Genomic DNA, 223,813 nt, shown 5'->3' with positions numbered 1-223,813 from the left:
TGCCGCCGGCACCTGGCTGGCCGAATACGGCAATGCGGGCAAGGCCGGGGTGGTAGTGCGCTTCGTCAACGACATCTTGTTGTCGGCACCGTCGATCGTGCTGGGGTTGTTCGTCTACACGTTGTACGTGATGCAGACCGGCGGGCGCTTCTCCGCGTTCGCCGGCGCGCTGTCGCTGGCCTTCATCGTGCTGCCGGTCGTGGTGCGCACTACCGACGAGATGCTGCGCCTGGTGCCGGCGCAGATGCGCGAAGCGGCGTTGTCGCTCGGCATCCCGCAGTGGAAGGTCACCGTGCAGGTGCTGTATCGCGCCGCCTCGGCCGGCATCCTCACCGGCATCCTGCTGGCCCTGGCCCGCATCAGCGGCGAGACTGCGCCGTTGCTGTTCACCGCCTTCGGCAATCAGTACTGGAACAGCAATGTGTTCCAGCCGATGGCCAGCGTGCCGGTGGTCATGAATCAGTTCGCGGGCAGCCCGTACGACACCTGGCAGACCCTGGCCTGGTCGGGCGCGCTGGTGCTGACCATGTTCGTACTGCTGGTGAGCCTGGGCGCGCGCGCCCTGCTATTGCGCAACAAGATTTCCAATGACTGACCTCTCCCTCCGGACACCCGACATGAACGATCTCCAAAACGCCATGCCGATGCATCGCATCGCCGTTCCGGCCGCCAAGGGGGCACCGACCGCGCAGGCGCCGGTGAAGGTGGCCGCACGCAATCTGGACTTCTATTACGACAAATACCACGCGCTCAAGGGCATCAACATCGAGATTCCGGAAAAGCGCGTCACCGCGCTGATCGGGCCGTCGGGTTGCGGCAAGTCGACCCTGCTGCGCATCTTCAACCGCATCTATGCGCTGTATCCGAAGATGGAAGCGCGCGGCGAAGTGCTGCTGGACAACGAAAACATCCTGTCGCCGAAGTACCCGATGAACCGGCTGCGCAGCAAGGTCGGCATGGTGTTCCAGAAGCCGGTGCCGTTTCCGATGACGATCTTCGAAAACGTCGCCTACGGCATCCGCCACCACGAGAAACTGTCCAAGGCCGACATGCAGGACCGCGTCGAGCAGGCGCTGCGCCAGGGCGCGCTGTGGGACGAGGTCAAGGACAAGCTGGGGCAAAGCGCGCTGGGCCTGTCCGGCGGCCAGCAGCAGCGGCTGTGCATTGCACGCGCAGTGGCGCTACGCCCGGACGTGTTGCTGCTGGACGAGCCGACCTCGGCGCTGGATCCGATTTCCACCAGCCGTATCGAGCAACTGGTGGAAGAGCTCAAGCGCGAATACACCATCGTCATCGTGACCCACAACATGCAGCAGGCCGCGCGCGTGTCCGACTACACCGCCTTCATGTATCTGGGCGACCTGATTGAACACGACCGCACCGAAACGATTTTTTCCCAGCCGTCCAAGCAGCAGACCGAGGACTACATCACCGGTCGTTTCGGTTGATGCAAGGCGGGCCGCCGCAGCGCTGCAGTCAAACGACCCCGCCACACCCTGCCCGACCGGCATCCACGCTGCATGCGATGTTGCCGGCAGCGGCGGACATCCACCACCGCCACGAATCGAGATTACGATGAACCAGCACCTCAACGACCATATCGTCAAAAGCTACGACGAGGAGCAGCACCGTCTTGTCGCCGAAATCGTGCGCATGGGCGACACGGCGGTGGCGCAGCTGGAAGCCGCACTGGACGTGGTGGAGCGTCGTGACGACAACGCCGCGCATCGCATCGTGGTCAACGACGAAGCGATCGACGCGCTGGAGCATGCGATCAGCCACGACGTGATGCGCCTGGCATTGCGTGGCCCGATGGCGCGCGACCTGCGCGAGATCCTGGCCGGCCTGCGCATTCCGGCCGATATCGAACGCATCGGCGATTACGCAGCAAATGTCGCCAAGCGCTCGATCGCGCTCAATTCCGCACCACCGCTGCCGCAGACGGTGGGCCTGCGTGCGCTCGGCCAGATGGCCGCCGATGCCGTGCGCGAAGCGGTGCAGGCGTACCGCAACAAGGATGCCGATGCGGCCATCCGCGTACGCGACGAAGATGCACGCCTGGATGCGCAATACACCGCGCTGTTTCGCGAGTTGCTGACCTACATGATGGAAGACCCGCGCAATATCACCCCGTGCACGCATCTGCTGTTCATGGCCAAGAATCTGGAGCGCATCGGCGACCATGCCACCAACATCGCCGAGAATGTGTGGTTTCTGGTCCACGGCGAGCAGCCGCTGCCGCCGCGTCTGAAACGCGACGACACCAGCACGACCGGCGTCATCTGATTGCAGCCGATGCCGGCGACATCCGCCGGCACAGGCGCAGCACCTTATTTCATTACGTATTCAGCTCCAAATGCCTACGGTGAGCTTGCACAGGCTGTTCCTGTGACGCAGGAGTAGGCAGATGAAACGTATCATCGGATCCCTCATGGTTGTGTCGCTGCTGACGTCCGGTGCAGCGTTCGCTGCGCCGCAACAGCACGATGATCGCGACCGCAGCGCGCAGCACGACGACGACCGTGGTGCGGAGCGTCGCGACGATCACCGCAACGACAGACACGACGACCGGCGCGACGACCGCCGCAGCGCGCATAACGACGATCACCGCAACGATCGTCGAGGCCCGCCCTACCGGCGTGGCGAGCGTCTGGCACCGGACCATCGCGGCACGCGGGTGGCCGACTACCGCAAGCATCACTTGAACACGCCGCAGCGCGGGCACGAGTGGCGCCGCGTGGACAACAACTACGTGTTGATTGCGGTGGCCACCGGGCTGATCGCAAGCGTGGTCGCTGCCCGCTGACGCCGGCGGTTTAGCAGAGTTCCTGAGCCCGATCCGTGGCGACACGGGTCGGGCTTTTGGTTGCCGGATCGCCGCTCAGTAGACGTGGGCAAGCCGCCAGCTGCCACGATCGGGCCAGCCGTGCGACCTGCTAGGCTATGCCGATGAACGAACCGGTCGACCTGCAGCCTGCCCCCTCCTTCCTGCCCATGTCGCGGCGCTTCCGCGGCTATCTGCCCGTGGTGGTGGATGTGGAAACGGGAGGGTTCGACTGGAACAAGCACGCCTTGCTGGAAATTGCCTGCGTGCCGATCGAAATGGATGCCGACGGACGGTTCTTCCCCGGCGACACCGCCAGCGCCCATCTGGTGCCGGCGCCGGGACTGGAGATCGACCCGAAGTCGCTGGAGATCACCGGCATCGTGCTTGACCACCCATTCCGCTTTGCCAAGCAGGAAAAGGACGCGCTGGACCACGTGTTCGCACCGGTGCGTGCGGCAGTGAAAAAGTACGGCTGCCAGCGCGCGATCCTGGTCGGTCACAACGCGCACTTCGATCTGAATTTTCTCAATGCTGCCGTTGCGCGTGTGGGCCACAAGCGCAATCCGTTCCATCCGTTCAGCGTGTTCGACACCGTGACCCTGGCCGGTGTGGCGTATGGGCAGACCGTGCTGGCGCGCGCGGCACAAGCCGCGGGCCTGGAATGGAACGCCGCCGATGCGCATAGCGCGGTCTACGACACCGAGCAGACCGCGCGGCTGTTCTGCACGATCGCCAATGCCTGGCCGGGGCCTGTTTGAGCGGGAATTGGGCATTGGCGATTCGCAAGGGCCAGTTGCCTGACGCGTTGCTTGTCCTGAGCCACCCTGCGCCGCAGGTAATGGGACAGCCAGTCAGTAGGTTCTGAAGCGCCCCCTCACTGCCTTTGCCAATCCCAAATCCCCATTCACAGCGCCTAGCCCATACAAGCGCGATCGCGCCTCGCATTCCTGGCCTGATACAGCGCGTGATCGGCGCGCTCTTCGTGCAGGCAGGCCGTCGACGGCCAGGGACGCCCGCTTGCCGTTCACCCACTCCACCCCCCCGCGTTGTGTGGCCAACCCGCACCACGTCGGGGTCTTCGATGTAGTGAGCAGTCGCCAGCTAGGTACGCACGAGGCGGAGAAGCCGCTGCGTACGAATGGCTTATGCCGATTGCGAAGCCGTCCGCGCCTGCTTGGCAATACGCGCAGCGGCGTCGATTGCCGCTTAGGCGCCCAGGCGCTGGCGTACCGCTTCGAACAAGGTCACACCGGCCGCTACCGACACGTTGAGGCTCTCGATATCGCCCGGCATCGGAATCTTGACCAGGCCATCGCAGTGCTCACGGGTCAGTCGACGCAGGCCGTCGGCTTCGCCACCGAGCACAAGCCCGACATTGCCGCGCAGATCCACGCCATACAACGCCGCCTCGGCTTCGCCGGCAAGGCCGTAGAGCCACACGCCCTGCTTCTGCAGATCGCGCAGGCAACGCGCCAGATTGGTCACCGCTACCACCGGAATACGGTCGGCCGCACCGGCCGAAGTCTTGCGCACGGTCGCATTGACCGTGGCCGATTTGTCCTTGGGAATGATTACCGCAGTGACGCCGGCCGCCGCCGCGCTGCGCAGGCACGCACCGAGATTGTGCGGGTCCTGTACGCCGTCGAGGACCAGCAGCAACGCCCGTCCCTCGGCTGCGGTCACCAATGCTTCGAGCTCGTTTTCGGCCCACAGCCGCGCTGCGGCATAGCGCGCGACCACACCCTGGTGGCGCACCTGCCCACCGACGCCATCGAGTGCCTGGATGTTGACCCGGCGCACGTCGATGCCCTTGCGGCGGGCCTGCTCTTCGATTTCGATCAGGCGCGGGTTCTTGCTACCGGCCTCGATCAATACCTCACGCACGTTGTCGGCGTCGTTCTCGACGGACGAGGCGACGGCGTTGACGCCGACGATCCACTGATTCTGCTTGCTCATTGCGCGGGATAGGAAGAGGTAAAGAGGGAATGGTAGGGCCTGCGGCCTGCCACGTCACGGTCGCAACCTGGACCGCGTGACGGCGCAGCCGCTGCGAAAACGCAGGCGCCTTGTCAACTTCGTGCGCAACGCGCGCCGCCGTCAGACGGCAGCGCGCGGTATTGCAAACGCGCTCAGTACTGTTTTTTCTTGCGCTTGGCCGGCTGAGCGCGCGGCGGCGGCGGTTCGGGCGAATCGCCGCGATCCTCTGCCAAGCGGAAGTCGATCTTGCGCTCTTCCATGCTGGCCTTGAGCACCAGCACCCGCACCGGATCGCCCAGGCGGAATGCACGGCCGCGGCGCTCGCCACTGAGCGTCTTGCGGATCGGATCGAACTGGTAATAGTCCTGCGGCAACTGGGTGACATGCACCAGGCCATTGACCTTGGACTCGTTCAATTCAACGAACAGGCCGAATCCGGTCACGCCACTGATCACGCCGTCGAACTGGCCGCCGACATGCTTTTCCATCCACGCGGCGCGATACCGCTCGTCGACTTCACGTTCGGCCTCGTCGGCACGCCGACCGCGCTCGGAACACTGCAGCGACAAGGCCGCCATCTGACGCGGGGTGTAGATGTATTTTTCCGGGCTGGCGCCGGTCAACGCGTGCTTGATTGCGCGGTGCACCAGCAGATCCGGGTAACGACGGATCGGCGAGGTGAAGTGCGCATACGCCTCCAGCGCCAGACCGAAGTGACCGTTGTTGTCAGGCGAGTACACCGCCAGGCTCTGGCTGCGCAGCAGCACCGATTCCAGCAGCGCCGCATCGGGGCGCGCGCGCACCTTTTTCAGCAACTTGGTGTAGTCGCCAGGGCGCACCTTGCTCCACGCCGGCAGACTCAGCTGGAACTCCTTGAGGAACTCCAGCAGGTCTTCGTACTTGCTCTCCGGCGGCCGCTCATGCACGCGGTACGGCGCCGGCACATGCATGCTCAGCAGGTAACGCGCGGCCTCGACGTTGGCGGCGATCATGCATTCTTCGATCAGCTTGTGCGCATCGTTGCGCACCAGCATGCCGGCCTGAGTGACTTCTCCGGTGTTGTCGAGCACGAAGCGTACTTCGGAGGTTTCGAACTCGATCGCGCCACGCTGCGTGCGCGCCTTCGACAGCACGTTGTACAGCTGATGCAGGCGCTGCACCTGCGGCAGCAACGGGCCGATGAAGGCCTTGGTGTCCGCGTCGTCTTCGCCGACCGCTTTCCAGACCTGGTTATAGGTCAGGCGCGCATGCGAGTTCATCACCGCCTCATAGAAGCGCGAACCGGTGACTTCGCCATCGCGACCCACCTGCATGTCGCAGACGAAACACATGCGGTCGACCTTGGGCATCAGCGAACAGATGCCATTGGACAACGTCTCGGGCAGCATCGGCACGACGAAACCCGGGAAATACACCGAGGTGGCGCGCTTTTGCGCCTCGTCGTCCAGCGGGGTGCCGGGACGCACATAGTTGGACACGTCGGCGATCGCCACCACCAGACGGAAGCCGTCGGCATTGGATTCGCAATACACCGCGTCGTCGAAATCCTTGGCGTCTTCGCCGTCGATGGTGACCAGCGGCATCTGCCGCAGATCCACGCGCCCGCCGATCATCTGCGGCTCGACCACCAACGGCACCGCCGCGGCTTGGTCCAGCACTTCCTGCGGGAATTCGTGCGGCAGCTCATGGCCGTGGATCGCCATTTCCACTACCAGCGACGGCGTCAGCTTGTCGCCCAGCACCGCGATGATCTTGCCGATCGCCGGGCGCCGCGCGTCCGGTGGCGCGATCAGCTCGCACACCACCAACTGCCCTTCGCGTGCCTCGCCGATGCCATCCGGTGCGATCTGCACGTTGCGTTGCACGCGCTTGTCGTCCGGGTCGACATAGGCCACGCCATGCTCGTAGAAGAAGCGCCCGAGCATGCGCGACATGCGGCGCTCGAGCACCCGCGCGATCGCACCTTCGCGACGGCCGCGGCGGTCGATGCCGGTGACGTTGGCTAGCGCACGATCGCCGTGCATGACCTTACGCATCTCGTAAGGCGGCAGGAACAGGTCGTCGCCACCTTCGTCGGGCTTGAGGAAGCCGAAGCCTTCCGGATTGGCGATCACCACCCCGGCGATCAAGCTGGTCTGCTGCACCGGTGCATAGCCGCCGCGACGGTTCTGCACCAACTGCGCTTCGCGCACCATCGCCGCCAGGCGCTTACCCAGCGCGTCGATGCGGTCGCTGAGATTGAGTTGTTCGGCGATTTCCTCGGCGGTCTGCGGGCCATCGCAGGCGTCGAGCAGCTGCAGGATGGCCTCGCGGCTGGCGATCGGTTCGGCGTAGCGCAGTGCTTCGCGATCGGCATGCGGATCCTTGAACTCCGCCGCCGGCGCGGGCGCTTCGGTTGGCGCCTGCTGGAAGCGTTCCGGCGGCGGCGCCGGCGGACCACTCTTGCGCGGATGCGGGGCGCGTGGCGGCGGCGTGGGCAGTACGGGCGCCACCGGCGGCTCGGGCGAGGCGTTGGCGGCCTTGTCGGCAGCGCGTTTGTTGGCGGACCTGGTCGACGCACCGGCGGCGGCGCGGACCAGGAAGTCCGGCATCCAGCCCGGCAACTTCTGTTTTTCGGCGGTGGTGGACTCGCCCGGGCTGGTGGACTTGCGGCGGCTGGGCCGATCGGAATCTGGGGTGTTTTTCTTCGTCATTGCTTACATGGTACCCCTTGCGGCCGCGGCATGGGCAGCAGGGCGCGCCCGGCGGGCGGCAACTGGCGTTCGCAAGGCATTGACAAGCCCACCCGGAGTCTGCAAAATTCGCGGCTCACCTGCCCAGGTGGCGGAATTGGTAGACGCACTAGCTTCAGGTGCTAGCGGGGGCAACTTCGTGGAGGTTCGAGTCCTCTTCTGGGCACCAGTTTAAAAAGACCTCCGAGCGATCGGGGGTCTTCTGGTTTCTGGGGCCTGGAAAATTCCTGGGGTCGTGCGCTTGCGTTGCCGGCCAACGGTAGCCTGCTGTCAATCGGCGGCCGAAATTCCGCGCACGCCGTGGCTCGGCAACCGCGTAACCGATAGTCTCCTGCGCGACAGCAGCATCCTCTTCGACGCCACTGCCCTGGCTCTGCAGCGCAGGCCGGATTACGGCGCTGCCGTGATGCCTGCCTCGCGCAGCGCCGTCGCCCAGATCGCATACCCGGTCTCACTGGGATGGGTGCCGTCGGGCATCAGCGCCTCGGGCAAGGTCCCGTCCGGTTGCAGCATCCGGGGGCCGATGTCGACCAGGCGCACGGACCGATCCTTGCCATAACGCGCGGCCAGCAGCCGATTGGTCTCGGCAATGGGGGCGCGCTGCGCATCTCCGGCATGGCGGCCACGCGGCATGATCGCCATCAGGATCAGCTGGCTCCTGGGCAAACGGCGACGCACCTCGCTCACCACCGCCTCCACGCCCTGCGCGGTCTCGGCAGGCGTAGCCGCGCGCGATTGCGCGGTGCCGGTGAGGTTGTTGGTGCCGATATGCAATACCACCCAGCGCGGATCCAGGCCGTCGAGCTCGCCCTGGCGGATCCGCCACAGCACATTCTGGGTGCGGTCCCAGCCGAAGCCCAGATTCAGCACCGGGCGGCTGCCGTACAACCAGCTCCACGATTCGGGTCCGCTGACGCGCGTTGCCTGCGGTGGGCCGGCCCAGAAGTGTGTGATCGAATCGCCGATCATCACCACCTCGGGCTTGAGCGCGCGCGCTGCGGCCAGCGCCGCATGGTGACGCGCATACCAGTCGTAGGAATCCTGCTCCAGCCGGTCGACCGGAATCAGCGAGGTCGCAAAATCGCGGCCCAGCGCCGCAACCGGCTTGACCGGTGGCTCGCCGAGCAGGCGCGCCAGGGTCGGCTCGATCGCCTCGGCCAGCATGCGCTGGCCTTGCGTGTCCGGATGCAGGGCACCGGCCGGCGGACGGAAGCGGGTGTCGTAAAACAGCTCGGTGCGCAGCTTGCCGTCGCGCTGGAAAATCGACCCCACATCCAGGTAGGTCACGCGTGGATTGTCGCCATAGCGCACCGCCAGGCCCTGGTTGATCTGCGCATCGCGGCGCGACTTCTCGCCGGAGAGGTCGCTGGGCAGCACGCCCAGCAGCAAGATCTGCGTGCGCGGCAATTTCTGTTCGATCGCCGCCACCACCGCATCGATACCGAGCTGGGCCTGCTCCGCGGTCTGGCCGAGATGGCCGGTGTTGTTGGTGCCGATCAACACAAGCGCGACCTTGGGCTGCAGGCCATCCACCTCGCCATTGGCCAGCCGCCACAGCACGTGTTCGGTGCCGTCGCCGCTGAAGCCCAGGTTGAGCGCGCCACGGCTGCCGTAGAAGGTCTGCCAGGTCGGCTGGAAATCCTCGTCCGGCGCCTTGGCTTTTTCGTAGTTCTGGGTGATCGAATCGCCGATCAACAACAGCGGCGTGTCGGCGTGCTGCTTCACCTGCTCCAGCACCTGCGCATGCCGCTGCGACCACCAGGCTTCCTGCAGGCGGTCGGTGGGCACGATCGAGGGCGGCGGCGTTTGCGCACCTGCCGCAGCGCAGACCAGCAACAGCCCCCAACACACCAGCATGGGCGCAATGGCAGACAACGAGAAGCGAGGAACTACCGCGTGCGAAGACCGGGGCATGCGCGCACCAGAGGCTGGAGAAGCAGCGATTGTGATCCGCGTGCGCTGCACACGACAAGCGCGGACGCCGCCAGCTGCGATGTAACACTGCGAAGTGTTTGCCAGGTGCCGACGCCAGGCCACTGACACGGCGCATCTCTGATGCCAGGTCGCGCACGCTTGCGTGAGCGCGCGCCTGCGCGTGATGAAGCGCTATCGATAAGCTTCATCGCGCGCAGGCACGCTCCTATGCGATGCGAAGCGATCACCGCACCGAGCTGCCGGATCGACCGCTGCGCATCTTGGGCCGATCGAGCCGATGGCGGCGCGCTGCCGGATCAGCTGCTCAGCGCAGGCCGGTCTCGCCGCGCGCGATCACCAGGCGCTGGATTTCCGAGGTGCCTTCGTAGATCTCGGTGATCTTGGCGTCGCGGAAGTAGCGCTCCAGAGGCATTTCCTTGGAATAGCCCATGCCGCCATGGATCTGCACCGCCTGATGGGTGATCCACATCGCCGCTTCCGAGGCGGTGAGCTTGGCCACGGCCGCCTCGGTGCCGAACTTCTGCCCCTGCCCCTTCAACCAGGCCGCGCGCAGCGTCAGCAGCAGCGCTGCATCCAGCTTGCACTTCATGTCGGCGATCTTGGCCTGGGTCATCTGGAACGTGCCGATGGCCGCGCCGAAAGCCTTGCGCTCCTTGACGTAGGCCAAGGTCGCTTCGTACGCCGCACGCGCGATGCCGACCGCTTGCGAAGCGATGCCGATGCGCCCGGCGTCGAGCACGCTCATCGCGGTCTTGAAGCCTTCGCCTTCCACGCCCAGCACTTCCTCGGGCTGGGCAATGTAATCGGCAAACTCGATCTCGCAGGTGGCCGAAGCGCGGATGCCGAGCTTGGGCTCGGTCTTGCCGCGATGGAAGCCGGCGCGATCGGCGTCGACCATGAAGGCGGTGATACCGCGCGAGCCCTTGTCCGGCTCGGTCACCGCAAACAACACGATGTACTTGGCAACCGGGCCGGAGGTGATCCAGCTCTTCTTGCCGTTGATCACGAAGCTGCCATCGGCCTGCTTGACCGCGCGGCAACGCATCGCCGAGGCATCCGAGCCGGACTGCGGCTCGGTCAGTGCGAACGCGCCGATCCGCGCGCCCTCGGCGATCGCGCGCACGTACAGCTGTTTTTGTGCCTCGCTGCCGTTCTTCAGGATGCCGGTGCAGAACAGCGAGTTGTTGACCGACACGATGGTGGAATGCGCGCCGTCGGCCGCGGCGATCTCGATCATTGCCAGCGCATAGCTGATCGGGTCCATGCCGGCGCCGCCGTACTCGGCCGGCACCTCGATGCCCATCAGGCCGTTTTCGCCGAGCAGGCGGATGTTCTCCAGCGGGAACTCGCCGCTGCGATCGAACTGCTCCGCGCTGGGGGCGATCTTTTCCTGGGCGATGCGGCGCGCCACATCCTGGATCATCAATTGTTCTTCGGTAAAGCTGAAATCCACGTCGCACCCCTCCAGGCCTAGGCTGAGTGTCCATTGTAGCCCCAACCATTCGCATGCGTATGTAGTTGACCCCACTCCCTGCCCGGCCGAAAATATCTCCATATCGCGATATAGAGATATTCATGGATCTGGAAGACTGGTCGGCGCGCCTGAAGGTATTTGCCGACGCCACCCGCGTCCGCCTGCTGACCTTGCTGGAGCAGGAAGAACTCACCGTGGCCGAGCTGTCGGCGATCACCCGCCTGGCCCAGCCGCGCGTGTCCACGCACCTGGCCAAGCTCAAGGAAGCCGGGCTGGTGCGCGACCGCCGCGCCGGCGTGTCGGCTTACTACCGTTTCGATGAGGTGTCGCTGGACCCGGCGCAGCGCGCCCTGTGGCTGGCACTGAGCACCGGCAGCGACGATCCGCTGCTGCGCCAGGACGCCGAGCGCGTGGCCGCGGTGCTGGCCAACCGCGCGGCCGACCAGAACTGGGCCGATTCGGTGGCCGGCGACATGGAGCGGCACTACTCCCCGGGGCGCACCTGGGAAGCGCTGGCGCGCACCGCCCTGCCCTTGCTGGAAACCGGCGACGTGCTCGACATCGCCTCCGGCGACGGCGTGCTGGCCGAGCTGGTGGCGCCGCATGCCACCCGCTACATCTGCATCGACACCAGCGCGCGCGTGGTCGCCGCCGCCAGCGAGCGCTTGCGCAAGCTGCGCAATGTGGAAGTGCGCGAGGGCGACATGCATGCGCTGCCGTTTCCCGATGCCAGTTTCGACCTGGTGGTGCTGATGCATGCGCTCACCTACGCAGCCAAGCCGGCGCAGGCAGTGGCCGAATCCGCGCGCGTGCTGCGCCCCGGCGGCCGCCTGCTGCTATGCAGCCTGGCCAAGCACGAACACCGCGCCGCGGTGCACGCCTATGGCCACGTCAATCTCGGGTTTGCTGCCAAGGAATTGCGCAGGTTCGCCGAGAAAGCCGGCCTGGACGTGTCCAGCCTGGAAACGGTGACGCGGGAGAAGCGCCCGCCGCATTTCGAGGTGATTTCGTTGATTGCGGCGAAGCCGGGAACTGGGAATCGGGAATCGGGAAACGGTGAAAGCAGCGCCACTGCCTCACGGAGAATCGCATCATGACGCCCGCGGTAATCCCCAATCCCCAATCCCCAGTCCCGTTTGCGCTGCCCTGGCTGCATCCCGAGCGCGCCGCCCGGCTCACTGCCGCGCTCGCCGAACGCATCCTCATCATCGACGGTGCGATGGGCACCATGATCCAGCGCCACGATCTGCAGGAGCCCGACTATCGCGGCACCCGCTTTGCCGACGGCTACGACAGCGCGCAGGTACACGTGCATGGCCCAGGCTGCGATCACGCACATGCGCCGGAGGGCCACGACCTGAAAGGCAACAACGATCTGCTGTTGCTGTCGCGCCCGGAAATCATCGCCGGCATCCATCGCGCCTATCTGGACGCCGGTGCCGACCTGCTGGAAACCAATACCTTCAACGCCACCTCGGTGAGCCAGGCCGACTATCACCTGGAACATCTGGTCTACGAATTGAACAAGGCCGGCGCGCAGGTCGCGCGCGCCTGCTGCGACGAAGTGGAGGCGCTGACCCCGCATAAACCGCGCTTCGTGATCGGCGTGCTCGGCCCCACCAGCCGCACCGCCTCGATCAGCCCGGACGTCAACGACCCCGGCTACCGCAACACCAGCTTCGACGCCTTGCGCGACACCTATCGCGAGGCCATCGACGGTTTGATCGATGGCGGCGCCGACACGTTGATGGTGGAAACCATCTTCGACACGCTCAACGCCAAGGCTGCGCTGTATGCGATCGAGGAAGTGTTCGAAGCGCGCGGCGGGCGCCTGCCGGTGATGATCTCCGGCACCATCACCGATGCGTCCGGACGCACCTTGTCCGGCCAGACGGCGGAAGCGTTCTATGCCTCGGTCGCACACGGGCGGCCGCTGTCGGTGGGCCTGAACTGCGCGCTCGGTGCCAAGGACTTGCGCCCGCATGTGGAAACGCTGGCGCAGATTGCCGACGCCTATGTCAGCGCGCATCCCAATGCCGGCCTGCCGAATGCCTTCGGCGAGTACGACGAAACGCCGGAAGAAATGGCCCAAACCCTGCGCGAATTCGCGCAGGCCGGCCTGCTCAATCTGGTCGGCGGCTGCTGCGGCACCTCGCCGGATCACATCCGCGCAATCGCCGAAGCGGTCGCCGACCTGCCGCCGCGGCAAGTGCCTGTATCCAGCCGGACTAGCAACGCGGCCGCCCTTCTCCAGAGCATCGCATGAGCACTCCCCGCCACACCCGCCTGTCCGGACTGGAACCGCTGGTCATCACCCCTGACCTGTTGTTCGTCAACGTGGGCGAGCGCACCAACGTCACCGGCAGCGCGCAGTTCCGCAAGCTGATCAAGGAGGAGCGCTACGAAGAAGCGGTGGAAGTGGCGCGCCAGCAGGTCGCCAACGGTGCGCAGATCCTCGACGTCAACATGGACGAGGGCTTGATCGATTCGGAAAAGGCGATGACGCGCTTTCTCAACCTGATCATGTCCGAGCCGGATATCGCGCGCATTCCGGTGATGGTGGATTCGTCCAAGTGGAGCGTGATCGAAGCCGGCCTGAAGTGCCTGCAAGGCAAGAGCGTGGTCAATTCGATCTCGCTCAAGGAAGGCGAGGCACTGTTCATCGAACACGCGCGCAAGGTGCTGCGCTATGGCGCTGCCGCGGTGGTGATGGCGTTCGATGAAGTCGGCCAGGCCGATACCTGCGCGCGCAAGGTCGAGATCTGCACGCGCGCCTATAAGGTGTTGACCGAACAGGTAGGATTTCCGCCGGAAGACATCATCTTCGACCCAAACATCTTTGCCGTGGCCACCGGCATCGAGGAGCACGACAACTACGCGGTGGACTTCATCGAAGCCACCCGCCAGATCAAACGCACGCTGCCGCATTGCCATATTTCCGGCGGCGTCTCCAACGTGTCGTTCTCGTTCCGCGGCAACGAGATGGTGCGCCAGGCGATCCACTCGGTGTTCCTGTTCCATGCGATCAAGGCCGGCATGGACATGGGCATCGTCAACGCCGGCGGCATGCCGATCTACGACGAGCTGGACCCGGAACTGCGCGAACGCGTGGAGGATGTGATCCTCAATCGGCGCCGCGACGGCACCGAGCGGCTGCTGGAAATCGCCGAACGCTACAAAGGCAGCAAGGGCGCGGCGAAAGTCGAGGACCTGGCCTGGCGCGAGAAGCCGGTGCGTGCGCGGCTGGCGCATGCACTGGTGCACGGCATCGACGCATTCGTTGAAACCGACACCGAGGAAGCGCGCCAGCAATCCACCCGTCCGCTGGATGTGATCGAAGGCCCGCTGATGGACGGCATGAACGTGGTCGGCGACCTGTTCGGCGCCGGCAAGATGTTCCTGCCGCAGGTGGTCAAGTCCGCGCGTGTGATGAAGAAGGCGGTGGCGTATCTGCTGCCCTTTATCGAAGCGGAAAAGCTGCGGACCGGCGATGTCGGCAAGTCCAACGGCAAGATCATCATGGCCACCGTCAAGGGCGACGTGCACGACATCGGCAAGAACATCGTCGGCGTGGTGCTGGCATGCAACAACTTCGACGTGGTGGACCTGGGCGTGATGGTGTCGGCGCAGGTGATACTGGACCGTGCACGCGCAGAGAATGCGGACCTGATCGGCTTGTCCGGCCTGATCACGCCGTCGCTGGAAGAGATGTCGCACGTTGCACGTGAGATGCAGCGGCAAGGCTTCGAGATTCCGCTGTTGATCGGTGGCGCGACCACCTCGCGCGCGCACACTGCATTGAAGATCGACCCGCATTACACCGCCCCCACCGTGTGGGTGAAGGACGCCTCGCGTGCGGTGGGCGTTGCGCAATCGCTGATCTCGCGCGACCTACGCCAGGCCTTCGTCGCCGCCAACGATGCCGACTACGCAGAGATCCGCGCGCGCCATCGCAACCGCGGCGACGCCAAACGCCTGGTGTCGCTGGAAAAGGCACGCGCCCAGCGTTTCGATGGCGACTGGGACACCTACACGCCGCCCGCCCCGCGCCAGCCGGGCCTGCATGTGTTGAACGACTATCCGCTGCAGGAGTTGATCGAGCTGATCGACTGGACCCCGTTCTTCCAGGCCTGGGAACTGGCCGGCAAGTTTCCGGCGATCCTCAGCGACGAGGTGGTCGGCACCCAGGCCAGCGAGTTGTACCGCGATGCACGCAAGATGCTGCGCACCATCGTCGCCGAAAAATGGCTCACCGCGAAGGCCGTGTTCGGGCTGTGGCCGGCCAATGCGGTAGGCGATGATGTTGTCGTGCTGACCGAGCCTGCGGAATCGGGAATCGGGAATCGGGAATCGCAAGGCGGCGCATCGGCGCCCGACCATTCCCGATTCTCCATTCCCCATTCCCTGCACTTTTTACGCCAACAAGTCGACAAACCCATCGACCGCCCCGACTTCTGCCTGGCCGATTTCATCGCGCCCAAGAGCAGCGGCAAGCAGGACTGGATCGGTGCGTTTGCGGTGACCGCCGGTATCGGTATCGACCCGCATGTGGCACGGTTTGAAGCCGCGCACGACGACTACAACTCCATCCTGCTCAAGGCCCTGGCCGACCGTCTGGCCGAGGCGCTGGCCGAACGCCTGCATCAACGCGTGCGTACCGAATTCTGGGGTTATGTGGAAGATGAGACGCTGGACAACGAAGCGCTGATCGCCGAGCGCTATCGGGGAATTCGCCCGGCACCGGGTTATCCCGCCTGCCCCGAGCACAGCGAAAAGCGCACCCTGTTCGACCTGCTCGATGCCGAGCGTCATACCACGATGACGCTGACCGAAAGTTTCGCGATGCTGCCCACCGCAGCGGTCTCCGGCTACTACTTCAGCCATCCCAAGAGCCAGTACTTCGTGGTCGGGCGCCTGGGCAAGGAACAGGTGGCCGACTACGCCAAGCGCAAGGGCATCACCTTGGCATTGGCCGAACGTTGGCTGGCATCGAATCTGGATTACGACCCGGAGTAAGAACCGGCTCAGACATCGTAGGAGCGCACCCGGGCGCGATGAGGCTTTACCGGTAAAGCCTCATCGCGCCCGGGTGCGCTCCTACGCGGCGCCGACGCATTGCACGGCGGCGCCCTTGATCACACCAGCATCAAGCAGCCGGCCGCAACACGTTCAAGACTTCGTAGCACGCGCCCATGGTGTGGTAATCGGTCTTGCCGGCAGGGCTTTTTTCATCGCTGTACTTGCGGTTGTCCGCGTCCAGAATGCGGTACCACGCACCGTAGCGGTGGTCGACCATGTGCTTCCAGGAATATTCCCAGAGCTGGTCGTACCACTGCCAATAGCGCTGCTCGCCGCTGCGCTGCGCCAGCAATGCGGCCGCCGCCAGCGATTCTGCCTGCACCCAGAAGTACTTGTCGTCGTCGCAGACCTTGCCGTCCGGGTCGAAGCCGTAATACAGCCCGCCACGCTGCGCATCCCAGGAGCGCTCCACTGCCACATCGAACAGGTGTTGCGCGGTCGGCAACAGCCAGTCGGTCGGTGCGTAGCGATCCAGCAGCATCAGCAGCTTGGCCCATTCGGTCTGATGGCCCGGCTGGAAACCCCAGGGGCGGAACAGGTGCTTGGGATCGTCGCGGTTGTAGTCCCAGTCGATGTTCCATTGCAGATCGTAGTGTTCCCACACCAGGCCGTCGGCCTTGGCCGCCTGACGCCGGGTCATGGTGTCGGCCAGCGACAGCGCACGGTCCAGGTAGCGTTGTTCGCCACTGGCTTCGTAGGCGGCGATCATCGCCTCGCACATGTGCATGTTGGCGTTCTGGCCGCGGTAGCTGGTGAAGTTGAACTGCGCATCGGCTTCGTCGCGGTACAGGCCGAATTCCGGCTCCCAGAAATGTTTTTCCAGCAGCTGCCAGGTCTCGTCCATCCATGCGCGCGCCTCCTCGATGCCCGCCTTCAGGCCGCACGAGTACGCCAGCAGCACGAAGGCCACGCCGTAGCAGTGATTCATGTCGTCCTCGACCACGCCGTCGCGCAAGGTCCATGCGTAGCCGCCGGTGGCCGGATTGCGATGCACGTTGCGCAGATAGTCCAGGCCGTGACGCACCGCCTGCAGGTACTGCGCATCGCCGAATTCGCGATACGCCATCGCGTAGTTGAAGACAAAGCGCGTGCTGCTGACCAGATGCCGATGCCCGGCATCGTAGATCGAACCATCGTCGCGGAAATACTGGAAAAACCCGCCCGCCGGGTCGATCGCGCGCGGGTGGTAGAACGCCATGGTGTCGGCGATATGCTGACGCAGTACATCGGCCGAACGGAAATCGGGTGCGGGGCTCGCAGGCAAACGGCTCATGATTGTTCCTGGATCAGGGAATGGACTTCATCGACGCTCGGCATGGCCGCAAACGCGCCCTTGCGCGTTACCGCCAGCGCGCCGACCGCCGCGGCAAAACGGATCACCTCGGTGATCGCGGCGGCATCGCCGGACAGCTGCTCCAGCGTGGACGCACGCGTCGCCAGCTGAAACAGCAAGCCACCGACGAACGCATCGCCCGCTGCCGTACTGTCGCGCACCTGCACGCGGAAGGCCGGCACCTGGCCCGAATCGGTGCGTGTCTGCCAGTGCACCGGCCCGCCACCGTCAGTAACCAGCAACCAGCTGGCCTGGCCCTGCCAGAGCTTGCGGACGACCGCGCTGGCGTCGCCATCGAGCGTGCCGGCCAGGTAATCGAGTTCTTCGCGCGAGAGCTTGACCACATCGGCCAGCGCCAACGCCTCCCACAGCAGCGCAGCCGGGTCCACATCCTGCGGCCACAGCATCGGGCGCAGGTTGAGATCCAGGCTGACGATGGCACCATCGGCGCGTGCGCGGCGCATGCCGTCCAGCGTGCATTGCGCGATCGCAGGCTCGGTCATGCTGTTGGAACACACATGCAGCACGGCGGCCTGCGTGAAGCCGTCCGCGGCGAAATGCTCCGGCCGGAACAGCAGATCCGCCGCAGGCGGACGATAGAAACTGAAACTGCGCTCGCCGGCTTCATCCAGCGCCACGAAGGCCAGCGCGGTCTTGGCCTGATCGGTGCGCACGATGCCATCGGTGGCGACGCCGGCCTGCTGCAGGCTCTGCAGCAAAAAATCGCCGAACATGTCGCGCCCCAGCATGCCGACGAAATGCGCCGCGCCACCCAGCCGCGCCACCGCGACCGCGACATTGGCCGGCGCACCGCCGGCGTATTGCGCAAACGTGCGTGCCTCATCCGGACCGGCCTGCGGCAGTGCCAGCATGTCGATCAGGGCCTCGCCGAAACAGACCACCCGGTCCTTGGCAGCACTCATGCGTGCGCCTCCGCCAGTGCGCCGCGCAGACGCGAGCCCCAGATGCCGTAGAACACGATGTACAGGTAGCACACCAGCGGCAGCACGAAGGACGCGTGCAGACCGATGCTGTCGGCCAGCAGACCCTGCAGATACGGCACGATGGCGCCGCCGACAATGGCCATGATCAACAGGCTCGAGGCGCGGCCGGTCAGCGGACCGAGCCGCTCGATGCCCAGCGTAAAGATGGTCGGGAACATGATCGAATTGAACAGGCCGATCGCCACCAGCGCATACACCGCCAGCATGCCGCCACTGGCCATGGTCAGACCAAGCAGCAGTGCATTGATCCCGGCGAACACCGACAGCAGCACGCGCGGCGACAACTTGGCCAGCAAGGCCGAACCGATGAAGCGGCCGATCATCGCCAGCGTCCAGTACGCCGACACGTAGTGGGTCGCCTGGCGCTCGGTGAACCCGCCGATCTGCGGCAACGAGAAATAATTGACCATCAGGCTGCCGATCGCCACTTCCGCACCGACATAGAAGAAGATCGCCAAGACACCGAAGCGCACATGCGGATGCGCCAGCGCATCCAGCAGCGAATGCCCGCTGTCATCCTTCTGCGCGCCCGCATCGGTCAGAGCCGGCAGACGGAACAGGAATACGAAGATCGCCAGCAGAAACAGCACGATGCCCAGACCGATGTACGGCCCCTGCACGGCTTGCGCTTCCTGCACGCGATAGGCCAGTTGCTCGGCTTCCGGCAGCACCTTGAGCTGGTCGCCGCTCATCACGGTGTTGGACAGGATCAGCCAGCCACCGAACAGCGGCGCGATCGCCGTGCCCAGCGAATTGAGCGCTTGCGCCAGGGTCAACCGGCTGGACGCACTGCGCTCCGGACCCAACAGCGCGACATACGGGTTGGCGGCCACCTGCAGGATGGTGATGCCGGTGGCCAGCACGAACAGCGCGCCGAGAAATGCGCCATAGACGCGCAGTTCTGCCGCGGGCCAGAAGCCCAACGCACCGATCGCGGCAACCGCCAGCCCGGCCACGATGCCTTGCTTGTAGCCAAGCCTGGCCACCAGCCAACCGGCCGGCAGCGACATCAGGAAATAGGCGCCGAAGAAGGTGAACTGCACCAGCATCGCCTGCGCGAAGTTGAGTTCGAACACCGCCTTCAGATGCGGAATCAGGATGTCGTTGAGGCAGGTAAGAAAGCCCCACATGAAGAAGATGGTGGTGACGACCGACAACGCTACGCGGTTGTTGACGGGCGCCTTGTTGCCGCTTGGCGCAGTGGATTGCGTGGAAAGGGAAACCATAGGAGTTGCCTGGTCAGCGGCCTGAGGCCTTGGTGGGGGAATCGCTGGGGGAGTGAAGCGGAACGACGGAGCTTGACGCGCTGGCGCTACTGGCGCGGATCTTCAATTCGACTGCGGCGGTCAGGCGTTGCGATGCAAGGGCGGGACTGCCGATACGCTGCAACACCAGCTGCGCAGCCTGGCGGCCACGCGCACGCGGATCTGCGGCCAGGGTGGTCAGCGCGGGCGTAAACAGCGCGGCTTCGGCGATATCGTCGAAGCCGGTCACCGCGAAGTCGCGCCCCGGCACGATGCCATGCATCGCCAGCGCCGCCATCAGGCCCAATGCGACGCTGTCGTTGTAGCAGACCGCCGCAGTTGCGCGATCGTGCTCGGCGCTATCCAACATGCGACCGGCGCACAGTGCAGCATCCTGCCGGTTCGGTGCGGATTCGACGTAGTGCACGACCAGACCGGCATCGGCCATCGCGCGCGCGTAACCGGCGCGGCGTTGCCGGCAGGAACTGGACTGGGCGTGGCCACCGAAGAACACGATGCGCCGATGGCCCTGCGCGATCAGGTGCGCGCAGGCAAGCAACGCGCCCTGCTCGTTGTCCAGCGCCAGCAGATCCCAGCCCGCGCCTTCCACCTCGCGGTTGAACAACACCACGTTGTGTTGACGCCCCAGCACCTGGGTCAGTGCCTGCGCCTGGCTGCCTTCGGCCGGCGACAGGATGATGCCGGCAGGCGTGTGCTCCATCAGCGAGGTCAGTACTGCCTGCTGGCGCTGCGTCGATTCGCCGGTGCTGCCGAGCAGGGTCACATAACCGGCCGCGCCCAGCGCCTCGTCCACGCCTGCAGCGAATTCGGCAAAGAACGGGTTGGACAGATCGTTGATGACCAGCGCGACGCTGGATGACGTACGGCGGCGCAGATTGGCCGCAGCACGGTTGTAGACGTAATGCTGCCGATCCAGTTCGGCTTCCACGCGCGCGCGCGTGGCCGCATGCACCAGCGGGCTGCCGCGCAGCACCAACGACACGGTCGCGCGCGACACGCCGATGGCGGCGGCGATATCGCGCAAGGTCACTGCGCCACGTCCGCTGCGGCGCGCGTCGCCGTCCTCTGGAGCGGAGGGCGGCGGCTTGGCACGCGTCACGTTGCCGACCTAACAATGAAAAAAGTGCGCATGCGTCAGGCGTCGATTGGATCGATCCAATTAGGCCTTGTCCGCGCGCCCAATGCATGCGGCAGTGCAGCATGCGTAGCAACTGCGTTCAACTACTGCCCTTCCATCCCCATCATTGAAACGCGATCGACAGGCCGATCCCGCCCTGCCAGTCCGGGCTCTCCGAGGTCAGCCCGCGCAGCACCGAGATATCCAGTTGCATCGCATACGGCAACTGCCAGGCACCGCCGGCACCGGCCACGCGCGAGTGCTCGCTGCCGGTGTCGAAGCCTGCTTCCACGTAGCTGCTGAAATGCTCGCCGGCAAAGAACGTGTAATTGGGCGAGAAGGTCCAGGTATGCCCGTCGCTGTCGCGCGCGTAGTTGACGTACAGCGCCAGTGCACGCTGTTGGGCCAGATCCCAGGACGCGGTCACGCCGAGTTCGCGCGCGTAGCCATCACTGAAGGCGGGGCTGCCGGTCGGCACGCTGTAGCTGCCGAGCGCAGCCCAATGAAAGTTGTCCGACTGCGACGGCAATGCCACTTTCAAGCCGATATGGCTATCGCCTCCGCCACGCACATGTTCACCACCACCGTGCTGCCAGTTGTAGCTGTCGCTCCCGACCTGCAGCTCCACGTTCTGGAACAGACCCAGGCGCAGCACCGTATCGGCGGTGTACTGCGTGACTCGCTGCCCGTCGCTGCGATCGGTACTCGCATCCGGTAGGCCCTGCTCCCAGGCAAACACGCCGGGCTGCAGCACTTCGGCGGCAAATGGAATACCGGGACGGTCGAACGCCGGTGCGTCCTCCGTCTGTGCAGCGGCCTGCTGACTCACCACGCATAACGCGAGCACGACCGCGGCGGGCACCAGGGCGCGAGTGGGCTGCAAACCCGAAGCATCACGTGCGGTGGACGCAATCGACGCAATGGCACAGGAATTCGACATTTTCGACAACATGGACATACGCGGCACCATCGGCAGGGAGTGAGCGGCAACGCAGTGGACACCATGTCCGGATGCGTCGGCCAGTAACGCGGCGATGGTGCCGCGCGCGCCGTGACCGGCCCGTGTATCGCCGGCGGTAGGTTTGCCGCATAGTTCAAACCGAAGGTGCGCAATTCACGATTCAAGCACGCAACACACAGGGCAACGCACCCAAAGAACATGGGCACCCATCAGGTGCCCATGTGCCAACAAACACTACACGCAGCGTTACCAGACCAGGTCGTCGGGCACCTGGTACTGGGGATCGGCATACGGGTCTTCGCCTGCCGGCGCATTCGGGTCCACCTTCAATGCTACCGATGGCGCAAATACCGCTTCCGCCTCGGCCAGTACCTCGGCAGTCACCAACAGGTAACGGCCGTTGAGCTGCAGCACGCCCAGCTCGCCGGCATTGAGCGCCTTGAGCTGATCGGCGGTCACGTAGATACGCTTGATCTTGCCGCCATACGGAAAATGCCGGGCGATATCCGCATCGGCATGATTCAGCCCCTTGTCCTTGAGCAACTCCTCGAGTTTGGTCTTGGCTTCGCGACGCAGGCGTGCTTCTTCCTGCTTGAGCCGCTCGGCTTCGATGCGCTCATCCTTCTCGCGTTGCGCGCGGATCGCATAGGCCTTGGCCAGGTCGATGTCTTCGCGCGTGCGTGCCGGCCTGGGGCCGCGACGGTCGGCGGTGGACTGCTGCGGACGTGCAGCCGCTGCCGGCTTGCCATCGTTGCGACGCTCCGGCCTGCGGTCGTTCTTGCGCTCGTCCTTGCCGTCGGTCGCCGCAGCGGCATGCGGCCGCTGCGGTCCCCTGCCCTGGCCGCCCGGCTTGTTGCCGCCGGGCGCAGGCCTGCCACCGTTGCCATGTTGACGCGCGGCAGGCCGTGCGTCGGGTTTGCGTTCGGGCTTGGGTGCGGACTTGAAGCCCAACCCAAGCAACTGGTCACGTAAGGTATCGCTCATGGCGGTGGCAATCTGCAATCAATAATGCGGAGGCGGCGGTTCATCCGCAGCGTCGGCAAACAACGTGGAGCGCACCTTGCCCAGATCCTCGAGCAGGTGGCGGATCAGTTCGGCATTGCGGGCGCCCGTCAAACGGGCGTCCGCAAGTGCTTCACTCAGTTCATTGAGCGCCTGCTCCTGAAAGGACAGGCGCGTTTCCAGTTCAACCAACCGCGCGTCCAGTGCCTGGTCGCGCGGCGAGAGTTGCTCATGCATGTAACGAACGGCCTCGTCCGATGGCGTAGTAGGCCAGACCTGCGGCCTCGATTTCCTGCGGATCGTAAAGGTTGCGGCCGTCGAACACGACGTCGTCCTTCAAGGCCTGCTTGATCTTGCCGAAATCCGGGCTGCGGAACTGCTTCCACTCGGTGACCACGACCAGGGCGTCGGCGCCTTCCAGTGCGGCAAATGCCTCGTCGCAGAAGGTCAGATCGTCGCGCTCGCCGAAGATGCGCTTGGCTTCATGGGTTGCTTCCGGGTCGTAGGCACGCACGGTGGCACCGGCCTCCCACAACTGCTCCATCAAACGGCGGCTGGACGCGGCACGCATGTCGTCGGTATTGGGCTTGAATGCCAGGCCCCACACCGCGAAGGTCTTGCCGGCAATGCTGCCGGTGCCCTCAGCGCCGTAATGACGCTGCACCAGTTCGAACAGGTGCCCCTTCTGCGCGTTGTTGACGCTTTCCACCGCGTTGAGCAGGGTCGGCTCCATGCCGTACTGCTCTGCGGTCTTGGCCAGTGCCTGCACATCCTTCGGGAAGCACGAGCCGCCATAACCGGCGCCGGGATAGATGAAGTGCCAGCCGATGCGCGGATCCGAACCGATCCCGTTACGCACGTGCTCGACGTCCGCACCGACACGCTCGGCAATGTTGGCGATCTCGTTCATGAAACTGATCTTGGTCGCCAGCATTGCGTTGGCCGCGTACTTGGTCAGCTCGGCCGAACGCACGTCCATCTCCACGATGCGATCGCGGTTGCGGTTGAACGGCGCATACAGACGACGCATGCGAGCAATGGCCGCCGGCTTCTTGGCGCCGATCACGATGCGATCCGGACGCATGCAGTCGGCCACGGCGTCGCCTTCCTTGAGGAACTCGGGGTTGGAGACCACATCGAACTCATGGTCCAGGCCGCGTGCGTCCAGCTCTTCCTGGATCGCGGCGCGCACCTTGTCGGCGGTGCCGACCGGCACGGTGGACTTGTTGACGACCACCGACGGGCCATCGATATGCCGACCGACGGTGCGCGCAACCGCCAGCACGTACTGCAGGTCGGCACTGCCGTCCTCGTCCGGCGGCGTGCCTACGGCGATGAAGGTGATTTCGCCGTGCGCAATCGCCTCGGCCGCATCGGTGGTGAAGCGCAACCGGCCAGAGGCGTGGTTGGCTTTCACCATCGGCTCCAGGCCGGGTTCATAGATGGGAATCACCCCACGATTGAGACCATCAACTTTCGCCTGGTCGATATCCACGCAGATAACGTGATGACCTACTTCCGCCAGACAGGTACCGGTGACAAGACCAACATAGCCGGTACCAAAGATCGCAACTCGCATGGGTGGGGGTACTCCTGTGGGGGATCAGGGAAGGATACCCATCAGTTCGACATCGAACGTCAACGTTGCGTCTGGTCCGATCGGCCCCCCCTGCGTGCCGTTCGGGCCATAGGCCAAGTTGGATGGAATCCAGAAACGATACTTCGAACCGACCGGCATCAATGCGACGCCCTCGGTCCAACCAGCAATGACTTGATTCAGACCGAACTCGGCCGGCTGGCCGCGCTGGTAGGAGCTGTCGAATACCTGCCCGTTGAGCAGCTTGCCTTCGTAGTTCACGCGCACCGTATTGGTGGGCATCGGACGCTCGCCGCTGCCCTGGCGCAGCACCGTGTACTGCAGGCCCGACGCGGTGGTGATCACGCCCTTCTCGGTCTTGTTCTTGGCCAGGAAGGCATTGCCTTCCTCGCGATTCTTGGCGCCGGCAGCGCCCTGCTTGGCAGAGGCAAACGCCTGCATGGTGGCAGCGGCTTCCTGCTGGGTCAGACGCGTGGTGCCCTTGGCGAACACGGTCCGCACCGCTTCCATCAGGATCGACAGATCGATCTCGTCCTTGATACCGGCCAGCGACGGACCGACCGCGCGATCGCCCAGCATCAGGCCGACATTTTCCTTGGACGGCGCGGCCGGCGCGCTACCTGGCGCCATGCCCGGGACCTGCTGACCGTTACGCGCCGCCAGCGCGGTGCGCAATGCGGTGTCGGTGGCCTGGGTCTGTTCGTCGGACAACAGCGGCTTGCCGCCCTTGAATGCATTCTCGATGGCGCGTTGCAGCGCGCTTACATCGATGTCCTGGGCAATCGGCTCGAACGAACGTGCCACATCCATACCGATGGCGTAGCTGACGTTGTCGCGCGTGCTCTTCTCAGACGATGCATTCAAAACTGGCTTCTCCTTGGTGGCCGCTGCGGCCGGTTGCTGCGACATCGCCGGCATCGATGCCGACACTGCCACCATCAGTAGCGACGCCGCCGCGCCGCGCTTTCCCATCTTCATTCGATGCACTTCCCGAAAGTGAAAAGACACGCCGACGCCGGCGCTGAATGCGCATTGTCGCATGCGCACGCGAGCTTGCGAGCGCCGCGCTCAGCGCGACGGCGCGCTGAGCGCGCGTTCGATTGCCGCCAACACGCGCGGATCGTCCGGTTTGATCTTGCTGGGGAACTGCGCCACCACGCGTCCATTGCGACCGATCAGATACTTGTGGAAGTTCCAGCCCGGCGCCACACCCGTGGCCTGGGTCAGGCGCTGATACAGCGGCGTGGCCTGCGCACCCAGCACATGCACCTTCTCAAACATCGGGAACTTGACGCCATAGGTCAGCGTGCAGAATTCCTGGATCTGCTTCTCAGATCCGGGTTCCTGCCCCTGGAAATCGTTGGACGGAAAGCCCAGCACCGAGAAGCCGCGGCTGCCGAAGCGCTGATTCAGCGCCTCCAGCCCTTCGTACTGCGGCGTGTAGCCGCACTTGCTGGCGGTATTGACCACCATCAGCACCTTGCCGCCGTAGGTACGGTTCAGGTTGATCGGCGCCTTGCCGGCCAGCGGCCGATAGTCCAGATCCAGCAGCGGCGCATCGGCGGCCAGCGCCGAGACGGAGAAAAAGCCAGCAAATACAACGACCAGCAGACGCTTGAGCAACATGAGCGATCCCTTTCGGTTGGTTCCGGCCACCCAACGACGCGGGGTGCCATCAGTTGGGTATGACAGGCAGTTGACTGCCTGCGTGTCGGTGTTATAGTTGAATACAACACCAGTCATCCAACGCAGGGGAAAGCATGAACAGCACACGCTTCACGCGACCAGCTCCACTGCTGCTGTTCGGCAGCGCCCTGTTCGCCATTGGTTGCCTGGGAGCCGCTTCCAGTCAGGTCACGGAATCCGGCGCCGATTATGGCGTGTCGGAGGCGGTTACGGAAAACGCGACAACTCCCCCCGAGGCGCGCACCCGGCCCAGCCGGCACCTGCGCACCTCGCTGTCGATGCCCTATTTCTCCTTCGCGCAGGTTCTGCGCCCACGGAGCTGACCATGAACGACATCCAATGGAGCGACGGCGCTCCCATCTACCGCCAACTCAAGGAACGGGTGATTGCCATGATGCTCGATGGAATCCTCAAGCCGGGCGATGCCCTGCCCTCGGTACGCCAGGTGGCGGCCGACTACCAACTCAACCCGATCACCGTCTCGCGTGCCTACCAGGAACTGGCCGACGAGAACCTAGTGGAGAAACGCCGCGGCCTGGGCATGTTCATGACCCCGGAGGCCGCACAGAAATTGCGCGGCAGCGAGCGCGAGCGTTTCCTGAATGAAGAATGGCCCGCGGTGCTGGAACGCATCCAGCGCCTGGGACTGTCCATCGACGATCTGTTGCCACAGGGAAAAACACCATGACCGCCGTCTCCTCCGACCATGTGGTCGACGCACGTGGCCTGCGCAAGGCTTACAAGCACCGGCTCGCGCTGGACAACACTAGCTTCACCATCGCCGCCGGGCGCATCGTCGGCCTGATCGGCCCCAACGGCGCCGGCAAGACCACCGCGCTCAAGGCGGTGCTGGGGCTGACCGATTTCGACGGCGAACTGAGCGTGCTCGGCATGGATCCGCGCACCCAGCGCAACGCACTGATGAACGAGGTCTGCTTCATCGCCGACGTGGCGGTGCTGCCGCGCTGGCTGCGGGTCGGCGAGGCGATCGACTTCGTCGCCGGCGTGCATCCGCGCTTTGATCGCGCCAAGTGCGAGCGCTTCCTGGCCAATACGCAGCTCAACCGCAAGTCGCGGGTGCGCGAGCTGTCCAAGGGCATGATCGTGCAGCTGCACCTGGCGCTGGTGATGGCCATCGATGCCCGCATCCTGGTGCTGGACGAGCCCACCCTGGGCCTGGACATCCTGTATCGCAAGCAGTTCTACCAGCGCCTGCTGGAGGACTACTTTGACGAGCAGAAGACCATCATCGTCACCACCCACCAGGTCGAAGAGATCGAACACATCCTCACCGATGTGATGTTCATCCGCGACGGCCGCATCGTGCTGACCGCCGACATGGAGAACGTGGCCGAGCGTTACACCGAAGTGCTGGTGGGTGCCGAGCATCTCGACGCCGCCCGAGGCCTGCAGCCGATCGACGAGCGCAGCCTGCCGTTCGGCAAGACCGTGATGCTGTTCGATGGCGTGCCCAAAGCGCAGCTCGCCCGTTTTGGCGAAACCCGCAATCCCGGCCTTGCCGACCTGTTCGTTGCGGTCATGAAGGGGACCTACGCATGAATGCACTCACCCACCAAGCTTCTCCCGCACGCACGTTCGGCTGGCTGCTCAAACGCGAGTACTGGGAACACCGTGGCGGTTTCGTCTGGGCACAGATCATCACCGGCGGCATCGCGGTGTTCTTCGCGCTGCTGGGCGCGGTGATCGGCGCGATCAGCGCGCGTCGCAACATGATCGGCGACAGCATCACGATGGACGATCTGGCCGAATACACGCGCACCCTGGGCCAGGTCGGCGACGGCCTGCTGCTCGGCGGTATCGGCATCGCCTCGGTGGTGCTGGCGTTTGTGGTGTTCTTCTATTCGCTGGGCAGCCTGTACGACGACCGCCGCGACCGCAGCGTGCTGTTCTGGAAATCGCTGCCGGTGTCAGATGTGCAGACGGTGCTGTCCAAGGCCGCCTGGGCGCTGTTGCTGGCGCCGCTGATCGCCATTGCGATCGGCGCGCTGGTCGGCCTGGCGCTATGGCTGATCGCCATCGTGGGCGCCTCGATCGCCGGCGTCCCCAGCCCCTGGGCCCTGGCGACCCATTCGCACCCGTTCTCGTTGCTGTGGCTGTTGCTGAAGACCGTGCCGATGAGTCTGCTGTGGGCGTTGCCGACGGTGGGCTGGCTGATGTTCTGCTCGGCCTGGGCCACCAGCAAGCCGTTCCTGTGGGCGGTGCTGTTCCCGCTGCTGGCCTGCGTGATGCTGAGCATCCTCTCGGCGATGCCGGGCATCTCGCTGCCGATCGGCTGGATCTGGTACATCGTCGGCTACCGCGGCCTGCTCAGCGCCCTGCCCGGCACCTGGTCGCCGCGTGCGGTCAGCGGCAACCTCGACAGCAGCGCGATGCAGAACCCCAGCGACCTGGTGCAGTGGGCGCTGCAGCACACCGACAGCGCGCGGGTCTACGGCAATCCGGACATCTGGATCGGCGCTGCAATCGGCGTTGTCCTGATCGCCGCCTCCATCTACCTGCGCCGTCGGCGCTCCGAAGCCTGAAGGACATCCCATGCATCGTCTGCTGAGTCTGGCCATCCTGTTCGCCTTGCCCGGCGCTGCGTTTGCCGAGGAGCAATGCAAATTCTCCGAACCGCGCAGCCTGGAGTTGAAACTGGGTGGAGTGAAGTCGGTGCTGTTCGAGGTCGCCTCCAACGATCTGCATCTGGACGCCGCGCCGGGCAACGGCGGGCGTCTGAGCGGCCGCGCCTGCGCAGCCAGGGCCGATCTGCTCAAGGGCCTGACCGTCTCCCAGAAGCGTGTCGGCGACAAGCTGGTGGTGACGCTGGCCGATGACCGCCCGCTGCGCATCTCCATCGGCGACAGCTACGCGTACCTGGACCTGCGCGGCAGCGTGCCCGACGCGCTCCTGATGCAGTTCGACGTGGGCTCCGGCGACGCCGAGATCAGCGGCGCTGCCGCGGTGAGTGCCGATGTCGGCTCCGGCGACATGGCCATCCGCCGCACCAGGGGCCGGGTCACCACCAAGGTCGGTTCCGGCGATATTGAGCTGGAACAGATGGGGTCGCTGCGCGTGCTGGCGGTCGGCTCGGGCGATCTCAAGGCCAGGCAGGTGCATGGCGCGGCCGAGGTCGGCAAGGTCGGTTCGGGCGACGTCAAGCTGCGCGGCGTTGCGGGCAACGTCAAGCTCGGCACGATTGGCTCCGGCGATGTCGACATCGAGGATGTGCAGGGCGATGTGGGCGTGGAAGCGGTCAACTCCGGCGCCCTGAGTGTGCACAAGGTGCGCGGCGACGTCAGCGTCGCGCGCAAGGGCAGCGGAGATATCGACGTCAGCGACGTTGCCGGCAACACCCGCATGCCGACCGACAACTGACCACTGCATTGACCATTCGAGGGGGGACGGCTGATGAAACTGTTGATTTGTGCGGTATTGGTGGGCGCGCTGCTGGTCGGTTGCGACAAGTCCGAACCCAAGGTCATTGTGTCGGGCCAGACCAACGCGAGCGGGGTGATCTTCAACGGCAAGAGCCTGACGCTCCACCGCGACGGCCTGCCCGAGGCCACCATCGGTGCGGATGGCGCGCTCAGCATCGCTGGCAAGCCGGTGAGCCTGAACGATGCGCAGCGGCAGGCGATGCGCGGTTTCTACGTGCAGATTCAGGGCGTCGCGGAAAAAGGCATCGACATCGGCACGCAGGGCGCGGCCTTCGGTGCGCACGCCGCCGGCGAAGCGCTCAAGGGTTTGTTCAGCGGCAACACCGAACAGATCGGCGACAAGATCGAGGCGCAGGCGGAAACCTTCAAACACAAGGCGATGCAGATCTGCGATCAGTTGGCCAAGCTGCGCAACGCGCAGGACGCCGCCGCGCATCTGGTGCCGGCATTTGCGCCGTACTCGACGCTTACCCAGCACGATGTCGACGACTGCCGCAAGTAAGCGTGGCCTGGATCGCCGATGCACCCTCATCGACGGGCGCAGCGGCTGATCGGAACCGGAGGGACCGTCACGCCGATTGCTGCGCGCACGCCAGGCACCCGATGCCGCCTGCGACATCTTGTCAGACGCGCCATGTGCCGCAGGCGCCGATCGGCCGGTCGGAGCGGGATTACACTAGTGCACCCCTCCGAACCCAGCGACCCCATGAACAAGTTCGTGATGCTCTGCATGGCGCTTCTGCTATGCGCCCTGACCGCCTGTGGCGACCAGTCGTCGCGGCGCGCCGAACGCGGCAAGCCGCGCGTTGCCATCACCACTCAGTCGGTGATGATCCGCCGCCCACCGGCGGCCAATGCGGAAATCACCCCGGACGGCACGCTGAAGATCGACGATATCGCGCTGCCGCAAAAGGAGCCGACGCGCGCCAAGTTGCAGCTGCTGTTCGGGCACCTGCAGATGCTGCGGCAGCAGGCAGTCAACGAGGCTGGCGCGGATCCGGAATACAAGTCGATCAAGCTGACCGCAACGCCACAGATCCAGCAGCTCAGCGGCGAATTGCTACATGAGATCCCGTCGCTGCAGCCGTACCGCGAGAGCTTCGGCAACGTGCAGGCCGAGCGGCACTGAGTCCTGGCGAAGCCGCGGATTCGCGCAAAGCCGTGTAGGAGCGCACCTGGGCGCGACGGGGCTTTATCGACAACGCCCGTCGCGCCCGGGTGCGCTCCTACGCATGCACACTGCGGTGGTCAGCCGCCGCCACTGCTGCCGGCCTGGATGCCACCACGCGTCAACGCAGCAGGATCCAGCAAACGGCGCAGATCCGCTTCGCTGAGCCCGCTGTCTTCCAGCGCCACGTCCAGCACCGGGCGCTGTTCCTTGTAGGCACGCTTGGCGATCGCTGCCGCCTTCTCATAACCGATGATCGGGTTGAGCGCGGTGACCAGGATCGGATTGCGGTCCAGCGCCTCGCGCACGCGCTCCTGGCGCACCTTCAACCCGGCAATCGCGCTATCGGCCAGCAACCGCGCCACATTGCCCAGCAACGTGATTGAATCCAGCAGGTTGTAGGCGATCAACGGCAGCGTCACGTTCAACTGGAAGTTGCCGGTCTGCCCGGCCACGGTGATCGCGGTGTGGTGGCCGATCACCTGCGCACAGGCCATCACCGTGGCTTCGGGAATCACCGGATTGACCTTGCCCGGCATGATCGAACTGCCCGGCTGCAGCGCCGGCAACTCGATCTCGCCCAGCCCGGCCAGGGGGCCGGCATTCATCCAGCGCAGATCGTTGGCGATCTTGATCAATGCCACGGCCAGCGCGTTGAGCTGACCAGACAACTCCACCGCATCGTCCTGCGCGGCCAGGCCTTCGAACTTGTTGTCCGCACTTTCGAACTTGAACTTGCTCGTGCCCGACAAGGCCTTGGCCACCTTGCCGCCGAAACGCGGATCTGCGTTGATGCCGGTGCCGATCGCCGTGCCGCCCAGCGGCAACCGGCGCAGGCGCTTGAGGGAATCGTCGATGCGCTCCTGCGCCGAACTCAGCTGCGCCGACCACGCACCGAATTCCTGGCCGAAGGTCAGCGGCATCGCGTCCATCAGATGCGTGCGTCCGGTCTTGACGACCTTGTCCAGCCCCTTGGCGCGCTTGTCGATGGTCTTGCGCAGATGCTTGAGCGCCGGCTGCAGGTGTTCCTGCACTGCCAGCAGTGCGGACACCCGGATCGCGGTGGGGACCACGTCGTTGGAACTCTGCCCGAGATTGACGTGATCGTTCGGATGCACCGCGTCCTTGCCGGCACGCGTGGCCAGCGTGGCGATCACCTCGTTGGCATTCATGTTGGACGAGGTGCCCGAGCCGGTCTGATAGACGTCGATCGGGAACTGCGCGTCATATGTGCCGTCGGCGACCTGCAACGCCGCCTCCTGCACGGCCTTGCCGATCGACTTGGGCAACAACCCGAGCTCGGCATTGACACCGGCCGCAGCGGCCTTGATCAGCCCCAGCGCGCGGATGAATCCGCGCGGCATCGGCTGGCCGGACACCGGAAAATTCTGCACGGCACGCTGGGTCTGCGCGCCCCACAAGGCATCGGCAGGCACCTGCAGTTCGCCCATGCTGTCGTGTTCGGTCCTGAAACGTTCGCTCATCTGCACTCTCCGCACATGGTTGGTTTGTGGTGATGGATGGCTGGCAGCGGGCGCACCCACGCTGGCGAGGCTGCCTACGATACTCGCTCGCAGCGTTGCGACCGTGTCGTCGCAAACGGTGGGCTAGACTGCCCATTGATCCATACGAGGTACCACGCCGCCATGGGCGACGACCCTGACTGTAGAAACGCCTCGTTTGCGTCTTTCTCCCTCGCACACCGCCCCGGCACTGACGCGCAGCGGCTGACACGCAGCGTGACCGCTGTTACGCAGCACGGAGGCCGACGCCATGGTGGGTAACGTGCTGCTGTTGTTGGTCGCACTGCTGCTGGTGCTGTTGAACGGCTTCTTCGTTGCTGCCGAGTTCGCGCTGGTCAAGCTGCGACATACGCAGGCGGTGGGCCTGGCGCAGAACAACGGGTGGCGTGGACGTTTATTGCTCGGGGTGCATGCGCATCTGGATGCCTATCTGTCGGCGTGCCAGCTCGGCATCACCCTGGCCTCGCTCGGCCTGGGCTGGGTCGGCGAGCCGGCCTTTGCGCATCTGCTGCAGCCGCTGTTCGACAGCGCCGGCCTGGCGCCCGAAGCGGCGCAGTTCACCGCACTGGCGATCGCCTTCAGCCTGATCTCGTTCCTGCACATCGTGCTGGGCGAGCTGGCGCCCAAGACCATGGCGATCCGCCGCCCGGAGCGGATGTCGCTGTGGACCGCCGCGCCGCTCTACGTGTTCTATTGGCTGATGTATCCGGCGATCTGGGTGCTCAACACCAGCGCCAACCGCCTGCTGCGCGTGCTGGGCTGGGGCGATGTGGAACATCAATCGCATCGCTATTCGCGCGAAGAACTGATGCTCATCGTCGGCCGCCAGGATCCCAACGCGGCCACGCCCGATCACGGGCTGGCCCTGATGAGCCACGCGCTGGAACTGCCCGACCTGGTCGCCGGCGACCTGATGCGCCCACGCGAGCACCTGCGCAGCCTGCGCGAAGGCATGACGCTGGAATCGGTGCTGGCCGAGTTCAGCGAGTCGCGCTACAGCCGCTACCCGTGGTTCGACGCCGATGGCGAGCAGGTGCTGGGCATCCTGCATACCAAGGATCTGCTGGTGGCGATGGCACGCAGCCAGGACCTGGACGATCTGCGCCCGTTGCTGCGTCCGCCCACCCTGCTGCCGCTGGAAACCCCGATTCCCAGCGCGCTGGAACAGTTCCGTACCGGCACCACCCATCTGGCGCTGTGCGTGGAGGACGAGGGACGCATCCTGGGATTCTTCACCCTGGAAGACCTGCTGGAGGTGGTGGTCGGCGAGATCGAGGACGAGCACCGCCACGTGGTGCGCGATGCCCCGGTCCGCAGCCAGGACGGCTCGCTGCTGGTGGCCGGCAGCACCTCCATCTTCCGCCTGGAACGCCTGCTGGGCCGGGACCTGAGCGCGCCGGACCACGTCAATTCGGTCGGCGGGCTGATCGTGCACCGGTTGCAGCGGCTGCCCGAAGAGGGCGAGACCCTGGAGCTGGACGGCCATGCACTGACGGTGCGGCGCATGGCCGGCCACCGCATCCAGGCGATCACGGTGCGGCCGATCGGCGAAGCCGGCGCCGGGGCGGCGTAGAATACGCACCCCCGCCAGCCTCCCAGTGCCCTGCCCATGTCGGATTCCGCCCTGCTCGCCCTGTCCCCGCTCGACGGTCGCTACGCTTCCAAAGTGGATGCGCTGCGCCCGATCTTCTCCGAATACGGCCTGATCAAGGCACGGGTCAAGGTCGAGATCGAATGGCTGCTGGCGCTGGCCGCCGAGCCGGGTATCGCCGAGCTGGCGCCGTTCTCGGCGGCCGCTACCCAGACCCTGCGCCGTCTGGCCGACGACTTCAGCGTCAGCGACGCGGCGCGGGTCAAGCAGATCGAACGCACCACCAACCACGACGTCAAGGCGGTGGAGTACTTCATCAAGGAGCAGCTCAAGGACGATGCCGAGCTGGGCCCGGCGCTGGAATTCGTGCATTTCGCCTGCACCAGCGAAGACATCAACAACCTCAGCTACGGCCTGATGCTGGAACAGGCGCGCCGCGAGGTGCTGCTGCCGACGCTGGACGGCATCACCGCCAGCCTGCGCACGCTCGCCCATGCCCAGGCCGGCCAGCCGATGCTGTCGCGCACGCACGGCCAGACCGCCTCGCCCACCACGCTGGGCAAGGAAATCGCCAACGTGGTCGCGCGCCTGGAGCGTCAGCGCAAGCAGATCGCCGCGGTCGAACTGACCGGCAAGATCAACGGCGCGGTCGGCAACTACAACGCGCACCTGGTGTCGTACCCGGAGCTGGACTGGGCCGCGTTCGCGCAGCGCTTCGTCGAAAGCCTGGGCCTGGTGTTCAACCCCTACACCACCCAGATCGAGCCGCACGACAACGTGGCCGAAATCGGCGACGCCAGCCGCCGCGTCAACACCATCCTGATCGACCTGGCGCGCGACATCTGGGGCTACATCTCGCTGGGCTACTTCAAGCAGAAGCTCAAGGAAGGCGAAGTCGGCTCTTCGACCATGCCGCACAAGGTCAACCCGATCGACTTCGAAAACGCCGAAGGCAATTTCGGCATCGCCAATGCACTGTTCGAGCATTTTTCCGCCAAGCTGCCGATCAGCCGCTGGCAGCGCGACCTGACCGATTCCACCGTGCTGCGCGCGCTGGGCACCGCGTTCGGTCATACCCAGGTCGCGCTGGATTCGCTGGCCAAGGGCCTGGGCAAGCTGACCGTCAATCCCGAGCGTCTGGATGCCGATCTGGATGCGGCCTGGGAAGTGCTGGCCGAAGCCGTGCAGACGGTGATGCGTCGCCACGGCCTGCCCAACCCGTACGAACAGCTCAAGGCGCTGACCCGCGGCCAGGGCATCACCGCCGCGTCCATGCAGGCCTTTGTGGAAAGCCTGCAATTGCCGGAGCAGGACAAGCAGCGCCTGCGCGCGCTGACGCCGGGCGCCTACACCGGGCTGGCCGAACAGCTGGCGCGCGCCATCTAAGCGGCGGCATCTAACGCCCGTTATCACGCCCTTGTATCCAGCTGTCAGGAGTATTGCCATGGCATTGCGCTCGCTGCTGTCTGTCTCCCTGCTTGCGTCGGTGGCCTGCGGATTGCTGGCCTGCGGGAAGCAGGCCGCTCCCGACTCGCACCCCGACGCTGCCGCTGCCGCGCCGCAAGCGCCGGCCGGCGCGTCGATCGCACCGGTGCCGTCGGTGCCGTCGGTCCCGAGCCTGGACGGCGCTAGCCAGGCCGCCAGCACCGGCGAGCGGCCGACACTGATGATCACCTCAACCGGCGGCACGGTCAGCTGCGAGGGGCATAACGTCGACCTGACCGGCCAGAACGCCAATCTGGTCCTCAAGGGCGCCTGCGGCACGGTCGCCGTGCTGGGGCAGCATGCGATCGTGCACATCGAGCACGCCGAGGCAGTGCGCTTGGTCGGCGACGATGCCCAGCTCACCCTCGCTGGCGATGCCAGGACCGTCGAAGTGTTGAGTCGCTCCTCCATGCTCAAGGCCGGTCGCATCGACACCCTGCTGGTACCTGGCGACAACAATCAGGTACAGGCGCAGGCGATCGCCTCCGCCACGCTGCACGGCCGCGGCAACCGCATCACCCAGCAATCCGGCAACGCCGTGCTCAACGACTACGGCAGCGACAATCAGATCTCCACCCGCTGACCCGCCGCCGGCCCCCCAGGTCATCGGTGGCCCGTAGATGCACTGAAACCTTCGCGATACCCGCATCCAAGGCGTCGTACGGCGGGCTGGACCACTGCACCGCCGTCAGGCGGGCGCGGCCGGTGCTCGGAATCGGCATGTATCACTCGTACACTGCGGTTCTGAGCGCGCCGTCCCACCACCTGACGACCGCTGGCTACGTTGTTTTGTTAGCCGCTCCAAGCCACCTCGCCGGCCGCACCGTGCCGGCCCTCCAGTCGGACCCGTGACACCATGAAAAAAACCCCCGCAAAGAAGATCGCCGCCAGGAAAGGCGCGCCGCTGCCCTTCGAGATCCACGCCACCCGCGACCAGCCGCTGGGCATGCCGGTCGAGCGCTTCCTGCGCAACTACTGGCACAAGCACCCGCTGCTGATCCGCAACGCGTTTGCAGACTTCCAGTCCCCGCTGCAGCCCGAAGACCTGGCCGGCCTGGCTTGCGAAGACGGCGTGCTGGCACGCCTGATCAGCCACGACCGTGCCACGGACGACTGGACCGTGCGCACCGGCCCGTTCCAGGAAGCCGACTTCCCCGGCCTGCCCGACCATGACTGGACCCTGCTGGTGCAGGACGTGGACAAGTGGGACGCCGACGTACGCGTGCTGCTGGAACAGTTCCGCTTCCTGCCGCGCTGGCGTATCGACGACATCATGATCAGTTTCGCCGCCACCGGTGGCTCGGTCGGCGCGCATGTCGACCACTACGACGTGTTCCTGCTGCAGGGCCATGGCCGCCGCCGCTGGCAGATCGACGCGCGCGCGCAGCAAGGCCGCAAGGCCGCACCGCTGGCGTTCCGCGACGATGTCGAGCTCAAGCTGCTGCGCGACTTCAAGCCCACCCACGACTGGGTGCTGGCTCCGGGCGACATGCTGTACCTGCCGCCGCTGGTGCCGCACCACGGCGTGGCCGAAGACGCCTGCCTGACCTTCTCCATCGGTACCCGCGCGCCGTCCTCGGCCGAGCTGATCGGCGACTATCTGGACACCTTGATCGCCGATGCCGACGAGGCGGTGCGCTATCACGACGAAGACCTCAAGGTGCCGGCCGATCCTTACGAGATCGACGTTACCGCGATGAATCGCGCGGTCGAAGCGCTCAATGCCTTGCGCATGAACGACCCGGATCGCCTGGGTGACTGGTTCGGTCGCTTCATGACCACCTACCGCGCCTCGGGCGATGTGGTGCCGGCGCCCGAACCGATCCCCCGCGAGGCGGTCGAGCAGGCCCTGGACGAAGGCGTCCTGCTGCACCGGCACCCCTGGTCGCGGCTGGCCTGGCGGCGCGCCAAGCGTGGCGCCACCCTGTTCTGCAGTGGCCTGGAGTTCGCGCTGTCGGCCAAGGACGCCGCACGGCTGGCCGCGGCCGAAGAGATCGACGGCGCGCTGTATACGCAGCTGTCCAACCGTGGCCGCGAGGTGGTGCTGGAGCTGCTGGCGCAGGGCCATTACCAGCGCGCCCACGAGGACGCGGAGGACGACATCGACGACGACCAGGCCCACGTCCTGAGCCTGTCGGGCGACCATGACGACGCCGAGGCCGAAGCCGACACGCCGGATGCGGACGATGAGATCGACGCCGAGGCCGACGTCGAGCAGGTCGCCGATGCCGCGGACGGCCCGGCCCAGGCCGACGAGGCCGAACACGGCGAGGATGCCGACCAGGACGACGACAGCCGGCTGGCCGACGACGGCGCGGCATCGGACGCTGGCGACGACGGGTCCGACCAGCGCGCATGAGTCCCCAGGCCGGGCCGCAGGTCGTCTCGCTGGATGCGGCATCCGACGCTGCGGCCCTGCGTGCGCTGCGCCTGGCCTGCGGCACTGGCGGCGCCGACCACAGCGGGACTGCAGAATGGGACGCACTGGACCCACTCAGCCTGCAACTGGCCCTGCGCAACGAGGGCGGCCAGCTGATCGGCTCGGTGCGGCTGACGGCAGATCGGCGTATCGACAGGCTCGGCGTGCTGCCGGGCTGGCGCCGCCGCGGCCTCGCCGACGCGTTGCTCGCAGCGGCCGTCGCCAACGCGCAACAACGCGGCTGGCCCGGCGTACGGACGCGCGTGACCCCAAGCGCCGAGGCCGTGTTCGCACGTCTGGGCTTTTTGCCGGACACCTGTGACGGCGTGCATCCAGATCGCGCCGCAACGGCGGGCGATCGGCCGGGCAGGCCCCTGCACCGCCGTCTCGACGGCCCGATGGCGGTGGACGACCTGCGCGCGGCCCTGGCTGCCACCACCGCCTTGCTGTGCGCCGCACGCCGCCAGGTACTGATCTATACGCGGGCACTGGATCCGCCGCTGTTCGACAACGCCGCAGTGCTCGATGCGCTGCGCCGCTTCGCCACCGCCCGCCATGACAAACGCGTGCAGGTGCTGGTGCAGGACACCGCCGTCGCAGGCGCCAACAGCAGCGCGATGTTGCGGCTGGCCCAGCGCCTGCCCAGCGTGTTCCGCTTCCGCGCGGTCAGCGATCCGGTCGATGCCAGCTACGCGTCGGCCTATGTGGTGGGCGATGACGCCTACTACTTTCGTCCAACTGGCCATCGCTTCGACGATGGCGAAACCTGGCTGTCGGGCGCGGCGCGCAGCCGCCAGCTGGAGCGCGAATTCGCGCAGATATGGGAGCGCAGCGCGCTTTGGAACGAACCGCGCGCACTCGGCATCTGAGACCGCAGCGCCCTTCGCACGTGGGCGCTAGGCGGTTGCACCTACCCGTCCGGTCAGCTGGCAGACGCCCCCTCACTAACGCAAGGGGGTATAATTTTTCGAGATTTGAGACCGACCGACAGGGCATCTCGCCCTGCCGCTTCCGCACAATCATCCCCACAGCAGACCCGACTTACCATCGTGGATAATCTCCTAAAGCAGTTCGCACAGTCATCGCAGCTCGCCGGCGGCAACGCCGCCTATATCGAGGATCTGTACGAGCAGTACCTCGTCGCCCCGGACAGTGTTGACCCGAAGTGGAAGAGCTATTTCGATGGCTTCAAGGGTCGCGATGCCGGTGATGTACCGCATTCGGCGGCCATTGCCCACATCCTCACCGCCTCCAAGCAGGCTGCCAGCGCCGGCACCGGCGCAGCGGCTAGTGACGAGCGCGAGCGCAACGTCGGCCGCCTGATCACCGCCTACCGTGCGCGTGGTCACCTCGGCGCGCAGCTCGATCCGCTCGGCCTGACCCCGCCGGTCAACCCGCCCGACCTGGACCTGCCGTTCCACAGCCTGTCGCAGGCGGATCTGGACAGCGAATTCAGCACCGGCGGCGTCGGCGGCCAGCCGCGCATGAAGCTGAAGGACCTGCTGACCCGCCTGAAGGCGACCTACGCCAGCACCATCGGCGCAGAGTTCATGCACATCCAGGAATTCGACCAGCGCCAGTGGATCTACAAGCGCCTGGAAGATGCCGGCGGCAAGATCGCCGGCGACGCGGCCAGCCGCAAGCGCACGCTGGAGCGGCTCACCGCCGCCGAAGGCCTGGAGCGCTACCTGCATACCAAGTACGTCGGCCAGAAGCGCTTCTCGCTGGAAGGCGGCGACGCGCTGATCCCGATGATGGACGAGATCATTCGCCAGTCCGGCAGCGATCAGGTCAAGGACATCGTGATCGGCATGGCCCATCGCGGCCGCCTCAACGTGCTGGTCAACACGCTGGGCAAGAATCCCCGCAAGCTGTTCGACGAGTTCGAAGGCAAGTTCGAGCACGCCCACGACGACCGCGCGCATACCGGCGACGTCAAGTACCACATGGGTTTCTCGGCCGACATCGCGGTCGGTGGCGACAAGCAGGTGCATCTGGCACTGGCCTTCAACCCCTCGCACCTGGAAATCGTCGACCCGGTCGTGGTCGGCAGCGTGCGTTCGCGTCAGGAACGCTTCGGCGATGCCGAGCGCAAGACCGTGCTGCCGATCCTGATCCACGGCGATGCCGCATTCGCCGGCCAGGGCGTGGTGATGGAGCTGTTCCAGATGTCGCAGGCGCGCGGTTTCGCCGTCGGCGGCACCGTGCACATCGTGATCAACAACCAGATCGGCTTCACCACCAGCGCCCGCGACGACGCCCGTTCCACGCTGTACTGCACCGACGTGGCCAAGATGATCGGCGCGCCGGTGTTCCACGTGAACGGCGACGACCCGGACGCGGTCATGTTCGTGTCCAAGCTGGCCTACGAGTTCCGCCAGCAGTTCAAGAAGGACGTGGTCATCGACCTGGTCTGCTACCGCCGTTGGGGCCATAACGAGGCCGACGAACCGGCAGCGACCCAGCCGGTGATGTACCAGACCATCCGCAAGCACAAGACCACCCGCGAGCTGTACGCCGCCAAGCTGGAAGGCGAGGGCCTGCTGAGCGCCGACGAGGCCAAGGCGCTGGTGGACGGTTACCGCAACAAGCTCGATTCGGGCGAATACACCACCGAGCTGGCGACACGCAAGCCGGACGAATTTGCCATCGACTGGTCCAAGTATCTGGTCGGCACCGCTGCCGATCCGGTCGACACCCGCGTCAAGCGCGAGCAGCTGGATCGTCTGGCCAAGCTGATCACCACGATCCCGCAAGGCGTCGAGCTGCATGCGCGCGTCGGCAAGATCTACGACGACCGCGTCAAGATGGCCGCCGGCGAGCAGGCCGGCGACTGGGGCTTTGCCGAAAACCTGGCCTATGCGACCTTGCTGGCCGAAGGCCACAAGCTGCGCCTGGTCGGCCAGGATGCCGGGCGCGGCACGTTCTTCCACCGTCACGCGATCCTGCATGACCAGAAGACCGACAGCTATTACCTGCCGCTGCGCCAGCTGGTGCAGAACCCCGAAGACGCCACCATCATCGACTCGCTGCTCAGCGAAGAAGCGGTGATGGGCTTCGAATACGGCTACTCCACCACCGACCCGAATGCGTTGTGCATCTGGGAAGCGCAGTTCGGCGACTTCGCCAACGGCGCGCAGGTGGTGATCGACCAGTTCATCGCCGCTGGCGAAGCCAAGTGGGGCCGCATTGCGGGCCTGTCGCTGTTCCTGCCGCACGGCTACGAAGGCCAGGGTCCGGAGCACAGCTCCGCGCGTCTGGAGCGCTTCCTGCAGCTGTGCGCGCTGGAGAACATGCTGGTCTGCGTGCCGACCACGCCGGCGCAGTGCTTCCACATGATCCGCCGCCAGATGCGCATGACCACCCGCAAGCCGCTGGTGGTGATGACGCCCAAGTCGTTGCTGCGCCACAAGCTGGCGGTGTCGAGCCTGGAAGAACTGGCCGAGGGCGAGTTCCAGCATCTGATTCCCGACGCCAAGGCCGATGCCGGCAAGGTCAAGCGCGTGGTGCTGTGCTCGGGCAAGGTCTATTACGACCTGCTCGAAGACCAGACCAAGCGTGGCCAGGACGACGTCGCCATCCTGCGCGTGGAGCAGCTGTATCCGTTCCCGCGTGCGCAGCTGGCCGCCGAGCTCAAGGCCTATGCCAACGCCACCGACGTGGTGTGGTGCCAGGAAGAACCGCAGAACCAGGGTGCGTGGTACCAGATCCGCCACCACCTGAATTTCTGCCTGGCCAGCGGCCAGAGCCTGCATTACGCCGGCCGTGCCCGTTCGCCCTCGCCTGCCGCCGGCCACATGGCCGACCACATCGTCGAGCAGCAGAAGCTGGTCGCCGATGCGCTACTCAATCCGTTCAACGACCAAGTCGCTGAATAACTCCTCTTCCCCAAAGAACGAAAACCCTAGGACGCTCCCCGAATGGCCACCGAAGTCAAAGTTCCGGTACTGCCCGAATCCGTTTCCGACGCCACCATCGCCAGCTGGCACAAGAAGGCCGGTGAAGCGGTCAAGCGCGACGAGAATCTGGTCGACCTGGAAACCGACAAGGTCGTGTTGGAAGTTCCTTCGCCGGTCGACGGCGTACTGAAGGAAATCAAGTTCGAAGCCGGCAGCACCGTCACCAGCAACCAGATCCTGGCGATCATCGAAGAAGGCGCCGTGGCTGCGGCCGCACCGGCCGACGAGAAGAAGGCCGATGCACCGGCGCCTGCCGCTGCTGCACCGGTCGCGGCGCCGGCCCCGGCTGCTGCCGCTGCGCCTGCCGCTGCGTCCAAGTCCGCTGCCGATGCCTTGCCCCCGGGTGCGCGTTTTTCCGCGATCACCCAGGGCGTGGATCCGGCCCAGGTCGAAGGCACCGGCCGTCGTGGCGCGGTGACCAAGGAAGACATCGTCAACTTCGCCAAGGCCGGCGGTGTGGGCAAGGCGTCCGGCGCCCGTCCGGAAGAGCGCGTGCCGATGACCCGCGTGCGCAAGACCATCGCCAAGCGCCTGATGGAGTCCAAGAACTCCACCGCGATGCTGACCACTTTCAACGAGGTCAACCTCGCCAAGGTGTCGGCCGCGCGCAAGGAGCTGCAGGACGAATTCCAGAAGGCGCACGGCATCAAGCTCGGTTTCATGAGCTTTTTCGTCAAGGCCGCCGCCAACGCGCTGCAGCGCTTCCCGCTGGTCAATGCCTCGATCGACGGCGACGACATCATCTATCACGGCTACAGCGACATCTCGATTGCGGTCTCGACCGAGAAGGGCCTGGTCACGCCGGTGCTGCGTAACGTCGAGCGCCAGTCGTTCGCCGACGTCGAGCAGGGCATCGCCGATTACGCCGCCAAGGCGCGCGCCGGCAAGCTGGGACTGGACGATCTGCAGGGCGGTACGTTCACCATCACCAACGGCGGCACCTTCGGCTCGCTGCTGTCCACTCCGATCATCAACCCACCGCAGAGCGCCATCCTGGGCATGCACGCGATCAAGGAACGTCCGATCGCCGAGAACGGCCAGGTCGTGATCGCCCCGATGATGTATCTGGCGCTGTCTTACGACCACCGCATCATCGACGGCAAGGATTCGGTGCAGTTCCTGGTCGACATCAAGAATCAGCTGGAAAACCCGGGCCGGATGTTGTTCGGTCTGTAAGAGCCGGGAATCGGGAATGGAGACTGGGGAATGGGACAAGCGCCCATCAACCGCTCCATTCCCGCCTGGACCTGGATGGGACGCGGCAGGCGCACGCATGCGCTCTTGCGGTTCTCCATTCCCTATTCCCCATTCCCGTGAGCAAATGAAATGAGCGAACAATTCGACGTCGTCGTCATCGGTGCCGGTCCGGCCGGTTATCACGCTGCGATTCGCGCGGCCCAGCTGGGCATGAAGGTCGCCTGCGTCGACGCGGCCATCGGCAAGGACGGCAAGCCTGCACTGGGCGGCACCTGCCTGCGCGTGGGCTGCATTCCGTCCAAGGCGCTGCTGGATTCCTCGCGCCAGTTCTGGAACATGGGCCACCTGTTCGGCGACCACGGCATCAGCTTCAACGACGCCAAGATGGACGTGCCCACCATGATCGGCCGCAAGGACAAGATCGTGAAGCAGTTCACCGGCGGCATCGCGATGCTGTTCAAGGCCAACAAGATCACCCCGTACTACGGCTTCGGCCAGCTGCTGCCGGGCAACATCGTCAAGGTCGCCCAGCACGAAGGCGGCGAGATCGAGCTCAAGGGCACCAACGTGATCCTGGCGCCGGGCTCGGAGTCGATCGAGCTGCCGTTTGCCAAGTTCGAAGGCGACACCATCGTCGACAATGTCGGCGGCCTGGATTTCACTGCCGTTCCCAAGCGTCTGGCGGTGATCGGTGCCGGCGTGATCGGCCTGGAGCTGGGCAGCGTGTGGAAGCGCCTGGGCGCCGAGGTCACCATCCTCGAAGCGCTGCCGGATTTCCTGGCGCTGGCCGATGCCGAAGTGGCCAAGACCGCGTTGAAGGAATTCAAGAAGCAGGGCCTGGACATCAAGCTCGGCGCCAAGGTCAGCAAGACCGAGATCACCGGCAGCGGCGATGCCAAGCAGGTGGTGGTCAGCTACACCGACGCCGCCGGCGAGCAGACCCTGACCGTGGACAAGTTGCTGGTGGCCGTGGGCCGCAAGGCCGCGACCAAGAATCTGCTGGGCGAGGGCACCGGCGTCAAGCTCAACGAGCGTGGCCAGATCGAGGTGGACGGGCATTGCCACACCGGCGTCGATGGCGTGTGGGCGGTCGGCGACTGCGTGCGTGGCCCGATGCTGGCGCACAAGGGCTTCGAGGAAGGCATCGCGGTGGCCGAGCTGATCGCTGGCCTGCCCGGCCATGTCAACTTCGACACCATTCCGTGGGTCATCTACACCGAGCCGGAAATCGCCTGGGTCGGCAAGACCGAGCAGCAGTTGAAGGCCGAGGGTGTGGCCTACAAGGCCGGCAGCTTCCCGTTCGCGGCGATCGGCCGCGCGGTGGCCATGGGCGAGCCGGCCGGCTTCGTCAAGGTCATCGCCGATGCCGAAACCGATCGCGTGCTGGGCATGCACCTGGTCGGCGTGGGCGTGTCCGAGCTGGTCCACGAAGGCGTGCTGACGATGGAATTCAACGGCTCGGCCGATGATCTGGCACGCATCTGCCACGCCCATCCGACGCTGTCCGAAGCGATCCACGACGCCGCGATGGCAGTGAGCAAGCGCGCGATTCATAAGGCCAACTGAGCCGGGAATCGGGAGTGGGGAATTGGGAATCGTAAGAGCGTTCCCATCACCTCGCTCTTCATGCTGACGCCGGACCTAGGTCCGGCGTCATGCGTTCTGGCTTCTGTGTTTGCTTTGACCCATTCCCTATTCCCCACTCCCGGTTCCCGAATCCCATGAAAAGCATCTGCGTCTACTGCGGTTCCAATGCCGGCAACAAACCCGCCTACGCCGAGCGCGCCACCGCGCTGGGGCAGCGCATCGCCGAGCAGGGCCTGCGGCTGGTCTATGGCGGCGGCAACGTCGGGTTGATGGGCACCGTGGCCAATGCGGTGCTGGCGGCCGGTGGCGAGGTCACCGGGGTGATTCCGCAGCAGCTGGCCGATTGGGAAGTGGCGCACCGTGGACTGACCACACTGGAAATCGTCGGCTCCATGCATGAGCGCAAGATGCGCATGTTCGAACTGTCCGATGCCTTTGTCGCCCTGCCCGGCGGCTTCGGCACGATGGAAGAGATCTTCGAGATGCTGACCTGGCGCCAGCTCGGCATCGGCAACAAGCCCTGCGCGTTCCTGGACATCGAAGGGTTTTACGCACCGCTGATCGGCATGATCGATCGCATGGTGGAAGAGCGCTTCCTGCACCCGGACCAGCGCAGCGACCTGTGGTACGGCGCCGATATCGAACAGATGCTGCAGTGGATGCAGCGCTACACGCCGGCGCAGGCCTCCAAGTGGATCGACGAGAAGCGCCGCTCCACCCTGGTGTGATGCGGGGGCGAGGTAAGCTCCCTACCCCATCGCAGGCCAGGCCCGGCGTCATGCATGCGCACCAACAGGCGCGCAGCGGCGCTGTAGTCATACGTCAGCTGCGTGGAAGTGCAGCGACGCACCGGGCCATGTCTCACTTATGCGGCCATCGCTCGGGCGCGATGCCGCACCCGGCGGCGCTGCCACGTCACGCACCGTGCGTCACGTTGTTCACCAGGTCGACAGAGCAACGACAGCGCGCGAGCGCAACCGCCCGGGAGCCAGCACGCGCCCATTGCATATCCGCCCCGTCGCAACGCCCCATCGAACACCCTGCCGGTCTGCAAGCTTGCAACGCCAGTCACGATGGCTGCAGCGTCCGGCACGACCGGCTCGCATAGAATGGCGACGATGCTCGATACCCTCGCCGCTGATGCGCACCACAGCCTGGACATCAAGCACAGTCGCTTTCTGGCCAACGCTGCGGCACTGGATTCTCCCGCACAGGCGCTGGAGATCGTGCAGCGCGTATCCGTTGCCGATGCCACCCATAACTGCTGGGCCTATCGATTCGGGCAGGACTATCGCTCCAGCGACGACGGCGAGCCCAGCGGCACCGCCGGGCGGCCGATTCTCGCGGCCATCGATGGCCAGGGCTACGACCGCGTGGTCGTGGTGGTCACGCGCTGGTATGGCGGCATCAAGCTCGGCGCCGGTGGACTGGTGCGTGCCTATGGCGGCGCAGCGGCCGAATGCCTGCGACTGGCGACGCGACAGCCATTGATTGCGCTGTCGCTGCTCGACCTGCAATGTCGGTTCGACGACCTGGGCCTGGTGCATGCTGCATTGAGCGCCTTCCACGCCGACAAGCTGGACGAGCGTTTCGACGCGCAGGGCGCCGCACTGCGCGTGCAACTGCCTGCCGATCAACTGGCCGGCTTGAAAACGCGCCTGTGCGACGCCACTCGCAACCGTGTCCATCTCTCGTCACCGGAAGCCGCATGAACCAGCCAGCCGCCGCCAGGCCCAACCCATTGCGGAAGCTTGGCAGCCTGCGCACCTTGTGGCCCTTCGTGCGGCGCCAGCGTGGCCTGTTCGCCGCCTGGCTGATCGCACTGGCCATTTCCTCGGCCGCGACATTGAGCTTGCCGGCGGCGGTCAAGCAGATGATCGACCATGGTTTCTCCGGCGGCTCGCAGATCAACCACGCCTTTGCGCTGCTGTTCGCAGTGGCGGTGGTGCTAGCGGTGGCGACTGCCGCGCGCTTTTATTTCGTCGCGCTGCTGGGCGAAAAGGTGGTGGCCGATCTGCGCGGCCGCCTCTACGCGCATCTGATCGGGCTGGATGCCGGCTTTCATGACCGCAGCCGCAGTGGCGAGCTGGTGTCGCGCCTGTCGGCAGACAGCGAGCTGCTGCGCGGCGTGATCGGTACCACCATGTCGGTGGCGTTGCGCAGCTCGGTGACGGTGATCGGCAGCATGGTGATGCTGTTCGTCACCAGCCCGCGGCTGGCCGGCTTCACCTTGGTCGGCATTCCGCTGGCGGTGCTGCCGATCGTGCTGGGCGCACGCCGCCTGCAGAAGATCTCGCGCGCCAGCCAGGACCGCGTTGCCGATGCCAACACCCTGGCAGCCGAAACGCTGGGCGCGGTGCGCACCGTGCAGGCGCACGCGCGCGAGCGCTACGAGAGTCAGCGGTTCAGCCAGGCACTGTTCGCCGCGATCGATACCGCACGGTTGCGCATCCGCACCCAGGCCACCGTGACGGCGGTGGCGATCCTGCTGATCTTCGGCGCCATCGTCGGTGTGCTGTGGCTGGGCGCGCACGATGTGATCGCCGGACGCATGACCCCCGGCACCTTGGGACAGTTCGTGTTGTACGCACTGATCGGCGGCGGGTCGGTCGGTGCCTTGGCCGAGGTCTGGAACGAGTTGCAGCGCGCCGCCGGCGGCATGGGCCGGGTTGGCGAGTTGCTCGACGAGCAGCCGGCGATCGTCGCGCCGGCCACGCCGCAGCCCTTGCCGCAGCCGCTGCGCGGCGCGATCCACTTTGATCGGGTGGTATTTCATTATCCGCAGCGCCCCGACGCGCCGGCGCTGGATGGCTTCGACCTGCATGTCCATCCGGGCGAAACCGTGGCGCTGGTCGGGCCCTCCGGCGCCGGCAAGAGCACCGTGCTGGCGATGTTGCTGCGCTTCCACGACCCGGTCAGCGGCAGGTTGCGCATCGACGAGGTGGACCTGCGCGATACCGACCCGGTACTGCTGCGCGAACGCATTGCATTGGTGCCGCAGCAGCCCACGCTGTTTGCCGCCAGCGCCGCCGACAACATCCGCTATGGGCGCCTGAACGCCAGCGATGCGGAGGTGCAAGCCGCCGCTGCAGCCGCCGAGGCAGACAGTTTCATCCGCGCCTTGCCGCAGGGCTACGCCAGCGAACTCGGCGAACGCGGCACGCGCCTGTCCGGCGGCCAGCAGCAACGGGTGGCGATCGCGCGCGCCTTGCTCAAGGACGCGCCGATCCTGCTGCTGGACGAGGCCACCAGCGCGCTGGATGCGCAGAGCGAACGCGCCGTGCAGCAGGCGCTGGACCGGTTGATGGAAGGCCGCACCACGCTGGTCATCGCCCATCGCCTGGCCACCGTGCTCAAGGCCGACCGCATCGTGGTGATGGATGCCGGCCGCATCGTCGCGCAGGGCACGCACGCGCAGTTGATCGCCGAAGGCGGTCTGTACGCGGAGCTGGCGCGGCTGCAGTTCATCGATCAGTGACGCCTGGGCGACACCGGCATGTGCTGTCATGCCGGCATGTCCGCGGCAGCGGCCCGGGCTGACCCTGCGCCCCCACGCGCCCCTAAATGACGACGTCACGCATGCCCTGCCCCAGAACCACCATTCGCCAGCTCAGTTACTTCGTCGCGCTCGCCGACACCGGCAGCTTCACCCGCGCGGCCGAGCAGATGGGCGTGTCGCAACCGTCGTTGTCGCAGCAGATCCGTGCGCTGGAAACCATCGTCGGCGCCGCGCTGTTCGAACGCGGCGTGCCGGCCATCCTGACGCCATTGGGGCGCGACCTGCTCGAGCGCGCGCGCAGCATCCTGCTGGACGTCGCCGACCTGGAAGAGGTCCGCGCCACCTCGGCCGACACCCTGATCGGCACCATCCGGCTGGGCGTGTCGCCCACGCTGGGCGCCTACCTGATGCCGAGCCTGGTGGCGCGCCTGCATCGCGAACACCCGGCACTGCGCGTGCACGTGCGCGAAGGCCTGCCCACCGTGCTCGCCAGTGGCCTGGCCAGCGGCGTGCACGACCTGATCCTGGCGCAATTGCCGGTGGCCGGGCGCGGCCTGCATAGCGAGCGGCTGTTTCGCGAACCGCTGCATGTGACCATGGCCGCCGATCACCCGTTGCGTGCCAAGACCTGCATCACGCCGGCCGATCTACGTGGCGCCAACCTGCTCACCTTGATGCCCGAGTACCGCCTGGCCGAACAGGTTGCGGCGATCGCCATGGACGTCGGTGCCAATGTGCTGCGCGATTACGAAGGCACCAGCCTGGATGCGATCCGCCAGATGGCCGGGATGGGCATGGGTCTTGCACTGCTGCCAGACCTGTATGTGCGCCAGGAAATCCGCGAGGGCGACGATGTCGTGGTCCGGCCGATCAAAGGCGGACGCTACTATAGGGAGATCGGGCTGTTGTGGCGGCAGGGCGCAGGACGCGCGCCGGCCTTCGGCCTGATCGCCGATCTTCTGCGTGCGGTGGCCGCATAGGAAAATCCTATGCGTCGAATAAGCGCGGCGGCCTTGTTCGCCAGCTGCAACTCGTCAATGCTTCATTGAACTCATCAACGGAAATCGAATGGCGGGCAAGCAGATCGGATGGCGGGAAGCGGGAGCCTGGCTGGCGGAGATCGTCGGGCCGGACATGCCCTATGTGCGCCTGGCCATGGTGTACGGGGTCGCGATCAGCCTGCTGTCGCTGGCCACGCCGATCTCGGTGCAGTTGCTGATCAACAGCGTGGCCAATACCGCACTGCCGGCGCCGTTGTGGACCCTGTCGAGCCTGTTGCTGGGCCTGTTGCTGCTGGTGGCCGGCCTGAGCGCGATGCGGGTATGGGTCATGGCGCTGTTCGAGCGCCGGCTGTTCGCGCGCGTGGTGTCGGAAATCACCGTGCGCGCAGTGCATGCGCAGAATCCATTCTTCGCCGATCAGAACCGCGGCGACATGTTCAATCGCTACTTCGATCTGGTGGTGGTGCAGAAAGCGGTGCCGAGCCTGGCCATCGGCGCCTTCACCATCGTGCTGCAATCGGCGGTCGGGCTGATACTCACCAGTTTCTACCACCCGTTCTTTCTGGGCTTCAATGCCTTGCTGCTGCTGGTCATCTTCGGCATCTGGATGATCTGGTCGCGCGGGTCGATCCGCACCGCGGTCGACCTGAGCCATGCCAAGCACGAGGCCGCGCGCTGGCTGGAAAGTGTCGGCGGCTCCAACGGCTTCTATAAATCCAGCCGCCACCTCAACTTTGCGATGGACCGCTCCGAGTCCGTCACCGCCGCCTATGTCGACCGGCATCGGCGCCACTTCCGTTACAGTTTTACCCAGACGGTCGCGTTCCTGCTGGTCTATGCGATCGCCAGCGCGGCGCTGCTGGCGCTGGGCGGCAACCTGATCCTGCGTGGCGAGCTATCGATCGGCCAGCTGGTGGCCGCCGAGCTGATCCTCAGCGCGGTCTTCTACGGCATCTCGCAACTCGGTGCGTATCTGGACGCGTTCTACGACCTGGTCGCCAGCTCCGAGGAACTGTCGCTGCTGTTCGCCATTCCGCAGGAACGTGCGGTCGTGGCGCCCGGCAAGACGCCCGGCAACAGCGCGGTGCGCCTGGATGGCGTGGTGATCGACGGCGCGCGTTTCGATTTTTCGCTGGCTGCCGGCGAGCAGCTGGTGACGATCGCCGATGGCGGCGCGGAGCGGCTGCTGGCGATGATCCTCAAGCGCCATGTGGTACCCGATCGCGGGCTGGTCATGGTGGGCGGTGCGGACATGGCCACCTTCGACATGTATCTGTTGCGCTCGGAAGTGACGGTGCTCGACCGGCCGACCATCGTCGAGGTCACCATCCGCGAATATCTGGCGCTGGCGTCGGCCGATGTGAGCTCCGAAGCGATGCTGGAAGCAATCGATGCGGTGGGCTTGCGCACCCGCATCGCCGCGCTGCCGCACGGCCTGGACACGCGGTTGGCCGCCTCCGGCTATCCGCTGTGGATCGGTGAAGTGATGGCCTTGAAGCTGGCCAACGCGCTGTTGGTGCGCCCGCGCGTGCTGATGCTGTCGCAGCTGTACGACCTGATTCCCGCCGACCGCCTGGCCGGCGTGCTGCGACGCCTGAAGGCGGCCGGCACCACCGTGCTGCTGTGCACCGGCCGGCCGGAAGACATCACCCTGGATGGCTGGTTCCACCTGCAGCCCGAGCGACAGCAGCGCTTTGCCACCCGCGCCGAACTGATCGCCTCCACGCAGGAGGCCAACGATGCAGCACGCTACTGATCGCAACGCGCACTTCCCCACCCTGGCGGCGATGCGCCCACCCAGCATCGCCAAGGCGCTGGCCTGGATGCTGCTGATCGGCATTGTCATTGCCAGCGCGATCCTGGCGCTAGCGCCGTGGGTGCAGACCGCCAGCGGCAAGGGCCAGGTGGTGGCGCTGGATCCGGGCGACCGCCAGCAGCAGGTCACCGCCTTCGTGCCAGGCCGGGTCGAACGCTGGTATGTGCACGACGGCCAGCATGTCTCGCGCGGCGATCCGATCGCGCGCGTCGGCGACCTGGACCCGGATCTGCTTGTTCGCCTGGCCAGCGAACGGGCCCAGGTGCAGGCGGAAATCACCGCGATCCAGCAATCGCGCGCGGTTGCCAGCATCGATGTGGCGCGCAGCAGGCAATTGCTCGCCGAAGGGCTGGCCGGCCGCCGCGACTTCGAACTGACCCAGATCAAGGTCGCCGAGGCCGATGCCAAGCTGGCCGAATCGCGCGCCAAGCTGACCCGCATCGACATCCAGTTGAACCGCCAGTCGGCGCAGTTGGTGCGCGCACCGCGCGATGGCCGCGTGCAGCAGCTCAACGCCGCCAGCGGCAGTGCGATGGTCTCGCCCGGCACGGTGCTGGCGGTGATTGCGCCGGAGCGGGTGGAGCGTGCGGTCGAGTTGTATATCGACGGTCGCGACGTGCCGCTGATCCGCCCCGGCCGCCCGGTGCGGCTGGAGTTCGAGGGCTGGCCGGCGATCCAGTTCAGCGGCTGGCCGTCAGTGGCGCACGGCATGTTCGATGGCCGCGTGCGCGCCATCGACCCCAATGCCGCGCCCGATGGGCTGTTCCGTATCCTGGTCGAACCGCAGCCGGGCAAGCCGGCCTGGCCGGCGCAGGAATTCGCCCGCCAGGGCGGCAAGGTGCGCGGCTGGGTGCAGGGCGAAACGGTGAGGGTGGGCTACGAACTGTGGCGCCAGCTCAACAATTTCCCGCTGGAGTTCGGCCGCCGTCCGGCGGCAACGACGACGCAGGATGAGGGCAAGGCCAAGGCGGCGCCCAAGGCCGAAGACGACGAGACCGGCAAGAAATGATCCGCCGTCTTGTCGCCGTGCTGATCGCGCTCGCCCCGGGCGTGGTCGCCGCCCAGACCACCCCGCTGACGCTGGATGACGTGCTGCGCTCCTCTGCCCGCTCTTCCCCGCAGATCGTCGAAGCGCTGGCCAAGGTCCGCCAGGCCGAGGGCAAGGGCATCTCGGCCGACGGTGCGTTCGATACCGTGTTCGATCTCGACGGCCGCTCGCGCGAGGCCGGCTACTACGACGGCAGCACGATCGAAAGCACCGTCAAGCGTCCCTTCGACGACAACGGCGGCTATTACTACGGCGGTTATCGTTCCTCGCGCGGTGCGTTCCCGGTCTACGAGGACAAGTCCTACACCGACCGCGGCGGCGAAGTGAAAGTCGGCGCGCTGTATGCGCTGCTGCGCGACCGGGTGGTCGACGAGCGCCGCACCCGCCGCAACGTTGCCGGTGGCGATATCGATGTCGCCCAGTACGAGGCGCAAATGGTCGCCATCGGCGTCCAACGCCGCGCGGTGGATGCCTACCAGAGCTGGGTCGCGGCCGGCCTGAAACTGCGCGCCTACAGCGACCTGCTGCAGCTGGCCGAGCAGCGCCGCAATGCGATTTCACGGCAGGTGACGCTGGGCGCGCGGCCCACCATCCTGCTGACCGAGAACGACCAGAACCTGGTCCGCCGGCGCGCGCTGGTGGTGCGCTCGGAACAGGACTTCGCCAATGCCGCCAATGCCCTGTCGCTGTACCTGCGCGACGACGCCGGCATGCCGTTGATCGTCTCCACCGAACGCCTGCCGGCCGATACCTCGGCGCTGGAAGGTCTGGCCGGTGCCAGCAGGATCACCGCACCGGTGGAGCGCCCCGATTACCGCGCGGTGCTGACCCGTATCGATCAGGCCACCGCGCGACTGATGCTGGCGCAGAACGATCTCAAACCACGCCTGGATGTCAGCTTCGAGGTCAGCAAGGACCTGGGCGCGCCCGGTGTGGGCGGCCCGAACCGCTCGCCGACCGATGCGATCATCGGCTTCCGCTTCAGCGTGCCGCTGGAAAACCGCGCCGCCAAGGGCAAGGTCGCCGAAGCACGCGCCGAGATCGAGGCGCTGGATCAGCGCAGCCGCTACCTGCGCGACCAGATCACGGTGGAGGTCGAGTCGGTCGTCATCTCGCTCACCGCTGCCGAGCGGCTGGCCAGGATCGCCGACGAAGAACGCAGCCTGGCCGACCGCCTCGCCGCGGCCGAGCGCCGCCGCTTCGAACTGGGATCGGGCGATTTCTTCCTGGTCAATCAGCGCGAGGAGACCGCCAACGATGCCCGCGTGCGCCTGATCGATGCGCAGGCGCGGATCGCCTCGGCGCGTGCCGAGCTGGCAGCGGCAACGGCCGACCGGGACGCGTTGCAGCTGGGCCGTTGAGCAGGCTGCCGGCCGGCTCGCCAAGCGTTTCCGCAGTGCGCAATGACGCCCGGGTAACACCTGCCTGCGCATGCTCGCCTGCACCGGCCCGGCGCCGGGCGTGCGGTCCCTGACGACTCGCACTGCGACCCTGAAATCCTTCGGAGGTGCGTATGTCTTTCCGGCAATTTCCCGCAATCGGTGCAGATGGCGAGTCCTACGTCATCATCGAATTCCGCGACGAGCTCGAATCCCGCAACGGGCAGCAAGCCCGCACGCAGCCGAACAAGGCGCCACGCTACGAACTGCCCGATGGCCGCCGCCTGCAACGGCAAGGCCAGCGCTTCATCACCGCTGGTGGCGAGCTGCGCCTGTCGACGCCCTGAAATAGCACTGGTCATTTTTTGACCAACTTGCCCGTAGCCGTTGCAGCGCAATGGCTGCGCGCAGTTATCCACATGCTTGTGCAGGTTTCATCCACACCCTGTGTGGATGAAACCGGTGCGTGTTATTTGGCATTGCGCCGAGCGACAATCACCCTCGCCCTCGATGCATCGCATGCGGTATCGCTCGGCCAGCACATGATCGGTGCCTGACATCTGCACCCTGATGCGGCCATCGACAGTGGGCAAGCCCACGGCCGCACTGCACTGCTGCTACCCGATGCGATCGGAACGCTCCAGCACCCGCCCGATGTCGCTGCGGTCGATGTCGCTGGCTGCCTGCGCCAGCGCCGCGCGATCGCTGCCCGGCTCGAACCCGATGCGGAAATGCAACTCACCCACCGGCGTACGTGAGGAGTGGATCGACGAAAGGTTCACTCCATGCTGCTCGAACACATGCAGCAACGCACGCAACGACCCGGGCTGGTCTTCCGGCAGATACACGCTCAGGGTCAGCGGCTCGGTGAGGTCGGCCAGCAGGTAGCCCACGCGCTCATAGGTGTAGTTGCCGGCGGCGAGCGACTCGCCCTGCAGCGCCTGCGCGTTGTCGTCCAGGAACCGGGCGCGGAACTGCGCGCGCGCCGCATCGTCGCCCTGCGCGACCAGGCCGCGCAGCTCCTGCAGTTGCAGCAATAGCCGATCGAGCATCTCGCCGACGTAGGGATTGCCGAACTGGATGTCTTCGTAGATCGCCGGATTGAGCGAGAGGATGCGCGCGATCACCGCGGTATCGAGCTCGAACGAGGCCGAGCGATACGGCATCAGCGCGCGCAGCTCGCCGAGCAGCGGCGCGTAGTGGCGCATGGTGCCGGCTTGCGCCAGATGGGTGGCGTGTACCATTGCCTGCACCAGCGCCATCACGCGGTCGTGGTGCTCGGGCGTAGCGTACACGCACTCGGCCTGCAACGCGGCACACAGCGCCTGTACCCACGTGGACCACTGCTGCAGGCGCGCCTGGCAGACCACCATCACCCGCCCTTTCAAGGTCGGCGATTTGGGAGGTGCGGTCATCGGATGCAGGCCGACGACCTCGGCCGACGAGGCCAGCATCGCGGCAACCGGCGCCTGCTTGATCGAGGTGACATCCATCCACAACTGCGACGCGGCGCGCGGGCCGGCAAGGTCCACATAGCGCTCGATCAAGCCGGCGGTGTGGCGAATCGGTGCAGAGAAAATCAACACATCCGCTCGCTGCGCCAACGTGGCTTCGTCGATGTCGCCGTCACCGGCCGGATCGAAGCCGATCACCTCCAGCCGCATGCGCGTGCGCAAAAACTGCGCCAGCCAGCGCCCGTAGGCGCCGGCGATGCCGACGATGCCGACCACCGGCTGCGTCATGCCAATCGCTCGACGGCAAAGCGCGGTGCGGCAGCGAGGGCGGCCGGGGCGGCGGCCAGCACATCGAACTCTTCAAAGCCCGCAGCCAGGGTCGCTTCCAGCGCGCTGTGCACGCCGCTGAGCGCATGCCCCACCGCCTGCTCGAACGGCACCTCGCGCAGCAGCAAACCGATCAGCAACGCCATCAGCACATCGCCGGTACCGGCCACATCCACCGGCAGATGCGGCGTGGCCCAGCGATACAGTGCCATGTCGCTGACCGCCAGGGTCACCAGCTCACCGTCCGCACCGGCCACGCTGTGTGCGAGCACCCATTGCGGACCGCGCGCCAGCAATGCGCGCGCGGCAACGATGGCATCGTCCTGCTGCAGACTCGGCAAACCGGTCAGGCGCCCGAGCTCGAACGCATTCGGCGTCACCAGCCAGGCATGCGGCAACAGCCGCTCGGCGAAGACGCGCTCCAGTCCGGGTTCCACATACGGGCCGGTGTGCGTGTCGCCGATCACCGGATCCAGGCAGTAACGCAGCTGCGGCGCCTGCGGCAAGGTCTGCTCGAGCCAGTCGGCAAACGCCTCGCCATTGGCCAGGCTGCCGAAGTAGCCGGAGACCAGCATGCGGGCGCGCTGCGGCAGACCGCGCTCGGTGGCACCCAGCAACAGGTCTGCCAACCAGTCGGCCGGCAGGATGCGGCCGCGCAAGGTGGCGTAGAAAGGCGCGTTGCTCAGCAGCGTGGTGGGCACTTCCGCCACCCGCAGGCCCAGCGCACGCAACGGCGGCACCGCAGCGCTGTTGCCGGCATGGCCATACACCAGCTGCGATTGCACCGAGATCACATCGATCGGCGAAGGACCATCCGGGCGCTGGCGCCGGCCGTGGACCAGATGACTGTCGGGGGGATTGTTCATCGCCGCATTTTACGCCAGCGCCACGGCACGCCCACCGTCGATCGATGCGACCGTCGTCTGCTTGCCGCCGCACACACCGCCGCCAGGCCTGTCTGGGCGCCGGCAGCAGTCGCTATCGCCCTTACCTCTGCGGGCTCCCGCCGCACGAACGCAAATGCCGGCCCCGGGGCCGGCATTCGTATGGAGAACCTTGCTCAGCCGTGCAATTCTCCTGGCATTCGGAGGCTGGCATCCGCTCCCGCGAATCCCGAATCGCCACACTGGCGCACCATCCCGGCAGGCCCGGTCACGCCGCCCTTACGATTCCCCAATCCCGACTCCCGATTCCCAGCCTCAGGACGTCATTCGATCCCAGAAGCCCTTTACGCCGTCGATGAACGTGGCCGACTTGGGCGAATGCTTGCGTGCATCCTCACCGGTGAACGTGGCTTCGAACTGCTGCAGCAACGCGCGCTGATCGGCGGTCAGGTTCACCGGCGTTTCGACCACCACGCGGCAATACAGATCGCCTTCGGTGCGGCTGCGCACCGAGCGCACGCCCTTGCCGCGCAACCGGAACAGCTTGCCGGTCTGGGTCTCGGCCGGGATGCGGATCTCCGCCTCCCCGCCCAGGGTCGCCACACGCACGATATCGCCCAGCGCGGCCTGCGAGATGCGGATCGGCACTTCGCAATGCAGGTCGTCGCCATCGCGCTGGAAGATCGCGTGCTCGCGCACGCGCACTTCCACATACAGATCGCCCGGCGGCGTGCCGGCCGGACCGGCCTCGCCTTCGCCCGCCAGGCGGATGCGGTCGCCGGTATCCACACCGGCAGGCACCTTGATCGACAACACCTTGTCTTCTTCCACACGACCGGCGCCGTGGCAGGTCTTGCACGGATTCTGGATCAGCGTGCCGCGCCCGTCGCAATGCGGGCAGCTCTGCTGCATGGCGAAGATGCCGCGCTGGATGCGCACCTGGCCGCGTCCGTGGCAGGTCCCGCACACTTCCACCTTGCCGTCTTCCGAGCCGCTGCCGTGGCAGGGCTCGCACTCGATCAGGGTCGGGATCTCGATGCGGCGCTCGATGCCGGCGACGGCTTCTTCCAGATCCAGTTCCAACACATAACCGACGTCGGCGCCACGTCGCGCAGCGCGCGGACCGGCGGCGCCACCGCCGAAAATATTGCCGAAGATATCGCCAAAGATATCTCCCATATCCGGGCCACCCGGCCCACCACCACCGCCCATGCCGTGCTCGAACGCAGCGTGGCCATGCGCATCGTAGGCGCGGCGCTTGTTGCCGTCCGACAACACCTCATAGGCTTCCTTGCACTCCTTGAACATCGCCTCGGCAGCAGCGTCGCCTGGATTGCGGTCCGGGTGGTGCTTCATCGCACAGCGCCGATACGCCTTCTTCAGCTCCTCGTCGCTGGCGCCACGGGCAACGCCCAGCACTTCGTAGTAATCGCGTTTGCTCATGACAGGGAATCGGGAATCGGGAGACGGAAATCGTTCAAAGCGCACATCCTCAGTAAATCGCAATCGAAGTGGAAGGGTCGGACAACGGGAAGGAGCGATGCCGCAGCACCGCTCCTCCCATTCTCGATTCCCTATTCCCCACTCACGCCTTCTTGTCGTCCTTGACCTCGGTGAACTCGGCGTCCACCACGTCGTCGGCGGCCTTGGAGGTCTGCGCGTTGCCGCTGGCCGCATCGGCGTTGCCGCCCTGCTCTGCCGCGGCGGCGGCGGCGTACAGCGACTGGCCGGCTTCTTCCAGGGTCTTGCTGCGGGCCTCGATCTGCGCCTTGTCGTCGCTCTTCATGGCGGTTTCCAGATCCGACAGTGCCGCTTCCACCTTGCCGATCACATCGCCACCGACCTTGCTGCCATGCTCGGTGATCGCGGTGCGGGTGGCGTGGATCAGACCATCGGCCTGGTTGCGGGCCTGCACCAATTCCTGGAACTTCTTGTCTTCCTCGCGATTGGCTTCCGCGTCGGCGACCATGCGCTGGATCTCTTCGTCCGACAGACCGGAACCTGCCTTGATCTCGACCTTCTGTTCCTTGTTGGTCTTCTTGTCCTTGGCCGACACGTGCAGGATGCCGTTGGCGTCGATATCGAAGGACACCTCCACCTGCGGCATGCCGCGCGGCGCCGGCTCGATGCCGGACAGGTCGAACTTGGCCAGCGACTTGTTGAAGCGGGCCTGCTCGCGCTCGCCCTGCAACACGTGCACGGTCACGGCCGACTGGTTGTCCTCGGCGGTGGAGAAGGTCTGCGAGGCCTTGGTCGGGATGGTGGTGTTCTTTTCGATGATCTTGGTGAACACGCCGCCCATGGTCTCGATACCCAGCGACAGCGGGGTCACGTCCAGCAGCAGCACGTCCTTGACGTCGCCGGCCAGCACGCCGCCCTGGATCGCCGCGCCCACGGCCACGGCTTCGTCCGGGTTGACGTCCTTGCGCGGTTCCTTGCCGAAGAAATCGGCAACCGCCTGCTGCACCTTCGGCATGCGGGTCTGACCGCCGACCAGGATCACTTCGTTGATGTCGCTGGCGCGCAGGCCGGCATCGTTCAACGCGGTGCGGCACGGCTCGATCGACTTCTTGACCAGGTCTTCCACCAGCGCTTCGAGCTTGGCACGGGTCAGCTTGATGTTGAGGTGCTTCGGACCGGAGGCATCAGCGGTGACGTACGGCAGGTTCACTTCTGTCTGCTGGCTGGTCGACAGCTCGATCTTGGCGCGCTCTGCGGCGTCCTTCAGGCGCTGCAGCGCCAACGGATCCTTGCGCAGGTCGATGCCCTGGTCCTTGTTGAATTCGTCGACCAGGTACTCGATGACGCGGTTATCGAAGTCTTCGCCGCCCAGGAAGGTGTCGCCGTTGGTGGCCAGCACTTCGAACTGCTTCTCGCCATCGACTTCAGCGATTTCGATGATCGACACGTCGAAGGTACCGCCGCCCAGGTCGTACACGGCGATCTTGCGGTCGCCGCCGTTCTTGTCCAGGCCATACGCCAGGGCTGCGGCGGTCGGCTCGTTGATGATGCGCTTGACGTCCAGACCGGCGATGCGGCCGGCGTCCTTGGTGGCCTGACGCTGGCTGTCGTTGAAGTACGCCGGCACCGTGATCACGGCCTCGGTGACCTTCTCGCCCAGGAAGTCCTCGGCGGTCTTCTTCATCTTTTCCAGCACGCGGGCAGAGATTTCCTGCGGCGCCATGCGCTTGGCATCGCTGGTCTGCACCCAGGCATCGCCGTTGTCGTGGGCCAGAATGCCGTACGGCACGTGCGAGATATCCTTCTGCACTTCGGCGTCGGTGAACTTGCGGCCGATCAGGCGCTTCACCGCGTAGAAGGTGTTCTTCGGGTTGGTCACCGCCTGGCGCTTGGCCGAGGCACCGACCAGCACTTCGCCATCCTTGGTGTAGGCGACGATCGAAGGCGTGGTGCGATCGCCCTCGGAATTTTCGATGACGCGGGCCTTGCCGCCGTCCATGATCGACACGCACGAGTTCGTGGTGCCGAGGTCAATACCAATGATCTTGCCCATGGATACGCTCCTGATGATTCTGTAGCTGTGTCCGGCGACGCCGGGTCTGGCTGAGATGTGGGGGTGGTGCGCAGGTGTTCAAGCCACCTGCACGAATCTGCGTTTCGCGCATGCGCCGGGCAGTTCAGCCGGGCGCTGCGGTTCAGTCGTGCTTGGCCACGACCACCAGGGCCGGGCGCAGCAGACGCTCGTTGAGCAGATAGCCCTTCTGGAACACCTGCACCACATGGCCCGGGGCGATGCCCTCGGCCTCGCCCTGGCTGATCGCCTGGTGCTGGTCCGGGTTGAACGGCTGGCCGACCGGGTCGAGCAGGGTCAGGCCGTTGTCGGCCGCGACCTTGAGCAATTGCTTGTAGGTCATGTCCAGGCCATCACGCAGCGGACTGGGCTCGGTGCCGGCCGCAGTCAGGCCGGCGTCCAGGCTGTCGAACACCGGCAGCAGCTCGCCCAGCAGCTTCTCGTTGGCGAACTTGCGCGCGTTTTCGACATCGCGGGCGATGCGCTTGCGCTGGTTTTCAAGATCGGCACGCTCGCGCAGGGCATCGGCCTTGACCAGCGCGATCTCGCTGCGCAGCGACTCGATCTCGGCCTTGAGCGGATCGGTCTCGGGTGGGTTCTGGGACAGGTCTTCGGAGTCGAATTCGGGGTGGTCTTGGTTCATGTGCAGTTCCCGGGCAAGCGGAACGCCCGCCCCAACGTCACCCCGTATGTGGGCGCGCGCGCGCGTTTCAAGCAAAACGATCGTGTCGATCGCTGCCGCTTATCGCGTGCCGGGCGGTTCCATGGCCGCGCCCAGCACCTGGGCGGCGGTCTGCACCAGCGGAATCACCCGGTCGTAGGCCATGCGCTTGGGCCCGATCACGCCCAGCACGCCCAGCACCTGGCCATTGGCGGCATACGGCGCGGTGACCAGCGAGACATCGTCCAGCGACACCATGCCGGTCTCTTCGCCGATGAAGATGCGCACGCCCGGCGCCTGGATGGTGCGTTCGAGCAGTTGCAGGATCTCGCGCTTGCTGGCGAAGGCCTCGAACAGCTCGCGCAGACGGTCAAGGTCCGACAGGTCCTGCACGCCCATCAGGCGGGTCTGCCCGGCCATCACCATGTCGTCGGCGTCGGCCGGCACCAGCGCCTCGCTGGCCAGATCGACGCTGTGCGCCAGCAGCTGCTCCATCTCGTTCTTGGCCATGCGCAACTCGCGCAGCAGGCAGGCGCGGATGTCCGACAACGCCCGCCCGGCGAATTGCGCGTTGAGGTAATTGGCCACCCGCTCCAGCTCGGCCGGCTCGTAGGCCCGGCGCGGTTCGATCACCCGGTTCTGCACCTCGTTGTCGGCAAACACCAGGATCGCCAGCACCCGACGCGCGTCCAGCGACACGAAATCGATATGCCGGAAGGCGAACTGCTCGCGCCGCGGCGCGCTGACCACGCCGACGAAATGGCTCATCGCCGACAGCATCTGCGAGGCGCTGCCCAGCAGCGACTGGGTACCGTTACCGCTGGCCAGCTCGGTGCGCAGGCGCCGCACTTCTTCCTCGCCGGGCGGCTGCATCTGCACCAGGCTGTCGACGAACACCCGGTAACCATGCGCGGTGGGCACCCGCCCGGCCGAGGTGTGCGGAGAGCTGAGCAGCCCGACATCCTCCAGATCGGCAAGGATGTTGCGGATGGTGGCCGGGCTGACGTCCAGCCCCGCGTGCTGGGCCAACGTCTTGGAACCCACCGGCTCGCCGTCGCGGATATAGCGGGCAATCAGTGTCCGCAGCAGTTGGCGTGCGCGGGGGTCGAGCGTTGGGGACTGTGACGCGCGCATGGGATCATCCGGTGAGACTGGGCATAGATAATGTCTGGCCCTGCGGTTGGCAAGCGTCTTATTCCCTGCCCGCCGCTCTCACCCTAAGCTGCCCCAAAGCGTTCACACTCGACCCCATGCTCAGACACCTCTCCATCAAGGATTTCGCCGTCGTCCGCGCCACCGAACTGGAGTTCGGGCCGGGCATGACCGTGGTTTCCGGCGAAACCGGCGCCGGCAAGTCGCTGATGGTGGACGCGCTGGGCTTTCTGTCCGGGCTGCGCGCCGACAGCGGCGTGGTCCGCCACGGCGCCGACCGCGCCGAACTGTCGGCCGAATTCCAGCTGCCGCCCCGGCATTCGGGCCTGACCTGGCTGTCGGACAACGAGCTCGACGACGATGGGCAATGCCAACTGCGCCGGATCATCCGTGCCGATGGCGGCTCGCGCGCCTGGATCAACGGCCGCCCGGTCACCTCTTCGCAACTGGCGGAGCTGGCCTCGCGGCTGGTGGAGATCCACGGCCAGCACGAACACCAGGCCCTGATGGCCCGCCACAGCCAGCTCGCCCTGCTCGACGCCTACGCCCGCAACGGCGCGCAGCGCGAACAGGTGCGCCAGGCCAGCCAGCGCTGGCAGGCCCTGCTGGACGAGCGCGATGCGCTGTCCGCGCAAGGCGATGTCTCCGACCGCATCGGCTTTCTCGAACACCAGCTCGGCGAACTGGAACGCGAGGACCTGGACCCGGCCGCGATCGCCGCGCTGGACGTCAATCATCGCCGCCAAGCGCACGCCACCGCATTGATCGGCGCCTGCGACAGCGTGGCCCTGCAGCTCAATGGCGACGACGGCGCCTCCGCGCTGGGCCTGCTGCAAGACAGCCGCCACGACCTGGCGCGCGTGGCCGAGCACGAGCCGCGCCTGGGCGAGGTGGATGCGCTGCTGGATAGCGCGGTCATCCAGATAGAGGAGGCGCTGGCCCTGCTCGACCGCGTGCGCGACGACCTGGAGGCCGACCCGGCCCAGTTCGAGGCAATGGAGCGCCGTCTCGGCCGCCTGCACGATCTGGCCCGCAAGCACCGCGTGGCCCCGGACGAGCTGGCCGCCCAACGCGACCGCATGAGCCTGGAAGTGGAAAACCTGCGCGGCGCCGACGAGCGCCTGCAGCAGCTGGACAAGCACATCGACGCGGCGACTGGCGACTGGCGCAGTGCAGCCAGCACCCTCAGCGCCAGCCGCACCACCGCTGCCGAGGCGTTGTCGGCCGCCACCACCACGCTGATTGGCGAACTGGGCATGGGCGGCGGGCAGTTCCTGATCCAGCTACAGCCGCAGGACGCATTGCGTCCGGATCCCAACGGCGCCGAGCGGGTGGAATTCCTGGTCGCCGCCAATGCCGGGCAACCGCCGCGCGCATTGCGCAAGGTCGCCTCCGGCGGCGAGCTGTCGCGGATTTCGCTGGCCATCGAAGTGGCCGCACTCGGCATGGACAGCGTGCCGACCATGGTCTTCGACGAAGTCGATTCCGGCATCGGCGGCGCAGTGGCCGACATCGTCGGGCAGAAGCTGCGCACCCTGGGCGAAGAGCGCCAGGTGCTGTGCGTGACCCACTTGCCGCAGGTGGCCGCCAAGGGCCACACGCACTATCGGGTCAGCAAGGCGCCAGTGGACGGCATGACCCAGAGCGCGGTCGAACTGCTCGGCCCGCAGGCGCGCCAGGAAGAACTGGCACGCATGCTGGGCGGTGTGGAAGTCAGCAAGGAAGCCCGCGCGGCGGCACGCAAGCTGCTGCAGAGTGCCTGAGCTGCCGGGCGCATTGCCGGCCACCACCGGGATTGCCCAGCAGCCGATGGCGACAAACGCACAAGGCGGCCGAAGCCGCCTTGTGCGTTTGTCGCAGTGCCGCTGGCTTGCCGTCAGCGCGAACGCTTCTTGCGCACATACAGCACCAGCGAGTGCTCCTCCAGCTCGTAGCCATGCTGGGCGGCGATCTGCCGTTGCAGCGCCTCGATCTCTTCGCTTTCGAACTCGATGACATGCCCGGTATCCACGTCCACCATATGGTCGTGATGGCCGCCGCGATCCAGCTCGTACACGGCCTGGCCGCCCTCGAAATTGTGCTTCAGCACCAGGCCGGCGGCCTCGAACTGGGTCAGCACCCGATACACCGTGGCCAGACCGATTTCGTCGCCGTGATCAAGCAGCTGCCGATAGATGTCTTCTGCGCTGAGGTGGTGCTGGTTGCTCTTCTGCTCGAGCAACTCCAGGATCCGCATCCGCGGATGGGTCACCTTGAGCCCGACTTTGCGCAGGTCGTGGGTTTCCATATGTTCTCCGTTCATTGGCGATTTAGCGCCAGCTGCCTTCAAACGGGTCGCGGCGACCGGCGGGAGTGTATCATCGGCGTGATTTCCTCAGCACTTAATCCCCGATGCGTAATTTCCTGCTGGTCGCCGCCGTTGCTCTTTCCACCGCTGGCTGCGGCATCATCTACAAGCAGCCGATCTACCAGGGCAATCTGATCAAACAGAATGCCGTGGAGCAACTGCAGGTAGGCCAGAGCAAGCAGCAGGTAAGCGCGTTGCTGGGTACCCCCTCGATCCCCGATCCGTTCCATTCGCAGCGCTGGGACTACACCTCCACCCAGCGCGTGGACCGCCTGGCGCGCACCGAGGTCAAGAACTTCACCGTGTTCTTCGAAAACGAGCAGGTCGCTCGCTGGGAAGGCGACTATTTCCCATCCCAGGACGAGCAGCTGGCCAAGTCGGCGCCCAAGCAGTTCGGTCGCAATCTGGCCCGCGACAAGAAGAAGCAGCGCGGCCGCTGATGCGCTTGCCAGGCGATCTTGCGATCGCTTGAGTAGCGGTCGGTCCGGTGAACGTACCTGCTGCACGGGTGCGTTTTTTGTTTGCCTGGTCGCAAAGACCTGTTCAACAGGGACTATAGGGCTAACCTAGATACCGATATCTGAGGCTTTTTTCAGGCGTCTCGCGTCAACATGCGGCGCTTGTCGAACCCAACGGACACAGTCGGCTCTTCATGGCGATGACCGGAAGAGTTCGCTCTGGTGCCTGGGCGTCGCGGCGCCGGCAAGCCGCTATCCGTTGGGGCCGGCTTTCTTGCTTGGTCCGGCACGACGCCGCCGCGCTTCCTTCGGATCCAGCAACAGCGGCCTGAGCAATTCGACCCGGTCACCGTCGCGTAGCACCTGATCCGGGCCTGCGATCAGCCCGTGAATCGCCTGCGCTGCAGGTGGTCGATCCGGCGCCAGACCAGAGGCGGCAATCGCCGCGGCCACGGTGGTGCCCTCGGCCAGGTCCAGCCACACCGACCTGCAGCAGTCCGGCCAGGCCAGCACGACTTCGACCCGCATGCTCAGCCTTCGCCGCGATCGGCGACCCGCACGAAATCGTTGACCATGCGGTCGGCCAGGCCTTGAAACCCCAGCGCCAGCGCCGGACCCAACAGCCGCGAACTTGTTTCCACTTCCAGGGTCAGGCTGACCTTGCAGGCGTTCTCGCCCAGCGACTGAAACTCCCACAAGCCTTCCAGCCGCTTGAACGGCCCGTCGCGCAAATGCATGACGATCCGCTCCGGACGTTCGAGCATGTTTTCGGTGGTGAACCAGGTGCGGAACGACCCCAGCCCCAGATCCAGCCGCGCCACGATATGCGCCTGGTCCTGTTCAAGCACCTGCGCAGCATCGCACCAGCCGAAACGGCGCGGATAGGCGGCAACATCATTGACCAGATCGAACATGCGGGTGGCGCTGTGTTCGACCAGGGCGCTGCGACGGATGGTAGGCATTCGCTAACTTGTGAAAGACAGAAGATCGTTTGATGACGCCGAATCGGCGACAATGGCGGCATGAGCAAGAAACCAGCCAAGGATAAAGCAAACGGCGCGACGGCCACGAAAACCATCGCGCTGAACAAGCGTGCGCGCCATGAGTATCATCTGGAAGAGCGCTACGAAGCCGGCCTGGCCCTGCAGGGCTGGGAGGTCAAGGCGATCCGTGCCGGCCGCGCCAACATCATCGACGGCTACGCCTACGTGCGATCAGGCGAGATCTTCCTGATCGGCGCGCAGATCACCCCGCTGATCCAGGCGTCCAGCCACACGATTCCCGAAGAGCGCCGCACCCGCAAGCTGCTGCTGCACCGCCGGGAAATCGACAAGGTGCTGAGCAGCGTTGAACGCGACGGCTACACCCTGGTGCCCACCGCGCTGTACTGGAGCAACAACAAGGTCAAGCTGGAAATCGCGCTGGCCAAGGGCAAGCAGAATCACGACAAGCGCGACGCCGCCAAGGACCGCGACTGGCAACGCGACAAGCAGCGCGTGATGCGGCGGCATAACCGTGATGCGTGAATCGGGAATCGGGAGTGGGGAATCGCAAGAGCTGGGTAGGCTCGCTGCGTTGATCTCAAGTTAGTTCACGACGAGGGTATTTCGGGATCCGCGAGAAGCATCGTGCTTTTACGATTCCCGATTCCCCACTCCCGATTCCTCACGTACTCCCAAGCATCCGCATCAAATTCGGCACCCCCCTGCCCTGCACATAGCGATCGCGTTGCAGGTCGGTGCTGGTGTCCAGCATCAGCTGCTTGACCCGATCCGGGAAGCCGATGAACTCGCGGCGTGCGGAGAGGAATCCGGCCAGCACGCCGGAGACGTGCGGTGCGGCCATGCTGGTGCCGCTCATCTCCACCATCAAGCTGGCCGGATCTCTCGGGTCGAAGTCGTAATAGGCCGACAGGATCTTTTCGCCCGGCGCGACCACGTCCGGCTTGCCGCGACCATCGGCGGTCGGTCCGCGCGACGAAAAATACGACACGCCGTAATTGTGCGGGCTGCTCTTGTGCACCGAGCCGACCACGATGGCGTCTTCCAGATTGCCCGGATCGCTGATCGACAGATCCATGTTGGCCGGATACGCATCGCCGTCGTTGCGCATCAACCATGCCAGGCCCTCGTTGCCGGCTGCCACCACCACCAGCACGCCTTGCCGCCATAGCCGCCGCAACTCGTTGCACAGCGGCGTAAAACCGCAGCCGTAGCTCTCCGGATCGAAGTAACCGCCCAAGCTCAGATTGACGCCGTGGATGACCAACTCGCCGGCGCGCTCGTTGATCGCCGCCACCTGCTGCACCGCCTTGATCATCCACGAATCGCGGCCGTTGCCGGCATCGTCCAGCACCTTGAAACCGTAGAGCTGGGTGTCCGGCGCCATGCCGGCGAACTCCAGCGGTTTGCCCGGGTTGCCCTGCGCGTCGGGAATCAGCGCGCGGCTGTGGCCGGCGATGATCCCGGCGATATGCGTGCCGTGCCCGTGCCGATCCAGCCGTGCGAAGGCATCGCCGTCAGCGCGCGTCAATCGCTTGGCTGCGCCCCGCCGCGTGCAATCCCACTGCGCCACCACCGTGTCGTGTTCTCCCTTCGCGAAGAAATGCGGATGACTGGCCGCGATACCGGTGTCCAGCACCGCCCAGCCGATCTGTTGCCCGCGCGCGCGATATGCAGTGCGCGCCGCATCGGCATGCAGGACGTTGCCGGACACGTTGATCAACGCGCGCTTGCCGGCATCGCGCCACACGCGTCTGAATCCCAGTGCACGGTAGCGGTCCTGCAGCGATTCGATCTCGAACCGCGTCAGCCGCGCCGACACAAACCGCTGCAAGCTGTCTTCCAGCTCGATCGCCTCGTCCAGCGCATCGCCGCTCAAGCCGGTGGTCGCTGCAGCGGCCTGGCGCAGTTGCGCCAGCAGCAGCGCGCGCGTGGCGGCCGGATCGTTGCCCAACAGCCGTCGGTCCAGCTCGATCAGCACTTCGTGCCGGTGCTCGGCGCCATGCGCTTCCAGTTGCTCGCTGAGATCCTTGATCAACACGGCGTTGGAGACCGGTTGATCGAAGCCGACGCCCACCGCTTCGCGCACCGCCGCGCGCACCTGCGGAATCGACAGATAGCCCGAACCCGAATGCGCGTTGTGCTGCCAGTCCGGATTCAAGCGCGCGCCCGCGAGGTTCTCGAAGCGCCCCTTGACATTGGCGATGTCGTCGCCGAGATCCGGGTCCAGCGCGATCGGGTCGCGCGTATCGGCCACGTTGATCCAGCGCCGCACGCACGCAGGAAACGGCAGCTTGCGCGTGCCGGTCCAGCGCTTGAACATGCTGCGCACCTGCGGCAGGCCCAATGGCGAGCCCAGGGTCAGGAACAGGCTGACCTCGCACTCGGCCGCCTGTAGCTGACGCAGCACGTCAAAGGCGATCATCGAGCCCTGGCTGTGCGCCACCACCACAAACGGCCCGCCGCCCGCGCGCAACCGCTGCATCAGGCTGTCGCGCATCAACGCCGCACGCTCGGGCACGAAGAACAAATCGTGCACGTCCTGCAGCAGCGCGGCGGAGATCAGCCGCAGCAGCACGCGGTTGATCGCATCGATCGGGCCCTTGGCCTGTACTTCGCCTGGCACCGGCATGGCCGGCGCGGCGTCCAGTTCGTCCAGTAATCGATGCAGATCGCTGCGTTCCTGCTCGCTCTGCGCCAAGGCGTCGGCGAGCAGGTGCAGATCCTGCTCGCCTGGCACCAGCCCAAGCGTGCTCAAGGCGCGCTGTGCGCTCTGATTGAGTGCCGGGCCGACATCGCGCGCATCGCAGTTACCGGGTTCGGCAACCGGATAACGCGCGCGATTGACCCAGTACGCCAGGCGCGTGCGCTCGCCCATCGGCCGCCCGAACAAAGCCTTGTCCCACTGGCAGCGCAACACCTCGGCCGGCGGCTTGTTGCCGATGCCATGGATGTAGATCACGGTGCGCGCCTTGCCCTGCACGCGCGTCAGTACGGTGTCCTGCGCCTGCTGCTGCGCAGCCCGGGTGGCGCGTCGCGGTTTGGGGACGTCGACGCCCGGTGCGATCTTGCGGGGCGCGCTGCGTGACTGCCGCGGACCTGGGGGCTTGCCTGTCGCCATCGCTTCGCTCCTTGATTACCAGACGTTTACGTCCGATAGGACTGAAGCCACTGTAAGCGCTGCACGTCTCACCACTTGTGACAAGGCGCTCCGATCCCTACACTGATCCGGTCAGCGTTTTGATGCTTTCCCCGGGGGTGCACTGGTTTCGACGGGGGTCGCGAAGTCGCTTGGCGCATGCCGAGGGGGCAGCTTTCCTCGTTAATCCAGCAGCAAACTTTTAGTTGCCAACGATGACAACTACGGTTCGGACTTCGCTATCGCCGCTTAATTGGCTTTAGTTGTAGTTCTATAGCCGCCTAAGGCGAACCCCCGAACCTACTTGTGCCCGTGCTCGTAGGTGTAGGGTCATTATCACGGAACCATCGGTAGTGGCTGCCTGTCAGCTACCGGTTAGATAAAGCAGGCTGGTTTCCAGGTGCGCTTTGCCAACCGTGCTGCCTGGAAATGAGATCCAACGGAGGGCTAAGCATGTAGTGCTGGGGATGGAGTGCTTCCGGACGGCGGTTCGATTCCGCCCACCTCCACCAATGAGTGGACCGATGAGGTCCTGGAAAGGCCGGGAACCCCCGTAAAACAAGGGTTCTCGGCCTTTTTCATGTGCGACGCAGTGCGTACGTGAACGTATCAGGCCCTGCGACGTTGGGGGTACATATTGGGGTATCTCGCCACTCGGCTGACCTTGATACCCCCAATGCCCCTGACCGACCTCGCAATACGCCGCGCCAAGCCCGCCGACCGACCGCAGAAGCTCTCAGACGGCGGCGGCCTTTATCTGATGGTCGCCGTGAACGGTGGGCGCTACTGGCGCTGGAAGTACCGGTTCGCAGGCAAAGAGAAGCTGTTGGCCGTCGGTGTCTATCCCGAGGTTCCACTGGCTCTCGCTCGGCAGCGCCGCGATGAGGCTCGCCAGCTGCTGGCCCAGGGTATCGACCCGGGTGAGCACAAGAAAGCTGCCGCCGCTGCGCGCGCAGTGCTCGGTGCCAACACTTTCGAGGTGATCGCCAACGAGTGGCTGGAGAAGCGCAATTGGGTGGATGGGTACCGCGTGAAGGTCGTCGGATGGTTCACGAACGACGTGTTCCCGTACATCGGCGCGCGGCCGGCGGCGGAACTGGATGCCCCCGAGTTCCTGGCGGTGGCCAGGCGCATCGAGAAGCGCGGCGCCTTCGAGTCGGCGCATCGGATCATGCAGAACTGTGGCCAGGTCATGCGATATGCCATCGCCACCGGGCGTGCCAGCCGCAACCCGGTGGCAGATCTGCGCGGCGCGCTGAAGCCAACGCCCGAGCGCCATCTGCCGGCAGTGACCGATCCGGACGAGCTGGGGCCGCTGCTGCGCGCCATGGACGGCTACAAGGGCAGCCACGTCACGCGCTGCGCCCTCGTGCTGGCGCCGCTGCTGTTCGTTCGTCCTGGCGAGCTACGGCAGGCCGAGTGGTCGGAATTCGACATTGAGGCCGCCCGGTGGAACATCCCCGCCGAGAAGATGAAGATGCGGCAGCCGCACGTCGTGCCGCTCTCGCGCCAGGCGCTGACTGTCCTGGCTGACCTGCAGCGCCTCACCGGTTCCGGCCGCTACCTCTTCCCCAGCACCAGGTCGAAGCTGAGGCCGATGTCAGACAACGCGGTGAACGCAGCTCTGCGCCGCATGGGCTACGAGGTGGGCACGGTGACTGGCCACGGCTTCCGCGCCACAGCCCGCACGATCCTCGACGAGATCTTGGGCTTTCGGCCGGACATCATCGAGCACCAGTTAGCGCATGCGGTGAAAGATCCCAACGGCCGGGCTTACAACCGCACGACCCACCTCGCCGAGCGCGTGTGCATGATGCAGAGATGGAGCGACTATTTAGACGAGTTGCGACAATCGCACTACCCTTAACGTCCGCGCGTTCCCGCATAAGGGCATTAATGAAGCGATTTTCTTCCCGCGGAGACCAAGTCGACCACAGACTTTAAAAGGCTTAACTGCGCAGTGCTGAATGACCCCTCACCAGACTTTTCACCTTCCTTGTTTGGGTCTTGCGCGTCGGTCGAAAGGTGCCGCACGGTCAGAGCCAGCGATAGAGGAATTGCGGCAAAGATAGCCAAAGCGGCCCCAATGAATGCAAGTGCGGGCGCATTCTTAACGCCTACGATAAATGGCGAACACAGGAACAGAATCAACAGAACCCAGAATAGCCCAACCAGGTAGACCGATATCATCTGCATGAGTAGCGCATACATTCCTTTGCGAAAGGTACGCCTGTCAGCCTTTGCATCAAGATCAGCTATCAAGGACTGCAATTGTGCCTGGTCAAATTCCTTTTTACTTTCCGATACAGTGCCGCCCGCAAGATCAAATCCCTCTTCACTCGCTGCCATAAGCTATCCAGTCAGAAGATTTAAATTAATTAACCGATACCTCATCGCCGCCTCAGACACACCGAATTTTTCCGCCAGACGAGAGATGTCAGTGATACCTTCTTGAAGTACAAAGCGCTCAACAATTACGAATGGCATCAAAAGCTCTGCGGCAAACTTGTTGGCTGAGACTTCAACGGGATCCCAATTGTTTGAAAAGAAAGCTTTCTGAGTATCGCGAAATCTGTCCCCATGCTTCATTACGTGATGCCCAAGCTCATGCGCAATCGTAAATCGACGGCGCGGACCATGCTCGGTTGCCGAATAACGAATGGTGGGCACAGGACTACCGATGTATTGCCCGCTGACACCATGCATCTCGGGGTCTCGATCAAACTCGAAAACCACATCTTCCGTGATAACGCCAATTGAATTTGCGAGCACAGCAGGGTCGATAGGCAATGGCCGCCCTGTCCACTTTGCGATCAGCAGATCATTAGCTGCGCGACGTTCCGGGCTCATGCGAGTCCTTGGGCCTCTTGAAGAGTTGGGAGAGATGCTTGCATGTATTTGGGCTCACTCCAGATAAGCAAGTGACTGATGTATGCCAACGTAACTGCCAGCGGCCGTAAGTGTATGTTTTTTCATGAACCTGCGACAACCTAGCCTCCCAGGGACCACTTGGCCAGCTGCGAAGCAGGCCTCTGCCAGGCGGGCCGGCATCGACCGTGCCCTGTAGTGGGCTGCTCATTTGGATAAGTTGCGCGCGAACTCGGCCGCAACCTCGAAAGCCTGAGCGATCGGCAGCGTTACCGGCGGCGGGATCAATGGGCTTTCGGCGTTCTTCAGCGACACATCGGCTTCGCCCGTCTGGTTACGCCGGACCCTTGCGAGGACATCTGCCCCCCCTGGGCCGACGCGCAACAAATTCCATTTGTCCCGATCGATATCCTCGCCGATCACGGGGTTGTGCCAGCTCATGCCGGCAGGTAGTCCAGGCAGCGTCACGCCTTCGGGAGCTATGACACTGGGCTCTTGGGATCGCCGGAGAGCGGCGCGATGTGCAGATCGGGATGGCATGGTTCGCTGTTCTGGATGTGCTTGCTGCTCGGTCAAGCCGCGAGCCGGTGCTCGTAGAACGGGTGCCGCTTGTCGTCGAAGATCGCCTGCAACGCCCGGAGATTGGCCGGATCCGGATTGAGCCAGGCGTCCACGTGCTCGGGCTTGATGTTGATGATGGTCCGGTCGTGCCCAACCGCGGCCACCTCGGGCTCCGGCTCGTCGGTGATGGCGGCGAAGCTCAGCAGGTCCGGCTGCTCGCCGGCGGGATCTGTCCAGCGGGACCACAGGCAGGCCACCAGCATTGGCTCGCGGTCGCTCGGTTGGAACTGCACTACGCGATTCTTGCCGTCAGGCCCTTCCACGTTCTCGTAGAACCTGCCGACGACCAGAAGACCGTGGGTGTAGCCGAACTGCTCGCGCCAGAACCCCTGCAGGCTGTCCCGCCGGGCGTTGTAGGTGCGCGGGTACTTAGTGTCGTAGATCGGCGGCTTGCCGGCCGGACGGCACTGGTAACGCATCGGCTTGATGACGCGCTGGCCGCCCTCGGAGATGATCACCGGAGCGTAGTAGCCGGGGAAGATGCGGTAATCCCGTGCCTTCGGCTCGGTACGTTGCAGGTCTGCGATGCGGCCCTTGATCTGCTCAATCTTGGTGGTGGCGATGCGCTGGTCGTTGGCCGCCTTTTTGGTCGGCTTGGCGCTGGCCAGCACCCGCTCGGCATCCGCAAGGCGCCGGGCCTGCTTGAACAGCTCCTGCTCCATGGCCTGCATGTCCTCGGCGTCCCACACGGCAAGCTCTGCGGCGATCGCGGCCACGCCTCCCTCCCCGCCAGCGCGGAATGCATCGTCCAATGCCTTGGGGGTCTTGGGTCGCTTATCCGACTCGCCCTGCCGCAGCCACAGCTTCGAGAACTCCTCGATCGACATGATCGCGCCGAAGTTGCGCACCAGCTTCCGGTAGTCGGCCTGGATCTCAGCGGAGTAGCACATTGCAGTCCCTCAGCAGTCGCGGCCGAGATCTTCGAGGCCGTGCCAGGCCAAGATCTCATCGAGCCGCCGGGAGACGAATTGGGCATCCTCCCCCGTGACGGCTCCGTCGCCGACGACGTCCGCCATGCCGGCAAACGCTTGCCAGAAGTGGCAACGGTCGGGGCTGTTTACCAGCAGCGCCGGCACGGCCGCGTCCAGGTTGTCGAGGTGGGTTCGAAGCTCGGATCTGTCCATGCGGGCAGTATCGGCAGCACCGTCTCAGGGCGTGAGACAGTTGGCCGTAGACTGCTGGCATGGACACCACCACCCCCAGCCTCTTCGAGCAGCTGCAGCAGCGCCTAGCGGCCACGTCCGAACCGCTGGAAGTCCTCAACCAGTTCGAGGCGGAGCTGCTGTTTGCCTTTCCTGGTGAGGCGGCCGTGGTCGTCGAGCTGGTCTCATCCTGGGGTCATCGTCTGGGCGTGCTCACACACGACGACCTTGAGGGTTACGTCTAGGGCGCCGGCTGGGCGCTGCTCAGGCGCCTCGCGGGTTGAGCGGCCATCTTGGCACCGCGACCGGCAGATGCAGATTGGCAGCGATATGGGATTTCCCATATCGGCCTGTTACCAATGCTGGGGTCAGAATTGCCCGATGGTGCTCACGCAGGCAGTTCGATCCTCATCCAGTGGGTGACGCCCTCGATCTCGTGCACCTCGTCCCAGTAAAAGCGCGCACCTCGGTGCACTGCCTCACTCCAGAAACGATGCACGTCAAACGTGAGGACCGTTTCGTCTTCGCCGGGCATCTCACAACCAGCTTCGATTTTGATCCATTCCATGGTCGTCTCCGTGATCAACAGGCCCCAGCATCTTATCGAATCGGGACCGCCGAATCGTGAGGCGTGTTCGAGGTTTGCAGGGCAGCCAGAGCGTGCAGGCATAGCTCAAATGAACGTTTTTTTGCATGTGCGGGCCATGCATCTTGGCCTTGCGCCGAGATGACCTCGGGCCGCCGGCACTGATCGGCGCAGCACATCCGGAGAACGTAATGCATGCACTGCTGATCACCGCCGCCGCGGCACTTTTTGGCGTTGCCCTTCCCGCCGCCGCCGGCGAATCCAGCCAGTTTGGTCGCACCCTCCAGCTGTATCAGGAAACGTCCACCACCGGCGAGTCGCTGGACGCCTTCATATCCCGCATCGCGCCGCGCGCCCGCGCCGCATCGCTCAGCGCACGGGCGGTGGTGTGCGGCGAAATCCAGGGCAGCGACCCCTACACCCTCGCCCTCAAGACCGATGGCTACCCCGACGACTGCCGTGTGCCGAAGACCCCCGCGCCGTATGTGCTGGTGAACGGCATTGCCAAGGACGCGCGCGCCGACCACTTCTCGATCGAAAACCGGTTCCGCCCCGGCTACCTGGTCACGCCGTGGTCAATCAAATTTCAGGACCGTAGCAGCGTGCGCAAGGTTGACCCTGTCGGTCGCTGAGCAACTGCTTCAGCTGGTCAGGCCGCAGCCTGCTCGGCTTGCGCCAGACTGGCAGCAATCGCACTGTCTGTTGCCGCCTTGATCAGGGCCTGGAGCTTCCAGCCCTCGAGCGCCTGGGTCGCTTCCGCGCCGGGATAGCGGATGGCGTAGGTCGGCGCGATCAGGTCGGCGATCGGCGACGCCAACACGCCGAGGGCAGCGCCGCGGTCTTCGACCTGGAACGTCACTGTGCCGGTATCGTTGATCGGGTTCCAGATGATGGTGATCTGCTGCGCGAGCGGGTCCGCATCCGGGTCCGGCGTCACCACGTTTGCATCGTAGGCGGCGCGGGTAGCCGCCTTGATGCCCAGCAGCAGATGCACGCCGGGCTCGGTGACCATCTCACCCGGCACCTCTACGGCCGTGCCAGTCGCCGGATCAATATCGGTCGTGGCCGGCGCGGTGATGTCGTAGCTGCGGCCAACCAGGTCGCTGATCTGCACCGTGAGCACGCGTAGGAAGAAGCGCTCCAGCGTCTGCGTCCAGCCATCGGGGTGCGGCTTGGTGGTCATTTGCTCGATGTGGAACTCGACCGGCCCATCGTTGGTGGCCGGGTTCCATCGGATCTCGATGCGAGGCGACACGATTTTGGTCTGCGTGCCGAAGGTAGCGTTTTCGCTGATGATCATTTGGCTATCTCCATGCCATCCAGAGGGCCGTCGATCCACGCCATGATTCCCATGCCGCGCAAGGAAACTGCATGGGTATCCCAGCCGGTTCGCTCATCCAAACCACTGCCGTACTTCTTGACACTGACCAGGTCTGGCGTAACAACGAAGGTCCCACCGCTTCCGCCGCGCAGGAATTCCACCACGGCATTGAGTGTCGGTTCGATGTTTTGGCAGTTGGCCATGGCTTCCGCCAAGGCACCGCGGTGAGGTCGAATCTTCATATTTTTTCCAGTTTGACAGGTGATCATGATCAGTATCCAGTGACGTCGAGGATGGGAGAGCGCACCCAGGCCTGGCCGTAATTGCCAGGGGGCGGTTGCGGATTTCGGTCGGTGCCGGTGCGCAGATCCTGCGCGGTATCGATGGCAGAGATAGATGCGACGTTGCCGTTGATGTTGACCACGCCCTTGCGCCACAGCACCTGCACCTGCCACTGCGGGCCACCGCCGATCAGGCCACCGATGGCCAGCATGATGTTGCCGGTGGACCCAGCCAGCGCGGCATAGGTGCGACCTTCGGCCAGCGTGATCGATCCGCCTTGGTTGGCATTGCCCTGCAGCAGCGCACGCACCTTCATGTACTTGAGCGTTGCGTCGAAATGCACCTCATCGGTGTCGGGATTGGTGACCACCAAGTAGTCTCGCCGCCCGAAGTTCGGATAGTCGAAGACCATGGCAGTGAAGCTGCCGCTGGTGGTGAAGCCGGTGAACGTGAAACTGTTTCCGCTCTGGGTGCGCGTGGCGAGCACGGCGTTGCTCTCGCCCAGAAACGCGAGGGCAGGATTGGTGCCGGCGACCGTCAGGCTCCAGGTTTTGAGCACGCCGCTGCCTGTAGGCGTGATCGTCTGCTTCGACGCCAGCGCCAAGTTCTTCCAGGTTTCCGAGATGACAACGCGATTGGGGCCGGCCTCGAAGATTGCATAGGCCATCAAAACCTCCCGTAGAACAGGATGCCGCCGGCGCGGGCCGTCAACGTTGCGGAAGGCGACACCCAGCTGATCGTGTTGCCATCGTCACTGAAGTAAGGCAGCAGGCTATTGCCGGCACCCGTGTCTGCGATGAACCAGTAGTACAGCTGGTTGGCGCTCCCCGTAACCGGCACGGGCACCGAGCCATTGCTGCCGCTGGCGATCGCGATCGCCCCCATGTGCTGCGTCAGCAGGTCTGAGTCGGGCTGATCGGTGATCTGCAGCAGGACGACGCCGGTGTCGGCGTCGTTGATGATCAGGACGTTGGTCATGTCACTCCATAGCCAAGCGCCACCACACGGCGGCCGTTGGGCGCATAGGCGTAGAACTTCCCACCTACGAACTCGTTGCGACCGCCACCAGGCGTGGCCCCGATGATTTCCACCACGTCCGCCGAAAACGTGATCTTGCCGATCGTGCCGTTGTTGACTGAACGCATGCCGATGACCCTGTTGTTGACGTCAAGCGCCCACGTGTAAGAAGCCTCGTAGTTGGCCACCCCGTTCTCCACGCTGGTGATTCGCGTGGACATCGACTGACTCACCTGCGCGTACTTCGCATCGATACCACTCGCGGAGGGCTGCCACTTCGAAGGTTCGGTCTGTGCTGCACCGGCCTCCTCCAGCATCGGCATTAGCCAGAACACGTAGGGGTTGCTGCCCTGCCCCGACCACAGCTGGATACGTGCAGCCACGGTCCCTGACGGAGATGTCACAGCGACAAATGGGCGACGCCAGTTTTCAATCAATCTGCCGCCGCCACCGCCGGGGTCGTAGGGCAGCTCGGTGGTCTGCCCGCCGTTACCGATCTCATTGCCATTGACGTCGAGAAACACGACGCGGGCAAAGACCCCATAGGCGCGGTGTGCCGCCGCGTAGATCGACAGCATGTACCGCTTGTTGGCCTTGGCAGCGAAAGGAGCGGTGTTCCATATGTAGATGCCGAAGACATTGCGCGGGTCGCTCCATCCGAAGCTGTTGAGATAGGGCGGGTGCTGTCCATCACCACCCACGTTGCGCATCGCGATGCCTGCGCCCGATGTCCACTGGTCCACTGCCAGCGACCACCCCGAAGTGTCCGACTCGAACCCGGCATTCGGAATGATGTTGATGCCGCCTCCAAACTGCGACCTGACGGAGGTAAGCGCAATGCTGGTCGCAGTGGTCTCGTTGCCGATCTGGGTGACCTGCGTTTGCAGCGCCTGTACCGCGCTGGCGTCAGCCTTGCCTGCCAGCGTGGATTGCACGGTGTTGATCAGCTGCGACAGCGAAGAAATGTTGTTCTCGGCCTGGGTCAGGCGCGTGTTCATCGCCTGCACGGCCGACGCATCGGCCTTGCCCAAGAGGCTGGACTGCACCCCGCTCACATCTTGCGCGACGATCTGCAGCTCCTGCTCAATCTGCTGCACATCGGTGGTGACCTGCTGCATCGCCACGCCAATGGCGCCCACCGCTTCGGCCAGGCTTGCGTACTGTCCGATCGACGTCCAATAGGCGGTATCGGTGATGGCGGTGCCCACCGGTACGTCCTGCTTTGCCACATACAGCCCGCCGTCGTGCTTGACGATCGATCCGGACGGCCACGCCTGGTCCACCCACTCCGGTGCATCGACGAGCGCCTGCAGGTTGGCCAGATCCTGCGCCTGCTGTTGCAGCTTGTCGGCCAGTTCCTGATCGCGCGCGACCGCTTCGAGGAAGCCCTGGCGGATCTCCTCGGTGGTCTGGTCGATCGCCTGCCGCATCTCCTCCTGCAGCTCGCCCAGGTTCTTGCCCAGCGTCTTGGTGATGTACTTGGCTGCCACCGACAGCGTGCCGTTGGTGTTCCGGGCGCGGATGGCGAACGTCCAATTGCCCGAGGACGGGATGGGCGAGTCGAATGCACCGGTGTGGTAGCCGCTGTCGCCTACCGGCGTCATGGCGTCCCACGCCGGCATCGGCGCGCCCTGCTCCGGGGCCTGGGCGTAGCGAATCTCCGCGCCTGCCAGGTTGGCCGACTGGATGGTGTCGTTGAAAAAGCCCCAGCTGTAGCGCCGGATGCCGCCGGAGATCTCCTCCACGTCGAACAGGTCGTAGTTCACCGGCGGCGCGTCGGCGCCGATGGTCGTGTAGATCAGCGAGGCGCCCACGCCCATTTGTCCATCAGGGCCGAACGGGCGCACGTTGAGCGTGTAGGTGCCGGCGCGCGGGATGCGCCACCGCGCCGTGCGGGTACGCGTCTGTGCCACTTCCACCAGCTCGCCATTGCCGTCTGACGCCGAGGCGTAGACCACCGCGTGATCAAACGGGCCGCTGATATCGAACGTGGCCACCAGATCGGTGGCCGTGACATCGCCGGTGGTGATCTGGTCCTCATTGATTGCCAGGTTGCTTACCACCGGTCGCGTGGCCAACGATGACCCGCTGTCCGGCGGGATGTACTGACCGGTCTTGACGTACGTCCAGAACTCCGGCGACTCCGGCACCACACTGATGCTCGCGCCCTTGAGATCGCTCTCCGGCTCGATCGCCACCACCCGCACGCGCAGGCCGGGCGTGGCCTTGAAGTCGTAGATCCAGATCGTGTCGTGGGCCGGGTTGTCCTGCCAGCCGCTCTTAACCATCGGATCGTCATATCCCTCGCCCGGGAGCGCCGCATCGTCCGGCCATTCCTCAACGAGCTGGATGGTGTCGGTTGCCTCGGTGAAGTTGCGCACGCGGAACGTCCGATACACCGCCTCGCCCGGGATGCGCAGGCCGATGAAGGCGCTACGCGCATCTGGCGGCGGCACAGGCTCGTCCAGCGTCAGAGTTACCGTGCCCAGCAGCGGGCTGCGCTCTGCAGCCATGATGCGTCCGCCGAATCCCCACTGTGTGAGATCGTGCGAGATCGACAGCATGGACATGCGGCGATACGACAGATACTGCAGATCCTGAGCAAAGCCGATGTCCTTGTACTGGAACAAGCTCTGACCCAGGTGGTAGCGCGCCATCTCGGCCGCATGCGCCTCGCGGCCGATGCCCTCACCAGTCAGACGCGCCGGGTTGAGCATCGTTTCCACGCCTGGCGCCGGCACGCGCAGGGTCTCGACCGTCTTGGTCGTGCTGTCGAGATAGCTGTACTCGATGCCGTCAGCAGCGCTGGCCAGCGTGTAGTCCACGCTGAAGCTGCCCTTCTTCATCTCAGCCATGTTGACCACGCCCGAGAGCGGCTGCTCGTCGGCGGCCCACACCACCGACAGCCGGCCACCTGCCCAGGTGGTCTGCCCCATGCCAGCAAGCGCGATCGTCTGCAGTACCTCGTCGTGGTTGCGCTCTTCGGTCAGCCAGTAGTCGTAGGTGTAGCCGTTTGCCTCGCAGTGGCCCATGAAGCCCTGCAGCGACTCGATGTCGATCTCCTCGTCGCTCTTGCCCATGCCGGCGATGAGCCTGCCGTTCTTGTCGTAATAGCCGCGGACGTACTTGAGGATGTGAGCACCTGGGTTGCTGGTCTCTTCCGTGACCCAGCTGCCATTGCGCCACACCGGGACCGGCGAGGCGATGTGCTCGGCGCGCAACTCGTCGGGCTGGCCGTTGAGCTGGCCGGTGGCCTTCATCAGGATGCCGGTGCGCGCCAGGCCGGCATAGGTGGCTGTGTCCGCCTGCACGCTGCCCATCGTCGACCACTGAAAGTCGTTGCGCTGGGTGTTGTCGCCGTCGTAGTTGCCCAAGCCTAGGATGCGCACGCGCACGTCGTACTGGCCCTTGGCCACATCCGCAGACAGCGTCGCGCGCTTGCTGACGTCCAGCTTGTCGCCGGTGTACGTCTGTGTGGCCAGGCTGGCCCAGATGCCAGTACCGGCAGGTGCGTACTGCACCTGCACCGTCTCGGACACGTTGTACTTCTTGCCCGAGGTGCCCACGCCGCCGAGCACGTATTCCAGGTTGATCTGGATGCGCACGGTGTCGGCGCTGGTGGTACGCGTGACGAAGTCGGCCGTGTCCGGCAGCTCGCCGCCCTCGACCGTATCGACATTGCTGTAGAGCGGGATGGTCTGCTCCGGCATCTGGCTATATCCGGCGTGGTAGATGCTCACGCCCTCGTAGCTGGATAGCGCGGTGTCGCCGTTGCTGTACGCCTCAACGCGCCCGACGCCAATGCCCGGCGTGAGCACCATGGCCAGATACTGATCGTCCCCCTCGTAGAAGGTGTACGGCTTACTGGCAATGTCTGCCGCGATGGGCATGCGACCGAACAGCAAGCCAAGCGGCTCATAGGGGCGCATGCGGTTGCGTGGCGCACCCAAGTTGTAGACGGTGCCTGCAGCGCTCTGGCCAGCAGGGCTTTCAACCTTCGGCCCGAGTGTCTTATTGATCAGGACCGAGCCAGCCACAAAGGCTGCGGTGTACGCGACAGCCGCACCGGTGGTGCCCAGCCCCGCGGCCCACGTCGCGCCCGCGCCGCCGGTGAAGTAGATCAGCGCGGCCATCGCCACGATGTACAGCGCGTTCCGACCGACGGCGCCGCGCACCTCGATGACCTGGCGGTCCTTGGGGAAAACATGCGACCACAGGTGGCGCGGCACCACGCGCCCACCGATCGATACCGTCCACTGGCCCTGGTCCAGGTCGAGCACATGGCGGTGCAGGAAGTCGCACAGCCGCTCGCCAGGCTTCAGATCCATCGGGATATGCCGCTGGCCATCAAGCGTGACCGGATGCGGCGTCAGCACCAACTGGCCGTTATTGGCAGGCGTGGTCATCTGACCCATGTGTAATACCCCTCAATGCGTGCGCCGTAATCCGGCAGCTCGCGTGCCCGATGCAGCCAGCTGCTGCCGAGCGCGCTGGTTGTGTGAAGCACCCAGCCCTCGTGGGCTAGGTAGAAGAAGATGCCCACGTGTCCGGGCCGGCTCTGGCCCTTGTCGAACATCAGCACCAGGTCGCCGTCGACCGGCTTATCGGTGGGCACGGCGTAAGCCCGGGACAGCTCGCCCAGGGCTGCCTGGCCAGCAGCACCGCGCGGGCGCCGCGCCGGCATATGCACCACCCGGCCGAACAGCTCCCGCTGCACCTGCACCACCAGGTCTGCGCAGTCGTAGGTTTCGGCGTCGTAGGGGATGTTGAGGAAACGCTCAACCTCGCTGATGCGCATCAGAAAATCCCCGGCAGCGTGTGTGGATTGGCGCGGAGCTTCACTGCCTGCTGGCGCATGAAGAAGTCCACGCCGATCTGCGCGGTGATCAGCGGGCCGGCAGCGCGCACCTGTGTCAGCGGCAGGTAGAACCGCCGAGCAATGACGTCGGGTTGCACACGGTCCGTGACCAGGACACGGCACATCACCATTTCGTTAGGCTGCATGCGCTCCAGGTCATCGGTGATCCCGCGCCCCACGTTGTCCACTTCGAGCTGTGCGCGTGGCGTTTGGCCGGCCTGGTCAGCTGGCGGCGTGAAGCGGAACGGATACCCGACGTACGTGTTTCCGTTGCTTACCCAATCCTGCGTGTCGTTGGCAATGCGAAGGACCGCGCCGAACGATGGCGCGGTCATCTCCAGCAGCTCAAGTGGCCCATCAGGGTCCGTGACGCGCTGCCGGCGTTCAAGGAAGTTGCTCATCGCAGGTACTCCACGACGGCCTGCCGCGTGCCCTGGGTGAAAGCCGAATTGGTGGCTTGAAGCCGACCGATGGCGCCACCCTTGAAGCGCGCGGAGATCTGCTTGCGAGTACGCGGATGCACCATGTCGAAGTAGCCCACGCGACCGATTTCGTCGAAGTAGAAGTCGTCAAACGCGACCATCGACTCAGCTGTCAGGAACACCATGGTGATCGGCAGCTCCACCATGACGCGCGTGTTGATGATTGCCTGCTTGGCCGGGCCGCGCTCCATCTCGGTGCGCTGCGCGGACGGATCCGGCTCTTCGCCGAGATCTGACGCAAGCAAACGCACCCCTACTGGGAGACTGGCCATCAGCGCTGCTCCCTCAGTCCGAAGCGAGATTTCGCGGCGCCAGCCGTTCGTCCGCCACTTCCCATGTCATCCGCGATGATGTCGACAACGAGTTTCCTTAGCTCTCTGCCGTCAGGCATCGTTGTCCGCTGCTCTCGCGTCTGCACCTGCCCACCTCCGTAATTGTTGATCTCGATCTTTGTCTCGGGAGCCGCATAGCTGCCGCCTCCCGAAGCCATCGGTGCTGCCGGCACCACCTGGCCGCGATTCCCTGGGATCAGGTAGCTGCGGCCTCCCTGCTGGAACAGCTCCGGATCGCCGCCTTCGCCCACCTCGTACAGCGAACCCGGCGCAACCGGACCACCATTCGCGCGGCCGCCGCCGAAGCTCATCCAGCCACCACCGGCAAACGACCCGGCATTGCTGCCGAAGTTGAGGTTGCTGCCCGCGCCTGCGGCGGTACCGGTCCACGATCCACCTGCACCACCGCCCGTCAGCCCGCCCATGACGGTGCCAAGCAGGCCGACAGCCGCCTGCTTGGCGGCGTAGCGCGCGAGGTCGGCGATCATCGAGTCCACCAGGCTGCTGAAAGAGAACTTGCCGGTTTGCGCAAACTGCACAAACTGGTCTTCCCACGAGCTCAGGCTGTTGGAGAAGAACGACCCCGCCTGCTCCGATGCGTTCTGCGCGGCGAAGACGTAGTCCTCCCACACGCGGGTGAAGCCGGTGCGCCAGTCACCGAGCAACTGCATACGCTGCTGCTGGTAGCTACGTTCGATCTCCAGCGATCGCTCCCGGCTCGCCTCGAGCATGGCGATCTCGTTTTGGTACTCGCCCTGGCTGAGCGGGTTCTGCCCGCGCTGCTCCTTCTCCAGCTTCTCCCGCTCGCGCAAGTACTCCCGCTGGATGTCCAACTGCCGCTGCAGCATCTGCGTGGCGTCAGCGCCGCGGCCGATGCCCATCAGATCGACATCAGACTGCTCCTGGCGTTGCTTCTCCAGCTGCGCCAGCCGCTCGGTCAAGGCCGCCTGCGCCACCAGATCACGCTGCGTCTGCTTCGCCTTCTCGGCCTGCGCATCACTCGCCTGTAGCTGCGGGATCATCGCCTGCAGCAGCTGCTTGCTCGCCGCCGTCATCGTGTTGGTCTTGTCCGCCAGCAGCTGCCGCGCCTGGATCACCAGCCGGTCGCTGGCCGATACCTTGTCGCCGCTCTCGGCCAGCTGCTGGTTGGCGGTGATCTGCCGCTGCACGCTGGCGATGAAGCTCTGCGCCGCGTTGTCGTCCGTGTTCGCCTTGCCGATGCCCTCACGCTGATTGAACTGCTTGTCCACCTGCGCGTTCGATTGCGCGATCAGCCGCTGCATCGATCCGTCGAAGTGGCGTGCGTCGCTGTCTGGCAGCTTGTTGTAGATCTCGATGATCTTGTTGAGCGCGGCCTGCTTTGCGCTCGCCCGATCCAAGCCTGCCATTCGAGCGTTCAGAGCCTCGGATGCAGCCTTCTCAGCTGCTTGGCTGTCGTGCAAAACCTTGTTGTAGTCCTCGACCGCCTTGCGGTTGTCGGGAGCCTCTTCGTTGACGGCCGCCGGCAGTCCGTATGGATTGCGCGCCTGAGCCGACAGCCGGCCCATCTCATCCTTCAGGCCGGCCAAGAGGGCTAAGCCGGTACGCGGACCTGCGCTGGCCAGCTTCGCGATCCAGGAATCTTGCAGCCCGCTGTTCCGGCCGATATCCGTAAGCGCGCCGCTGAAATTGACCAGTGCCCCCCAGGCGCCGCTGATCTCGTCCTTCATGGTGCGCCACCCCTGCGCCATCCCGGGCATGACGGCCTCGGTCTGGTTCGCAACGTTGATGGATCGCTCGTAGTACAGCTGCAGTGCTTCGGCCACGGCCTCCTGCTGCCGCCCCTCTTCCTGCAAGGTGATGATCCGCTGCAGCTGTGCGGTGTTGAGAAAGCCTTCCTGCTTGTTCAGTTCCACCAGCGCATCGACAGGATCACGTGCGATGCGCTGGAACGCCTCGACGGTCTTGCTGGTGGCCTGGCCGGTGGACGCCTCCATGCGTGCCGCTGCCTCGGCCACCATCGTGAACTGCTTGCCGGCGAACTGGCCGGAAGCAGCGACAGCATTCAGCGCATCAAGCGCCGCGCCTCGCGTCACGCCCTTCAGATTGTCCAACTCCGAAACCAAGCCGCGGAACTGGCCACCGCTGATATCCGCATTGCGGCCGGTGAGGATCAGGTTCTTCTGGAACTCGAACAGCTCATCCTGGCTTTGCTTCAGCGCCACCGCCAGCGCGAGCGCAGCGGCAGCCGACACGGTCATCGGGTTGACCATGCCCAGCACATACGAGGACACAGCCTTCGCAGCCGGGCCGATGCCGCCGAGCTGGTCCTTCAGCTGTCCACCCTGCTGGATCGCCACCATCCAGATCGGCTGTCCGGCGACCACGCTGGTGACGATGTCCGTCATCTGCGCCGGGATCATGCGCATCGCCGCGGCCGTCTGGCGCGCGGTCATGCCGTACTGCTCGGTGGTGTTCTTGGACTTCAGCAGCGCCTGCCGGCTTGCCTCGATCTGCGCCTGGTATTGCTGCATCACCTGCGGCTTGATCAGCCCCAGGTCGCCGGCACGCTCCAGCCGCTCCTCCATCTCGGCCAGCCGGTTCAAACCGGCAACGGTGGGATCGATCTGCGCGAGCAGGCGCTTCAGGTTGATCTCCTGCGCCTGCGCCGCCTCAGCTGCTGCACGTGCCTGGTTGGCGGTGCGTGCCTCGGCCTCCTGCAGCGCACGCGCACGCGCCACCATGCGTTCCTGCTCGGTACCGGCGCGCGACATCGCCGCAGCCTGCACGTCGATGCCCGCCGCCGCATCGCGCGCAGCCTCAGCCAGGGCACGATCCGACAGGTTCGTCGTGCGGCCTGCTTCGGCATAGGCCATCGCCTGCTGCGCGACGCTGCGGTAGCGCGCCTCCTGCTCTGCCAGCTGCCGTTCCAGCTTCTCCGACGCCGCGGCAGACGCACTCGCATCGGCAGCAGCACTCTTGCCCGCCGCACTGTAGGCCTGCAGTCCAGCCGCCGCACCGGTGAGACGGCCTTCCATGGCCGCCAGCGCCGAGACAATCTCCGCCTGCGCGCGGTTCATCGCCTGTAGTTCGATGATTACCGTGCCGGTACCGACGCCGATCCGCTCCAGCGCTCCGCCCAAACGGTCGCCGAGCGCAACGGCTGAGCGGTCGATCGAGCGGGACATCGACTGGAAGTAACGCTCCAGCCGATCTGCTGAGCCACTGGCCTTGTCGGCGGCGGCGGCGTTCTGGTCCAGCGCCCTGGTGCTTTCGACCAGGCCACTCGAATCGACCTTAAAGCCAAGTTCGGCGATATCCATCAATCAGCTCCAGGTGTTGCTCGGTTCCGGCGGCCGCTCGCGCGCCGCTGCTTGTTCTTCGCGCACGGCACGCAGGTAGGCGTCGTCCATCGCCATGAGCATCTCCACCTCTTCGGGGAGCACATCGCGCAGCAGCAGGCGCTGCCACGCGTCGAGTTCGGCGTAGGACAGCGCCTCAGGGCCGGATCGGCGCCGGCCTGAGATCAACCAGAACCAGTCCCACACGTGGGTAGCTTCTTCTGGCATGTCGACGGCGGGCGCCGGTTCGTCGAAGCGGGCGTTGCGCTGCCGCCGCGTCTCGCCCTTCGCGTCCGGCATGTCGTACCGAACGGTGAGATACGTGGCGTCAGAGATCCTCGCCTTCAGGGCTGCGAAAAAACTCCGCGCGGTTCCCCAGCTCCACCTCGAGCTGGTCGCTGATCCACGGCAGCTCCTTCAGCACCTTGCGCAGGGCTTCGTCGGTCAGCGCGGGTTTGCTGCCGTGGAAGGTCAGGTCGCCCCGCCACTCCCATCCGCCCACAGACGCAACGAGCATGTCGGTGCGGCCCTGCTCCATCTTCTCGGCGGTGATCTTGCCCTTGCCCATCAGGCGGTCGTTCAGTGCCTTGCGGCTGGCCGCGCGCACATTCGGGTGGGTATCGGGCAGCAGGGTGATGCGCAGGCCCACCGGAGCCTCGGTGGCGGGATGCTTGATATCGATGACGCGCTCGGCGGCAACGATGGTGGTCAATTCGGTCATGAGTGATCCTTTGCGATCGATCCGGAGAGGAAGCGGGGGAAGCCGGCTGGATCAGATCCGGCTTATCAGGCGGCCGCCCTATCCCCCGCTGTTCGGTTACGGGGTGACGGGCGCCGGCACTTCGATCGGAACCTGGTTCAGGGCGAGCGAATAGACGTGCAGCACGAAGTCCTCGTTGCGACCGCCCGGCGTGCGGGGGCCGGTGACCAGGCCTCGCAGGTACTCGATTTCGCCGGACGGGCGCTCGACCTTGAAGGCGTAGGCGTCGGTGACCGACGGCAAGCCGGCGGCACGCATCGCGACCTGGCCCGGATCGTCCAACACGCGCGCCACCTCGACCTCGGGGTCGCCGGCATTCGAGATGCCCTTGCCCTTCAGTGCGACAGCGGTGTCCCACGTGTCGTAGGTGACGATGTTGGTGGTCAGACCGCGCTCGCCGACGCTGCCGACCTTCTTGACCTGCACCCAGGTCAGCGCCGCGAACTGGGTCTGGGTCAGATCCTCGTTCTTCGGCGTGGCGCAGATGTAGAGCTTGGAACCGCTGTTGGTTTGTGCCTCAGCCATTGCTGATATCTCCTCGCTTTGGGCATAAAAAAACCCGCCACGGGGCGGGGTTGGGGAACTGCTATGGGCGGTTGCTACACGAAGCCGCGCCACATGATGGTCACCGGATGCATGTGCCGCTCCGGGTCTTGGATGATGGTTGAGGTCCACGGCTTTCGGTATACGCGCATGCCGGCGAAGGTCGTGCCCTTGGCGAAGGCGGTGATGATCTGGTCGGTGATGCGGGTGCCCACCATGATCCCTTTGCCGGGGCGGTAGCACGCTGACAGCTGGCCGAAGCCCTGAAGCAGCGACGGGCCATCGTCGGCCATGCCGTAGTTCTGCGTTCCGTTCGGGAACCACTGCAGCTCCAGCCAGCGAGCATCGTTGTCTGTGGGCGGCGTGAAGCTGACCCCAGGATAGGCACAGGTCAGTCCCTGGTCGGCGGCGAACTGGATCACCAGCGCGACGAAGGCGTTGTAGATCGCGGTGTTGCTCATGGAATGCGTGCCTTCACCTTCGCGGTGACCTCTTCGACGATGAAGTCCCAATTCTGCGCAGCGGCTCGCATGAAGCCATTGCCGGCCTGCTCGTACTGCCGGCCCAAGCTGTCCTTGCCGCTGAATCCATGCTCCATGCGCATCGCGTAGGCAGCTGTCCAGCCGGCCCACACTGTCTCGCCCAACTGCAGAGATGCGAAGACCAGCGCGGGATCCCCACTATCCGAGGTTGCAGGTCCATCCTTCGACGCCGCCCTCGAGTTGCGCAGCGTGCCTGTATCCACCGGCATCTTTCCGCCCTTCGCCTTCGGCGTGCTGGCCTCATCCATCACCGCCTGCGCCGATTCGCGAAAGATGGCCTCCTGCCGCTGCTTCGCCTTTTCCGCGAATGCACGGACCTGGTTACCGAACTTGCTTGCCACGTAGCACCTCCGCCGTCATGTCGATCCGGTACTGCTTCATGCAGCGACAGCCGACGATCTCCTCCGGGCCCGCGCCCAGGCTCGTGTCGCCCGGGTAGTTCAGCAGTGCGCCGCTGGGCGACTGGAATGGCTCGCCGAAGGCGCGCCGCTGCCCGTTCATGGCTTTGTGCGTGTGCCTGGTGCGCTGGTCGCCAGTGTCCGACCACGTGCCGATGACGTTGTCTGCCGACAGCGCGCCGGATTCGATCTGCTGCCGATACGCCTCCTCGCGTCCAGCGCTTAAGCTGCCGATCGACTCGGTGCGCGCAATCATCTCGCCACGCAGCTGCAGCTGCCGGTCGGCGTAGCGTCCAGCGATCTTGTCGATGTCCGCCTGCGATACCGGCTTGCCGGCGGCGATGGCGCGCTTGACGATGCCGTCGAGGCGCTTGTCGCGGCGCTTACGGCCGAAGTACTTCGCCATCTCCTTCGGGTCACCGCTGGCCAGCTCCCCGCGCATGCTCTGCACGAACTGGCCCTGCTGCGATGTCAGGCCCAGCACGCCGCCGGTGCGCCGACCCGTGTCTCCTACGCGCCCCACGATGTCCAGCGCGCTCTGACGCGGATTGCGGCCAGCGACCATGCCGCTCTCCAGCACGTTGCGAATCAGCGTGCGCTGGTCGTTGACGATGCCGGTGATGAGGTTGCTGGACTTGTCGCGCAGCCAGGCCTCGGCGGTGGGGTTGCGCAGGTCGAAGCTCGGGCGCAGCGCGGGCGAACGCACGTCCTGCCGTGGCTTGTAGTTGCCGGTGATGATCGGATCCAGGCTGAGCCGCATCTTCGGCATCTCCGACACACCCTGCTGCCCGCCTGCCGCGTAGGCGTTGCGCAGCGCTTCGCCCAGATCCGCAAAGCGCGGCTCGTCCAGCCCCATGACGGTGAGCACGTCGTCGATCCGCCCGGCCTGCAGCAGGTCCGCGATGAGCTGCACGCCTGCCTGACTGGTGACCTCGGATATCGCCTTGAGGAACGCGCGCGCGATGGCCGGCTCCAGCTTCGCCGCCAGCTGTTCGAGTTGGCGGGAAGTTGTTGCGGCCATCAGCGTCTCGCATGGAATTCGTACATGAGGATCTGCCCGCCCGGTGACAGCGGCTGCAGGTCAATGAAGCGATACAGCACGCTGCCGAGCAGGATCCTGTCGTGCAGCGTTGGCTCAATGGCGACATCGGTGGAGATCAGCCCCAGCTTGTCCCCCTGCAGCACCAGCGTGGCGTCGCGGTTGGTCAGGCTGTAATCGACTTCCACCACCTTGCAGTCGTGCCGCGTCGGTGGCCCCTGCTGCGGGTTGTGCGGCGGCCCGGTGATGGCGCCGTCGCGCTCCAGCTGTGTGGCGTATCCGTAGCCACCGATCAGCCTGCGAGCGGTCGCTTCCAGTCGTGCATAGAGCGCGGCGGCCATCAGACCACCCCCACGGCTGGCATCACCATCGGGCGACGCAGCAGCGGCGCCAGGATCTCGTCGATGCCCGGAATGACCGGACGGTTTGGCGTGCTGCCTGCAGCGGTGCTGGCACCGTATGAGACTTCGATCGGGCCGACCTTCTCGCGCGTGACCTGCGCGCTCGCGACGTAGTCCGGCGATAGGCTGCCGGGCTCGATCAGCTCGCGCAGCGCTGCTTCGTACGCCGCGTGCTCAACCTCGATAGGCACCACGTCGGCGGCAATCGGGTTGCCGTCGTAATCCAATGCGCCTGTGCGGGGCCATTCGTTCGGCTGGCCCCGCCCGTCAGTGCGCACGCCGGGGAACATCGACTGCCACCGGCCCGAGGACAGCAGCACCCGATACCGGCCGTCGATGTAGTCGGTACCGCGCACCAGTGACGCCGTGCGGGCCTCCTCGCTGCCTGCTGCCCATGCCGTGTTGCCACGGATCCGGTGATAGTCGTCTGCTCCTTCCAGCGTGCCGTACATGGTCAGCTCCCGGTCTTGGACTTCTCGGCTTCGTCCAGCGCGGCCTGCAACTTCTCCAAGCCCCAGCGCTTGTCGTGCTTGATGCCGCCGGCTTCCAGCTTTGCGATCAGATCGACCTTCTTCTGGTCATCGGCGGCCTTCGCGTCGATCACCGCCTGCGCGGCAGTAGCGGCTTCGGCCTTCAGCGCGTCGAGCGATGCGCTGATACGTGCCTCGCGGTCCACCTCGTCCAGCGAATTCCAGTCTTCCAGCGACAGGGCCGAGGCCTTGAACGCGTGCTGCACGACATCGTCGCGCGTGACGCTGTCGCCGCCTTCGATGAGCAGGATGCTATCGGGCAGGTTGAACGTGCCGAGCAGGAACGGCGCGGTGTCGTCCTCCGACTCGCTGAGGATGTTCGCGGCGAGCCACGCCTGCACGACGGCGTTTTTCTTGATGGCCTGCCAGTTGGGCACGATGGCCGGCGAGCCGGGAATGATCTCGGTGCCGTCCGGCAACGCCAGCGGCGTCTTGTGGTTATTGCTGATCTTCATTGCATGCTCCGGTGTGGCCCCGCCGGTGACGCGCGGGGCCGTTGTGGATCAGATGCCGTCGACGTAGACGACCTGCTTCGGGAGGCGCACGTCCAGGCCGCCCAGGCGCATCACGCCCGGGATGTCCCAGCGCAACGGGCCGGACTGCCACGCGGGCAGGAAGCGGTGCGGCATCGGCATGTGCAGCTTCAGCACGTTGGCGTCGTAGCGGTACGCGACCATGCGGGGCACGCCGCCGACACCTGCGGTGTCCAGGCCGCGCTGGCCCCGCACGGTCAGTGGCTGCCCTGTCTGCACGGTGTAAACGTTGTTCGCCAAGAACCATTGCAGGATGGTCATGTCGCTGTTGTCGCTCATCTTGCGAGTGGCGATCAGCAGGTAGCGCAACCAGGGAAGCAACAGTCGATCTGCGATCGCTGCGGTGTTCGTGCCATTGAACACATTCAACAGCGCCTGGTTCATGTCGCCGACAATCTCGTCGGGAGTGGCGTTGGGCCAGTCGCCAGTGGGTGCCGCTACCGGAGTGACACCTGCTGCGTTGAACAGGCCGCTGAACCCCTTGCTGGCGTCGCCGAACAGCGCGACGCGGTCGACCATATCCTCGGATGCACGACGCGCGACGGCTGCGTCCTCGTTGGGCAGGTTGATACCGAGCAGCTGTGCGCGGCCGATTTCTTCCCAGCCGTAGCCGTAGCCGATACCAGCGGTGTGCACGCCGGTCTGGAACTGCGAGCGGTTGGTGCCGGCCTTCGGGATATCGTCGGCGTTGCCGTTGATCCAGTCGGCCTTACCGTACTGGTCCTGCGAGTAGTAGGTGACCGACGTGGCGAACTCGCTGCCGGACGTATCGACCGGGATCAGGTCGCGGTACTGGATGTCCGGATAGACGGTGCGGTAAACGCCGGGCTCGATGATCGTGGTCTGCGAGACCACGAAGCCCATGACTACCTGGGCGTCGAAGAGTGGATGTGCACGCATGCGGATAGGCTCCTTAGCCGAGACGGACGACGGCCAGCTGGGCTGCCGCGGTGGTGCTGGTGTCCCAGCGGGCGCCATTGATGGCGGTGTTGTTGGTGGCGACGTTGGTGAACGCGCCGGCTGCGGTGAGGTACACCGGATCGCCGGCGGCGACGGCGACCGAGGCGGTCACCCAGATGTCGCCCTTGGTGATGACGCGCGCCGATGCACGCTGCGGGAACAGGTCCAGGCCCGTGGCCGAGCGATCCAGCAGCGTGATGCCGACGAACTTCAGGTTGGCGCCGCCGAACGTGACGATGCCCTTATCCGTCGCGCCCTGTGCCACGGCCAGGCCGAACGCGAGGCCGGCGACGTCCTCGACAGTGCGAGAGATGACGGTGGACGGGATCATCGTGGCCTGCATGCCGCGCGTGGCTGCAGGCTGGATGTCCGGGTAGTTGGTTTGCAGTGCCATGGCTTAGGCCCCCTGGTTCTTGGTGCGGTAATCGAGGCCGGCGACGGACGCGGCGTAGCCGTTGTCCTGCACGACGGTGCGGTGTGCGGCGCCATCGCTCAGTGCGCGCGCGACCGGGTCGAACGGCTTGACGCCATCGGCGAGGATGTCGAAGCGCGCCTCGATGTAGGCGTCGCCCTTGCCGGCGATGGCGGCGTCGCCGAGCTTGCCAATGACGGCCGCCTTGCGAACGTCCGCATCGCTCTTGCCGCGGTAGTCGGTGTCGTGGATCGCCTTGGCCGTGGCCAGCAGGTCACCACGCGCCTGCACGCGCGCGTCCAGGGCAGCGGCGTCCAACACCTTGCCCTTCAGGTCGTCGATGGCGGCATCGCGCTTGGCGATCTCGGCATCCTTCAGCGCCAGGGCTGCGGTGTGCTCGGTCGCCTGGCGCGCGGCAACTGCGGTGGAGTCGGAGAGCTGGCGCTGCAGCTTGTCGATGGCGATGGCGCTGGCGTCGGTGCATTCGACCGGCAGCCCATCGACCATGACGGTCCGGGTGTTGGTGTTGCTCATGGTGTTGTTCCTCGTTGGGTTGTCGGCGCGATCCTTTCCACCGGGGGCGCGCCCATCCCCGATGCGAAACTGAGAGCCGGCCCGGCCACGGCGGACCAGGGCCAGGTGGTTGTTGCGGATGTTTCGCTGCACCGCGTCGTAGTGCTCGCCTTCCGGCGTGGTTCCAGCTGTCCAGTCGATCTCGGCCGAATAGCCCTGCGACAGCTCGCGCTTGCCGGCCTCGTAGTCGGTGATGGCCTGTTGATCCATCAAGACCAAGGGCACGCGCACGCGCGTCTGGTCGTGGGCAACTTCGTCTCCGGTCTGGCCGACCGCGTACTTCTTCCAGTTGTCAGCGTTGACCTGTTCCGGCGGGTGGTCGTTCGTCATGGGCCGATGCGCATAGCTGCGCAGCGTCTCGTCGGAGAACACCTCCTCCGGCGGTCGATACAACCGCACCACCTCCAGATCAGGCCGCCCGAGCTCGCTGCCCAGGTAGTCTTGGATGCCCGTGCGCGCGACGAATGCCTCAGCCACGAGGTAGCCGTCCGCGGTGCGGCGTGGCGCCGTCACCGAGACTCGATCGGTTAGAAACATTGGGTACTCCTGATATATGTAGAGGCCCTGCAGCCCGCGCTACACTTGCCCCGAAGCAAATTTCCCGGGGGAATCCATGCGCCTCATCGCTTTCATTGCTGCTGCGCTCTGCGCGCCTGCCGTAGGCGCCACCGATCTTCTCTGCGATGGACAGATTTACCTTCCGCCGAGCGATCCAATCTCCCAATCCAGCCTGGCCACCGTCGATTCGAAGTCCGGAACAGTTCGGATCAAAACGCTCAATGGATGGGCTGTCGGCCCTCTCGGTAATGACCCACAGACCTACATGGGGATTTTGGTGACCCCTTCAGGTAAGACTTACTGGTACAACCTTGATCGCTACACGGGCGATGCAATCTGGATGATCCATCCGACATCTGTTGTCGAATTCAAGGGAAAGTGCCAACTTACAAAGCCGATGTTCTAAGGCTCACTACCCGATCGATATCTGATCCTGCACAGGCACGGCAGCTATCGCGGCTGCCGCCATCTCTTCCTCGCCCTGCTCTTCCTGCCAGTCAGGGTTCGCTTTGGTGAAGTCGTCCATCGCCGACTCCAGGCCAGGCGCCACGCCCGCCTCGGTCAGCATGTTCACCGCCACCTCGGCCAGCACCTCGTCGGGAATGAGCTTGGTGTCGGCGAGGGTCTTGATCGTGTCGGCCGTGGTCTTGCCGTTGGTGGCGCGCTCGGTGTCGCTGGTCTGCCACAGGCTGCGCCAGCTGTAGAACACGTCCTTCGGTCGGCTGCCGAGCGCCGAGTAGATCAGGCACTCATCCAGCACCGACATGGCCGGCGTGTAGATGAGCTCCTGGCTTGCCTTGATACGGTCGTAGTAGTTCCGGATGTCGTTGTCGCCGGTGCTGTTCAGACCGCCGGGCGACTGCCCCAGCAGACGCGTCAACGGGATATCCGCCGCGCCCGACACCTGCTGCAGGAAGGCCAGCATCACATCGACCAATCCGCTGAAGGAGGCCGACTTCTGCGTGTACGTCTCCTCCCCATCCAGCACCAGCATGCCGTTGATGCCCTTGGCCATCGCCGCGAGCTGCAGGCGCTGAAGCAGCTGCGCCTCATACGCAGGATCTGCCAGCTGCGACATGAGATTCGGGATGTTCAGCACATCGACCTTCGCCTCGAACACCAGGCTGTCGATGTTGGCGCTCGTGTTGTCTGACCGCTTTACCGAGTCGCTCACCGCCATCAGGACCGAGTCGCCCCAGCCGTCACCGTGATCGATGTCCGGATCTGGCCGATGGGCACCATGCAGGATGACCAGCCGCGAGGGGTGAATCTCGACCTGGCCAGCTCGGGCTGAGGTGAGCGTGTAGAACGCAGGCCGGCCGAAGCTGGGCGACTCAGCGTCGCGATCCAGCTCGCCTGCGCTCAGGATGCGCTTGGTCAGCACGTTCAGGTGCTTGATGCCCTCTTTCCTCACCCGCGTCGGGTCCAGGGGCTTGCTGACATCCGACTCGCCGGTACCGATGTAGATCGCTGCGCCACCGAACAGACGCGCCTTGGTGTGCGCCTCCAGCAGCTTCACCTGCAGGCCAAGGCGCGTCTCTTCCGCCTCAAGGGCGCTGATCTGAGTCTGATCGGCATTCCACGTCCGCCAGTTGCGGCAGCCGTCAAGCGCAGGAATGTCGATGATCTTGCGAGCGAGCCACGTGCCGCGGTAGGCGTTGCTGGCATCAATGTCGCTCAGCGGCGCGAGCGCGTAGTGGCTGTGCACCGCCTTGTCGCGCGACGTGCCCAGGTTGGCCACGAGATTGACCAGCCCGTCTTTGAATTGTGCGAGCTTGCCCATCAGAGTGCGTTTCCAAGGTTGTAGGTGCTGCCAGTGACCAGCTCAGCGAAGGCGCCAGAGAGCGCGTCGACCTGGTCGTCGTGTTTGGCGTTTGGGAACTCGGCGATCTCGTCGAGGAAGGCGGCCACCCATGGGCCATTCACCAGCTTGATGTTCCCGGCCTCGGCCTGTGCCTCCACCGGTGTTGCGCGGACCTCCTTCGATCCGGACTCGATCGCGGCCTTGATGTCCCAGCCGGCCAGCAGCTTGACCTGGTGCGCGGCGTTGGACTTGCCGGCGGCGCCAGGATCCTGCGGGATGCGTACCTTGATCGTCCTGCCGTCCTGCCGCGCGGTGTTCGTCAGCATCCGCTCCACGCCGGCGGGCGACACCTGGTCGCGCACCACGTCGAGCACGTAGTAGATGCCGCCAGCCTCGCCCAGCAGCAGGCCGACCGTGTAGTCGGGATCGCTGCTGGTCTTCTCCTTCGGATCGGTGGCGGCGAAGTCCCAGCGCCGAACCTTGCGCGCGGTCGAGATGGCCGGCGCCGCTTCCACGACCTCGAACCAATCCCGCTTGAACGAGCCACCGTCGCGCGGTGTTGGCCGCTGCTGGTACTGGCCGGCATACGCGTAGGTGCCTTTGGCGCGCTTCAGCCGTTCGATCTCGGCGCGGGGGAAGCGCTCCGGAAAGAGCAGCTCGCCCTCCTGGGTGCGCGGATCCTCGAAGAACAGCTTGCCGTCGACGTAAGTGCGGCACGGACCGCCGGTCTTCTTGCCGTCCTTGTCCGTCCGCTCATCCTCGAACTCCATCGGGAGGTTGAGGTGGACGAAGCCCAGGTCCAGCTCCATCGCCACCGCTGCAATGTCCTGCTGGTGCAGGCGCTGCATGATGATGACCATGGCCGACGACGTGATGTCGTTGAGGCGGTCGGTGATGCCCTCGCGGAAGATGCGGACGGCGGTCTTGCGCTCGGCATCGCTCTCGGCTGTTTCGGTCGAGTGCGGATCGTCGACCTTGACCCGGTCGCCACGTCCGCCCGTCATCGAGCTGAAGGGTCGGGCCTCACTGAAGCCGTTGCCGGTGTTCTCGAACTTGCCCTTGGCGTTCTGGTCGCCGCGCAGCTTCAGCGGCCACGCCGCTTGGTACTGGTCGCTCTCGATGAGGCGCCGCAGCTTCAGGTTGTCGCGCAGGACGTTTGGCTGGCTGTAGGAGGTGGCCAGCGTCTGCAGGTCGGCGCGGCCGCATGGACCCCACTCCCAGGCAGTCCAGAACACCAGCACCAGCGACTTCATCATGCCCGGCGGCACGGTGATCAGCAGGAACTGGATGCGACCCTCTGTGACCGCCTCCAGGTGCAGGCACATCGCCCGCAGTGCCCAGCCGATCTTGAGCGGCCGGGTCGGTTCAAGCACGTGCCAGTGCTCGCGAATGAATCCCTCCAGCGACTGCGACCGCGCCCGGATGCCTTCGACATCCTCAGCGATGCGCAGGCGCTCCCGCTCAGCCTCCCGCCTGGCCCTCTCCGCTCGGATCTCCGCCAGCGACGGCAAGCGGACCAAGGATCGATTCAAGGCGATCGAGGTCATCGTCGGACACATTGCTCAGGTCGTAGGTGCCGATGGCACCGGAATGGCGGTGGCGCTCGACGGCGAGGCCGTACAGCTTTGCCTTGCCCATGGTGGCGGCGACCATCGCGGACGCCTGCTTCTCTCCCTGGGCAATGCCCCGGGCTTCCTCCAGCTCTGCAGCCAGGGAATGCACGGTCACGGCTGCCTGCTGGGCGACCTTGGCCTGCGCCTTCTGGATGGCGGCGGCGATGTCGGGTTTGGTCAGGTTCTCCGACCCGACACTCCTGGCGGTCTTCTCGCTGTACCCGGCGCGGATGGCCGCTTGGGTTGCGTTCTGGTCCTTCAGGTACTCGACCACGAAGCGCTGCTGCTTCTGGGTCAGCCCGGGCGCTGCGCGCGCCTTGGGCTTGGGTTTCTTCTTGGGCATGGGTTTGGCTCCCCGGGTGGGGCCGATGGGTCAGGGGAAGAAACCGCCCCACCACAGCAGGGCGAATATCAGGATGGTGGCCACGATGCTGGATACGGCGTCGTGGTGCCCCGTCTTGGGCTCACCGTGCCTGGCGATATCCAGGCCGATGCCGAGCATGGCCAGCGCGAGATAGATCAACTGAGGTGCTCCCAGGCTCATGGCGTCACCTCGGTTGGCTGCTGGACGGCTTGGTATCGGTCGATGGCTTCGTCGCGCTCGGACTGGGCGAGCTCGCAGGCTCGTACAACTCGCGCCGCGCTTGCCCCGCGTAGTCGGTCTTGTTCAGCAGCTTCTGCGGCAGCGGCGGCACCACCGGACAGACGGTCGGTTTCACAACCTGCCCACAGCCGCCGAACCCGGCCAAGCTCGGAGTCACGGCCAGCAACAGCAGCCGCAATGCGTGCGTCGTAGTCAGCATCGATCTTGTCCTCTCGGGTTGTCGCGGAGTCGGCGGCACCCTGGGTGGCTGCAGCCTGCTGGTGTTCTGCGGCCCGGGCGGCCTGCTCACCGGCCAGGGCGCCGAGTGCGGCCCCTGCCTTGTTCTCGCTGGTGGCACCCTCGGCACGATCACCGCGCCAAGCCCAGCCGGCACCGATCATGGCGCCCGACCAGATGAGCGCGGCGATGATGGCGACCGCTGTGCGGTTCACGGCGCTTTCTCCGATACCGCCTTGGTCGCCGACGCACCGCACAGCGGGCAGGCGATCTTGTAGTAATCGCCCTCGCGCTGGTCGGGGTGGCGAATGGCCTCGTTGGTGTTCCACTCGAACTCGGTGCCACAGGTGCGGCACGTGCTCTCGTGTGTGTCACCGATCGAAGGGTGAAGTCCCTGCTTGATGATGCGCATCGTCAGATCCTTGCGTTGGTGTAGGAGATCCAGAGCCAGGCCAGCACGGCCAGCAACACGCCGCACAGCGCGGTGATCAGCCAGCCGGGTGGATCGCGCGGGGGCGGCAGGCCTCGGTCCCAGTGGTCGGCCATGTCAGACCCCACTGCCGCGGCGGGAATTGGTGAGGTAGTGCGCCACCACCCCGCCGAGCGCCATGTTCAATCCGCCGACCAGGCCGGCGAAGATCTCGCGGTTCTCTGGCGGTACCGGCGTGTAGAGCGCAACGAAGAGGGCCGCGCCGTAGAGCGCGAGGATCACGAGTGCGATGCCGAAGCGCGCTGCGCCGATGTTCCTGCTGGCAAAGGTCATGACGCACCCGCCGATGCTCCCATCACCAGCTTCATGACCAGCCGGCTCACCGCACGCTTGTCGCGTTCAGTGGACAGGCTGAAGTAGTCCCATCGGAACTCCTGGATGATCGAGCCGAATTCCACCCAGTCGCCCTTGCGGGCAGCCGCCCAGAGCTCGCTGTTACCGCGCACTGCCTCGGCGCCGATGATGTCGGCGATCGCGATGATGTACGGCAGCGAGGGACGCATCTCCGGGTGGACCGTCAACAGCTCGAAGAATCGACCGCGCAATGTCTCCTGGGCTTGCATGACATCCTCGGTCAGCTCCAGGGTGGCGGCGCGCTCACTCTGCTCACGGGTTTCGATCGCACGGCCGTAGCCCAGACGCAGTACTTGGCGGCTGTCGTGACGCGGGCGGGTTGTTCGGCCCCAGCATTCCTGCAGCAGCAGCACCGCCTCGTTGAGCGATTCGCGCTCTGCGGTTAGCAGGGCTTCGTCGTCCAGGTCCGGCATCGTCATGCACTCCCAACCTTGCCGCCGGCCTTTGTGTACGCCGCGATGAGCTTCTCGATCTTGTGCTCCGGCTGGCCGTAACCGGCACCCGGCAGGCTGGCCCACAGGTTGCGGACCTTGGCCACCGCTTCCACGAAGCGACCGGCCTGGATGTCGGCGATCGCGCGCCGCTCCTTGATCAATTGCAGCGCCCACCGGTCCTGCGAGAGCGGGCCGAAGTCCGGCAGCTTCAGCAGGTCGCGGTAGTGCCCATAGTCCTTGAGCATGAACTGGTAGCGGCCAGACGCGTTGCTGGTCAGCCCCTTCGAGTTGATCGCCTTCGACTTGCGGCCGCCGGCGAACGGATGCCGGGAGTAGTCGGTGAAGATCTCCGGCTTGCGATCGGCGCCGGTGACGATGACGTCATACCCGGCATTCTTCGTGGCCGGGCTTGTGGACGTGCCCTCGGAATGCGCCAGCATGTCCAGGAAAGCCACGACGTTGCGGCCACCGGCTTGTTCGGGCGTGATGACCGGCATGGTCAGTCCTTATGGTAGATAGAAAAAATGGTGCCGCCCGCTCACGGGCTTGAGAGATAACGGTGTACTCCGAGCTAGCGAGGTCAGCCGTGCTGTCCCAACTGACTAGCGGACGAGGCGGAGGCAAGACCTGTAAAACTGGCTGAACGCGGCCGCCACACGTGTGCCAAACTCGCTCAATTAGGAGAGAAAAATGGCTAAACACTATCCGCCCTCATTTAAGGTCGGCCAATTCCACTGCGCTCTCTGCGGTGTTTATGCGAAGCAGGGTTTCGTCGCACTAGCGATGTCCACGCACAGCGGCTACCAGTCACCGGTCTGGAGATCGGAATGCGCTCACTGTCAAGGCAATTGCTACTGGTGGAGGTCTGGCGACAATGAAGGCTATTTACTCAGGCCAGCGACATCGACCGCGCCCCCACCCAACGAAAAGATGCCCGCGAACGTTAGGGCGGTTTACGAAGAAGCAGCGGCAATATTTGGGCGATCGACGCGAGGAGCGGCCGCCCTTTTGAGGTTAGCCGTACAACTATTGATGGTCGATCTTGGTCAGTCCGGAAAACATATTGAGAGCGATATAAAGTCTCTTGTAAAGGAAGGTCTCCCCGTGCTAGTCCAGCAGGCGCTCGACTATTGCCGCGTGGTCGGGAATAACTCCGTGCATCCGGGCACGATAAATCTAGACGATGCGCCGGACATGGCCCTGACAATGTTCGAGATGATTAATTTCATCGTTCAAGATCGAATCGCCGCTCCAGCTCAGCTGCAGGCAATGTATGAATTACTTCCCGAAAGCGCCCGAGATGCGATTGCAAAACGAGACGGCTCGGCTGCTTTGGTAGAAAAGAAGCCCGCTCCGCTGCCGGCTAGGCACGAGGGTTGATCCGGTCTGGGATGCGGGCATTGAAGAACGGCGAGCACCGCCGCGGTGGTCCTGTCCCTTCAGCAGGTCCGCTGCGCCGCGCTGGTCCCGCCCAGCTGGGCAGATCGCGGCAGTACTCTCCGATAGGTACCGACCGCCGCCGGCGGATTGGTGGGCGGCGTCATGTCGCCGGCCCGTGCGCGATCCCGGCGCGCAGCGCCTCGCTTCTCGACGAGGACCTGGCACGCTGGCAGCGGTCGGTATTGGGGCCCCTGAAACGCGAAAACCCGGCGCTAGGCCGGGTTTCAGGGGGAACTTCTGACAGTTGCAGAATTAAGTCATTTGAGTGTGCAACATGTCAAGCCCTTTAACGCACAGAGTAGTGCGCTCTATGAGCGTCGCTTTCAGCGCGGGAGGCTTCACCAACCGCCGTGAGAACTTGCCTGTATAGCTGGGCCAGTTCTAGTCCATTCCAAACCGTCGTACGGTTTGCGATGGCGGCAACCACGATATCGCGTGCAATTTCCTCGCTGCTGGCTGACATTTTCTTATCTCGCAATTACGCGGCGATCCTGCCGCCCATGAAGTCTATCCCGCGCTGCAGCTCCCGTCGGTACTGCCATATCGAAACCGTGCCGCCGTACTGCTCTGCCACCATGCGGGCCTTCACAGCCTGACTCGCCGCAACGGTGAACTCGGTGCGCATCACCAGCACACGAAGCGGGAACTGCCTCGACATCGAAGCCAGCGCCCGGTCGATCCACCGCAGGTCGTCGGGAATGCCGATGTCGACGGCGACCTCCGGATTGTCGTGCGGCCGGTCGGCATCGTTCCGCGCGCGCACCGGATCTACGGCCCAGGCCGGTATCTCGCCCAGCGCCGTCAGCCCTGCCCGCTCGGCCATGAAGCGCCGCCGCTGCCGGCCATCTCGCTCGACCAACTCGCAGAAGGCCCGCTCCACCGTCTTCGGCGCATAGTCCTTGGCGTTCTCCAGCACGTGCCGGCTGCGGTCGGCGCGGCTCAGGGTGTAGCGGTTTGCGTGGGCGTATCCCCACCGGCGCAGCTCAGCGAGCAGCGGATCTTCATTACGCCGCATGGCGAAATTCCTCCAACGTTTCATCATCCAGCCGGAACTGCGGCAGCCTGCCGTCGTCCTGGCACATCCCCATCTGCCTGCTTTCGTTGCCCTGGCAGTGCACGATCCCCAGCGTGCGATCGCGGCAGCTGCAGAACGCACACAGCCCGCGCTTGCGCACTGCCGCCGCGTACCGCTTCCGCAGCAGCTTCTCGTAGTAGGCCTCGGGCCGGCTCAGGTTCGTCGGGTTGAGCGTCATGCAGCGAGGGCTCCCGGCTGGTTCTTCTGCTCGTGCCACAGGGCCAGCAGCAGCGCCTCGGCGCGGCCGTCGTCCTTCTTGCGCTGCAGCTGCGGCGCGGCGGACGGGAAGCGGCGGATGGCCAGCTGCCGCGATGCATCCTTGTCCTTCCCGATCAGCCCGAAATGGCGCTTCCAGCTCTGCGGCTCGGCCAGGCTGAAGGGGATGCCCATCACCTCGAGCACCGCCTTGGCCTTGGCGTAGCTCTCGCCGAAGTTCATCGAGGATTGCGCGCCGGCCTGTCGGCCGTCCTTCGGCGGCATCGCCCGCACCCGCTCCACGCATCCCGCGAATACCGCGCCCGGGTGCTGGCTGCGGATCTCGCGGATGAAGACCGCGATCGCACGCGCATCGACTTCCTGCTTCTTGCCGACCGTCATTGTCGGCATGTCCAGGATCGGGCCAGCCTCGCCGTCGATCAGTGCAGCCACGGCGCCGGACATGCCGGGGTCAATTCCGAACACCACGCGCAGGGTCATCGCGCACCCGCCTTCAGCGCATAGGCCTGCTGCGCCCGCTCGCGTGTACTGGCGATCGCCTTCTGCTTGCCGACGGCGACGCGCCGCTCCACCTCGGCAATCGTGTCGGCGCCGTCGCGGATTGCATCGACGCAACGCGCATAGGCCGGATAGGTGCGCGAGAACTCTGCGACGCTGGCGAACACCTTGCCCTCGAATCGGATCGGGGTGGCGGTCATGGCCGCTTCTCCAGTTCGGCCAGCAGCGCGTCGGCCTGCTTCACCGCGTCGTGCGCAATCCACTGGCTGACCTTCATGTCGTTCACGGCCGCATGCCGCGCCACACGGTTGTAGCCGTCCTCGCTCTGAATGCTGCCGACGATCCCTTGCATCGCCGCCTTCGCGAACTCTTCGCGCTTGGTCAGACTCTCCACACGCTGATCGCCGTTCGAGATCAGCTTCGCTGACTGCTGAATGCTCATGCCGCCTTCCTCCGCTCTGCATCGGCTTCATCCCACCCCTCGCGCCAGGCCTCGCGGAGCAGTGCGCCCTCTTCGCCCATGGCGTACTTCGGTGAGTCGTCGCGCTTCTTGCTGGCCTGGCGCGCGCGGTGGCCGGCGAGCCGGGCGTTCTCGTATTGCTGCTGGTTCATGCTGCCCTCGGGATGTTGAGTAGTTGGTCCTGGTAGGTCTGCCAGGCTTCAGTGCCGCGGCCGCCCAGGACATCGAACGTCCAGATGCGGAACTCGCGGGCGTGGTGCTTGAAACTGGGTCCGAAGACCTCGCGCATGCGGTCGCGGGTCATGCCGGGCATCTGGTCGCCGTCGTGGTGCCAGGCGCCGAGCGCGACGACCGCGTGCTGGCCAATCTGCTTCTGGCCGTGCAGGTCGCCGAGGTTCCGGTGGTGGATCTGCGTGTCGCCGCACTGGATGGAGCGCTGCAGGCCGGCGGCGATGCGCCAGCGGCAGACGACACAGCCGAGTGCACGCGCGGCATCCTGATAGGCCTGCTCGGATCTGGTGGCGGGCTTGATCGCCCGTTTCATGACGGCAGCCCCGTCGAATGAAATTCATTGAGTGGGGTGGCCCGAGCATGCATCCTGTGAAGCCAAGACAAGGACGAATACATATGAGCGACACGCAGCTTTGCGTCCCAGTAATTTGGAAGTTTTGCGAACTGCCCGAGGCATGGTCTGTCTGGGCGGCCTTCCTCCAAGCAATGCTTGCCGCCCTGGCCATTTATTTCGCTGCGAGGCTTGCAGGAGGCCAGGAAAAGCGCCTCGTGGCACGGAAAACAGAAATTTTTGTCCAACGAATCGTGCAGGCTGCCATGCAGGCTGGTCGAATAAAGACGTTTTTCCAGGGCGGCGCCAAAGAGGAGCCTCGCGACCTCGTCTACAGCGCCCAAGCAAAGATCTTCGAGTTGTACGGACAATCGCTTCGCGCGGTTCCGCTGGAAAATGTGGTGGACGCACGCCTCTTGGTCCCCCTTCACAATGCAGCTACGGCCTGCGAAATAGTGGCCGAGCTGCTGAAGAAAGAGGTGCCCAAGGCTCGTGAGGAAGTGGCCGATTGGTTTGACAAACTGGGGAATGCTCAAAACTCCCTTTTCACTAGTTACAACCAAGCCTTTGCTGTACAGGCTGAGTTCGACTCCACACCTCTTACTGCTCTGCTCAAGAGGAAGTTCCGAGAACTTCGTATGACAAGAATTCGCGGTTTCCATTAGGCAGCCCTCCGTGTTGGCGCTGGCTGCGTGCCCTGCCCGTTGGCTATCATCCAGAACTCGGTGAGCACGTCGTTGATCAGCACGTGCGCGTAGGCGCTGCCGATGTGGCGCGTTATGCCTTCGAACAGCCGCCGGAACTCGTCCTCATCCATCGAGTCGAACGCCAGCGACCGCGCGACGGTGACGGGGATCGTTTCGATCCTCGGCAGGACCTCGCGCAGCAGCTTCGCGGCGCCAGGTCCGAAGGCTGCATCTGACGCGGCGAGCACAGCAGCGACCACCGGCGTAGCGTCCATGTCGATCTGCTCGCAGCAGACGTTCGCCTCGCGCTGCAGCCGCTTGATCGCCTCGTGGCTGTCCAGGTTCTCCCAGCCTTCGACGTTCTCAACCATCAGCTGACCGATCTTGTGCAGCAGCCGGTGACGCCAAGCGTCGCGCGGCGCCTTGATCTCCAGCCGCACCTCCTGGCCGCGCCGGTAGCCGCGCTGCTTCATCAGCTCGCGGTCGACCGGATGCTCGGCGAGCATGGCCAGCCGCTCCTCGCCGGTCTCCATCACCACCACGCGCTCGATCAGCGCATAGATGGGACGCGATGCGCGCTTGGCGCGGATCTTCTTTGCTGCAGCAGTCATGGTCATGCGTCGACGTCCTGCCGCGGCGCGCGCGGAGTGAGGCTGCGGAAGCCGCGCGGGCGCGGGACCGGCTTGCCGTCGTCGCTTTCGACCGGCGCTGGCTCCCAGTACTCGGGTAGGTTCTGGAACTTGAAGCGCTCCGGCATGTAGAGCACGCGCACCTCGCCAGGCGGGCCACTGCGCTGCAGCGGAACCAGCAGCTCGGCGGTGCCCTTCCAGCGGCTGTCGCGGTGGTACACCTCGTCGCGGTAGATGAAGATCACCGCATCGGCGTCCTGCTCGATCGATCCGGAGTCACGCAGATCCGCAGGCTGCGGGCGCTTGTCGGGGCGGTCCTCTAGCTTGCGATTGAGCTGAGAGAGCAGCAGCACAGGCACACCCAGCTCGCCGGCCAGCAGCTTCAGGCCGCGGCTAATATCGCCGACGCCGTTGGCGCGGTTGTCGCCCTGGATCTCCATCAGCTGCAGGTAGTCGATGACGATCAGGCCCAGCGGCGTGCGTGCGTGCTGCTGGCGCGCCTGCGAGCTGACGTGCTCGACGCGTGCACGGCGCGGCCGGCTGACGAAGATCGGCGCCGCGCGCAGCTTGCGCATCGCGCTAGTGACGTTCGTCCAGTCCACGTCGTCCAGGTCGCCGGAGCGGATCCGATTGCCATCGATGCCGCCGACCGATGCCAGCATGCGGTCACCCAGCTCCTCCGCCTGCATCTCGAAGCTGAAGACCGCGACCGCTTTGCGCAGGTGCAGTGCGACGTGCTCGGCTACGTTCTGCGCCAGCGTGGTCTTGCCCATCTTCGGGCGTGCCGCAAGGACGTACAGGCCGCCCGGCTTCAGGCCACCCAGCAGGTCATCCAGGTCGTCGATGCTGGTGGTGATGCCGTGGATACCGCCGCCGTCGCGGGAGCGCTCGCCCAGGCGTTCGAACACGCGATCCATCACCGGAGCCACCGCCTCCAGCTCGCAGGGCTGGCTGTCCATGAGCGAACCGATGCGCGTCTGGGCGGCGCCGATCAGCTCGATGCTGCTCTGCCCGTCCGGGTTGTAGCCTGCGTTGGCGATGTCGGTGCCGACCTGGATCAGCCGGCGCAGCCGCGCCTTGTCCGCCACGATCTCCGCATAGGCGCGGATGTTGGCCGCAGACGGAGTGGTGCTGGCCAGCTCGATCAGGTACGCGCCATCGGCCACCTGCTCCAGCAGCCCCTGCGCTTTGAACCAGTCGCCCATGGTCACCATGTCGAACGGCCGGCGCGGGTTCGCTGTCGCCATCTCGCGGATGGCGCGGAAGATCAGCACATGGTCGCGGCGGTAGAAGTCGCCCTCCTCCACCAGGTCGGCGATGTCGTCCCATGCGCGGTTGACCAGCATCAGGCCGCCGAGAACAGCCTGCTCGGCTTCCACGCTGTGCGGCGGCATGCGCAGCTGCTCAAGGTGGTGAGGCTGGTGATCGCCGCCGCTGGCGTACAGATCGGCCATGCGCTCAATTTCATCGTGGACGCTCATGCGGCCACCTGCCCTGCTTGCGTTTCCGCATCGCGCACTCGGCGGTACTGCTCGCCGGTCGTTGTCAGCGTGTAGCCGGTCATCGGATGCAGGAACCAGATTTTCTGCCAGTTGCCGCGCACCGCGTTGCGGAACACCGCGCGCCAGTCGGCGTAGCGCTTGCCATCCCCGCTGTAGCGGTCGGCGAAGGACAGCCAGGCCAGTTCGATGAACTCCTCGGGGATCGCCGCCTTCTCCGCCCAAGCGAACACCGGGTCATCAGCACGGATTGCATCTTCGTCACCGAGCGAAGCGTTCCAGCTGTCGAAGGTCTGCATGCGGGTCTTCGACGAAACACTGGCGGGTGCTTCGCTGTTGTTGCTTATAGGTTCTTTACGGTTAGACCGCAGCTGCTGCGGGGGTGACTGCGGCATTTGCGGTGGTTTGTGCAGATTTTGCGGTGGTTCGACTGCGGCATTTGCGGGGGTGCAGCTGCTGCGGGGGTGCAACTGCTGCGGGGGTTCGTAGGCATCGGGGGTGATGACGTAGCGCGTGTGCCGGCCATTCGAACGGTCGGCGGTGACCAGGCCGACGGACTCCAGCCAGCGAATGGCGCTGTGCACTGTTCGCTCGCTGAGACACGTGCGCTCGCAGATGGTTGGAATCGAGGGCCAGCAGTGGCCCTGGTCGTTCGCGTTGTCGGCAAGCGAGATGAGCACCGCCTTGGGCGACGGCGGCATGGCCATCGGCCAGCACTTGGACATGATCAGCGTGCTCATACCAACCGCCCTGCCCGCTCCATGCGCTTCACCTGGCGATGGCTACGGCCCTCGCATTCGCGTTTCATGTCGAGCCAGTAAGAGCGCGCAACGGCCTTCTTGCCGGCTCCCTGCGCCTTCCTCAGTAGCTCCGCCAAGCGGCGGATGCGGCGCTCTCGGCGCCAATCCTCGAGCAGCTGCAGGATCATGCTGCGGCCCTCGTGACCTTGGCCTCGGCGAACGCGGCCTGCGCCATCTGGCCGAAGATCGCCTGCAGCTGGCCGCACAGCGTTGCCAGTGCCTTCGCCTCATTGAGGGTGAGCACCTGGTCTGCGTACGAATCGGCGATGAGCTTGCAGAGCTTGCCCTTCAGCTCGCCGGCATCCAGCAGAGATTCGACAACGCCACCGGCCAGCGTCACGTCGGCACGCTGGACGATGAAGTCGTGCTCGGCGGCCAGCGCGTGCAGGATCCGGAAGTCGCCGCTCAGCCCCATGATCTCGCTGGCTTCGGCCAGGGTCAGGTGGTGCGTGCGCGTGTTCGGGTTGACCTTGCTGCGGAGGACGGCCGCAGACATCTGCTTCTCCTCGCCCTTGTCGTTGATCGAGATCAGGCGTGTAGCCAGGGCAAGGCTGCCGCCGGGATAGTCTTTGACGGTCTTGTGTGCTGCATCGGAGATGTTCATTGGCGGGACACCTGAACGGGGATCGTGAAGGGACCATCCGCCACGCTTTGCGCCATGGACGCACTGCAACGACGGATCAAGTCAGCGAGAAGAAGGGCCCCAAACGTCACGACGATCGTGCGTGTGGGAGGCAACGTGTTTGGGCTGCGGTGGGTCGACGGCCGCATGCTGGTGAAGCTGTTACGGAAGGGCTGAGGCATGGCCAAGGAAGGCGTCGCCCCCCTTGCGGTAGGCTGCGGCTACGACACGCACAGCCCGCAGGAGGGCGACATGGAACTGTTGAATCGACAAGCACAGCGACAGCTGCTGGAGAAACTCGCCGAGGCCTACCCAATGGGATTGCCTGGCAGCGCGTTGGGGGCAAACGCGGACGACAACGCGTCCAGCGTCAACATCTGGTACCTGCACGAGCACAAGCTCGTCGAAGCTAAGCGCTACGACGGCATCGACGGAACCATGTTGCTCGGCGAGGTCAAAATCACCGCACGCGGCATGGACTTCCTGATGGATGACGGCGGGCTTGGCGCTGTGCTGGGCGTGGTCACGATCAAGCTGCATGAGGAGACCCTTCGTCAGTTGATCGAGTCGAAGGTTCGCGATTCGGATCTGCCCCCGACACAAAAGACGCGATTGCTTGATCAGCTTCGCAAGCTGCCTGCCGAGACCACAAAACACCTCGCCATGAAGCTGGTGGACGCGGGTCTGAAGCACGCGCCTGATGCACTTCAGCTACTTCAAAATGCTGTGGGCTAGCAGCCATGCGACGCATCACCAACCAGCTGCTTTCCGTGAGGCCGATGCAGAACTCATCGACGTTGATCGCCCGGTGCCGGTCTTCCACGAAGAGGCCGCGCGGTGCTGCAACCAGCGCGTGGATTTTCACGTCAGGCAGCATCGGCCACCTCCCCTGCGGGGTTGGCCGGGACAGCTGCAGCAAGATCAACAAGCCGCTGACCCAACTCCCAGTTGGGCTGCATCAGCCCGCGCGCGATTCGGTTGATGGTGGATTGCCGCGAACCGGCCTTAGCGGCAATCGCCACCTCGGTCAGTCCCGACTGCTTGAGCTTCGTGATGGCTTGGGAGGGGTTCATGGGGACTGATCCTATCCCGTTCCGGATAGCTTCGCAATCCCGATCCGCGTTTCACAGTCTGAATGCGTTCCGGCACCATGCGGATATGGATAGAGCGCGCAAAAATGTGATGTCGCTGATGGCCGGCCGTAGCGTGAAAGCGGTGGGCGATGGCTCTGGCGTTGGGCAGACGTGGCTGCAACGCTGGCTCAATCCAGATTCGCCAAGCGGCATCCGGAAATCCAACTCCGACAAGATGCGGCAGCTCGCCGATTTCTTTGAGGTCGATGTCGAACGACTCATGTGGTCGGACCTAGCCGACCCAGCGCCCCCCGCTCAATCTCAGAATGTGGGACGGCAAAGGGACATGCTTCGTGTGGCGGTTCGAGTCGTCGCCATCATCAAAGAGGCAGGAATGCTTGATGTGTCGGACGACACCTACGCCGATGTGCTTTACGAGACGTTGGTCAAGGCGCAAGAGTTAGGAATTGGAGAGGACGCATCCGAGCTGGAGGTCGTCCGTGTGGCGGCGCAGGTCGCCAATGCATACAAACGGGGTTGAGATGGGATTGAGCGAAAAGGAACTACGCGAGCTAGCAAGTCAGGTTGCTGGCGCCATGGGCGCCAAACCGGGGAAGAGACATCTCTTTGCTGTGGGAGCAGATGGAACGGCTCCGCAGATGACTGCAATGCAGCGCGATGTCCTCTACGCTCGGCTGGCCGATCTTGTTTCCCAATACAACCTCGGTTGGCTAATTCGTCAGGACACCATGGAACACCTTGGCATTGTGGAATGCCTTTCAGATGAAGAACTTCGCTTGCTTATGTCGCGCGTCGAAATCGCGGTGGAATGCGTGCACGAGGGAGTTCCTTTTGTCGAGCGCGGCTTAGTCAAAGGGGCAAGCTGCAACTGGGTCGCGTAGGAGGACAAGATGAAATTCAATCGAACAGCTTTGATGTGCGCCATTGCTCTCTTGTCGGCTTGCAGTGCCGATCAGAGATCTCCAGATGATCAGAAGCACCCCAAGCCAGCACAGACCAGTGGAGATTCAAGCTTCCTCGGCTTAAGCCTGGGCGAACCAATTAACTTCCTTCAGTGCAGCACATACGGGCCGGATGGCGATTACAAGATTCCAAGCCTTCAGGAAAAAACCCCATGTTGGTATCGGCTGCGTGGCGGACCAACATCGCAGCTAGCACCTCCAGCAGACGATCGCTACATCGGCGTTATGTTCCAAGAGAGCCAAGTGCCGCTCGGTGTATCCACAAGGGCGTGGGCAAGTATTGAGGATGGCCTTCTGGGCAGCGTCGTCGCATACCCCGCACAGGAGAATGATGAGGATGCAGGGCGCATTCAAAGCTTGTTGGTGTCCAAGTACGGATCGCCCAACGCTTTCTCCAAGGACGCGGCGGGGACATGGAAAACTGAGGCACTCCTCATTCAGCACTACACAACCGGAAAGACACGCGCAGTGATAGTCAGGACGCATGCTTTCATCTCAGCGGAGGCTGCGCGGTCGCAGAGAGAACGTGACGCCGAATACAGGAAGCACGCCGAATCGCTCTAGTTACGCGCATCGGATGACTTTACGAAAGCCCCACCCAGTGGGGCTTTTTTTGTGCCCGATGATCGACCCCGTCCAATTAGATGAACAAATCTAACGCCGTTCATATATTTCCTATCCGGAAATATCCCGTTAGGGATTGCACTGCTATCCCGTTCCGGATATCTTTCATCCATCGCAACGAACCACCCGGATCCCGCCGGGGACGTGCGACGGAGAACGTAGATGTCCAGCACCCGCTGCCACCCGTACCACCCGCAATGCGGCTGCGCGACCTGTAGCCGGCATGAGCTGTCCGACGAGCGCGCCGACGTTCTGGCGCTGGCCCTGCACCGCGATGGCAGCGTACTGAGCGAGGCGTTGGGCGAGCTGACGACCGAGCAGCTGGCCCTGATCGCCGGCCACCTGGCGCAAGGCAACGACGCTGGCGCGGCAGAGATCCTGCGCACCACCATCACCGACTACATCGCCAGCGAGATCGATCGGCGCATGGACGACGTGGGCACCACGAAGCTGGAAACGGTGCAGCACATGCTGACGGTCTACGAAGCCACGCCGGCGCCGATTGCCGCAATGCCGTGGCAGGTGGCCGCATGAGCGCCACTTACCTCAATCCCTGGCACGGCAAAGTGGCACTGTCCAGCGAGTGCACGCCCACATTCACGACGGATTCCAAGCCAAAGCAACATCGCGGGTTTCTGATCTACCAGCGCGTCCCGGGATCGTTCGAGGTTGTGAAGGATGGGGTTTGTCTGACGCAGCGCGCTGGCCTACATGGCGCGTTGTGGGCGATCGACAACCTGATCGACAACCCCAACGACTGGCAAGCACAGCGGATGGCTGGTTACCTGGCTCTCGCGACGCAGGTGCCGGCATGAGCGCCGTCATCCCCTTCCCCACCGCTGCACGCGGCGCCGACCTGGTGCGCGACATCGCGCTTGATCGTGGCTATGGCGCGATCACCGTGGCGCAGCTGGTGCGCACCTTCAATCCCGACAACGTGCGCCCTCTGCGCGTGCAGGCATCGCAGCACGTGCGCGATCCGGACCAGTCGGCAACGACCTACTTCGACGGCCCGGAGGCTGCGTGATGGGAGACATGGGCGACATCTTCAACGCGCAACGCGCGGCAACGAAAGAACACCGTGCCGAGATGCTGGGCAAGGCAGATACGACCGGTTGGAAGCAGCACACACCGTGGCACTTCTCCCGGATGTTCGGCGCCAAGCGCGTCGACTGGTGGCCTAGCGCTGGCAAGGCACAGATCAACGGCAGGGAAATGGTCTACGGCCACCGCAAGGTCAACGCATTCATCGCCAAGTTGAAGGCAAAGGAAGTGCAGCCGTGACTGACAAAGAATTCCAGCGCCACATGCTTCGCGAGGACATTCCGTTCGCGATCGTCTGCATGGTCGTGGGCGCTGTGCTGACGCTGCTGGCCCAGGCGGTGTTCTCGTGACTGGCCGCCACTACTACCGCTTCCTGTTCCTCGGCGAGTCGATTTTGTTCTTGGCCGCGCTGGCGATCTTTGCCTACGAACAGGACGCGCACGCGATCTGCTCCGCGCTGCTGATTGTTGCCTTCGTGCTTTCGCTGCACGTTCCGGAGAGCTGGCGCAACGCCCGAGCGAGCGCACACCGCGACCAGGCACAGCCGGCCACAGATAGCACGCCCGAGTTCCCGGAACAGCCGCGCCGCGGCATCCGCTGATCCCCGCCGGTCCGCCGGCACCACCGACGAGGTATCCAATGTTTCAGCTCGAAAGGCACGAGGCGTCCATCGCCAACGTCAACCAACGCATCCAGCGGCACGGCGAAGAACGCCAGCTGGCCGCCGACATCAAGTTCGTCCTGAGTGTCAGCAACGAAGCGCTCGATTCGTTCGACTCCACGCTGCGGCACGACCTGTTCCGCAAGCCGGCGAAGGGCGAGCAGCAGGATCTGCCGCAGATCGGCGGTGATGGCCTGACCGCAGTGAAGCATCCGGCACTGGAGCCGCTGAAGCTGAGCCACGAGTTCACCGGCTACGAGATGCACCTGGCCGGCCTGCTGGAAGCCGGCGATCCCATCGTCTTGGTCGACGTGAAGCTCAAGCGCTTCGTGATCGAGCCGAAGGAAGGCGGCAGCTTGGCGATGTCATTTACCGCCTCGTCTGAGGTAGACCCGCAGGAACTGGCCGAATTGTCGGAAGCGCTGATCCGCGAAGACGTGCTGTTGTCGCTGATCGCGCCGAAGCGCGCCGGCCAGGCTGCCGAGGATCTGACCGAAGGCGGCGACACCCTGGATGCGCAGGGCACCGCGGCAGCTGCTGCCGAAGCCGCAAGCCTGATCGACGCCGGCAAGAAGGTGGCGGCATGAACGCGCCCGTCCGCATTCCGCTGATCGACGTGGAAAGCCGCCAGATCGCGGCGATCGGCCACGACTCCGCCAGCCAGACACTGGCCGTGCGCTTCAAGAACTGGAAGGGCGAGATCACCTCGCTCTACCACTACGACAACGTCACCGCTGAGGACTACGCCGCGCTGCAGGTGGCCGAGTCGAAGGGTGGCCACTTCAACAAGGTGATCAAGGCCGACGCGGTGCGTTGGCCCTACCGCAAGGTCGAAGACCGTCCGCTCTCCGACGCGGCCTGATCCCAAACCCTGATCCGTGGCAGGTGTCCACGGACGCGATCGCACCGCGCATTGACTCTCGAAGGTCAGACGTTAAAGGCAGGAAGGGAACCGCACGCACCGCCGATATGTGCGCAAGAAGGAGCGGGAGGCGAAAGCCTATACAGCCGGGAAAGACCGGCCCCAGCGAAAGCTCATGGGTAAACGAGTGATGCGGATACAACGCCGCTGACCGCCGGGAAAGACCGGCCTCTATCCATAGCGGAGCGGCTTGCGATCAACGAGCGTCCATGTCTTGCGTATCGAAGACCAGGCCGCTCCGCAATGGAGGGAATGCGCAGGCTGATGCGCACCAGTGAGCGGGGTCGGCCCGTTTCGCGAACGCAGGCTCCCAATGACCGACATGCCGGAGATCAGCACCGGCCCCTCCACCCATCGACAACACGCCGGCGCCGCCGGCAGGAGATTGCAGTGAACGCAGTTGCACAGATCAAGCCGAGCGGCGGACAGCTGATTACCGCAGAACAGGCCGAGGCGATTCGCACCGCGCTGAAGACCAGCCTGTACCCCGGCGCCACCGATGAATCGGTCGACATGGTGCTGGCGTACTGCCGCGCTGGTGCGCTGGACCCGATGACAAAGCCCGTGCACATCGTCCCGATGTGGGTGCCGGAGAAGAAGCAAGGCAACCGCCTGATCAGCCCAGCAGGCATGCGCGACGTGATCATGCCCGGCATCGAGTTGTATCGCACCAAGGCGCACCGCACTGGCGAATACGCAGGGCAGGATGAAGCAACCTTCGGACCGACCATCGAAGAAACTCTCGGCGGCGTTCGCGTGCGTTATCCCGAGTGGTGCAGCGTCGCGGTGTACCGCCTGGTCGCTGGCAACCCGGTGCGCTACTCGGCCAAGGCTTATTGGCTCGAAAGCTATGCCACGCAGAAGCGCGATAGCGATGCCCCTAACGCGATGTGGAAGAAGCGCCCCTTTGGTCAGATCGAGAAGTGCGCCGAGGCGCTAGCGCTGCGCAAGGCGTTTCCGGAAGCCGTCGGCGCGCAGCCTACTGCCGAAGAAATGGAAGGTCGCGTCCTCGAAGGCGAAGCGACGCCGATCCGCCAAGAGCAGGCACCCAAGCAGATCGCAACCGAGCTGGCCGCCTATCCGGCGGACAAGTTCACGGAGAACCTGCCGGCGTGGGGTGAGCTGATCAATGCCGGCAAGAAGACTGCCAGCCAGATCATCAACATGGTGAAGACCAAGGGCTCGCTCACCGAAGAGCAAATGATCGCGATCGAGGCTTTCGACCAGGCTGAAGACATCGCTGACGAAACCACCGAAACCGGCGCAGACGCCGATGCGGGTCCCATCGATTGGGATGCCCCGGGCCAAGGAGAGAAAGCATGAAAACCGTTGACCTGATCCAGGGCACGCCGGAATGGCATGCCCACCGTGCCACCCACCTCAACGCCAGCGACGCGCCGGCGATGCTCGGCTGCAGCCCGTACAAGACGCGCGCGCAGCTGGTGCGCGAAGTGGCCACCGGCATCGGTGAGGAACACGACGACGCCACTCTGCAGCGCTTTGCCGATGGCCACCGCTACGAAGCCCTCGCACGTCCGATCGCAGAGCAGATCATCGGCGAGGATCTGTACCCATGCGTCGGCACCGAAGGCAAGTACTCGGCCAGCTTCGACGGCCTCACGCTGCTTGAGGAAACCGCGTTCGAGCACAAGAGTCTCAACAACGACTTGCGTGCGTGCATGCGGGACGAGGGCAACGGCTGGAGCCTGCCCAAGCATTACCAGGTGCAGATGGAGCAGCAGCTTCTGGTATCCGGCGCGGCGCGTGTTCTGTTCATGGCGTCGAAGTGGAACGGCGATGAGTTGGTCGAGGAACGGCACTGCTGGTACGCCAGCGACGCCGCGCTGCGCGCCGAGCTGGTCGCCGGCTGGGAGCAGTTCGAGGCCGATGTGGCCGCCTACGAACATGTCGAAAAAACGGCACCGGTGATCAGCGGCCGCGCGCCGGACACGCTGCCCTCGCTGCACATCGCCGTGACCGGCATGGTGACCGCGTCCAACCTCGCCGAGTTCAAGGCATCGGCAATGGCCGTGCTGGACGGCATCAACCGCGACCTGCAGACCGACGACGACTTCGCCAATGCCGAGCAGACGGTGAAGTGGTGCAAAGGCGTCGAGGAGCGGCTGGAGGCGACGAAGCAGCAGATCCTTGGCCAGACCGCCGACATCGATGCGGTGTTCCGGACCATGGATGACGTCGCCGCCGAAGCGCGCCGCGTCCGCCTGGAGCTGGACAAGCTGGTCAAGGTCGAGAAGGACAACCGCCGCACCCAGATCGTCGCCAATGGCGTGCAGGCGGTGCGGGATCACTACGCGTCCATCAACGCGGGACTCGATGCGCATGCGCTGGCGATACCGGCTTCGCTGCAGGCCGACATCGGAGCGGTGATCAAGGGCAAGAAGTCGATCAGCAGCATGCAGGATGCCGTCGGCACCGCTGCCGCCAACGCCAAGATCGCCGCCAGCCAGCAGGCCGAGCGCGTGCGCGCGAACGTGCGCGTGCTGGAAATGGAGATGGGCGCGTTCGCCGGCCTGTTCCATGACCGCGTACAGCTGTGCGCCACGAAGTCGCCGGAGGATCTGCGCAACCTGATCACCGCGCGCATCACCGAGCAGCAGCGCGTGGACGAGCAGCGCCTGGAAGCGCAGCGCGAGAAGATTCGTCAGGAGGAAGCGGCCAAGCTGGCGCGCGAGCAGCAGGAGCGCGAGGAAGAACAGCGCCGCGCCGATGCACAGGCCGAGGCAGCACGTAACGCTGCTGCTGCGCCGGCGCCCGCCGCTGCTGCTCCCGCCCCGGCCGTAGTGTCGTCACCGGCACCGGCACCGGCACCGGTGGCTGCGGCTCCTGCTGACCTCTCCCCTGCCCTCGCTCAAGCAGTCAAGTCATTGGCCGCGCCGGCACCGGCCCAGGTAGTGCGCATCAAGCTCGGCGACATCAACGCAAAGATCGCACCGCTGACGATCACCGCCGATGGCCTGGCGCAGCTCGGCTTCCAGCCGGTGACCATCGAGCGCGCCTCGAAGCTGTACGACGCGGCCCAGTTGCCGGCCATGTTCAGCGCCATGCAGCAGGTGTTCGCCCGTGCGGCCGCCGACCGCTACCAGCAGGCCGCCTGATGTTGCGCGTCTGCTCCAGCTGTAAAAGGTCGCTCAGCGATTCCGAGTTTCCGGTGCAGAACGGGCGCGTCGTCAACGTCTGTGTGCTCTGCCGGAACGACATCAAGCGGGCGCAGACCAGGCTCGCACCGATCCGCCGTGATCCCGAGCAGGTCCGGCTCAACAACGTCGCTGCGCTCTGGCACGGCCCGGTGCAGCGCACTCACCTGCTGAGGAACGCGGCATGAGGACTTGGCAAACCATCGAAAGTGCGCCCGACGGCGAAGTGGTCCACACCAAGATCGATGATCAGTACGGGGTTCGTAACGAGCAGCTGCTGAAGCGTAGAGGAAACCTCTGGTGGTTCCCGGATGGCGGCATGTACGTCTACTACACGCCCACGCACTGGAAGCCGCGCATAGCGGCATCGGCGGCAACCAAATGAGCAAGCACCTCACCCGCCGCGCGCCGAAGCGCAAACGCGGCCTGTGCTGGGGCCGCACGCCCAACGACAACGGCACCGTCGTGACGTGGCAGCTGTTCCGCCGCGATCACCGCGGCGCGCTGCACATGTCCTCGCTGCAATTCACCTCCGCCGAACCGCGCGCCTATATCGCGCAGCGCCTGCGCAACGCGCGCCGGAAGCTGCGCGACCGCGTGGACGAGATCGACCTGGCCGCTATGGGAGTTGCGGCGTGAGGTCAGCGCCTCAGTTCGTATCGGGCCAACCGACTTTTCGCCGAGTCGTCAGGCGAAAGGTCTGCGGCAACCACCTTGCCTGCTTCCAGTGCCAAGCGAGCAGCCTCATCGCGTGTCGCGGCGACTCCAGCGTCATGGATCCATTCCACGGCCTCGGATTCATCGCTGTGGTGAATGAAGGCGGTCGACCGCCAGATCTCCGGCTCCTCGATATTGACGCCTTCCACGGTCTCAATTCGGAAATTTCCAACATGCGCTGTAGCCATCTGTATGCACTCCATGTAGGTCCGTCGCGATCGTCCGACTGTTCCAGCCTTTTTTCAATGGTGAGCACATGAACACCCTGCACCCAAACGACAAGCTCGCCGCCCTGGACTGGGCGCTGGCCAAAGCCCGCGAAGCGGCCGCCAGCGATGAGCTGATCCGACTCACCCACCTGCCGGCGCTGCAGCAGCTGCGTGACGAGGCGCAGCGGGAGGCTCGCGGTGACTAAGGCAAGATCAGCTCACGATGTAGCCGTCATGTTCCACCATGATCTTCGCCAACGATTCGCGGCGATGGGGGAGGTGCGCCTGCAATACAAGAGCTGCAGCCCGGATCTCGCGCATCAGGCTGGAATGGGCTTCTTTGATGTCGTTTATTACGAACTCGAAGTAGTCCCCGCCCAAGTCATCAGCCGTCACCGACATCGCTTGGATGGCACGATTCCAATAGTCCAAGGCGCTTCGCAAACGGTTCAGAACCAATGCCGTTTCCAGACTGTCTTCGGTTGCTTGGATCAGCGGCAGATTCAGGCTATGGGTCATGCCTCGCACGAGCCCTGCAACGGCAACAGGATTGCTGTCGGCAGTAACCCTGGAAAGCATCAAACCGTCCGCGCCAAGATTCTTTCGCAGAGCCACCAACTCGGACGCAAACAGATCAACCGCAGCGACAACGGCAGCCTGCGCATCTTTTCTCCTGCGCCGCTCCGGGCGAACGACCGCGATGAACGTCGCAGCGGCCGCTACCCATCCCCCCACCCCTGCAAAAAAACTGATCGCCAGTCCGGCAGCTTGAACCATTTCCACGCTGATTCCCCTATCAAAGCCATTTATGGCGATTTTGCCATGGGTGCTTGCAATGAATGATCCATATCTGTCATTCCTAGAACGGAAGGTCCGAGTTGCACCGTCGCTGGGCTTCGAGGTATCGCCAGACGACGTGCACCCGATCCTCAAGCCACACCAGCGCGACAGCGTCGTGTGGGCACTCTCCGGCGGGCGCCGTGCCCTCTTCCAGCGTTTCGGTCTCGGCAAGAGCATGCAGCAGTTGGAGATCATGCGGCTGGCGCGCGCGCATGCCGGCGGCGCGGTTGGCATCGTGGTACCGCTGGGCGTGCGGCAGGAGTTCCGCCGCGACGCCGGCAAGCTGGGGCCTGCAGACGCGCTTCGTGCGCACAAGCGCCGAAGTGGATCCTGCCTTCGATGGCATCCACCTGACCAATTACGAGAGCGTGCGAGACGGCAAGCTCGATCCCAACCTCTTTACCGCCGCAAGCCTGGACGAGGCGTCGGTGCTGCGCAGCTTCGGGTCGAAGACCTACCAGCAGTTCCTGACGCTGTTCGATGACGTCCGGTACCGGTTCGTCGCGACTGCTACGCCCAGTCCGAACCGGTACAAAGAGCTGATCCATTACGCAGGCTTCCTGGGAGTGATGGATACCGGCCAGGCCCTTACCCGCTGGTTCAAGCGCGACAGTACTCAGGCCAACAACCTGACGCTTTACCCGCACAAGGAACGGGAGTTCTGGCTATGGGTCGCGAGCTGGGCGCTGTTCCTGCAGAAGCCATCGGACCTGGGCTACAGCGACGAGGGCTACGACCTGCCGGAACTGACCGTGCACTACGTCGAGGTGCCGGTGGACCACAACACGGCCGGCGCCGAGCGGGATGGCCAGGGCAAGTTGTTCCGCGACGCCGCGATGGGGTTGCAGAACGCAGCGAAGGAGAAGCGCGACACGCTCGGCGCACGCGTGGCGGCCGTGCAGCAGGTCGTCGCCGCACGGCCGGATGAGCATTGGCTGATCTGGCACGACCTCGAGGCGGAGCGGCATGCGCTGCAGGCTGCAATCCCCGTCGCGGTAAGCATCTATGGCGACCAGGAGCTCGACGAGCGTGAACAGGCGGTCATCGACTTCAGCGAAGGATTGATCCCGATCCTCTCGGCCAAGCCAGTCATCGCCGGCAGCGGCTGCAACTTCCAGCGGCATTGCCACCTGTCGGTCTATGCCGGCATCGGCTTCAAGTTCAACGACTTCATCCAGTCCATTCACCGCATCCAGCGGTACCAGCAAGCGCACCCGGTGGAGGTGTGGATCGTCTACGCCGAAAGCGAGCGCGAGGTGCTGGCCAGCCTGCAGGCCAAGTGGACGCGCCACGAGGAGATGGTAGAGAAAATGAGCGAGATCATCAGGGAATACGGCCTTAGCAAGGCCGCCATGGCACAGGTGCTGCAGCGCTCGATCGGCGTGGAGCGGATCGAAGCCAGCGGTACCGGCTGGACCGTCGCGAACAATGACTGCGTGGTGGAGACACGCGGCATGGCCGACGACAGCGTCGACCTGATCGTGACCTCTATCCCGTTCGCCAACCACTACGAGTACAGCCCGAGCTACAACGACTTCGGGCACACCGACGACAACGCGCACTTCTGGGCGCAGATGGATCACCTCAGCACGCAGCTGCTACGGATCCTCAAGCCCGGCCGCATCGCCGCCATCCACGTGAAAGACCGGATCCAGTTCGGCGCGGTGACCGGCGCCGGTGTGCCGACCGTCAGCCCGTTCCACGCCGAGGCGATCTTCCACTACCGCTCCCACGGCTTCGATTACATGGGCCTCATCACGGTTGTGACCGACGTGGTGCGCGAGAACAACCAGACCTACCGCCTGGGCTGGTCGGAGCAGTGCAAGGACGGCACGAAGATGGGCGTCGGCTCGCCGGAGTACATCGTGCTGCTGCACAAACCGCAGACTGATCGCAGCCGCGGCTATGCCGACGAGCCGGTGCGCAAGCAGAAGGCGGATTACACGCGGGCGCGCTGGCAAGTCGATGCGCATGCGTTCTGGCGCTCGAGCGGCCGCCGGCAGCTGACCGCCGACGAGCTGGCGCAGCTGGGCCCGGACAAGCTGGCCAAGCTGTTTGCCGAGTACTCGCTGCGCGAGGTCTACGACTACGAGACCCACGTGCGCATCGGAGAGGAGCTTGAGGCGCGCGGCGCGCTGCCGTCGACCTTCATGTCGCTGGCGCCAGGCAGCCATGACCCGGACGTCTGGCACGACGTCAACCGCATGCTCACGCTCAACGGCGAGCAGACGCGGCGCGGTCTGGAAAACCACATCTGCCCGCTGCAGTTCGACATCGTCGACCGTCTGATCCAACGCTTCAGCAACGCCGGCGAGCTCGTGTTCGATCCGTTCGGCGGCCTGTTCACCGTGCCGTATCGGGCACTGAAGCTGGGCCGCCGGGGGCGCGCCGCCGAGCTATCCACGGCCTATTTCATGGACGGGGTGAAGTACCTGCAAGCCGCCGAACGCGAAATGGCGATGCCGGACCTGTTCGCAACCATGGAGCCGCAGCCGCAGGACCGGGCCGCATGAAGCCCCAGCTCTTCCCGCGCGAGCCCCGCCGGATGAAACAGCCGGCGAAGGATCTGCTCCGGCAGCAGCTCGCCATGGCCGCCGACCACATCGAGCGGGTCACCGCCGAGAACCAGGCTCTGCGCGCCATCTGCGCAGAAGCCATCAACACATGCCAGGGCCAGGCCGAGCAGCTTCGCGCCGCGCTGGCGAAACAGGAGAAAGCAGCATGACCCCGACCATCACCCCCGAGACGCCGACTCTGTCCGACATCATCGCGTCGATGCGCAACTATGCTGGCGTCGCAGAGGATTGCGAAGTCACGCAAGGCCATGCGCCGGTCGCCATCCGCAACTGGATCGAGATGCTGGAAGCCCTCTCCGAGCTGCAGGCAGCCCCTGCTGCCGCGGGCGTGCCGGAGCTGTTCGTGCAATGGCTTGAGCGTGAGATGCCCGCTGGCACCATCATCGGCAGGCCGGCCTGGTGGGCGCCAAAGCTGGCGCGAGCACTGCGCAGCGCAGAGCGGGGAGTGCTGGGAGGCTGCAATGGCTGACCTCTTCCCCGGCACCAAGCCTGCCCGGGCAAAGCCGCGCGTGATGATGCACGGCGACGACTTCGGCTATGACGGCCACATCACCTTGGCCCACATGGTCTGCCCTAAGTGTGGCCACTGCGGCGACTGGATGTCCTTCGAGAACGACACAGAAGCCCGCCGTGGGCACCCCTGCCCTATCTGCAACACCAATCAACCGGAGACGACGCGATGAGCAACACCCCAACCACCACCCAGCGGCTTCTCCGGCTGCGCGATGTGCTTGAGCGCGTCGGCATGTCGAAGTCCACCCTTTACAGCCGCATCCGGGATAAGACCTTCCCCCAGCCCCTCCACCTGGGAACGTCGTCGGTGTGGGTAGAGTCTGAGGTCGCCGACTGGATCAACCAGCAAATCGCCCAGCGGGACAAGGCTGCTTAAGCTGGGGGTACCTATGGGGGCATCTCGCCCCAAAGGGATAGGCAAACGCCTTTCCTTTCAATGCCTTACGGCGAGCCGGCGGTAGAGCCCACCTCCACCATCTGATCGCGGAAGAGAGCAGTAAGTGCTTGATTCTGCGAAGGTTAGGCTCGGGGTTTGATGTTCAGTTTGAGCCTGCGTTAGGTATCAAACGAGGTATCAAACCCCGTGCCGAAGCCTTATTTTCTGCGCCGCCCTGCCGGGCTGTATGTGCGCTTCTTCGTCCCGACCGACCTGCAAGCCGTCATCGGCTCGCGCTACCTTGTCAGTCCCGTTCGCTTGTCCCTTGGTGCTGCTGCCCGTCTGGCCGTGGCACGAACTGCTGTGGCACTCTCGGAAGCATTCGATCGGTGATGCTGCGGCGTCGATCTGCTGCTTCATCAGCTGCCCAGAGCCGCTGTGGTCATCTGGCCATGCAGACGAATCAGGCATTGCCAGGCAACGCGACTGGATGATGCCGCTCACCCCGGTGGCCGTGCTTGGTGCCACCCCATCGGTCAGGACTGTCTTCCACCAGCACGGTGCCGGCGGCACATCTGCAAACTACGCAAGTAGGCCTAGCAGGGTCAGGCAAAAAGGCCTACCGCTACCGCCAGGCATACGCTGCTGGCAACTCTGCTCACTCCCAGTCCCCATACTTCCGGCACATGGCGCAATTGCAACAGCGCTTATACATTTCAACCATGAACATGCCTCCTCCCACACTCGGTACCTTGGCCCGGCACTTGATTGAGTTGCTAGATGGCGACCTTGAAGCCGTCTACGCCGCATCAGGGCTGGCTTGGCGGCCCCGCTACACACCGGTGTTGCGTGTGCTCATGCGGCTTGGTCCTGCGTCCATCAAAGTACTGGCGCAGGAAATTGGCATCACCCACTCCGCTGCCAGCCAGACCGTTGCGCAAATGGCCAAACAACGCCTGGTGGCGTTGAAGCCGGGTACAGATGCGCGCGAGCGCATCGTGCTAGTCAGCCCCAAAGCCCGACGCATGATTCCTGCCTTGCAGCGCCAATGGGCCGCAACCAACGCGGCGGCCGCGCAACTTGACACGGAGTTGTCTGCCCCCCTCTCCGCCGTGCTTGCCGAAGCCATTGCCGCACTGAATCAGCGTTCATTCGCATCCCGCATCGCCGCGGCAACTGCCGCATCCATCCGTACCACCCCATAGCCGCAGCATCGAGGAATCGCACATGCATGCAATGACGCAATCCAGTGCACCACTTGCCTCCCCAGCATCCACTCACAATGCGCAGCTGATCGCGCTTGGCGAGCGCGGTTTGCTGCGGCCGGGTAGGCTCCGTTGGTTGCGCGCCTGCGGCTGGGCAGTTCCGCTGTTCTTCCTAGTTGCCATTCCGGCAGGTGCGCTAACACGCTTTCTGGGCGGATTCTGGCCAAAAACCAACGAGCCGATGCAATTTTTCGTCGGCTTATCCGGTGTGCTTGTGGCGCTTGGAATCTATGCGCTGGCCGTGAAGCTTGCCGAAAAACGCAAGGCGTCGGAAATTGCATTGCGCCCCATGCTGCCGCAGCTCTGCCTCGGTCTGCTGGCTGGCTTAGCGATGTTCTCCGGCGTCATGGGCATCATGGCGCTGTGTGGGCTTTACGACATCCAGGTAATTGGCCCGGCATCGGCATGGACCCCACTGCGCAAAGCAATACAAGCGGGGGTGGTGGAAGAGCTGATGATGCGCGCGGTACTGCTGCGTTTGGTATGGCGCGCGTTCGGCCCATGGACCGCGTTCGTGGTGTCGTGCGCAGTGTTCGGCTTCAGCCATCTGGGCAACGCGCATGCAACGGTGTTCGCCGCCATCTGCATTGCACTGGAAGCCGGCGTGATGTTGGGCGCGTTCTACGCACTCACAGGGCGTATCTGGGTCTCGATTGGCGCACACATTGCGTGGAATTTTACCCAAGGCTACCTTTTCGGCGCTGCGGTGTCGGGCACGGCGATTGGACCGGCCCTTGCACGGAGCACGCCCAATACCTCGCTGCCACAATGGCTCACCGGCGGTGCATTCGGTCCGGAAGCTTCGCTTCCCGCCATGTTGGTTTGCCTCGCAGTCGGGCTTACGACGGTCTGGCTGGCATGGCGTCGGGGGCAGTTCGCCAAGCAATGAAGATCGCAGGCTAAAAGTGCACATTGCTAGTGGGCTGATGTTGATCGCGGAACTGGATCGGCGTTAGCCCGCACAAGCTGTCGTGCTGTAGCAGTTGGGGCTCGGTCTCCAGGTCGCGAAGACGTTGCACGTCGGCAGCCTCCATGCCGCCGCACTTGGACGTCCAGACGTCATACATCGCCTCGGAAATGCCCAGCTCGCGACAGGCATCCTTGACATGGCGGCCGCCCTCGACCTGCTTCAACGTGGCGACAATCTGGCTCTTGGTGGACTTGCTCCTGCACATCATTGGTCCCCTTGGGGGGCTCGTGTGTCCGGAGACCTCTGGCTATGACTGGATCAATTTTACGGCGGGTTGGCACCCTGTCCCGGAAACGCACGACCGGCAGCGAGACAGCTCTGACGGGCTGCCGCACCGGTTGTTGCCCGATAGACCGTTGTTTTCCGATCACAGACAAGAGCAGGCCGAAGGCCTCGTCGATGCTGGCGCAGGCGTCGGATGCCTGTCGCGGGTGCCTATCACTCCTGCGAGCGGATCTCCAGCGCCATCAACCGTGGTTCGCCGAAGGCCCGTCAGTGTGCCGCCGTAAATCTGCAGCCAGCGCATCGCGTACACCTGCACGCTTACGGGCTGCGTCAGTTAGTGACGTGGGCGGTCTGTTCGGTGCGTACCGCGGATGCGACTGCGGCGACATTGGCTTGGTCCTGCGGCAGCGCCGCGTCGCCACGCAGTTGGTCAAATAGCGCAAGCAGTTCGGTGGCTTCATGCTGCAGCAGGGCCAGGGCACTTTTGTTGGGCTCTTGCATGTCGCTTCCGTCAAAGACGCTCCCCAGCGTTGCTTGGGGATAAAAGCAAACCATATGCCAGCTTGTCTGGCGCCGGCGAGCGCTGGCTCGGTTGATTCAACGATGCGCGCATGCGCATCCGCCTCAGGCGGGTTCGAGCTGCCGCTGCGCCTCGGCGTGCATGGCTTCCAGCGTCACCATGCCGGCGACGCGGGCGGCGGCCATGGCGCTGCGGTGGTCGGGAAATGTGGCAGACAAGGCACTGCCTGCCAGTTTGCCGGCGCTGCCGGCACCAATCTGGGCGATCTTCCAGTCGGCAGCCCAGCCGTGGCTGGGGCCCTCGCCCTGGATAGCGCGACAGGTCAATTGATAGCTACCAAGAAAAATGACCAATCTGTTGCTCGGCTCGATGACGAGCGTGAAGGATACCGCCGCGCCGGCGCCGGAGCGACCTCAAGCCAGTCCCGCAGCTGACTGGGCAAGCGAAGTGAAGCATAGGCACGCGCCTTGCATCGGCCTCCACCAGACAATCGGTGTTGGGGGAACGGTGTTAACCAAGAAAGCAAAACGCCACGCTGCCGGCGCCTTGTTGCTAGGCGGGATGATCTTCGTCCTGATCGGCGTGGGCGGCTATTTCGCCACGCAGCGTTCGTTGTCCGATGCCGGCTGGGTGACGCATACGCAAGAAGTGATCGCCAGCATCGACGAGATCCAGGCCGGGATGCTGTCGGCGGAGTCGTCGGTGCGCGGCTACGTCTTGACCGACAACGAAGCGTTTCTGGGAGTGTACGCCGATGCGATCGGGCGGCTGCCAGAGCGCATCGTGCGGCTGGACGCCTTGGTGCAAGACAACCCGGTGCAGCGGCGCAACGTCGTGGAGCTTGGGCGCCTGGTGGACATGCGCCTTGTGCAGATCAACAACCTGTTGCACAGCTATCGCAAGCAGGGACTGGATGGCGCGCGCGCCTCGATCGCACGTGGCGTATTCCAGACCTCGTCCTCGCTGCGCCGCCAGGTGCAGACCATGACGGAACTGGAGCGTCAGCAACTGGTGAAGCGCAACGACACCAACACGCGCAGCGCGCAGTGGGTGCTATGGGTGACGGTGGTCGGGATCTTCAGCGGGTTGCTGGTGATGTTGCTGGCCTATCGACTGCTGTCGCGCGAATTGGAACGGCGCGTGCTTGCCGAAGACGCGGCCAGCACGACCAGCGAGCGCCTGATCGAATCGTTCGCCACGCTCGAACGCACGTCGGCCGGGCTGGAGGCGCTGGCACGTTACTCGGGGCTGCTGCAGAACTGTCGCAATGCCGAAGAAGCGCTGGAAATCACCGCACGTACGATCGCTCCGCTGATCCCGGGCGCAGCCGGCGCGGTCTATCTGCTGCGCGCCTCGCGCGATCGTGCCGAACAGGTGGTGGCATGGGGCGCGATGGCCAACGACGACAACGCCAGCATCGCGCCGGACACGTGCTGGGCCCTGCGCCGCGATCGTACGCATGTGGTGGAAGACGCCAGCCAGGGCATGCTCTGCCAACACGTCGGCGCCAATCTTCCGGCGCATGCGGGCACCGCCTGCATCCCGCTATCTGCCCAGGGGACGCAGTTGGGGATGCTGGCGCTGCGCAGCGAGGATCCGCGCGATCTGGCCTCGTTGACCGTGGCCGAGGCTGCGGCCGAGCAATTGTCGCTGGCGCTGCATAACCTGCGCCTGCGCGAAACGCTGCGCCAACAATCCATCCGCGATCCGTTGACCGGTCTGTACAACCGCCGTTATCTCGAAGAAGCGCTCAATCACGAACTGGCGCGCTGCACGCGACGGGTGCAACCCTTGTCGGTGCTGATGCTGGACGTGGACCACTTCAAGCAGTTCAACGATCTGCACGGCCATGGTGGCGGCGATCGCGTCCTGGCGGCGATCGGCGAATTCCTGCTGGCGCAGACGCGCGGCGAGGACATCTGCTGTCGCTACGGTGGCGAAGAGCTGACCATCATCCTGCCGGAAGTGGATCTGGCAACTGCCTGCAGGATGGCCGAGAAGCTGCGTGCCGGCATCGAGACGTTGCAGGTAATGGCCGATGGCGTCTCGTTGCCGAAGGTCAGCGCCTCGTTCGGTGCGGCCAGCTTTCCCGTGCATGCAGGCAATATGGCGCAGCTGCTGCGGCGCGCGGACGAGGCGCTCTACCGTGCCAAGCAGGCAGGACGCAATCAGGTGATGAGTGCTGGCAATCCAGCCGCAGGCTAAGCCACGCCGTCGCCAGCGTTGCATCTGTGCCTGCGGCCATACCCTCGCCCCGCGCCCAACCGACTGCGCCGGAAGCGTTCTGTCGTATCGGCACAGCAGGAGTCAAGCGCTACTGTGCCCATCCTCATCGGTTGGAATCAGGCCAGCACCCGCCAACATGCCGTCGACGCGTGTCCGCACATAGGCCGTGTCCTCGGCCGCGGCACTGCTCAACAGGGCTTGGGCACGCGCCTGAAAATCAAGATAGTCGAAATCCGCATCTTCATCGGCGGACAGCTGCGGCAATTCGTCCTGCAGCGCATCCAGTCGCGTGTCGAGTTCTTCGCGTGTGGGCATGACAGACTCCTACGGCAAAGACGCTACGGTTGCGGCACAGCCGTCAAGGAGGTGCGAAGCCCGGCCCGGCAACGCTTCATTTTCCTACCCGTTGCCGCGGCACGTGCACGCTCAACTTTCGCGAAGCCGCGCCGATAATGATGCCGACTCCTATAGAACCTTCCCTGTGATCCTCCACCTGCGGCGGGATTTCCGCCTCGGCATCGTCAAGATGCTGGGGCCGATCACCGCGCTGTTGCTTTGCCTTTATGCGGTGTACCTGGCCATCACCGGTCAGGCGCTTGCCTGTCTCATCAGCGCATCGCTCGGTACGCTTGCGATATGGCGCGGCTGGAAAATGCGCGATGCCGAACGCACCGGCGCCGGCGGCGTGTGGCTGGCCTCCATCAATGTCGGCGGCTGCCTGGTGGCCTGCTGGGCCGGCGGCGATGGCGCCCTGCCCTGGTTGTTTCCGGTGCTGGCCACCAATTACTTTCTGTGCGGTCCGCAACGCGCGGTGCTGCTGAGCCTGCCGCTGCTGGCGGCGCTGTTGCTGCTGCCAGGCCTGATCGTCAGTCCCGGCCAGGGCGTGTCGACGATCGTAGTGACGCTGGTGACGCTGGCGGTCGGGTATGCGTTTTCGCTGCGGATGCAGGACGACCGCGTACATCTGGAAGAGCTGGCCTCGCTGGATGCACTGACCGGCCTGCCCAACCGGCGCATGCTCGAACGGGCGCTCACCCATCAGATCGACCGGCGCCAGCCGCACGAACGGCTCAACAGCCTGATCATTCTGGATCTGGACCATTTCAAGGAGGTCAATGATCTCTACGGGCATGCCGCAGGCGATGCCGCGCTGTCGGATCTGGCCACCATCCTGCGCTTTGAAGTGCGCGAGCCGCACCAGGTGTTCCGCTTCGGCGGCGAAGAATTCGTGGTGCTGTTGCGTGCCGGCTCCCTGCAGGAACTGGAAGCGGCCACCGAACGCCTGCGCAAGGTGATCCGCAACGGGCTACGCGGCCCGGGGGGACGGATCACGGTGTCGCTGGGCGCAGCGCGCCATGACGGCGAAACGCATTGGCAGGACTGGTTTTCGCGTGCCGATGCCGCGTTGTACCTGGCCAAGAACGGTGGCCGCGACAGCGTGCGGGTGGCCGACTGAGCGCAGTTCGTCGTGTGATCGCCCGGCGCCCAGGCACACCGACTCGGTACCTGAGCTCCAGGTGCCGTATCGGCTGACGACACCTCGGCGCAGCCGGATGCCTGCGGGGCGACCTGACCGCCGCCCCGCAGGCCGGGCTTAGCGATTGAGCACTGCCACCGGTGCCGCAGGCGCTTCGCCCTGCTTCCAGCCGCCCAGCGCCTTGTATACACCGACCACGCCGACATTGACTGCTGCTTCAGCCTGCGCCAATGCATCGTCGGCGGCCAGCTGGGTGCGCTGCGCGTCCAGCAGGGTCAGGAAGTCCTCCGAGCCCTCGCGGTAACGGATCTGCGCCAGTTGTTCGGCACGCCGCGCCGCATTGGCCTGCTCCACCACGATCGCCAGGCGCGCCTGCTGGCGACCGTAACCGATCAAGGCGTTCTCGGTGTCTTCCAGCGCCAGCAACACGGTTTGCTGGTATTGCGCCAACGCACCGTCGGCCTGCGCCTTGCTGGCACGCAGGCGTGCACGCACGCTGCCGAAGTCGAATGCCGCCCAGCTGATCGACGGGGTGATCGACCAGGCCTTGCCGCTACCCTCGGTCAGCCTGGCCGCATCGCCGGACAGGAAGCCGACAAAGCCGCTGACGCTGATGCGCGGAAACAGATCGGCGGTGGCCACGCCGACCTGCGCGGTGGCTGCTGCCAGGCGACGTTCGGCGCTGCGCACATCCGGGCGCTGACGCAGCAATCCGGCGGTATCGCCCAGCGGCAACGCACGTGCGAACGCCGGCGTGGTGCGCGCCACCAGGGTGGCGTCCAGGGCATCGGGCGCCTGGCCGAGCAGCACCGCCAGGCGATGGCGGTACTGCGCTTCGGCGGTTTCCAGCAACGGAATGTCCGCCTCGATCGCCTTCAAGCGTGCCAGGCTGCTTTGCACATCCAGTTCGCTGCCGGCACCCAGGTCCCAACGCGTCTGCGTCAGCCGCTGGGTGTCGTGCAGGTTGGCGAGCGTGCGCTTGGACACCTCCAGCTGCTTCTGCGTGCCGCGCAACTCGAAGTAGTTGCGCGCCACTTCGGCAGCGACGGTGACCTGCACGTCGAGCAGGCCGGCCTGCTCGGCTTCCAGATCCGCACGCGCCGCTTCCGAGGCGCGCCGCTGACGGCCGAACAGATCCAGCTCCCAGGCCGCATCCAGGCCCAGGGTGGTCTGCTCGGTGAGGAAACGCTGGTTGCCGGCGATCACCTGCTGTTGTTCGCGCCGATCGAAGCTGCCCTGCGCGGTGATGTGCGGGGCCTGGTCGAGACGACGCTCGACGAACACCGCGCGTGCCTGCTTGACGCGCGACACGGCGATGCGCAGATCGTGGTTGGCGAACAAGGCATCGCGCACCAGTTGTTCCAGCACCGGGTCGTCGAACTGCGACCACCAGTTACCGACCGGAGAGTCGCTGCTGAAGGCCGCATCCTGCGCGCCCTGCAATGTCACCGCGGCCGGCGGGTCGGGCCGGTAATCCGGCCCGACCGCGCAACCGCTGAGCACCAGCGCGGCCAGTGCCACGCTCAGAAGGCTTCTTACCATGGCAACACGTCTCCCAGATGCGTAAAGCTGCCGGTGGCGCCGTGCGCGTCGAGCAGTGCCATCTGCACGCTGCTGTGCGCGCCCTGCTCCACCTCGATCTCGCCGCCGCCACCGTTCATGTCGGTTTTGACGTAGCCCGGATGCACGGTGTTGACCTTGATGGCGGTGTCGCGCAACTCATGGGCCAGGTGCACCGTCCAGCTGTTGACCGCGCTCTTGGAGGCGTCGTAGGCGGGTATCTTGAAGTCGTAGATCGGCGAACCGGGCTGGGTATGCAGGGTCAGCGAGCCGAGCATGCTGGACACATTGACGATGCGCCCGGCCAGCGAGCGACGCAGCAGCGGCAGGAATGCCTTGGTGACGCTGACGACCGCGAACAGGTTGGTGTCGAAGGTGCGCTTCCACACCTCCAGGCTCTGTTGCGACGGCGTGCGCTGCATGTCCTCGATCATGATGCCGGCGTTGTTGATGAGGATGTCCAGGTGGCCATGGCGCTGTTCCACCGTGCCGACCGCCGCGGCGATGCTGATGTCGTCGTTGACGTCGAGCTGGATGGCCTCCACCGGCAGGCCGTCGGCCTGCAGCTTGAGTGCGGCGGCGACGGCATCGTCGCGCTTGCGCCCGGCCAGCAGCGTATGCACGCCGGCCTGGGCCAGTTGCCGAACGGTTTCCAGGCCGATGCCGCGGGTGGCGCCGGTGACCAATGCGATCTTGTGGTTGCTCATTTCAATGTCCTTCAACTGCGAATGGGGATTGGGGACGACGCACTCACGCCTTGACGTGATCGTGCGCAACAGTGGCCGGTGCAGCGGGTTCGCGACGGGTGACCCACTTGCGCAGCGCCACGTAGAACACCGGGGTCAGGAACAGGCCGAACAGGGTCACACCGAGCATGCCGGCGAACACGGTGATACCGGTGACCGAGCGCACTTCGGCGCCGGCGCCGTGACCGAACACCAGCGGCACGGTGCCGGCGATGAAGGCGATGGAGGTCATCACGATCGGACGCAGACGCAGGCGGCAGGCTTCCAGCGCGGCGTCGACGATGCCCTTGCCATGCATTTCGAGTTCGCGGGCGAATTCCACGATCAGGATCGCGTTCTTGCACGCCAGGCCCATCAGCACCACCAGACCCACCTGCACGAACACGTTGTTGTCACCGCCGGTGAGCCACACGCCGAACAACGCCGACAGCAAGGTCATCGGCACGATCAGGATCACCGCCAGCGGCAGCGTCCAGCTTTCGTACAGCGCAGCCAGCACCAGGAACGCCAGCAACACCGCCATCGGGAACACGACCAGCGCCGAGTTGCCCTGGGTGGATTGCTGATAGCTCAGATCGGTCCACTCAATGTTCATGCCGTTTGGCAGCACCTGCGGCGCCATGCCGGCCAGCGTCTGCATCGCCTGGGTGGAGGAGAGCACGCGCGGGTCCGCTTCACCGATCAGATCGGCGGCCGGGTAGCCGTTGTAACGGATCACCGGATCCGGGCCGTAGGTCTGACCCAGCGTGACCATGCTGCCGATCGGCACCATCTGCCCGCGATCGTTGCGGGTGCGCAGGTTGGCGATGTCTTCGACGCTGTCGCGGAACTGTCCATCGGCCTGGGCGATCACCTGATAGGTGCGACCGAAGCGATTGAAGTCGTTGATGTAGGACGAACCCAGATAGGTCTGCAACGTGTCGAACAGGTTGGTCAGCGGCACGCCCTGTGCCTTGGCCTTGTCGCGATCGACCTTGGCATCGAGCTGCGGCACATTGGCCTGATACGTGCCGATCGGGAACTGCATGCCCGGCGTCTGCGAGATCGCACCGGACATCGCATTGACCGCACTCTGCAACTGGCCATAGCCCAGGCCGGCGCGGTCCTGGATGTACAGCGAGTAGCCCGAGCCCTGCCCCAGGCCCAGGATCGGCGGCGGCATGAACGCAAACGCAAAGCCCTGCTGGATCTGGCTGATGCGCGCGTTGATCTCCGCATTGATCTGCGCCGCAGTGCGGCTGCGCTGGCTGAACGGTTTGAGCGTCAGGAACACCGTGCCGGTATTGGGCGTGTTGGTGAACTGCAATGGGTTCAGGCCCGGGAACGCAATTGCGTGGTCCACGCCTTCGGTCTGCAACGCGATCTGGGTGATCTGACGGATCACGTCGTTGGTGCGTTCCAGCGAGGCCCCTTCCGGCAGTTTGGTACCGGCAATCAGGTACAGCTTGTCCTGGGTCGGAATGAAGCCGCCCGGCACCACCTTAAACATGAAACCGGTGACCACCAGCAGCAGCACATACACCATGAACACCGCACCGCGCTTGCCCAACGCACGCGATACCGCACCCTGGTACTTGTTCGAACTGGTGTTGAAGAAACGATTGAACGGACGGAACAGCCAGCCGAACAAGCGATCGATCAACCGCGACGGGCCATCCTTCGGTGCGTCGTGCGGCTTGAGCAGCATGGCGGCCAGTGCCGGCGACAAGGTCAGCGAATTGATCGCCGAAATCACCGTGGAAATGGCGATGGTCACCGCGAACTGCTTGTAGAACTGGCCGGTCACGCCCGACAGGAAGGCCATCGGCACGAACACCGCGCACAGCACCAGCGCAATGGCGATGATCGGCCCGGACACCTCGCGCATCGCCTGATGCGCCGCGGCCAACGGGGCCAGCCCTTCTTCGATGTTGCGCTCGACGTTTTCCACCACCACGATCGCGTCGTCGACCACGATGCCGATCGCCAACACCAGCCCGAACAGGCTCAGCGTGTTGATCGAAAAACCCAGCAGGTACAGCGCGGCAAACGTACCGACCACCGAGACCGGCACCGCCAGCAACGGAATGATCGAGGCGCGCCAGGTCTGCAGGAACAGGATCACCACCAGCACCACCAGCAGCACCGCTTCCAGCAGCGTGTGCACCACCGCGCTGATCGAGTCGCGCACGAACACGGTCGGGTCATACGCAGCCGACCACGCCATGTCCTGCGGAAACTGCTTTTCCAGCTCGGCCATCTTGGCGCGCACCGCATCGGACAATTCGATCGCGTTGGCGCCGGGCGACTGGAACACGCCCATGCCGACCGCGTTCTTGTTGTCCAGCTGCGAGCGCAAGGTGTAGTTGCCCGCGCCCAGTTCCAGACGCGCCACATCCGACAGCCGCACGATCTCGCCGCTGTTGCCGCTGCGAATCACGATATTGCCGAATTCTTCTTCGGTGGTCAGGCGGCCCTGCGCATTGATCGACAGCAGGAAGTCGCTCTTGTTGGGCATCGGCTCGGCACCGAGCTGGCCGGCGGAAACCTGCACGTTCTGCTCGCGGATGGCTGCGACCACGTCGCTGGCGGTCAGCCCGCGCGCGGCGACCTTGTCAGGATCCAGCCAGATGCGCATCGCGTAATCGCCGGCACCGAAGATCTGGATCTGGCCCACGCCCGGCAGGCGCGACAGTTCGTCCTTGACCTTCAAGGTGGCGTAGTTGCTCAGGTACAGCGAGTCGTACTTGCCCTTGGGCGAGGTCAGATGCACCACCATGGTCAGCGTCGGCGACTGCTTCTGGGTGGTCACGCCCTGGCGCCGCACGTCCTCGGGCAGGCGCGCCTGCGCCTGACTGACGCGGTTCTGCACCTGCACCTGCGCCTGGTCCGGATCGGTGCCCGGCTTGAAGGTCACGGTGACCACCAGCACGCCATCGGAGCCGGCGACCGACTTCATGTACATCATGTCTTCCACGCCGTTGATGGCTTCCTCAAGCGGCGTGGCGACGGTCTCGGCGATGACCTTGGGATTGGCGCCCGGATACACCGCACGCACCTGCACGCTCGGCGGCACCACTTCCGGGTACTCGCTGATGGGCAGCAGCGGCATGGCGATCAGGCCGGCAGCGAAGATGATGATCGACAGCACCGCGGCAAAGATCGGCCGGTCGATGAAAAAACGGGAAAAGTCCATTGGGATGGTCCTGAAAGAGGTTGCCGCCGGGTGGCGGCGCGGCACGGCGGCCCCGCATCGGCCTTGGTTCAAGACCGGTGGTCACGGGCGCGATGCAGCGATGAATCAGTTCGACGCGGTGCGCTTGTCCGGCGCCGTGGTCATGGCAACGGGCTTGGCATCGACCGGCATGCCTGGCATGAAGATCTTCTGCACGCCATCGACCACCACCCGGTCGCCGGCGGCCAGTCCCTTGCGCACGATGCGCAGGCCATCGGCATTGCGGCCAAGCTCGATGTCGCGCCGCTGCGCCTTGCCGTCCTTGTCGACCACGTACACATACTTGCGGTCCTGATCGGTCAGCACGGACTTTTCGTCGACCAGCATGGCCTTGAACTGGCCGCTGCCCAGCAACTGCACATGCGCGTACAGGCCCGGCGTGAACTGGCGCTGCGCGTTGTCCAGCACCGCGCGCACGCGGATGGTGCCGGTGCTGCGGGTCACCTGGTTATCCAGGAAATCCACGCGCCCGGTGTGCGGGAAGCCCTGTTCGCCGACCAGGCCGATGCGCACCGGCAACTCGCCGCCGCGCGCATCCGGGCGCTCGCCGTTGCGCGCCATCTGCGCGTAACGCAGGAAGGTGCCTTCGTCGGCGTCGAAGTACACGAATACCTTGTCCAGCGACACCAGCGTGGTTAGCACGCTGGCGCTGTCACTGGCGGTGACCAGATTGCCGGCGGTGACCATCGCACGTCCGGCGCGGCCATCGATCGGCGCACGCACGCGGGTCCAGTCCAGATTGAGCTTGGCGGTATCCAGCGCGGCCTGCGCGGCCAGCAGATCGGCATCGGCCTGATCGGCGGCAGCGCGACGCTGCTCCCAGGTTTCGGTCGAGATGGCCTGCTGGTCGGACAATTTGCGGGCGCGTGCCGCTTCGCTGCGGGCCAGCGTGGACTGCGTGCGTGCACGCACCAGCGCTGCGTTGGCGCGCGCGAATTCGGCACGGTAGCTGCGGTCGTCGATGCTGAAGAGCACATCGCCCTTCTTCACTTCGGCACCTTCGACGTAGTTGACCTTGTCGATGTAGCCGGACACGCGCGGGCGCAGTTCGACGCTTTCCACCGGCTCGATGCGGCCGCTGAATTCGTCCCACTGGCTGATCTCCTTCAGCAACACCGGGGCGACGCTGACGCTGGGCGGCGGCGGCGCGCCGGTCTCGGCAGCCTTGCTGCCGCAACCGGCCAGCACAACCGCGAGTACGGCGCCCGTCAATACAGTACGCAAGGGGAAACGGAACGGGGTGGCGTTCGGGGTCATGGGGAAATCTCTCGGGTGGGGATGGGGAAATGCAGACCGGCGAGCCGGTCGGCCGATGGAGCGGCGTGCAGGCGACGGCTGACGGTCACGATGGCTTGCCCGGGCTGGCCAAGCCCGGCGATCAGCGAGACCGCGGCACGGCCGACATCCACGGCGCGGATCCATTCCGGACACGCGTCCTTGGCACGGCCCGGCGTGCACACCGGCTGCTCGACCGACAGCAGGTGCACGCGGATACCGAGCGGCTTGGCTTCCTCGTGCAGGACCTGGGCGAGCATGCGGGTGGCGGCGGCGGCAATCGAGGTGTCGCCGTGCGCGGCCCAGGCACGCAGCGCGCAGGGGCTGCCCAGCAGCAGGTAGCGACCGCCGCCATCGGCCTCGGCCAGCAGCGGCAGCAGATGCCGCGCGGCCGCCAGGTGCGGCAGCACATCGCGCTCGAGGCGGCGACGCAGCGCAGCGACCGGGCGATCAAGCAGGCGGCCGGCCTTGAGCGGGCTGCCAAGGCTGGCGATCACCGCCCCCAGCGGACGCGGGCGCTGGGCCAGTTCGCTGGCCAGCGCCTGCGCCGAAGCGTCGTCGGCCACCGACCCCTGCAAGGTCTCCAGCAGCGGTGTATTGCCATGCTGCACGCGCAGCGTGTCGAGCTTGGCGGCATCGCGTCCAATCACCAGCACCGGCATCCCGGCATCGAGCAAGGCGGCGACGATGCCGGCGCCGACATTGCCCGCGCCGCCAATGACGGCCGTCTCGGATTGGACCATCCCAGTCATGGGACTTTCACTCCCGACATCGGGACAATTCCGCGCTGCGCCAGACGTGCCGACAGTCCAGTCCGCTGCGCCGGCGCGCCGCCGGCCTGACGCCAGGGCGATGCCGAAAATGTGCGCGAAATGCCGGCCCGTGGGCTTCTCGCCGTGGAAACCACTGGATCGAAGGCACCTTCGATGGCGCTACGCGATGTCGACGACAAGCCGAAAACATTGCACAACCACATGGCCGTGCTCCTGGATGGAGGGGATGCCGCATAAGTTAGGCCCCAAACCAGCACTTGATTAGTCCGGATTTAGGGGAATAATCGTCCCGTAAGCGGTCTAATCCCTCCTGACCCCGGAAGGCAGTCCCATGACTCACGATCTCAACGACACCCTGATCTTCGTCAAGGTGGTCGAACAAGGCAGCTTCATCGCCGCCGCCAACGCGCTTGGCCTGCCCAAGACCACCGTTAGCCGCAAGGTGCAGGAACTGGAAACCCGCCTGGGCGCCCGCCTGCTGCACCGGACCACGCGCCGCATCGGCCTGACCGAAGCCGGTTCGGTCTACCACGAACATTGCCAGCGCATCGCACGCGAACTGGAAGAGGCCGAGAGCGCCGTCGGGCAATTGCAGTCCGGCCCACGCGGCTGGCTGCGCTTCACGGTGCCCTACTCGCTGGGCATCACCTGGATCGCGCCGTTGCTTGGCGAGTTCCATGCGCAGTACCCGGAAATCCAGCTGGACATGCACCTGGGCAACGAGAAGCTGGACCTGATCGGCGGCGAAGCCGATCTGGCACTGCGCGTCGGCGCCCTGCCCGATTCCAATCTGGTGGCGCGCAAGCTCGGCAGCCTGCGCACGCAGGTCTTCGCCAGCCCGTCCTACATCGAGCGCTATGGCGAGCCGCTGCATCCGGACGAGCTGCAGTTCCATCGCACGCTGGCGCTGCGCAAGAACCGCAACGTGCACAACAATCGCTTTTTCTGGTCGCTCAGCGACGGCAGCGATGTGCGCGATTTCCCGGTCAATCCATTGATGGTGGCCAACGATCCGGCCGCGCTCAATGGCGCGGTGTTGTGCGGCGAAGGCTTGCTGCTGACCGGCGATGTGATGGCCAAGCCGTTCGTGCAATCGGGTCTGGTTCGCCGGGTGCTCGCGGGTTGGACCGGGCCGGAGGTGGACTTCAACGCGGTGTTCGCCGGCGGCCGTCTGGTTTCGCCAAAAGTGCGCGCCTTCGTGGACTTCCTGGTGACGCGTATGAACTTCGATGCCGACTACATGATGGCGCAGTGCCCTGCGCGTCTGGCGGCGCAGAAAGCCGACAACGATGCAAAGATCGAGGTCGTCGGCGCAGACGCGAAATTGCGTGCAGAAGGCAAGCGCATCCTGGAAAACGTCACGGCGTAGTCCGCACTCTGGTACTCGCCCAACGGAGCACGCTTCTCACCTTCGGGAGAATGTCCGAATGGCGGACGAGGAGACGTTTGCACTTACCGGTGAAAACTTATTGACCGCTACACACCTCCATTTTCGGTTGCCGACCCCTGAATCGCTCCAGGAGCTTCCATGCCTTCCGGTGCCGGTAATTTTCCGGTGCCGGTAACTTTTGTCTTGGCTAAGGCAGCAAACCGCTGTCGCCTGATGCAATCTTGAAGCGACTGAGAGCGTGGGTTTTAGCGTGGTCAGGAGATCCGAAGCTGCGTTGGTCAACGCCTAGCGATAACGTCTAGCTGCACGTCAAAAGCCTGGTTGGTCGAGTGCTCGGTGCCCTCACCGCTCGCCGGACACGCCGTGAATCCGTCCGTGGAGGCTCCTTGGCGGCATCCATGCCGCCAAGGGTCCCGCAACCGGCAAGGACACCGCGCCAGAGAGTTGGTCGGTTGCTTTCTTGAAGGCATGTCGCTCGGCTTGCGCTAGGCCGATGAGAAGTTTGCAGGTGACGTATTGAAAGCCTGTCAGCTACTCCGCTCGCGATGGGAAGGCGATAAAAAGCTGGTGGAACCCAGAGTGATCCGCCCAGCGCACCTCATGCTCTTGTTTGCAGACATGCACACCGACTATCTCGACTGGTCCTTGCCCGCCCACCATCGCGGGACCTTGAGCGGCATGGATGCCGCGCCAGAGCCTACAGGGAGGTACTGGCGGCGTGTCCCGCGATGGTGGGCGGGCAAGGGCCCTGCAGAAAACCCGCAGATCGGCAGCTTCGCACCCGACGCATCCCCACCGTTCAATCACCACAAAGGCGACCAAAACCCGAGCTTTTGCGGTGATGGAATGTTTGAAGCCGTCTGACCAAGGTCGCGAAGCTATCCGCCCGTTTTTTTTCCTGCTCCATGAATCCATCCATGGAAGGCTCCATGGCGCCCCATGGCTTCCACAAAACCGCAAGGGACTACGCCTGCCAAGACAGCACTCAAGAGATTGAGCGCCGCTCGTGATCACAACGATTCGCAGCGCAAAAAAAACAGGCCGCTTTCGCGGCCCGTTTTGGTTACTCATCGCGGCGCGTCAATCGACTCGTCACGATTCAATGCGGCAAACTCAACGCATGCCCGTGTTGTTCCCGGCACCCTCCGAGCGCAGCGGGATCAGACGGATTTCGACACGGCGGTTTTGCGCGCGGCCGGCATCGGTGCTGTTGTCAGCGATCGGGTAACGCTTGCCGGCGCCCATGGTTTCCATGCGCTCGCGCTGCACGCCTTGTGCGGTCAGATACTGCGCGACTGCGCCGGCGCGTTCTTCGGACAGACGCTGGTTGACCGCATCGCTGCCGACGCTGTCGGTATGACCGACCACTTCCACCATGGTCTGGTTGTACTCGCGCAACGTGGATGCCACACCATTGAGCGCGCTGTAGAACTGCGGCTTCAACGCAGACTTGCCGAAGTCGAAGGTGATGCCGTCGGGCAGGTTCAGGGTGATGTTGTCGCCCTGGCGCTGCACTTCGATCCCGGTGTTGGCGGTGCGCTCGCGCAGTGCGCGCTCCTGGCGATCCTGATACTGGCCAACCGCCGCGCCACTGAGCGCGCCGATGCCGGCACCGACCATCGCATGCTGACGGCGCTCGGTGGCGCTGTCGCCGGTCAGCAGACCAGCGGCCACGCCGATCGCGGTGCCGATCAGCGCGTTGCGGCCGGTGCGGTTCTGCTGCTGGGTCTGCTCGCCGTACTGGTCGCGCTGCACATACGAGCCGCCGGTGGCGCAGGCGGACAACGCAATGGCGCTGGCCAGGGCAACGGCAAGACTCTTGGTGGCTGCTGGGGACATGGTGTTCTCCTATGGCCGGACCATCCGGCACTCAATCGTGTCGGCGAGGATAAACAGGCCAACGCGACTGGCGCATGATGAAACCGACCTGCAATCGCACGCAGCTACTGCTGCATTCAGGAAAACGTTTTCTGCTGGCACAGCCACATGCTTGCGCGTAATGCATTCACTGATGGACAAACCAGGCGTCGCAGCGCACGCATGCAGCGCTTCAGGCCTGCAATAGAGAACACGCAGAAGCGCGCATCAGGTGACCACGCAATCCAGCTGTTGCTCGCGCTGGCGCGCGCGTCTAGCCACGCGTCTTCGCATACGCCGCCAGCGCCGCATCGCGGCCTTCGGCCAGGCCGATGACCGGCGTACGCGGATAGTCCGGCGCCAGGCGCGCCAGCGACAACGGATGCAGCCACGGCGCGAAGCGCTCCTTGACCGCAAGCTTGCCGAGCTCCGGTACCCAGCGCGTGATGTAGGCGGCCTGTGGATCGAACTTCTCTGCCTGCGTGACCGGATTGAACACGCGGAAATACGGCGCCGCATCAGCGCCGGTACCAGCCACCCACTGCCAGCCAAGCGTGTTGTTGGCCAGGTCCGCATCCACCAAGGTGTCCCAGAACCAGCGTGCACCTTCGATCCAGTGCACGCGCAGATGCTTGCACAGCAGGCTCGCCACGATCATGCGCACGCGGTTGTGCATCCAGCCGGTGTGCCAGAGCTGGCGCATGCCCGCATCGACGATCGGAATGCCGGTACGGCCCCGCTGCCAGGCCTGCAATGCGACCGGGTCCACCTTGGCCCAGTCGAAGCCTGCAAAGCGCGGGTTGAGATTCTGGTTGGTGGTGTCGGGAAAATGGTGCAACAGGTGGTACGCAAAATCGCGCCAACCCAGCTGGCGGATATAGCCGTCGATCTCGGCACCATTGCGTGCGTTGCGATTGGCTTCCAGCGTGCTGGCGATCCGCCACGGCGCGATCTCGCCGAAGTGCAGATGCGGCGACAGTTGCGAGGTGCCGACCCGGTCGGGCCGGTCGCGGTTTTCGCGATAACCGGACAGCGCGCCATCGATGAAGATCTCCAGCATCTCGTGCGCGCCGGCCTCGCCAGGCTGCCAGTGCTCCCAGAAGCCTCGATCCCAATCCAGCGCCGGCAGCAGCCCGAGCGTGTCCAGCGCAGCGCTCTTCAATTGCGCAGGCAGCGGCGGCAGGCTGCGCGGTGCCGGCACGGCAGCCGGCAATTGCAGCTGCGAGAGCGCATTGCGCCAGAACGGGGTGAACACCTTGTACGGGCCGCCCTGCTGCGTCGTCAACTGCCATGGTTCGAACATCAGAGCGGAGTTGCAGCTCTGCACTTCGATCCCGCGCTCGCGCAGGCTGCGCTTGATCTGCGCATCGCGCGGCTGCGTGGCCGGCTCGTACTTGCGGTTCCAGTACACCGCCACCGCCTTGGTCTGCGCGATCACCTCATCCAGCACCTGCGCGCTGTTACCGGCGCGCATCACCAGGCCGCTGCCCAGCGCGCGCAGGGCCGCATCCAGCGCCGCGAGCGAGCGATGCCGCCAGCTCCGCGAGGCAGCGCCCGGCGTCCACTCGCCCTCTTCGTGCGGCGCATCGATATACAGCGGAATCGGCTGGTGCCCCGCATCCAGCGCAGCCTGCAAGGCCGGATTGTCTTCCAGGCGCAGATCGCGACGGAACCAGACGATGGCGTAGGACATACAAGCTCGGCAGCGACGATGAGGCGCGCAGCATAAGCCAGCAGATGCAAGGATGGCGCGATGCCGCGGCGACGGATTGCCGCGCGGCATCACACAGGAGGTTTATTCGAAACTTCCCACCGAATCGTGGGCCAGATTGTCGAAACGGGTGTATTCGCCGAAGAACTTGAGTTTGCACGAACCGGTCGGCCCACCGCGGTGCTTGCCGATGATGATCTCGGCCAGGCCCTTGTCCGGCGAGTTTTCCTTGTTGTAATAGTCGTCGCGGTAAATGAACACGATCATGTCCGCGTCCTGCTCGATCGCGCCCGATTCGCGCAAGTCGGCCATCACCGGGCGCTTGTCGGTACGCGTTTCCAGCGAGCGGTTGAGCTGGGACAACGCGATCACCGGCACGTTGAGCTCCTTGGCCAGGCCCTTGAGCGAACGCGAGATTTCCGAGATTTCGGTCGCGCGGTTTTCGCTGTTGCCCGGCACCGACATCAGCTGCAGGTAGTCGATGACGATCAGGCCCAGGTCGTGCTCGCGCTTGAGTCGGCGGCACTTGGAGCGCAGCACTTCCGGCGACACGCCCGGCGTGTCGTCGATGAAGATCTTGGTTTCCTTCAGCATCTTGATCGCGCCGGTCACGCGCGCCCAGTCCTCGTCTTCCAGCGCGCCGGTACGCAAGCGTTGCGCGTTGATGCGGCCATTGGACGAGATCAGGCGCATCGCCAGCTGCGATGCCGACATTTCCATCGAGAACACCGCCACGCCCTTCTTGGATTTGATCGCGGCGTACTCGGCGATATTCAGCGCAAACGTGGTCTTGCCCATGGCCGGACGCGCGGCCAGGATGATCAGGTCGGTCGGCTGCAGGCCCGAGGTCATCGCGTCGAAATCGTTGTAGCCGGTCGGCAGGCCGGTGATGTTGCCGCCGTTTTCGAAACGGCTGCGCAATTCCTCGAAGGCGTCCTTCAATGCGCCCGGCATCGCCACGAAGTCGGTACGCCCGCGCGCGCCGGCCTCGGCGATCTTGAACACCGCCTTTTCCGCCGACGACAGCAACTCCACGCTGTCGCGGCCCTCGGGCTGGAAGCCGTCGTTGACGATGGTGGTGCCCACTTCGATCAGCTGCCGCAACACCGCCTTGTCGCGCACGATCTCCGCGTACGCGGCGATATTGGCTGCCGAGGGCGTGGTGCTGGCCAGCTCGATCAGGTACGCGCCATCGCCGACCTGCTCCAGCTTGCCCTGCGATTCGAACCACTCGCCCAGGGTCACCGCATCGAAGGGGCGGTCCTTCTCGTTCAGTTCGCGGATCGCGCGGTAGATCAGCCGATGATCGCGGCGGTAAAAGTCGTTTTCGGTCAGCTGGTCGTTGACCCGATCGAACGCGTCCGGCGCCAGCATCAACCCGCCCAGCACGGCCTGCTCGGCCTCGACCGAATGCGGCGGTACCCGCAACTGGTCAAGCCGCGGCTCGGGACGATCGTAATCGTCGTCGTCGCGATCGCGATTGCGCTTGGAACGGAAACCAGGACGAGCGGACATGGACAAACGGACCTGACACGAGGGAGACGAGGGCAGGAAGCATAGTCATCGGCGGCGCCGACGACCATGCACAACTCTGTGGATAACTGGTGGACAGCCGGTGCATCACCGTTCTACGCGCCGGCCGTCGCAACCGCCGAGACGCCCGCTGACACTGGGTTTGCGCCGCATCACCGGCACCGATTGGTAGCGGTCTTCAGGCCCGACGCTGCTGTGGTCAACTCAACGTTTGGACTGTTCGACCAGGCCCAGGAAGGCATCGACAAAGCCCTGCAGAAACTTGCGGCTGTCGGCGTTGGCGACCTGGTCGTCGGCACCGAACAGGCCGTCCTTGTACTGCAGGAAGACTTCCGGCTGGCCGAGCACCCGCATGTCCAGATACGACAGCACATTGCGCAGGTGCTGCTGCGCGGTGGCGGTGCCGATCGCCCCGACCGAGATGCCGACCACGGCGGCCGGCTTGCCCGCAAACGCGCTGTCGCCGTAGGGGCGCGAGCCGGTATCGAGCGCGTTCTTGAGCACGCCGGGAATCGAGCGGTTGTACTCGGGGGTGACGAACAGCACTGCGTCGGCCGACCGGATCTGTTGCTTCAGCCGCGTGCCCTCTGCCGGGTAATCGCCGTCGCGGTCCTGGTTGTACAAGGGGATGTCGCCGATCTCCACATACTCGAACACCGCCTTGTCGCCGGCCAGATGCTCCAGCGCCCGCGCCAGTTGGCGGTTGTAGGACGCTGCACGCAGGCTGCCGACCAGCACGGCGATGGTGATCTTGCTCATGGGGAACGCTCCATTGGGGAATCAGCGCCCGACTCTAGTCAGCCTGGCGCTCAGACCCGGTGAAGCGCGGCTGCCTCAGCGGCCGATCGCGGCGCGTTGGGCACGCCAATGCACCTGCCAGGCCTGGAACATCAGCACCGTCCACAGGTGCGTATGCCATTTGCGCTCGCCGCCGTTGAAGTCCCGCCACAGCCCGGCCACGGTGTCGGCGGCGAACACGCCGTCGCGCTCCAGCGTGGCGTGCGCCAGCAGATCGTCTGCCCAGCCATGCAGGTCGCCACGCAGCCAGGCGCTGACCGGCGCGCCAAAGCCGCGCTTGCCGCGGTAGACCATCGGGTCGGGCAGATAGCGGCACAGCACGCGCTTGAGCAGGTACTTGCTGACCCCGTCGCGGTACTTCAGCGACAGCGGCAGCGACCAGGCGAACTCGGCCACCCGCCAGTCCAGCAACGGCGCGCGCGCTTCCAGCCCCACCGCCATGGTGGTGCGGTCCACCTTGCACAGCAGATCGTCGGGCAGATAGGCGGCAAAGTCGGCCAGCATCATCGCGTCGGCCGGCGTGCCGGAGCCGTGCAGCGGATCGGCCAAGCTGTAGAAACTGTCGGGCTCGGTCGCGCCCAGTACCACCGCGGCCGGATCGCGCCAGCGCGAAATGCGGTTGCGGTAGATGTCGCCGACACCGCGTGCGCCGGCCTCGGCCACCAGCGCGGCCAGGCCGCCGGTGCGCGAGGATTCGCCGTTATGGCGCGCCGCCAGCGCCATCAACCGCCGCAGCGGCCCCGGCACCAGCCCATGCATGCGCCAGTTGCGCAGCGCACGCTGGTAGCGACCGTAGCCGAAGAACAACTCGTCGCCGCCATCGCCGGACAGCGCCACCGTCACTCCGCCGCGGGCCAGCCGGGCGACCAGCGCGGTCGGCACCTGCGAGGCATCGGCGAAGGGCTCGTCGAACATGTCCGGCAGGGTCGGCACCACCGCCAGCGCGTCGGCGCCGCTGACATACAGCTCGGTGTGGTCGGTGTGCAGGTGCGTGGCCACCTCGCGCGCCAGCGGCGCTTCGTCGTGATGCGAACCGTCGAAGCCGATACTGAAGGTATGCACCGGCTGGGCGCTCTGCGCCTGCATCATCGCGGTGACGATCGACGAATCGGTGCCGCCGGACAGGAACACGCCCACCGGCACGTCGGCCACCATGCGCAGCGCCACCGCATCGCGCAGCACTGCATCGAGCTGTTCCTCGGCCTGTGCATCGCTGCCGGTGAACGGCGCCGCCAGCGCGCGCTGCATCGCCTCGCGCGCGTTCCAGAACGGCTGCTGCGCCTGGTCCGGCCGATGCGCTGCAGCGCCGGCGGCCACCGTCTGCGCATCCAGCCGCAGCACCCGCCCGGGCATCAACTTGAAGGTGCGCTCGTGGATGCAGGCCGGCGCCGGAATGTAGCCCAGCCGCAGCAGCAAGGTCAGCGCATTGCGATCGACCCCGTTATCGAAGTCCGGGTGCTGCCACAGCGCCTTGAGTTCGGAGCCGAACACCAGGGTGTCGCCGGCCCAGCCGTAGTACAGCGGCTTCTTGCCGACGCGGTCGCGGGCAAGATACAGGCAATTGTCGCGCTCGTCCCACAACGCCAGCGCGAACATGCCGTTGCAGCGGGTCAGGGTGTCGTCCAGCCCCCACTCCACCACCGCCGCCAACAGCACTTCGGTATCGGAATGACCACGGAAGCGGTGCCCGAGTGCGGACAGCGCCGCGCGCAGCTGCGCGAAGTTGTAGATCTCGCCGTTGTAGGCCAGCACATAACGGCCATCGGCCGAGCGCATCGGCTGATGACCCAGCGGCGACAGATCCAGAATGCTCAAGCGCTGATGCGCCAGCGCCACGCCGGCCTGCGCATCGCACCAGCTGCCGGCATCGTCGGGGCCGCGATGACGCAAGGCGGCGCCCATCGGCCGCACCAGCGCATCGAGTTGTTCGCCATGCATGCGGGGCGAGGCCAGCAGCAGTCCAGCCAATCCGCACATCGTCAGTGCTCCTGCCGGCAGCGCATGCCGCTCATGCCGTCACCGCGCCGGCTGCAGGCGCCGGCATTGCGATAAAACCGGGTACTGCCTGCACGCGCTGCAGCCAGGCACCGATCGCCGGCCAGCGCTCCAGATCGAAGCCGCCGTCCTCGGCGCAATGGGTGTAGGCAAACAGCGCGATATCGGCGATGCCGTAGTCGCTGCCGGTAAACCAGCGGTGCTGCTGCAGATGCTGTTCCATCACGGCCAGCGCCTGCTCGCCGCGGGCGCGCAGCTGCGGCAGGTCGGCGCGGCGCGCGGCATCGCGCGGCGTCCACAGGCTGATGAAACGCGCCACCGCGACATACGGCTCATGGCTGTACTGCTCGAAGAACATCCAGCTCAAGGCCTGCGCGCGCTGCCACGCGTCGGTGGGCAGATACGGGGTACCTTCGGACAGCCAGAACAGGATCGCATTGGATTCGGTCAGCACGCGGCCGTCGTCGCGCTCCACCATCGGCACCTTGCCGTTGGGATTCTTGGCAAGGTACGCGGGCGTGCGGGTTTCGCCCGCGGCACTGTCGACCTCGACCCAGTGATAGCGGCTGCCCAATTGCTCCAGCAGCAGGCGCACCTTGTAGCAGTTGCCGGAACTGGACATGCCATGGACGGTCAACGGGGGACGCACGGTCGACATCAAGCTGGCTCCGCGGCAGCAACGAGGGGCTGGCAGTGTCACAGCCCCGCGGGTCTTTGCAAAGCCCTGCACCGATTCTGCCGCAAGGCGTGGCCGCAATTGCGTACGCTGCGGCCAGCACGCCTCAGCGCATCACCACCAGCGCCACCGGCACACCCAGCACGGCGACCAGCATGCCCAGCAGCGACAACGTCAATGCCAGCGCACCGAAGGCACGCGCCCGTGTGCAGCCGGTCGCACCGGCAACCGCCTGCACCGCAGCGATCGACCACCACAGCCCGCCCAGCAGCGTCAGCAGCACTGCCATGGCCACTTGCGCCAGTCCGGCTTGATCATGCACACCGGTCCCCAACAGGACGATATCGCCCCCGAGTGCGGCCAGCGCCGCCAGCAGGCAGACCAGCCATGGCAAGGTGCTGCCCAACAACGCCGGCAGCAACGGACCGAACTGCGCAGCGCCGCCCATCCAGCGCAGCATCCGTTGCAACAGTACGCAGCCCACCAGCGCGATGGCCAGCATGATCGCCACGGCGATGGCGTGCACCCACAGCGGCTGCGCAGACACCCACATCCAGCTCGAGAGCACCAGGATCAGGCCGAACACGCACCACGCGCTCCAGCGCGCGCCGGCCTGCGTGTGCAGGCGCTGCGCAACGGTATGCGGATCGAACAACATCCCGCCCAAGCCACCGCCGCGCCACCAGGCCAGGCATGCCAGCACCAGCACGATCAGCGCCAGCAGCGCGGCCAGCGGATAGGCCAATGCATGGACGTCCAGCGGCTGCTTGCGCGGTTGCGGCTTGAGGTCGTGATTGAAATACAAGAGGTCGCGGGCACGCTGCATGTCGGCGGCTGCACGCTTCACGCCGCTGGCGGGAATGCGGTCGGACAGGCGCTGCCACTCGCCCACGATGACGGTGCGTCCCTCATGCATGGAGACCGTGCGCGAGAACCGGAACCACGGGTTGGCGACCACCTGCGTATCGGCTTCCACTCGCACCACCGGGTCGACCCGCACCCGCACGGTCTGCCGCGCCAGCCGCGGGCCGCCGAGCGCCAGCGGGCTCTTGCGCGTCGCAGTGGGCAAGGCGTCCATCCATTCGCCGAGCTGGAACAGCGGGAAGCCAAGCTCGTCGCCCTCCTCGGTCGGCCACTCCAAGCGGTAGGCCTCGTGCGTGCGCACGTTCAACCCATCGGTCGCGTCGATGGTCGGCGCCCCGCCCTGCGTCAGCGCGGTGTAGTACTGCTGCATGAATTCCAGGTAGTGCTCGCCGACCGCCTGCGCACCGTTGTCCTCGAAGCTGGTCGCCACGCGCTCGCCGCGTCCCTGGCGGTACGTCGTGTCCACGGTGAAGGTCGCCACGCGCTGCGGTTTGCGCAGCGAGATCACGATCTCCTCGTCCACCTCGATCTGCGGCAGCGTCGGCATCGGCGATGGCACAGCCACCAGATCGCGCTGCCCGGCCACGACCGGCAGACCGCGCACGAACGGCAACGGCCGGCGTTGCGCAAGCGGGCCGTCTTCGCGATCGCGCGTGGCATCCACCCATACCTCGCCCTGCGGCAGGTGCGCGCGCACCACCACATGGTCGAACGCATAGGGACTGGGCAAGCGCAGCTCCAGCCCATGGCCCTTGTCGCTGTTGACCAGCACCGGCTCGGCGCGGATGCCGGCCAGCTGCAGCAGCGCGATCAACAGCGTCGCCTTGTCCTTGCAGTCGCCGTAGCGGTTGCGCAGCGTTACTTCCGGCGTATGCGGCGCGTGCGAATTCTCGCCCATGTCCAGGCCGACGTAGCGGATCTCGCCCTGCACGAAGGCCACTGCACGCAGCAGTGCGCCCAGCGGGTCGTCGCGGCGCAACTGCAGGTTCTGCGCCATCCCGTCGGCAACACGCGCGTCCTTGAACGCGCGCGGATACAGCTGCGCTGCCCACGCCGCCACCGTCGCCCAGTTGCCGGCAGTGGAGACTTCGATCCGGCCATACGGATCGACATCCTCCGGGGTGTCCTTTTCCTCCTGCACGGCGGGCAGGTCGCGTGCGGCGATGTCCAGTGTCGCCACATCGCCGGTGCGGCTGATATCGCGGCTGAAGCCGGGCGCAGTCACCCGCCACTGCAATGCCATGCCGGCCGGATGCCGCACGCGCACCCGGCGCTCGCCCAGCGGTACGCCGTAGCGCGCATCGAACACGTCGTAATAGCCCTTGCCGAACACTGGATTGCTGCCGGTGATGGTCACGCCGTAATCGACCCGGTCGCCCACGCGCAGGTCCGGCAAGGTGATCGACAGCGTCAGCGCGCCATCGATCAAACCGTCTTCCAGTCCGCTTTCGCGGCGCAACCGGGCGTAGTGCGCCTGCTTGCGCATGTCGATGCGCTTGCCGTCGCGCCAGACCTCCAGGCTGTTGAGCTCCAGCTGCTGGTACTGCGGCTGGTAATCGATGGAGATCTGCCCGGCTTCGTCCAGACTCTTCGCACGCTGCACGGTGTAACTGAGGCGGCGATACGCCTGCGGCGCCGCGCCGGTCAGATCGACCTGATCGGAGACCAGCTCATAGCGCAGCCCGCTGGCACCGGGCCCCTTGTCGGGCACCGCATCGGCGATGACCCAGGCCGGTGGCGGCGCCATGCGCGGCGCCTCGCTGGCCTGTGCCGGGGCGATCACGCTCGCAACCACCGCCAGCACGCAACTCATCCAGAACACGCCACGCAGGCGTCGCCTCCCATCCCTGTCGATCAACACCCACTCCTCGTCAAAACGCATTGAGTCCCGTCAGCGCACGCCCGACCACCAACTGATGCACGGTCTCGGTACCCTCGTAGGTGATCACCGATTCCAGGTTCAGCGCATGCCGGATCGCCACATGTTCGGTGGTGATGCCGGCCGCGCCCAGCAGATCGCGGCACTCGCGCGCCACATCCAGGGCCATGCGGCAATTATTCCACTTTGCCAGCGAGATCTGTTCCGGCCGCAGCTGGCCGGCCTGCTTCAGCCGCCCGAGCTGCAGTGCCAGCAGCTGCGCGGTCGAAATCCGCCGCGCCATGTCGGCCAGCTTGATCTGCGCGCTCTGCGTGGCCGCCAACGGCCGGCCGAACAGGATGCGCTGCCCGCTATAGGCCAGCGCCTCGCGCAGACAGGCCACCGCCGCACCGATCGCGCCCCAGGCGATGCCGTAGCGCGCCTGATTGAGGCACCCCAGCGGCGCCTTCAGACCGGCCGCGTTCGGCAGGCGCATCTGCTCCGGTACGTAGACATTGTCCAGGAACACGCCCGAGGTCACCGATGCGCGCAGGCTCATCTTGTGCGCGATGTCCTGCGCACTGAAGCCGGCGCTGCCGGTTTCCACCAGAAAGCCGCACACACCGTCGTCGGTATGCGCCCAGATGATCGCCAGGCCGGCAATGCTGCCATTGGTGATCCACATCTTGGCCCCGTTCAAGCGCCAGCCGTCGCCCTGCCGTACCGCGCGCGTGGTCATCGCGGCCGGATCCGAGCCGCCCTGCGCTTCGCTGAGCCCGAAACAGCCGATCAGACGGCCGGCTGCCATCGCCGGCAACCAGCGCTGGCGTTGCTCGTCGCTGCCGTAGGCATGGATCGGGTACATGCACAGCGAGGACTGCACGCTGACGAAGCTGCGCAGGCCGCTGTCGCCGCGCTCCAGTTCCTGGCAGATCAATCCGTACGCCACCGCGCCCAGGCCCGCGCCGCCATCGCGTACCGGCAGGCTGGCGCCCAGCAGGCCGAGCTCCGCCAGTTCCGGTACCCATTCGCGCGGGAAGCGCCCTGCGTCGAAGGCATCGCCGATCGCCGGGAGCACCCGCGTATCGGTGAAGCGTGCCACCGCATCCTGCACTGCCCGCTCTTCGTCGGTCAGCAGCGCGCGTACGTCGAACAGATCATCGGTGCGTACCGGCATGTCGGCTTCCACATCAGGGGAAGCGGCGATTATCAGCCAGTTGCCGGCCGAACATGGAGGCGACGTGTTCAGCGCGCGGGATGCACCGCTGGCGCCCGGAAACGAAAAGAGCCGGCAGTGCCGGCTCCTTTCTTGTTAACGCAGCGATCCTGGGTGGATCGCTGCCGCTGTCAGCGACTTACTGACGCGTGCTGCCCGCTTCCACGCGCACGCCCCGGTCACCGGCCGTCGAAGCGGTCTGGGTCACCAGCTGGCCGTCGACCACCGGCAGGCGATCGCTGGCCGGCTTGTCGTTCATGCGCACGGTCTTCTCGAAACCGTCGTAGCGGTAGGTCACGTCGTAGGCCACCACGTTGTCGGCATCGCCAAGCGAGATGCGCTCGCCCGGCTTGCTGTCCATGCGCATGGTGCCGGTGGTGCCGTCGGCATTGCGGTAGGTCACGTCGTAGCCGACCACGCGCGAGGACTGCGAATTGGCATTTTCGGTGTGGCACTGGCGCTCGGTGCGATCCACCACGCGGCCGCCGACATGATTGCGGTCCACACGGTTACCGACCATGCCGCCACCGACCGCACCGGCCACGGTGGCCAGCTTGCGCCCGTTGCCGCCGCCGACCTGGTTGCCGAGCAGACCGCCGATCACCGCACCGGCAACGGTGCCGCCGACGTTGCCATCGCGCTCGGGCAGACGTTCCTGCACCACCACGTCGCGGCAGACTTCGCGCGGCGAGGAGCTGGTGGTGGTTTCGCGGATGGCCGCGCTGTTGACGACCTGCGCGTACTGCGGCTCGCGCTCGGTGATCGGTGCGACCTTGACTACGTCGGCGTATTCCAGACCACGCGGTGCCGGCTCGCCATTGGCGACGAAATCGCCTGACGACGGGCGATTGTTCATGAAGGCGGCAGTGGCCACGCCTCCGACCAGCAACGCACCCGCAGCGACCAGTATAGTTGTCGTATTGCTCTTCATGATCCAGCTCCGTGCGGACACGCCGCGTTGTTGACGGCGTGATTCCAGCACGTGAACCCTGAACAAAAACGCGCTCGCTCATGAACGCCGCAGTTAAGTTCAGCTAGCGGTTATTTCATGCACTTCTAACAGCCGGAGCATTCGCATGCGCAATCCCGTCACCTCGCGCGCCCTGCAGTGGGCCAGCAAGCTGCGCTACCCCACCTTGTTCAAGCTGGCGGCCGCATTGTTTCTGGTCGACCTGGTGATCCCGGATCCGATCCCGTTCCTGGACGAGCTGCTGTTCGGCCTGACCACGCTGCTGCTGGCCAACTGGGAGACGCGCAAGGCGCCGCTGCCTGCGCCGGTGCGCCGCGATTGATGCAGCTGGTCGATAGCCACTGCCACCTGGATGCCGGCGAGTTCGAGCACGATCGCGCCGAGGTGATCGCGCGCGCGCAGGCGGCCGGTGTCGTGCAGCAGGTGATCCCGGCGATCACCGCCGCCAGCTGGCCGCAGCTGCGCAGCGTCTGCACCCAGGCCCCCGGGTTGCACCCCGCCTACGGGCTGCACCCGATCTTCCTCGAGCAGCACCGCCCCGAACATCTGCAGTTGCTGGCCGAATGGATCGAGCGCGAGCGCCCATGCGCCATCGGCGAGTGCGGGCTGGATTTCTATCTGGATGGGCTGGACGCGCGGGCGCAGCGCGCTTATTTCGACGGCCAACTGCAGTTGGCCAAGCGCTTCGAACTGCCGCTGATCGTGCATGCGCGGCGCGCCACCGAAGAGGTCATCGCCCGCATCAAGGCCGTGGGCGGCCTGCGCGGCGTGGTGCACAGCTTCGCCGGCAGCCCCGAACAGGCACGGCAATTGTGGAAGCTGGACTTCATGATCGGCCTGGGCGGCCCGGTGACCTACCCGCGCGCCAACCGCCTGCGCGGCCTGGCCGCAACGATGCCGCCGGAGTGGCTGCTGCTGGAAACCGATGCGCCGGATCAGCCCGACGCCAGCATCCGCGGCCAACGCAACGAGCCGGCCTGCCTGCGCACGGTGCTGGACTGCATCGCGCAGCTACGCGGCGAGCCGGCCGAACGCATCGCCGCGCAGACCACCGCCAACGCGCGGCGGTTGTTCGCATTGCCGGGCTGATACCGGTGCGCGCTGCAAACCAGGTGACACAGCGCACGTGAGGTCACGAACTCGCAGCGACCTCGGCGGCGGGCGACGCGCTCGCAGTCACCTTCGGCTTGAGCAACATCTCCAGCGCCTTGCCCACCGCGACAAACGCGAAGGTGCCGGTGATATGCGTTGCGGCACCCAACCCTGCCCCGCAATCCAGCTTGAGCGTGGCGTCGGCATCCAGCGACGGGCGGATGCCACAGACGCTGCCATCGGCCTGCGGATACTTGACGTTCTCCAGCGAGTACACCGCCGGCACGCCGAAATAACGCTGCGGATTCTTGGGGAAGTTGAACTCGCTGCGCAGCTTCTTGCGGATCAGCGCCAGCATCGCGTCGTGCTCGGTGCGCGAGACATCGCGTACGCGCACCAGGGTGGGATCGGTGCGTCCGCCAGCAGCGCCCACGGTGAGCAGCGGCAGCTTGCGTCGGCGGCACCAGGCGATGGTTTCCACTTTCACCCGGAAGCTGTCGCAGGCATCGATCACCAGGTCGAACGCATCACCGAGCAGTTGTTCGATATTGCCGGCGGTGAGAAACGCCTCCACCGCATCGGCCTGGATCTCCGGGTTGATCGCCAGGCAGCGTTCGGCCATCGCGCGCGCCTTGTTACGTCCGTACTGCCCGGCCAGCGCTGGCAGTTGCCGGTTGGTGTTGGACACGCACAGGTCGTCGGCATCGATCAGGCGGATGTGCCCGACGCCGGTACGCGCCAGCGCCTCGACCACCCACGAGCCCACGCCGCCCATCCCGACCACCGCCACGCGGCAGGCCGCCAGCCGCTCCACCGTGCCGGCTCCGTACAGCCGGTCGATACCGGCAAAGCGTTCACGCCATTGTGCTCTCATCGGCCTATTTTACGCGCGCCGCTCAGCGCGCGCCCACCGACGTATTGATGCCTGCGTCCACCGGAATTCCGTCCATGCCCGCCCCGCCCACAGAACAATCGCGCGCGTCCCGCTATGCCTTCCTCCTGGTGCTGGGCATCCTGATCGGGCTGGTGTGCACGGTGATGGTGGCGCGCGTGCTGCAGGCCAGACGCAACCCGGTGCCGGACAGCCTGATGCAGGTAATGGCGTACCAGCTACGCGCCCTGCAACCCGATGCCGATGGCGGCTGCAACCCCGTACGGCAGCGAGCGCGACTGCAATCGTTGCACCTGCTGGCCGACGAACTGGAGCCGGCCTTTCGGGACATCGGCGAAGACCGTCGCTTCGGCGAGCACGCCAGCGACCTGCGCACCGTCCTGGACCATGCACGGCACACGCCCCCAGCCGATTGCGCCGCGCTTGCTGCAGTCAGGACACAGATCAACGACGCCTGCGAGGCCTGCCATCGCGACTTCCGGTGACCTGCCAGCGCGCCGCTGCATCGATGCGCACGACAGTGGTGGTGAACAGGACGCTCGGGTTTCGTTAAGCCTGGAGTGATCCAGTTGGCAGACCGTTCACCCGGACCAACACAGGATGACGTCGCCGCGGCCCTGACCGCTTTTTCGAACCACCCCGGAGAGACCTCATGAAGACCCGACTGCTCGTCATTGGCCTGGCTGCAACCGCGACACTGGTTGGCTGCGCCACCTCCCAGCCCCAGTACGGCAGCTATCGCGGCGACCGCGGTTACGACCAGGGCTATTCGCAGCCGCAGGCACGCTGCGTGGATTGCGGCATTGTGACCCGCATCGATGAAGTCGGCCCGACCCGCAGCGCTCCCACCGGCACCGGTGCGGTGCTCGGCGGCATCGTCGGCGCAGTGGCCGGGCGCCAGATCTCCAAGGAGACCGGTGGCAGCAAGGGCAACAAGAATGTCTCGGCCGTAGCCGGTGCCGCCGCCGGCGCACTCGCGGGCAATGCGATCCAGAACAACGTCACCAGCGACAGCTTCGATGTGCAGGTGCGCATGGACGACGGCCGTGTCATCGTGGTGAACCAGCGCGATCTGGCCGGCGTGCGCGAAAATGCCTACGTGCGCGTGGTCAACGGCAAGGTCGTGCTGCGCTGATCGGCGCACGCACCAGCAGCGGCCAATAAAAACCACTGTGCCTGCCGTCAGGCCGGCGCAATCGGTAACCGGAATCGGCATGTATCACGCATGCCTTCCAACGCTTCCAGGCCCGCCTGCGACTGCTCGCTACGTTCGATTCGCCAGTGTTGGCGAGATGACAGAAAGGCCCGGCGACGGGCCTTTCTGCTGTCTGCACGATGGCCCGCCGTGTTGCGCCGCGCTCAGACCACCTGCACCGCATCGGCCTGCAGGCCTTTTTGTCCTTGCACGACGGTGAAGCTGACCTTCTGGCCTTCCTTGAGGCTCTTGAAGCCCTGGATCTGGATCGCACGGAAATGGACGAAGACGTCCTCGCCGTTTTCGCGACTGATGAAGCCAAAGCCCTTGGCATCGTTGAACCACTTCACGACACCATTCTCGCGTTCGATATTGGACATCTCGACTGACTCCCTACGACACTGTGATGGACTGACGGTGGTGGCTGTAATTTGCAAGGAGGAAGCGAGGTACAAGGATGTAGCGGATCGAACGATCTGCCGCATCAGGCCACGATTCACGGTGACCGTTGCAAACAGCAGCGGTGGCAACTTAACCCGCGCCAAACGAATTTTCAAGCAAGCCTTGCGCAATTCTGTCAAACCTGAAACGGGATATTTTTAACGATCATGGATACCAACGTCCTCTATTACATCCTGGCTGGCGTGCTGGTACTGATCGGCCTTGCGGGGGTCGTCCTGCCGGCGCTGCCGGGTCTGCCGCTGGTGTTTGCGGGACTGCTGGTGGCCGCCTGGGCCGATGGCTTTGCCCACGTCGGCTGGGTGGCGCTGCTGATTCTGGGCCTGATGACCGCGTTGTCGTTTGCGATCGACTTCTTCGCTACCGTGTACGGCGCCCAGCGGGTCGGTGCCAGCAAGGCGGCACTGTGGGGCTCGGTGATCGGCTCGGTCGTCGGCATCTTCTTCATGCCGATCGGCTTGTTCGTCGGCCCGTTCGCCGGCGCGTGGATCGGCGAATACTGGCAGACCCGCAAGTCCGACCAGGCCACCAAGGTCGGCTTCGGCACCTGGCTGGGCATCGTGTTCGGCACCGCGACCAAGCTGGCACTTGGCCTGTGCATGTTGGGCGTGTTTGCCATCGCCTGGTTGTTCTAGCGGATTCCAGCGCTCACTGAGGTTGATTGGGTGGGCTGCCCGGCAGGACGCTGACAGCGCCAAGCACACACTCGGCCGCTGGCGAATGTCGACGTGTCGTCGGCCGGTAACGGTCAGGACGCGGATTGCAGGGCTCCGCTTGGATGTTATGCCACCGTGTACACACCGCGCATGCAGGCGCGACCGTTAAGCTTCGCATCCGACGCGCCTGCCTGGCGCCTTCATTCGGCCAGACTGCCCATGTCCAAGCACTGCACTCGTCCCTTGCTACTGATTGCCCTGGCGGCTACGCCGCTGGCGCACGCACAGGAAATCGCCCCTACCCCCGCTTCGCCGCAGGCCTGCACCTCCGTCACCTCGGATGCGGCCCGGCTGGCGTGCTACGACCAGGCGCTGGGCTATACCCCGCAGGTCACCGCCGAGGCCGATGCCGCCGCGCAGATCGCCAAGCAGACAGAGTCCAAGCCGCAGGACGAGCGTGCCATCAGCCGTGTCGGCGATTTCTTCCGCGCCGATGGCCAGGATCAGCCCAAGGCCGAGGCGGTCGCCAATGCCGGCCGCGGCTCGCTGCTGGACCGCCGCTGGGAGCTGGCCAAGGATTCCAAGCTCGGCACCTTCCAGTTGCGCGGCTACAAGCCGGTCTATCTGTTGCCGGCGTTCTGGACCAGCGACTCCAACCGCACCCCGCAGTCGCCGAATCCGGCCAACTCGGTGTCCACCCCGCAGCAACTGGACAGCACCGAACTGAAGTTCCAGCTCAGCTTCAAGACCAAGGTGGTCGAGGATCTGTTCGGCGACAACGGCGACATCTGGATGGGCTACACCCAGAGTTCGCGCTGGCAGGCCTACAACACCGATGCCTCGCGTCCGTTCCGCGAAACCAATTACGAACCGGAAGCGATGCTGGTGTTCCGCAACAACTACAGCCTGTTCGGCTGGAAAGGCCGCATGAGCGGCATCAGCATCAACCACATGTCCAATGGCCGCGAAGATCCGCTGTCGCGCTCCTGGAACCGGGTCATTCTCAACATCGGGCTGGATCGCGAGAACTGGGCACTGACGCTACGCCCCTGGTTCCGCATCAAGGAAGATCGTGCCGACGACAATAATCCCGATATCGAGGATTACATGGGCCGTGGCGACGCCACCCTGGTCTACAACAAGGACGGGCACGAAGTGGCATTGATCGCGCGGCATTCGTTGCGCGGCGGCGACCGCTCTCACGGCTCGGTGCAGCTGGATTACGGCTTCCCGATCACCAACCTGCTGCGCGGCCACGTGCAGGTGTTCGACGGCTATGGCGAAAGCCTGATCGACTACAACCACAAGGCCACCTACATCGGCCTGGGCGTGTCGTTGCTGGAGTGGTTCTAAGTACATCGCGCCAGCGCATTGAGTAACGTCGAAACCCATAAAAAAGCCGGCATGTGCGTATGCCGGCTTTTTTCGTGGGCTTATAGCCTTGAGCAGCAAAACCTAGCAAGCAGCCCTTGTGGGTCGGTTTGCGCCCCTGGGTTCAGGTCCAGTCCGTCAGGCCTTCGCGGCGATAGGTTTCCTGAAATGCTGGGCGGGCTTTCATTCGCTGCGCATGCGCCTGCAGCGCCGGCCAGGTATCACTGGGCCGGGGCATGTTGCGCGACCAACGCATCATCATGGTCAGCATGAAATCGGCCGCCGACAGGGTCTGGCCCAGCAAATACGGACCATTGGCCTGCAGATGCGCATCGACCCGTGCCCAGGCCGCCTCCAGTCTGGCGCGCGCCTGGGATTGCGCGGCATCGCCGTGTGCGGCGCCGGCCGGCTCGTCCGGATAGAACCAGGCCCGGTATGCCGGCTGCAAGGTGTTGGCGCAGAAGAACATCCACTGGTAGTACGCCGCCCGTTCGGGGCTGCCGAGCGGTGGTGCCAGCCCGGCCTGCGGATGCAGGTCGGCCAGATGCAGCACGATTGCGGCCGCCTCGGTCAGCACGTGTCCGTCGAACACCAGCGTCGGCACCACGCCGGCCGGATTGAGCGCCAGATACTGCGGCGATTTCTGCTCGGCGCGCTCGAAATCCAGCGGATGCAGGACGTGCGGCACATCGAGTTCGATCAGCAGCCAATGCACGACCAGTGCGGCAGTGCTGGGGGCGTGGTACAGCGTCGTGGTCATGCAAATTCCTTCGTCAGTTGGTACAGGAACGCAAGCAGGCGAGCTTGTGGGGTTCACAGCGATTGACATCGCTCTGCTGCGTGCAATCGAACACCTGGGCCATGCAATTGGCCCGCTGCGCCGGTCTTTTGTTGCGCTGCCAAAGGCAGGCCGGCGCACACCAGGACGGCGAGGCAAATGAGACGGAGCATTCCTGTTCTCCTGAGGGTGCCGGCATGGACGCACCGAGCATAGCCCGTTCCTGTTGGGCCGTCCCGCCACCCTAGGTGAGACACGCATGCAGGCGTTTTTTCCAGTACACAGGCAGCGCGTGCGAACGGCGGGCACGCGCAGCGCCCAAACTGAAAACGGCGACGCAGTGCAAGTGCGTCGCCGTTCCAGGGTTACTTATTCCACCACGACCGGAATCTTGCCGATGCGCGATTGCCACTGCCGCGGGCCGGTCTTGTGCACCGATTCGCCGGTGCAATCCACCGCCACGGTGACCGGCATGTCCTTGACCTCGAACTCGTAGATCGCCTCCATGCCCAGGTCTTCGAATGCGAGCACGCGTGCGGCCTTGATCGCCTTGGACACCAGATAGGCTGAGCCGCCGACCGCCATCAGGTACACCGCCTTGTTGTCGCGGATCGCCTCGATCGCCGCATCGCCGCGCTCGGACTTGCCGACCATGCCCAGCAGGCCGGTCTGCTCCAGCATCTGGCGGGTGAACTTGTCCATGCGCGTGGCGGTGGTCGGGCCGGCCGGGCCGACCACTTCATCGCGCACCGGATCGACCGGGCCGACGTAGTAGATAAAGCGGTTGGTGAAGTCGACCGGCAATGTCTCGCCCTTGTTGAGCATGTCGATCATGCGCTTGTGCGCGGCGTCGCGGCCGGTCAGCAGCTTGCCGTTGAGCAGCACCACCTCGCCCGGCTTGAAGCTGGCGACTTCCTCGCGGGAGATGGTATCCAGGTTGACCCGACGCGCGTTGGTCGGGTTGTAGGTGAGCTTGGGCCAGTCTTCCAGCGAGGGCGGGTCCAGCATCACCGGGCCGCTGCCGTCCAGGGTGAAGTGCGCATGGCGGGTGGCCGCGCAGTTGGGAATCAACGCCACCGGCAGGTTGGCGGCATGGGTCGGGTAATCCTTGACCTTGATGTCCAGCACCGTGGTCAGGCCGCCCAGGCCTTGTGCACCGATGCCGAGCGCGTTGACCTTTTCGTAGAGTTCCAGCCGCAGCTCTTCGGCGCGGTTGGACGCGCCGCGTGCCTGCAGGTCGACGATGTCGATCGGATCCATCAACGCTTCCTTGGCCAGCAGCATGGCCTTTTCGGCCGTGCCGCCGATGCCGATGCCGAGCATGCCCGGCGGGCACCAGCCGGCGCCCATGGTCGGCACGGTCTTGAGCACCCAGTCGACGATGGAGTCGGACGGGTTGAGCATGGCGAACTTGCTCTTGGCTTCCGAGCCGCCGCCCTTGGCCGCAACGATCACTTCGACATGGTGGCCGGGCACGATCTTGGTGTTGACCACCGCCGGGGTGTTGTCGCGGGTGTTGGTGCGCTTGCCGGCCGGGTCGGCCAGCACGCTGGCGCGCAGCTTGTTGTCGGGGTGGTTGTAGGCGCGGCGCACGCCTTCGTTGACCATGTCTTCCACACCCATCGTGGCGTCGTCCCAACGCACCTGCATGCCGATCTCCAGGAACACGGTGACGATGCCGGTGTCCTGGCAGATCGGGCGATGGCCTTCGGCGCACATGCGCGAGTTGATCAGGATCTGCGCTATGGCGTCCTTGGCCGCCGGCGACTCTTCGCGCTCGTAGGCAGCGGACAGATTCCTGATGTAGTCGACCGGGTGGTAATAGCTGATGTACTGCAGCGCGTCGGCGACGGACTGGATGAGGTCTTCCTGCTTGATCGAGGTCACGGCTGGCTCTAAGGCTGGCGGGGGCAATCCGGCCATTTTAGTCGAAACTTCCGGCGCACCCGGACGTTGCATCAATCGACGCGATTGATCGGGCCGCCGATCGCGCCGGGTCGGGTCTACGGGACGGGTGTGCTGCAGGACGTCGGCCGCACAGCCGTGCAAGCGTGCAGTCGGCGGTGCCGCGGCGACCGCGTGCCAATGCCGCAGGACCCGCCGGTGCGCCTCCAACACCCCACGCGCACGCGTGGCGCTGCACACTGAGGCGATGTCAGCCTCCCGTTCCGGCGCTTCTGCGCCTGCCGCTCCCCGTACCGGCCCTACCCTGCGCGAGCGCCTGGATGCGCTGCGCAACCTCCCGCCGTTCCTGCGCCAGATCTGGCAGACCAGCCGCTGGCTGAGCGCCAGCAGCATCGGCTTGCGCGTGCTGCGCGCGTTGATGCCGGTGGCCTCGTTGTATATCGGCAAGCTGATCATCGACGAGGCGATCCATCTAGTCGGTCAACCGCCAGCCTTCGACTCGCTGGCGCAGGCGCTGGGCAGCGGCCGACTGAACCGGTTGCTGGAATTGCTGGCGCTGGAGCTGGCCCTGGCGATCGGTTCGGACCTGCTCGGCCGGCTGGTCGGCTACGCCGATGCCTTGTTGTCGGAGCTGTTCAACAACGCCGCCAGCGTGCGCCTGATGGAGCACGCCGCGCAGCTGGATCTGGAGGACTTCGAAGACCCCGACCGGCAGGACAAGCTGGATCGTGCGCGGCGCCAGACCATGAACCGCATGAACCTGATGAGCCAGCTGTTCGGCCAAGTGCAGGACGCCATCACCGTGGTCAGCCTGGCGGTGGGCCTGGTGGTGTATGCGCCGTGGTTGATCCTGCTGCTGGCGATCGCCCTGATCCCGGCCTTCATCGGCGAGGCGCATTTCAATGCGCTGGGCTACTCGCTCAACTTCCAGTGGACGCCGGAGCGGCGCCAGCTCGATTACCTGCGCCAGGTCGGCGCAAGCGTCGAGACCGCCAAGGAAGTCAAGATCCTCAACCTGCACCGCTTCCTGATCGCGCGTTACCGGCGGCTGGCCGACAAGTTCTTCCAGGCCAATCGCGCACTTGCGCGCAAGCGTGCGTTGTGGGGCGCGCTGCTGGCTGCGCTGGGCACCTTGGGCTACTACACGGCCTATGGCTACATCGCCTGGCGCACCGTGCGCGGCGATTTCAGCATCGGCGACCTGACCTTTCTGGCCGGCAGCTTCCTGCGCCTGCGCCAGTTGCTCGAAGGCCTGCTGATCGGGTTTTCGCAGGTCGCCGGCCAGGCCTTGTATCTGGACGATCTGTATTCGTTCTTCAACATCGTGCCGGAGATCCGCTCGCGCCCGAACGCGCTGCCGGTGCCGCGACCGATCCGCCAGGGCTTCGTGTTCGAGGACGTGGGCTTCCGCTACCCGGATGCCGAGCAGTGGACGGTGCGGCATCTGGATTTCGAACTGCGTGCCGGCGAAGTGCTGGCCCTGGTCGGCGAAAACGGCGCCGGCAAGACCACCCTGGTCAAGCTGCTGGCGCGGCTTTACGACCCGGACGAGGGCCGCATCCTGCTCGATGGCCACGACCTGCGCGATTACGATCTGGACGATGTGCGCGCCAACCTGGGCGTGATCTTTCAGGACTTCGTGCGCTACCACCTGAGCGTGGGCGAGAACATCGGCGTCGGCCAGGTCGATGCGATGGACGACGCGCCGCGCATCCGTGCCGCTGCGCAGCGTGCCATGGCCGGCGAGCTGATCGACAGCCTGCCCGACGGCTACGACCAGCTGGTCGGGCGCCGCTTCAAGAACAGCGTGGACCTGTCCGGCGGGCAATGGCAGAAGATCGCCATCGCGCGCGCCTACATGCGCGATGCGCAGCTGATGATCCTGGACGAACCCACCGCCGCACTGGATGCGCGTAGCGAGTTCGAGGTGTTCCAGCGCTTCAAGGAGCTGTCGGACAACCGTACCGCGGTGCTGATCTCGCACCGCTTCTCCAGCGTGCGCATGGCCGACCGCATCCTGGTGCTGGCCGCGGGCCGCATCGAGGCCAACGGCACGCATGCGGAGCTGATGGCCCAGGGCGGGCGGTACGCGGAGTTGTTCGAGTTGCAGGCGGCGGGGTATCGATGAGGCTGGGATTGGGGAATCGGGATTCGGGAATCGTTAAAAGCGGCGTTCCCGGCGTCTGACGGGTGCTGAGCGTCTCGCCCCGTAGGCCTCCGGGATCCTTATGCAGCTGCCCCGATTCCCCATTCCCCATTCCCCATTCCCGGCCAAATGAGAGCCTCTCTCATTTGGCCGGCTTGAGGTAGAATTGCCGGGTACTCTTCCCACGACACTTACTGGTATGTCTTCCGCTTTCGGCGCCGAAACGGTGCTTGAGGTCCGTCACTGGACCGATGCCTACTTCAGCTTCACCACCACCCGCGATGCCGGTTTCCGCTTCGAGAACGGGCAGTTCGTGATGATCGGTCTGGAGACCGAGACGCGCCCGCTGCTGCGTGCGTACTCGATCGCCAGCGCCAACTGGGAAGAACATCTGGAGTTCTTCAGCATCAAGGTGCCGGACGGTCCGCTGACCTCGCGGCTGCAGCACATCCAGCCGGGTGACAAGGTGCTGGTCGGCAAGAAGCCCACCGGCACGCTGCTGATCAGCGACCTGCACCCGGGCCGCAACCTGTACCTGCTGGGCACCGGTACCGGTCTGGCGCCGTGGCTGTCGGTGATCAAGGATCCGGAAACCTACGAGCGTTTCGACAAGGTGATCCTGACCCAGGGCGTACGCTTCGTGCAGGATCTGGCCTATCGCGACTACTTCGAGCGCGAGCTGCCGCAGCATGAATTCCTCGGCGACCTCCTGCGCGAGAAGTTGCTGTACTACCCGGCGGTGACGCGTGAGGCATTCGCCAATCAGGGCCGCCTGACCGAGCTGATGGCCGATGGCCGCATGCAACAGACGCTCGGGTTGCCGCCGCTGGATCCGGCCAACGACCGCTTCATGATCTGCGGCAGCCCGCAAATGCTGGCCGACCTGCGCACCTTGCTGGATGCACGTGGCTTCCAAACCTCGCCACGCATCGGCACGCCGGGGCATTACGTGTTCGAGCGCGCCTTCGTCGAGAAGTGATACGGCGCGCGTGAGACATCAGCGCGATGCGGCGTTTACGCAGACCGCGACGCCGGCATGCACCGTCGTAGGAGCGCACCTGGGCGCGATGAAGCGTTCCCGGTAATGCCTCATCGCGCCCAGGTGCGCTCCTACGATTCAACTAACGCGCGCTCGATATCCGCAGCCAGGGCGTCCGGTTTGGTGGTTGGGGCGTAACGCTCCAGCGCCGTGCCATCGCGGCCGATCAGGAACTTGGTGAAATTCCACTTGATCGCTTCCGATCCCAGCACGCCGCGCTGTTCGTGCTTGAGCCATTGCCATAGCGGATGCGTGCCGCTGCCATTGACCTCGACCTTCTCGGCCAGCGGAAAATCCACCGCGTAATCGAGCGAGCAGAACTGGCGGATCTGCGCGGCATCGCCCGGCTCCTGATGACCGAACTGGTCGCAGGGAAACCCGATCACCACCAGACCACGCTCGCGATAGCGCTGCCACAGTGCCTGCAGGCCTGCGTATTGCGGGGTAAAGCCGCATTTCGAAGCGACGTTGACCACCAGCACCACCTTGCCGGCGTAATCGCGCATCGAGCGGGGCCGGCCTTCCAGGTCGGTAAATTCGAACGTGGAAATGTCGCTCATGGCTGCCCTGATGTGTGCGAGATGGGCAGCGTAACCCAGCAGCCGGCAGCGTCGCATCGCGGTCGCCGAGCGCGCCAGCCAGGAAAGACGGTTTTTGAACGGATGCGTCGCCGCAGACATCTGGCCCTTTCCGCTGGTCCGACCGTTGCCGGCCGCTGACACGGCGCGCTACCGGCCAGCATCCGTCAGGCGGACTGATCGAGACCTCGCTGCCCGCCGAGCATCCGGCATACAGCCGAGTTGAACCTGCTGTCGCGTACACCGGCAGCGTCGGTCCGGCGGCTGCGCGCTCGTGGTGTCATCGGTTCTGTGCCCGCAAGGCAAGCACCGGTCGCGCCCGCCGGATGGCGGCGCAACGACCCTGCAGCCATGCCTTTTGTCACACGCCTGTCCGGCCCGGCTGGGGTAGCCTCGGCGGTTCGCACTTTGGAGCAACCCTCTTGACCACCCGTCTCGCCTTTGCCCTGGCCGCTTCCCTGGGACTTGCCATGCCGTCCTACAGCATCGCCGCACCCGCCACGACGCACGCCGCCACCCAAGCCAACCCCTTCTTTGCCGACAGCACGCTGCCGCTGCACTACCCGCAGTTCGACAAGATCACCGACAGCGATTTCGCACCCGCCTTCGACGCCGGCATGGCCGAGCAGTTGAAGGAAGTGGAAAAGATCGCCAGCCAGAAGGCCAAGCCGAGCTTCGACAACACCCTCATCGCGCTGGAAAAAAGCGGCGCCACGCTGGATCGCGCCACCACCGTGTTCTTCAACCTGGTCGGTGCCGACACCAACGACGCGCGCAAGAAACTGCAGGCCGACTATTCGGCCAAGTTCGCCGCGCACCGCGACGCGATCTCGCTCAATGGCAAGCTGTTCGCGCGTCTCCAGACCCTGTACGACCAGCGCAGCAAGTTGGGCCTGGACGCCCAGGGCGTGCGCCTGGTCGAGAAGTACTACAGCGATTTCGTACGCGACGGCGCCAAGCTCTCCGAGGCCGACAAGAGCACGCTCAAGGCGATGAATGCCGAGCTGGCCAACCTGGGCACCACCTTCAGCCAGAACGTGCTGGCCGAAGTGAATGCCGCCGCCGTTGTCGTCGATGACGTCAAGCAGCTCGATGGCCTGTCCGACGAGCAGATCGCCGCTGCCGCCGAAGCGGCCAAGGCGCGCAAGCTCGACGGCAAGTACGTGATTGCGCTGCTCAACACGACCGGCCAGCCGCCGCTGACGCAGCTGAAGAATCGCGAACTGCGCAAGAAGATCTACGACGCCTCGGTGTCGCGTGGCAGCCACGGCGGCCAGTACGACAACACCGCACTGGTGGCGCGCATCATGAAGCTGCGCGCCGACAAGGCCAAGCTGCTCGGCTTCCCGACCTACGCTGCCTATTCGCTGGAAAACCAGACCGCCAAGACGCCGGAAGCAGTCAACGCGATGCTGGGCAAGCTCGCGCCGGCAGCAGTGACCAATGCCAAGCGCGAAGCGGCCGATCTGCAGGCGATGATCGACAAGGAACAGAAGGCCGCGCGCAAGCCGAGCTTCAAGCTCGAAGCCTGGGACTGGGCCTACTACAGCGAGAAGGTGCGCCAGGCCAAGTACAACTTCGACGAATCCCAGCTCAAGCCGTACTTCGAGCTGAAGAACGTGCTGGAAAACGGCGTGTTCTACGCGGCCAATCGGGAATACGGCCTGACCTTCAAGCAGCGTACCGACCTGCCGACCTACCGCGACGACATCACCGTCTATGACGTGTTCGACGCCGACGGCAAGCAGCTGGCGATCTTCATCGCCGACATGTACGCACGCGAGTCCAAGCGTGGCGGCGCCTGGATGAACTCCTACGTGTCGCAGTCGGCGCTGACCGGTTTCAAGCCGGTGGTCGCCAACCACCTCAACATTCCCAAGCCGCCGGCCGGGCAGCCGACGCTGCTGACCTGGGACGAGGTGACCACCATGTTCCATGAATTCGGCCATGCGCTGCACGGCATGTTCTCGGACGTGAAGTACCCGTATTTCTCAGGCACCAGCGTGCCGCGCGACTTCGTCGAGTTCCCCTCGCAGGTCAACGAGATGTGGGCCGACGAGCCGTCGATCCTGAAGAACTACGCCAAGCACTACCAGAACGGCACGCCGATGCCGCAGGCGCTGCTGGACAAGGTGATTGCCGCCTCCAAGTTCAACCAGGGCTTTGCCACCACCGAGTATCTGGGTGCGGCCATGCTCGATCAGAACTGGCACCAGATCAGCGCCAGCCAGGTGCCCGACGCCGCCGGCGTGATGGCATTCGAAGCCAAGGCGCTGCAGCAGGACGGCATCGCCTATGCGCCGGTGCCGCCGCGCTACAAGACCCCGTATTTCAGCCACATCATGGGCGGTTACGCGGCCGGCTATTACGCCTACATCTGGTCGGAAGTGCTCGACGCCAACACCCAGCAGTGGTTCAAGCAGCACGGCGGGCTGAGCCGCGCCAACGGCGACCGCTTCCGTCAGACCCTGCTCTCGCGCGGCGGCAGTGTCGATGCGATGGAACTGTTCCAGAACTTTGCCGGCCATGCGCCGCAGATCGAGCCCCTGCTCGAGAAGCGCGGCCTGAGCGCGCAAGGGGGCGATGGCGCCACGCCGGAAGCGCCGCAGTCCAAGCCGTAATCGCAACGCGTTGAAACCAAGACGCCGCCCGGAGCGATCCGGGCGGCGTTCTTGATGACCGCGACGAAGCGTGCTGCAGCAGCCGCAGACACCGCACTCAGAGTTCGACCGAATCCACGCCGTCGAGTAGTTTCCGCAACAACTTTTCCAGCCGCACCTGCTCGGCATCGCTGAGGCTGGACGTTTCTGCATTGAGCAGCGCGCAGGCGTCGGGGAGCAGGCTGTTGATCAACGCCAGGCCTGCCGGCTGCAAGGTCAGCATGATCTTGCGCCGATCGTCCGGGCTGCTGCCACGCGCAATCAACCCCTTTTCGCACAATTGGTCGGTGAGCCGGGTGATGTTGGCCGGCTTCTCGCTGGCGGCTTCGGCCACCTCGGTAGGCGTGATCGCCTGCTCCGGGGTACCGTAGAGCATCATCAGAATCTCGTACTCCGGCGGGCTGATGCCGTATGGCTTCAATCGCGCACACCCCTGCGTATGCAGTCGCTTGTAGAGATGCTTGATCAGCCGCACCAGCACGGCCGGCTCCCGCGGAAATGCCGGATAGCGCACACAGGTGTGGTCCACGCGACTTGCGGTCGGATCGAAACTACTCATATCACCCGTTTGATTACATTACTGAATGGCCGGGCCATTCAATCACATCATCTGCGGGGTGACACATCAGCGAGCGAAGAGATGTACATAATCCGGCGCGACCCACGCCACCAATGTCGAGGCGGCGACCTCGGCCGTTTGCGTACCATCCGAATACGGCCCCACCTGATACGGCGGAAACACGAACCGAAGCGCGGTGATCTGCCCGGCCGGATTGAGCACCGGCACGAACTGGGCAAAGTTGTCGACCTGCGCAGCGGTGCCTTCGGCAATCATGCGATCGGCCGAGGCCACCTGGTCGGCCCGCTCCTCGATCGGCACACGATCGGCTTCCACGCGCTGGGTGGCGGCGTTGTGCAATTGCATGGCCACCTCGCGCCCGATCTTTTCCCAGCCTGCCGGGTCCGGAATCAAGGCCTGCGCGGTCAATTGCCTGCGCTCCTTGACCAGCCAGACGAAGCGCGCCACCAACGGCTCGCCATGCGCACCACCGGTATAGCGGCTACCGTCAGCGGAAACGACGATCAGGTCCGGGGTCTGCACCACGGTCTCGAACGCCAGCGATAATTCATAGGGGGCAGCGGGCCTGTCGTTGCCGAGCCCGGACACCGCTTCCATGAGTTCGGCACGCGCTGCCTGCGCATAGCTGCGGATCAGCGCGCTGAGCTCGGGAAGCGCGTCCAGCCCGCGTGGATAGCTGATACCTACCATATAGGCAGGCGCCTGCTCGATCACATCCTCCAGCGGGCCGCTTTGCACCAGCACGGGCTCCGCCGGCGGCGCCGCGGCAGCGGTGGCGTCAGCTGCCGGCTGTGCCGATTGGGCCGTCGTCGGCTCGCGCTGCGTACATCCTGCCAACACGGCCAACATCAGCAAACCCCGGACTGCATTCACTCCTGACGACCGCCCCATTCCCACCTGCTCCCCATCGATACATCTGCAAAGACACGCTGCCGGCGATCAGGCCAGCAGATCCTGAAACTGTTGGTGCCGCCGGATATACGCCTCGGCGTAACTGCAGGCAGGCACTACCCTGTAGCCCTGCTGGCGTGCATGGGCCAAGGCAGCCTCGACCAGCACCGCAGCGATGCCGCGTCCACCGATCGCGTCGGGCACGTGCGTGTGGGTGATGGTCATGCGCTCACCTTCCACACGGTATGCCAGCTGGGCGCGTTGTCCATCGGTGTCTACGCTGAAGAGCTGCTGCGTGGAATCGTGGTCTGCCTGCATTGTCGCTGCCTCCATGGTGGTCTGCACGAGGCAGTGACGATGGCGATCAGTGTGACCAGCGCAGCGCCGCGCCTGCGTGAAAATGAATCGATGCGGTGACCGCGCGCGCAGCCTGCGAACCGGCACTTAAGTTCGCTCGTGTCGCGCCGATAGCTCAGCCGAAGGCGCCCGTTGCATCCCGGGCCTGTGCGACCGCCGATGCCTTCGGCTTACCTACGAGGAGTCACCGCATGAACAACGATTCGGCAGGACACAGCGCAGACAGCGATAGCTCGCTGCTGGAAGGCTTGTTCCAGTTCGCCATCAAGGGCGACACCCACAACCCCGACTTCGCGCAGCTCAACGACACGGTGTACCAGCGCCTGCAGCAGGCCTACGGTGCGGTGCCCACCAGCAGCGTCGGTAGCGACCACAAACGCGACGCGGCCTGAGCCAGCATCGCGTCCATCGCCAGGACCGCTCGCGCACGCGCGATGGTCCTGGTCCGGTCGCCTGGGGCGACCCGCTGTTCCCGACATTTTCGACCTACCGCGCGTGCCCACCGGCGGCCAGCGGTCGGTTTGCCAACCGGGATCAGCCGAAACGCGGATTGGACAGCTGCTCCAGGAAGACCTGCAGCACGCGCGGCTCCATGATCAGCATGAACATCACACCGAACGCGGCACCGGCCAGGTGCGCGCTGTGGTTGATGCGATCGCCGCCGCGGCGGTCCATCCACAGGCTGTAGCCGACATAGAACACCGCATAGATGATCGCCGGCGCCGGAATGAACAGCACCAGGATGATGGTCCATGGCTGCAGCAGGATGAAGGCGAACAGCACCGCCGACACCGCGCCGGAGGCGCCCAGGCTGAGATAGTTCGGGTTCTTCTGGTTCTTCAGATAGCTGGGCAGGATCGAGACCACCAGCGCCGCCAGATAGAACAGCGGGTAGGTCAGCACGCTGCCGGTCAGCTGGGTCATCACGTTTTCGATCACCCGGCCGAAGAAGAACAGCGTGATCATGTTGAAGACCAGGTGGCCCAGGTCGGCATGGATGAAGCCGTAGGTGACCAGGCGGTCGTACTGCCTGTGCTTGTCCAGCGCCGGCGGCCACAGGACCAGACGGTCGGCCAGCTTGCGGTTGTTGAACGCCATCCACGAGACGATGCCGGTGATGGCGATCAGGATCAGGGTAATCATGCGGACCTCAGGCAGAACGGTAATTGTCGACCATGCGATACCCGCGCGCGTACAGGCCGAAGGCCAGTGCCGCCAGGAACGCGAAGGCCGCGAAGAAGAACATCAGAAATGCCGCTTCGCTGAGCCCAGTATCGGCGATGTGGGAGATCACCGTGGCGTTGCGCACCGCCACGTTCGACAGCAGCACCCATAGATTGCCCACCGTGGTGGTCAGATACCAGAAGCTCATCACCACGCCCTTCATCGAGGGCGGTGCCTGGCTGTAGGCGAACTCGATCCCGGTGGCAGACACCAGCACCTCGCCGAAGGTCAGCAGCGCATAGGGCAGGATCTGCCAGGCGATATGCATCGGCTCGCCGCCGTCCATGCTGATCTGGATGGCGCCGACCGCGATCCAGGCCAGGCCGCCGAAGGCGATGCCGCAGGTCATGCGGCGCAGCGCTGTGGGCTCCCAACCGCCACGCCGCAGCAGCGGATACAGCACCAGATTGTTGAACGGGATCAGCAGCATCACCAGCAGCGGATTGAGCGCCTGCATCTGCGATGCCGTGAACCAGGCCGGCATCGTCATCTCGCGTCCCTGCAGGACCCAGGTCGAGGCCTTCTGGTCGAACAGCGAGAAGAACGGCGTCACCAGCGCGAAGATCACCAGCACCCGCAGCAGCGCGCGCACGCCTTCGACCGCAGTATCGGGATGGATGCCGCGCGCACGCTCCAGCTGCCACCAGGTGCCGCCGCCGATGCCGGCCAGCAACAGCACCAGCGCCATGCACAGGCAGATGACGATGCCGAGCTGGTCGACCAGCGTCACGCAGGCCAGTGCCAGCAGCACCGAGACCACTGCCAGCATCAGGCCAGGACGGCCCTGCCCCGGCACCTGTGTCAGCAATGCGGTGCGCACCACCGTACCGAAGCCATGCGGGTCCTTCGGCGGCAACGGCACCCGCACATAGCGCCTGCGGCCCAGCCAGAACACCAGCGTGGCCACGAACATCAGGATGCCGGGAATACCGAACGCCCACGCCGGGCCCAGATTCTTCAGCGCCAGCGGGATCAACAACGAGGCGAACAACGAGCCGAAGTTGATGATCCAGTAGAAGCCGTCGAACACCACCTTGGCCAGGTGCTTGTTGGACTGGTCGAACTGGTCGCCCATGAACGAGGCCACCAGCGGTTTGATGCCGCCCGCACCCAGCGCGATCAGGCCCAGCCCGAGGAAGAATCCGCCGCGGCTGCCTTCGAACAGCGCCAGGCAGGCATGCCCGGCGCAGTACACCAGGCTGAACCACAGAATGGTGTTGTACTTGCCGAAGAAGCGATCGGCCAGCCAGCCGCCGAGCAGCGGGAAGAAAAACACCCCGATCATGAAGCTGTGCAGGATGTGCTTGGCCTCGGCTTCACGGCCGGGCCCGCCGACTTCCTGCAACAGCAGCGAGGTGATCAGGAACTGCACCAGGATGTTGCGCATCCCGTAGAAGCTGAAACGCTCGCAGGCTTCGTTGCCGATGATGAAAGGTATCTGGCGCGGCAGCCGCGCACCGGCAGTGGGGCCCGGCAGGGTGGAAGTGGTCAAGGGCAGTCCGGTCGAGCAGAAAACACGCGCTATCGTACCGGCGGCCGCCGGTTGGCCGCCATCGCGACCATCGGATAAGACCCAGGATGCGCCGCTGCATGCAGCGACGCCGCTGCGCTTATGGCCGCCATTGCGGTGTACCCGACACGTCGTTCGGCCCAGACGTGCCTAAAACCGCTGTTGGCACGCCGCAACCACGCCGATCGCGCGCAAGTCATGACGCAGTGCAGATTGGCCTGCTGCGCCGGCTCGGCTACATTGCAAACGTTTTCCTGGAACACTGGACCGCTGGATGCCCCGCTTCACCCGCCTGGCCCTGAGCCTGTTGCTGCTGACCACCGCCCCCGCCGCACTGGCCGCCGAACCGCTGACCACCCGGGCCGAGCGCAGCGGGTTTGCGCAGACCGGACGCTACGAGGAAGTCATCGCGCTTTGCGATGCCTTTGCGCAGCGCTACCCGCAGGCGGTGCGCTGCATCGAGTTCGGCACCACCCCGGAAGGCCGGCCGATGAAGGCGCTGATCGTCTCCACCAGCGGCGCACTGGATACCGACAGCGCTGCGCAACGCAAGTTGCCGGTGGTGCTGGTGCAAGGCGGCATCCATGCCGGCGAGATCGACGGCAAGGACGCGGGCTTCCTGGCGCTGCGCGAATTGCTGGACGGAAAAACCGGCAAAGGCGTACTGGACAAGCTGGTCTGGGTATTCGTGCCGGTGTTCAACGTCGACGGCCACGAGCGCTTCGGCGCCTGGAACCGCCCCAATCAACGCGGCCCCGAACAGATGGGCTGGCGCACCACCGCGCAGAACCTCAATCTCAATCGCGACTACCTCAAGGCCGACGCGCCGGAAATGCAGGCGATGCTGCGGCTGGTGCAGCAATGGGATCCGCTGATGTACGTGGACCTGCACGTCACCGATGGCGCCAAGTTCGAGCACGACGTGTCGGTGCAGGTGGAGCCCGTGCACGCCGGCGATGCCACGCTGCAACGCGACGGCACGCGCTGGCGCGATGCGGTGATTGCCGACCTCGCCGCACAGGGCTCGCTGCCGTTGCCGTATTACCCCTCGTTCGTGCACGAGGACGACCCGACATCGGGCTTTGCCGACGACGTGTCGCCGCCGCGTTTTTCGCACGGCTATTTCCTGCTGCGCAACCGCTTCGGCATGCTGGTGGAAACGCATTCGTGGAAGACCTACCCGGTGCGCGTACGCGTCACCCGCAATGCGATCGTGTCGGTGCTGCAGCAGGCCGCGCGCAACGGCGCCAGGTGGCGCGCCGATGCGCTGGCGGCCGATCAGCGTGCGACCAGGCTGGCTGGCGAGATCGAGCCGTTGAGCTTCGCTGCCGGCCCGGCCGCACGCACCGTTGCCTTCCGTGGCTACGCCTACACGCGCACGCCCTCGCCGATTTCCGGTGCGTTGATGACGCGCTACGACGAGACCAGACCACAGATCTGGAAGGTACCGTTACGCGATCAGATCAAGCCGGATGTGGTGGTCGATGCGCCCCGCGGCGGCTATCTGGTGCCTGCCGCGCAAGCGGCCCTGGTGGCGGAGAAACTGCGCCTGCACGGCATCGCCTTCGACACCCTCGCCACCACTGCCGCCCATCCGGTGCAGAGCTTCCATGCCGACAAGGCGACGTTTGCCGCGCGCTCCAACGAAGGCCACCAGAACCTGGAGATCGCCGGGCAGTGGCGCGATGAAACCCGCACCGTGCCGGCAGGCTCCTTGTTCGTGCCGATCGCCCAGGCCAGGTCGCGCCTGGTGATGGCGATGCTGGAACCGCAGGCGCCGGATTCGCTGCTGCAATGGGGCCTGTTCAACACCGCATTCGAGCGCAAGGAATACATGGAGGATTACGTCGCCGAAGAGGTGGCGCGCGACCTGCTAGAACGCGACCCGGCAGTGAAGGCGCAATTCGAACAACGCCTGGCCAGCGATGCCGCCTTCGCGGCCGACCCGAAGGCACGCCTGGAATTCTTCGCTCGCCTGCATTCCTCCTGGGACGAGCGCTACCGCCTGTATCCGGTGTTACGCACGGCACAGACGCAGTTCTGAGCCGGCGCCCGCTTCCGGCAGGTACCTGATTCGGCGCACGCGCGCGCCTTTCGAACGCGGGCACTGCGGTGCCCTCCCCTGATTGCAACCGCACCACAAGGACCACCCGTGCCACAGCTCGATATGAAACCGTTTACACACTCCAGGCCACGCCGTCTCGCGCTGGCCATCGCCCTTGGCGTCGGCACCGCGTTTGCCGCCCCGCTCGGCGCACAGACCGCCGCTGCAGCGCAGCCGTGGATGGACACCGCGCTGACCGCGGACCAGCGCGCCGATCGTCTGCTCGCGCAGATGAGCGAGGAGGAAAAATTCCAGATGCTGCGCAGCTACTTCGGCCTGGGCACCGACAAGATTCCCAAGCCCGAGGGCGCGCTGGGTTCGGCCGGCTATGTCCCCGGCGTCCCACGGCTGGGCATCCCGGCGCAGCAACTGGCCGATGCCGGCGTGGGCGTGACCAATCCCGGCGGCATCCGCAAGGGCGACTTCGCCACCGCGATGCCGTCCGGCCCGTCGGCCGCCTCGAGCTGGAATCCGCAGCTGGCCTATGCCGGCGGCAAGACCATGGGCCGCGAATCCTGGCAGCAGGGCTTCAACGTGCTGCTGGCCGGCAGCGTCAACCTGCAGCGCGACCCACGCAACGGACGCAATTTCGAATATGCCGGCGAAGACCCGCTGCTGGCCGGCACCATGGTCGGCGAGTCTATCCGCGGCGTGCAGAGCGAGCATGTGCTGTCAACGATGAAGCACTACGCGCTCAACGACATGGAGACGCGACGCAATTTCCACAGCGCCGAGATCGGCGAGCAGGCGATGCACGAATCGGATTTGCTGGCGTTCGAGATCGCGTTGAAAATCGGCGACCCGGCCTCGGTGATGTGCTCCTACAACAAGATCAATGGCATCTACGGCTGCGAGCACGATTACCTGCTCAACCAGGTACTCAAGCAGGAATGGAAATACCCCGGCTACGTGATGTCCGACTGGGGCGGCGTGCACAGCGGCTCCAAGGCGGCCCTGGCCGGACTCGATCAGCAATCGGCCGGCGAAGTGTTCGATGCGGCGGTGTTCTTCGATGCGCCGTTGCGCATGGCGGTGTCGGCCGGCGTGGTGCCGCGCGCGCGCTTCGACGACATGGTCAGGCGCATCCTGCGCAGCCTGTTCGCGCATGGCGCGTTCGATCATCCCACCCAACGCCAGCCGATCGACGGCAAGGCCGGGCTGCTGTCCGCGCAGCATGTCGCCGAGGAAGGCAGCGTGCTGCTGCGTAACGAGCAGGCCACTTTGCCGCTGTCCAGGGACGTGCACCGCATCGCGGTGATCGGTGGGTATGCCGACAAGGGCGTGATGTCCGGCGGCGGTTCCTCGCGTGTGGACTACACCATCAACGGGGGCAACGCCGTACCCGGCCTCACCCCGACCACCTGGCCCGGCCCGGTGATCATCCATCCGTCCTCGCCGCTGCAGGCATTGCGCGCCGCATTGCCGGACGTGCAGATCGACTATGTCGACGGCAAGGATCGCGCTGCTGCGGCACACGCGGCCAAGGCCGCCGATGTGGCGATCGTGTTCGCCACCCAATGGGCGGCCGAATCGGTGGACCTGCCGGACATGCAATTGCCCGACAACCAGGACGCCTTGATCGAGGCGGTGGCCAAGGCCAACCCCAGGACCACCGTGGTGCTGGAAACCAACGGCCCGGTGCGCATGCCCTGGACCGAGCGCGTGCCGGCGGTATTGCAGGCGTGGTATCCGGGCATCGGCGGCGGTGAGGCGATCGCCAACCTGCTCACCGGTGCGGTGAATCCTTCCGGCCATCTGCCGGTGACCTGGCCGGTGGACGAATCGCAGCTGCCGCGTCCCTCGATCCCGGGCCTGGGCTTCACGCCGGCCAAGCCGGGCGAAGACAGCATCGACTACGCCATCGAAGGCGCCAACGTCGGCTACAAATGGTTCGCTGCGCGCAAGCTGACCCCGCGTTATCCGTTCGGCCATGGCCTGTCGTACACCCAGTTCCGCATGGGCGGGCTGCGCGTGGAAGCCAACGGCAGCCAGCTCACGGCGAACTTCGAGGTGGAAAACATCGGCCCGCGCGAAGGCGCCGCCGTGCCGCAGCTCTACGTCACCCTGCCCGACGGCCACGCCACCCCGCTGCGCCTGATCGGCTGGCAGAAGCTCACGCTCAAGCCGGGCGAAAAGCGCACCGTGCAGGTGATCGCCGAACCCAAGACGCTGGCCGACTTCGATGCCAAGGCCCGTCACTGGACGATTGCCGCGGGCACCTATCGCGTGCAGCTGGCGCGTTCGGCAAGCGAACCGGTGCAGAGTGCAGAGGTCAGCCTGCAGGCGGCGCAGCTGCCGTGATCCGGTGTCGTGGCGGGCATGCATTACGCGTGTCCGCCACGCCGTCTTCTCACGTCGCCGGCAAGCACCGGCCACCACGAAAAATTTGTGCCGGATGCGTTGACAGCGTCGCGCGCAACTTGCACAATTCGCCTCCTGAGTCGCCCAGGTGGCGGAATTGGTAGACGCACTAGCTTCAGGTGCTAGCGGGGGCAACTTCGTGGAGGTTCGAGTCCTCTCCTGGGCACCACGACTCACGGTAGATCGTAAAAAACCCCGCTCAGGCGGGGTTTTTTGCGTCTGGGCCATACGATTGCACGATGGTGTGCGGCATCGGTGATGTCTGCAGATCGGCAGCGTTGCCAGGATGCGGCGCCGGTGACTTTCGACACGCGACCAGCTATTGCTGCTGTGGCGACCCTGCGCAACGCCTCCACGACGGCAGCAGGCCCCATGCGCATCCTCCTCTGGCTTGCCCTGCTTCCGGCCGTTGTCAGTCCGCATGCACGGGCACAGCAGACCAACAAACACGATGCCCCGTACCATCGCGCGCAGGTGTCTTCGCAGCAATGCGGTCTCGGCACGCCGTTCAATGTGCTCGCCGACAGCGGCGGCATCTGGCTTTATCGCGACAGCGGTTGGCCACGCGAAATTTTCTTCCACGGCGGCGAACTGAGCATCGACCACAAGCTGCAGCAGACCAGCACGGCCGATGCACGACGCCTCTGGGAGATGGAACAACGCACCCGCGCATTGATGCCGCAGGTTGCCGGCATTGCCTATCAGGTGATCGACCTCAGTTACGACGCGCTCGGCGGTGTCATCGAGGTCATGACAGGCAGTGCGCTCAACGCCCGCAAGATCGAACGGCTGCGCAAACGCGCACGCGCGTATGTCGACGGCACCCTGGGCAAGGGGCGTTGGGAGCAGAAGGCCTTCGACGGCAACTTCGCAAATTACGTCGAACACGAAGCCGAGCAATTCAAGGGCAGCATCGCGCGCCACATGCTCTGGCAGATCGTCACCGGGCGTTCGGACGGAATCGACAAACGCGCCCAACAGATGGAGGGCCAACTGGATGCAAGGCAGGATACCCAGGCGTCCACCATCGAGGCCAGTGCCAATGCGCTGTGCACCCAGGTGCAAGCACTGCGTCAGTTAGAGGACGCGCTCGAGTTCCGTTACCAGGGCAAGCGGCTGCAACTGCTCGCACCCCTGCAGGACGACACGCCGCGCCATGACACCGAACGGGCTGAACCGAAGCCCGACAGCGGCGATGCGCCACCGAACCGGGCAGTCAAGCTGCAACCAGCAACAAACAGCTGAGACCTCACGCCCTCGGTCGGATCATTGTTCCTCGGGCGGGGCGGCCATGCCCTTGATGCTCTGCCGGATGGTGCTCGAACGGGCGAGATCTCCGCTTGCCTCATACGCCTCGGCAAGGCTGTCCAGCGCATTGCGGGACGCCGGAAACAGCAACACATTGAGCGCGAACACACGAATCGCCGCATCTGCGCCGAGATTGGACAGAACGGTGTAGCCAGTCGCGTTGACCACAGCCTCGAGTTGATGGAGGGGGATGCTCCCGTCGACACGCAGTGCATCGGCCAACAACTGCGTGTCGTGATCGACAGGCGACTGCAGCGCGAAGGCGATGAGCTTCTCCGACAAGGCTTCGGCGGGAAACGTCTGTGGCGCGATGGTGGCCATGATGCTGTCGACCAGCACCCGGGACCACACCCCGCGCGTGCTGCCATTGGTCAGGTAAACGATGGTGTAGCTATCGCCATCCAGGGCATCGGCGAACAGCAGGCGCACCCTCACCCGCGCGCCGCCATCATGACCGACGTGCCGATAGGCACCACTTGCGCCAACCTCCCAGCCGCTGGCAAACCAGCCGCGCTGCCCGTTGGTCAGCAGCTGCGGTTGCCAGAGCTGCCGCAGGGCTGGCTTGCCGACCAACTTTCCATCTCGCATCGCTTCGATGAACGTCGCCAGATCGTCGATGCTGGCGTACAGCTCGGCATGCCCGAGGGCGTAATCGGGCCAAGCGATCTCCGGCTCTTTCTGTAGTTTTCCGTCCTTGCCAACGTAGGCACTGACGACTGCATCAGCCGGCAATCGCGAGCGTCCGAGAAAGGTATGCGCCAGCTTCAACGGCTCGAGGATCCGCTCGGACACGATCTGCGAATACGGCTTGCGGTAATGCGTCTGGAGCAGTTGCGACAGCACCAGATAGTTGGTGTTGATGTAGCGCGTGTTGCTACCGGGTGGAAAGAGCAATGGTTGACTGCCCAGCGCTGCAAAGACAGCGTGCGCAGTTGCAGGAAATGAGGCGTTTGCCTCCGGCGCGCCGCTCATCTGCGCCTCGGTGAAATACTCGGGCAACCCGGAGGTATGGTTGAGCAGCTGACGCACCGTGATCTTGCTCCAGCGCCGCGGCAGATCTGGAAGGTAGACCCGAGCGGGTCGGTCCAGACCGATCTGCCCGGCCTCGACCAACTGCATGATCAAGGTGCTCACCAGCAACTTGCTCACCGAAAACATAGGAAATATCTGCTCAGGCATCACCGGCTGCTGACTGTCGAGGTCGGCAAGTCCATCGCCACCGCGAAACAGCACCTTGCCATTGTGGGAGACGTACGCAGCCTGCCCTACGATGCCGTAGCGCTGCCGATTGAGCTGCATCTGCTGTGTCACCTTGTCGATCGATTCATCGGCCAAGGCGATCAACGGCAACCACAGCGACAGAAGAAGCACAGTCTGCAGCAGACGCCCAATTGCCGGCGCTGCATGCGGTAACTCACGATGACGCTGGGCCTCTTGATTCAGCGTGAGCCGGCCTTGGCGCTGCATCGTATGCATGAGGCAGAAGGACTGCGGTAAACCGGTCGTTGAAGGCGTCACTGCCATTGAACTGCTCCCACTTGGAGAGCGTCAGTCTAGAGCGTGTTGACAGGCACAGCACGATTGTTAGAGCGACTCACAAACCGTAGCGAGCACCCGACTGGTGGGGGGTGAGCGCAGGGGTTTTGTCAGCTGCCTTTTTTGGATGCAGTCAGAAGCCCACGTCAAATACTGCGCCGGTCAAGGCTGCAGCGCCCTCACCGCTCCAAACGGTTTGCTGGTTGCTTTGCAAAGCGCTACGCACACCGACCATCTCGACTGGCTCTTGCCCGCCTACCGTCGCGGGACCTTACGCGGCATGGATGCCGCGTAAGAGCCTACAAGGACGTACTTGCGGCGTGTCCCGCGATGGTGGGCGGGCAAGGGCCCTGCAGCCAAGTCGCAGATCATCCGCTCTGCACTAGACCGGCATGAAGTCGTTGTCTTAGCCGATGTTAGAGCGGCCAAGCGCCTTGTCACCCGCGCTCAATGCCCACCGGCCGCCGCCGCACCGCCGGCACCTGCACCGAACGGTGGTTTGGCCAGCCATAGGAAGAAGATGATCGCCAGGAACGTCCAGCCGAGCAGGTAGAAGATGTCGTTGAAGCCCATCTGCGAGGCCTGGTGATTGATCATGTTGTTGAGCGATGCCGCGCCGTGTTGCAGGTCGCCCTGCCCCATTGCGGTCACCTGCTCCTGCATGCCCGGGGTGTACACCGAGATGTGTTCGGTGATGTGCGCGTGGTGCACCTGGGTGCGGCGTGCCCACAGATAGGTGGTCAGCGATGCGGCAAAGCTGCCGCCCAGGGTGCGCAGGAAGGTGGCCAGGCCGGAACCTGCCGCGATCTCGCGACCGTCCAGGTCAGAGAGCAGGATCTGCAGCACCGGCATGAAGAACAAGGCCACACCCACGCCCATCACCAGCTGCACGGTGGCCACATGGCTGAAGTCCACCTGCAGGTTGAAGTTGGAGCGCAGGAAGCTGGTGAACGACAGGAAGATGAAGGCGACGGTGGCGAGCATGCGCAGGTCGAAACGCAGCGCGTACTTGCCCACGAATGGTGTCATCAGCACTGGCAGAATACCGATCGGCGCGGTGGCAAGGCCGGCCCAGATCGCGGTGTAGCCCATGTCGCGTTGCAGCCATTGCGGGATCAGCAGGCTCACGCTGAAAAACGCCGCATAGGCCACCACCATCGCCAGCGTGCCGGCGCGGAAGTTGCGATGCCGGAACAGCTTGAGATCGACGATGGGATCCTTGTCGGTGAGTTCCCAGATCACGAACACCACCAGCGCCACTGCAGCGACGCAGGCCAGCACCACGATCTTGTCGGAGGAGAACCAGTCCTCGTCGTTGCCCAGGTCCAGCACCAGTTGCAGCGCGCCCACGCCGACCACCAGCAGGATCAGGCCGATGTAGTCCATGCGCGGCTTTTCCAGCTGCTCGGGGCGATGGCGCAACTGCGAGCCGACGATGCTGCTGGCGATGATGCCCAGCGGCACGTTGATCAGGAAGATCCATTCCCAGCTGTAGTTGTCGGTGATCCAGCCACCCAGGATCGGGCCGGCGATCGGTGCCACCACCGTGATCATCGCCAACAAGGCGAGTGCCTGCCCGCGTTTTTCGCGTGGGTAGATCGACACCAGCAGGCTCTGGGTGATCGGGTACATCGGCCCGGCAACGAACCCCTGCAGCGCGCGCGACACCACCAGCATGCCCATGCTCTGGGCCAGGCCGCACAGCAACGAGGCCACGGTAAAAGCCAGCGTCGACCACACGAACAACTTGGTCTCGCCGAAGCGGCGGCTCAGCCAGCCGGTCAGCGGCAGGGCGATCGCAGTGCTGACCGCGAACGAGGTGATGACCCAGGTGGCCTGCTGCGAACTGGCGCCGAGATTGCCGGCGATGGTCGGCAACGAGACGTTGGCGATGGTGGTGTCCAGCACCTGCATAAACGAGGCCATCGCCAGGCCCACGGTGCACAGCGCCACGCTCGCCGGACGAAAGCCGGTGGCGGGCGCAGGTGCCGAGGGACCGCCTGGCGCGACGGGAGCTTGCGAAGACATGCTGGCTCAGCCCGCCTTGGACGCAGCCTGCGCAGGCAGGTTGTCCTGGATGATGCGTTGGATATCCGCGTCGGCGGCCTGCAACTGCTGCGCATACACGTCGGTGGAGAACACCGCACCATTGGCGAACTTGGTCGGCAACACGCTGCCCTGCTGGTCGTGCAGGTTGACATCGACCTTCATCGACAAACCGATGCGCAGCGGATTGCCGGCCAGTTGCTTGGCATCCACCGCAATGCGCACCGGCACGCGCTGGACGATCTTGATCCAGTTGCCGCTGGCGTTTTGCGCCGGCAACAGCGAGAACGCGCTGCCGGTGCCCAGGCCCAGGCTTTCGATGCGGCCGGTGTAGTTCACGCCGCCGCCGTACAGATCCGAATGCAGTTCCACTTCCTGGCCCAGGCGCATGTGCTTGAGCTGGGTTTCCTTGAAGTTGGCTTCCACCCACACCTGCTCCAGCGGCACCACCGCCATCAGAACGCTGCCGGGCTGTACACGCTGGCCCAGCTGCGCCGAACGACGCGCCACGTAACCGGACACCGGTGCAATCACCCCGGTGCGGGCGTGGTTGAGATAGGCCTGACGCAGCTGCGCGGCGGCCGTCTGCACGTCCGGCTGATTGGCCACCGCACTGTCGTCCACCAGGGCGCGGTTGCGTTCGAAGCTCTCGCGCGAACCGCTCACCGCCGCTTCGGCAGCGGCCAGTTCCTCACGGGCATGCGCCAGTTCTTCGTTGGAGATCGCGCCGCTGGCGGCCAGATCCCTGCGCCGTGCGAAATCGGCACGTGCGCTGCGCAAGCTCACCTCGCGCGAGGACAGTTCGGCCTGCGCGCCTTCCACGCTGCGGTACAGACCACGCACCTGACGCACGGTCTTGGCCAGATTGGCTTCGGCCTGCTGCAACGCGACCGCGGTGTCGGCCGGGTCCAGCTGCGCCAGCAACTGGCCGCGCTCCACGCGCATGCCGTCTTCGGCGCCGATGCTGACCACGGTGCCGCCCACCATCGGGGTGATCTGCACCTGGTTGCCCTGCACATACGCGTCGTCGGTGTCCTCATGCCAGCGGCCGACCAGGAAGTACCACACCACAAGACCGATGATCGCCAGGATCACCGCAATGGCCACGATGCGCAGCGCCGCACGGCGCCTGCTGGGCACGGCCGGCGCAGGGGGGGAAGAAGTTGGAGTCGTCTGGCTCATCGTCGCTGTCTCAGGAATTCGGTTGTGCGGAAGTGGTCGCGGCGTGTGCGGTATCGCGCGCAGGTTCCGGCGTGAATCCGCCGCCCAAGGCACGCTGCAACCTCACCGAGGCCAACAATTGTTGCGATTGCAGGCTGGCCATGCGCTGGCGTGCGAGCAGCAATTGCTCCTGCACGCTGAGCACTTCCAGATAGCTGCCGATACCGGCGCGGTAGCGCTGCTGCGCGAGCTCGAAGGCGGCAGTCACGGTCTGCACGGCGTTGTCCTGCGCGCGTGCACGCTGCTCCAGCGAACGCACGGCGTTGACCTGGTCGGCCACCTCGCGCAGGGCGTCGAGTACCTTCTGGTTGTAGTCGGCCACCGCCAGGTCGTACTGCGCATCGCTGCCGGCCAGATTGGCGCGCAGCTTGCCGCCATCGAAGATCGGCAGGCTCAGCGCCGGCGCAACCACGCCAAATACCGAGGCGCTTTCCAGCAACTGGCCGACATCGCGATTCACCACACCGCCCAGCGCAGTAATGTTGAAGCTGGGGTAGAAGCGGGTCTTGGCGGCGGCGATGTCCTGATCGGAGGCTTCCACGCGCCAGCGCGCGGCGACCACATCGGGGCGGCGACCCAGCAGTCGGCTGGCAGGTTGCTCGGCAACTGCGTGGCCATTGCCGCGCTCAGCGTCGGGCGTGCGATCTCCAGCCCGCGATCCGGCCCCTGCCCGGCCAGCGCGGCCAGGGCGTTGCGCGCCTCGTCGATCTGCTGCTGCACGGACTGCAGCTGCTGCTGCGCCGACGGTACACGGGCCTGCGCCTGGCGCACCTGCAGATCGCTGTCGATGCCGGCGCCGCGGCGTTGCCGGGTGAGCTCCAGAGTCTTCTGCACGCGGGTCAGCTCATCGTTGGCCACGTCGTGCAGGCGCCATGCGTAGTCGAGCTGCGCATAAGCTTCGGCGATCGCCGCCGACAGGTTCAGGCGTGCCGCCTGTGCGTCCACATCGGCCGCATGCGCCTGGTCCACCGCCGCTTCCCAGGCGGCGCGCTTGCCGCCCCACAGGTCCACGCCATAGCGGAAGTCCAGCACCAGTTGGCCGTTGCCGCCGAACTTGCCGCCGCGCTCCTCGCCCACCATCGATTCGGGCAATTGCACGCCCGCATAGCCGCCGGACATCGACAGGCTGGGGCCGCGATCGGCCTGCGCGCTACCGATGCGCGCCTGCGCCTGACGCAGGCGCGCATCGGCCGCCGCCAGGCTGGGACTGCGCTGCAGCCCTTCGGCAATCAGCGTATTCAATTGCGCATCGCCCAGGGCGCGCCACCAATCGCTGGTCGGCCAGGCGGCCGTGCTCAGGGTGGCCTGGGCGAGGGTGCGCTCGGCATGCAGCGCGGCCGGCTCCAGCACGGTGCCGTGCGGGGCAAGCCCCCGGCTGCTGGCGCAGGCGGCCAGCGCCAGCGTCAGTGCAGTGAGGACGAGCGGCCGCGCAAGCTGCGCGGACCGCAGGCGCAGCATCTGGATCGGGGAACTAGCAGCGTTCATGAGTTGAGTGCATCGCGGACACGGATGAGGAGAGAGGTGAGTTGTTCGCGCTCTGGCGGAGACAGATCGCGCAGGCCATGCTCGATGGCGCGTTCGCCACGCAGCTTCAGGCGCTCCCACAGCGCCACGCCCTGGTCGGTCATGACGATCTGCAGCGCGCGCCGGTCCTGCGCATGCGGCTCGCGTCGCACCGCGCCAAACGCTTCGAGCTTGTCGAGCAGGCGGGTGACCGCGCTCGGGGTCTGGTCCAGCGCCAGCGCCAGTTCGTTGGCCGTGCAGGGCGAACGCACCGCCAGAATCTTCAGACCGACATAGTGGCTGAAGCCGAAGTCCGGCAGCTCGCCCTTCATTTCGGCCTCGAGCTGCCGCATCAGCGCATCGCGCACCTGACGCAACAGCAGGCCAAACGATGGCGAGGCGGAGGAGAGGTCATTCATGGCAGGCCATTTTCTTCCGAAAAATATATTTGTCAACGCAAATATTTCTAACGGGATTAAACCGCCAGCAAGGATCGCTACCTTACGTGCCTGCGCCACTGGCCTGGTAATACAATTGCGCCAATGACTGTCGAAAACCCGCCAACCACGGTCGATGCATTGCCACCCGGCGTGCGGGACAGCTTCGAATGGGCCGATGGACCGGAGGTGATCGCATTCCTGGCCGACCTGCGCGCGGTATGGGCGCCGGAGACCGTTCGGCATGCGCATGTCCGCGGGCAGCTGATGTATGTGGAACACGGCGTGCTGACGGTTCACACCGAACAGGGAACCCTGTCGCTACCGCCGGGCTGCGCCGGCTGGATGCCGCCCGGGCAGCAGCACACGGTGGAGCTGGCCGGGCCGCTGCGCGGCTGGGGTGTGGTGGTCCGGCCGGACGCCTGTGCTGCGCTGCCTGCGCAAGGCGGGGTGATCCGCCTGACCGGGCTCGCCCGCGAGGCGATCATGCGCGCAGCCGACTGGCCGCCGGGTCAGCCGCTGGACCCCACCCGGCAACGCCTGGCCGCGGTACTGCTGGACGAACTGCACCAGGTGCAGATCGACCACCTGCACCTGCCGATGCCGGCCGACCGGCGGCTGCTGCGCATCGCCCGGCAGTTGCTCGATACCCCGGCCGACCCGCGCCCGCTGGACGCCTGGGCCGACTGGGGCGGGCTGTCGGCGCGCAGCCTGAGCCGGCATTTCCGCAGCGAGACCGGGCTGAGTTTCGCGCAATGGCGGCAGCAGGCGCGGCTGGCGGAGGCGCTGCGGCGGCTCAGCCAGGGCAGCCCGGTCGCCCGGGTCGCCGACCAGCTCGGATACAACAGCCCCAGCGCCTTCGTCAGCGTGTTCCACCGCCATTTCGGCGCTCCACCCACGCGGTATCTGGCCGTTGCGCATGCGCGCGGCTTGGCATCCCCGGCCGCATCCGGATAATCGGCGCTCTTCGAGCGCGCGCCACGGCGCGGGCTCCTCTTTCGTAGGACCTGGCTTTACATGACCGATTTGACCCGCCCCACCTTCCACGGCTTCGAGCAGCTGCCGCTGCGCGAGTACGCCGAACGCGCCTATCTCGACTATTCGATGTACGTGGTGCTCGACCGCGCCCTGCCGTTCCTGGGTGATGGCCTGAAGCCGGTGCAGCGGCGCATCATCTTCGCGATGAGCGAGCTGGGCCTGAATGCCGCTGCCAAGCCGAAAAAATCCGCGCGCACCGTGGGCGATGTAATCGGTAAATACCACCCGCACGGCGACAGCGCCTGCTACGAAGCGCTGGTGCTGATGGCGCAGCCGTTCTCCTACCGTTACCCGCTGATCGAGGGCCAGGGCAACTTCGGCTCCACCGACGACCCCAAGTCGTTCGCGGCGATGCGCTACACCGAATCCAAGCTGACCCCGATCGCCGAGGTGCTGCTGGGCGAAATCGGCCAGGGCACCACCGATTGGGCGCCCAACTTCGACGGCACCCTGGAAGAGCCGACCTGGCTGCCGGCGCGCCTGCCGCATCTGCTGCTCAATGGCACCACAGGCATCGCGGTGGGCATGGCCACCGACGTACCGCCGCACAACCTCAACGAGATCGTCAGCGCGCTGCTGCGCCTGCTCGACAACCCCGATGCCACGGTCGCCGAGCTGTGCGAACACGTGCTCGGCCCGGACTACCCGACCACCGCCGAGATCATCACCCCGGTGGCCGATCTGCGCGCGATCTACGAGACCGGTCACGGCAGCGTGCGTGCGCGCGCCACCTACAAAAAAGAACACGCCAACATCGTCATCGACGCGTTGCCGTACCAGGTCTCGCCGTCCAAGGTGATCGAGCAGATCGCCCAGCAGATGCGCGCCAAGAAGCTGCCGTGGCTGGAAGACATTCGCGACGAGTCCGACCACACCAGCCCGGTGCGGGTGGTGCTGGTGCCGCGCTCCAACCGCGTCGATGCCGAGCAGCTGATGGGCCACCTGTTCGTCACCACCGACCTTGAGCGCAGCTACCGCGTCAATCTCAACGTGATCGGCCTAGACGGCCGCCCGCAGGTGAAGAACCTGCGCCAGTTGCTGAGCGAGTGGCTGACCTTCCGCAGCGACACCGTCACCCGTCGCCTCAACCATCGCCTGCAGAAGGTCGAGCGCCGCCTGCACCTGTTGGAAGGGTTGTTGATCGCCTTCCTCAACCTGGACGAAGTGATCCGCATCGTCCGCAGCGAGGACGAACCCAAGCCGGTGTTGATCGCGCGCTTCGAACTCAGCGAAGAGCAGGCCGAATACATCCTGGAAACCAAGCTGCGCCAGCTGGCACGCCTGGAAGAAATGAAGATCCGCGGCGAGCAGGAAGCACTGGCCAAGGAACGCGCGCAGTTGATGGCGATCCTGGAAAGCAAGGCCAAGCTGAAGAAGCTGATCAAGGACGAACTGACCGCCGACGCCAAGAAGTTCGGCGACGCACGCCGCTCGCCGCTGGTACAGCGTGGCGCGGCGCAGGCGATCGACGAAACCGAGATGGTCGCCAGCGAACCGATGACCGTGGTGCTGTCGGAAAAGGGCTGGGTACGCGCGGCCAAGGGCCATGAGGTCGACCCGGCCGGCATGTCCTACCGCGAAGGCGACAGCCTGCTGGCGGCGGTGCGCAGCCGCAGCACGCATCAGGTGGCGTTCCTGGATTCGGAAGGGCGCGCCTATTCGACCGCGGTGCACACCCTGCCCTCGGCACGCGGCAATGGCGAACCGTTGACCGGACGTTTCTCGCCGGCCTCGGGCGCGGCGTTCCAGGTCATGGCCAGCGCCGACAACGCCACCCGCTTCGTGCTGGCGTCCTCGCACGGCTACGGCTTCGTCACCCGCTTCGAAAACCTCACCGGCCGCAACAAGGCCGGCAAGGCGATGCTCAACCTGACCACCGGCGCACATGTGCTGACGCCTGCGCAGGTGATCAATCCGCAGAGCGACCGCATCGTCGCCGTCACCAGTGCCGGCAATCTGCTGGCGGTGACCGCCAGCGACGTGCCCGAGCTGGACAAGGGCAAAGGCAACAAGATCATCGACATCCCCAAGGCCAAGCTCGGCACCGAGCGTGTGGTCGCGGTGGTGGCGGTGGCACCAGGCAACACGCTGCTGGTGCGCAGCGGCGCACGCACCATGAGCCTGTCGTTCAAGGATTTGGATCCCTATGTGGGCGCGCGCGCGAGTCGCGGGGCGTTGTTGCCGCGAGGGTGGCAGAAGGTGGACGGGTTGGAAGTGCAGTAACGGCTGTTCACCCAAGCGCCGCGCGGCGGCGCGTTGGCCGTGCGGTTGTGAGCGACCCACCAAATCCGCCAGCTGGACGCTGCCGGCTTTAGGGCATCCCGCCCTCGGCCAGCTTGGCTTGCAACGGCGAGGCTACGCTGAAGCGCAAGCTCTGCATTGCCTTGAGAGGTATCGAACGGTGCGGATGCGTCGGTTGTAGAGCGAGAGATCTGCGGATTTGCTGCAGGGCCCTAGTCCGCCCACCATCACAGGACACGCCGCAAGTACGTCCGTGTAGGCGCTTACGCGGCATCCATGCCGCGTAAGGTCCCGCGACGGTGGGCGGACAAGGACCGGTCGAGATGTCGGTGTGTGTGGGTGTGCGCAGTGCATGTCGCGCGGCGGTGCGGGGTGGTCTGAGCGGTTCCTTTCGATCTGCAGTGTGAGTGCCATTGGCTGCATCACGTCACTCGTCAACGCAAACCAACAAGACAACATCATGGACACAGATTTCTGGCTGCAGCGTTGGCAGAACGGTCAGACCGGCTTCCATCAGGACCAGGTGATGCCGCTGCTGCAAAAGCACTGGCCGGCGTTGCAGGTGCCGAAGGCTGCCCGCGTGCTGGTGCCGCTGTGCGGCAAGACGCTGGATCTGCACTGGCTGGCCGCACAAGGTCATCGCGTGCTCGGCGTGGAGATATCGCCGCTGGCGGTGGCGCAATTCTTCGCTGATGCCGGCCTGCGACCGCAGCGACACAGCAGCCGCGCGGGCGAGCACTTTATCGCCGGCCCGATCGAGATCATCTGCGGCGACGCGTTTGCACTGGAGCCAAGCGTGCTGGCCGATTGCAGCGCCGTCTACGATCGCGCCGCATTGATCGCCCTGCCTGCCGGCTTGCGCCAACAGTTTCTGCACACCACGTACGCGCGCCTGCCTGCGGGATGCCGCGGGCTGTTGATCACCCTGGAATATCCGCAGGCCGAAAAGGCCGGACCGCCGTTTTCGGTGGACGCCACCGAGATACACAGACTGTTCGACACGCATTGGCAGGTGCAGCAACTGGAACACCGCGACATTCTCGATCAGGAGCCGCGCTTCCGTGCCGACGGTGTCACTGCCCTGTCGACCGGCATCTATCACCTGCAACGCAACTGACCGTCGCGAGCGAACGTTCTCATCGGCGATCGCTGCCGACGCCCCAGTCGGGCGCCGCAGGCGTTGCACAAGCAGCACATCGCGCGCCGATCAGCACCGCGCGGCGTTGCGCCACGCGATGGTTCGCACCACAGCGCAAGGCGCCAGGTAACACCGCCGCAGACCGCCGGCCGCTGATGCAGGCCCCGCAGCAATGACGACGCTCCGCGCGGCACCTGCCGATGGCAAATCTGCGCTGCGCCCGCTCAGCGGCTGCGCAGCATCCAGTCGCCGGGCTCAGCCGGCGACATGGCCCTTGTCGATCTTCGAGGTCTGATACAGCTCCAGACCGATCCGCCTGATCAGGCCGAGCTGCTGCTCCAGCCACCAGGCGTGGTCTTCTTCGGTGTCCTGCAATTGCTTGAGCAGGATGTCGCGGCTGACGTAGTCGCCATGCTCCTCGCACAGCTTCATGCCGGCGGCGAGATTGGCGCGCACTTCGTACTCCACGACCAGATCGCGCTCGAGCATTTCCACCACGGTCTTGCCCGGATCGAACTCGGCCGGCCGCATGTCCGGGTCGCCTTCCAGGAACAGGATGCGCCGCAGCAGCGCGTCGGCGTGCTCGGTCTCCTCTTCCATTTCGTGGTTGATGCGCTCGTACAGCGCCATCAGGCCCTGGTCCTCGTAGCGGCGCGAGTGCAGGAAATACTGGTCGCGTGCCGCCAGTTCGCCGCGCAGCAGCTGTTTGAGGTAGTCGACGACTTCGGGATGGCCTTTCATGATGTGCTCCAGCGACGCAATCGAAGCATGGTGCCCTAAGCCGCGCAGCAATGATCTAATCGGAATCACTTTCAGTTGCGCTTGCGGCCAGACCCGCCACGGTCATGGCCAGCCGCCACACTGTGACCGAACTCAAGGACTCGACAATGCGCAAATGGCTGGGCCGGCTGCTGCTGGCAACCGTGGTGTTGGTCGTGGCGGCCCTGTTGGCCGTGTATCTGTCGATGCGTGGCAGCCTGCCGCAGCTGGACGGCAACAGTACCCTTGATGGGCTGGTGGCACCGGTCAGCGTGCAACGCGACCGGCGTGGCGTGGTCACCATCGATGCGGCCAGCCAGGTCGATGCCATGCGCGCACTCGGCTACGTGCACGCGCAGGAGCGCTACTTCGAGATGGACCTGATGCGCCGCGCACCGGCCGGCGAATTGTCCGAGCTGTTCGGCGCTGCGGCGCTGGATCTGGACAAACGCAATCGCGTGCACCGCCTGCGCGCCCGCGTGCATGCCAGCCTGGATGTCGCCGCCGGCAGCCAGCGCGCGGCGCTGCAGGCCTACACCGAGGGCGTCAATGCAGGGCTGGCCGCCCTGCGCGTGCGTCCGTGGCCGTACCTGTTGCTGCGGCAGACACCGCGCGCGTGGACGCTGGACGACTCCATCCTCACCGGCATGGCGATGTATGCCGACCTGCAGGACAACGACAACCAGACCGAACTGGCGGCCGCACGCATCCGCGCGGTAGTGCCGGCGGCACTGGCGGCATTGCTCGACCATCAGGGCTCCAGCTGGGATGCACCGCTGCTCGGCGCCGCGCAAGGCGACGCCGTGCTGCCCGACGCCGCCGCACTGGATCTGCGCCGCCTGCCGCACCCAGCTGCCGCCGCAGGCGCCGAGCAGCCGACGCCGGGCAGCAACAACTTCGCCGTGGACGGCAGCCTCACCAGCGACGGCCGCGCCATCGTCGCCGACGACATGCACCTGGGCCTGCGCGCGCCCAACATCTGGTTCCGCGCACGCCTGCGTTACCCGGACACCGGCGCGCCCGACGGCAAGGTGGATGTCACCGGCTTCACCCTGCCCGGTTTGCCGGCGGTGGTGGTCGGCAGCAATGGGCATGTGGCCTGGGCCTTTACCAACAGCTATATCGACACCGCCGACTTTGCACGGATCCCGCCGGCCACGCCTGGCCATCCGCAAGTGCTCACCACCCATGTCGAAACGATTCGCGTGGCCGGCGCCGCGCCGGTGCGTTTTGCGGTGCGCGAGAGCGCCTGGGGACCGATCCTGCACGACAACCCCGATGGCAGCCTGCTGGCACTGCGCTGGGCCGCGCAGCTACCCGGCGCGATCCGCCTGGACTTTGCGCAGATGAGCACGGCGGTTGATGTGCACGCCGCCTTTGCCGTAGCGGATCGTTCGGGCATTCCGGCGCAGAATCTGTTGCTGGCCGATCGCAGCGGGCGCATCGCCTGGCGGTTGATCGGCGCGCGCCCGGTACGCAATGCCGGATGCAACCCGAGCGGCATCGCCGAACTGGCGCGCTCGGCGCAGACCGCGCCTTCGGCTGAGATAACGGCAGCATCGGCACCCGCGCCGACCGGCTGCCTGCCCTGGCCGGTGCGCAGCGACGACGCCCCCGCCCTGATCGATCCTCCTTCGCACCGGCTCTGGACCGCCAACAGCCGCGTCGTCGATGCGCAGCAGTTGGCCACGCTCGGCAATGCCGGCTACGACCTGGGCGCGCGTGCGCAGCAGATCCGCAACGACCTGTTCGCCAGGCAGCGCTTCAACGAGCTGGATCTGCTCGCCATCCAGCTCGACGATCGCGCCGTGCTGCTCACGCGGTGGTGGCAGTTGTTGCGCGGCGTGGTCGACCACAGCAAGGACCCGGCCTTGCAGCAGATCGAAGCCGCCACACGGCAGTGGGACGGGCACGCATCCACCAATTCGGCCAGCTATCGCATCGTGCGCGGCTTTCGCGGCATGACCATCGACGCAGTGGAAGCCGGCCTGCTGGCGCCGGCAAAAGCCGCGCTTGGCAAGGACTTCCTGCCGCCGCGTCGCGCGCAACTGGAAGGCATCGTCTGGCCGTTGCTGCAGCAGCGCCCGGCGCATCTGCTGCCACCGGCCTATGCGAGCTGGGATCAGCTGCTTGCCGAGACTGCACGCAATGCGCAGACGGATCTCGCTGCGCAGGACGGCGCCTTGCAGGATAGCCCCTTGAGTGAACGCACCTGGGGCAAACGCAACACCGCCGCCATCTGTCACCCGATCGCGCGGGCATTGCCTGCGCTCGCCAAGCGCTGGCTGTGCATGCCGCCCGACCAACTGCCAGGCGATCGCGACATGCCACGCGTGCAAGGCCCTGCCTTCGGCGCCTCCGAACGCATGGTGGTGTCGCCCGGCCACGAGCAGGACGGCATCGTGCACATGCCGGGCGGCCAGAGCGGGCATCCGTTGTCGCCGTTCTGGGGTGCAGGGCACGACGACTGGGTGCACGGCCGGCCGGCCCCATTTCTGCCGACCGCTACCCGCTACACGCTGCGCCTGCAGCCGAAATAGGCGTGGTCATTGCTGTCTCGCCTGTCGATGCAGGTTTCTGCGTCTGCCTTCTGCAGCTCGCCCCCCCCGCCCCCACACCCGCCCACCGACCTGCCGAATGAAGCGAGCCCAACATGCTAAGATGCACTTGATAACCATTCCCATTAGTGACCAATGCGCCCCACGCTCCTTGTCACCGCGCTCGCCGCTGTCTTGGCTCTGCCCTCGCCCCGCGCCTTCGCCCAACACCACACCAGCGCCCCGGCAACCGTCACCGACCTGGATGGCGTAGACGTGGTCGGCCGTGCGCAGACGCTGTACAAATCCGATGACGCCGCGGTGGCCACACGTACCGATACGCCGTTGTCGCTGGTGCCGCAGTCGGTGCAGGTGCTGCCGCGCGAACTGATCGACGACCAGGCCGCGCGCCAGATCACCGACCTGTATCGCAGCATCAGCGGCATCAGCTTCTTCAGCTATGCCGGCGTCACCCTGCGCGGATTCCGCCAGGAAAATGTGCTGTACGACGGACTGCGCGGCGATCCGTATGCCGGCTTCTCGGTGCCGCAGCTGTTCAATATCGAACGCGTGGAAGTGCTCAAGGGCCCGGCCGGTGCGCTGTACGGCGGCGGCGAACCCGGTGGCGTGATCAATTACGTCACCCGCAAGCCCGGCCATCAGGCCGCGCGTCGGGTGGAGCTGCAGGTGGGCAATCAATCCTTCGGAGCGGCCTCGTTCGAGGCCACCGGGCCGGCACGCGACGACGGACGCATTCGCTACCGCGTTGGCGCCTATGCCGATGGCGAGGATGGCTTTCGCCGCAACACCGATAGCCAGAGCCAGATCGGCGATGCGTCGGTGGCCTTCGACATCGGCCAGACCGGCGAACTCACGCTGCAGTACACCGACATCACCCAGAACCTGGGCGGCAATCGCCTGCGCGGCGTGCCGGTGGACGACGACGGCAACTTCCTCACCGACCGTCGCTGGAACCACAACGAGCCCACCGATTTCCTCGACATGCGCGCCAAGGTGGCGTTCGCGCAGTACCGCTTTGCGCCGTCCGCTGCCTGGGACGTGGACATGGCGATGCGCTGGTTCAAGAACGACGAGCATCAGATCTATCACGAGCCGATGGGCCTGATCGACCGCGATGGCGACGGCACCGCCGAATGGATGACGCGACAGTTGCGCAACCAGTTCCGCGACAACGATGCGGTCTCCAGCAACGTCAACGCGGTGTTCCGCACCCGCATCGGCGCGATCGAGCACAAGCTGCTGATGGGCGCGGACTACTATCGGCTGGATGCGGACTTCCGCGCGCAGACCGCCAACACTGCCGACACCGGCCGCGTGCGCGGGCCGGTGCCGGGTATCGATCTGTTCAACCCGGTGTACGGCCGCAGCGGCTTTTACGACTACGGCCTGGACAGCCTGCCCTGGCGCGCCACCAGTACACGCAGCCAGCGCTACGGCGGCTATCTGCAGGACGAACTCACGCTGACCCCGCGCTGGTTTGCGATGGCCGGACTGCGTTGGGACGGCTTCAAGGACGACAACCGTCTGGACGGCTCGCGCGTCACCGGCAACGATCTCAGCTGGCGTGTGGGCAGCACGTTCGTGCTGCGCGATGGCATCAACGCGTACGCAAGTTATGCCAGCGGCTTTCTGCCGCAGGATGCGGCCAATCAGGACAGCAGCGTCGGCGGGCCGTTCGATCCCGAGCGCAGCACGCAGTGGGAAGTGGGTCTGAAAACCGCGCTCAGCGATGGCGGGCTGACGCTCAACACCGCGCTGTATCGCATCGAACGCAGCAACATCGTGCAGGCCAACGGCCGTGTCGTCGATGGCGTCAACCAGCTCTCCGCGCTCGGTCTGGTACGCAGCGAAGGCCTGGAAGTGGATCTGCTGGCCGACCTCACCGAACGCTGGGTGCTCAACCTGACCTACGCCTACAACGATGCACGCGTGCTCGATGCGGGCACCAACGGCATCACCAATGCGTCCGGCGACCGCTTCGCCAATGCACCGCGCAACACTTTCGGTCTGTGGACACGTTACGACCTGCCGGCCTGGAACTCGGCGATTGCCTTCGGTGCGGACTACGTAGGCGAGCGGCTCAGCCTGGAAGGTCAGCGCGTCAAGCCGTACGCCATCTTCGACATCAGCTGGCAGACGCAGTGGGACGCCTGGAAGCTGCAGGTCAACGTCAAGAACCTGTTCGACCGGGTCTATGCCGTCAGCGGGTTCACCGAGCGCACCGGTCACTTTCCTGGCGAACCGCGCCGCGTCTACGCGCAGCTGGCCTACAGTTTCTAGCGTGGCGAACGGGCGCCTGCCCAGGCCGCGAGCACTGCTCCAACTGTGACGTTGATCGGCCGCAGCGGCCGCCGCACGCACAGTTGTGGCCTCGACCACGGCGGTGCAATGAACCTGCGCCGAATCAGGCCGGCCGGAATCCGCCAGACGTTAACGTCCATTGGGACACACTAGAGGCCGTCGCGATCTGTAACGTGTTTTTACACGATCGCCCTCCTCCCCCCACTGACCGGAATCCGCATGCCTCAGCTTGCCCGCTCCGTTTCCGCCCTGTTGCCCCTGCTCGTTGCCACTGCCTGCTCGGCAGCGCCGCCCGCCAAATCCGGCCCACCGGATGCGCCGGTCGCGGCATGCACCGCCAAAGTGCGCCCTGGGCAGGATCTGCAGAAAACCATCGACAAGCTTCCGCAAAGCGATACGCCTGCGGTGTTGTGCCTGGAAAAGGGTGAATTCCCGCTCAATGGCCTGGTCTCGATCCACCGCGGCAATCTCACTCTTCGCGGCAAAGGCCCGACCACGGTGCTGCGCATGGCCGATGGTGTGCAGCAACCGGCACTGGTGGTCGGCGACTACGAAAATCAGCAGCCGACCGGCGTGATCCGCAATGTCAGCATCGAAGACATGCAGATCGTCGCCAGCACCGGCGACAAGGAATTCATGCCCGAGCGTCCGTACCTGAGCAACAGCGCGGTGGTCGTGCGTTCCGGCCAGGGCATCCGGCTCGCCGGCCTGCAGGTCAACAAGTGCCGCAGCGCCTGCCTGCTGAGCGAGTACGACACGCGCGAGATCACCATCGAAAACAATGATGTTTCGGGCGCGATCTGGGACGGCGTATCGTTCAATCGCACCGCCAAGGTCACCATGGTCAACAACTACATCCACGACAACGTGGCCGCAGGGCTGACCACCGAGCATCTGGAAGACAGCGAGATCCGCAACAACCGCTTCGAGCGCAACGGCAGCCAGGGCATCTATCTTTCCGACGCGCGCCGCAACCGCTTCAGCAACAATCAGTTCGACGGCAACAAGGTCGCCGGTGTCTTCCTGGCTTGCGCCATCCGCTACCGCACCCCGGAAATCCTGTGCTGGGACAACAGCATGAGCCAGGACAACGTGTTCGAGAACAACCGCTTCTCCAATACACCGTTCACCTACACCATCGGTGTGGACCGCGCTGCTAACTGCACTGCGGCCGACTTCAAGCCAAACCTGTGGCGCAACAACCAGGCAGATGTGGCCGGCGTGGATATCGAGCCGCAACGCTACGGATACTGCGTGCGCCACGAGTGATCGCAGCAGCGGCCGGCAGCGCGTGAGCGCATGCCGGCCGCTGGAGTTTCAACTTCGATGCAGCAGCGTTACGACGCCAACGCCTGTTCGTGCACGCCGGCAATCGCACGGCCGGACGGGTCGGCCATCGCGGCGAAGCTGGCATCCCAGGCGATCGCGGTCGGCGACGAACACGCGATCGACTTGCCGCCCGGCACCGTCTCCGCCGCCGCCTGGCTGGGGAAGAACTGCTCGAACAGCGTGCGATAGAAATACGCTTCCTTGGTCTGCGGCGGATTGACCGGAAAGCGTTTGGAGGCGGCAGCCAGCTCGCGGTCGCTCACATGTGCGGCGGCATGCGCCTTGAGTCCATCGATCCAGCCATAGCCCACGCCATCGCTGAACTGCTCTTTCTGCCGCCACAGGATCGATTCGGGCAGATACCCGGCAAACGCTTCGCGCAACACGCCCTTTTCCATCCGCGTGGCGCCGCTGCTGGTCTTGTCGATCATCTTGAAGCTGGCGTCCATGCGCATGGCCACGTCCAGGAATTCGCGGTCCAGGAACGGCACGCGCGGCTCCACGCCCCAGGCCATCATCGACTTGTTGGCGCGCAGGCAATCGTAGTTGTTGAGCGCATCCAGTTTGCGTACCAGTTCTTCGTGGAATTCGCGTGCGTTCGGTGCCTTGTGGAAATACAGATAGCCGCCGAAGATTTCGTCGCTGCCTTCACCCGACAACACCATTTTTACGCCCATCGCCTTGATGCGTCGTGCCAGCAGGAACATCGGCGTAGAGGCGCGGATGGTGGTGACGTCGTAGGTCTCGATATGACGGATGACCTCGGGCAGCGCATCCAGGCCTTCGTCGAAGCTGTACTCGAAACCATGATGCACGGTGCCCAGCGCGGCGGCAGCGACTTCGGCCGCGGCCAGATCCGGCGAGCCTTTCAAACCGATCGCGAACGAATGCAGGCGCGGCCACCACGCTTCGGTGGTGTCGTTCTCTTCGATGCGATGGCGTGCGTAGCGTGCGGCCACCGCGGCGACCAGCGACGAATCCAGCCCGCCGGACAGCAGCACGCCATACGGCACGTCGGTCATCAGCTGACGGTGCACCGCGCGCTCGAACGCCTCGCGCAATTCCTGCAGCTGCACCTGCACGCCTTCCACTTCGGCGTATTCGCGCCAGGCACGCTCGTAATAGCGACTCAGTGCACCGGTGGCGCTGTCGTACCAATGGCCAGGCGGGAACTGCGCCGCATCGGCGCAATCATCCACCAGCGACTTCAGTTCCGAGGCCACCCGCAGCCGGCCTTCGCGATCGTGGCCCCAGTACAGCGGCACCACGCCGATCGGGTCGCGCGCGATGATCACCCGCCCGGCGGCCTTGTCCCATAGCGCGAACGCGAAGATGCCGTTGAGGCGGTTGAGGTAGGAGGCCGGCGCATCCTCGCGATACAGCGCGTTGATCACCTCGCAATCGGAGCCGGTCTGGAAGGCGTACGGCTGCATCAGCTCCTGCTTGAGCTCGCGATGGTTGTAGATCTCGCCATTCACTGCGAGCGCAAGCTCGCCATCGTCGGACAACAACGGCTGCGAGCCGCCAGCCGGGTCGACGATGGCCAGGCGCTCGTGCACCAGGATCGCACCGGTATCGACATACACACCGCTCCAGTCCGGGCCGCGATGACGCTGCCGCTGCGAACATTCCAGCGCCTGTCGGCGCAATGCCTGCAGATCGTCACCGGGTTGCAGGCCGAAAATACCGAAGATGGAACACATGGAAACACTCCTGGATGAAACTGCGGGGGTTGGCGGCCGGTGGCAAGCGTGCTGCACGAGAATGACACCCATAAAAAAACCCGCATCGGCCGATGCGGGTTCTCTGATTCCTGGGCGTTTGGTTTTACTTCGCCTAGTCGCAGACCCGCATCGGCCGCGCACGATTGTTCGCGCGCAGATTGTTGCGGTTGGCGTTATTGCGGTTGGCGAGCTGGAAGACCATGTGAGCGACGCTAACCGTTCGTTTTCGATGGCGCAACTGTTTCAGCGGCAACGACGGCGACGCATGGTCCGTCAATCCACCAGCAGCCGCTCGATCAGGCCGCGATACAGCGCGGGCAAGGCTTGCAGATCGGCCACGCGCACATGCTCGTCGACCTGATGGATGCTGGCGTTGACCGGGCCGACTTCGATGCATTGCGCACCCAGCGGCGCGATGAAGCGCGCATCGGAGGTGCCGCCGCCAGTGCTTTCCTCCGGCGGCGCGCCGGCGAACTGGCCCAGCACCTCGCGTGCGACGCTGCGCAGGCGCCCTTCCGGGGTGTAGAACGGCTCGCCGCTGCGATGCCAGCGCAGCGCATAGTCCAGCCCGTGGCGATCCAGCAATGCGGTGATTTCCGCTTCCAGCCGCGGCGCATCCCACAGCGGGGTGTAGCGCAGATTGAAGGCCACCTGCAGCTCGCCCGGAATCACGTTATTGGCGCCGGTGCCGGCATGGATGTTCGACACCTGCAGGCTGGTCGGCGGAAAACTCTCGAAGCCCTCGTCCCACTGCCGCGCCACCAGCTCGGCCAGTGCCGGCGCGGCCAGATGGATCGGATTGCGCGCCTTGTGCGGATACGCCACGTGTCCCTGCACGCCCCTGACGATCAGCGTGCCGGACAGACTGCCGCGGCGGCCCACGCGCAGCAGGTCGCCCAGCCGTTCGGTGGACGACGGTTCGCCGGTGATGCACCAGTCGATCGCCTGCCCGCGCGCGCGAAACAGCTCGGCCACGCGCCGCACGCCATCGATGGCGTCGCCTTCTTCATCGGAAGTCAGCAACACCGCCAGCGTGCCGGCATGCTGCGGATGGGCGGCGACGAACCGTTCGGCGGCGATCGCGAAGGCGGCCACGCTGCCCTTCATGTCGGCCGTGCCGCGCCCGTACAGCACACCATCGCGGATCTGCGGATCGAACGGATCGCTGGTCCAGGCATCGCGCGGTCCCGGCGGCACCACATCGGTGTGGCCGAGCAGCACCAGCACCGGCGCACCGCTGCCGTGGGTGGCCCACAGATTGTCGACCTGGCCCAGGCGCAGGTGCTCGCAAGCAAATCCGGCAGCCTCCAGGCGTTGCGCAAGCAGCGCCTGGCAGCCGGCATCATCCGGTGTCACCGAGGCGCGTGCGATCAGCTCGCAGGTCAGTTGCAGTACGTCGCCGGTCATGTTCGTCCTTCCGATAAAAGATGCATCTGGACCGCGGGCATCAACGGGTCGCCTGCCTTCCACCGGTCCGCAACGCGCACGTCTGCGCGAACCGATGATGCGGTGGCGCCATCAGGCAATGTTGAAGCGTGCCTTGAACCCGTTGTCGGAGAAGCCCTGGCTGAGCGTACCGTCCTCTGTCACCACCACCGGGCGGCGAATCAATTGCGGGTACTCGCGCAGCAGCAACTTCCATTCCGCGTGCGAACCGGGCGTCTTCTTGTTGTCGGGCAGCTGGCGCCAGGTGGTCGAGGACTTGTTGATCAGGGCCTCGAACCCGCCGGCCTTGCCGGCCCAATCCACCAACGTCTCCGGCGCGGGCGTGTGCTCGCGGTAATCGACGAAGCTGTAGGCCACGCCGAAGCGGTCCAGCCACTTGGTCGCCTTCTTGCAGGTGTCGCAGTTCTTCAATCCATAGAGCGTGGTCATGTCGTCGCCTTCTCGACTCCGCGGCGCGCGCTTGCACGCGCCAACAGGGTGGTTACCAGTTGATCGTGTTCCTGCCCGTGTGCGGGCAGGAACACCACATCGGCGCGTGTGCCGTGGAATTTCAGCGCCATCCGCCGTGGCGGAACCAGCCATGCGGGATCGACCGAGCGCAGCTCGGCAAGATCCACCCGCTGCGATCGTCCTTGTTGCACGATCTCCAGCGCATCGCCCGCATCGCGGACCTGCGCCCACCGGCTGGACGCCCATGCCAGACGCAAGGTCATCAGCACCACCAGCACAGGCGCCAGCCAACGCAGGGCATCCAGCTGCTGCGGCACGCCGTCGCGCAGCAGCGAGCCGGCCACGTAGAGCGCCACCCATCCCAACCACATGGCCGGAATGCCCCAGCGGACCCAGCCACTGAGCGGACGCGACAGCATGGCACCCTGCGCAGGCTGCACTGTGCTCAATCGGCCAGACCGCGCAGCAGCTCGTTGACGCTGGTCTTGCTGCGGGTCCTGGCATCCACCTGTTTGACGATCACCGCGCAATACAGCGAATGCGAGCCATCTTTCGACGGCAGCTGGCCGGACACCACCACGCTGTAAGGCGGCACGTAGCCGTAGGAAATCTCGCCGGTGGCGCGATTGTAGATGCGCGTGCTCTGGCTGATGAACACGCCCATGCCGATCACGCTGTGGTGGCCGATGACCACGCCTTCGACCACTTCCGAACGCGCACCGATGAAGCAATGATCCTCGATGATGGTCGGGCTGGCCTGCAGCGGTTCGAGCACGCCGCCGATGCCGGCACCGCCGGACAGGTGGCAATGTGCGCCGATCTGCGCGCACGACCCCACCGTGGCCCAGGTATCGACCATGGTGCCTTCGCCCACATACGCGCCGATATTGGTGAAGCTCGGCATCAGCACCACGTCCTTGCCGAAATAGCTGCCGCGCCGCGCCACCGCACCCGGCACCACACGCACGCCGGCCTTGCGGAACTCGGCCTCGCCGAAGCCGGCAAAACGCGACTCCACCTTGTCCCAGAACGGTGCCGGCTGCGCGTCGATCACGGCCATTTCGTTGACGCGGAAATACAGCAGCACGGCCTTCTTCAACCACTCGTTGACGCTCCAGCCGCCCTGTCCGTCCGGCTCGGCGACGCGGAACTCGCCGCTCTCCAGGCCGTCGATGACGCGGGTGACGATGGCGCGGGTGGAGCCGTCGATCTCGTCGACGGTCAAGCTGGCGCGGCGCTCGAATGCGCTTTCGATGCCGAACTTGAGTTCGTCAGTACCCACCGGCGTTGCAGCGCCGCGCACGGCCTTTTCGGCGCTCGGCAGTTTCTTCGCGGCTGCAACCTTCTTGGCGGCCGGTGCGGACACCACGCTGGTCGGCTGCTTGGCCACGCGCGGGGCCGCACTGGTCGCCGACTTGGTCGCGCTTTTCCTGGTCACCTGCTTGGTAACGCTTTTGCTGGCGGCCACAGGCTTGCCAGCCGCCGCGGTGGCCTTGCGCTTGTCGACGGCCGGCGCCTGGGGCGCCTTGCCGCTTTTGCTCGTCGCGCGCTTGGGCGCTGCGTTGGTGGGGGTCGCGCCCTGCTTGCGCGCGGTCTTCTTGCTGATGGCCATGGGGGGTCTCCGAACGGACTTAAGTGGGATCGAGACAGGCGCACAGCGCATCGCGCAGCGCCTGCCGGGCGGATTCGGGCAACGGGCGGTCATGCTCGTCGGTGATCTGGAACTGGTCTTCGGCACGCTCGCCGAAGGTGGCGATGCGCGCATCGTGCACACGCAGGTGCTGCAGACGCAGCACATTGGCCACATCGGCCAGCAAGCCGGGGCGGTCGGGCGCCACCAGGCTGATGCGGGTACGGCGGCCACCGGCGCTTTCGCTGAACTCCACGCGCGGCGCAAAGCGGAAGTGGCGCAATTGGCGCGGCACCGCACGCCGCGAGGGCCGCACCTTGTGCAGGTCGCCGGCCAGCACCTGGCGCAAGGCCGCAGCCAGGCGCTGCGGGTCGCCATCGGCGGAGCTGTCCTGCGGCAGCACTTCGAACACGTCGAAGATCGCATCGTGCGGTGCATCCAGCACGCGGGCGCGATGGATGCCGTAGCCCTTGCGATCCAGCGTGGCGACGATCGCGGAGAACAGGCCATCGCGGTCGGGCGAATACACGAACACTTCCAGCGCGTCGTTGTCCGGCACCGCACGCCGCGCCTTGACCAGGGTCTGGCCGATCTGCACTTCGATCAGCGACACCGCCTGCCAGGCCAGCTGCTCGGGACGGAAGCGCAGGAAATTTTCATCCGGCATGCCGGCGAACTGACGGTCGATGGTGGCATCGTCGTGGCCTTGCGCCTGCATCAGCGCGCGCGCGGACTCGCGCGCTTCGCGCAGGCGCTCTTCGCGCGGCGGCGGATGCTCCAGGCCCTCGCGCAGCGCGCGCCGCGCGGCGAAGTACAGATCGGCCAGCAGCCGGTCCTTCCACGCATTCCACAACTTGGGACTGGTGCCAGCGATATCGGCGCAGGTCAGCAGATACAGGTAATCCAGACGTTCGCGCGTGCCGACCAGGGTGGCGAAACGGTGGATCACCTCCGGGTCGGAGATGTCCTGCTTCTGCGCGGTCACCGACATGCGCAGATGCTGTTCGACCAGCCAGGCCACCAGCGCGGTATCGCCCTCGCTGAGCCGATGCGCCTGGCAGAACGCGCGCGCATCCACCGCGCCCAGCTCGGAATGATCGCCGCCACGGCCCTTGGCGATGTCGTGGAACAGGCCGGCCAGCAGCAGCAATTCCGGCTTGCGCAGGCGCGGCCAGACTTCATGGGTGATCGAAAAACGCTCGTCGGCGCGACCGGCGGCAAACAACGCGATGTTCCGCAGCACCATCAGGGTGTGCTGGTCCACCGTGTAGACATGGAACAGGTCGAACTGCATGCGCCCGGACACGCTGGCAAATGCCGGAATCCACTGGCCGAGCACGCCCAGGCGCGCCATGCGGTTGAGCGACTCCACCGCCCGCGGGCCGCGCAGCAGCGCCATGAAGCTGTCGCGCGCGGTCGCATCGGCCACGTCGTAGGCCGGCAACTCGCGCAGCACCTCGGCCAGCGCGCGGGCAGTCAGCGAGTGCAGTCCACGCACCTCGCGATGCGCCGCCCATTGCGCAAACAGCGCAAAGACCTGCAGCACATCGCCGCCCGGCCAGTCCTCTGCATCCGCGGCCAGGTAGCCGCGGCGCAGACTGAAGCCCCCGCCGAGCGACTCCGGCACCGCCTCGCCGTCGAATTGCTCTTCGAAGCGCTGCAGCAAGCGGTCGCTGATGCGACGGATCAACGCAGCACTGCGATAGAAGCGCTGCATCATCTTTTCCACGCCCAGACTTTCCGGGTCGTCGGCAAAGCCCAGCCGCTCGGCAAGGGTCTTCTGATAATCGAATCCCAAGCGCTCTTCCGGCCGGTTGGCGACCATGTGCAAGCCAAACCGCAGCCGTGCCAGCTCCTCGCGTTCGCGCCTCAGCGCTGCGGCCTCGTCGAAACCGACATGACCGAGTCCGACCAGCGCCTCCAGATCCTTGACACCGAACGCGCGCAGCGCCATCCAGCCCAGCGTCTGCAGATCGCGCAGACCACCGGGGCCGTCCTTGATGTCCGGCTCGAGATTGTCGGCGGTATCGCCGAAGCGCTGATGCCGCGCCAGCAGCTCTTCGCGCTTGGCCTGGAAGAACTCGCGCGCCGGCCACACCTGTTGCGGCGAAATCGCTGCCGCCAGGGCGGCACGCGCCTGACCGCCAGCCACCAGCGGCCGCGATTCGATCAAGGCCGTCAACACCGTCTGATCGGCGGCCGCGGCGGTGCATTGCGCCGGCGAGCGCACCGCGTGACTGATCGGCAGGCCCACATCCCACAACAAGGCGAACAGCCGCGCCAGGGCCTGCTCGTGCTGTTGCTGCACGCCGGTCTCGCCCAGCACCAGCACATCCACATCCGAGCGCGGGAACAGCTCGCCGCGCCCATAGCCTCCCACGGCATGCAACGACAGTCCGGCATCGGCCGGGATGCAGCGCGTCCACGCATTGCGCATCAATTGATCGACCGCGCGGGCACGCAAAGCCACCAGGCGTTCGATCGGCTCGCCCTGGTCGAAGCGCTTGCACAGCCGCATGTCGGCATGCACCAGCAGCGGGCGCGCTTGCGCGGCCCACTCGGCATCGCCGGCGACACCCGGGTCGGGTCGGTCCGCCGGCGTGGCCGTCATACCGGAGCGGGAGCGTTCGGCGACAGCGTCAGCACATCCACGCCGTCTTCGGTCACCGCGACCATGTGTTCCCACTGCGCGGACAACTTGCGGTCCTTGGTCACCACGGTCCAGCCGTCCGGCAGGGTCTTATGGTGGTAGGTGCCTTCGTTGATCATCGGCTCGATGGTGAAGGTCATGCCGGGCTTGAGCACCAACCCTTCGCCGGGACGGCCGTAATGCATCACCTGCGGCTCGTCGTGGTAGACCTTGCCGATGCCGTGGCCGCAATAGTCGCGCACCACGCTGAAGCGCTCGGCTTCGGCAAACTTCTGAATCGCGTGACCGACATCGCCCAGCGTTGCCCCCGGCTTGACTGCACGAATGCCGCGCCACATCGCCTCATAGGTGGTATCGACCAGGCGTCTGGCCATCACCGAGGGCGTGCCGACGTAATACATGCGGCTGGTGTCGCCATGCCAGCCATCCTTGATGACGGTGACATCGATATTGACGATGTCGCCGTCCTTCAGCACCTTGGCCGCGCTCGGGATGCCGTGACAGATCACGTTGTTGACCGAGGTGCACACGCTTTTGGGAAAGCCCCGGTAGCCGACGTTGGCGGGAATGGTGCCCTGCACGTTGACGATGTGGTCGTGGCAGATGCGGTCCAGCTCGGCCGTGGTCACGCCCGCTTGCACATACGGAGCCACGACATCGAGCACCTCGGCGGCCAGGCGGCCGGCGACGCGCATCAGTTCGATTTCTTCTTTGGTTTTCAGATTGACGCTCATGGCAGCGATTATCGCCGATTCGGGCTGAATCTGAACGACCCGCATGGGCATTTTCATGCTGAAGGCGGTAGACCGGTGGAAACGGACGGGGCAGCAGAAAACTGGCAGCACCGCGTATTCATGTGTGACGCACTACCGCGCGCGTCAAAAAATACGCAATCGGAGTCATCCGGAAGACATCGCAATTTCACGAAAACTTTTAGGTTAAACAGTGAGATAGACGAATTATTCAGGGTAATCTTTGGCACAGCTGATGCATTGCAGGGAAGGCGACAAGCCGTCGCGTCACTAATGACCAGACTGGTCAAGGAAATGTCCATGCGTACTGTCCGTCCTGTCCTGCTGTCCCTCGGCCTGCTCTCGACCATTGGCGCCGCCACTGCAGCAGACACCACAACGTTCAACGTCAAGATCGCCGTCACCAAGGCCTGCACCATCACCGCCGCCTCTGCGACGGACGTCGACTTCGGCTCGGTGTTGTCCACCTCGACCACAAATGCGGACGCCAACGGCAGCGTGACCGCGCAGTGCACCGCGCTAACCCCGTACAACATTGCATTGAGCGCGGGCAGCAATGCCGGCACCGCCAACGATGTCACCACCCGCCGCATGAAGAACACCGATGCGTTGGTCACCACCAACAACTTCATCGCCTACCAGCTGTACCAGGATCTGGGCCGCAGCACGGTATGGGGCAGCACCACCGGCACCAACACGCTGAGCCGCACCGCCACCGGCATCAACCAGGTCTATCCGGTCTACGGCCGCGTGACCAACCCGTCGGCCAACAACCCCTCCACCGGTGCCTACCAAGACACCATCACCGCCACGATCGTCTACTGAGCGCACGCATGCCCTTGCACCACCGCCTGTCGTCCCGGATGCCGGCCTGGCTGGTCACGGCCGGCTTGAGCCTGACGCTGGCGCTTGGCAGCGGCGCGCCGTTGCGGACGGCCCATGCGGCCAGCCTGCAGCTGGCACCGACGTCGCTGACGCTGAGCGCGCAGCAATCCGCCGACGGGCTCTGGCTGAGCAACAGCGGCAGCGCGCCGGTGCAGGTGCAGACGCGCGCCTATCGCTGGACCCAGCGTGACGGCAAGGATCAGCTCGACCCGACCCAGGAACTGCTGGTCAGCCCGCCGATGCGCACGCTGGCAGCCGGCGAGCGCCAGCTGATTCGGGTGATTCGCGCCGGCCCCGCGCCGGCCAGCGAGGAGGCCTGCTACCGCATCATCGTCGACGAGTTGCCCGACGCCGATGCGGATCGCAAGGGCATGCAGTTCGTGCTGCGCTACTCGGTGCCGATCTTCCTGCTGCCGCCAGGCAAGACCGACCCCACGCCGACCTTGAGCACGCAGGTAATTGCCGGCAGCGACGGCAATGCGCAGGTGCAGATCAGCAACACCGGCAAAGGGCATGCCCAGGTCGCCGACCTGCAGCATCGGGTCGATGGCACGACCATGACCGCGTTGAACGGGCTGGTGGGCTATGTCCTGCCCGGCCAGACCATGCGCTGGTCGCTGGGCGCGCCGCTGGCCCAGTTCGGCCGCGGCACCATCATCGCAAGGATCAATGGTGAGGCGGACGAACGCACTCTGTTGGCCGCGCCCGCAGCGCCGTGATGCGGGCAGGCTGGCGATGACGCTGCTTGCGACCGCCACCTGCCTGGCACATGCCGCCACCGGTGATCTGGCCGATATGGCGCCACTGCCCGATCAGGCGCCGCAAAGCGCTGCGGCCCTGCCGCAGACGCTGTACCTGGATGTCACCCTCAACCAGGCCGACCGTGGCCTGGCGCCGTTCGAACTGGTGGACGGCCACCTGCGCGGCTCGGTCGACACGCTGCGCAAGCTGGGTTTCATCCTGGCCGATCGCGCCTCCGGCGAGCTGGTCGACCTGGATCGCCTGCCCGACGTGGAGGTGCGCTACGACGCTGCGCTGCAACGGCTTGCATTGCAGGTGCCGCTGGCCCAGCTGTCGCTCTCCACCACGGTACTGAAGGCCGAACAGGTTGCACCGCCCAGCGCCACCGCCTCGCCGGGCATGCTGCTCAATTACGACTTCTACGCCACCCGCAATAACGGGGGCAGCAGCGCATCGCTGGCGACCGAAGTGCGCGGCTTCGGCATCGGCCGCGGCATGATCGACACCACTGCGGTGTTTGTCGCCTACGACCGCCCGCAGGACCCGCACTGGCGCAGCGAAGCGGTGCGCCTTGACAGCGCCTGGCAGATGGATTTCCCCGACAGCGCGACCAGCCTGACGGTCGGCGATTTCTACAGCGGCTTTGTCGACTGGAGCCGCTCGATCCGCCTGGGCGGGATACAGATCGGCCGCAATTACGCCTTGCAGCCGTACCGCGTGCTTACCCCCACGCCAAGCTTCCTGGGCGAGGCGGTGGTGCCGTCGACCGTGGAGCTCTATGTCGATGGCCTGCGCCAGTACAGCGGCCAGGTGCCGGCCGGCCCGTTCCAGCTGGCCGCGCAACCCGGCATCAGCGGTACCGGACAGGCGCAGATCGTGGTGACCGATGCCTTTGGCCAGGTGCGCCGGCTGGACTTCGCGTTCTATGGCACGCCGCAGTTGCTGGCCCGCGGCATTTCCGATTGGTCGGCCGGCATCGGCCATCTGCGCAAGGACTACGGCGTGCGCTCGTTTTCCTATGAGTCGCGCACGGTTGCCAGCGCCACGCTGCGCAAGGGCCTGCGCGATGACTTCACCATCGAGGCGCATGCCGAGGCCGGCGGCGGCGTGGTCAATGCCGGTGCCGGCGGGGTGTGGCTGCTCGGCGCGGGCGGCGTGGTCAACGCGGCCTACGCGCATAGCCGGATGGATGCGCTGCGCGGCGGCCAGTACGTGCTGGGCTATGCCTGGAACAACCGTCGCTTCAACTTCAACATCGGCACCCAGCGCACCCACGGCGATTATCGCGACCTGGGCGCGTTGCAGGGCGCGTTGCCGGCACGCATCAGCGACCGCGCGGTGTTCGGCGTCAACGTCAATCCGATCGGCTCGCTGGGCACCAGCTATGTGCGGCTGAGCTACCCGCAAGGCGACACCTCGCGTTACGCGAGCGTGTTCTGGTCGCGCAGTTTCGGGCGCAACTGGGCGGCCAACCTGTCGGGGAACCAGAACCTGGACGTGCGCGGCGACCGCAGCCTGTACCTGTCGCTATCGACCACGTTCGGCGAGTTGCGCCAGGCCAGCGCCTCGATGCAGCGCAACGGCAACCGCACCGGGTTGGTGGCCGATCTCAGCCAGCCGCTGCCAGGCGACGGCGATCTGGACGGGATCGGATGGCGCCTGCAGGGACGTGCCGGCGACGATGCCAACGGCGGCCTTGCCGAACTGGGGTGGTTGAACCGCACCGGCCGCTACAACCTCGGCGTCGCCAACCAGGATGGCGCCAACTTCAGCTATGCCAGTGCCAGCGGCAGCCTGGTGTGGATGGACGGCCGCGCCTTTGCCGCGCGCGACATCCAGGATGCCTTTGCGGTGGTCTCCACCGACGGCCAGCCCGGCATTCCGGTGCGGCTGGAGAATCGCCTGATCGGCGTCACCGATGCGCACGGGATGCTGCTGGTCACCCCACTGCAGTCGTGGCAGCGCAACCAGCTGTCCATCGACACCCTGGACCTGCCGGCGGACCTGCGCGTGGACCGCGTCGATGCCGCCGTGACACCGCGCCAGCAGTCCGGGGTGGCGGTGCGCTTCGGCATCACCCGGGTGCGCGCGGCCATGATCGTGCTGCACGATGCCCAGGGCGTGCCGTTGCCGGTCGGCAGCGTGGTGCAACGCGAAGGCGACGCCGAACACGTGGTGGTCGGCTATGACGGCGAGACCTATCTGGACAACCTGCAGGGCGACAACCATCTCCTGGTCGAGCTCCCCACTGGCCGCTGCAGCGCACGCTTCACCTATCCGGCCACCCCCGGCGGCATTCCGCGGATCGGCCCGCTGCCCTGCGTCCTCGAGCAGACCCCCCCATGAGCCTGCCCACACTCGGGCGCCTGTTCTTTGCGCTGGCGATCGCCACGCTGTGGCTGGCGCCCAGCCAGAATGCGCGCGCGGACACCACCTGCAGCGTCACCCTCGGCACCCCGCTGGCATTCGGCAACGTGGCGGCCAATGGCACCACCGATGCGGTGGCAACGCTCAACGTCTCCTGCGCAACCGCCGCGCTCAGCGTGCTGGGCTATGCCCAGGTGAGTCTTTGCCTGGACCTCGGGCCGGGCAGCGCCAGCAACGGGCTGTATGCGCCACGCCGCATGCTCAACCCGACCAACGACAGCCTGGACTTCCAGATCTACAGCGAGGCCACGCGTACCCAGGTCTGGGGCGCCACCGGGTCGACCACGCCCTCGCCGCGCGTGCTGACACTGTCCTACGGCGTTCCGGTGGTCACAGGCGGCTCGCAGACCGCCACCATCACCGTCTACGGGCGCATTCCGGCCAACCAGATCCTGTCGGTCGGCAACCACACCAGCAGTTTCGGCGGTGCCGATACCGTGCTGCGCTACTCCTACAACGAGAGCATCATCGGTGTTCCGCAGGCGCCGAGCAGCTGCACGGCCGGCGGCAGCGGCGCCAAGACCGCCAGCAACGCCTTCCCCTTCACTGCCTCTGCCAACGTGCCGGCACGCTGCAATACCTACGTCACCACCGACCTGGATTTCGGCAGCATCGCCGGCACCATCGATACCGCCATCGACCGCACCTCCACCATCAGCCTGTCGTGCACCAACCGCACCGCCTGGAATATCGGGCTGGGCGAAGGCATCAATGCCACCGGCGACATCCGGCGCATGCGCCATGCGAGCAGTGCCAACTACATCGCCTACGAGCTGTATCGGGACGCCGGCCGCAGCAATCGCTGGGGCACCAGCATCGGCGTCGATACGCTCAGCGGTACCGGCAACGGCGTCGCGCAGACCGTGACCGTCTATGGCCGCGCGCCGGCACCGCAGCTCCCCATTGCGGGCGCCTACAACGACACGGTGACCGTCTCCATCACTTACTGACAGTTAATAAAGTTCGTATCGGGGGCGTCGCTATCTGTTACGTCTCCAATGCAAACGATTGTCTTCATGACGCAGGTCACCTTACTGAAGCGCCTGACGCTGGTCGCCCTCGTCTGTATCGCGAACTCTACCGCGGCCAACGCGGCCACTGCGGGCGGCCCGGAAAACTTCACCCTGCATATCGGATTGCGCCTGCTCAGCGGCTGCGAGCTGCGCACGGCGCCGCCGCGCGCCAGCTGCTCCAGAGGCACGCCGATCGCAATCGCCACGCCAGCCAGCAGCGCCGAAGCCTCTATCGTCACCAGCACCGGGCAGGATGCCAGCGCACTTGCCGGGCCTGCGCCTGCCGGTACCGCGCGCATCACCACGATCGCGTTCTGACCATGGCCATCCCACGCCCCTGTTGCGGCCTGCTGGCGCTGGCGCTGGCCGGCCTGGCCATCGCCGGCAGCGCCGTTGGCGCCGAGATCGCCATCGCACCGACCACCGCACGCATTCCCGCCGACAGCGACCAGGCGGCCGTCTGGCTCTACAACCAGGCGGCGCTGCCGTGGCGTGCCGAAGCCAAACTGTACCGCTGGCGCCAGGACGGCGACCGCGAGCTGCTCGAACCGGCCACCGCCGCCACCGTCAGCCCGGCGCAATTCGAAATTCCGGCGCAAGGCCGGCAGCTGCTGCGGGTGATTCGCCTGGGCCCCAGCCCGGCGCAGACCGAAGACAGCTACCGGTTGGTGGTGACCCAGCATGCCGCCGGCAGCGACGCCGAATTGCTGCGGTATTCCACCCCGGTCTTCGCCCTGCCCAGCCAGCCCGGCGACCCGCGCCCGCTGCTGCAGGCCAGCCTGTCCGGCCAGGGCAGCGGCCGCACACTGCAGATCCACAACGCCGGGCTCAGCCATGCCAGGCTGGCCGATCTGGCCTATATCGATGCCGGCGGCAGCCGCCGCAGCATCCGCGACGACCTTGCCGGTTACGTGCTGCCCGGCCAGACCCGTCAATGGCCGCTGCCCACCGACTTGCCCGCAGGCAATGGCCGCTTCGTGGCGCGCATCAACAGCGACATCGAAAGCACGCTGGCTCTGCAGCCGTGAATGGGGAATGGGGAATGGGGAATCGGTAAGGCGCATGGCGGCAGCTGATCGTTCGTGGGCTTGTGGACGCCCGCGCACCTAAGCTCGTGCGATTCCCGATTCCCGATTCCCGATTCCCGATTCCCGATTCCCGATTGCATGCACTCGCTCCGCCGGCTATACTCCGCCGGCTGTTTTGCGTATCCCACGCATTGCGTCGTTCACGTCGGACGTCATCGACGAATTCACACCTGCCGCCGCCATCCGTGCCGGGGTGCCCCCGCAAGGGGTTCGTCACGGAGGCGACAGGGAAGCCCAACCCCGGAATTACGTGCGTTTGACTGCGAGTCCCTCGCAAGAACCCGCACATCCATGTGCGGACTTTCAAAGACAAGCCGCGCACGGCAATTCCGCTATCAGGAGTTTCTTCAATGCCCCAAGTCACCATGCGTCAGATGCTGGAAGCCGGCGTCCATTTCGGCCACCAGACCCGCTACTGGAACCCCAAGATGGCGCCGTACATCTTCGGCGCGCGCGGCAAGATCCACATCATCAACCTCGAGAAGACCGTTCCGCTCTTCAATGACGCGATGAACTTCCTCTCCTCGATCGCGCAGAAGCGCGGCACCGTGCTGTTCCTGGGCACCAAGCGCAGCGCGCGCGAGTCCATCAAGGAAGAAGCCGAGCGTTGCGGCATGCCGTTCATGACCCAGCGCTGGCTGGGCGGCACGCTGACCAACTTCCGTACCGTCAAGCAGTCGGTCGCCCGCCTGAAGGAACTGGAGTCGGCCGAGACCGACGGCACCTTCGACAAGCTGGTCAAGCACGAAGTGCTGGGCCTGCGCCGCGAGCGCGAGAAGCTGGACGCTTCGCTGGGCGGCATCAAGGAAATGAACCGTCTGCCTGACGCGATCTTCGTGATCGACATCGGCCATGAAGACATCGCCATCAAGGAAGCCAAGAAGCTCGGCATTCCGGTGATCGCGGTGGTCGACACCAACTACGATCCGGCCCTGGTCGACTACGCCATCCCGGGCAACGACGACGCCATCCGTGCCGTGCAGCTGTATGCACGCGCCGCTGCCGACGCCGTGCTGGAAGGCAAGGCTGCTGCGCCGAACTCCGCTTCGGTTCGCGAAGAAGAGTTCTCCGCCGAGTCCGCCGACGAAGGCAAGGGCCGTCGCGCTCCGGCCAAGAAGGGCGACAAGAAGGCTGACGCACCGGCCGACGCCGCCGCTCCGGCTGCCGAGTAATCGGCCTGCAATGCGGCCGCACCATGCTGTGCGGCCGCAGCCCCGACGGGTCCACTGCGCCCCGTCGCCGAGGCCACTGAACATTTCTACGGGGGCGGCCGGCATGGCTGCGCCGTCTCCTACTGGCGGAACTCCGCCGCACGCATTCGTCCATATGAGGTAATTCCATGGAAATCACTGCTTCCCTGGTCAAGGAACTGCGCGAGCGCACCGGCGCCGGCATGATGGAGTGCAAGAAGGCACTCGTCGAAAACGCAGGCGACATCGACGCCGCTGCCGAATGGCTGCGCAAGTCGGGCCTGGCCAAGGCCGACAAGAAGGCTGACCGCGTTGCCGCCGAAGGCCGCATCGCCACCGCACAGGCCGGCGGCAAGGCCGTGCTGGTCGAAGTCAACTCCGAGACCGACTTCGTCGCCAAGGACGAGAACTTCCTGGCCTTCACCGAGACCGTGGCCACCGCCGCACTGAACTCGGACGCAGCCGATGCCGAAGCGCTCAAGAGCGTCAAGCTCGACAGCGGCGAAACCATCGAAGAGCGTCGCGCAGCGGTCATCGCCAAGGTCGGCGAGAACCTGCAGGTGCGTCGCCTGGTTCGCATCGACAGCGCCAACAACGTTGCGGCCTACGTGCACGGCGGTCGCATCGGCGTGCTGGTCGAGCTGAAGGGTGGCGACATCGAACTGGCCCGTGGCATCGCCATGCACATTGCCGCGATGAACCCGCCGCACGTCAAGGCCTCCGATGTTCCCGCCGAGTTCGTCGCCAAGGAAAAGGAAATCGAACTGGCCAAGATGTCCGAGAAGGACAAGGCCAAGCCGGCCGATATCCTGGAAAAGATCATCAGCGGCAAGATCAGCAAGATCGTCAACGAAGTGACGCTGTATGGCCAGCCGTACGTGCTGAACACCGACCAGACCGTCGAGCAGGCCGTCAAGGCCGCCGGTGCGGACGTGGTCGGTTTCCAGCGCCTTGCCGTTGGCGAAGGCATCGAGAAGGTGGTGGAAGACTACGCCGCCGAAGTGATGAAGCAGGCCGGACTGGCCTGATCCTCGCCACTGCACAGAAGAAGCCGCGGCCTGCCGCGGCTTTTTTTTGCCCGCAGCTGCCCCCTTTCCGCTCCCGAAACTGAAGCGAACGCATCCGCCGGGCACACAACCGGCCTCAACTCTACAGATGTCGTTGCCGCTGCCGCTAAACCTTGATGCCGACCAAGCTTTCGCGTCCATCACGCACGCGCTGCAGCGCGGCGATGGCGGAGCATGGCGTGCCCCATTAACGAGCGCGGCGGTATGCTTGCGCTCACCGCCGGCGATGACCCATGCAACCAGATCTACAGGCCGCCCTGCATTACTGCCGCAACCTGCCCTCGCCTCCCGGCGTCGCGCTGCGCGTCATCGAGCTGGCGCAGGACCCCGACGTGGACATGACCACCACGGCCAACGTCATCGGCATGGACATGGCATTGAGCGCGCGCATGCTGCGCGTTGCCAATTCGCCGTTGTACGCCAGCCGCCGCCGCATCGACAACCTTGGCCAGGCGCTGGCCATGCTCGGCCTCAATGCGACCCTGAGTCTGGCGCTGGGGTTTTCGATGGTACACGGCGTGCGCAGCACGTTCACCGCACATCCGCTGCACGAGCGCATCTGGCGCCGGGCCGGCCTGTGTGCGCTGGCCAGTCGCATCCTCGGGCAGGCCTACGGCATCCGCAAACCCGAAGAACTCATGCTGGCCGGCCTGTTGCAGGACATCGGCAAGCTTGCCCTGCTGCAGGGCGTGCCCCAACTGTATGCGCCGCTCCTGGAACAAGCACCCGACAACACCGCGCTGCTGGATGCCGAACGCGCGCATCTGGGCGCCACCCATGCCGAGGTCGGCGCATGGCTCGCGCATCACTGGCAATTGCCGCCGTACCTGCAGAACGCCATCGCGCAAAGCGAGGAGGAGCTGACCAGCCTGGAGCCCTTCATGGCCTGTGTCGCGCTGTCCGGACGCCTGGCAGACATCTGGCTGTCGGCCAGCGCCGTGGCCGCCACCGAACGCGCGCAGCGACAGGCGCAGGACGTGCTGGAACTGGATGCCGAACGCTTCGAAAAAGTGATCGAACGCATCGCCGAGTCGCTGCCCGAACTGGAGGCCCTGTTCGACATCCGCGTGCCGCAACCCGAGCACATCCAGATGATCTTCGAGCAGGCGCGCGAATTGGCGATGCTGCGCAGCCTGCGCGAATTGCAGGATGTGGCCGAAGCGCGCAGGCATGCCGACGAATCGGAAAACCGCATGCGCCACCTGGCCGAACAGGCCAGCCGCGATGCGTTGACCGGCGTGTTCAATCGCCATCAGCTGGGCACTGCGCTCGCGCATGAGTTCGAGCTGGCATCGCGGCAGAACTGGCCACTGTCGATCGCCTTCATCGACCTGGACGACTTCAAGCGCGTCAACGATGCGTATGGCCATCTGGTCGGCGACGAGGTGCTACGCAATTTTGCGCAGACGCTGCAACGCATGGTGCGCACCAGCGACCTGGTCGCCCGCTATGGCGGCGAGGAATTCCTGGTGATCCTGCCAAATACCGCGGCAGAGGCGGCATTGATGGTGGTCGAGCGCATCCTGGCCGAAACCGCGCGCACGCCGATGGCGCAACTACAGGGCGGCCCGTTGCACATCACCTTCTCGGCAGGACTGGCCACCCACGGCGGTGGCGACCGGCAGTTCGACAGCATCGAGCATCTGCTGCAGGCCGCCGACAGCACGCTGTATCGCTCCAAACATCGCGGCCGCAACCGCGTCACCGCCTACGATGCGACCGATGTGCCGACGCCGCAGCCTCCGCGCGCGCACTGAGCAACGCGTCACGTCGTCCCCGATACCGAATTTTTACCACGCCCGGTGACAGGCTTCCGCTAGACTTGCCGGCGTTTGCCGATCCCCCCACACCGAGGTTTTTCCCATGTCCGAACTTGCCTATCGCCGCATTCTTCTCAAACTTTCCGGGGAGGCGCTGATGGGAGACGGGGATTACGGCATCGATCCCAAGGTCATCAATCGCCTGGCCCACGAAGTGATCGAGGCCCAACAGGCCGGCGCGCAGGTCGCGCTGGTGATCGGCGGCGGCAACATCTTCCGCGGCGCCGGCCTGGCCGCCAGCGGCATGGACCGCGTCACCGGCGACCACATGGGCATGCTGGCCACCGTGATCAATGCGCTGGCGATGCAGGACGCGCTGGAAAAGCTCGGCGCCAAGGTCCGCGTGATGAGCGCGATCAAGATCAACGATGTCTGCGAGGACTTCATCCGCCGTCGCGCGATCCGTCATCTGGAGAAGGGCCGCATCGCGATCTTCGCCGCCGGCACCGGCAATCCGTTCTTCACCACCGACTCGGGTGCGGCGCTGCGCGCGATCGAGATCGGCGCCGACCTGCTGCTCAAGGCAACCAAGGTCGACGGCGTGTACGACAAGGACCCGAAGAAGCACTCCGATGCGGTGCGTTACGACAGCCTGACCTACGACCAGGTCATCCTGCAGGGCCTGGAAGTGATGGACACCGCCGCCTTCGCCCTGGCGCGCGACAGCGACCTGCCGCTGCGCATCTTCGGCATGAGCGAGCCCGGCGTATTGCTGCGTATCCTGCATGGCGAGCAGATCGGCACGTTGGTGCAGGGCCGGAGCTGAGGGCGGGAATCGGGAATCGGGATTGGGGATTCGTTAAAGCGCAGTGCTGGCGCCTGCGTTGATGCTGCCGGTGGAGCGGCTCCAGCGGAAGCGGCGCCGGCACCGGCACCGGCAAGTGAACCGGCTGCGCGGGTCCTGACGACCCGCGAGTCGTGAAACCCCAGTCCCGGCTATAATCTCCGGATTCAGCTCCACACGGATTCCGGCGATGCTCACCCAGATCAAACAAGACGCGCAGACGCGCATGACCAAGAGCATCGATGCTCTGCGCCATTCCCTGACCACCGTGCGCACCGGCCGCGCCTCTCCGGCGCTGCTGGACGGCATCAAGGTCAAGGCCTACGGCACCGACACCCCCCTCAACCAGGTCGCCAGCATCAGCGTCTCCGAAGGCCGCTCGCTGGTCATCAGCCTGTTCGACAAGGGCATGATCAAGGACGTCGAGAAAGCGATCTATGCCTCGGATCTGGGCCTGACCCCGACCGTGGTGGGCACCGTGATCCGTCTGAACCTGCCGCCGCTGACCGAGGAGCGCCGCAAGGAGCTCAGCAAGGCCGTGCATGGCGAGGGCGAAGACAGCAAGGTGGCCATCCGCAACATCCGTCGCGATGCCAACCAGCAGGTCAAGGATCTGCTCAAGGACAAGGCGGTCACCGAAGACGAAGCGCGCAGCGCCGAAGACGACATCCAGAAGCTCACCGACAAGGCCATCAAGGATGTGGATGAGGTCGTCAAGGCCAAGGAACAGGAACTGATGACGGTCTGATCGTGGCGACGCCTGCCATGCATCCAGCACCTTCCGCTGCCGCCGTGCCGCGCCATATCGCCATCATCATGGATGGCAACGGGCGTTGGGCGCAGCGTCGGCGGCGTCCGCGCATGATCGGCCATCGCGCCGGCGCGCGTGCGGTCAATCGCACCATCGATTTCTGCCTGGAAAAAGGCGTCTCGGCGCTCACCCTGTTCGCGTTTTCCAGTGAAAACTGGGGGCGCCCGCAGGAAGAAGTCGATGCGCTGATGAAGCTGTTCCTGCATGCGCTCGATCGCGAGGTCGACGAGCTGCAGCGCCGTGGCGTGCAAGTGCGCTTCATCGGCGATCGCAGCCGCTTTGCGGCGCCGCTGCGCGAGCGCATGCTCGGTGCCGAACGCATCACTGCCGCCAATGCGCGGCTGGTGCTGAGCATCGCCGCCAGCTACGGCGGCCGTCAGGACATTGCGCTGGCCGCGCGGGCATTGGCCGAAGAGGTGGCCGCCGGTCGCCTGCAACCGCAGCAGATCGACGAAGCGCTGCTGGCCAGCCGCGTCGCGCTGGCCGATCTGCCGGCGCCGGACCTGTTCATCCGCACCGGTGGCGACACCCGCATCAGCAATTTCCTGCTGTGGCAGCTGGCTTATACCGAACTGTGGTTCACCGAAACCCTGTGGCCGGAGTTCGACGCCGGCGTGCTGCAGCAGGCACTGGACGACTATGCCGGGCGCGAACGTCGCTTCGGTCTGACCAGCGCCCAGATCGCCGACAAGGCGACGGAGAGCTCGTCCGCATGACCAAGACCCGCGTGATTGCCGCGCTGATCATGGCGCCGCTCGCCATCTGCGCGATCGTGCTGCTGCCCACGCAGTGGCTGGCGGCGCTGGCAGCGATCCTGTTCCTGACCGGCCTGTGGGAGTGGCTCAAGCTCTCCGGCATCGACGACAGCCTGCCGCGCACCGTGCTGCTGATGCTCAATCTGCTGCTGATGGTGCTGATGGTCTGGGCCTCGGCCGGCTCGATGGTGCTGTTCCAGATCGCCGCCCTGGTGGGTGTGGTCTGGTGGCTGCTGGCGCTGCTGTGGCTGCGCTTTTTCACCTTCGGTGCCGATCACGGCAACGGCCAGGCGCGCGCGCTCAAGCTCGCCGCAGGCACGCTGGCGGTCCTGCCGGCCTGGGCCGCGCTGGTGCTGCTGCATGCCAACCCGGACAAGGGCAATCTGTGGCTGCTGACCGCGCTGACCATGGTGTGGGCGGCCGATTCGGGCGCCTATTTCGCCGGCCGCGCGTTCGGCAAGCACAAGCTGGCGCCGCGGGTCAGCCCCAACAAGACCATCGAAGGCCTGCTCGGCGGCCTGTCAGCCGGCATCGTGGTCGCCTGCGCCTTCGGCTGGCTGGCCGGACTCACCCTGGCGCATGTGCCGCAGCTGGTCCTGGTCTCGGCAGTGGCGGTGCTGGCCTCGGTGCTGGGCGATCTGTTCGAAAGCCTGCTCAAGCGCCACGCCGGCGCCAAGGACTCGGGCGCGGTGATTCCAGGCCACGGTGGTGTGCTGGATCGTATCGACGGCGTGCTCGCCGCCCTGCCGGTGTTCGCACTCGGCAAGGAAATTCTCGGATTCTAGGCATGGCTGGCTCCCCTCTCCGTCAGGTCGCCGTGCTCGGCGCCACCGGCTCGATCGGTGCGTCGGCACTGGATGTGATTGCCCGTCATCCGCAGCGGCTGCGCGCCAGCGTGTTGTCGGCCGGCAGCAAGGTCGACGCCCTGCTGGCGCTATGCGTCACCTACCGCCCTGCGCATGCGGTGATTGCCGACCAATCCCTGTATCCGGCGCTACGCGACGGTCTGCGTGCGGCCGGATTGGCCACCCAGGCGCATGCCGGTGCCGACGCCCTGGACGCGCTGGCCGCCAGCGATGCCTGCGACACCGTGGTCGCAGCGATCGTGGGAGCGGCCGGGCTGCCCTCCACGCTGGCTGCGGCCCGTGCCGGCAAGCGCCTGTTGCTGGCCAACAAGGAATCCCTGGTGCTGGCCGGCGAGCTGCTGACCCGCACCGCAACTGCCGCCGGCGCCGAGATCATCCCGATCGACAGCGAACACAGCGCCATCTTCCAGTGCCTGCGTTCCTGCGACGCCAGTCGCGGCGTGCGTCGGGTGATCCTGACCGCCTCCGGCGGGCCGTTCCGGGGCTGGGACCGTGTTGCGCTGAACACCGTCACGCCCGCGCAGGCGGTCGCCCACCCCAAATGGTCGATGGGGCCGAAGATCTCGGTGGATTCGGCGACCTTGATGAACAAGGGCCTGGAGGTGATCGAAGCGCATCACCTGTTTGGCCTGCCCGGTGCGCAAATCGATGTACTGGTGCATCCGCAGAGCCTGGTGCACTCGCTGGTGGAATTCGTCGACGGCTCCACCCTGGCACAGCTTGGCCTGCCGGACATGCGCACCACGCTGGCAGTCGGCCTGGCGTGGCCGGACCGGGTTGAGTCCGGCGTTGCCGGGCTGGATCTGTTGACCCAGGGACGACTGGATTTCGAGGCTCCGGACATGGCCGCATTCCCGTGCCTGCGCCTGGCCTGGGAGGCGCTGGAGGCCGGTGGAACCGCGCCTGCGGTCCTGAACGCGGCCAACGAAGTGGCTGTTTCAGCGTTTCTTCAGGGCCAGGTGGGTTTCCTAGCGATTCCCGCGTTGGTCGAACACACACTGACAACGCTCCCACGGCACAATGCCGACTCCCTCGACACCCTGCTTTCTGCCGATGCGCAAGCGCGACAGATCACCGAACGCGCCCTCGCCCATCACCGCCTTCATGCCTGATCGATTTACGCAGACGAGTTGCATCCATGGGTGATTTCATCGGTTCGGTCTGGTGGATGATCGTCAGCCTGGGCGTGTTGGTGAGCTTTCACGAGTTCGGGCACTTCTGGGTCGCGCGCCGCTGCGGCGTCAAGGTGCTGCGCTTCTCGGTGGGCTTCGGTAAGCCCTTGTGGATGCGTCTCGACCGTCACGGCACCGAGTTCGTGGTGGCGGCCATCCCGCTGGGCGGCTATGTCAGGATGCTCGACGAGCGCGAAGGCGACGTCCATCCGTCCGAGCAGGACCAGGCCTTCAACCGCAAGACGGTATGGCAGCGCATCGCCATCGTGGCCGCCGGCCCGATCGCCAATCTGTTGCTGTGCATGGCGATGCTGTGGGCGATGTTCGTGGTCGGCAAGCAGGATTACTCGCCCACTGTCGGCCGTGCCGATGGCCTGGCCGCCGAAGCCGGCCTGACCCCGGGCGAGCGCATCGTGCGCATCGACGGACGCACCGTCAGCAGTTGGAGCGATGCCAGCATGCAGCTCACCACGGCGGCGATGGACAAGCGCGATATCCGCGTGCTGACCGCCACCGACGGCGCCGGCAACCGCGAGCACACCCTGCGGCTGTCGCAGCTGCCGGCCGGCTTTGACGAGCGCCGCGTGGCGTCGCTGGCCGGCATCGGCTGGCAGTTCATGCTGCAGCCGCCGGTCGTGGGCCAGGTGGTCGCCGGCTCTGCGGCGCAGGGGCTGCTGCAGCCGGGCGACCGCATCGTGGCCATCGACGGCCAGCCGATCCGTTCGGCCGACGAGATTCCTGTCCAACTGCAGGCACTGGGCGCGCAGGGCGGCACCGGCATGATCGAAGTCGCGCGCGGCGGAGACCGGCTGGCGCTGGAGATCGCCCCGCGCCGATCGCCGCAGGGCCAGTGGCTGCTGGGCGTGGGGTTTGCGGCGGCGCAGGCACCTGCATACGACAGCCGCCAGCAGTATGGGGTGTTCGCCGCGGTGCCGGCGGCAATCCGTGAAACCGGCCGGATGACCGCCGATTCGCTGGGCATGATGAAGCGCATGCTGACCGGCCAGGCCTCGGTCAAGAACATTTCCGGGCCGGTCACGATTGCGCGCGCGGCCAATGCCTCGGCCGAACGCGGGCTCGACTGGTTCCTGTATTTCCTGGGATTGCTGTCGCTCAGCTTGGCGATCATCAACCTGATGCCGATCCCGATCTTGGACGGTGGGCATCTGCTGTATTACCTTATCGAGTTGGTCAAGGGCAGCCCGATCAGCGAACGGGCCATGATTGCCGGACAATATGTCGGCTTGGCGGTCCTGGCCGGGCTGATGGGACTGGCGTTCTACAACGACATCCTCGGCCTGGTTCCACGATGAAGCTGCTCCCCTCTTTCCGCCTGTTGTCGTCGTCATACGTCGGCATCCAGCAACACCCGAAATCGACTCCAACCGGATGTGACATGACGCGTCTTCCCACTCGCCGCCTGCTTGCCCTCGCTCTTGCCGCCGGCCTCAGCCTGCCAGTCGTTGCCCTGGCCGCAGAGCCGTTCGTTGCCAGCGACATCCGCGTCGACGGCCTGCAGCGCATTGCCTCCGGCACCGTGTTCACCTATCTGCCGGTGAACCGCGGCGACACCGTGGACGATGGCAAGGTCGCCGACTCGATCCGTGCGCTGTACCGCACCGGCTTCTTTGAAGACGTGCAGCTGGATCGCCAGGGCAACATCCTGGTGATCACCGTGAAGGAACGTCCGGCGATCAACAAGCTCACCGTGACCGGCAACAAGGACATCAAGTCCGAGGAGCTGCTCAAGGGTCTGGGCGACATCGGCCTGACCGAGGGCGGCACCTTTGATCGCCTGAGCCTGGACCGCGTGACCCAGGAACTGACCCGCCAGTACAACAACCGCGGCAAGTACAACGTCGAGATCACCCCGACGGTCAGCCCGCTGGACCGTAACCGCGTGGACGTGGCGATCGCGATCAAGGAAGGCAAGGCCGCCAAGATCCGCCACGTCAACCTGATCGGCACCGAAAAGTTCGCCAACGAGGACATCCTGGAGAACTGGGAATCCAAGGAGCACAACTGGGCCTCGTGGTACCGCCGCGACGACCAGTACTCCAAGGAGAAGATGTCCGGCGACCTGGAGAAGCTCAACTCCTGGTACCTGGACCGCGGCTACGTGGACTTCAGCATCGACTCCACCCAGGTGTCGATCAGCCCCGACAAGCGCGACATGTTCGTCAGCGCCGGCGTCACCGAGGGCGAGCAGTACAAGATTTCCGAGATCAAGGTCACCGGCGACACCGTGCTGCCGCAGGCCGACATCGAGCGCCTGGTCATCCCCAAGGCCGGCGACATCTTCTCGCGTGCGCTGCTGGAGTACACCTCCGATGCGATCACCAACACGCTCAGCAACGTCGGTTACGCGTTTGCCAAGGTCAACCCGCTGCCGACCCCGAACCGCGAGGACCGCACCGTTGCGGTGAACCTGCAGGTGGTGCCGGGCCCGCGCGTGACCGTGCGCCGCATCCTGTACAAGGGCAACAGCCGTACCTCCGATGAGGTGCTGCGCCGCGAAATGCGCCAGTTCGAAAACACCTGGTACTCGCAGGCGGCAATCGACCGTTCCAAGATCCGCCTGCAGCGCCTGGGCTATTTCGAGAGCGTGGACGTGGAAACACCGGCCGTGCCGGGCAGCAACGACCAGGTTGACGTGGTCTACAACGTCAAGGAAACCACCTCCGGCAGCTTCGTGTTCGGCCTGGGTTACTCGCAGAGCTTCGGTGTGACCACCTCGGTGCAGCTGTCGCAGAACAATTTCCTGGGCGGCGGCAACCGGGTGGCGGTGGAAGCCTCGCGCAGCAGCTACCAGCAGCGCTATGCGTTCTCCTACACCAACCCGTTCTTTACCGACGACGGCGTGTCGCTGGGCTACAACCTGTCGTGGCGCGCGCTGGACTACTCGGACTTCAACACCGCGCAGTACAACAGCAAGAACGGTTCGGCGCAGGTGGTGTTCGGCGTGCCGATCACCGAAAACGATACCGTCTCGGCGATGGTCGGCGTCGACAGCAACCAGATCAACACGTTCCAGGGCCAGACCCCGCAAGCCATCATCAATTATATCGATGCGATCGGCACAAGCACCTTCCATGCCTGGCGCACCGAACTGGGCTGGGCACGCGATACCCGCAACGACTTCTTCATGCCGACCCGCGGCATGTATCAGCGCGTCGGCCTGGAGACCACCCTGCCCGGCTCCACGGTGGAGTACTACAAGTTCAACTACCAGATCTCCAACTACTGGCCGATCATCCCGGCGATCGTGTTGAACACCCGCTTCGAGCTGGGCTATGGCGACAGCTATGGCAAAGACAGCTCGCGTGAGATTTGCGGCATAGAGAGCAGTACGACATTTACCGAACAAGCCTGCAATGGCAGCAACCTGCTCCGATCCGTGACGGCCACCGGCCTGCCGTTCTACGAGAACTTCTACGCTGGCGGTACCAACTCGGTGCGCGGCTTCGAAGACAACACGCTGGGTCCACGCTCGGAAAGTACCCTGAACTACACGCGCGGCCAGCCGCTGGGTGGTTCGTTCAAGACCGTCGGTTCGGTGGAAATGTATTTCCCGAAGCTGTTCGACAGCCCGTCGGCACGCGTGTCAGCGTTCTTCGACTTCGGTAATGTCTACGACGGCGTGGACAACTTCAAGGCCAACGAGCTGCGTGCGTCCACCGGCGTGGCGCTGTTGTGGCGCGCACCGGTCGGCCCCATCTCGATCAGCTACGCGTTTCCGTTGAAGAAGGAAGACAACGACGAGATCGAACGTTTGCAGTTCACCTTCGGCGGTCAGTTCTAACCGCCAACGGCAACAAAAAGGCGGCTCGCTTGTGCGAGCCGCCCGTGTATCGCCGGTGGGGATGTCGGCCGGTCAGAACCAGCTGTCGAACCATGTGGAAACAGTGTTGGACAGGCAGCTGGCGATGTCGCCGGCAGGCAGGCTGAGACACTGCAGCTGCTGCTCACCGGTCGCCCTGCCCTGCTCGACATCGAAGGATTGGGCCGATGCACTTGCGACCGCGCCCATCATGACCAGACCACCAAGGATGGAAGGAATGGTTTTCATATGCTTGCTCCTGGATTCGCCGCTTGATCGCGACAGCACCCTAGATACGCAGGCTTTGTTGGGAACTGCTTAATGGTGTTTTTTCCCCGTTAAAGCCGCTCTCCCGCATTTACAAGAGGTTGACCCTGATGCGCTTGACCGCCAGTGCGATTGCCGAACAATTTGGTCTGACCCTCGTCGGTGATGGCGCCATCGAAGTCAGTGGCGTCGCCACCCTGGCGCATGCCGGCGCCGGACAACTGAGCTTCCTGTCCAATCCACGCTACCGTCCGCAGCTGGGCCAGACGCAGGCGGCAGTGGTGGTCCTGCGCGCCGACGACGCGCAGGACGCACGCGGCACCGCGCTGGTCGCCAAGGATCCCTATACCGCCTTCGCCAAGATCGCTGCCCTGTTCGACGTGGCCCCGGTGCGCGAGCCGGGCATCCACCCTTCCGCGGCGATCAACCCGACCGCACAGGTATCGCCAAACGCACACGTCGGCCCGTTCGTCAGCATCGGTGCGCGCAGCCGCGTGGGCGATGGCTGCGTGATCGGCACCGGCAGCATCATCGGCGAGGACTGCGTGGTCGATGACGGCAGCGAGCTGCTCGCCCGCGTCACCCTGGTGACCCGGGTGCGCCTGGGCAAGCGCGTACGCATCCATCCAGGTGCGGTGATCGGCGCCGACGGCTTCGGCCTGGCGATGGATGCCGGCCACTGGATCAAGGTCCCGCAACTGGGCGGTGTGGTGATCGGCGACGATTGCGAGATTGGCGCCAACACCTGCATCGACCGCGGCGCCCTGGAAGACACCGTGCTGGAAGAGGACGTGCGCGTGGATAACCTGGTGCAGATCGCGCATAACTGCCACATCGGCGCACACAGCGCCATAGCCGGCTGCACCGGGATTGCCGGCAGCGCCAGGATCGGCCGGTACTGCCTGCTCGGCGGGCATGTCGGCGTGGTCGGGCATCTGGAGATCTGCGACAAGGTGGTGATCACCGGCAAGTCGGTGGTGCGCAATTCCATCCATGCGCCGGGCGAGTATTCGTCCGGGACCCCTCTCACCGACAATCGCACGTGGCGCAAGAATGCCGCGCGCTTCAAACAACTCGATGTGCTGGCAAGGCGCATCCTGGCTGTGGGCAAGGAGAAAGAATGAGTCACCCCACTTACGAGCTGCCGATCGACGTCAACCAGATCCAGACGCTGATTCCGCACCGCTATCCGTTTCTGCTGATCGACAGGGTTGTCGAGCTCGACCTGGATGCCAAGCGCATCGTCGGGCAGAAGAACGTCAGCATCAACGAGCCATTTTTTCAGGGCCATTTCCCCACCCGCCCGGTGATGCCCGGCGTGCTGATCATCGAGGCATTGGCGCAGGCCGGTGGCGTGATGACCCAGCTCGGACTGGGACGCGACGCGCTGTCCAAGCTGTTCTACATGGTCAAGGTCGACAACGCCCGCTTCAACAAGCAGGTGGTGCCGGGCGACGTGCTCATGCTGGAAGTGCAGATGAAGCGCTTGATCCGCAACATGGGATGCTATTACGGCGAGGCCAAGGTCAACGGCGAAGTCGTGGCCAGCGCCGAAGTCATGTGCGCCGGCGCCAAGGAATAATCCGTTTTTGGAGGTGAGACACGATGCGTGATCAAGCACCCTTGATTCATCCCACCGCCGTCATCGATCCGGCGGCGCAACTGGCCAGCGATGTGCGCGTGGGCGCGTTTTCGTTGATCGGCGCCGATGTGCAGATCGATGCGGGCACCGAGGTGGGGCCGCATTGCTCGATCCACGGCCCGACCCGCATCGGCCGCAACAACCGCTTCATCGGCCACGCCGCGATCGGCGGCGAACCGCAGGACAAGAAATACGCCGGCGAGCGCACCGAGCTGGTGATCGGCAACGGCAACGTGATCCGCGAATTCGTCACCATCAATCGCGGCACCGGCGGCGGTGGGGGCATCACCGTGGTCGGCGACGACAACTGGATGCTGGCCTACACCCACGTGGCGCACGACTGTCATGTCGGCAACCACTGCGTGTTTTCCAACAACACCACGCTGGCCGGCCATGTCAGCGTGGGCGACTACGTGATCATCAGCGGCTTTGCCGGTGCGCATCAGTTCTGCCGGATCGGCGCGCATGCCTTCCTGGGCATGGGCGCGCTGACCAACGGCGACGTCCCACCGTTCACCATGGTCGGCAGCGAATCGCTGGGCCGCCCGCGCGGCATCAACAGCGAAGGGCTCAAGCGGCGCGGCTTCGATGCCGAGCGCATCACCGCGATCAAGCGCGCCTACCGCACGCTGTACGTCGCCGGCCTGCCGCTGGCCGAAGCCAAGCTGCAGCTGGCCGAACAGGCCAAGAGCAGCGAGGACGTGCGCGGGCTGCTCGCGTTCATCGAGGCGGCGGAAAGGCCGTTGTTGCGATGAGGGGAATTGGGAATCGGGAATCGGGAATCGATGCAGGCGCGCACGCTGACGCGCCTGCCGCCGGCCCATCGCCAGCACTTCCGATTCTCCATTCCCCACTGCCGATTCCCAGCGCGCAAACGCGCGCCCCACGCATCGCGCTGATCGCTGGCGAAGCCTCCGGCGACATCCTGGGTGCAGGGTTGATCGACCAGCTGCGTCGCCGCTATCCGGCTGCCGAGTTCGTCGGCATCGGTGGCGATGCGATGCGTGGTGCCGGCTGCCAGACCTGGTTCGATGCCAGCGAGCTGGCGGTGATGGGGCTGACCGAAGTGCTGCAGCATCTGCCGCGGTTGTTGAAGCTGCGCCGCGCCTTCCGCGAGCGGGTGCTGGCGTGGAAGCCGGACGTGTTCATCGGCATCGACGCGCCCGATTTCAATCTGTCGGTCGAACGCTGGCTCAAGCAGCGTGGCGTGCGCACCGTGCATTACGTCAGCCCGTCGGTGTGGGCATGGCGCGAGAAGCGTGCGGAAAAGATCGGCGCCAGCGCCGACCTGGTGCTGTGCCTGTTTCCGATGGAACCGCCGATCTACGCCAGGCACGGCATCGATGCGCGGTTTGTCGGCCACCCGATGGCCGACGACATCGCCTACCAGGCCGATCGCGAGGCCGCGCGCGCCAAACTGGGCCTGTCCGCCTCCAGCACCGTGCTGGCGGTGTTGCCCGGCAGCCGGCACGGCGAAATCAGCAAGCTCGGCGATACGTTCTTCCAGGCTGCCTGGCTGGTGTCCGAGCACCTGTCCAACCTGCACGTGCTGGTACCGGCAGCCAATCCTGGCTGCAAGCAGCTGCTGGCCGAGCAGTTGTCGCGTTCGTCGCTGCCGGTGCTGCGTTCGCACCTGCTCGAGGGCCAGGCGCGCACCGCGATGCTGGCCGCCGACGTGGTGCTGCTGGCGTCGGGCACCGCGACGCTGGAGGCGATGCTGGTCAAGCGCCCGATGGTGGTCGGCTACAAGGTCGCCCCGCTCACCTACCGCATCGTCAAGACGCTGGGCCTGCTCAAGGTCAACCGCTACGCATTGCCCAACATCCTGGCCAACGACGACCTCGCCCCCGAGCTGATGCAGGACGACTGCACGCCGGAACGCCTGTGCGTGGCCCTGCTGGACTGGTTCAAGCACCCGGAAAAAGTCGCCGCCCTGCAACCGCGCTATCTCGCCCTGCACGCGCAACTGCGCCGCGACGCGTCGGCGCGCGCGGCCGATGCGGTGGCTGGGCTGCTGACGCAGCTGGAATCGGGAATCGGGAGTGGGGAATCGGCAGGAGCTGGGTCGTGAAGCGCTTGACTTCCCACGGTACCGTTATGGCTCCGACCAAGCAGGACACGCTTTTTCACGATTCCCGATTCCCGATTCCCGATTCGCGGTTGATCGCCGGTGTCGACGAGGCCGGCCGCGGCCCGCTCGCCGGGCCGGTGGCGGTGGCGGCGGTGGTGTTCGATCCCGGCAAGCCGCGCATCAACGGGCTGGACGATTCCAAGCAGCTGAGCGCGCAGCGGCGCGAGCAGTTGTACGCGCGTATCGTCGAGCGGGCGCTGGCGTGGTCGGTGGTACTGATCGACAGCGAGGAGATCGACCGCATCAACATCTACCAAGCGACCATGCTGGGCATGCGGCGTGCGGTGGAAGGCGTGGCGCATGTGGCCGGGTTCGCGCGCATCGACGGCAACCGGGTGCCCAAGGGCCTGCCCTGCCCGGCCGAGGCCTTGATCGGCGGCGACGCGCTCGATCGCGCCATCATGGCCGCCTCGATCGTGGCCAAGGTCACCCGCGACCGCCTGATGCACGAGCTGCACGCCCGACACCCCGAATACCGCTTCGACCAGCACAAGGGCTACGCCACGCCGGTGCATCTGGCC

The 223,813-nt window shown here is 65.3% G+C and carries 226 protein-coding genes, 2 tRNA genes, 2 other RNA genes and 2 pseudogenes (2 of these 232 only partly in view); 112 read left to right on the top strand and 120 right to left on the bottom strand.

Annotation, left to right across the window (positions count from 1 at the left end; genetic code table 11):
• The 5 genes from pstA to rnt all read left to right on the top strand — a co-directional run.
• Positions 1-595: the 3' portion of a phosphate ABC transporter permease PstA gene (gene pstA, locus FHT09_RS15095; protein ID WP_104605466.1), read on the top strand. Its footprint begins 269 nt before the window's first position; 595 of the gene's 864 nt are visible here — the last part of the coding sequence; its start codon lies off the left edge, out of view; its stop codon occupies positions 593-595.
• Between the two features lie 22 nt (positions 596-617).
• A complete protein-coding gene (pstB, locus tag FHT09_RS15090; protein ID WP_104605464.1) occupies positions 618-1,448 on the top strand; it encodes a phosphate ABC transporter ATP-binding protein PstB in 831 nt (276 codons plus the stop codon).
• Positions 1,449-1,575: 127 nt separating this feature from the next.
• Positions 1,576-2,286, top strand: a complete 711-nt coding sequence (phoU, locus tag FHT09_RS15085; protein WP_005994733.1) for a phosphate signaling complex protein PhoU — start codon at positions 1,576-1,578, stop codon at positions 2,284-2,286.
• A gap of 121 nt (positions 2,287-2,407) precedes the next feature.
• Positions 2,408-2,806 (top strand): RcnB family protein, encoded by a 399-nt coding sequence (locus FHT09_RS15080; protein WP_104605462.1) that lies wholly within the window; start codon positions 2,408-2,410, stop codon positions 2,804-2,806.
• 137 nt (positions 2,807-2,943) lie between these two features.
• Positions 2,944-3,585, top strand: a complete 642-nt coding sequence (gene rnt / locus FHT09_RS15075; protein ID WP_102584351.1) for a ribonuclease T — start codon at positions 2,944-2,946, stop codon at positions 3,583-3,585.
• Between the two features lie 448 nt (positions 3,586-4,033).
• Here rnt and rlmB read toward each other — a convergent pair whose 3' ends face one another.
• Entirely contained in the window at positions 4,034-4,783 is a 750-nt protein-coding gene (gene rlmB, locus FHT09_RS15070; RefSeq protein WP_104605460.1) for a 23S rRNA (guanosine(2251)-2'-O)-methyltransferase RlmB, read from the bottom strand.
• A 173-nt stretch (positions 4,784-4,956) separates the two neighbouring features.
• Positions 4,957-7,497 (bottom strand): ribonuclease R, encoded by a 2,541-nt coding sequence (gene rnr, locus FHT09_RS15065; protein WP_104605458.1) that lies wholly within the window; start codon positions 7,495-7,497, stop codon positions 4,957-4,959.
• A gap of 121 nt (positions 7,498-7,618) precedes the next feature.
• Here rnr and FHT09_RS15060 point away from each other — a divergent pair.
• A tRNA-Leu gene (locus tag FHT09_RS15060) sits at positions 7,619-7,705 on the top strand.
• Between the two features lie 221 nt (positions 7,706-7,926).
• Here FHT09_RS15060 and FHT09_RS15055 read toward each other — a convergent pair.
• Positions 7,927-9,450: a platelet-activating factor acetylhydrolase IB subunit gene (locus tag FHT09_RS15055; protein ID WP_104605456.1), complete on the bottom strand. Its 1,524-nt coding sequence runs from the start codon at positions 9,448-9,450 to the stop codon at positions 7,927-7,929.
• Between the two features lie 325 nt (positions 9,451-9,775).
• A complete protein-coding gene (locus FHT09_RS15050; RefSeq protein ID WP_243849071.1) occupies positions 9,776-10,894 on the bottom strand; it encodes an acyl-CoA dehydrogenase family protein in 1,119 nt (372 codons plus the stop codon).
• Positions 10,895-11,046: 152 nt separating this feature from the next.
• Here FHT09_RS15050 and FHT09_RS15045 point away from each other — a divergent pair, with 152 nt between their 5' ends.
• From FHT09_RS15045 to metH, 3 genes are read left to right on the top strand one after another with little or no spacing between them, the layout of a single operon-like run.
• Positions 11,047-12,042 carry a metalloregulator ArsR/SmtB family transcription factor gene (locus FHT09_RS15045; RefSeq protein ID WP_166775642.1) on the top strand — a complete coding sequence of 332 codons (996 nt, stop codon included), beginning with the start codon at positions 11,047-11,049 and terminating at the stop codon, positions 12,040-12,042.
• Positions 12,039-13,211 carry a homocysteine S-methyltransferase family protein gene (locus FHT09_RS15040; protein ID WP_104605450.1) on the top strand — a complete coding sequence of 391 codons (1,173 nt, stop codon included), beginning with the start codon at positions 12,039-12,041 and terminating at the stop codon, positions 13,209-13,211. Before FHT09_RS15045 ends, FHT09_RS15040 begins: the two co-directional genes overlap by 4 nt.
• The gene (gene metH, locus FHT09_RS15035; protein WP_104605448.1) at positions 13,208-15,961 is read left to right on the top strand and encodes a methionine synthase; all 2,754 of its coding nucleotides are present in this window, start codon (positions 13,208-13,210) and stop codon (positions 15,959-15,961) included. Before FHT09_RS15040 ends, metH begins: the two co-directional genes overlap by 4 nt.
• A gap of 130 nt (positions 15,962-16,091) precedes the next feature.
• On the opposite strand, the gene FHT09_RS15030 is transcribed toward metH, so the two are convergent.
• The 10 genes from FHT09_RS15030 to FHT09_RS14985 form a co-directional block, all read right to left on the bottom strand.
• The gene (locus tag FHT09_RS15030; protein WP_104538020.1) at positions 16,092-17,297 is read right to left on the bottom strand and encodes an AGE family epimerase/isomerase; all 1,206 of its coding nucleotides are present in this window, start codon (positions 17,295-17,297) and stop codon (positions 16,092-16,094) included.
• Positions 17,294-18,280: a carbohydrate kinase gene (locus tag FHT09_RS15025; protein ID WP_181141255.1), complete on the bottom strand. Its 987-nt coding sequence runs from the start codon at positions 18,278-18,280 to the stop codon at positions 17,294-17,296. Before FHT09_RS15025 ends, FHT09_RS15030 begins: the two co-directional genes overlap by 4 nt.
• Positions 18,277-19,587 (bottom strand): L-fucose:H+ symporter permease, encoded by a 1,311-nt coding sequence (gene fucP, locus FHT09_RS15020; RefSeq protein WP_104605444.1) that lies wholly within the window; start codon positions 19,585-19,587, stop codon positions 18,277-18,279. Before fucP ends, FHT09_RS15025 begins: the two co-directional genes overlap by 4 nt.
• 13 nt (positions 19,588-19,600) lie before the next feature.
• A complete protein-coding gene (locus FHT09_RS15015) occupies positions 19,601-20,725 on the bottom strand; it encodes a LacI family DNA-binding transcriptional regulator (protein ID WP_104605442.1) in 1,125 nt (374 codons plus the stop codon).
• A gap of 142 nt (positions 20,726-20,867) precedes the next feature.
• Positions 20,868-21,701, bottom strand: coding sequence for a transporter (locus FHT09_RS15010; protein ID WP_104605572.1), 834 nt, complete (start codon positions 21,699-21,701; stop codon positions 20,868-20,870).
• 249 nt (positions 21,702-21,950) lie between these two features.
• A complete protein-coding gene (locus FHT09_RS15005; protein WP_343125444.1) occupies positions 21,951-22,688 on the bottom strand; it encodes a DUF2058 family protein in 738 nt (245 codons plus the stop codon).
• Between the two features lie 18 nt (positions 22,689-22,706).
• On the bottom strand, positions 22,707-22,943 hold the full coding sequence (locus FHT09_RS15000) for a SlyX family protein (protein WP_005988457.1): 237 nt from the start codon (positions 22,941-22,943) through the stop codon (positions 22,707-22,709).
• Entirely contained in the window at positions 22,936-24,285 is a 1,350-nt protein-coding gene (locus tag FHT09_RS14995) for a UDP-glucose/GDP-mannose dehydrogenase family protein (RefSeq protein ID WP_047125002.1), read from the bottom strand. The genes FHT09_RS15000 and FHT09_RS14995 overlap by 8 nt, the downstream gene beginning before the upstream one ends.
• Positions 24,286-24,309: 24 nt before the next feature.
• A complete protein-coding gene (locus tag FHT09_RS14990; protein ID WP_166775631.1) occupies positions 24,310-25,281 on the bottom strand; it encodes an FKBP-type peptidyl-prolyl cis-trans isomerase in 972 nt (323 codons plus the stop codon).
• A 90-nt stretch (positions 25,282-25,371) separates the two neighbouring features.
• A complete protein-coding gene (locus FHT09_RS14985) occupies positions 25,372-25,929 on the bottom strand; it encodes a glutathione peroxidase (protein ID WP_104605440.1) in 558 nt (185 codons plus the stop codon).
• Positions 25,930-26,063: 134 nt separating this feature from the next.
• Between FHT09_RS14985 and FHT09_RS14980 the strand changes: the two genes are divergently transcribed.
• From FHT09_RS14980 to FHT09_RS14950, 7 genes are all read left to right on the top strand, one after another.
• Positions 26,064-26,312, top strand: coding sequence for a hypothetical protein (locus FHT09_RS14980; protein ID WP_047125004.1), 249 nt, complete (start codon positions 26,064-26,066; stop codon positions 26,310-26,312).
• Between the two features lie 2 nt (positions 26,313-26,314).
• Positions 26,315-26,677: a GntR family transcriptional regulator gene (locus FHT09_RS14975; RefSeq protein WP_003483692.1), complete on the top strand. Its 363-nt coding sequence runs from the start codon at positions 26,315-26,317 to the stop codon at positions 26,675-26,677.
• Positions 26,674-27,549: an ABC transporter ATP-binding protein gene (locus FHT09_RS14970; RefSeq protein WP_016901534.1), complete on the top strand. Its 876-nt coding sequence runs from the start codon at positions 26,674-26,676 to the stop codon at positions 27,547-27,549. Before FHT09_RS14975 ends, FHT09_RS14970 begins: the two co-directional genes overlap by 4 nt.
• The gene (locus FHT09_RS14965) at positions 27,546-28,532 is read left to right on the top strand and encodes an ABC transporter permease (protein WP_104605438.1); all 987 of its coding nucleotides are present in this window, start codon (positions 27,546-27,548) and stop codon (positions 28,530-28,532) included. Before FHT09_RS14970 ends, FHT09_RS14965 begins: the two co-directional genes overlap by 4 nt.
• A gap of 10 nt (positions 28,533-28,542) precedes the next feature.
• Positions 28,543-29,367: a DUF4097 family beta strand repeat-containing protein gene (locus FHT09_RS14960; RefSeq protein WP_104605436.1), complete on the top strand. Its 825-nt coding sequence runs from the start codon at positions 28,543-28,545 to the stop codon at positions 29,365-29,367.
• 33 nt (positions 29,368-29,400) lie between these two features.
• Positions 29,401-29,931 carry a DUF2884 family protein gene (locus tag FHT09_RS14955; RefSeq protein WP_104605434.1) on the top strand — a complete coding sequence of 177 codons (531 nt, stop codon included), beginning with the start codon at positions 29,401-29,403 and terminating at the stop codon, positions 29,929-29,931.
• Positions 29,932-30,135: 204 nt separating this feature from the next.
• The gene (locus FHT09_RS14950) at positions 30,136-30,558 is read left to right on the top strand and encodes a hypothetical protein (RefSeq protein ID WP_104605432.1); all 423 of its coding nucleotides are present in this window, start codon (positions 30,136-30,138) and stop codon (positions 30,556-30,558) included.
• 119 nt (positions 30,559-30,677) lie between these two features.
• On the opposite strand, the gene FHT09_RS14945 is transcribed toward FHT09_RS14950, so the two are convergent.
• Positions 30,678-32,081: a class II fumarate hydratase gene (locus FHT09_RS14945; RefSeq protein WP_104605430.1), complete on the bottom strand. Its 1,404-nt coding sequence runs from the start codon at positions 32,079-32,081 to the stop codon at positions 30,678-30,680.
• 289 nt (positions 32,082-32,370) lie between these two features.
• Between FHT09_RS14945 and FHT09_RS14940 the strand changes: the two genes are divergently transcribed.
• From FHT09_RS14940 to FHT09_RS14860, 17 genes are all read left to right on the top strand, one after another.
• Complete coding sequence (locus FHT09_RS14940) at positions 32,371-33,693, top strand: hemolysin family protein (protein ID WP_104605428.1); 1,323 nt, start codon at positions 32,371-32,373, stop codon at positions 33,691-33,693.
• Between the two features lie 36 nt (positions 33,694-33,729).
• Positions 33,730-35,097, top strand: a complete 1,368-nt coding sequence (gene purB / locus FHT09_RS14935) for an adenylosuccinate lyase (RefSeq protein ID WP_104538034.1) — start codon at positions 33,730-33,732, stop codon at positions 35,095-35,097.
• 58 nt (positions 35,098-35,155) lie between these two features.
• On the top strand, positions 35,156-35,779 hold the full coding sequence (locus FHT09_RS14930) for a DUF3060 domain-containing protein (protein WP_104605426.1): 624 nt from the start codon (positions 35,156-35,158) through the stop codon (positions 35,777-35,779).
• A 137-nt stretch (positions 35,780-35,916) separates the two neighbouring features.
• Positions 35,917-35,994: non-coding RNA, sX9 sRNA (locus FHT09_RS14925), on the top strand.
• 82 nt (positions 35,995-36,076) lie between these two features.
• On the top strand, positions 36,077-37,555 hold the full coding sequence (locus FHT09_RS14920; RefSeq protein WP_181141261.1) for a cupin domain-containing protein: 1,479 nt from the start codon (positions 36,077-36,079) through the stop codon (positions 37,553-37,555).
• Complete coding sequence (locus FHT09_RS14915; protein WP_104605422.1) at positions 37,552-38,484, top strand: GNAT family N-acetyltransferase; 933 nt, start codon at positions 37,552-37,554, stop codon at positions 38,482-38,484. Before FHT09_RS14920 ends, FHT09_RS14915 begins: the two co-directional genes overlap by 4 nt.
• 105 nt (positions 38,485-38,589) lie before the next feature.
• Positions 38,590-41,493 (top strand): 2-oxoglutarate dehydrogenase E1 component, encoded by a 2,904-nt coding sequence (locus FHT09_RS14910; protein ID WP_181141254.1) that lies wholly within the window; start codon positions 38,590-38,592, stop codon positions 41,491-41,493.
• Between the two features lie 42 nt (positions 41,494-41,535).
• Positions 41,536-42,750 carry a dihydrolipoyllysine-residue succinyltransferase gene (sucB, locus tag FHT09_RS14905; RefSeq protein WP_104605418.1) on the top strand — a complete coding sequence of 405 codons (1,215 nt, stop codon included), beginning with the start codon at positions 41,536-41,538 and terminating at the stop codon, positions 42,748-42,750.
• A gap of 150 nt (positions 42,751-42,900) precedes the next feature.
• Positions 42,901-44,337, top strand: a complete 1,437-nt coding sequence (gene lpdA / locus FHT09_RS14900) for a dihydrolipoyl dehydrogenase (RefSeq protein ID WP_104605416.1) — start codon at positions 42,901-42,903, stop codon at positions 44,335-44,337.
• A 155-nt stretch (positions 44,338-44,492) separates the two neighbouring features.
• Positions 44,493-45,086 (top strand): TIGR00730 family Rossman fold protein, encoded by a 594-nt coding sequence (locus FHT09_RS14895; protein WP_104605414.1) that lies wholly within the window; start codon positions 44,493-44,495, stop codon positions 45,084-45,086.
• A 381-nt stretch (positions 45,087-45,467) separates the two neighbouring features.
• Positions 45,468-46,070 (top strand): YigZ family protein, encoded by a 603-nt coding sequence (locus FHT09_RS14890; protein WP_166775608.1) that lies wholly within the window; start codon positions 45,468-45,470, stop codon positions 46,068-46,070.
• A complete protein-coding gene (locus FHT09_RS14885) occupies positions 46,067-47,836 on the top strand; it encodes an ABC transporter transmembrane domain-containing protein (RefSeq protein ID WP_104605412.1) in 1,770 nt (589 codons plus the stop codon). The genes FHT09_RS14890 and FHT09_RS14885 overlap by 4 nt, the downstream gene beginning before the upstream one ends.
• Positions 47,837-47,937: 101 nt before the next feature.
• Complete coding sequence (locus tag FHT09_RS14880; protein ID WP_104605410.1) at positions 47,938-48,837, top strand: hydrogen peroxide-inducible genes activator; 900 nt, start codon at positions 47,938-47,940, stop codon at positions 48,835-48,837.
• 88 nt (positions 48,838-48,925) lie between these two features.
• A complete protein-coding gene (locus FHT09_RS14875; protein WP_104605408.1) occupies positions 48,926-50,614 on the top strand; it encodes an ABC transporter ATP-binding protein in 1,689 nt (562 codons plus the stop codon).
• Positions 50,598-51,683 carry an HlyD family efflux transporter periplasmic adaptor subunit gene (locus FHT09_RS14870; RefSeq protein WP_104605406.1) on the top strand — a complete coding sequence of 362 codons (1,086 nt, stop codon included), beginning with the start codon at positions 50,598-50,600 and terminating at the stop codon, positions 51,681-51,683. The genes FHT09_RS14875 and FHT09_RS14870 overlap by 17 nt, the downstream gene beginning before the upstream one ends.
• Complete coding sequence (locus tag FHT09_RS14865) at positions 51,680-53,083, top strand: TolC family protein (protein WP_104605404.1); 1,404 nt, start codon at positions 51,680-51,682, stop codon at positions 53,081-53,083. The genes FHT09_RS14870 and FHT09_RS14865 overlap by 4 nt, the downstream gene beginning before the upstream one ends.
• Positions 53,084-53,235: 152 nt before the next feature.
• Positions 53,236-53,448, top strand: coding sequence for a hypothetical protein (locus FHT09_RS14860; protein WP_104605402.1), 213 nt, complete (start codon positions 53,236-53,238; stop codon positions 53,446-53,448).
• 270 nt (positions 53,449-53,718) lie between these two features.
• Here FHT09_RS14860 and FHT09_RS14855 read toward each other — a convergent pair whose 3' ends face one another.
• The 6 genes from FHT09_RS14855 to hrcA form a co-directional block, all read right to left on the bottom strand.
• The gene (locus FHT09_RS14855) at positions 53,719-54,843 is read right to left on the bottom strand and encodes a prephenate dehydrogenase (protein ID WP_104605400.1); all 1,125 of its coding nucleotides are present in this window, start codon (positions 54,841-54,843) and stop codon (positions 53,719-53,721) included.
• Entirely contained in the window at positions 54,840-55,748 is a 909-nt protein-coding gene (gene pdxY / locus FHT09_RS14850; protein ID WP_104538046.1) for a pyridoxal kinase, read from the bottom strand. Before pdxY ends, FHT09_RS14855 begins: the two co-directional genes overlap by 4 nt.
• 333 nt (positions 55,749-56,081) lie before the next feature.
• The gene (gene dnaJ, locus FHT09_RS14845) at positions 56,082-57,209 is read right to left on the bottom strand and encodes a molecular chaperone DnaJ (RefSeq protein WP_104605398.1); all 1,128 of its coding nucleotides are present in this window, start codon (positions 57,207-57,209) and stop codon (positions 56,082-56,084) included.
• 142 nt (positions 57,210-57,351) lie between these two features.
• Positions 57,352-59,280 carry a molecular chaperone DnaK gene (dnaK, locus tag FHT09_RS14840; protein WP_104538048.1) on the bottom strand — a complete coding sequence of 643 codons (1,929 nt, stop codon included), beginning with the start codon at positions 59,278-59,280 and terminating at the stop codon, positions 57,352-57,354.
• 142 nt (positions 59,281-59,422) lie between these two features.
• Positions 59,423-59,941, bottom strand: coding sequence for a nucleotide exchange factor GrpE (gene grpE, locus FHT09_RS14835; protein WP_010366360.1), 519 nt, complete (start codon positions 59,939-59,941; stop codon positions 59,423-59,425).
• Between the two features lie 99 nt (positions 59,942-60,040).
• Positions 60,041-61,093 (bottom strand): heat-inducible transcriptional repressor HrcA, encoded by a 1,053-nt coding sequence (gene hrcA / locus FHT09_RS14830; protein WP_104538049.1) that lies wholly within the window; start codon positions 61,091-61,093, stop codon positions 60,041-60,043.
• 116 nt (positions 61,094-61,209) lie between these two features.
• On the opposite strand from hrcA, the gene recN reads away from it, so the two are divergent.
• The gene (gene recN, locus FHT09_RS14825; protein ID WP_104538050.1) at positions 61,210-62,874 is read left to right on the top strand and encodes a DNA repair protein RecN; all 1,665 of its coding nucleotides are present in this window, start codon (positions 61,210-61,212) and stop codon (positions 62,872-62,874) included.
• A 113-nt stretch (positions 62,875-62,987) separates the two neighbouring features.
• On the opposite strand, the gene fur is transcribed toward recN, so the two are convergent.
• On the bottom strand, positions 62,988-63,398 hold the full coding sequence (fur, locus tag FHT09_RS14820) for a ferric iron uptake transcriptional regulator (RefSeq protein WP_166775600.1): 411 nt from the start codon (positions 63,396-63,398) through the stop codon (positions 62,988-62,990).
• A 104-nt stretch (positions 63,399-63,502) separates the two neighbouring features.
• Here fur and bamE point away from each other — a divergent pair, with 104 nt between their 5' ends.
• On the top strand, positions 63,503-63,898 hold the full coding sequence (gene bamE, locus FHT09_RS14815) for an outer membrane protein assembly factor BamE (RefSeq protein WP_104538052.1): 396 nt from the start codon (positions 63,503-63,505) through the stop codon (positions 63,896-63,898).
• Between the two features lie 270 nt (positions 63,899-64,168).
• Here the strand turns inward: bamE and FHT09_RS14810 are convergent, their stop codons facing one another.
• Together FHT09_RS14810 and FHT09_RS14805 are read right to left on the bottom strand one after the other, a co-directional pair.
• Positions 64,169-64,444 (bottom strand): RnfH family protein, encoded by a 276-nt coding sequence (locus FHT09_RS14810; protein ID WP_104605394.1) that lies wholly within the window; start codon positions 64,442-64,444, stop codon positions 64,169-64,171.
• 2 nt (positions 64,445-64,446) lie between these two features.
• Positions 64,447-64,878 (bottom strand): type II toxin-antitoxin system RatA family toxin, encoded by a 432-nt coding sequence (locus FHT09_RS14805; protein ID WP_104538054.1) that lies wholly within the window; start codon positions 64,876-64,878, stop codon positions 64,447-64,449.
• Between the two features lie 60 nt (positions 64,879-64,938).
• Between FHT09_RS14805 and smpB the strand changes: the two genes are divergently transcribed.
• Positions 64,939-65,442: an SsrA-binding protein SmpB gene (gene smpB / locus FHT09_RS14800; protein ID WP_104538055.1), complete on the top strand. Its 504-nt coding sequence runs from the start codon at positions 64,939-64,941 to the stop codon at positions 65,440-65,442.
• Positions 65,443-65,581: 139 nt separating this feature from the next.
• Here the strand turns inward: smpB and FHT09_RS14795 are convergent, their stop codons facing one another.
• Positions 65,582-68,038, bottom strand: coding sequence for a S8 family peptidase (locus FHT09_RS14795; RefSeq protein ID WP_104605392.1), 2,457 nt, complete (start codon positions 68,036-68,038; stop codon positions 65,582-65,584).
• A gap of 133 nt (positions 68,039-68,171) precedes the next feature.
• Here FHT09_RS14795 and ssrA point away from each other — a divergent pair.
• Positions 68,172-68,568: a transfer-messenger RNA gene (gene ssrA / locus FHT09_RS14790) on the top strand.
• Positions 68,569-68,672: 104 nt separating this feature from the next.
• Entirely contained in the window at positions 68,673-69,923 is a 1,251-nt protein-coding gene (locus FHT09_RS14785) for an integrase arm-type DNA-binding domain-containing protein (RefSeq protein WP_104605390.1), read from the top strand.
• Between the two features lie 26 nt (positions 69,924-69,949).
• On the opposite strand, the gene FHT09_RS14780 is transcribed toward FHT09_RS14785, so the two are convergent.
• The 5 genes from FHT09_RS14780 to FHT09_RS14760 all read right to left on the bottom strand — a co-directional run bounded on the left by FHT09_RS14780 (position 69,950) and on the right by FHT09_RS14760 (position 72,669).
• Positions 69,950-70,405, bottom strand: a complete 456-nt coding sequence (locus FHT09_RS14780; RefSeq protein WP_146096456.1) for a hypothetical protein — start codon at positions 70,403-70,405, stop codon at positions 69,950-69,952.
• A gap of 3 nt (positions 70,406-70,408) precedes the next feature.
• Positions 70,409-70,906, bottom strand: a complete 498-nt coding sequence (locus FHT09_RS14775; RefSeq protein WP_104600726.1) for an ImmA/IrrE family metallo-endopeptidase — start codon at positions 70,904-70,906, stop codon at positions 70,409-70,411.
• 225 nt (positions 70,907-71,131) lie between these two features.
• Positions 71,132-71,365, bottom strand: coding sequence for a hypothetical protein (locus FHT09_RS14770; protein ID WP_104605386.1), 234 nt, complete (start codon positions 71,363-71,365; stop codon positions 71,132-71,134).
• A 131-nt stretch (positions 71,366-71,496) separates the two neighbouring features.
• On the bottom strand, positions 71,497-72,435 hold the full coding sequence (locus tag FHT09_RS14765) for an SOS response-associated peptidase family protein (protein WP_104605384.1): 939 nt from the start codon (positions 72,433-72,435) through the stop codon (positions 71,497-71,499).
• Between the two features lie 9 nt (positions 72,436-72,444).
• Positions 72,445-72,669 (bottom strand): hypothetical protein, encoded by a 225-nt coding sequence (locus FHT09_RS14760; protein ID WP_104605382.1) that lies wholly within the window; start codon positions 72,667-72,669, stop codon positions 72,445-72,447.
• Between the two features lie 59 nt (positions 72,670-72,728).
• On the opposite strand from FHT09_RS14760, the gene FHT09_RS14755 reads away from it, so the two are divergent.
• On the top strand, positions 72,729-72,932 hold the full coding sequence (locus FHT09_RS14755; RefSeq protein ID WP_104605380.1) for a hypothetical protein: 204 nt from the start codon (positions 72,729-72,731) through the stop codon (positions 72,930-72,932).
• 143 nt (positions 72,933-73,075) lie between these two features.
• Here the strand turns inward: FHT09_RS14755 and FHT09_RS14750 are convergent, their stop codons facing one another.
• Entirely contained in the window at positions 73,076-73,255 is a 180-nt protein-coding gene (locus FHT09_RS14750) for a hypothetical protein (RefSeq protein ID WP_146096455.1), read from the bottom strand.
• Positions 73,256-73,464: 209 nt separating this feature from the next.
• Between FHT09_RS14750 and FHT09_RS14745 the strand changes: the two genes are divergently transcribed.
• Entirely contained in the window at positions 73,465-73,905 is a 441-nt protein-coding gene (locus tag FHT09_RS14745) for a hypothetical protein (protein WP_104605376.1), read from the top strand.
• Between the two features lie 17 nt (positions 73,906-73,922).
• Here FHT09_RS14745 and FHT09_RS14740 read toward each other — a convergent pair whose 3' ends face one another.
• From FHT09_RS14740 to FHT09_RS14640, 21 genes are all read right to left on the bottom strand, one after another.
• The gene (locus tag FHT09_RS14740; RefSeq protein ID WP_104605374.1) at positions 73,923-74,573 is read right to left on the bottom strand and encodes a hypothetical protein; all 651 of its coding nucleotides are present in this window, start codon (positions 74,571-74,573) and stop codon (positions 73,923-73,925) included.
• Positions 74,570-74,863: a hypothetical protein gene (locus FHT09_RS14735; protein ID WP_146096454.1), complete on the bottom strand. Its 294-nt coding sequence runs from the start codon at positions 74,861-74,863 to the stop codon at positions 74,570-74,572. The genes FHT09_RS14740 and FHT09_RS14735 overlap by 4 nt, the downstream gene beginning before the upstream one ends.
• A gap of 2 nt (positions 74,864-74,865) precedes the next feature.
• Positions 74,866-75,543, bottom strand: coding sequence for a hypothetical protein (locus FHT09_RS14730; RefSeq protein ID WP_104605370.1), 678 nt, complete (start codon positions 75,541-75,543; stop codon positions 74,866-74,868).
• Positions 75,543-75,854: a hypothetical protein gene (locus FHT09_RS14725; RefSeq protein ID WP_104605368.1), complete on the bottom strand. Its 312-nt coding sequence runs from the start codon at positions 75,852-75,854 to the stop codon at positions 75,543-75,545. Before FHT09_RS14725 ends, FHT09_RS14730 begins: the two co-directional genes overlap by 1 nt.
• Positions 75,851-80,308, bottom strand: a complete 4,458-nt coding sequence (locus FHT09_RS14720; RefSeq protein ID WP_104605366.1) for a host specificity factor TipJ family phage tail protein — start codon at positions 80,306-80,308, stop codon at positions 75,851-75,853. Before FHT09_RS14720 ends, FHT09_RS14725 begins: the two co-directional genes overlap by 4 nt.
• Positions 80,296-80,691, bottom strand: coding sequence for a hypothetical protein (locus FHT09_RS14715; RefSeq protein ID WP_104605364.1), 396 nt, complete (start codon positions 80,689-80,691; stop codon positions 80,296-80,298). The genes FHT09_RS14720 and FHT09_RS14715 overlap by 13 nt, the downstream gene beginning before the upstream one ends.
• On the bottom strand, positions 80,691-81,152 hold the full coding sequence (locus FHT09_RS14710; RefSeq protein WP_065031476.1) for a DUF1833 family protein: 462 nt from the start codon (positions 81,150-81,152) through the stop codon (positions 80,691-80,693). The genes FHT09_RS14715 and FHT09_RS14710 overlap by 1 nt, the downstream gene beginning before the upstream one ends.
• Positions 81,149-81,484 (bottom strand): hypothetical protein, encoded by a 336-nt coding sequence (locus FHT09_RS14705; protein ID WP_104605362.1) that lies wholly within the window; start codon positions 81,482-81,484, stop codon positions 81,149-81,151. The genes FHT09_RS14710 and FHT09_RS14705 overlap by 4 nt, the downstream gene beginning before the upstream one ends.
• Positions 81,485-81,504: 20 nt before the next feature.
• Positions 81,505-84,867: a phage tail tape measure protein gene (locus tag FHT09_RS14700; protein ID WP_146096453.1), complete on the bottom strand. Its 3,363-nt coding sequence runs from the start codon at positions 84,865-84,867 to the stop codon at positions 81,505-81,507.
• Between the two features lie 3 nt (positions 84,868-84,870).
• Positions 84,871-85,185, bottom strand: a complete 315-nt coding sequence (locus FHT09_RS14695; protein ID WP_065031480.1) for a hypothetical protein — start codon at positions 85,183-85,185, stop codon at positions 84,871-84,873.
• Between the two features lie 28 nt (positions 85,186-85,213).
• Positions 85,214-85,606 (bottom strand): hypothetical protein, encoded by a 393-nt coding sequence (locus FHT09_RS14690; RefSeq protein ID WP_104605358.1) that lies wholly within the window; start codon positions 85,604-85,606, stop codon positions 85,214-85,216.
• 96 nt (positions 85,607-85,702) lie between these two features.
• Positions 85,703-86,170: a hypothetical protein gene (locus FHT09_RS14685; RefSeq protein ID WP_047124396.1), complete on the bottom strand. Its 468-nt coding sequence runs from the start codon at positions 86,168-86,170 to the stop codon at positions 85,703-85,705.
• A gap of 74 nt (positions 86,171-86,244) precedes the next feature.
• The gene (locus FHT09_RS14680; protein ID WP_104605356.1) at positions 86,245-86,649 is read right to left on the bottom strand and encodes a phage tail terminator-like protein; all 405 of its coding nucleotides are present in this window, start codon (positions 86,647-86,649) and stop codon (positions 86,245-86,247) included.
• Positions 86,646-87,071: a hypothetical protein gene (locus FHT09_RS14675; RefSeq protein ID WP_258077185.1), complete on the bottom strand. Its 426-nt coding sequence runs from the start codon at positions 87,069-87,071 to the stop codon at positions 86,646-86,648. The genes FHT09_RS14680 and FHT09_RS14675 overlap by 4 nt, the downstream gene beginning before the upstream one ends.
• Positions 87,052-88,149 carry a phage minor head protein gene (locus tag FHT09_RS14670; protein ID WP_104605354.1) on the bottom strand — a complete coding sequence of 366 codons (1,098 nt, stop codon included), beginning with the start codon at positions 88,147-88,149 and terminating at the stop codon, positions 87,052-87,054. Before FHT09_RS14670 ends, FHT09_RS14675 begins: the two co-directional genes overlap by 20 nt.
• Entirely contained in the window at positions 88,149-88,508 is a 360-nt protein-coding gene (locus FHT09_RS14665) for a hypothetical protein (RefSeq protein WP_104605352.1), read from the bottom strand. Before FHT09_RS14665 ends, FHT09_RS14670 begins: the two co-directional genes overlap by 1 nt.
• Entirely contained in the window at positions 88,508-89,020 is a 513-nt protein-coding gene (locus FHT09_RS14660) for a DnaT-like ssDNA-binding protein (RefSeq protein ID WP_104605350.1), read from the bottom strand. The genes FHT09_RS14665 and FHT09_RS14660 overlap by 1 nt, the downstream gene beginning before the upstream one ends.
• 2 nt (positions 89,021-89,022) lie before the next feature.
• Complete coding sequence (locus tag FHT09_RS14655; RefSeq protein ID WP_104605348.1) at positions 89,023-89,553, bottom strand: hypothetical protein; 531 nt, start codon at positions 89,551-89,553, stop codon at positions 89,023-89,025.
• Positions 89,554-89,601: 48 nt separating this feature from the next.
• Complete coding sequence (locus FHT09_RS14650) at positions 89,602-90,531, bottom strand: major capsid family protein (RefSeq protein WP_258077184.1); 930 nt, start codon at positions 90,529-90,531, stop codon at positions 89,602-89,604.
• A gap of 13 nt (positions 90,532-90,544) precedes the next feature.
• Complete coding sequence (locus FHT09_RS14645) at positions 90,545-90,985, bottom strand: DUF2190 family protein (RefSeq protein WP_104605344.1); 441 nt, start codon at positions 90,983-90,985, stop codon at positions 90,545-90,547.
• Between the two features lie 3 nt (positions 90,986-90,988).
• The gene (locus tag FHT09_RS14640; RefSeq protein ID WP_184417000.1) at positions 90,989-92,113 is read right to left on the bottom strand and encodes a DUF2213 domain-containing protein; all 1,125 of its coding nucleotides are present in this window, start codon (positions 92,111-92,113) and stop codon (positions 90,989-90,991) included.
• Positions 92,114-92,189: 76 nt separating this feature from the next.
• Here FHT09_RS14640 and FHT09_RS14635 point away from each other — a divergent pair, with 76 nt between their 5' ends.
• Positions 92,190-92,540 (top strand): hypothetical protein, encoded by a 351-nt coding sequence (locus tag FHT09_RS14635; RefSeq protein ID WP_104605342.1) that lies wholly within the window; start codon positions 92,190-92,192, stop codon positions 92,538-92,540.
• Between the two features lie 6 nt (positions 92,541-92,546).
• Here the strand turns inward: FHT09_RS14635 and FHT09_RS14630 are convergent, their stop codons facing one another.
• Genes FHT09_RS14630 through FHT09_RS14590 form a run of 10 tightly spaced genes read right to left on the bottom strand, consistent with a single transcriptional unit; the run spans position 92,547 to position 98,146 of the window.
• Positions 92,547-93,917 carry a phage portal protein gene (locus FHT09_RS14630; protein WP_104605340.1) on the bottom strand — a complete coding sequence of 457 codons (1,371 nt, stop codon included), beginning with the start codon at positions 93,915-93,917 and terminating at the stop codon, positions 92,547-92,549.
• Positions 93,917-95,485, bottom strand: a complete 1,569-nt coding sequence (gene terL / locus FHT09_RS14625; protein WP_258077183.1) for a phage terminase large subunit — start codon at positions 95,483-95,485, stop codon at positions 93,917-93,919. Before terL ends, FHT09_RS14630 begins: the two co-directional genes overlap by 1 nt.
• Complete coding sequence (locus tag FHT09_RS14620; protein ID WP_104605336.1) at positions 95,400-95,894, bottom strand: terminase small subunit; 495 nt, start codon at positions 95,892-95,894, stop codon at positions 95,400-95,402. The genes terL and FHT09_RS14620 overlap by 86 nt, the downstream gene beginning before the upstream one ends.
• A 30-nt stretch (positions 95,895-95,924) precedes the next feature.
• Positions 95,925-96,095, bottom strand: a complete 171-nt coding sequence (locus FHT09_RS14615) for a hypothetical protein (protein WP_155410695.1) — start codon at positions 96,093-96,095, stop codon at positions 95,925-95,927.
• The gene (locus FHT09_RS14610; protein WP_104613490.1) at positions 96,092-96,586 is read right to left on the bottom strand and encodes a hypothetical protein; all 495 of its coding nucleotides are present in this window, start codon (positions 96,584-96,586) and stop codon (positions 96,092-96,094) included. Before FHT09_RS14610 ends, FHT09_RS14615 begins: the two co-directional genes overlap by 4 nt.
• Entirely contained in the window at positions 96,583-96,783 is a 201-nt protein-coding gene (locus tag FHT09_RS14605) for a hypothetical protein (RefSeq protein WP_104613489.1), read from the bottom strand. Before FHT09_RS14605 ends, FHT09_RS14610 begins: the two co-directional genes overlap by 4 nt.
• A gap of 2 nt (positions 96,784-96,785) precedes the next feature.
• On the bottom strand, positions 96,786-96,917 hold the full coding sequence (locus FHT09_RS20330; protein ID WP_258072382.1) for a hypothetical protein: 132 nt from the start codon (positions 96,915-96,917) through the stop codon (positions 96,786-96,788).
• A gap of 1 nt (position 96,918) precedes the next feature.
• A complete protein-coding gene (locus tag FHT09_RS14600; protein WP_047124383.1) occupies positions 96,919-97,134 on the bottom strand; it encodes a hypothetical protein in 216 nt (71 codons plus the stop codon).
• The gene (locus tag FHT09_RS14595; RefSeq protein ID WP_104605332.1) at positions 97,131-97,628 is read right to left on the bottom strand and encodes a hypothetical protein; all 498 of its coding nucleotides are present in this window, start codon (positions 97,626-97,628) and stop codon (positions 97,131-97,133) included. Before FHT09_RS14595 ends, FHT09_RS14600 begins: the two co-directional genes overlap by 4 nt.
• Before the next feature lie 2 nt (positions 97,629-97,630).
• A complete protein-coding gene (locus FHT09_RS14590) occupies positions 97,631-98,146 on the bottom strand; it encodes a glycoside hydrolase family 104 protein (protein WP_104605330.1) in 516 nt (171 codons plus the stop codon).
• Positions 98,147-98,339: 193 nt separating this feature from the next.
• Here FHT09_RS14590 and FHT09_RS14585 point away from each other — a divergent pair, with 193 nt between their 5' ends.
• On the top strand, positions 98,340-99,029 hold the full coding sequence (locus FHT09_RS14585) for a DUF4145 domain-containing protein (RefSeq protein WP_104605328.1): 690 nt from the start codon (positions 98,340-98,342) through the stop codon (positions 99,027-99,029).
• A 538-nt stretch (positions 99,030-99,567) separates the two neighbouring features.
• Here the strand turns inward: FHT09_RS14585 and FHT09_RS14580 are convergent.
• From FHT09_RS14580 to FHT09_RS14550, 7 genes are read right to left on the bottom strand one after another with little or no spacing between them, the layout of a single operon-like run.
• A complete protein-coding gene (locus FHT09_RS14580) occupies positions 99,568-100,104 on the bottom strand; it encodes a hypothetical protein (protein WP_104605326.1) in 537 nt (178 codons plus the stop codon).
• Positions 100,094-100,342, bottom strand: a complete 249-nt coding sequence (locus FHT09_RS14575; protein WP_046735406.1) for a hypothetical protein — start codon at positions 100,340-100,342, stop codon at positions 100,094-100,096. The genes FHT09_RS14580 and FHT09_RS14575 overlap by 11 nt, the downstream gene beginning before the upstream one ends.
• Entirely contained in the window at positions 100,339-100,860 is a 522-nt protein-coding gene (locus FHT09_RS14570) for a crossover junction endodeoxyribonuclease (protein ID WP_104605324.1), read from the bottom strand. Before FHT09_RS14570 ends, FHT09_RS14575 begins: the two co-directional genes overlap by 4 nt.
• Entirely contained in the window at positions 100,857-101,078 is a 222-nt protein-coding gene (locus FHT09_RS14565) for a hypothetical protein (RefSeq protein ID WP_047130274.1), read from the bottom strand. The genes FHT09_RS14570 and FHT09_RS14565 overlap by 4 nt, the downstream gene beginning before the upstream one ends.
• Positions 101,075-101,320, bottom strand: a complete 246-nt coding sequence (locus FHT09_RS14560) for a hypothetical protein (RefSeq protein WP_104605322.1) — start codon at positions 101,318-101,320, stop codon at positions 101,075-101,077. Before FHT09_RS14560 ends, FHT09_RS14565 begins: the two co-directional genes overlap by 4 nt.
• Positions 101,317-101,490: a hypothetical protein gene (locus tag FHT09_RS14555; protein WP_164739496.1), complete on the bottom strand. Its 174-nt coding sequence runs from the start codon at positions 101,488-101,490 to the stop codon at positions 101,317-101,319. The genes FHT09_RS14560 and FHT09_RS14555 overlap by 4 nt, the downstream gene beginning before the upstream one ends.
• Complete coding sequence (locus FHT09_RS14550; protein WP_104605320.1) at positions 101,487-101,882, bottom strand: hypothetical protein; 396 nt, start codon at positions 101,880-101,882, stop codon at positions 101,487-101,489. Before FHT09_RS14550 ends, FHT09_RS14555 begins: the two co-directional genes overlap by 4 nt.
• A gap of 83 nt (positions 101,883-101,965) precedes the next feature.
• Between FHT09_RS14550 and FHT09_RS14545 the strand changes: the two genes are divergently transcribed.
• Positions 101,966-102,565 carry a hypothetical protein gene (locus tag FHT09_RS14545; protein WP_104605318.1) on the top strand — a complete coding sequence of 200 codons (600 nt, stop codon included), beginning with the start codon at positions 101,966-101,968 and terminating at the stop codon, positions 102,563-102,565.
• Here the strand turns inward: FHT09_RS14545 and FHT09_RS14540 are convergent.
• From FHT09_RS14540 to FHT09_RS14520, 5 genes are read right to left on the bottom strand one after another with little or no spacing between them, the layout of a single operon-like run.
• The gene (locus FHT09_RS14540) at positions 102,562-103,203 is read right to left on the bottom strand and encodes a hypothetical protein (protein WP_104605316.1); all 642 of its coding nucleotides are present in this window, start codon (positions 103,201-103,203) and stop codon (positions 102,562-102,564) included. The two genes, FHT09_RS14545 and FHT09_RS14540, sit on opposite strands and share 4 nt — an antisense overlap.
• Positions 103,200-104,696, bottom strand: a complete 1,497-nt coding sequence (gene dnaB, locus FHT09_RS14535) for a replicative DNA helicase (protein WP_104605314.1) — start codon at positions 104,694-104,696, stop codon at positions 103,200-103,202. The genes FHT09_RS14540 and dnaB overlap by 4 nt, the downstream gene beginning before the upstream one ends.
• On the bottom strand, positions 104,693-105,454 hold the full coding sequence (locus tag FHT09_RS14530; protein WP_104600763.1) for a helix-turn-helix domain-containing protein: 762 nt from the start codon (positions 105,452-105,454) through the stop codon (positions 104,693-104,695). Before FHT09_RS14530 ends, dnaB begins: the two co-directional genes overlap by 4 nt.
• Positions 105,451-105,642, bottom strand: a complete 192-nt coding sequence (locus FHT09_RS14525; protein ID WP_104600764.1) for a hypothetical protein — start codon at positions 105,640-105,642, stop codon at positions 105,451-105,453. The genes FHT09_RS14530 and FHT09_RS14525 overlap by 4 nt, the downstream gene beginning before the upstream one ends.
• Complete coding sequence (locus FHT09_RS14520) at positions 105,639-106,118, bottom strand: phage regulatory CII family protein (protein WP_047130269.1); 480 nt, start codon at positions 106,116-106,118, stop codon at positions 105,639-105,641. Before FHT09_RS14520 ends, FHT09_RS14525 begins: the two co-directional genes overlap by 4 nt.
• 198 nt (positions 106,119-106,316) lie before the next feature.
• Here FHT09_RS14520 and FHT09_RS14515 point away from each other — a divergent pair, with 198 nt between their 5' ends.
• Positions 106,317-106,871: a hypothetical protein gene (locus tag FHT09_RS14515; protein WP_104567259.1), complete on the top strand. Its 555-nt coding sequence runs from the start codon at positions 106,317-106,319 to the stop codon at positions 106,869-106,871.
• Between the two features lie 131 nt (positions 106,872-107,002).
• Here the strand turns inward: FHT09_RS14515 and FHT09_RS14510 are convergent, their stop codons facing one another.
• The gene (locus FHT09_RS14510; protein WP_146096451.1) at positions 107,003-107,209 is read right to left on the bottom strand and encodes a helix-turn-helix transcriptional regulator; all 207 of its coding nucleotides are present in this window, start codon (positions 107,207-107,209) and stop codon (positions 107,003-107,005) included.
• Between FHT09_RS14510 and FHT09_RS14505 the strand changes: the two genes are divergently transcribed.
• From FHT09_RS14505 to FHT09_RS14435, 15 genes are all read left to right on the top strand, one after another.
• Complete coding sequence (locus FHT09_RS14505) at positions 107,208-107,750, top strand: helix-turn-helix transcriptional regulator (RefSeq protein ID WP_181141253.1); 543 nt, start codon at positions 107,208-107,210, stop codon at positions 107,748-107,750. The two genes, FHT09_RS14510 and FHT09_RS14505, sit on opposite strands and share 2 nt — an antisense overlap.
• 55 nt (positions 107,751-107,805) lie before the next feature.
• Positions 107,806-108,111 (top strand): hypothetical protein, encoded by a 306-nt coding sequence (locus tag FHT09_RS14500; protein WP_184416999.1) that lies wholly within the window; start codon positions 107,806-107,808, stop codon positions 108,109-108,111.
• A 9-nt stretch (positions 108,112-108,120) separates the two neighbouring features.
• On the top strand, positions 108,121-108,756 hold the full coding sequence (locus tag FHT09_RS14495; RefSeq protein ID WP_146096448.1) for a hypothetical protein: 636 nt from the start codon (positions 108,121-108,123) through the stop codon (positions 108,754-108,756).
• A gap of 222 nt (positions 108,757-108,978) precedes the next feature.
• Positions 108,979-109,350 carry a hypothetical protein gene (locus tag FHT09_RS14490; protein WP_104605306.1) on the top strand — a complete coding sequence of 124 codons (372 nt, stop codon included), beginning with the start codon at positions 108,979-108,981 and terminating at the stop codon, positions 109,348-109,350.
• The gene (locus FHT09_RS14485) at positions 109,347-109,631 is read left to right on the top strand and encodes a hypothetical protein (RefSeq protein ID WP_047124367.1); all 285 of its coding nucleotides are present in this window, start codon (positions 109,347-109,349) and stop codon (positions 109,629-109,631) included. Before FHT09_RS14490 ends, FHT09_RS14485 begins: the two co-directional genes overlap by 4 nt.
• Positions 109,628-109,843 (top strand): hypothetical protein, encoded by a 216-nt coding sequence (locus tag FHT09_RS14480; RefSeq protein WP_104605304.1) that lies wholly within the window; start codon positions 109,628-109,630, stop codon positions 109,841-109,843. The genes FHT09_RS14485 and FHT09_RS14480 overlap by 4 nt, the downstream gene beginning before the upstream one ends.
• 8 nt (positions 109,844-109,851) lie before the next feature.
• A complete protein-coding gene (locus tag FHT09_RS14475) occupies positions 109,852-110,100 on the top strand; it encodes a hypothetical protein (RefSeq protein WP_104605302.1) in 249 nt (82 codons plus the stop codon).
• A 106-nt stretch (positions 110,101-110,206) separates the two neighbouring features.
• Positions 110,207-110,461 (top strand): hypothetical protein, encoded by a 255-nt coding sequence (locus tag FHT09_RS14470; RefSeq protein ID WP_104605300.1) that lies wholly within the window; start codon positions 110,207-110,209, stop codon positions 110,459-110,461.
• Positions 110,462-110,499: 38 nt separating this feature from the next.
• Positions 110,500-111,108: a hypothetical protein gene (locus tag FHT09_RS14465; RefSeq protein ID WP_104605298.1), complete on the top strand. Its 609-nt coding sequence runs from the start codon at positions 110,500-110,502 to the stop codon at positions 111,106-111,108.
• Positions 111,105-111,383 (top strand): KTSC domain-containing protein, encoded by a 279-nt coding sequence (locus tag FHT09_RS14460; RefSeq protein ID WP_104605296.1) that lies wholly within the window; start codon positions 111,105-111,107, stop codon positions 111,381-111,383. The genes FHT09_RS14465 and FHT09_RS14460 overlap by 4 nt, the downstream gene beginning before the upstream one ends.
• Before the next feature lie 450 nt (positions 111,384-111,833).
• Positions 111,834-112,766 carry a phage recombination protein Bet gene (gene bet, locus FHT09_RS14455; protein ID WP_104567267.1) on the top strand — a complete coding sequence of 311 codons (933 nt, stop codon included), beginning with the start codon at positions 111,834-111,836 and terminating at the stop codon, positions 112,764-112,766.
• A complete protein-coding gene (locus FHT09_RS14450; protein WP_104567268.1) occupies positions 112,763-114,559 on the top strand; it encodes a lambda-exonuclease family protein in 1,797 nt (598 codons plus the stop codon). Before bet ends, FHT09_RS14450 begins: the two co-directional genes overlap by 4 nt.
• Positions 114,559-114,786 carry a hypothetical protein gene (locus FHT09_RS14445; RefSeq protein ID WP_104605294.1) on the top strand — a complete coding sequence of 76 codons (228 nt, stop codon included), beginning with the start codon at positions 114,559-114,561 and terminating at the stop codon, positions 114,784-114,786. The genes FHT09_RS14450 and FHT09_RS14445 overlap by 1 nt, the downstream gene beginning before the upstream one ends.
• Positions 114,783-114,983 (top strand): hypothetical protein, encoded by a 201-nt coding sequence (locus tag FHT09_RS14440; protein WP_104600775.1) that lies wholly within the window; start codon positions 114,783-114,785, stop codon positions 114,981-114,983. The genes FHT09_RS14445 and FHT09_RS14440 overlap by 4 nt, the downstream gene beginning before the upstream one ends.
• Complete coding sequence (locus tag FHT09_RS14435) at positions 114,980-115,237, top strand: hypothetical protein (RefSeq protein ID WP_104605292.1); 258 nt, start codon at positions 114,980-114,982, stop codon at positions 115,235-115,237. Before FHT09_RS14440 ends, FHT09_RS14435 begins: the two co-directional genes overlap by 4 nt.
• Positions 115,238-115,239: 2 nt before the next feature.
• Here the strand turns inward: FHT09_RS14435 and FHT09_RS14430 are convergent, their stop codons facing one another.
• Positions 115,240-115,503, bottom strand: coding sequence for a hypothetical protein (locus FHT09_RS14430; protein ID WP_146096447.1), 264 nt, complete (start codon positions 115,501-115,503; stop codon positions 115,240-115,242).
• 68 nt (positions 115,504-115,571) lie between these two features.
• On the opposite strand from FHT09_RS14430, the gene FHT09_RS14425 reads away from it, so the two are divergent.
• Positions 115,572-115,730: a hypothetical protein gene (locus FHT09_RS14425; RefSeq protein ID WP_181141251.1), complete on the top strand. Its 159-nt coding sequence runs from the start codon at positions 115,572-115,574 to the stop codon at positions 115,728-115,730.
• 7 nt (positions 115,731-115,737) lie between these two features.
• Here the strand turns inward: FHT09_RS14425 and FHT09_RS14420 are convergent, their stop codons facing one another.
• Entirely contained in the window at positions 115,738-116,307 is a 570-nt protein-coding gene (locus FHT09_RS14420) for a hypothetical protein (protein WP_146096446.1), read from the bottom strand.
• Between the two features lie 269 nt (positions 116,308-116,576).
• Between FHT09_RS14420 and FHT09_RS14415 the strand changes: the two genes are divergently transcribed.
• The 8 genes and pseudogenes from FHT09_RS14415 (at position 116,577) to FHT09_RS14385 (ending at position 121,983) form a co-directional block, all read left to right on the top strand.
• On the top strand, positions 116,577-118,877 hold the full coding sequence (locus tag FHT09_RS14415) for a DNA methyltransferase (RefSeq protein ID WP_221230738.1): 2,301 nt from the start codon (positions 116,577-116,579) through the stop codon (positions 118,875-118,877).
• On the top strand, positions 118,874-119,089 hold the full coding sequence (locus tag FHT09_RS14410; RefSeq protein WP_104605286.1) for a hypothetical protein: 216 nt from the start codon (positions 118,874-118,876) through the stop codon (positions 119,087-119,089). The genes FHT09_RS14415 and FHT09_RS14410 overlap by 4 nt, the downstream gene beginning before the upstream one ends.
• Entirely contained in the window at positions 119,086-119,409 is a 324-nt protein-coding gene (locus tag FHT09_RS14405; protein WP_104605284.1) for a hypothetical protein, read from the top strand. Before FHT09_RS14410 ends, FHT09_RS14405 begins: the two co-directional genes overlap by 4 nt.
• Positions 119,402-119,623 (top strand): hypothetical protein, encoded by a 222-nt coding sequence (locus tag FHT09_RS14400; RefSeq protein ID WP_104605282.1) that lies wholly within the window; start codon positions 119,402-119,404, stop codon positions 119,621-119,623. The genes FHT09_RS14405 and FHT09_RS14400 overlap by 8 nt, the downstream gene beginning before the upstream one ends.
• Positions 119,620-119,829: an AlpA family transcriptional regulator gene (locus tag FHT09_RS14395; RefSeq protein ID WP_104605280.1), complete on the top strand. Its 210-nt coding sequence runs from the start codon at positions 119,620-119,622 to the stop codon at positions 119,827-119,829. Before FHT09_RS14400 ends, FHT09_RS14395 begins: the two co-directional genes overlap by 4 nt.
• Positions 119,830-120,036: 207 nt before the next feature.
• A pseudogene (locus FHT09_RS20325) lies at positions 120,037-120,219 on the top strand (integrase); the annotation flags it as partial.
• A 296-nt stretch (positions 120,220-120,515) separates the two neighbouring features.
• Positions 120,516-121,034 (top strand): helix-turn-helix domain-containing protein, encoded by a 519-nt coding sequence (locus tag FHT09_RS14390; protein WP_258077182.1) that lies wholly within the window; start codon positions 120,516-120,518, stop codon positions 121,032-121,034.
• A 22-nt stretch (positions 121,035-121,056) separates the two neighbouring features.
• A complete protein-coding gene (locus FHT09_RS14385) occupies positions 121,057-121,983 on the top strand; it encodes a type II CAAX endopeptidase family protein (protein WP_104605278.1) in 927 nt (308 codons plus the stop codon).
• A gap of 10 nt (positions 121,984-121,993) precedes the next feature.
• On the opposite strand, the gene FHT09_RS14380 is transcribed toward FHT09_RS14385, so the two are convergent.
• The 3 genes from FHT09_RS14380 to FHT09_RS14370 form a co-directional block, all read right to left on the bottom strand.
• The gene (locus FHT09_RS14380) at positions 121,994-122,269 is read right to left on the bottom strand and encodes a transposase (protein WP_258077181.1); all 276 of its coding nucleotides are present in this window, start codon (positions 122,267-122,269) and stop codon (positions 121,994-121,996) included.
• Positions 122,270-122,619: 350 nt separating this feature from the next.
• Positions 122,620-122,790 carry a hypothetical protein gene (locus FHT09_RS14375; protein ID WP_181141250.1) on the bottom strand — a complete coding sequence of 57 codons (171 nt, stop codon included), beginning with the start codon at positions 122,788-122,790 and terminating at the stop codon, positions 122,620-122,622.
• Between the two features lie 123 nt (positions 122,791-122,913).
• Positions 122,914-123,162: a hypothetical protein gene (locus FHT09_RS14370; RefSeq protein WP_104538058.1), complete on the bottom strand. Its 249-nt coding sequence runs from the start codon at positions 123,160-123,162 to the stop codon at positions 122,914-122,916.
• A 154-nt stretch (positions 123,163-123,316) separates the two neighbouring features.
• Between FHT09_RS14370 and FHT09_RS14365 the strand changes: the two genes are divergently transcribed.
• The gene (locus FHT09_RS14365; RefSeq protein ID WP_104538059.1) at positions 123,317-125,014 is read left to right on the top strand and encodes a GGDEF domain-containing protein; all 1,698 of its coding nucleotides are present in this window, start codon (positions 123,317-123,319) and stop codon (positions 125,012-125,014) included.
• A 102-nt stretch (positions 125,015-125,116) separates the two neighbouring features.
• On the opposite strand, the gene FHT09_RS14360 is transcribed toward FHT09_RS14365, so the two are convergent.
• Positions 125,117-125,350, bottom strand: coding sequence for a hypothetical protein (locus FHT09_RS14360; protein ID WP_104605276.1), 234 nt, complete (start codon positions 125,348-125,350; stop codon positions 125,117-125,119).
• A 166-nt stretch (positions 125,351-125,516) separates the two neighbouring features.
• On the opposite strand from FHT09_RS14360, the gene FHT09_RS14355 reads away from it, so the two are divergent.
• Positions 125,517-126,491 carry a GGDEF domain-containing protein gene (locus FHT09_RS14355; RefSeq protein ID WP_104538061.1) on the top strand — a complete coding sequence of 325 codons (975 nt, stop codon included), beginning with the start codon at positions 125,517-125,519 and terminating at the stop codon, positions 126,489-126,491.
• A gap of 138 nt (positions 126,492-126,629) precedes the next feature.
• On the opposite strand, the gene FHT09_RS14350 is transcribed toward FHT09_RS14355, so the two are convergent.
• The 6 genes from FHT09_RS14350 to FHT09_RS14325 form a co-directional block, all read right to left on the bottom strand.
• The gene (locus FHT09_RS14350) at positions 126,630-128,054 is read right to left on the bottom strand and encodes an efflux transporter outer membrane subunit (RefSeq protein ID WP_104605274.1); all 1,425 of its coding nucleotides are present in this window, start codon (positions 128,052-128,054) and stop codon (positions 126,630-126,632) included.
• The gene (locus FHT09_RS14345) at positions 128,048-128,779 is read right to left on the bottom strand and encodes an SDR family oxidoreductase (protein ID WP_047128481.1); all 732 of its coding nucleotides are present in this window, start codon (positions 128,777-128,779) and stop codon (positions 128,048-128,050) included. The genes FHT09_RS14350 and FHT09_RS14345 overlap by 7 nt, the downstream gene beginning before the upstream one ends.
• 43 nt (positions 128,780-128,822) lie before the next feature.
• Positions 128,823-131,993: an efflux RND transporter permease subunit gene (locus FHT09_RS14340; RefSeq protein WP_104605272.1), complete on the bottom strand. Its 3,171-nt coding sequence runs from the start codon at positions 131,991-131,993 to the stop codon at positions 128,823-128,825.
• Between the two features lie 105 nt (positions 131,994-132,098).
• Complete coding sequence (locus tag FHT09_RS14335; protein ID WP_104605270.1) at positions 132,099-133,289, bottom strand: efflux RND transporter periplasmic adaptor subunit; 1,191 nt, start codon at positions 133,287-133,289, stop codon at positions 132,099-132,101.
• Positions 133,286-134,059 carry an SDR family NAD(P)-dependent oxidoreductase gene (locus FHT09_RS14330; protein WP_104605268.1) on the bottom strand — a complete coding sequence of 258 codons (774 nt, stop codon included), beginning with the start codon at positions 134,057-134,059 and terminating at the stop codon, positions 133,286-133,288. Before FHT09_RS14330 ends, FHT09_RS14335 begins: the two co-directional genes overlap by 4 nt.
• The gene (locus tag FHT09_RS14325) at positions 134,056-134,283 is read right to left on the bottom strand and encodes a hypothetical protein (protein ID WP_104605266.1); all 228 of its coding nucleotides are present in this window, start codon (positions 134,281-134,283) and stop codon (positions 134,056-134,058) included. Before FHT09_RS14325 ends, FHT09_RS14330 begins: the two co-directional genes overlap by 4 nt.
• Before the next feature lie 128 nt (positions 134,284-134,411).
• On the opposite strand from FHT09_RS14325, the gene FHT09_RS14320 reads away from it, so the two are divergent.
• On the top strand, positions 134,412-135,449 hold the full coding sequence (locus FHT09_RS14320) for a LysR family transcriptional regulator (protein WP_104605264.1): 1,038 nt from the start codon (positions 134,412-134,414) through the stop codon (positions 135,447-135,449).
• A gap of 1,134 nt (positions 135,450-136,583) precedes the next feature.
• On the opposite strand, the gene FHT09_RS14315 is transcribed toward FHT09_RS14320, so the two are convergent.
• The 9 genes from FHT09_RS14315 to FHT09_RS14275 all read right to left on the bottom strand — a co-directional run bounded on the left by FHT09_RS14315 (position 136,584) and on the right by FHT09_RS14275 (position 148,909).
• The gene (locus FHT09_RS14315; protein ID WP_016902719.1) at positions 136,584-137,309 is read right to left on the bottom strand and encodes an OmpA family protein; all 726 of its coding nucleotides are present in this window, start codon (positions 137,307-137,309) and stop codon (positions 136,584-136,586) included.
• Positions 137,310-137,601: 292 nt separating this feature from the next.
• Positions 137,602-139,020: a deoxyribodipyrimidine photo-lyase gene (locus FHT09_RS14310; RefSeq protein ID WP_104605262.1), complete on the bottom strand. Its 1,419-nt coding sequence runs from the start codon at positions 139,018-139,020 to the stop codon at positions 137,602-137,604.
• Between the two features lie 102 nt (positions 139,021-139,122).
• The gene (locus tag FHT09_RS14305) at positions 139,123-140,553 is read right to left on the bottom strand and encodes a replicative DNA helicase (protein WP_047130779.1); all 1,431 of its coding nucleotides are present in this window, start codon (positions 140,551-140,553) and stop codon (positions 139,123-139,125) included.
• Positions 140,554-140,775: 222 nt separating this feature from the next.
• Positions 140,776-141,330: an NADPH-dependent FMN reductase gene (locus tag FHT09_RS14300; protein WP_104538069.1), complete on the bottom strand. Its 555-nt coding sequence runs from the start codon at positions 141,328-141,330 to the stop codon at positions 140,776-140,778.
• Between the two features lie 75 nt (positions 141,331-141,405).
• Positions 141,406-143,346, bottom strand: a complete 1,941-nt coding sequence (asnB, locus tag FHT09_RS14295) for an asparagine synthase (glutamine-hydrolyzing) (RefSeq protein WP_104605260.1) — start codon at positions 143,344-143,346, stop codon at positions 141,406-141,408.
• 31 nt (positions 143,347-143,377) lie between these two features.
• On the bottom strand, positions 143,378-144,022 hold the full coding sequence (locus FHT09_RS14290; protein ID WP_181141249.1) for a glutathione S-transferase family protein: 645 nt from the start codon (positions 144,020-144,022) through the stop codon (positions 143,378-143,380).
• 124 nt (positions 144,023-144,146) lie between these two features.
• Entirely contained in the window at positions 144,147-146,717 is a 2,571-nt protein-coding gene (locus FHT09_RS14285; RefSeq protein ID WP_104605560.1) for a DUF3857 domain-containing protein, read from the bottom strand.
• A 58-nt stretch (positions 146,718-146,775) separates the two neighbouring features.
• Entirely contained in the window at positions 146,776-147,951 is a 1,176-nt protein-coding gene (locus FHT09_RS14280; protein WP_181141248.1) for an acyl-CoA dehydrogenase family protein, read from the bottom strand.
• Between the two features lie 166 nt (positions 147,952-148,117).
• Positions 148,118-148,909, bottom strand: a complete 792-nt coding sequence (locus FHT09_RS14275) for a glycine zipper 2TM domain-containing protein (protein WP_104605556.1) — start codon at positions 148,907-148,909, stop codon at positions 148,118-148,120.
• A gap of 145 nt (positions 148,910-149,054) precedes the next feature.
• Between FHT09_RS14275 and FHT09_RS14270 the strand changes: the two genes are divergently transcribed.
• A complete protein-coding gene (locus FHT09_RS14270; RefSeq protein ID WP_104605258.1) occupies positions 149,055-149,270 on the top strand; it encodes a DUF6116 family protein in 216 nt (71 codons plus the stop codon).
• Positions 149,270-150,037, top strand: coding sequence for a TatD family hydrolase (locus FHT09_RS14265; RefSeq protein WP_104605256.1), 768 nt, complete (start codon positions 149,270-149,272; stop codon positions 150,035-150,037). The genes FHT09_RS14270 and FHT09_RS14265 overlap by 1 nt, the downstream gene beginning before the upstream one ends.
• Positions 150,038-150,080: 43 nt before the next feature.
• Here the strand turns inward: FHT09_RS14265 and FHT09_RS14260 are convergent, their stop codons facing one another.
• Positions 150,081-150,914 (bottom strand): tRNA threonylcarbamoyladenosine dehydratase, encoded by an 834-nt coding sequence (locus FHT09_RS14260; protein WP_104605254.1) that lies wholly within the window; start codon positions 150,912-150,914, stop codon positions 150,081-150,083.
• A gap of 74 nt (positions 150,915-150,988) precedes the next feature.
• Between FHT09_RS14260 and FHT09_RS14255 the strand changes: the two genes are divergently transcribed.
• Positions 150,989-151,417, top strand: coding sequence for a hypothetical protein (locus FHT09_RS14255; RefSeq protein WP_104605252.1), 429 nt, complete (start codon positions 150,989-150,991; stop codon positions 151,415-151,417).
• A gap of 167 nt (positions 151,418-151,584) precedes the next feature.
• Positions 151,585-152,067, top strand: coding sequence for a glycine zipper 2TM domain-containing protein (locus FHT09_RS14250; RefSeq protein WP_016902706.1), 483 nt, complete (start codon positions 151,585-151,587; stop codon positions 152,065-152,067).
• Between the two features lie 224 nt (positions 152,068-152,291).
• On the opposite strand, the gene FHT09_RS14245 is transcribed toward FHT09_RS14250, so the two are convergent.
• Positions 152,292-152,507: a cold-shock protein gene (locus FHT09_RS14245; protein ID WP_003483561.1), complete on the bottom strand. Its 216-nt coding sequence runs from the start codon at positions 152,505-152,507 to the stop codon at positions 152,292-152,294.
• Between the two features lie 228 nt (positions 152,508-152,735).
• Between FHT09_RS14245 and FHT09_RS14240 the strand changes: the two genes are divergently transcribed.
• Together FHT09_RS14240 and FHT09_RS14235 are read left to right on the top strand one after the other, a co-directional pair.
• Positions 152,736-153,221, top strand: coding sequence for a DUF456 domain-containing protein (locus tag FHT09_RS14240; protein ID WP_104605250.1), 486 nt, complete (start codon positions 152,736-152,738; stop codon positions 153,219-153,221).
• A 240-nt stretch (positions 153,222-153,461) separates the two neighbouring features.
• Positions 153,462-154,595, top strand: a complete 1,134-nt coding sequence (locus FHT09_RS14235; protein ID WP_104605248.1) for a phospholipase A — start codon at positions 153,462-153,464, stop codon at positions 154,593-154,595.
• 142 nt (positions 154,596-154,737) lie between these two features.
• Here FHT09_RS14235 and FHT09_RS14230 read toward each other — a convergent pair whose 3' ends face one another.
• Positions 154,738-155,373, bottom strand: a complete 636-nt coding sequence (locus tag FHT09_RS14230; protein WP_104605246.1) for a glutathione S-transferase family protein — start codon at positions 155,371-155,373, stop codon at positions 154,738-154,740.
• Positions 155,374-155,760: 387 nt separating this feature from the next.
• Positions 155,761-157,278, bottom strand: coding sequence for a fumarate hydratase (locus FHT09_RS14225; RefSeq protein ID WP_181141247.1), 1,518 nt, complete (start codon positions 157,276-157,278; stop codon positions 155,761-155,763).
• A 265-nt stretch (positions 157,279-157,543) separates the two neighbouring features.
• Between FHT09_RS14225 and FHT09_RS14220 the strand changes: the two genes are divergently transcribed.
• Positions 157,544-159,424 carry an ABC transporter ATP-binding protein gene (locus FHT09_RS14220; protein WP_104538080.1) on the top strand — a complete coding sequence of 627 codons (1,881 nt, stop codon included), beginning with the start codon at positions 157,544-157,546 and terminating at the stop codon, positions 159,422-159,424.
• A gap of 217 nt (positions 159,425-159,641) precedes the next feature.
• Positions 159,642-160,421 (top strand): ferredoxin--NADP reductase, encoded by a 780-nt coding sequence (locus FHT09_RS14215; RefSeq protein WP_104538081.1) that lies wholly within the window; start codon positions 159,642-159,644, stop codon positions 160,419-160,421.
• Between the two features lie 131 nt (positions 160,422-160,552).
• Here FHT09_RS14215 and FHT09_RS14210 read toward each other — a convergent pair whose 3' ends face one another.
• The gene (locus FHT09_RS14210) at positions 160,553-161,041 is read right to left on the bottom strand and encodes a glutathione peroxidase (RefSeq protein ID WP_104605554.1); all 489 of its coding nucleotides are present in this window, start codon (positions 161,039-161,041) and stop codon (positions 160,553-160,555) included.
• A 440-nt stretch (positions 161,042-161,481) separates the two neighbouring features.
• On the opposite strand from FHT09_RS14210, the gene FHT09_RS14205 reads away from it, so the two are divergent.
• Complete coding sequence (locus tag FHT09_RS14205; RefSeq protein ID WP_181141246.1) at positions 161,482-163,680, top strand: M3 family metallopeptidase; 2,199 nt, start codon at positions 161,482-161,484, stop codon at positions 163,678-163,680.
• A gap of 97 nt (positions 163,681-163,777) precedes the next feature.
• Here the strand turns inward: FHT09_RS14205 and FHT09_RS14200 are convergent, their stop codons facing one another.
• The 3 genes from FHT09_RS14200 to FHT09_RS14190 all read right to left on the bottom strand — a co-directional run bounded on the left by FHT09_RS14200 (position 163,778) and on the right by FHT09_RS14190 (position 165,508).
• Positions 163,778-164,278, bottom strand: a complete 501-nt coding sequence (locus tag FHT09_RS14200; RefSeq protein WP_104605236.1) for a MarR family transcriptional regulator — start codon at positions 164,276-164,278, stop codon at positions 163,778-163,780.
• 66 nt (positions 164,279-164,344) lie between these two features.
• Positions 164,345-165,190 (bottom strand): DUF3298 and DUF4163 domain-containing protein, encoded by an 846-nt coding sequence (locus tag FHT09_RS14195; protein WP_104605234.1) that lies wholly within the window; start codon positions 165,188-165,190, stop codon positions 164,345-164,347.
• A gap of 48 nt (positions 165,191-165,238) precedes the next feature.
• Positions 165,239-165,508, bottom strand: a complete 270-nt coding sequence (locus FHT09_RS14190) for a GNAT family N-acetyltransferase (RefSeq protein ID WP_243849054.1) — start codon at positions 165,506-165,508, stop codon at positions 165,239-165,241.
• 230 nt (positions 165,509-165,738) lie between these two features.
• Here FHT09_RS14190 and FHT09_RS14185 point away from each other — a divergent pair, with 230 nt between their 5' ends.
• Entirely contained in the window at positions 165,739-165,939 is a 201-nt protein-coding gene (locus tag FHT09_RS14185; RefSeq protein ID WP_104605232.1) for a hypothetical protein, read from the top strand.
• Positions 165,940-166,081: 142 nt separating this feature from the next.
• Here FHT09_RS14185 and FHT09_RS14180 read toward each other — a convergent pair whose 3' ends face one another.
• Together FHT09_RS14180 and FHT09_RS14175 are read right to left on the bottom strand one after the other, a co-directional pair.
• Positions 166,082-166,690 carry a rhomboid family intramembrane serine protease gene (locus FHT09_RS14180; protein WP_104605229.1) on the bottom strand — a complete coding sequence of 203 codons (609 nt, stop codon included), beginning with the start codon at positions 166,688-166,690 and terminating at the stop codon, positions 166,082-166,084.
• 7 nt (positions 166,691-166,697) lie between these two features.
• Positions 166,698-168,263: an oligopeptide:H+ symporter gene (locus FHT09_RS14175; RefSeq protein WP_104605227.1), complete on the bottom strand. Its 1,566-nt coding sequence runs from the start codon at positions 168,261-168,263 to the stop codon at positions 166,698-166,700.
• 292 nt (positions 168,264-168,555) lie between these two features.
• Between FHT09_RS14175 and FHT09_RS14170 the strand changes: the two genes are divergently transcribed.
• From FHT09_RS14170 to FHT09_RS14155, 4 genes are all read left to right on the top strand, one after another.
• The gene (locus FHT09_RS14170; protein ID WP_104605225.1) at positions 168,556-170,325 is read left to right on the top strand and encodes a M14 family metallopeptidase; all 1,770 of its coding nucleotides are present in this window, start codon (positions 168,556-168,558) and stop codon (positions 170,323-170,325) included.
• 123 nt (positions 170,326-170,448) lie between these two features.
• Positions 170,449-172,686, top strand: coding sequence for a glycoside hydrolase family 3 protein (locus FHT09_RS14165; protein WP_104605223.1), 2,238 nt, complete (start codon positions 170,449-170,451; stop codon positions 172,684-172,686).
• A gap of 142 nt (positions 172,687-172,828) precedes the next feature.
• Positions 172,829-172,915: transfer RNA gene (locus FHT09_RS14160), tRNA-Leu, on the top strand.
• A gap of 203 nt (positions 172,916-173,118) precedes the next feature.
• The gene (locus FHT09_RS14155) at positions 173,119-173,991 is read left to right on the top strand and encodes a DUF2884 family protein (protein ID WP_104538089.1); all 873 of its coding nucleotides are present in this window, start codon (positions 173,119-173,121) and stop codon (positions 173,989-173,991) included.
• Positions 173,992-174,012: 21 nt separating this feature from the next.
• On the opposite strand, the gene FHT09_RS14150 is transcribed toward FHT09_RS14155, so the two are convergent.
• From FHT09_RS14150 to FHT09_RS14130, 5 genes and pseudogenes are all read right to left on the bottom strand, one after another.
• Positions 174,013-175,578, bottom strand: coding sequence for a serine hydrolase domain-containing protein (locus FHT09_RS14150; protein WP_258077180.1), 1,566 nt, complete (start codon positions 175,576-175,578; stop codon positions 174,013-174,015).
• Between the two features lie 459 nt (positions 175,579-176,037).
• Positions 176,038-177,618, bottom strand: a complete 1,581-nt coding sequence (locus FHT09_RS14145; RefSeq protein ID WP_104605219.1) for a DHA2 family efflux MFS transporter permease subunit — start codon at positions 177,616-177,618, stop codon at positions 176,038-176,040.
• A 6-nt stretch (positions 177,619-177,624) separates the two neighbouring features.
• Entirely contained in the window at positions 177,625-178,818 is a 1,194-nt protein-coding gene (locus FHT09_RS14140; RefSeq protein WP_104605217.1) for an efflux RND transporter periplasmic adaptor subunit, read from the bottom strand.
• A gap of 10 nt (positions 178,819-178,828) precedes the next feature.
• Positions 178,829-180,315: pseudogene (locus FHT09_RS14135) on the bottom strand (efflux transporter outer membrane subunit).
• A gap of 23 nt (positions 180,316-180,338) precedes the next feature.
• The gene (locus tag FHT09_RS14130; protein WP_104538095.1) at positions 180,339-180,779 is read right to left on the bottom strand and encodes a MarR family transcriptional regulator; all 441 of its coding nucleotides are present in this window, start codon (positions 180,777-180,779) and stop codon (positions 180,339-180,341) included.
• Between the two features lie 123 nt (positions 180,780-180,902).
• On the opposite strand from FHT09_RS14130, the gene FHT09_RS14125 reads away from it, so the two are divergent.
• The 3 genes from FHT09_RS14125 (at position 180,903) to FHT09_RS14115 (ending at position 185,193) form a co-directional block, all read left to right on the top strand.
• Positions 180,903-181,754, top strand: coding sequence for a helix-turn-helix transcriptional regulator (locus FHT09_RS14125; RefSeq protein WP_104605215.1), 852 nt, complete (start codon positions 180,903-180,905; stop codon positions 181,752-181,754).
• A gap of 60 nt (positions 181,755-181,814) precedes the next feature.
• Complete coding sequence (gene parC / locus FHT09_RS14120; protein ID WP_104605213.1) at positions 181,815-184,058, top strand: DNA topoisomerase IV subunit A; 2,244 nt, start codon at positions 181,815-181,817, stop codon at positions 184,056-184,058.
• Positions 184,059-184,536: 478 nt separating this feature from the next.
• Positions 184,537-185,193: a thiopurine S-methyltransferase gene (locus tag FHT09_RS14115; protein ID WP_104605550.1), complete on the top strand. Its 657-nt coding sequence runs from the start codon at positions 184,537-184,539 to the stop codon at positions 185,191-185,193.
• Between the two features lie 276 nt (positions 185,194-185,469).
• Here the strand turns inward: FHT09_RS14115 and bfr are convergent, their stop codons facing one another.
• Positions 185,470-185,955 carry a bacterioferritin gene (bfr, locus tag FHT09_RS14110; RefSeq protein WP_146096445.1) on the bottom strand — a complete coding sequence of 162 codons (486 nt, stop codon included), beginning with the start codon at positions 185,953-185,955 and terminating at the stop codon, positions 185,470-185,472.
• Between the two features lie 146 nt (positions 185,956-186,101).
• On the opposite strand from bfr, the gene FHT09_RS14105 reads away from it, so the two are divergent.
• The 3 genes from FHT09_RS14105 to hpaM all read left to right on the top strand — a co-directional run bounded on the left by FHT09_RS14105 (position 186,102) and on the right by hpaM (position 192,101).
• Positions 186,102-188,513 carry a penicillin acylase family protein gene (locus tag FHT09_RS14105; RefSeq protein WP_104605548.1) on the top strand — a complete coding sequence of 804 codons (2,412 nt, stop codon included), beginning with the start codon at positions 186,102-186,104 and terminating at the stop codon, positions 188,511-188,513.
• Positions 188,514-188,666: 153 nt separating this feature from the next.
• Positions 188,667-190,811 (top strand): TonB-dependent receptor, encoded by a 2,145-nt coding sequence (locus FHT09_RS14100; RefSeq protein WP_104606302.1) that lies wholly within the window; start codon positions 188,667-188,669, stop codon positions 190,809-190,811.
• Positions 190,812-191,051: 240 nt separating this feature from the next.
• Complete coding sequence (gene hpaM, locus FHT09_RS14095; protein WP_104538101.1) at positions 191,052-192,101, top strand: type III secretion-associated outer membrane-bound protein HpaM; 1,050 nt, start codon at positions 191,052-191,054, stop codon at positions 192,099-192,101.
• Between the two features lie 68 nt (positions 192,102-192,169).
• On the opposite strand, the gene asnB (FHT09_RS14090) is transcribed toward hpaM, so the two are convergent.
• The 7 genes from asnB (FHT09_RS14090) to map all read right to left on the bottom strand — a co-directional run bounded on the left by asnB (FHT09_RS14090) (position 192,170) and on the right by map (position 200,795).
• Positions 192,170-193,864: an asparagine synthase B gene (asnB, locus tag FHT09_RS14090; protein WP_104606303.1), complete on the bottom strand. Its 1,695-nt coding sequence runs from the start codon at positions 193,862-193,864 to the stop codon at positions 192,170-192,172.
• A gap of 294 nt (positions 193,865-194,158) precedes the next feature.
• On the bottom strand, positions 194,159-195,292 hold the full coding sequence (dapE, locus tag FHT09_RS14085) for a succinyl-diaminopimelate desuccinylase (protein ID WP_104606304.1): 1,134 nt from the start codon (positions 195,290-195,292) through the stop codon (positions 194,159-194,161).
• 111 nt (positions 195,293-195,403) lie between these two features.
• Positions 195,404-195,760, bottom strand: coding sequence for an arsenate reductase (locus tag FHT09_RS14080; protein WP_104538104.1), 357 nt, complete (start codon positions 195,758-195,760; stop codon positions 195,404-195,406).
• Positions 195,757-196,200: a hypothetical protein gene (locus tag FHT09_RS14075; protein ID WP_258077222.1), complete on the bottom strand. Its 444-nt coding sequence runs from the start codon at positions 196,198-196,200 to the stop codon at positions 195,757-195,759. The genes FHT09_RS14080 and FHT09_RS14075 overlap by 4 nt, the downstream gene beginning before the upstream one ends.
• 26 nt (positions 196,201-196,226) lie before the next feature.
• Positions 196,227-197,393, bottom strand: a complete 1,167-nt coding sequence (gene dapD, locus FHT09_RS14070) for a 2,3,4,5-tetrahydropyridine-2,6-dicarboxylate N-succinyltransferase (RefSeq protein ID WP_104606306.1) — start codon at positions 197,391-197,393, stop codon at positions 196,227-196,229.
• Between the two features lie 19 nt (positions 197,394-197,412).
• The gene (locus FHT09_RS14065; RefSeq protein WP_104606307.1) at positions 197,413-200,022 is read right to left on the bottom strand and encodes a [protein-PII] uridylyltransferase; all 2,610 of its coding nucleotides are present in this window, start codon (positions 200,020-200,022) and stop codon (positions 197,413-197,415) included.
• Positions 200,019-200,795, bottom strand: a complete 777-nt coding sequence (map, locus tag FHT09_RS14060) for a type I methionyl aminopeptidase (protein ID WP_104606308.1) — start codon at positions 200,793-200,795, stop codon at positions 200,019-200,021. The genes FHT09_RS14065 and map overlap by 4 nt, the downstream gene beginning before the upstream one ends.
• Positions 200,796-201,086: 291 nt before the next feature.
• On the opposite strand from map, the gene FHT09_RS14055 reads away from it, so the two are divergent.
• The 16 genes from FHT09_RS14055 to bamA all read left to right on the top strand — a co-directional run bounded on the left by FHT09_RS14055 (position 201,087) and on the right by bamA (position 219,234).
• Positions 201,087-201,638 carry a spore coat U domain-containing protein gene (locus tag FHT09_RS14055; RefSeq protein ID WP_181141331.1) on the top strand — a complete coding sequence of 184 codons (552 nt, stop codon included), beginning with the start codon at positions 201,087-201,089 and terminating at the stop codon, positions 201,636-201,638.
• Between the two features lie 8 nt (positions 201,639-201,646).
• Entirely contained in the window at positions 201,647-202,417 is a 771-nt protein-coding gene (locus FHT09_RS14050; RefSeq protein ID WP_104606309.1) for a molecular chaperone, read from the top strand.
• A 16-nt stretch (positions 202,418-202,433) separates the two neighbouring features.
• The gene (locus FHT09_RS14045; RefSeq protein WP_104606310.1) at positions 202,434-204,785 is read left to right on the top strand and encodes a fimbria/pilus outer membrane usher protein; all 2,352 of its coding nucleotides are present in this window, start codon (positions 202,434-202,436) and stop codon (positions 204,783-204,785) included.
• Positions 204,782-205,816 (top strand): spore coat U domain-containing protein, encoded by a 1,035-nt coding sequence (locus tag FHT09_RS14040; protein WP_104606311.1) that lies wholly within the window; start codon positions 204,782-204,784, stop codon positions 205,814-205,816. The genes FHT09_RS14045 and FHT09_RS14040 overlap by 4 nt, the downstream gene beginning before the upstream one ends.
• A gap of 48 nt (positions 205,817-205,864) precedes the next feature.
• Complete coding sequence (locus FHT09_RS14035; RefSeq protein WP_104606312.1) at positions 205,865-206,197, top strand: hypothetical protein; 333 nt, start codon at positions 205,865-205,867, stop codon at positions 206,195-206,197.
• A 2-nt stretch (positions 206,198-206,199) separates the two neighbouring features.
• Positions 206,200-206,907: a fimbria/pilus periplasmic chaperone gene (locus FHT09_RS14030; RefSeq protein ID WP_104606313.1), complete on the top strand. Its 708-nt coding sequence runs from the start codon at positions 206,200-206,202 to the stop codon at positions 206,905-206,907.
• A 410-nt stretch (positions 206,908-207,317) separates the two neighbouring features.
• Positions 207,318-208,139 (top strand): 30S ribosomal protein S2, encoded by an 822-nt coding sequence (gene rpsB / locus FHT09_RS14025; protein WP_026064294.1) that lies wholly within the window; start codon positions 207,318-207,320, stop codon positions 208,137-208,139.
• Between the two features lie 167 nt (positions 208,140-208,306).
• Entirely contained in the window at positions 208,307-209,185 is an 879-nt protein-coding gene (gene tsf, locus FHT09_RS14020) for a translation elongation factor Ts (protein ID WP_104538112.1), read from the top strand.
• A 272-nt stretch (positions 209,186-209,457) separates the two neighbouring features.
• The gene (locus tag FHT09_RS14015; RefSeq protein WP_104606315.1) at positions 209,458-210,981 is read left to right on the top strand and encodes a GGDEF domain-containing protein; all 1,524 of its coding nucleotides are present in this window, start codon (positions 209,458-209,460) and stop codon (positions 210,979-210,981) included.
• Between the two features lie 106 nt (positions 210,982-211,087).
• On the top strand, positions 211,088-211,810 hold the full coding sequence (pyrH, locus tag FHT09_RS14010) for a UMP kinase (protein WP_024940374.1): 723 nt from the start codon (positions 211,088-211,090) through the stop codon (positions 211,808-211,810).
• 208 nt (positions 211,811-212,018) lie between these two features.
• Complete coding sequence (frr, locus tag FHT09_RS14005) at positions 212,019-212,576, top strand: ribosome recycling factor (protein ID WP_029221644.1); 558 nt, start codon at positions 212,019-212,021, stop codon at positions 212,574-212,576.
• Positions 212,577-212,593: 17 nt separating this feature from the next.
• Positions 212,594-213,355: a polyprenyl diphosphate synthase gene (gene uppS, locus FHT09_RS14000; RefSeq protein ID WP_166775567.1), complete on the top strand. Its 762-nt coding sequence runs from the start codon at positions 212,594-212,596 to the stop codon at positions 213,353-213,355.
• Complete coding sequence (locus FHT09_RS13995; protein ID WP_104606316.1) at positions 213,352-214,179, top strand: phosphatidate cytidylyltransferase; 828 nt, start codon at positions 213,352-213,354, stop codon at positions 214,177-214,179. The genes uppS and FHT09_RS13995 overlap by 4 nt, the downstream gene beginning before the upstream one ends.
• 2 nt (positions 214,180-214,181) lie before the next feature.
• Positions 214,182-215,372 (top strand): 1-deoxy-D-xylulose-5-phosphate reductoisomerase, encoded by a 1,191-nt coding sequence (locus FHT09_RS13990; RefSeq protein ID WP_104606317.1) that lies wholly within the window; start codon positions 214,182-214,184, stop codon positions 215,370-215,372.
• A gap of 26 nt (positions 215,373-215,398) precedes the next feature.
• A complete protein-coding gene (gene rseP / locus FHT09_RS13985; protein WP_104538118.1) occupies positions 215,399-216,745 on the top strand; it encodes an RIP metalloprotease RseP in 1,347 nt (448 codons plus the stop codon).
• Positions 216,746-216,828: 83 nt separating this feature from the next.
• On the top strand, positions 216,829-219,234 hold the full coding sequence (bamA, locus tag FHT09_RS13980) for an outer membrane protein assembly factor BamA (RefSeq protein WP_181141332.1): 2,406 nt from the start codon (positions 216,829-216,831) through the stop codon (positions 219,232-219,234).
• Between the two features lie 72 nt (positions 219,235-219,306).
• On the opposite strand, the gene FHT09_RS13975 is transcribed toward bamA, so the two are convergent.
• Positions 219,307-219,501 carry a hypothetical protein gene (locus tag FHT09_RS13975; protein WP_146096514.1) on the bottom strand — a complete coding sequence of 65 codons (195 nt, stop codon included), beginning with the start codon at positions 219,499-219,501 and terminating at the stop codon, positions 219,307-219,309.
• Positions 219,502-219,629: 128 nt separating this feature from the next.
• Here FHT09_RS13975 and lpxD point away from each other — a divergent pair, with 128 nt between their 5' ends.
• The 5 genes in view from lpxD to FHT09_RS13950 are tightly spaced (at most 26 nt apart) and all read left to right on the top strand, a layout consistent with a single transcriptional unit that may run on beyond the window.
• Positions 219,630-220,643: a UDP-3-O-(3-hydroxymyristoyl)glucosamine N-acyltransferase gene (gene lpxD, locus FHT09_RS13970; RefSeq protein WP_104606319.1), complete on the top strand. Its 1,014-nt coding sequence runs from the start codon at positions 219,630-219,632 to the stop codon at positions 220,641-220,643.
• Positions 220,640-221,101, top strand: coding sequence for a 3-hydroxyacyl-ACP dehydratase FabZ (fabZ, locus tag FHT09_RS13965; protein WP_104538122.1), 462 nt, complete (start codon positions 220,640-220,642; stop codon positions 221,099-221,101). Before lpxD ends, fabZ begins: the two co-directional genes overlap by 4 nt.
• A 23-nt stretch (positions 221,102-221,124) precedes the next feature.
• On the top strand, positions 221,125-221,916 hold the full coding sequence (lpxA, locus tag FHT09_RS13960; RefSeq protein WP_104538123.1) for an acyl-ACP--UDP-N-acetylglucosamine O-acyltransferase: 792 nt from the start codon (positions 221,125-221,127) through the stop codon (positions 221,914-221,916).
• Positions 221,913-223,232: a lipid-A-disaccharide synthase gene (gene lpxB / locus FHT09_RS13955; protein ID WP_104606320.1), complete on the top strand. Its 1,320-nt coding sequence runs from the start codon at positions 221,913-221,915 to the stop codon at positions 223,230-223,232. Before lpxA ends, lpxB begins: the two co-directional genes overlap by 4 nt.
• A gap of 26 nt (positions 223,233-223,258) precedes the next feature.
• Positions 223,259-223,813: the 5' portion of a ribonuclease HII gene (locus FHT09_RS13950; protein ID WP_104606321.1), read on the top strand. It continues 141 nt past the right edge of the window; the window shows 555 of its 696 coding nt (coding positions 1-555); it begins with the start codon at positions 223,259-223,261; the stop codon falls past the right edge of the window.

Origin of the sequence: Xanthomonas sp. CFBP 8152 (genome assembly GCF_014199025.1) — a bacterium.
Lineage (GTDB): Bacteria > Pseudomonadota > Gammaproteobacteria > Xanthomonadales > Xanthomonadaceae > Xanthomonas > Xanthomonas arboricola_B.
Note: the sequence above shows the minus strand (reverse complement) of the source record. Positions and strands in the feature narration are given on the sequence as shown.

Excerpts from the sequence above, each read along its gene's own strand:
- pstB (WP_104605464.1), top strand. The coding sequence starts at position 618 with ATGAACGATCTCCAAAACGCCATGCCGATGCATCGCATCGCCGTTCCG.
- phoU (WP_005994733.1), top strand. The coding sequence starts at position 1,576 with ATGAACCAGCACCTCAACGACCATATCGTCAAAAGCTACGACGAGGAG.
- FHT09_RS15080 (WP_104605462.1), top strand. The coding sequence starts at position 2,408 with ATGAAACGTATCATCGGATCCCTCATGGTTGTGTCGCTGCTGACGTCC.
- rnt (WP_102584351.1), top strand. The coding sequence starts at position 2,944 with ATGCCGATGAACGAACCGGTCGACCTGCAGCCTGCCCCCTCCTTCCTG.
- rlmB (WP_104605460.1), bottom strand. The coding sequence starts at position 4,783 with ATGAGCAAGCAGAATCAGTGGATCGTCGGCGTCAACGCCGTCGCCTCG.
- rnr (WP_104605458.1), bottom strand. The coding sequence starts at position 7,497 with ATGACGAAGAAAAACACCCCAGATTCCGATCGGCCCAGCCGCCGCAAG.
- FHT09_RS15055 (WP_104605456.1), bottom strand. The coding sequence starts at position 9,450 with ATGCCCCGGTCTTCGCACGCGGTAGTTCCTCGCTTCTCGTTGTCTGCC.
- FHT09_RS15050 (WP_243849071.1), bottom strand. The coding sequence starts at position 10,894 with ATGATCCAGGATGTGGCGCGCCGCATCGCCCAGGAAAAGATCGCCCCC.
- FHT09_RS15045 (WP_166775642.1), top strand. The coding sequence starts at position 11,047 with ATGGATCTGGAAGACTGGTCGGCGCGCCTGAAGGTATTTGCCGACGCC.
- FHT09_RS15040 (WP_104605450.1), top strand. The coding sequence starts at position 12,039 with ATGACGCCCGCGGTAATCCCCAATCCCCAATCCCCAGTCCCGTTTGCG.
- metH (WP_104605448.1), top strand. The coding sequence starts at position 13,208 with ATGAGCACTCCCCGCCACACCCGCCTGTCCGGACTGGAACCGCTGGTC.
- FHT09_RS15030 (WP_104538020.1), bottom strand. The coding sequence starts at position 17,297 with ATGAGCCGTTTGCCTGCGAGCCCCGCACCCGATTTCCGTTCGGCCGAT.
- FHT09_RS15025 (WP_181141255.1), bottom strand. The coding sequence starts at position 18,280 with ATGAGTGCTGCCAAGGACCGGGTGGTCTGTTTCGGCGAGGCCCTGATC.
- fucP (WP_104605444.1), bottom strand. The coding sequence starts at position 19,587 with ATGGTTTCCCTTTCCACGCAATCCACTGCGCCAAGCGGCAACAAGGCG.
- FHT09_RS15010 (WP_104605572.1), bottom strand. The coding sequence starts at position 21,701 with ATGTCCATGTTGTCGAAAATGTCGAATTCCTGTGCCATTGCGTCGATT.
- FHT09_RS15005 (WP_343125444.1), bottom strand. The coding sequence starts at position 22,688 with ATGAGCGATACCTTACGTGACCAGTTGCTTGGGTTGGGCTTCAAGTCC.
- FHT09_RS15000 (WP_005988457.1), bottom strand. The coding sequence starts at position 22,943 with ATGCATGAGCAACTCTCGCCGCGCGACCAGGCACTGGACGCGCGGTTG.
- FHT09_RS14995 (WP_047125002.1), bottom strand. The coding sequence starts at position 24,285 with ATGCGAGTTGCGATCTTTGGTACCGGCTATGTTGGTCTTGTCACCGGT.
- FHT09_RS14990 (WP_166775631.1), bottom strand. The coding sequence starts at position 25,281 with ATGAAGATGGGAAAGCGCGGCGCGGCGGCGTCGCTACTGATGGTGGCA.
- FHT09_RS14985 (WP_104605440.1), bottom strand. The coding sequence starts at position 25,929 with ATGTTGCTCAAGCGTCTGCTGGTCGTTGTATTTGCTGGCTTTTTCTCC.
- FHT09_RS14980 (WP_047125004.1), top strand. The coding sequence starts at position 26,064 with ATGAACAGCACACGCTTCACGCGACCAGCTCCACTGCTGCTGTTCGGC.
- FHT09_RS14975 (WP_003483692.1), top strand. The coding sequence starts at position 26,315 with ATGAACGACATCCAATGGAGCGACGGCGCTCCCATCTACCGCCAACTC.
- FHT09_RS14970 (WP_016901534.1), top strand. The coding sequence starts at position 26,674 with ATGACCGCCGTCTCCTCCGACCATGTGGTCGACGCACGTGGCCTGCGC.
- FHT09_RS14965 (WP_104605438.1), top strand. The coding sequence starts at position 27,546 with ATGAATGCACTCACCCACCAAGCTTCTCCCGCACGCACGTTCGGCTGG.
- FHT09_RS14960 (WP_104605436.1), top strand. The coding sequence starts at position 28,543 with ATGCATCGTCTGCTGAGTCTGGCCATCCTGTTCGCCTTGCCCGGCGCT.
- FHT09_RS14955 (WP_104605434.1), top strand. The coding sequence starts at position 29,401 with ATGAAACTGTTGATTTGTGCGGTATTGGTGGGCGCGCTGCTGGTCGGT.
- FHT09_RS14950 (WP_104605432.1), top strand. The coding sequence starts at position 30,136 with ATGAACAAGTTCGTGATGCTCTGCATGGCGCTTCTGCTATGCGCCCTG.
- FHT09_RS14945 (WP_104605430.1), bottom strand. The coding sequence starts at position 32,081 with ATGAGCGAACGTTTCAGGACCGAACACGACAGCATGGGCGAACTGCAG.
- FHT09_RS14940 (WP_104605428.1), top strand. The coding sequence starts at position 32,371 with ATGGTGGGTAACGTGCTGCTGTTGTTGGTCGCACTGCTGCTGGTGCTG.
- purB (WP_104538034.1), top strand. The coding sequence starts at position 33,730 with ATGTCGGATTCCGCCCTGCTCGCCCTGTCCCCGCTCGACGGTCGCTAC.
- FHT09_RS14930 (WP_104605426.1), top strand. The coding sequence starts at position 35,156 with ATGGCATTGCGCTCGCTGCTGTCTGTCTCCCTGCTTGCGTCGGTGGCC.
- FHT09_RS14915 (WP_104605422.1), top strand. The coding sequence starts at position 37,552 with ATGAGTCCCCAGGCCGGGCCGCAGGTCGTCTCGCTGGATGCGGCATCC.
- sucB (WP_104605418.1), top strand. The coding sequence starts at position 41,536 with ATGGCCACCGAAGTCAAAGTTCCGGTACTGCCCGAATCCGTTTCCGAC.
- lpdA (WP_104605416.1), top strand. The coding sequence starts at position 42,901 with ATGAGCGAACAATTCGACGTCGTCGTCATCGGTGCCGGTCCGGCCGGT.
- FHT09_RS14895 (WP_104605414.1), top strand. The coding sequence starts at position 44,493 with ATGAAAAGCATCTGCGTCTACTGCGGTTCCAATGCCGGCAACAAACCC.
- FHT09_RS14890 (WP_166775608.1), top strand. The coding sequence starts at position 45,468 with ATGGCGACGATGCTCGATACCCTCGCCGCTGATGCGCACCACAGCCTG.
- FHT09_RS14885 (WP_104605412.1), top strand. The coding sequence starts at position 46,067 with ATGAACCAGCCAGCCGCCGCCAGGCCCAACCCATTGCGGAAGCTTGGC.
- FHT09_RS14880 (WP_104605410.1), top strand. The coding sequence starts at position 47,938 with ATGCCCTGCCCCAGAACCACCATTCGCCAGCTCAGTTACTTCGTCGCG.
- FHT09_RS14875 (WP_104605408.1), top strand. The coding sequence starts at position 48,926 with ATGGCGGGCAAGCAGATCGGATGGCGGGAAGCGGGAGCCTGGCTGGCG.
- FHT09_RS14870 (WP_104605406.1), top strand. The coding sequence starts at position 50,598 with ATGCAGCACGCTACTGATCGCAACGCGCACTTCCCCACCCTGGCGGCG.
- FHT09_RS14865 (WP_104605404.1), top strand. The coding sequence starts at position 51,680 with ATGATCCGCCGTCTTGTCGCCGTGCTGATCGCGCTCGCCCCGGGCGTG.
- FHT09_RS14860 (WP_104605402.1), top strand. The coding sequence starts at position 53,236 with ATGTCTTTCCGGCAATTTCCCGCAATCGGTGCAGATGGCGAGTCCTAC.
- FHT09_RS14855 (WP_104605400.1), bottom strand. The coding sequence starts at position 54,843 with ATGACGCAGCCGGTGGTCGGCATCGTCGGCATCGCCGGCGCCTACGGG.
- pdxY (WP_104538046.1), bottom strand. The coding sequence starts at position 55,748 with ATGAACAATCCCCCCGACAGTCATCTGGTCCACGGCCGGCGCCAGCGC.
- dnaJ (WP_104605398.1), bottom strand. The coding sequence starts at position 57,209 with ATGAGCAAACGCGATTACTACGAAGTGCTGGGCGTTGCCCGTGGCGCC.
- dnaK (WP_104538048.1), bottom strand. The coding sequence starts at position 59,280 with ATGGGCAAGATCATTGGTATTGACCTCGGCACCACGAACTCGTGCGTG.
- grpE (WP_010366360.1), bottom strand. The coding sequence starts at position 59,941 with ATGAACCAAGACCACCCCGAATTCGACTCCGAAGACCTGTCCCAGAAC.
- hrcA (WP_104538049.1), bottom strand. The coding sequence starts at position 61,093 with ATGCGCGCGTCACAGTCCCCAACGCTCGACCCCCGCGCACGCCAACTG.
- recN (WP_104538050.1), top strand. The coding sequence starts at position 61,210 with ATGCTCAGACACCTCTCCATCAAGGATTTCGCCGTCGTCCGCGCCACC.
- fur (WP_166775600.1), bottom strand. The coding sequence starts at position 63,398 with ATGGAAACCCACGACCTGCGCAAAGTCGGGCTCAAGGTGACCCATCCG.
- bamE (WP_104538052.1), top strand. The coding sequence starts at position 63,503 with ATGCGTAATTTCCTGCTGGTCGCCGCCGTTGCTCTTTCCACCGCTGGC.
- FHT09_RS14810 (WP_104605394.1), bottom strand. The coding sequence starts at position 64,444 with ATGCGGGTCGAAGTCGTGCTGGCCTGGCCGGACTGCTGCAGGTCGGTG.
- FHT09_RS14805 (WP_104538054.1), bottom strand. The coding sequence starts at position 64,878 with ATGCCTACCATCCGTCGCAGCGCCCTGGTCGAACACAGCGCCACCCGC.
- smpB (WP_104538055.1), top strand. The coding sequence starts at position 64,939 with ATGAGCAAGAAACCAGCCAAGGATAAAGCAAACGGCGCGACGGCCACG.
- FHT09_RS14795 (WP_104605392.1), bottom strand. The coding sequence starts at position 68,038 with ATGGCGACAGGCAAGCCCCCAGGTCCGCGGCAGTCACGCAGCGCGCCC.
- FHT09_RS14780 (WP_146096456.1), bottom strand. The coding sequence starts at position 70,405 with ATGGCAGCGAGTGAAGAGGGATTTGATCTTGCGGGCGGCACTGTATCG.
- FHT09_RS14775 (WP_104600726.1), bottom strand. The coding sequence starts at position 70,906 with ATGAGCCCGGAACGTCGCGCAGCTAATGATCTGCTGATCGCAAAGTGG.
- FHT09_RS14770 (WP_104605386.1), bottom strand. The coding sequence starts at position 71,365 with ATGAGCTGGCACAACCCCGTGATCGGCGAGGATATCGATCGGGACAAA.
- FHT09_RS14765 (WP_104605384.1), bottom strand. The coding sequence starts at position 72,435 with ATGTGCTACTCCGCTGAGATCCAGGCCGACTACCGGAAGCTGGTGCGC.
- FHT09_RS14760 (WP_104605382.1), bottom strand. The coding sequence starts at position 72,669 with ATGGACAGATCCGAGCTTCGAACCCACCTCGACAACCTGGACGCGGCC.
- FHT09_RS14755 (WP_104605380.1), top strand. The coding sequence starts at position 72,729 with ATGGACACCACCACCCCCAGCCTCTTCGAGCAGCTGCAGCAGCGCCTA.
- FHT09_RS14750 (WP_146096455.1), bottom strand. The coding sequence starts at position 73,255 with ATGGAATGGATCAAAATCGAAGCTGGTTGTGAGATGCCCGGCGAAGAC.
- FHT09_RS14745 (WP_104605376.1), top strand. The coding sequence starts at position 73,465 with ATGCATGCACTGCTGATCACCGCCGCCGCGGCACTTTTTGGCGTTGCC.
- FHT09_RS14740 (WP_104605374.1), bottom strand. The coding sequence starts at position 74,573 with ATGATCATCAGCGAAAACGCTACCTTCGGCACGCAGACCAAAATCGTG.
- FHT09_RS14735 (WP_146096454.1), bottom strand. The coding sequence starts at position 74,863 with ATGATCACCTGTCAAACTGGAAAAAATATGAAGATTCGACCTCACCGC.
- FHT09_RS14730 (WP_104605370.1), bottom strand. The coding sequence starts at position 75,543 with ATGGCCTATGCAATCTTCGAGGCCGGCCCCAATCGCGTTGTCATCTCG.
- FHT09_RS14725 (WP_104605368.1), bottom strand. The coding sequence starts at position 75,854 with ATGACCAACGTCCTGATCATCAACGACGCCGACACCGGCGTCGTCCTG.
- FHT09_RS14720 (WP_104605366.1), bottom strand. The coding sequence starts at position 80,308 with ATGGGTCAGATGACCACGCCTGCCAATAACGGCCAGTTGGTGCTGACG.
- FHT09_RS14715 (WP_104605364.1), bottom strand. The coding sequence starts at position 80,691 with ATGCGCATCAGCGAGGTTGAGCGTTTCCTCAACATCCCCTACGACGCC.
- FHT09_RS14710 (WP_065031476.1), bottom strand. The coding sequence starts at position 81,152 with ATGAGCAACTTCCTTGAACGCCGGCAGCGCGTCACGGACCCTGATGGG.
- FHT09_RS14700 (WP_146096453.1), bottom strand. The coding sequence starts at position 84,867 with ATGGATATCGCCGAACTTGGCTTTAAGGTCGATTCGAGTGGCCTGGTC.
- FHT09_RS14695 (WP_065031480.1), bottom strand. The coding sequence starts at position 85,185 with ATGCCGGACGCGAAGGGCGAGACGCGGCGGCAGCGCAACGCCCGCTTC.
- FHT09_RS14690 (WP_104605358.1), bottom strand. The coding sequence starts at position 85,606 with ATGACCGAATTGACCACCATCGTTGCCGCCGAGCGCGTCATCGATATC.
- FHT09_RS14685 (WP_047124396.1), bottom strand. The coding sequence starts at position 86,170 with ATGGCTGAGGCACAAACCAACAGCGGTTCCAAGCTCTACATCTGCGCC.
- FHT09_RS14680 (WP_104605356.1), bottom strand. The coding sequence starts at position 86,649 with ATGAGCAACACCGCGATCTACAACGCCTTCGTCGCGCTGGTGATCCAG.
- FHT09_RS14670 (WP_104605354.1), bottom strand. The coding sequence starts at position 88,149 with ATGGCCGCAACAACTTCCCGCCAACTCGAACAGCTGGCGGCGAAGCTG.
- FHT09_RS14665 (WP_104605352.1), bottom strand. The coding sequence starts at position 88,508 with ATGGCCGCCGCGCTCTATGCACGACTGGAAGCGACCGCTCGCAGGCTG.
- FHT09_RS14660 (WP_104605350.1), bottom strand. The coding sequence starts at position 89,020 with ATGTACGGCACGCTGGAAGGAGCAGACGACTATCACCGGATCCGTGGC.
- FHT09_RS14655 (WP_104605348.1), bottom strand. The coding sequence starts at position 89,553 with ATGAAGATCAGCAATAACCACAAGACGCCGCTGGCGTTGCCGGACGGC.
- FHT09_RS14650 (WP_258077184.1), bottom strand. The coding sequence starts at position 90,531 with ATGCGTGCACATCCACTCTTCGACGCCCAGGTAGTCATGGGCTTCGTG.
- FHT09_RS14645 (WP_104605344.1), bottom strand. The coding sequence starts at position 90,985 with ATGGCACTGCAAACCAACTACCCGGACATCCAGCCTGCAGCCACGCGC.
- FHT09_RS14640 (WP_184417000.1), bottom strand. The coding sequence starts at position 92,113 with ATGTTTCTAACCGATCGAGTCTCGGTGACGGCGCCACGCCGCACCGCG.
- FHT09_RS14635 (WP_104605342.1), top strand. The coding sequence starts at position 92,190 with ATGCGCCTCATCGCTTTCATTGCTGCTGCGCTCTGCGCGCCTGCCGTA.
- FHT09_RS14630 (WP_104605340.1), bottom strand. The coding sequence starts at position 93,917 with ATGGGCAAGCTCGCACAATTCAAAGACGGGCTGGTCAATCTCGTGGCC.
- terL (WP_258077183.1), bottom strand. The coding sequence starts at position 95,485 with ATGACCTCGATCGCCTTGAATCGATCCTTGGTCCGCTTGCCGTCGCTG.
- FHT09_RS14620 (WP_104605336.1), bottom strand. The coding sequence starts at position 95,894 with ATGCCCAAGAAGAAACCCAAGCCCAAGGCGCGCGCAGCGCCCGGGCTG.
- FHT09_RS14615 (WP_155410695.1), bottom strand. The coding sequence starts at position 96,095 with ATGAGCCTGGGAGCACCTCAGTTGATCTATCTCGCGCTGGCCATGCTC.
- FHT09_RS14605 (WP_104613489.1), bottom strand. The coding sequence starts at position 96,783 with ATGCGCATCATCAAGCAGGGACTTCACCCTTCGATCGGTGACACACAC.
- FHT09_RS20330 (WP_258072382.1), bottom strand. The coding sequence starts at position 96,917 with ATGGCCGACCACTGGGACCGAGGCCTGCCGCCCCCGCGCGATCCACCC.
- FHT09_RS14600 (WP_047124383.1), bottom strand. The coding sequence starts at position 97,134 with ATGACCTTTGCCAGCAGGAACATCGGCGCAGCGCGCTTCGGCATCGCA.
- FHT09_RS14595 (WP_104605332.1), bottom strand. The coding sequence starts at position 97,628 with ATGCCGGACCTGGACGACGAAGCCCTGCTAACCGCAGAGCGCGAATCG.
- FHT09_RS14590 (WP_104605330.1), bottom strand. The coding sequence starts at position 98,146 with ATGCCGGTCATCACGCCCGAACAAGCCGGTGGCCGCAACGTCGTGGCT.
- FHT09_RS14585 (WP_104605328.1), top strand. The coding sequence starts at position 98,340 with ATGGCTAAACACTATCCGCCCTCATTTAAGGTCGGCCAATTCCACTGC.
- FHT09_RS14580 (WP_104605326.1), bottom strand. The coding sequence starts at position 100,104 with ATGCGGCGTAATGAAGATCCGCTGCTCGCTGAGCTGCGCCGGTGGGGA.
- FHT09_RS14575 (WP_046735406.1), bottom strand. The coding sequence starts at position 100,342 with ATGACGCTCAACCCGACGAACCTGAGCCGGCCCGAGGCCTACTACGAG.
- FHT09_RS14570 (WP_104605324.1), bottom strand. The coding sequence starts at position 100,860 with ATGACCCTGCGCGTGGTGTTCGGAATTGACCCCGGCATGTCCGGCGCC.
- FHT09_RS14565 (WP_047130274.1), bottom strand. The coding sequence starts at position 101,078 with ATGACCGCCACCCCGATCCGATTCGAGGGCAAGGTGTTCGCCAGCGTC.
- FHT09_RS14560 (WP_104605322.1), bottom strand. The coding sequence starts at position 101,320 with ATGAGCATTCAGCAGTCAGCGAAGCTGATCTCGAACGGCGATCAGCGT.
- FHT09_RS14555 (WP_164739496.1), bottom strand. The coding sequence starts at position 101,490 with ATGAACCAGCAGCAATACGAGAACGCCCGGCTCGCCGGCCACCGCGCG.
- FHT09_RS14550 (WP_104605320.1), bottom strand. The coding sequence starts at position 101,882 with ATGAAACGGGCGATCAAGCCCGCCACCAGATCCGAGCAGGCCTATCAG.
- FHT09_RS14545 (WP_104605318.1), top strand. The coding sequence starts at position 101,966 with ATGAGCGACACGCAGCTTTGCGTCCCAGTAATTTGGAAGTTTTGCGAA.
- FHT09_RS14540 (WP_104605316.1), bottom strand. The coding sequence starts at position 103,203 with ATGACCATGACTGCTGCAGCAAAGAAGATCCGCGCCAAGCGCGCATCG.
- dnaB (WP_104605314.1), bottom strand. The coding sequence starts at position 104,696 with ATGAGCGTCCACGATGAAATTGAGCGCATGGCCGATCTGTACGCCAGC.
- FHT09_RS14530 (WP_104600763.1), bottom strand. The coding sequence starts at position 105,454 with ATGAGCACGCTGATCATGTCCAAGTGCTGGCCGATGGCCATGCCGCCG.
- FHT09_RS14525 (WP_104600764.1), bottom strand. The coding sequence starts at position 105,642 with ATGATCCTGCAGCTGCTCGAGGATTGGCGCCGAGAGCGCCGCATCCGC.
- FHT09_RS14520 (WP_047130269.1), bottom strand. The coding sequence starts at position 106,118 with ATGAACATCTCCGATGCAGCACACAAGACCGTCAAAGACTATCCCGGC.
- FHT09_RS14515 (WP_104567259.1), top strand. The coding sequence starts at position 106,317 with ATGGCCAAGGAAGGCGTCGCCCCCCTTGCGGTAGGCTGCGGCTACGAC.
- FHT09_RS14505 (WP_181141253.1), top strand. The coding sequence starts at position 107,208 with ATGGGGACTGATCCTATCCCGTTCCGGATAGCTTCGCAATCCCGATCC.
- FHT09_RS14510 (WP_146096451.1), bottom strand. The coding sequence starts at position 107,209 with ATGAACCCCTCCCAAGCCATCACGAAGCTCAAGCAGTCGGGACTGACC.
- FHT09_RS14500 (WP_184416999.1), top strand. The coding sequence starts at position 107,806 with ATGGGCGCCAAACCGGGGAAGAGACATCTCTTTGCTGTGGGAGCAGAT.
- FHT09_RS14495 (WP_146096448.1), top strand. The coding sequence starts at position 108,121 with ATGAAATTCAATCGAACAGCTTTGATGTGCGCCATTGCTCTCTTGTCG.
- FHT09_RS14490 (WP_104605306.1), top strand. The coding sequence starts at position 108,979 with ATGTCCAGCACCCGCTGCCACCCGTACCACCCGCAATGCGGCTGCGCG.
- FHT09_RS14485 (WP_047124367.1), top strand. The coding sequence starts at position 109,347 with ATGAGCGCCACTTACCTCAATCCCTGGCACGGCAAAGTGGCACTGTCC.
- FHT09_RS14480 (WP_104605304.1), top strand. The coding sequence starts at position 109,628 with ATGAGCGCCGTCATCCCCTTCCCCACCGCTGCACGCGGCGCCGACCTG.
- FHT09_RS14475 (WP_104605302.1), top strand. The coding sequence starts at position 109,852 with ATGGGCGACATCTTCAACGCGCAACGCGCGGCAACGAAAGAACACCGT.
- FHT09_RS14465 (WP_104605298.1), top strand. The coding sequence starts at position 110,500 with ATGTTTCAGCTCGAAAGGCACGAGGCGTCCATCGCCAACGTCAACCAA.
- FHT09_RS14460 (WP_104605296.1), top strand. The coding sequence starts at position 111,105 with ATGAACGCGCCCGTCCGCATTCCGCTGATCGACGTGGAAAGCCGCCAG.
- FHT09_RS14450 (WP_104567268.1), top strand. The coding sequence starts at position 112,763 with ATGAAAACCGTTGACCTGATCCAGGGCACGCCGGAATGGCATGCCCAC.
- FHT09_RS14445 (WP_104605294.1), top strand. The coding sequence starts at position 114,559 with ATGTTGCGCGTCTGCTCCAGCTGTAAAAGGTCGCTCAGCGATTCCGAG.
- FHT09_RS14440 (WP_104600775.1), top strand. The coding sequence starts at position 114,783 with ATGAGGACTTGGCAAACCATCGAAAGTGCGCCCGACGGCGAAGTGGTC.
- FHT09_RS14435 (WP_104605292.1), top strand. The coding sequence starts at position 114,980 with ATGAGCAAGCACCTCACCCGCCGCGCGCCGAAGCGCAAACGCGGCCTG.
- FHT09_RS14430 (WP_146096447.1), bottom strand. The coding sequence starts at position 115,503 with ATGGCTACAGCGCATGTTGGAAATTTCCGAATTGAGACCGTGGAAGGC.
- FHT09_RS14425 (WP_181141251.1), top strand. The coding sequence starts at position 115,572 with ATGAACACCCTGCACCCAAACGACAAGCTCGCCGCCCTGGACTGGGCG.
- FHT09_RS14415 (WP_221230738.1), top strand. The coding sequence starts at position 116,577 with ATGCCGGCGGCGCGGTTGGCATCGTGGTACCGCTGGGCGTGCGGCAGG.
- FHT09_RS14410 (WP_104605286.1), top strand. The coding sequence starts at position 118,874 with ATGAAGCCCCAGCTCTTCCCGCGCGAGCCCCGCCGGATGAAACAGCCG.
- FHT09_RS14405 (WP_104605284.1), top strand. The coding sequence starts at position 119,086 with ATGACCCCGACCATCACCCCCGAGACGCCGACTCTGTCCGACATCATC.
- FHT09_RS14400 (WP_104605282.1), top strand. The coding sequence starts at position 119,402 with ATGGCTGACCTCTTCCCCGGCACCAAGCCTGCCCGGGCAAAGCCGCGC.
- FHT09_RS14395 (WP_104605280.1), top strand. The coding sequence starts at position 119,620 with ATGAGCAACACCCCAACCACCACCCAGCGGCTTCTCCGGCTGCGCGAT.
- FHT09_RS14390 (WP_258077182.1), top strand. The coding sequence starts at position 120,516 with ATGGCGCAATTGCAACAGCGCTTATACATTTCAACCATGAACATGCCT.
- FHT09_RS14385 (WP_104605278.1), top strand. The coding sequence starts at position 121,057 with ATGCATGCAATGACGCAATCCAGTGCACCACTTGCCTCCCCAGCATCC.
- FHT09_RS14380 (WP_258077181.1), bottom strand. The coding sequence starts at position 122,269 with ATGTGCAGGAGCAAGTCCACCAAGAGCCAGATTGTCGCCACGTTGAAG.
- FHT09_RS14375 (WP_181141250.1), bottom strand. The coding sequence starts at position 122,790 with ATGCAAGAGCCCAACAAAAGTGCCCTGGCCCTGCTGCAGCATGAAGCC.
- FHT09_RS14360 (WP_104605276.1), bottom strand. The coding sequence starts at position 125,350 with ATGCCCACACGCGAAGAACTCGACACGCGACTGGATGCGCTGCAGGAC.
- FHT09_RS14350 (WP_104605274.1), bottom strand. The coding sequence starts at position 128,054 with ATGGTAAGAAGCCTTCTGAGCGTGGCACTGGCCGCGCTGGTGCTCAGC.
- FHT09_RS14345 (WP_047128481.1), bottom strand. The coding sequence starts at position 128,779 with ATGAGCAACCACAAGATCGCATTGGTCACCGGCGCCACCCGCGGCATC.
- FHT09_RS14340 (WP_104605272.1), bottom strand. The coding sequence starts at position 131,993 with ATGGACTTTTCCCGTTTTTTCATCGACCGGCCGATCTTTGCCGCGGTG.
- FHT09_RS14335 (WP_104605270.1), bottom strand. The coding sequence starts at position 133,289 with ATGACCCCGAACGCCACCCCGTTCCGTTTCCCCTTGCGTACTGTATTG.
- FHT09_RS14330 (WP_104605268.1), bottom strand. The coding sequence starts at position 134,059 with ATGACTGGGATGGTCCAATCCGAGACGGCCGTCATTGGCGGCGCGGGC.
- FHT09_RS14325 (WP_104605266.1), bottom strand. The coding sequence starts at position 134,283 with ATGTGGTTGTGCAATGTTTTCGGCTTGTCGTCGACATCGCGTAGCGCC.
- FHT09_RS14320 (WP_104605264.1), top strand. The coding sequence starts at position 134,412 with ATGACTCACGATCTCAACGACACCCTGATCTTCGTCAAGGTGGTCGAA.
- FHT09_RS14315 (WP_016902719.1), bottom strand. The coding sequence starts at position 137,309 with ATGTCCCCAGCAGCCACCAAGAGTCTTGCCGTTGCCCTGGCCAGCGCC.
- FHT09_RS14310 (WP_104605262.1), bottom strand. The coding sequence starts at position 139,020 with ATGTCCTACGCCATCGTCTGGTTCCGTCGCGATCTGCGCCTGGAAGAC.
- FHT09_RS14305 (WP_047130779.1), bottom strand. The coding sequence starts at position 140,553 with ATGTCCGCTCGTCCTGGTTTCCGTTCCAAGCGCAATCGCGATCGCGAC.
- FHT09_RS14300 (WP_104538069.1), bottom strand. The coding sequence starts at position 141,330 with ATGAGCAAGATCACCATCGCCGTGCTGGTCGGCAGCCTGCGTGCAGCG.
- asnB (WP_104605260.1), bottom strand. The coding sequence starts at position 143,346 with ATGTGCGGATTGGCTGGACTGCTGCTGGCCTCGCCCCGCATGCATGGC.
- FHT09_RS14290 (WP_181141249.1), bottom strand. The coding sequence starts at position 144,022 with ATGTCGACCGTGCGTCCCCCGTTGACCGTCCATGGCATGTCCAGTTCC.
- FHT09_RS14285 (WP_104605560.1), bottom strand. The coding sequence starts at position 146,717 with ATGAGTTGCGTGCTGGCGGTGGTTGCGAGCGTGATCGCCCCGGCACAG.
- FHT09_RS14275 (WP_104605556.1), bottom strand. The coding sequence starts at position 148,909 with ATGAAGAGCAATACGACAACTATACTGGTCGCTGCGGGTGCGTTGCTG.
- FHT09_RS14270 (WP_104605258.1), top strand. The coding sequence starts at position 149,055 with ATGCGCAATCCCGTCACCTCGCGCGCCCTGCAGTGGGCCAGCAAGCTG.
- FHT09_RS14265 (WP_104605256.1), top strand. The coding sequence starts at position 149,270 with ATGCAGCTGGTCGATAGCCACTGCCACCTGGATGCCGGCGAGTTCGAG.
- FHT09_RS14260 (WP_104605254.1), bottom strand. The coding sequence starts at position 150,914 with ATGAGAGCACAATGGCGTGAACGCTTTGCCGGTATCGACCGGCTGTAC.
- FHT09_RS14255 (WP_104605252.1), top strand. The coding sequence starts at position 150,989 with ATGCCCGCCCCGCCCACAGAACAATCGCGCGCGTCCCGCTATGCCTTC.
- FHT09_RS14250 (WP_016902706.1), top strand. The coding sequence starts at position 151,585 with ATGAAGACCCGACTGCTCGTCATTGGCCTGGCTGCAACCGCGACACTG.
- FHT09_RS14245 (WP_003483561.1), bottom strand. The coding sequence starts at position 152,507 with ATGTCCAATATCGAACGCGAGAATGGTGTCGTGAAGTGGTTCAACGAT.
- FHT09_RS14240 (WP_104605250.1), top strand. The coding sequence starts at position 152,736 with ATGGATACCAACGTCCTCTATTACATCCTGGCTGGCGTGCTGGTACTG.
- FHT09_RS14235 (WP_104605248.1), top strand. The coding sequence starts at position 153,462 with ATGTCCAAGCACTGCACTCGTCCCTTGCTACTGATTGCCCTGGCGGCT.
- FHT09_RS14230 (WP_104605246.1), bottom strand. The coding sequence starts at position 155,373 with ATGACCACGACGCTGTACCACGCCCCCAGCACTGCCGCACTGGTCGTG.
- FHT09_RS14220 (WP_104538080.1), top strand. The coding sequence starts at position 157,544 with ATGTCAGCCTCCCGTTCCGGCGCTTCTGCGCCTGCCGCTCCCCGTACC.
- FHT09_RS14215 (WP_104538081.1), top strand. The coding sequence starts at position 159,642 with ATGTCTTCCGCTTTCGGCGCCGAAACGGTGCTTGAGGTCCGTCACTGG.
- FHT09_RS14210 (WP_104605554.1), bottom strand. The coding sequence starts at position 161,041 with ATGAGCGACATTTCCACGTTCGAATTTACCGACCTGGAAGGCCGGCCC.
- FHT09_RS14200 (WP_104605236.1), bottom strand. The coding sequence starts at position 164,278 with ATGAGTAGTTTCGATCCGACCGCAAGTCGCGTGGACCACACCTGTGTG.
- FHT09_RS14195 (WP_104605234.1), bottom strand. The coding sequence starts at position 165,190 with ATGGGGCGGTCGTCAGGAGTGAATGCAGTCCGGGGTTTGCTGATGTTG.
- FHT09_RS14190 (WP_243849054.1), bottom strand. The coding sequence starts at position 165,508 with ATGCAGGCAGACCACGATTCCACGCAGCAGCTCTTCAGCGTAGACACC.
- FHT09_RS14185 (WP_104605232.1), top strand. The coding sequence starts at position 165,739 with ATGAACAACGATTCGGCAGGACACAGCGCAGACAGCGATAGCTCGCTG.
- FHT09_RS14180 (WP_104605229.1), bottom strand. The coding sequence starts at position 166,690 with ATGATTACCCTGATCCTGATCGCCATCACCGGCATCGTCTCGTGGATG.
- FHT09_RS14170 (WP_104605225.1), top strand. The coding sequence starts at position 168,556 with ATGCCCCGCTTCACCCGCCTGGCCCTGAGCCTGTTGCTGCTGACCACC.
- FHT09_RS14165 (WP_104605223.1), top strand. The coding sequence starts at position 170,449 with ATGAAACCGTTTACACACTCCAGGCCACGCCGTCTCGCGCTGGCCATC.
- FHT09_RS14155 (WP_104538089.1), top strand. The coding sequence starts at position 173,119 with ATGCGCATCCTCCTCTGGCTTGCCCTGCTTCCGGCCGTTGTCAGTCCG.
- FHT09_RS14150 (WP_258077180.1), bottom strand. The coding sequence starts at position 175,578 with ATGGCAGTGACGCCTTCAACGACCGGTTTACCGCAGTCCTTCTGCCTC.
- FHT09_RS14145 (WP_104605219.1), bottom strand. The coding sequence starts at position 177,618 with ATGTCTTCGCAAGCTCCCGTCGCGCCAGGCGGTCCCTCGGCACCTGCG.
- FHT09_RS14140 (WP_104605217.1), bottom strand. The coding sequence starts at position 178,818 with ATGAGCCAGACGACTCCAACTTCTTCCCCCCCTGCGCCGGCCGTGCCC.
- FHT09_RS14130 (WP_104538095.1), bottom strand. The coding sequence starts at position 180,779 with ATGAATGACCTCTCCTCCGCCTCGCCATCGTTTGGCCTGCTGTTGCGT.
- FHT09_RS14125 (WP_104605215.1), top strand. The coding sequence starts at position 180,903 with ATGACTGTCGAAAACCCGCCAACCACGGTCGATGCATTGCCACCCGGC.
- parC (WP_104605213.1), top strand. The coding sequence starts at position 181,815 with ATGACCGATTTGACCCGCCCCACCTTCCACGGCTTCGAGCAGCTGCCG.
- FHT09_RS14115 (WP_104605550.1), top strand. The coding sequence starts at position 184,537 with ATGGACACAGATTTCTGGCTGCAGCGTTGGCAGAACGGTCAGACCGGC.
- bfr (WP_146096445.1), bottom strand. The coding sequence starts at position 185,955 with ATGAAAGGCCATCCCGAAGTCGTCGACTACCTCAAACAGCTGCTGCGC.
- FHT09_RS14105 (WP_104605548.1), top strand. The coding sequence starts at position 186,102 with ATGCGCAAATGGCTGGGCCGGCTGCTGCTGGCAACCGTGGTGTTGGTC.
- FHT09_RS14100 (WP_104606302.1), top strand. The coding sequence starts at position 188,667 with ATGCGCCCCACGCTCCTTGTCACCGCGCTCGCCGCTGTCTTGGCTCTG.
- hpaM (WP_104538101.1), top strand. The coding sequence starts at position 191,052 with ATGCCTCAGCTTGCCCGCTCCGTTTCCGCCCTGTTGCCCCTGCTCGTT.
- asnB (WP_104606303.1), bottom strand. The coding sequence starts at position 193,864 with ATGTGTTCCATCTTCGGTATTTTCGGCCTGCAACCCGGTGACGATCTG.
- dapE (WP_104606304.1), bottom strand. The coding sequence starts at position 195,292 with ATGACCGGCGACGTACTGCAACTGACCTGCGAGCTGATCGCACGCGCC.
- FHT09_RS14080 (WP_104538104.1), bottom strand. The coding sequence starts at position 195,760 with ATGACCACGCTCTATGGATTGAAGAACTGCGACACCTGCAAGAAGGCG.
- FHT09_RS14075 (WP_258077222.1), bottom strand. The coding sequence starts at position 196,200 with ATGCTGTCGCGTCCGCTCAGTGGCTGGGTCCGCTGGGGCATTCCGGCC.
- dapD (WP_104606306.1), bottom strand. The coding sequence starts at position 197,393 with ATGGCCATCAGCAAGAAGACCGCGCGCAAGCAGGGCGCGACCCCCACC.
- FHT09_RS14065 (WP_104606307.1), bottom strand. The coding sequence starts at position 200,022 with ATGACGGCCACGCCGGCGGACCGACCCGACCCGGGTGTCGCCGGCGAT.
- map (WP_104606308.1), bottom strand. The coding sequence starts at position 200,795 with ATGAGCGTCAATCTGAAAACCAAAGAAGAAATCGAACTGATGCGCGTC.
- FHT09_RS14055 (WP_181141331.1), top strand. The coding sequence starts at position 201,087 with ATGACCAGACTGGTCAAGGAAATGTCCATGCGTACTGTCCGTCCTGTC.
- FHT09_RS14050 (WP_104606309.1), top strand. The coding sequence starts at position 201,647 with ATGCCCTTGCACCACCGCCTGTCGTCCCGGATGCCGGCCTGGCTGGTC.
- FHT09_RS14045 (WP_104606310.1), top strand. The coding sequence starts at position 202,434 with ATGACGCTGCTTGCGACCGCCACCTGCCTGGCACATGCCGCCACCGGT.
- FHT09_RS14040 (WP_104606311.1), top strand. The coding sequence starts at position 204,782 with ATGAGCCTGCCCACACTCGGGCGCCTGTTCTTTGCGCTGGCGATCGCC.
- FHT09_RS14035 (WP_104606312.1), top strand. The coding sequence starts at position 205,865 with ATGCAAACGATTGTCTTCATGACGCAGGTCACCTTACTGAAGCGCCTG.
- FHT09_RS14030 (WP_104606313.1), top strand. The coding sequence starts at position 206,200 with ATGGCCATCCCACGCCCCTGTTGCGGCCTGCTGGCGCTGGCGCTGGCC.
- rpsB (WP_026064294.1), top strand. The coding sequence starts at position 207,318 with ATGCCCCAAGTCACCATGCGTCAGATGCTGGAAGCCGGCGTCCATTTC.
- tsf (WP_104538112.1), top strand. The coding sequence starts at position 208,307 with ATGGAAATCACTGCTTCCCTGGTCAAGGAACTGCGCGAGCGCACCGGC.
- FHT09_RS14015 (WP_104606315.1), top strand. The coding sequence starts at position 209,458 with ATGCAACCAGATCTACAGGCCGCCCTGCATTACTGCCGCAACCTGCCC.
- pyrH (WP_024940374.1), top strand. The coding sequence starts at position 211,088 with ATGTCCGAACTTGCCTATCGCCGCATTCTTCTCAAACTTTCCGGGGAG.
- frr (WP_029221644.1), top strand. The coding sequence starts at position 212,019 with ATGCTCACCCAGATCAAACAAGACGCGCAGACGCGCATGACCAAGAGC.
- uppS (WP_166775567.1), top strand. The coding sequence starts at position 212,594 with ATGCATCCAGCACCTTCCGCTGCCGCCGTGCCGCGCCATATCGCCATC.
- FHT09_RS13995 (WP_104606316.1), top strand. The coding sequence starts at position 213,352 with ATGACCAAGACCCGCGTGATTGCCGCGCTGATCATGGCGCCGCTCGCC.
- FHT09_RS13990 (WP_104606317.1), top strand. The coding sequence starts at position 214,182 with ATGGCTGGCTCCCCTCTCCGTCAGGTCGCCGTGCTCGGCGCCACCGGC.
- rseP (WP_104538118.1), top strand. The coding sequence starts at position 215,399 with ATGGGTGATTTCATCGGTTCGGTCTGGTGGATGATCGTCAGCCTGGGC.
- bamA (WP_181141332.1), top strand. The coding sequence starts at position 216,829 with ATGACGCGTCTTCCCACTCGCCGCCTGCTTGCCCTCGCTCTTGCCGCC.
- FHT09_RS13975 (WP_146096514.1), bottom strand. The coding sequence starts at position 219,501 with ATGAAAACCATTCCTTCCATCCTTGGTGGTCTGGTCATGATGGGCGCG.
- lpxD (WP_104606319.1), top strand. The coding sequence starts at position 219,630 with ATGCGCTTGACCGCCAGTGCGATTGCCGAACAATTTGGTCTGACCCTC.
- fabZ (WP_104538122.1), top strand. The coding sequence starts at position 220,640 with ATGAGTCACCCCACTTACGAGCTGCCGATCGACGTCAACCAGATCCAG.
- lpxA (WP_104538123.1), top strand. The coding sequence starts at position 221,125 with ATGCGTGATCAAGCACCCTTGATTCATCCCACCGCCGTCATCGATCCG.
- lpxB (WP_104606320.1), top strand. The coding sequence starts at position 221,913 with ATGAGGGGAATTGGGAATCGGGAATCGGGAATCGATGCAGGCGCGCAC.